The 230686-nt window shown below is 40.8% G+C and carries 221 protein-coding genes, 3 tRNA genes and 1 pseudogene (1 of these 225 only partly in view); 132 read left to right on the plus strand and 93 right to left on the minus strand.

Annotation, left to right across the window (positions count from 1 at the left end; translation table 11 throughout):
* Window positions 1-16: 16 nt before the first annotated feature.
* Window positions 17-92, minus strand: a tRNA-Asn gene (locus H589_RS0112750).
* 214 nt (window positions 93-306) lie between these two features.
* Between H589_RS0112750 and lysS the strand changes: the two genes are divergently transcribed.
* The 9 genes from lysS (at window position 307) to H589_RS0112795 (ending at window position 10252) form a co-directional block, all read left to right on the plus strand.
* Window positions 307-1893 (plus strand): lysine--tRNA ligase, encoded by a 1587-nt coding sequence (gene lysS / locus H589_RS0112755; protein ID WP_035076276.1) that lies wholly within the window; start codon window positions 307-309, stop codon window positions 1891-1893.
* Entirely contained in the window at window positions 1890-3119 is a 1230-nt protein-coding gene (locus tag H589_RS0112760; protein WP_027722375.1) for a lipoprotein-releasing ABC transporter permease subunit, read from the plus strand. Before lysS ends, H589_RS0112760 begins: the two co-directional genes overlap by 4 nt.
* Window positions 3112-3795, plus strand: coding sequence for an ABC transporter ATP-binding protein (locus tag H589_RS0112765; RefSeq protein ID WP_027722376.1), 684 nt, complete (start codon window positions 3112-3114; stop codon window positions 3793-3795). Before H589_RS0112760 ends, H589_RS0112765 begins: the two co-directional genes overlap by 8 nt.
* Complete coding sequence (gene bamA / locus H589_RS0112770; RefSeq protein ID WP_027722377.1) at window positions 3782-6496, plus strand: outer membrane protein assembly factor BamA; 2715 nt, start codon at window positions 3782-3784, stop codon at window positions 6494-6496. The genes H589_RS0112765 and bamA overlap by 14 nt, the downstream gene beginning before the upstream one ends.
* A gap of 90 nt (window positions 6497-6586) precedes the next feature.
* Window positions 6587-7117: an OmpH/Skp family outer membrane protein gene (locus tag H589_RS0112775; protein WP_027722378.1), complete on the plus strand. Its 531-nt coding sequence runs from the start codon at window positions 6587-6589 to the stop codon at window positions 7115-7117.
* 9 nt (window positions 7118-7126) lie between these two features.
* Window positions 7127-8164, plus strand: a complete 1038-nt coding sequence (gene lpxD, locus H589_RS0112780; RefSeq protein WP_027722379.1) for a UDP-3-O-(3-hydroxymyristoyl)glucosamine N-acyltransferase — start codon at window positions 7127-7129, stop codon at window positions 8162-8164.
* Window positions 8157-8621: a 3-hydroxyacyl-ACP dehydratase FabZ gene (gene fabZ, locus H589_RS0112785; RefSeq protein WP_027722380.1), complete on the plus strand. Its 465-nt coding sequence runs from the start codon at window positions 8157-8159 to the stop codon at window positions 8619-8621. The genes lpxD and fabZ overlap by 8 nt, the downstream gene beginning before the upstream one ends.
* The gene (gene lpxA / locus H589_RS0112790; RefSeq protein ID WP_027722381.1) at window positions 8621-9418 is read left to right on the plus strand and encodes an acyl-ACP--UDP-N-acetylglucosamine O-acyltransferase; all 798 of its coding nucleotides are present in this window, start codon (window positions 8621-8623) and stop codon (window positions 9416-9418) included. The genes fabZ and lpxA overlap by 1 nt, the downstream gene beginning before the upstream one ends.
* 3 nt (window positions 9419-9421) lie before the next feature.
* Entirely contained in the window at window positions 9422-10252 is an 831-nt protein-coding gene (locus tag H589_RS0112795) for an LpxI family protein (RefSeq protein WP_027722382.1), read from the plus strand.
* Window positions 10253-10342: 90 nt separating this feature from the next.
* Here the strand turns inward: H589_RS0112795 and H589_RS0112800 are convergent, their stop codons facing one another.
* The 5 genes from H589_RS0112800 to H589_RS0112820 all read right to left on the minus strand — a co-directional run bounded on the left by H589_RS0112800 (window position 10343) and on the right by H589_RS0112820 (window position 13070).
* Window positions 10343-10588 (minus strand): FmdB family zinc ribbon protein, encoded by a 246-nt coding sequence (locus H589_RS0112800; RefSeq protein ID WP_027722383.1) that lies wholly within the window; start codon window positions 10586-10588, stop codon window positions 10343-10345.
* A 5-nt stretch (window positions 10589-10593) separates the two neighbouring features.
* On the minus strand, window positions 10594-10965 hold the full coding sequence (locus H589_RS0112805; RefSeq protein WP_027722384.1) for a CGGC domain-containing protein: 372 nt from the start codon (window positions 10963-10965) through the stop codon (window positions 10594-10596).
* 11 nt (window positions 10966-10976) lie between these two features.
* On the minus strand, window positions 10977-11834 hold the full coding sequence (locus tag H589_RS0112810; RefSeq protein ID WP_027722385.1) for an ATP-binding protein: 858 nt from the start codon (window positions 11832-11834) through the stop codon (window positions 10977-10979).
* A 4-nt stretch (window positions 11835-11838) separates the two neighbouring features.
* A complete protein-coding gene (locus tag H589_RS0112815; protein WP_027722386.1) occupies window positions 11839-12696 on the minus strand; it encodes a nucleotide-binding protein in 858 nt (285 codons plus the stop codon).
* A 95-nt stretch (window positions 12697-12791) separates the two neighbouring features.
* Window positions 12792-13070 (minus strand): DUF5320 family protein, encoded by a 279-nt coding sequence (locus tag H589_RS0112820; RefSeq protein ID WP_027722387.1) that lies wholly within the window; start codon window positions 13068-13070, stop codon window positions 12792-12794.
* A 194-nt stretch (window positions 13071-13264) separates the two neighbouring features.
* Between H589_RS0112820 and H589_RS0112825 the strand changes: the two genes are divergently transcribed.
* The 6 genes from H589_RS0112825 to H589_RS0112850 all read left to right on the plus strand — a co-directional run bounded on the left by H589_RS0112825 (window position 13265) and on the right by H589_RS0112850 (window position 22493).
* Window positions 13265-14116 carry a damage-control phosphatase ARMT1 family protein gene (locus tag H589_RS0112825; protein WP_027722388.1) on the plus strand — a complete coding sequence of 284 codons (852 nt, stop codon included), beginning with the start codon at window positions 13265-13267 and terminating at the stop codon, window positions 14114-14116.
* A gap of 108 nt (window positions 14117-14224) precedes the next feature.
* Complete coding sequence (locus tag H589_RS0112830; RefSeq protein ID WP_035076038.1) at window positions 14225-17470, plus strand: AsmA family protein; 3246 nt, start codon at window positions 14225-14227, stop codon at window positions 17468-17470.
* 72 nt (window positions 17471-17542) lie between these two features.
* Window positions 17543-18940 (plus strand): YihY/virulence factor BrkB family protein, encoded by a 1398-nt coding sequence (locus tag H589_RS19780; RefSeq protein WP_051249742.1) that lies wholly within the window; start codon window positions 17543-17545, stop codon window positions 18938-18940.
* 68 nt (window positions 18941-19008) lie between these two features.
* A complete protein-coding gene (locus tag H589_RS0112840) occupies window positions 19009-19659 on the plus strand; it encodes a Crp/Fnr family transcriptional regulator (RefSeq protein ID WP_027722390.1) in 651 nt (216 codons plus the stop codon).
* A gap of 167 nt (window positions 19660-19826) precedes the next feature.
* Window positions 19827-21704 (plus strand): anaerobic carbon-monoxide dehydrogenase catalytic subunit, encoded by a 1878-nt coding sequence (gene cooS / locus H589_RS0112845; protein ID WP_027722391.1) that lies wholly within the window; start codon window positions 19827-19829, stop codon window positions 21702-21704.
* 12 nt (window positions 21705-21716) lie between these two features.
* Window positions 21717-22493 carry an ATP-binding protein gene (locus H589_RS0112850; protein WP_027722392.1) on the plus strand — a complete coding sequence of 259 codons (777 nt, stop codon included), beginning with the start codon at window positions 21717-21719 and terminating at the stop codon, window positions 22491-22493.
* Window positions 22494-22562: 69 nt separating this feature from the next.
* Here the strand turns inward: H589_RS0112850 and H589_RS0112855 are convergent, their stop codons facing one another.
* From H589_RS0112855 to nth, 3 genes are read right to left on the minus strand one after another with little or no spacing between them, the layout of a single operon-like run.
* Complete coding sequence (locus H589_RS0112855) at window positions 22563-23213, minus strand: YdcF family protein (RefSeq protein WP_027722393.1); 651 nt, start codon at window positions 23211-23213, stop codon at window positions 22563-22565.
* A complete protein-coding gene (tgt, locus tag H589_RS0112860; protein WP_027722394.1) occupies window positions 23213-24349 on the minus strand; it encodes a tRNA guanosine(34) transglycosylase Tgt in 1137 nt (378 codons plus the stop codon). Before tgt ends, H589_RS0112855 begins: the two co-directional genes overlap by 1 nt.
* Window positions 24349-25011 (minus strand): endonuclease III, encoded by a 663-nt coding sequence (nth, locus tag H589_RS0112865; protein WP_051249743.1) that lies wholly within the window; start codon window positions 25009-25011, stop codon window positions 24349-24351. Before nth ends, tgt begins: the two co-directional genes overlap by 1 nt.
* Before the next feature lie 133 nt (window positions 25012-25144).
* Here nth and H589_RS0112870 point away from each other — a divergent pair, with 133 nt between their 5' ends.
* The 6 genes from H589_RS0112870 to H589_RS0112895 all read left to right on the plus strand — a co-directional run bounded on the left by H589_RS0112870 (window position 25145) and on the right by H589_RS0112895 (window position 29318).
* Complete coding sequence (locus H589_RS0112870) at window positions 25145-25432, plus strand: hypothetical protein (protein ID WP_027722396.1); 288 nt, start codon at window positions 25145-25147, stop codon at window positions 25430-25432.
* Between the two features lie 9 nt (window positions 25433-25441).
* Complete coding sequence (gene cutA / locus H589_RS0112875) at window positions 25442-25756, plus strand: divalent-cation tolerance protein CutA (protein ID WP_027722397.1); 315 nt, start codon at window positions 25442-25444, stop codon at window positions 25754-25756.
* A gap of 116 nt (window positions 25757-25872) precedes the next feature.
* Window positions 25873-26802 carry a carbohydrate kinase family protein gene (locus H589_RS0112880; RefSeq protein WP_027722398.1) on the plus strand — a complete coding sequence of 310 codons (930 nt, stop codon included), beginning with the start codon at window positions 25873-25875 and terminating at the stop codon, window positions 26800-26802.
* 324 nt (window positions 26803-27126) lie between these two features.
* On the plus strand, window positions 27127-28209 hold the full coding sequence (locus tag H589_RS0112885) for a phosphotransferase family protein (RefSeq protein ID WP_027722399.1): 1083 nt from the start codon (window positions 27127-27129) through the stop codon (window positions 28207-28209).
* Window positions 28181-28789: an adenylyl-sulfate kinase gene (locus tag H589_RS0112890; protein WP_027722400.1), complete on the plus strand. Its 609-nt coding sequence runs from the start codon at window positions 28181-28183 to the stop codon at window positions 28787-28789. Before H589_RS0112885 ends, H589_RS0112890 begins: the two co-directional genes overlap by 29 nt.
* A 76-nt stretch (window positions 28790-28865) precedes the next feature.
* Entirely contained in the window at window positions 28866-29318 is a 453-nt protein-coding gene (locus H589_RS0112895) for a Cif family virulence factor (RefSeq protein WP_245577172.1), read from the plus strand.
* Between the two features lie 110 nt (window positions 29319-29428).
* Here H589_RS0112895 and dapA read toward each other — a convergent pair whose 3' ends face one another.
* From dapA to H589_RS0112980, 17 genes are all read right to left on the minus strand, one after another.
* Window positions 29429-30307 (minus strand): 4-hydroxy-tetrahydrodipicolinate synthase, encoded by an 879-nt coding sequence (dapA, locus tag H589_RS0112900; RefSeq protein WP_027722402.1) that lies wholly within the window; start codon window positions 30305-30307, stop codon window positions 29429-29431.
* A gap of 25 nt (window positions 30308-30332) precedes the next feature.
* On the minus strand, window positions 30333-31223 hold the full coding sequence (locus H589_RS0112905) for a UshA-like (seleno)protein family 2 (RefSeq protein WP_420705233.1): 891 nt from the start codon (window positions 31221-31223) through the stop codon (window positions 30333-30335).
* Window positions 31223-31516, minus strand: coding sequence for an HU family DNA-binding protein (locus tag H589_RS0112910; RefSeq protein ID WP_169433122.1), 294 nt, complete (start codon window positions 31514-31516; stop codon window positions 31223-31225). Before H589_RS0112910 ends, H589_RS0112905 begins: the two co-directional genes overlap by 1 nt.
* A 77-nt stretch (window positions 31517-31593) precedes the next feature.
* Complete coding sequence (locus H589_RS0112915; RefSeq protein ID WP_027722405.1) at window positions 31594-32418, minus strand: MinD/ParA family protein; 825 nt, start codon at window positions 32416-32418, stop codon at window positions 31594-31596.
* Window positions 32419-32434: 16 nt separating this feature from the next.
* Window positions 32435-33286 carry a GGDEF domain-containing protein gene (locus H589_RS0112920; protein WP_027722406.1) on the minus strand — a complete coding sequence of 284 codons (852 nt, stop codon included), beginning with the start codon at window positions 33284-33286 and terminating at the stop codon, window positions 32435-32437.
* A protein-coding gene (prfB, locus tag H589_RS19785; RefSeq protein ID WP_211225344.1) for a peptide chain release factor 2 occupies window positions 33276-34395 on the minus strand; the annotation gives its coding sequence in 2 pieces (ribosomal slippage) (window positions 33276-34319 and window positions 34321-34395; 1119 coding nt in all). The genes H589_RS0112920 and prfB overlap by 11 nt, the downstream gene beginning before the upstream one ends.
* 18 nt (window positions 34396-34413) lie before the next feature.
* Window positions 34414-35937, minus strand: coding sequence for an apolipoprotein N-acyltransferase (gene lnt / locus H589_RS0112930; protein WP_027722407.1), 1524 nt, complete (start codon window positions 35935-35937; stop codon window positions 34414-34416).
* Between the two features lies 1 nt (window position 35938).
* A complete protein-coding gene (locus tag H589_RS0112935) occupies window positions 35939-36757 on the minus strand; it encodes a hemolysin family protein (RefSeq protein WP_027722408.1) in 819 nt (272 codons plus the stop codon).
* A gap of 116 nt (window positions 36758-36873) precedes the next feature.
* The gene (locus H589_RS0112940) at window positions 36874-37887 is read right to left on the minus strand and encodes a PilZ domain-containing protein (RefSeq protein WP_245577145.1); all 1014 of its coding nucleotides are present in this window, start codon (window positions 37885-37887) and stop codon (window positions 36874-36876) included.
* 135 nt (window positions 37888-38022) lie between these two features.
* Window positions 38023-39906 (minus strand): tRNA uridine-5-carboxymethylaminomethyl(34) synthesis enzyme MnmG, encoded by a 1884-nt coding sequence (gene mnmG / locus H589_RS0112945; protein WP_027722410.1) that lies wholly within the window; start codon window positions 39904-39906, stop codon window positions 38023-38025.
* Window positions 39907-40195: 289 nt separating this feature from the next.
* Window positions 40196-41416, minus strand: a complete 1221-nt coding sequence (locus H589_RS0112950) for a M20 family metallo-hydrolase (protein WP_027722411.1) — start codon at window positions 41414-41416, stop codon at window positions 40196-40198.
* A gap of 190 nt (window positions 41417-41606) precedes the next feature.
* Complete coding sequence (locus H589_RS0112955; RefSeq protein WP_027722412.1) at window positions 41607-41897, minus strand: PxxKW family cysteine-rich protein; 291 nt, start codon at window positions 41895-41897, stop codon at window positions 41607-41609.
* A gap of 141 nt (window positions 41898-42038) precedes the next feature.
* Window positions 42039-43367 carry an amidohydrolase family protein gene (locus H589_RS0112960; protein ID WP_027722413.1) on the minus strand — a complete coding sequence of 443 codons (1329 nt, stop codon included), beginning with the start codon at window positions 43365-43367 and terminating at the stop codon, window positions 42039-42041.
* Window positions 43368-43453: 86 nt separating this feature from the next.
* Window positions 43454-44200, minus strand: coding sequence for an S-methyl-5'-thioadenosine phosphorylase (gene mtnP, locus H589_RS0112965; RefSeq protein ID WP_027722414.1), 747 nt, complete (start codon window positions 44198-44200; stop codon window positions 43454-43456).
* Window positions 44201-44282: 82 nt separating this feature from the next.
* Window positions 44283-44795: an adenine phosphoribosyltransferase gene (locus tag H589_RS0112970; RefSeq protein ID WP_027722415.1), complete on the minus strand. Its 513-nt coding sequence runs from the start codon at window positions 44793-44795 to the stop codon at window positions 44283-44285.
* Window positions 44796-44889: 94 nt separating this feature from the next.
* Window positions 44890-45354 carry a hypothetical protein gene (locus H589_RS19790; protein WP_051249746.1) on the minus strand — a complete coding sequence of 155 codons (465 nt, stop codon included), beginning with the start codon at window positions 45352-45354 and terminating at the stop codon, window positions 44890-44892.
* A 132-nt stretch (window positions 45355-45486) separates the two neighbouring features.
* Entirely contained in the window at window positions 45487-46797 is a 1311-nt protein-coding gene (locus H589_RS0112980; RefSeq protein WP_027722416.1) for an NCS2 family permease, read from the minus strand.
* Window positions 46798-46951: 154 nt separating this feature from the next.
* On the opposite strand from H589_RS0112980, the gene rsmA reads away from it, so the two are divergent.
* From rsmA to cbiB, 9 genes are all read left to right on the plus strand, one after another.
* Entirely contained in the window at window positions 46952-47740 is a 789-nt protein-coding gene (rsmA, locus tag H589_RS0112985) for a 16S rRNA (adenine(1518)-N(6)/adenine(1519)-N(6))-dimethyltransferase RsmA (protein ID WP_027722417.1), read from the plus strand.
* A gap of 203 nt (window positions 47741-47943) precedes the next feature.
* A complete protein-coding gene (locus tag H589_RS0112990) occupies window positions 47944-48261 on the plus strand; it encodes an HU family DNA-binding protein (RefSeq protein ID WP_281168144.1) in 318 nt (105 codons plus the stop codon).
* A gap of 20 nt (window positions 48262-48281) precedes the next feature.
* Window positions 48282-48458, plus strand: coding sequence for a hypothetical protein (locus tag H589_RS20950; protein ID WP_169433123.1), 177 nt, complete (start codon window positions 48282-48284; stop codon window positions 48456-48458).
* Window positions 48459-48614: 156 nt separating this feature from the next.
* Complete coding sequence (gene rpsU, locus H589_RS0113000; RefSeq protein ID WP_015336888.1) at window positions 48615-48815, plus strand: 30S ribosomal protein S21; 201 nt, start codon at window positions 48615-48617, stop codon at window positions 48813-48815.
* Between the two features lie 3 nt (window positions 48816-48818).
* Complete coding sequence (locus H589_RS0113005; protein ID WP_027722419.1) at window positions 48819-49265, plus strand: GatB/YqeY domain-containing protein; 447 nt, start codon at window positions 48819-48821, stop codon at window positions 49263-49265.
* Between the two features lie 130 nt (window positions 49266-49395).
* Window positions 49396-51699, plus strand: a complete 2304-nt coding sequence (locus H589_RS0113010; RefSeq protein WP_027722420.1) for an endonuclease MutS2 — start codon at window positions 49396-49398, stop codon at window positions 51697-51699.
* A gap of 99 nt (window positions 51700-51798) precedes the next feature.
* The gene (gene dnaG / locus H589_RS0113015; protein WP_051249747.1) at window positions 51799-53538 is read left to right on the plus strand and encodes a DNA primase; all 1740 of its coding nucleotides are present in this window, start codon (window positions 51799-51801) and stop codon (window positions 53536-53538) included.
* Window positions 53525-55282 (plus strand): RNA polymerase sigma factor RpoD, encoded by a 1758-nt coding sequence (rpoD, locus tag H589_RS0113020; RefSeq protein ID WP_027722422.1) that lies wholly within the window; start codon window positions 53525-53527, stop codon window positions 55280-55282. Before dnaG ends, rpoD begins: the two co-directional genes overlap by 14 nt.
* Before the next feature lie 206 nt (window positions 55283-55488).
* Entirely contained in the window at window positions 55489-56439 is a 951-nt protein-coding gene (gene cbiB / locus H589_RS0113025; protein ID WP_027722423.1) for an adenosylcobinamide-phosphate synthase CbiB, read from the plus strand.
* 285 nt (window positions 56440-56724) lie between these two features.
* Here the strand turns inward: cbiB and proC are convergent, their stop codons facing one another.
* The 13 genes from proC to dut form a co-directional block, all read right to left on the minus strand.
* Complete coding sequence (proC, locus tag H589_RS0113030; protein WP_027722424.1) at window positions 56725-57528, minus strand: pyrroline-5-carboxylate reductase; 804 nt, start codon at window positions 57526-57528, stop codon at window positions 56725-56727.
* Between the two features lie 2 nt (window positions 57529-57530).
* Window positions 57531-57950, minus strand: coding sequence for a nucleoside-diphosphate kinase (gene ndk / locus H589_RS0113035; protein WP_027722425.1), 420 nt, complete (start codon window positions 57948-57950; stop codon window positions 57531-57533).
* Window positions 57951-58034: 84 nt separating this feature from the next.
* On the minus strand, window positions 58035-58829 hold the full coding sequence (locus tag H589_RS0113040; RefSeq protein ID WP_027722426.1) for an ABC transporter ATP-binding protein: 795 nt from the start codon (window positions 58827-58829) through the stop codon (window positions 58035-58037).
* On the minus strand, window positions 58822-59730 hold the full coding sequence (locus H589_RS0113045; protein ID WP_211225345.1) for an ABC transporter permease: 909 nt from the start codon (window positions 59728-59730) through the stop codon (window positions 58822-58824). The genes H589_RS0113040 and H589_RS0113045 overlap by 8 nt, the downstream gene beginning before the upstream one ends.
* Before the next feature lie 101 nt (window positions 59731-59831).
* Complete coding sequence (locus H589_RS0113050; protein WP_027722428.1) at window positions 59832-60782, minus strand: ABC transporter substrate-binding protein; 951 nt, start codon at window positions 60780-60782, stop codon at window positions 59832-59834.
* A gap of 161 nt (window positions 60783-60943) precedes the next feature.
* The gene (locus tag H589_RS0113055) at window positions 60944-62224 is read right to left on the minus strand and encodes a divergent polysaccharide deacetylase family protein (protein ID WP_027722429.1); all 1281 of its coding nucleotides are present in this window, start codon (window positions 62222-62224) and stop codon (window positions 60944-60946) included.
* Between the two features lie 18 nt (window positions 62225-62242).
* A complete protein-coding gene (locus H589_RS0113060; RefSeq protein ID WP_027722430.1) occupies window positions 62243-63520 on the minus strand; it encodes a S41 family peptidase in 1278 nt (425 codons plus the stop codon).
* 48 nt (window positions 63521-63568) lie between these two features.
* Window positions 63569-64696 carry a murein hydrolase activator EnvC family protein gene (locus tag H589_RS0113065; RefSeq protein WP_027722431.1) on the minus strand — a complete coding sequence of 376 codons (1128 nt, stop codon included), beginning with the start codon at window positions 64694-64696 and terminating at the stop codon, window positions 63569-63571.
* A 9-nt stretch (window positions 64697-64705) separates the two neighbouring features.
* Window positions 64706-65359: an endonuclease III domain-containing protein gene (locus H589_RS0113070; protein WP_027722432.1), complete on the minus strand. Its 654-nt coding sequence runs from the start codon at window positions 65357-65359 to the stop codon at window positions 64706-64708.
* A 15-nt stretch (window positions 65360-65374) separates the two neighbouring features.
* Complete coding sequence (locus H589_RS0113075; protein WP_027722433.1) at window positions 65375-66241, minus strand: 50S ribosomal protein L11 methyltransferase; 867 nt, start codon at window positions 66239-66241, stop codon at window positions 65375-65377.
* A 178-nt stretch (window positions 66242-66419) separates the two neighbouring features.
* Window positions 66420-66629 carry a hypothetical protein gene (locus H589_RS0113080; protein WP_027722434.1) on the minus strand — a complete coding sequence of 70 codons (210 nt, stop codon included), beginning with the start codon at window positions 66627-66629 and terminating at the stop codon, window positions 66420-66422.
* A gap of 126 nt (window positions 66630-66755) precedes the next feature.
* Complete coding sequence (locus tag H589_RS0113085) at window positions 66756-67952, minus strand: aspartate aminotransferase family protein (protein ID WP_027722435.1); 1197 nt, start codon at window positions 67950-67952, stop codon at window positions 66756-66758.
* A 28-nt stretch (window positions 67953-67980) separates the two neighbouring features.
* Window positions 67981-68454, minus strand: a complete 474-nt coding sequence (gene dut, locus H589_RS0113090; RefSeq protein ID WP_027722436.1) for a dUTP diphosphatase — start codon at window positions 68452-68454, stop codon at window positions 67981-67983.
* A 305-nt stretch (window positions 68455-68759) separates the two neighbouring features.
* Here dut and glgP point away from each other — a divergent pair, with 305 nt between their 5' ends.
* The 18 genes from glgP (at window position 68760) to pal (ending at window position 88950) form a co-directional block, all read left to right on the plus strand.
* A complete protein-coding gene (gene glgP / locus H589_RS0113095) occupies window positions 68760-71327 on the plus strand; it encodes an alpha-glucan family phosphorylase (RefSeq protein ID WP_027722437.1) in 2568 nt (855 codons plus the stop codon).
* Between the two features lie 134 nt (window positions 71328-71461).
* Window positions 71462-72025 carry a thermonuclease family protein gene (locus H589_RS0113100; RefSeq protein ID WP_245577146.1) on the plus strand — a complete coding sequence of 188 codons (564 nt, stop codon included), beginning with the start codon at window positions 71462-71464 and terminating at the stop codon, window positions 72023-72025.
* Between the two features lie 59 nt (window positions 72026-72084).
* Entirely contained in the window at window positions 72085-73482 is a 1398-nt protein-coding gene (locus tag H589_RS0113105; protein WP_027722439.1) for a glutamate synthase-related protein, read from the plus strand.
* Between the two features lie 9 nt (window positions 73483-73491).
* Entirely contained in the window at window positions 73492-73935 is a 444-nt protein-coding gene (locus H589_RS0113110; protein WP_027722440.1) for a 4Fe-4S dicluster domain-containing protein, read from the plus strand.
* A 3-nt stretch (window positions 73936-73938) separates the two neighbouring features.
* Complete coding sequence (locus tag H589_RS0113115) at window positions 73939-75210, plus strand: NAD(P)/FAD-dependent oxidoreductase (protein WP_027722441.1); 1272 nt, start codon at window positions 73939-73941, stop codon at window positions 75208-75210.
* Window positions 75211-75941: 731 nt separating this feature from the next.
* Entirely contained in the window at window positions 75942-76292 is a 351-nt protein-coding gene (yajC, locus tag H589_RS0113120; protein ID WP_027722442.1) for a preprotein translocase subunit YajC, read from the plus strand.
* 118 nt (window positions 76293-76410) lie between these two features.
* Window positions 76411-78012, plus strand: a complete 1602-nt coding sequence (gene secD, locus H589_RS0113125) for a protein translocase subunit SecD (protein ID WP_027722443.1) — start codon at window positions 76411-76413, stop codon at window positions 78010-78012.
* Between the two features lie 12 nt (window positions 78013-78024).
* Window positions 78025-79104 carry a protein translocase subunit SecF gene (gene secF / locus H589_RS0113130; protein ID WP_027722444.1) on the plus strand — a complete coding sequence of 360 codons (1080 nt, stop codon included), beginning with the start codon at window positions 78025-78027 and terminating at the stop codon, window positions 79102-79104.
* Window positions 79105-79490: 386 nt separating this feature from the next.
* The gene (locus tag H589_RS0113135; RefSeq protein WP_027722445.1) at window positions 79491-81218 is read left to right on the plus strand and encodes an aldehyde ferredoxin oxidoreductase family protein; all 1728 of its coding nucleotides are present in this window, start codon (window positions 79491-79493) and stop codon (window positions 81216-81218) included.
* A gap of 122 nt (window positions 81219-81340) precedes the next feature.
* A complete protein-coding gene (gene miaB, locus H589_RS0113140; protein WP_027722446.1) occupies window positions 81341-82717 on the plus strand; it encodes a tRNA (N6-isopentenyl adenosine(37)-C2)-methylthiotransferase MiaB in 1377 nt (458 codons plus the stop codon).
* On the plus strand, window positions 82711-83190 hold the full coding sequence (locus H589_RS0113145; RefSeq protein ID WP_027722447.1) for a bifunctional nuclease family protein: 480 nt from the start codon (window positions 82711-82713) through the stop codon (window positions 83188-83190). Before miaB ends, H589_RS0113145 begins: the two co-directional genes overlap by 7 nt.
* Before the next feature lie 6 nt (window positions 83191-83196).
* On the plus strand, window positions 83197-83853 hold the full coding sequence (locus tag H589_RS0113150) for a histidinol phosphate phosphatase domain-containing protein (RefSeq protein ID WP_027722448.1): 657 nt from the start codon (window positions 83197-83199) through the stop codon (window positions 83851-83853).
* An 18-nt stretch (window positions 83854-83871) separates the two neighbouring features.
* Window positions 83872-84627, plus strand: coding sequence for an SIR2 family NAD-dependent protein deacylase (locus H589_RS0113155; protein ID WP_027722449.1), 756 nt, complete (start codon window positions 83872-83874; stop codon window positions 84625-84627).
* A gap of 52 nt (window positions 84628-84679) precedes the next feature.
* Window positions 84680-85426 carry a MotA/TolQ/ExbB proton channel family protein gene (locus H589_RS0113160; RefSeq protein WP_027722450.1) on the plus strand — a complete coding sequence of 249 codons (747 nt, stop codon included), beginning with the start codon at window positions 84680-84682 and terminating at the stop codon, window positions 85424-85426.
* A 3-nt stretch (window positions 85427-85429) separates the two neighbouring features.
* On the plus strand, window positions 85430-85846 hold the full coding sequence (tolR, locus tag H589_RS0113165) for a protein TolR (RefSeq protein ID WP_027722451.1): 417 nt from the start codon (window positions 85430-85432) through the stop codon (window positions 85844-85846).
* A 61-nt stretch (window positions 85847-85907) separates the two neighbouring features.
* The gene (tolA, locus tag H589_RS0113170; RefSeq protein WP_027722452.1) at window positions 85908-86813 is read left to right on the plus strand and encodes a cell envelope integrity protein TolA; all 906 of its coding nucleotides are present in this window, start codon (window positions 85908-85910) and stop codon (window positions 86811-86813) included.
* A 15-nt stretch (window positions 86814-86828) separates the two neighbouring features.
* A complete protein-coding gene (locus H589_RS0113175) occupies window positions 86829-88205 on the plus strand; it encodes a protein tolB (RefSeq protein WP_245577148.1) in 1377 nt (458 codons plus the stop codon).
* 154 nt (window positions 88206-88359) lie between these two features.
* Window positions 88360-88950 (plus strand): peptidoglycan-associated lipoprotein Pal, encoded by a 591-nt coding sequence (gene pal, locus H589_RS0113180; protein WP_027722454.1) that lies wholly within the window; start codon window positions 88360-88362, stop codon window positions 88948-88950.
* A 214-nt stretch (window positions 88951-89164) separates the two neighbouring features.
* Here pal and H589_RS0113185 read toward each other — a convergent pair whose 3' ends face one another.
* The 6 genes from H589_RS0113185 to H589_RS0113210 all read right to left on the minus strand — a co-directional run bounded on the left by H589_RS0113185 (window position 89165) and on the right by H589_RS0113210 (window position 94993).
* Window positions 89165-89629 carry a phosphatidylglycerophosphatase A family protein gene (locus H589_RS0113185; RefSeq protein ID WP_027722455.1) on the minus strand — a complete coding sequence of 155 codons (465 nt, stop codon included), beginning with the start codon at window positions 89627-89629 and terminating at the stop codon, window positions 89165-89167.
* A 100-nt stretch (window positions 89630-89729) separates the two neighbouring features.
* Window positions 89730-89978, minus strand: a complete 249-nt coding sequence (locus tag H589_RS0113190; RefSeq protein ID WP_027722456.1) for a phage regulatory CII family protein — start codon at window positions 89976-89978, stop codon at window positions 89730-89732.
* Window positions 89979-90166: 188 nt separating this feature from the next.
* A complete protein-coding gene (locus tag H589_RS19795) occupies window positions 90167-92347 on the minus strand; it encodes a sensor domain-containing protein (protein WP_051249748.1) in 2181 nt (726 codons plus the stop codon).
* 105 nt (window positions 92348-92452) lie between these two features.
* Window positions 92453-93100, minus strand: coding sequence for a cyclase family protein (locus H589_RS0113200; protein ID WP_027722457.1), 648 nt, complete (start codon window positions 93098-93100; stop codon window positions 92453-92455).
* A gap of 268 nt (window positions 93101-93368) precedes the next feature.
* Entirely contained in the window at window positions 93369-94403 is a 1035-nt protein-coding gene (locus tag H589_RS0113205; protein ID WP_027722458.1) for an alpha/beta hydrolase family protein, read from the minus strand.
* Between the two features lie 191 nt (window positions 94404-94594).
* Complete coding sequence (locus tag H589_RS0113210; RefSeq protein ID WP_027722459.1) at window positions 94595-94993, minus strand: putative signal transducing protein; 399 nt, start codon at window positions 94991-94993, stop codon at window positions 94595-94597.
* 286 nt (window positions 94994-95279) lie between these two features.
* Here H589_RS0113210 and H589_RS0113215 point away from each other — a divergent pair, with 286 nt between their 5' ends.
* Together H589_RS0113215 and H589_RS0113220 are read left to right on the plus strand one after the other, a co-directional pair.
* Window positions 95280-95597 carry a TetR/AcrR family transcriptional regulator gene (locus H589_RS0113215; RefSeq protein WP_027722460.1) on the plus strand — a complete coding sequence of 106 codons (318 nt, stop codon included), beginning with the start codon at window positions 95280-95282 and terminating at the stop codon, window positions 95595-95597.
* Window positions 95597-95920, plus strand: coding sequence for a hypothetical protein (locus H589_RS0113220; protein ID WP_027722461.1), 324 nt, complete (start codon window positions 95597-95599; stop codon window positions 95918-95920). Before H589_RS0113215 ends, H589_RS0113220 begins: the two co-directional genes overlap by 1 nt.
* Window positions 95921-96052: 132 nt before the next feature.
* Here H589_RS0113220 and H589_RS0113225 read toward each other — a convergent pair whose 3' ends face one another.
* The 3 genes from H589_RS0113225 to H589_RS19800 all read right to left on the minus strand — a co-directional run bounded on the left by H589_RS0113225 (window position 96053) and on the right by H589_RS19800 (window position 98067).
* Complete coding sequence (locus H589_RS0113225) at window positions 96053-96544, minus strand: GNAT family N-acetyltransferase (protein WP_027722462.1); 492 nt, start codon at window positions 96542-96544, stop codon at window positions 96053-96055.
* Between the two features lie 25 nt (window positions 96545-96569).
* Window positions 96570-97076, minus strand: coding sequence for a MarR family winged helix-turn-helix transcriptional regulator (locus tag H589_RS0113230; RefSeq protein ID WP_027722463.1), 507 nt, complete (start codon window positions 97074-97076; stop codon window positions 96570-96572).
* A 97-nt stretch (window positions 97077-97173) separates the two neighbouring features.
* Entirely contained in the window at window positions 97174-98067 is an 894-nt protein-coding gene (locus tag H589_RS19800; protein WP_051249749.1) for a type 2 periplasmic-binding domain-containing protein, read from the minus strand.
* A gap of 341 nt (window positions 98068-98408) precedes the next feature.
* Between H589_RS19800 and H589_RS0113240 the strand changes: the two genes are divergently transcribed.
* Window positions 98409-99038, plus strand: coding sequence for a CatB-related O-acetyltransferase (locus H589_RS0113240; protein ID WP_027722464.1), 630 nt, complete (start codon window positions 98409-98411; stop codon window positions 99036-99038).
* A gap of 36 nt (window positions 99039-99074) precedes the next feature.
* Here H589_RS0113240 and H589_RS0113245 read toward each other — a convergent pair whose 3' ends face one another.
* Window positions 99075-99830: a substrate-binding periplasmic protein gene (locus H589_RS0113245; RefSeq protein WP_027722465.1), complete on the minus strand. Its 756-nt coding sequence runs from the start codon at window positions 99828-99830 to the stop codon at window positions 99075-99077.
* Between the two features lie 415 nt (window positions 99831-100245).
* Between H589_RS0113245 and H589_RS0113250 the strand changes: the two genes are divergently transcribed.
* From H589_RS0113250 to H589_RS0113260, 3 genes are all read left to right on the plus strand, one after another.
* Window positions 100246-101043 (plus strand): ZIP family metal transporter, encoded by a 798-nt coding sequence (locus H589_RS0113250; RefSeq protein WP_245577150.1) that lies wholly within the window; start codon window positions 100246-100248, stop codon window positions 101041-101043.
* A gap of 564 nt (window positions 101044-101607) precedes the next feature.
* On the plus strand, window positions 101608-102312 hold the full coding sequence (locus H589_RS0113255) for an endonuclease/exonuclease/phosphatase family protein (protein WP_027722467.1): 705 nt from the start codon (window positions 101608-101610) through the stop codon (window positions 102310-102312).
* A 72-nt stretch (window positions 102313-102384) separates the two neighbouring features.
* Window positions 102385-103185, plus strand: coding sequence for an FRG domain-containing protein (locus H589_RS0113260; protein WP_027722468.1), 801 nt, complete (start codon window positions 102385-102387; stop codon window positions 103183-103185).
* Between the two features lie 120 nt (window positions 103186-103305).
* Here H589_RS0113260 and H589_RS20675 read toward each other — a convergent pair.
* The 3 genes and pseudogenes from H589_RS20675 to H589_RS0113270 all read right to left on the minus strand — a co-directional run.
* A pseudogene (locus H589_RS20675) lies at window positions 103306-103422 on the minus strand (septum formation inhibitor Maf); the annotation flags it as partial.
* 80 nt (window positions 103423-103502) lie between these two features.
* A complete protein-coding gene (locus tag H589_RS0113265) occupies window positions 103503-103880 on the minus strand; it encodes a YybH family protein (protein ID WP_027722469.1) in 378 nt (125 codons plus the stop codon).
* Between the two features lie 270 nt (window positions 103881-104150).
* On the minus strand, window positions 104151-104753 hold the full coding sequence (locus H589_RS0113270; RefSeq protein WP_027722470.1) for a Maf family protein: 603 nt from the start codon (window positions 104751-104753) through the stop codon (window positions 104151-104153).
* 238 nt (window positions 104754-104991) lie between these two features.
* Between H589_RS0113270 and H589_RS0113275 the strand changes: the two genes are divergently transcribed.
* From H589_RS0113275 to H589_RS0113305, 7 genes are all read left to right on the plus strand, one after another.
* A complete protein-coding gene (locus tag H589_RS0113275; protein WP_027722471.1) occupies window positions 104992-105948 on the plus strand; it encodes an MBL fold metallo-hydrolase in 957 nt (318 codons plus the stop codon).
* Between the two features lie 228 nt (window positions 105949-106176).
* Complete coding sequence (locus tag H589_RS0113280; RefSeq protein ID WP_027722472.1) at window positions 106177-106902, plus strand: OmpA/MotB family protein; 726 nt, start codon at window positions 106177-106179, stop codon at window positions 106900-106902.
* 11 nt (window positions 106903-106913) lie between these two features.
* Entirely contained in the window at window positions 106914-107783 is an 870-nt protein-coding gene (locus H589_RS0113285) for a motility protein A (RefSeq protein WP_027722473.1), read from the plus strand.
* Window positions 107784-108012: 229 nt separating this feature from the next.
* Complete coding sequence (locus tag H589_RS0113290) at window positions 108013-108963, plus strand: glucokinase (RefSeq protein ID WP_027722474.1); 951 nt, start codon at window positions 108013-108015, stop codon at window positions 108961-108963.
* A 13-nt stretch (window positions 108964-108976) separates the two neighbouring features.
* Entirely contained in the window at window positions 108977-110410 is a 1434-nt protein-coding gene (locus tag H589_RS0113295) for a dihydrolipoyl dehydrogenase family protein (protein ID WP_027722475.1), read from the plus strand.
* Between the two features lie 57 nt (window positions 110411-110467).
* Window positions 110468-111265 (plus strand): substrate-binding periplasmic protein, encoded by a 798-nt coding sequence (locus H589_RS0113300; RefSeq protein WP_027722476.1) that lies wholly within the window; start codon window positions 110468-110470, stop codon window positions 111263-111265.
* A gap of 136 nt (window positions 111266-111401) precedes the next feature.
* The gene (locus H589_RS0113305; protein WP_027722477.1) at window positions 111402-112721 is read left to right on the plus strand and encodes a deoxyguanosinetriphosphate triphosphohydrolase; all 1320 of its coding nucleotides are present in this window, start codon (window positions 111402-111404) and stop codon (window positions 112719-112721) included.
* Window positions 112722-112869: 148 nt separating this feature from the next.
* Here the strand turns inward: H589_RS0113305 and H589_RS0113310 are convergent, their stop codons facing one another.
* Entirely contained in the window at window positions 112870-114579 is a 1710-nt protein-coding gene (locus H589_RS0113310) for a S9 family peptidase (protein WP_245577152.1), read from the minus strand.
* A 235-nt stretch (window positions 114580-114814) separates the two neighbouring features.
* Window positions 114815-115909, minus strand: a complete 1095-nt coding sequence (locus tag H589_RS0113315) for a GGDEF domain-containing protein (protein ID WP_245577154.1) — start codon at window positions 115907-115909, stop codon at window positions 114815-114817.
* Window positions 115910-116262: 353 nt separating this feature from the next.
* Here H589_RS0113315 and gpt point away from each other — a divergent pair, with 353 nt between their 5' ends.
* The 8 genes from gpt (at window position 116263) to H589_RS0113360 (ending at window position 123985) form a co-directional block, all read left to right on the plus strand.
* A complete protein-coding gene (gene gpt, locus H589_RS0113320) occupies window positions 116263-116730 on the plus strand; it encodes a xanthine phosphoribosyltransferase (RefSeq protein WP_425411466.1) in 468 nt (155 codons plus the stop codon).
* Window positions 116731-116924: 194 nt separating this feature from the next.
* On the plus strand, window positions 116925-118001 hold the full coding sequence (locus H589_RS0113325) for a BMP family ABC transporter substrate-binding protein (protein WP_027722481.1): 1077 nt from the start codon (window positions 116925-116927) through the stop codon (window positions 117999-118001).
* Window positions 118002-118007: 6 nt separating this feature from the next.
* Window positions 118008-119066, plus strand: coding sequence for an ABC transporter permease (locus H589_RS0113330; protein WP_027722482.1), 1059 nt, complete (start codon window positions 118008-118010; stop codon window positions 119064-119066).
* 44 nt (window positions 119067-119110) lie between these two features.
* Window positions 119111-120031, plus strand: a complete 921-nt coding sequence (locus H589_RS0113335) for an ABC transporter permease (protein WP_027722483.1) — start codon at window positions 119111-119113, stop codon at window positions 120029-120031.
* A gap of 10 nt (window positions 120032-120041) precedes the next feature.
* A complete protein-coding gene (locus H589_RS0113340) occupies window positions 120042-121583 on the plus strand; it encodes an ABC transporter ATP-binding protein (RefSeq protein WP_027722484.1) in 1542 nt (513 codons plus the stop codon).
* A 480-nt stretch (window positions 121584-122063) separates the two neighbouring features.
* A complete protein-coding gene (locus tag H589_RS0113345) occupies window positions 122064-122558 on the plus strand; it encodes a cytochrome c3 family protein (RefSeq protein ID WP_027722485.1) in 495 nt (164 codons plus the stop codon).
* A 242-nt stretch (window positions 122559-122800) separates the two neighbouring features.
* Window positions 122801-123373, plus strand: coding sequence for a TetR/AcrR family transcriptional regulator (locus H589_RS0113350; RefSeq protein WP_027722486.1), 573 nt, complete (start codon window positions 122801-122803; stop codon window positions 123371-123373).
* A gap of 105 nt (window positions 123374-123478) precedes the next feature.
* Window positions 123479-123985 (plus strand): DUF2867 domain-containing protein, encoded by a 507-nt coding sequence (locus H589_RS0113360; RefSeq protein WP_027722487.1) that lies wholly within the window; start codon window positions 123479-123481, stop codon window positions 123983-123985.
* Between the two features lie 68 nt (window positions 123986-124053).
* Here H589_RS0113360 and H589_RS0113365 read toward each other — a convergent pair whose 3' ends face one another.
* From H589_RS0113365 to H589_RS0113385, 5 genes are all read right to left on the minus strand, one after another.
* Window positions 124054-124839 (minus strand): amidohydrolase family protein, encoded by a 786-nt coding sequence (locus tag H589_RS0113365; protein ID WP_027722488.1) that lies wholly within the window; start codon window positions 124837-124839, stop codon window positions 124054-124056.
* 266 nt (window positions 124840-125105) lie between these two features.
* A complete protein-coding gene (locus tag H589_RS0113370) occupies window positions 125106-125522 on the minus strand; it encodes an acyl-CoA thioesterase (protein ID WP_027722489.1) in 417 nt (138 codons plus the stop codon).
* A 2-nt stretch (window positions 125523-125524) separates the two neighbouring features.
* A complete protein-coding gene (locus H589_RS0113375) occupies window positions 125525-126706 on the minus strand; it encodes a cofactor-independent phosphoglycerate mutase (RefSeq protein ID WP_027722490.1) in 1182 nt (393 codons plus the stop codon).
* Between the two features lie 9 nt (window positions 126707-126715).
* The gene (locus H589_RS0113380; protein WP_027722491.1) at window positions 126716-128005 is read right to left on the minus strand and encodes a homoserine dehydrogenase; all 1290 of its coding nucleotides are present in this window, start codon (window positions 128003-128005) and stop codon (window positions 126716-126718) included.
* 110 nt (window positions 128006-128115) lie between these two features.
* Window positions 128116-129291 (minus strand): aminotransferase class I/II-fold pyridoxal phosphate-dependent enzyme, encoded by a 1176-nt coding sequence (locus tag H589_RS0113385; protein ID WP_027722492.1) that lies wholly within the window; start codon window positions 129289-129291, stop codon window positions 128116-128118.
* Window positions 129292-129633: 342 nt separating this feature from the next.
* Between H589_RS0113385 and H589_RS0113390 the strand changes: the two genes are divergently transcribed.
* The 6 genes from H589_RS0113390 to recD2 all read left to right on the plus strand — a co-directional run bounded on the left by H589_RS0113390 (window position 129634) and on the right by recD2 (window position 136635).
* Entirely contained in the window at window positions 129634-129942 is a 309-nt protein-coding gene (locus H589_RS0113390; protein WP_027722493.1) for an isoamylase early set domain-containing protein, read from the plus strand.
* Window positions 129943-130159: 217 nt separating this feature from the next.
* The gene (locus H589_RS0113395) at window positions 130160-131083 is read left to right on the plus strand and encodes a branched-chain amino acid transaminase (RefSeq protein WP_027722494.1); all 924 of its coding nucleotides are present in this window, start codon (window positions 130160-130162) and stop codon (window positions 131081-131083) included.
* An 85-nt stretch (window positions 131084-131168) separates the two neighbouring features.
* Window positions 131169-133109, plus strand: a complete 1941-nt coding sequence (gene dnaX, locus H589_RS0113400; RefSeq protein ID WP_027722495.1) for a DNA polymerase III subunit gamma/tau — start codon at window positions 131169-131171, stop codon at window positions 133107-133109.
* 75 nt (window positions 133110-133184) lie between these two features.
* Complete coding sequence (locus tag H589_RS0113405) at window positions 133185-133496, plus strand: YbaB/EbfC family nucleoid-associated protein (protein ID WP_027722496.1); 312 nt, start codon at window positions 133185-133187, stop codon at window positions 133494-133496.
* A gap of 152 nt (window positions 133497-133648) precedes the next feature.
* A complete protein-coding gene (recR, locus tag H589_RS0113410) occupies window positions 133649-134254 on the plus strand; it encodes a recombination mediator RecR (protein WP_027722497.1) in 606 nt (201 codons plus the stop codon).
* A gap of 188 nt (window positions 134255-134442) precedes the next feature.
* Complete coding sequence (gene recD2, locus H589_RS0113415; protein WP_035076054.1) at window positions 134443-136635, plus strand: SF1B family DNA helicase RecD2; 2193 nt, start codon at window positions 134443-134445, stop codon at window positions 136633-136635.
* Between the two features lie 126 nt (window positions 136636-136761).
* Here the strand turns inward: recD2 and H589_RS0113420 are convergent, their stop codons facing one another.
* The gene (locus H589_RS0113420; RefSeq protein ID WP_027722499.1) at window positions 136762-139032 is read right to left on the minus strand and encodes a GGDEF domain-containing protein; all 2271 of its coding nucleotides are present in this window, start codon (window positions 139030-139032) and stop codon (window positions 136762-136764) included.
* Between the two features lie 213 nt (window positions 139033-139245).
* On the opposite strand from H589_RS0113420, the gene H589_RS0113425 reads away from it, so the two are divergent.
* The 17 genes from H589_RS0113425 to H589_RS0113505 all read left to right on the plus strand — a co-directional run bounded on the left by H589_RS0113425 (window position 139246) and on the right by H589_RS0113505 (window position 161486).
* Window positions 139246-140343, plus strand: coding sequence for a glycosyltransferase family 4 protein (locus H589_RS0113425; protein WP_027722500.1), 1098 nt, complete (start codon window positions 139246-139248; stop codon window positions 140341-140343).
* A 42-nt stretch (window positions 140344-140385) separates the two neighbouring features.
* Complete coding sequence (locus H589_RS0113430; RefSeq protein WP_027722501.1) at window positions 140386-141648, plus strand: O-antigen ligase family protein; 1263 nt, start codon at window positions 140386-140388, stop codon at window positions 141646-141648.
* Window positions 141649-141789: 141 nt separating this feature from the next.
* Window positions 141790-143298, plus strand: coding sequence for a VPLPA-CTERM-specific exosortase XrtD (xrtD, locus tag H589_RS0113435; protein WP_027722502.1), 1509 nt, complete (start codon window positions 141790-141792; stop codon window positions 143296-143298).
* Window positions 143299-143332: 34 nt separating this feature from the next.
* Window positions 143333-145708: a tetratricopeptide repeat protein gene (locus H589_RS0113440; RefSeq protein ID WP_027722503.1), complete on the plus strand. Its 2376-nt coding sequence runs from the start codon at window positions 143333-143335 to the stop codon at window positions 145706-145708.
* Window positions 145709-145844: 136 nt separating this feature from the next.
* Window positions 145845-147236, plus strand: coding sequence for an undecaprenyl-phosphate glucose phosphotransferase (locus tag H589_RS0113445; RefSeq protein WP_027722504.1), 1392 nt, complete (start codon window positions 145845-145847; stop codon window positions 147234-147236).
* 138 nt (window positions 147237-147374) lie between these two features.
* On the plus strand, window positions 147375-147950 hold the full coding sequence (locus H589_RS0113450; RefSeq protein ID WP_027722505.1) for a polysaccharide biosynthesis/export family protein: 576 nt from the start codon (window positions 147375-147377) through the stop codon (window positions 147948-147950).
* 93 nt (window positions 147951-148043) lie between these two features.
* The gene (locus H589_RS0113455) at window positions 148044-149696 is read left to right on the plus strand and encodes a porin family protein (RefSeq protein WP_245577176.1); all 1653 of its coding nucleotides are present in this window, start codon (window positions 148044-148046) and stop codon (window positions 149694-149696) included.
* A 14-nt stretch (window positions 149697-149710) separates the two neighbouring features.
* The gene (locus H589_RS0113460; RefSeq protein WP_027722507.1) at window positions 149711-151462 is read left to right on the plus strand and encodes a GumC family protein; all 1752 of its coding nucleotides are present in this window, start codon (window positions 149711-149713) and stop codon (window positions 151460-151462) included.
* Window positions 151463-151479: 17 nt separating this feature from the next.
* Window positions 151480-152379 (plus strand): polysaccharide biosynthesis tyrosine autokinase, encoded by a 900-nt coding sequence (locus H589_RS0113465; protein ID WP_027722508.1) that lies wholly within the window; start codon window positions 151480-151482, stop codon window positions 152377-152379.
* An 11-nt stretch (window positions 152380-152390) separates the two neighbouring features.
* The gene (locus H589_RS0113470) at window positions 152391-153374 is read left to right on the plus strand and encodes an ExeA family protein (protein WP_027722509.1); all 984 of its coding nucleotides are present in this window, start codon (window positions 152391-152393) and stop codon (window positions 153372-153374) included.
* 13 nt (window positions 153375-153387) lie between these two features.
* Window positions 153388-155319: a DUF4962 domain-containing protein gene (locus H589_RS0113475; protein WP_027722510.1), complete on the plus strand. Its 1932-nt coding sequence runs from the start codon at window positions 153388-153390 to the stop codon at window positions 155317-155319.
* A gap of 27 nt (window positions 155320-155346) precedes the next feature.
* Window positions 155347-156318, plus strand: coding sequence for a sulfotransferase (locus H589_RS0113480; protein ID WP_027722511.1), 972 nt, complete (start codon window positions 155347-155349; stop codon window positions 156316-156318).
* On the plus strand, window positions 156311-157765 hold the full coding sequence (locus H589_RS0113485; RefSeq protein WP_027722512.1) for an MATE family efflux transporter: 1455 nt from the start codon (window positions 156311-156313) through the stop codon (window positions 157763-157765). The genes H589_RS0113480 and H589_RS0113485 overlap by 8 nt, the downstream gene beginning before the upstream one ends.
* A gap of 487 nt (window positions 157766-158252) precedes the next feature.
* Complete coding sequence (locus H589_RS0113490; RefSeq protein WP_027722513.1) at window positions 158253-158480, plus strand: hypothetical protein; 228 nt, start codon at window positions 158253-158255, stop codon at window positions 158478-158480.
* Between the two features lie 154 nt (window positions 158481-158634).
* Window positions 158635-159615: a tungstate ABC transporter substrate-binding protein WtpA gene (gene wtpA / locus H589_RS0113495; RefSeq protein ID WP_027722514.1), complete on the plus strand. Its 981-nt coding sequence runs from the start codon at window positions 158635-158637 to the stop codon at window positions 159613-159615.
* Window positions 159616-159672: 57 nt separating this feature from the next.
* The gene (locus tag H589_RS0113500) at window positions 159673-160458 is read left to right on the plus strand and encodes an ABC transporter permease (protein WP_027722515.1); all 786 of its coding nucleotides are present in this window, start codon (window positions 159673-159675) and stop codon (window positions 160456-160458) included.
* Window positions 160455-161486: an ABC transporter ATP-binding protein gene (locus H589_RS0113505; protein ID WP_027722516.1), complete on the plus strand. Its 1032-nt coding sequence runs from the start codon at window positions 160455-160457 to the stop codon at window positions 161484-161486. The genes H589_RS0113500 and H589_RS0113505 overlap by 4 nt, the downstream gene beginning before the upstream one ends.
* A 43-nt stretch (window positions 161487-161529) precedes the next feature.
* On the opposite strand, the gene H589_RS0113510 is transcribed toward H589_RS0113505, so the two are convergent.
* Complete coding sequence (locus tag H589_RS0113510; protein ID WP_027722517.1) at window positions 161530-162417, minus strand: DMT family transporter; 888 nt, start codon at window positions 162415-162417, stop codon at window positions 161530-161532.
* Window positions 162418-162628: 211 nt separating this feature from the next.
* Here H589_RS0113510 and H589_RS0113515 point away from each other — a divergent pair, with 211 nt between their 5' ends.
* Genes H589_RS0113515 through pgsA form a run of 7 tightly spaced genes read left to right on the plus strand, consistent with a single transcriptional unit; the run spans window position 162629 to window position 168864 of the window.
* Window positions 162629-164236: an MBL fold metallo-hydrolase RNA specificity domain-containing protein gene (locus tag H589_RS0113515; RefSeq protein WP_027722518.1), complete on the plus strand. Its 1608-nt coding sequence runs from the start codon at window positions 162629-162631 to the stop codon at window positions 164234-164236.
* A 3-nt stretch (window positions 164237-164239) separates the two neighbouring features.
* Window positions 164240-164800, plus strand: a complete 561-nt coding sequence (rsmD, locus tag H589_RS0113520; protein WP_027722519.1) for a 16S rRNA (guanine(966)-N(2))-methyltransferase RsmD — start codon at window positions 164240-164242, stop codon at window positions 164798-164800.
* Window positions 164788-165291, plus strand: a complete 504-nt coding sequence (coaD, locus tag H589_RS0113525; protein WP_027722520.1) for a pantetheine-phosphate adenylyltransferase — start codon at window positions 164788-164790, stop codon at window positions 165289-165291. Before rsmD ends, coaD begins: the two co-directional genes overlap by 13 nt.
* 1 nt (window position 165292) lies before the next feature.
* Window positions 165293-166225 (plus strand): tRNA (adenosine(37)-N6)-dimethylallyltransferase MiaA, encoded by a 933-nt coding sequence (gene miaA / locus H589_RS0113530; protein WP_027722521.1) that lies wholly within the window; start codon window positions 165293-165295, stop codon window positions 166223-166225.
* A gap of 48 nt (window positions 166226-166273) precedes the next feature.
* Complete coding sequence (locus H589_RS0113535; protein ID WP_027722522.1) at window positions 166274-167299, plus strand: hypothetical protein; 1026 nt, start codon at window positions 166274-166276, stop codon at window positions 167297-167299.
* Between the two features lie 24 nt (window positions 167300-167323).
* The gene (locus H589_RS0113540; RefSeq protein WP_027722523.1) at window positions 167324-168283 is read left to right on the plus strand and encodes a hypothetical protein; all 960 of its coding nucleotides are present in this window, start codon (window positions 167324-167326) and stop codon (window positions 168281-168283) included.
* A 14-nt stretch (window positions 168284-168297) separates the two neighbouring features.
* The gene (gene pgsA / locus H589_RS0113545; RefSeq protein WP_027722524.1) at window positions 168298-168864 is read left to right on the plus strand and encodes a CDP-diacylglycerol--glycerol-3-phosphate 3-phosphatidyltransferase; all 567 of its coding nucleotides are present in this window, start codon (window positions 168298-168300) and stop codon (window positions 168862-168864) included.
* 71 nt (window positions 168865-168935) lie between these two features.
* On the opposite strand, the gene H589_RS0113550 is transcribed toward pgsA, so the two are convergent.
* Entirely contained in the window at window positions 168936-169121 is a 186-nt protein-coding gene (locus H589_RS0113550) for a twin-arginine translocase TatA/TatE family subunit (protein ID WP_027722525.1), read from the minus strand.
* A 196-nt stretch (window positions 169122-169317) separates the two neighbouring features.
* Between H589_RS0113550 and H589_RS0113555 the strand changes: the two genes are divergently transcribed.
* The 12 genes from H589_RS0113555 to infA all read left to right on the plus strand — a co-directional run bounded on the left by H589_RS0113555 (window position 169318) and on the right by infA (window position 177135).
* Window positions 169318-169677, plus strand: a complete 360-nt coding sequence (locus tag H589_RS0113555) for a hypothetical protein (RefSeq protein WP_027722526.1) — start codon at window positions 169318-169320, stop codon at window positions 169675-169677.
* A gap of 87 nt (window positions 169678-169764) precedes the next feature.
* On the plus strand, window positions 169765-170574 hold the full coding sequence (locus tag H589_RS0113560; protein ID WP_027722527.1) for a hypothetical protein: 810 nt from the start codon (window positions 169765-169767) through the stop codon (window positions 170572-170574).
* 3 nt (window positions 170575-170577) lie between these two features.
* Window positions 170578-171273, plus strand: coding sequence for an HAD family hydrolase (locus H589_RS0113565; RefSeq protein WP_027722528.1), 696 nt, complete (start codon window positions 170578-170580; stop codon window positions 171271-171273).
* 217 nt (window positions 171274-171490) lie between these two features.
* Complete coding sequence (locus H589_RS0113570; protein ID WP_027722529.1) at window positions 171491-171781, plus strand: YggT family protein; 291 nt, start codon at window positions 171491-171493, stop codon at window positions 171779-171781.
* Window positions 171782-171796: 15 nt separating this feature from the next.
* On the plus strand, window positions 171797-172300 hold the full coding sequence (locus H589_RS0113575) for a DivIVA domain-containing protein (protein WP_027722530.1): 504 nt from the start codon (window positions 171797-171799) through the stop codon (window positions 172298-172300).
* A complete protein-coding gene (locus tag H589_RS0113580) occupies window positions 172297-172617 on the plus strand; it encodes a DUF167 domain-containing protein (protein ID WP_027722531.1) in 321 nt (106 codons plus the stop codon). The genes H589_RS0113575 and H589_RS0113580 overlap by 4 nt, the downstream gene beginning before the upstream one ends.
* A 27-nt stretch (window positions 172618-172644) precedes the next feature.
* The gene (locus H589_RS0113585) at window positions 172645-172863 is read left to right on the plus strand and encodes a DUF465 domain-containing protein (protein ID WP_027722532.1); all 219 of its coding nucleotides are present in this window, start codon (window positions 172645-172647) and stop codon (window positions 172861-172863) included.
* Between the two features lie 14 nt (window positions 172864-172877).
* Window positions 172878-174569 carry a biosynthetic-type acetolactate synthase large subunit gene (gene ilvB / locus H589_RS0113590; RefSeq protein ID WP_027722533.1) on the plus strand — a complete coding sequence of 564 codons (1692 nt, stop codon included), beginning with the start codon at window positions 172878-172880 and terminating at the stop codon, window positions 174567-174569.
* Window positions 174570-174582: 13 nt separating this feature from the next.
* Entirely contained in the window at window positions 174583-175065 is a 483-nt protein-coding gene (gene ilvN / locus H589_RS0113595) for an acetolactate synthase small subunit (RefSeq protein ID WP_027722534.1), read from the plus strand.
* Between the two features lie 120 nt (window positions 175066-175185).
* On the plus strand, window positions 175186-176175 hold the full coding sequence (ilvC, locus tag H589_RS0113600; protein WP_027722535.1) for a ketol-acid reductoisomerase: 990 nt from the start codon (window positions 175186-175188) through the stop codon (window positions 176173-176175).
* 286 nt (window positions 176176-176461) lie between these two features.
* Window positions 176462-176728, plus strand: a complete 267-nt coding sequence (locus H589_RS0113605) for an RNA recognition motif domain-containing protein (protein ID WP_027722536.1) — start codon at window positions 176462-176464, stop codon at window positions 176726-176728.
* A 188-nt stretch (window positions 176729-176916) separates the two neighbouring features.
* On the plus strand, window positions 176917-177135 hold the full coding sequence (gene infA / locus H589_RS0113610) for a translation initiation factor IF-1 (protein ID WP_027722537.1): 219 nt from the start codon (window positions 176917-176919) through the stop codon (window positions 177133-177135).
* Window positions 177136-177228: 93 nt separating this feature from the next.
* Here the strand turns inward: infA and tsaA are convergent, their stop codons facing one another.
* From tsaA to H589_RS0113640, 6 genes are all read right to left on the minus strand, one after another.
* Window positions 177229-177627, minus strand: coding sequence for a tRNA (N6-threonylcarbamoyladenosine(37)-N6)-methyltransferase TrmO (gene tsaA / locus H589_RS0113615; protein ID WP_027722538.1), 399 nt, complete (start codon window positions 177625-177627; stop codon window positions 177229-177231).
* 208 nt (window positions 177628-177835) lie between these two features.
* Window positions 177836-178807 (minus strand): thiamine-phosphate kinase, encoded by a 972-nt coding sequence (gene thiL / locus H589_RS0113620; protein ID WP_027722539.1) that lies wholly within the window; start codon window positions 178805-178807, stop codon window positions 177836-177838.
* 8 nt (window positions 178808-178815) lie between these two features.
* Window positions 178816-180939: an ATP-dependent helicase gene (locus H589_RS0113625; RefSeq protein WP_027722540.1), complete on the minus strand. Its 2124-nt coding sequence runs from the start codon at window positions 180937-180939 to the stop codon at window positions 178816-178818.
* 176 nt (window positions 180940-181115) lie between these two features.
* The gene (locus H589_RS0113630; RefSeq protein WP_027722541.1) at window positions 181116-182432 is read right to left on the minus strand and encodes an alkaline phosphatase family protein; all 1317 of its coding nucleotides are present in this window, start codon (window positions 182430-182432) and stop codon (window positions 181116-181118) included.
* 1 nt (window position 182433) lies between these two features.
* Window positions 182434-183318 carry a DUF2156 domain-containing protein gene (locus tag H589_RS0113635; RefSeq protein ID WP_027722542.1) on the minus strand — a complete coding sequence of 295 codons (885 nt, stop codon included), beginning with the start codon at window positions 183316-183318 and terminating at the stop codon, window positions 182434-182436.
* Window positions 183311-184705 (minus strand): MATE family efflux transporter, encoded by a 1395-nt coding sequence (locus H589_RS0113640; protein WP_027722543.1) that lies wholly within the window; start codon window positions 184703-184705, stop codon window positions 183311-183313. Before H589_RS0113640 ends, H589_RS0113635 begins: the two co-directional genes overlap by 8 nt.
* Window positions 184706-184911: 206 nt before the next feature.
* On the opposite strand from H589_RS0113640, the gene H589_RS0113645 reads away from it, so the two are divergent.
* The 3 genes from H589_RS0113645 (at window position 184912) to H589_RS0113655 (ending at window position 188052) form a co-directional block, all read left to right on the plus strand.
* Window positions 184912-185316, plus strand: coding sequence for a winged helix-turn-helix domain-containing protein (locus H589_RS0113645; protein WP_027722544.1), 405 nt, complete (start codon window positions 184912-184914; stop codon window positions 185314-185316).
* 254 nt (window positions 185317-185570) lie between these two features.
* Entirely contained in the window at window positions 185571-186788 is a 1218-nt protein-coding gene (locus tag H589_RS0113650) for an L-serine ammonia-lyase (protein ID WP_027722545.1), read from the plus strand.
* Window positions 186789-187020: 232 nt separating this feature from the next.
* Entirely contained in the window at window positions 187021-188052 is a 1032-nt protein-coding gene (locus H589_RS0113655; protein WP_245577156.1) for a metallophosphoesterase, read from the plus strand.
* Window positions 188053-188294: 242 nt separating this feature from the next.
* Here the strand turns inward: H589_RS0113655 and H589_RS0113660 are convergent, their stop codons facing one another.
* The 6 genes from H589_RS0113660 to H589_RS0113685 all read right to left on the minus strand — a co-directional run bounded on the left by H589_RS0113660 (window position 188295) and on the right by H589_RS0113685 (window position 194344).
* A complete protein-coding gene (locus tag H589_RS0113660; RefSeq protein WP_027722547.1) occupies window positions 188295-188990 on the minus strand; it encodes an orotate phosphoribosyltransferase in 696 nt (231 codons plus the stop codon).
* A 66-nt stretch (window positions 188991-189056) separates the two neighbouring features.
* Window positions 189057-190100: a dihydroorotase gene (pyrC, locus tag H589_RS0113665; RefSeq protein ID WP_027722548.1), complete on the minus strand. Its 1044-nt coding sequence runs from the start codon at window positions 190098-190100 to the stop codon at window positions 189057-189059.
* Window positions 190100-191428 carry a Zn-dependent hydrolase gene (locus H589_RS0113670; protein ID WP_084147004.1) on the minus strand — a complete coding sequence of 443 codons (1329 nt, stop codon included), beginning with the start codon at window positions 191426-191428 and terminating at the stop codon, window positions 190100-190102. The genes pyrC and H589_RS0113670 overlap by 1 nt, the downstream gene beginning before the upstream one ends.
* Before the next feature lie 21 nt (window positions 191429-191449).
* Window positions 191450-192727 carry a TRAP transporter large permease gene (locus H589_RS0113675; protein ID WP_027722550.1) on the minus strand — a complete coding sequence of 426 codons (1278 nt, stop codon included), beginning with the start codon at window positions 192725-192727 and terminating at the stop codon, window positions 191450-191452.
* A gap of 19 nt (window positions 192728-192746) precedes the next feature.
* Window positions 192747-193265, minus strand: a complete 519-nt coding sequence (locus tag H589_RS0113680; RefSeq protein ID WP_027722551.1) for a TRAP transporter small permease — start codon at window positions 193263-193265, stop codon at window positions 192747-192749.
* 59 nt (window positions 193266-193324) lie between these two features.
* Entirely contained in the window at window positions 193325-194344 is a 1020-nt protein-coding gene (locus H589_RS0113685; protein WP_027722552.1) for a TRAP transporter substrate-binding protein, read from the minus strand.
* Between the two features lie 347 nt (window positions 194345-194691).
* On the opposite strand from H589_RS0113685, the gene H589_RS0113690 reads away from it, so the two are divergent.
* On the plus strand, window positions 194692-195579 hold the full coding sequence (locus tag H589_RS0113690; RefSeq protein ID WP_027722553.1) for a helix-turn-helix domain-containing protein: 888 nt from the start codon (window positions 194692-194694) through the stop codon (window positions 195577-195579).
* A gap of 33 nt (window positions 195580-195612) precedes the next feature.
* Here H589_RS0113690 and H589_RS0113695 read toward each other — a convergent pair whose 3' ends face one another.
* Entirely contained in the window at window positions 195613-197589 is a 1977-nt protein-coding gene (locus H589_RS0113695; protein ID WP_027722554.1) for a peptidase U32 family protein, read from the minus strand.
* A 59-nt stretch (window positions 197590-197648) separates the two neighbouring features.
* Between H589_RS0113695 and H589_RS0113700 the strand changes: the two genes are divergently transcribed.
* The 8 genes from H589_RS0113700 to H589_RS0113735 all read left to right on the plus strand — a co-directional run bounded on the left by H589_RS0113700 (window position 197649) and on the right by H589_RS0113735 (window position 201868).
* Window positions 197649-198443, plus strand: a complete 795-nt coding sequence (locus tag H589_RS0113700) for an iron-sulfur cluster-binding protein (protein WP_027722555.1) — start codon at window positions 197649-197651, stop codon at window positions 198441-198443.
* Window positions 198444-198446: 3 nt separating this feature from the next.
* The gene (locus H589_RS0113705) at window positions 198447-199364 is read left to right on the plus strand and encodes a dihydroorotate dehydrogenase (protein ID WP_027722556.1); all 918 of its coding nucleotides are present in this window, start codon (window positions 198447-198449) and stop codon (window positions 199362-199364) included.
* A gap of 94 nt (window positions 199365-199458) precedes the next feature.
* Window positions 199459-199548 (plus strand) — tRNA-Ser (locus H589_RS0113710).
* Window positions 199549-199788: 240 nt separating this feature from the next.
* Entirely contained in the window at window positions 199789-200013 is a 225-nt protein-coding gene (locus tag H589_RS0113715; RefSeq protein WP_027722557.1) for a hypothetical protein, read from the plus strand.
* Window positions 199997-200530 carry a hypothetical protein gene (locus H589_RS0113720; protein ID WP_156891732.1) on the plus strand — a complete coding sequence of 178 codons (534 nt, stop codon included), beginning with the start codon at window positions 199997-199999 and terminating at the stop codon, window positions 200528-200530. Before H589_RS0113715 ends, H589_RS0113720 begins: the two co-directional genes overlap by 17 nt.
* Before the next feature lie 129 nt (window positions 200531-200659).
* Window positions 200660-200749 (plus strand) — tRNA-Ser (locus H589_RS0113725).
* A gap of 176 nt (window positions 200750-200925) precedes the next feature.
* The gene (locus H589_RS21005) at window positions 200926-201525 is read left to right on the plus strand and encodes a hypothetical protein (RefSeq protein ID WP_027722559.1); all 600 of its coding nucleotides are present in this window, start codon (window positions 200926-200928) and stop codon (window positions 201523-201525) included.
* Window positions 201526-201598: 73 nt separating this feature from the next.
* A complete protein-coding gene (locus H589_RS0113735) occupies window positions 201599-201868 on the plus strand; it encodes a hypothetical protein (RefSeq protein ID WP_027722560.1) in 270 nt (89 codons plus the stop codon).
* Window positions 201869-202102: 234 nt separating this feature from the next.
* On the opposite strand, the gene H589_RS0113740 is transcribed toward H589_RS0113735, so the two are convergent.
* Both H589_RS0113740 and H589_RS0113745 read right to left on the minus strand, forming a co-directional pair.
* Window positions 202103-202318, minus strand: coding sequence for an FmdB family zinc ribbon protein (locus H589_RS0113740; RefSeq protein WP_027722561.1), 216 nt, complete (start codon window positions 202316-202318; stop codon window positions 202103-202105).
* 117 nt (window positions 202319-202435) lie between these two features.
* Window positions 202436-203428, minus strand: coding sequence for a hypothetical protein (locus H589_RS0113745; RefSeq protein ID WP_027722562.1), 993 nt, complete (start codon window positions 203426-203428; stop codon window positions 202436-202438).
* Window positions 203429-203789: 361 nt separating this feature from the next.
* Here H589_RS0113745 and H589_RS0113750 point away from each other — a divergent pair, with 361 nt between their 5' ends.
* A complete protein-coding gene (locus tag H589_RS0113750) occupies window positions 203790-204251 on the plus strand; it encodes a hypothetical protein (RefSeq protein ID WP_027722563.1) in 462 nt (153 codons plus the stop codon).
* A gap of 166 nt (window positions 204252-204417) precedes the next feature.
* On the opposite strand, the gene H589_RS0113755 is transcribed toward H589_RS0113750, so the two are convergent.
* From H589_RS0113755 to H589_RS0113785, 7 genes are read right to left on the minus strand one after another with little or no spacing between them, the layout of a single operon-like run.
* Window positions 204418-206523 (minus strand): FAD-dependent oxidoreductase, encoded by a 2106-nt coding sequence (locus H589_RS0113755; protein WP_027722564.1) that lies wholly within the window; start codon window positions 206521-206523, stop codon window positions 204418-204420.
* A 20-nt stretch (window positions 206524-206543) separates the two neighbouring features.
* Window positions 206544-207119 (minus strand): electron transport complex protein RnfA, encoded by a 576-nt coding sequence (locus H589_RS0113760; RefSeq protein WP_027722565.1) that lies wholly within the window; start codon window positions 207117-207119, stop codon window positions 206544-206546.
* Between the two features lie 19 nt (window positions 207120-207138).
* Window positions 207139-207804 (minus strand): electron transport complex subunit RsxE, encoded by a 666-nt coding sequence (gene rsxE / locus H589_RS0113765; RefSeq protein WP_027722566.1) that lies wholly within the window; start codon window positions 207802-207804, stop codon window positions 207139-207141.
* 1 nt (window position 207805) lies between these two features.
* A complete protein-coding gene (rnfG, locus tag H589_RS0113770; RefSeq protein WP_027722567.1) occupies window positions 207806-208393 on the minus strand; it encodes an RnfABCDGE type electron transport complex subunit G in 588 nt (195 codons plus the stop codon).
* 3 nt (window positions 208394-208396) lie between these two features.
* On the minus strand, window positions 208397-209371 hold the full coding sequence (locus H589_RS0113775) for an RnfABCDGE type electron transport complex subunit D (RefSeq protein ID WP_027722568.1): 975 nt from the start codon (window positions 209369-209371) through the stop codon (window positions 208397-208399).
* Window positions 209372-209373: 2 nt separating this feature from the next.
* Window positions 209374-210528 carry a 4Fe-4S dicluster domain-containing protein gene (locus H589_RS0113780; RefSeq protein ID WP_027722569.1) on the minus strand — a complete coding sequence of 385 codons (1155 nt, stop codon included), beginning with the start codon at window positions 210526-210528 and terminating at the stop codon, window positions 209374-209376.
* A 15-nt stretch (window positions 210529-210543) separates the two neighbouring features.
* Window positions 210544-211293, minus strand: a complete 750-nt coding sequence (locus tag H589_RS0113785) for a cytochrome c3 family protein (protein WP_051249751.1) — start codon at window positions 211291-211293, stop codon at window positions 210544-210546.
* Window positions 211294-211821: 528 nt separating this feature from the next.
* Here H589_RS0113785 and H589_RS0113790 point away from each other — a divergent pair.
* The 3 genes from H589_RS0113790 (at window position 211822) to H589_RS0113800 (ending at window position 215325) form a co-directional block, all read left to right on the plus strand.
* A complete protein-coding gene (locus tag H589_RS0113790; RefSeq protein WP_027722571.1) occupies window positions 211822-213330 on the plus strand; it encodes an alkaline phosphatase in 1509 nt (502 codons plus the stop codon).
* Between the two features lie 105 nt (window positions 213331-213435).
* Window positions 213436-214572 carry a YibE/F family protein gene (locus tag H589_RS0113795; protein ID WP_027722572.1) on the plus strand — a complete coding sequence of 379 codons (1137 nt, stop codon included), beginning with the start codon at window positions 213436-213438 and terminating at the stop codon, window positions 214570-214572.
* A 78-nt stretch (window positions 214573-214650) separates the two neighbouring features.
* Complete coding sequence (locus tag H589_RS0113800; RefSeq protein WP_027722573.1) at window positions 214651-215325, plus strand: HAD family acid phosphatase; 675 nt, start codon at window positions 214651-214653, stop codon at window positions 215323-215325.
* A 75-nt stretch (window positions 215326-215400) separates the two neighbouring features.
* On the opposite strand, the gene H589_RS0113805 is transcribed toward H589_RS0113800, so the two are convergent.
* The 3 genes from H589_RS0113805 to H589_RS0113815 all read right to left on the minus strand — a co-directional run bounded on the left by H589_RS0113805 (window position 215401) and on the right by H589_RS0113815 (window position 217518).
* Window positions 215401-216312, minus strand: a complete 912-nt coding sequence (locus H589_RS0113805) for an NAD(P)/FAD-dependent oxidoreductase (RefSeq protein ID WP_027722574.1) — start codon at window positions 216310-216312, stop codon at window positions 215401-215403.
* A gap of 113 nt (window positions 216313-216425) precedes the next feature.
* Window positions 216426-217187 (minus strand): HD domain-containing protein, encoded by a 762-nt coding sequence (locus H589_RS0113810; protein WP_027722575.1) that lies wholly within the window; start codon window positions 217185-217187, stop codon window positions 216426-216428.
* A 4-nt stretch (window positions 217188-217191) separates the two neighbouring features.
* Window positions 217192-217518, minus strand: a complete 327-nt coding sequence (locus H589_RS0113815; RefSeq protein WP_027722576.1) for a hypothetical protein — start codon at window positions 217516-217518, stop codon at window positions 217192-217194.
* 162 nt (window positions 217519-217680) lie between these two features.
* Between H589_RS0113815 and H589_RS0113820 the strand changes: the two genes are divergently transcribed.
* From H589_RS0113820 to H589_RS0113830, 3 genes are all read left to right on the plus strand, one after another.
* The gene (locus H589_RS0113820) at window positions 217681-218091 is read left to right on the plus strand and encodes a response regulator (RefSeq protein WP_027722577.1); all 411 of its coding nucleotides are present in this window, start codon (window positions 217681-217683) and stop codon (window positions 218089-218091) included.
* Window positions 218092-218187: 96 nt separating this feature from the next.
* Window positions 218188-219114 (plus strand): Tim44 domain-containing protein, encoded by a 927-nt coding sequence (locus tag H589_RS0113825; RefSeq protein WP_027722578.1) that lies wholly within the window; start codon window positions 218188-218190, stop codon window positions 219112-219114.
* A gap of 167 nt (window positions 219115-219281) precedes the next feature.
* Window positions 219282-219587, plus strand: a complete 306-nt coding sequence (locus H589_RS0113830; RefSeq protein ID WP_027722579.1) for an Hpt domain-containing protein — start codon at window positions 219282-219284, stop codon at window positions 219585-219587.
* An 8-nt stretch (window positions 219588-219595) separates the two neighbouring features.
* Here H589_RS0113830 and H589_RS0113835 read toward each other — a convergent pair whose 3' ends face one another.
* Window positions 219596-220741, minus strand: coding sequence for a cyclic di-GMP phosphodiesterase (locus H589_RS0113835; RefSeq protein WP_027722580.1), 1146 nt, complete (start codon window positions 220739-220741; stop codon window positions 219596-219598).
* Between the two features lie 435 nt (window positions 220742-221176).
* Here H589_RS0113835 and H589_RS0113840 point away from each other — a divergent pair, with 435 nt between their 5' ends.
* The gene (locus H589_RS0113840) at window positions 221177-222118 is read left to right on the plus strand and encodes a MerR family transcriptional regulator (RefSeq protein WP_027722581.1); all 942 of its coding nucleotides are present in this window, start codon (window positions 221177-221179) and stop codon (window positions 222116-222118) included.
* A 99-nt stretch (window positions 222119-222217) separates the two neighbouring features.
* Window positions 222218-222646 carry a hypothetical protein gene (locus H589_RS0113845; protein WP_027722582.1) on the plus strand — a complete coding sequence of 143 codons (429 nt, stop codon included), beginning with the start codon at window positions 222218-222220 and terminating at the stop codon, window positions 222644-222646.
* 3 nt (window positions 222647-222649) lie between these two features.
* Here the strand turns inward: H589_RS0113845 and H589_RS0113850 are convergent, their stop codons facing one another.
* From H589_RS0113850 to H589_RS0113870, 5 genes are all read right to left on the minus strand, one after another.
* The gene (locus H589_RS0113850) at window positions 222650-223015 is read right to left on the minus strand and encodes a PqqD family protein (RefSeq protein ID WP_245577158.1); all 366 of its coding nucleotides are present in this window, start codon (window positions 223013-223015) and stop codon (window positions 222650-222652) included.
* A gap of 46 nt (window positions 223016-223061) precedes the next feature.
* Window positions 223062-223955, minus strand: a complete 894-nt coding sequence (locus H589_RS0113855) for a hypothetical protein (protein WP_027722584.1) — start codon at window positions 223953-223955, stop codon at window positions 223062-223064.
* A gap of 208 nt (window positions 223956-224163) precedes the next feature.
* Entirely contained in the window at window positions 224164-226125 is a 1962-nt protein-coding gene (locus H589_RS0113860) for an OPT family oligopeptide transporter (RefSeq protein WP_027722585.1), read from the minus strand.
* A 42-nt stretch (window positions 226126-226167) separates the two neighbouring features.
* Window positions 226168-228141 carry a DUF6785 family protein gene (locus tag H589_RS0113865; protein WP_027722586.1) on the minus strand — a complete coding sequence of 658 codons (1974 nt, stop codon included), beginning with the start codon at window positions 228139-228141 and terminating at the stop codon, window positions 226168-226170.
* Window positions 228142-228158: 17 nt separating this feature from the next.
* On the minus strand, window positions 228159-230686 hold the 3' portion of the coding sequence (locus H589_RS0113870) for an FtsX-like permease family protein (protein WP_027722587.1). The gene runs 2329 nt beyond the window's last position; the window shows 2528 of its 4857 coding nt (coding positions 2330-4857); its start codon lies off the right edge, out of view; its stop codon occupies window positions 228159-228161.

The following is a 230686-nucleotide window of genomic DNA, read 5'->3' on the forward strand; positions in this document are numbered from 1 at the left end:
CAGCCTTTGAGCTATCTGGCTCCCCGGGAGGGACTTGAACCCCCAACCTAGTGATTAACAGTCACCCGCTCTGCCGATTGAGCCACCGAGGAATGTGAAGCTGCTGCGGTTTCCCGCTGCAACGAAGAGGGTTCTACGGATTTGCTGTCCTGTTGTCAAATACTTTTTTAAAAAATATTTATGTGCGAAAGTGAACTATAAAATATGTACTTTCTTGACGACAAAGGGTAATTAGCTTAGGCAAGCAACGGATCTTGTATTTTTCTAGACTTTATTCGGTTACGGAGAATTAATAACTTGAGCGGCATGAAGAAAAAGCAAATTAAGCTGGCAAGCAAATCAGAGCATGTGGCAACTTTTATGCCCCTGCTTGAGGCTCTGCAAGCTCAGAACGAACTCAATCAGGTTCTGAAGAATCGTGTGGAAAAAGCATGTGATCTTCTTGATGAAGGTGTGCAACTTTATCCTAACAACTTCAGTAAAGATACAGATGTCTCAACTATTTGGGATAATTATGACAAAATTGAAGGAGAAGAGCTGGTAACTCTAGGCAAGAAGTTTAAAATTGCCGGCAGAGTCATCACTCATCGATCCTTTGGTAAAGTCGCATTCTTTCATCTTCAGGATCCTACAGGCAGAATTCAGGTGTACGTGGCAAGAGATGATCTTGGCGCAGACCTGTACAAAATTTTTAAAAAATTCGACATCGGTGATATTGTCGGCGTTGAGGGAGAGCTCTTCAGAACTAAAACTGATGAACTGACCCTTAAGGCGGACAAAGTTGATCTGATTACAAAATCTATGCGTCCGCTTCCTGAGAAGTACCATGGACTCAAGGATGTAGAGACCAGATATCGTCAACGCTATGTTGACCTGATCGTTACACCTCGTGCCCGTGAAATTTTTCAGAAACGTACACAAATTGTTAAGGCTATTCGTAACTACTTGGATTGCAAAGGCTTTATGGAAGTAGAAACTCCCATGATGCAGCCTATTCCTGGTGGAGCGGCGGCCAGACCTTTTGTTACTCATCATAATGCACTTGATATGCAGCTCTATTTGCGAATTGCTCCAGAGCTTTATCTCAAACGTCTTTTGGTTGGTGGTTTTGAAAAGGTGTACGAGATTAATCGTAACTTCCGTAATGAAGGTATTTCTGTAAGGCATAACCCTGAATTCACAATGCTTGAGTTCTACTGGGCGTATGCTAATTTTGAGAACCTCATGGATTTAACTGAGGAAATGATTTCTACAGTTTGTAAGGAAGTTAACGGGGATACCAAGATTGAGTATCAGGGCGAAATGATCGACCTTACTCCCGGAGCATGGCATCGTGTTGCATTTCACGAATCTCTGGAAACGATTGGTGGTGTTTCTCCTGATGTTTATACGGACTATGATAAGTGTAAGGAATTGGTAAAAAAGATCGGAGAAAAAGCTGTTGAGGGTGAAAAACTCGGTAAGCTTCAGGCTAAGCTTTTTGATCATTTGGTTGAACCTAAGCTGATGCAGCCGCACTTTATTTATCATTATCCTACAGATATCTCTCCTCTTTCTAGAAGAAATGAGGAAAACCCTGATATCACAGACCGTTTTGAGCTTTTTATTTACGGTCGCGAACTGGCTAACGCATTTTCTGAACTTAACGACCCTGTGGACCAGCGTTGCCGGTTCATGACACAGGTCGAGGAAAAAGAAGCCGGTGATGATGAGGCTCATTATATGGATGAGGATTATGTGCGTGCCCTTGAATACGGTATGCCTCCAGCTGCAGGACAGGGTATCGGTATTGATAGACTGGTAATGCTGCTTACAGATAGCGCTTCCATCAGAGAAGTTATTCTGTTTCCTCTCCTTAGAACTGAGACTTCTACCGGCTCTGGTGGCGCATGAAATTCGAGCTCTTCGTCGCACTGAGGTATCTTTTTACTCTGAGAAGAAATAACTTCATCTCGGTGATATCTCTTTTTGCAGTCAGCGGAGTCGCCCTGGGAGTTGCTGCTCTCATTGTAGTGTTAGGGGTTATGAACGGTTTTTCAACTGATCTCCGGGATAAAATTCTTGGAGTTAATGCCCATATCATTGTGACTGCTTTCGACGGCACGCTTGATAGCTACCACCATATGACCGATAAAATTGAAAAGATTTCGGGCGTTACAGGTGTAACGCCCTTTATCTATTCTGAGGTTATGCTTTCCAGCAGTGGTGGCGTAAAAGGTGTTGTGCTTCGTGGGGTCGATTCTAAGACAGCCAAGGGTGTTCTCAGCCTGCCGGGTAACATGATTTCAGGTAGTGTTGACTGTCTGGCAAAAGATAGTAAACTTCCCGAAATTATTATCGGAACACAGCTTGCGCAGCGTCTTGGCCTTATTGTCGGCGATAATGTTCACTTGTTATCACCTTCTGGAACACGCAGTGCCGCCGGATTTACGCCTAAAGTAAGTCTTTTTAAAGTAGGAGGGGTATTCAGGACTGGTATGTTCGAATATGACTCTTCCTTAGCCTACATAAGTAATAAGGCAGCGCAAAAACTGCTCGGTTTTAAGCGTGATTTTGTTTCAGGTCTTGAAATTCGTCTAGCAGACGTATATGCAGTTGATAAGATAGGTAAAGTTCTTAAAAAGACTCTTGCAGGTTATCCTGTGCAGATTCGGAACTGGCAGGAGATGAATGCGAACCTGTTTGCTGCCCTGAAGCTGGAGAAAACAGCCATGTTTATCATTCTGGCAATGATTGTTATGGTCGGCTCCTTCAGTATAATTACAACTCTGGTTATGCTGGTTATGCAAAAAACCAAGGACATTGCGGTACTTATGTCAATGGGCGCAACGTCTGGAAGTATAAGAAGAATTTTCATGCTTCAAGGCACTTTGATAGGACTGTTTGGCACAAGCTTAGGCTACCTTATAGGTGTGCCTGTAGCTTTGCTGCTTAAGCGTTATCAGTTCATCAAATTGCCAAGTAATGTTTATCCGGTTGATTATCTGCCTGTGCGGATGGATTTATTTGATTTGACAATGATCGGTGTTGCAGCTTTCGCGCTTTGTTTTCTGGCTACTTTGTATCCGGCAAGGCAGGCAGCAGCTCTTAAACCGGCGCAGGCTTTAAGATATGAGTAAATTGCTTTATGAACTTAAAGATGTAGTAAAAGAGTTTCAGGGTCCCACAGAGACTGTCAGAGTTCTTGATAATGTAAATCTGACAGTTGATGGCGGTGAATCTTTGGCTATTATGGGATCCTCAGGATCCGGTAAAACAACTCTTTTGCATATCCTTGGAACTCTTGATACTGCTTCCAGCGGTGACATTCATTTTGCTGGAATGAATATTAATGATATGAATTCTGAGAAACGAGCCGAAGTGAGGAATAGGGGAATCGGCTTTGTTTTTCAGTTTCATCACTTACTGCCAGAGTTTACTACTTTGGAAAATGTTGCTCTTCCTGCCATGATGGCAGGCATAAGTCAGAGCAAAGCCTCTGAAATGGCCCGTGAAGCCCTTGGGCTGGTAGGTCTTGAAAATAGGATGGATTACAGGGTTACGACCTTGTCGGGGGGAGAGAGACAAAGAGTAGCTATCGCACGTGCTATACTGCTTAAACCCAAAGTCCTACTTGCAGACGAACCTACTGGTAACTTGGATGAGAAGACAGGGAAGATGGTTGGAGATATGCTTTCTTCCCTTAATGAAGAGCTTGGAATGACACTCATTATTGTAACTCACAATATAGAACTGGCGGGATTGATGAATCGTCAGTTTGAGTTGCGTTCCGGAGAACTGTATGCCCAGAACTAGAATTCTGATTTTACTGATTACGGCAACCTTGGCATTTTTGCTCAATTGCGGAGTAGGAAAGGTCCAGGCGGATGATGCCTCGAGTATTGTTATTGCCGTACTTCCCTTTGAAGTTAATGCTGATGCAGATGCTCAATACCTCAAAGACAGTTTACCCACTCTTCTTTCTGACAGATTGCGTGAAGCTGGATTCAGAGTTGTGAATCAAAAAAAAGTAAGGGATCTTGTTGATGAACAAGGTTATGAATTTTTAAATATTCAATCTGCAAAAGATATGGCTCTGCTGGCAGGTGCTGGTTACTCAGTCTATGGAAGTTTCAGTCAAATCGGAGAAGATTTGAGTCTTGATGTACGTCTCGTCGAGGCCTTCGGGATTAAGCAGGCAATTCCTCTTTTTGTAAGTAAGAAGGGGTTAATTAATCTTTTACCTGCTGTTGATGAACTTGTTGCTAAAATGAAGCTTGAATTGCTTAGTCAGGATAAAATAGCAGAAGTTGATGTCCGTGGAGTTAAAGTTCTTGATAAAGACGTTATCTTGATGCGTACCAACATCAAGACTGGTGATATTTATACTCCTTCAAAAATTAATGCCGATCTTAAAAATATTTATGCTCTCGGATATTTTGACGATGTAAAAGTTAAAGTTTCCGATGTTCCCGGCGGTAAGAAAATTGTTTTTGATGTCAAAGAGAAACCACGTATTCAGACCATTTCTGTTAAAGGTGCTGATGCAATTGATTCAGAAGATATTCTCGCAGCAGTAAACACTAAGAAAGGTGCTGTTCTAAACCCGAAAGTCCTTTCTGACGATCTTAATACCCTTCGCGAAATGTATCGTAAGGAAGGGTATTATAATGCTAAAATTGACTACAATGTAGAGGGTGAAGGCCCTCAGGCTCGTTTGAATATTAATATCAATGAAGGCAAAAAGCTTTATATTGAAGGTATTATTATCGAAGGAGCTAAAAAGCTTGACCCTGAAGAAGTCAAGGCTCAGCTTGCATTGACTGAACGCGGCTGGCTTTCCTGGTTCACCAAAACAGGTGTTCTTAAAGAGGAATTGCTTGAGCGTGATGCTTCAGCTATTCTGGCGTACTATGGTAACCGCGGATTTATCGATGCCAAAGTTGGTGAGCCTGAAGTTGAGATTAAAGATGATGGTATTTACGTCACTTTTAAGGTTTCCGAAGGTGATCGTTACAAAGTCGGAAGTGTCTCCTTTCGCGGTGACTTGATTGTTAAGAAGTCCAGAATTAATGAGCTTATAAATGTTGATGATATGGCCGAAGGTGGCGAATACCTAGATAGGTCAGTTGTCCGAGAAGACATGAAAGCTATTTCCGATTTTTATTCGAACTACGGCTATGCGTATGCTGAAGCCAATATCCAGATGGATCAGGACAAGGAGAATAAAACAGTCGGTCTTACTTTTGTAATTACCAAAAGGCAGAAAGTTTTTATCCGCAGGGTTACTATTGAAGGTAATAGTAAAACTCGTAATAATGTAATTCTTCGTGAAATGCGCTTAGCCGATGGTGACCAGTTCAGTGGTGCGAAATTGCAACGTTCAATTGTTCGTCTTAACAAGCTTGACTATTTCAGTGAAGTGGACATTGAACCTGTCCCAACTGGTGATCCAGATGAAATGGACTTAAAGGTAAAAGTTAAAGATAAAAGCACTGGTATGGTCAGTGGTGGTATTGGTTACTCCACATCTGACAGTGTTTTTGTCTCAGCGAAGATTACCGAACGAAACTTGTTTGGACGTGGTTGGAATTTCAGTCTTAACGGTGGATGGAGCTCTAAAACAATCAGTTATGGTTTGGATTTCTACAATCCACGTGTAGGTGATTCTCTCTGGGGTGCTGGTGCTGGTACCTACTGGCGTAATGAAGATTTTACTGATTATGATAAACAGACCATCGGTGGAGTTGTCAGAGCAGGTTATCCTTTGGGAGAGTATACTAATTTCCTTACCGACTACAGGTTGGAAAATTATACGATCACTGATGTTGCTACTGATGCAGCTCAGGATATTAAAGATATTGAAGGTAATAACTGGTCCAGTGTTGTTTCAGCCAGCCTTAAGCGCGATACAACTAACAAGGCATTTAATCCTTCAACAGGTACTTTGAATAATTTGACAGTCGAAATGGGCGGCGGTATTCTTATGGGAGATGACTCCTTCGTGAAATACACCTTCGACTCCAACTACTTTACTCCGGTCTTTTGGGATTTAGTGTTCCACTGGAAAGGTAGTGCAGGATTTATCCACGATAACTTCGGTGATGGTGATATCCCTACATTTGAACGTTTCTACCTGGGTGGTATTAATAACGTTCGCGGTTATTCCAGCAGAGAAATATCTCCTCGGGATAGTAAGTCTGGAGACCGTATTGGTGGTAACAAGATGTTCTATATGAACTTTGAACTCTTGTTCCCTATCAACGAAGAATTCGGTCTTGTCGGAGTTACCTTCTTTGATATGGGTAATGCCTGGAATGATGGCCAAAGTTTCTTCTCTGATACAAAGCAGGAAGACGGTGAAGACCTTATGCTTGGTATGTACAAAAGTATTGGTGCAGGCATACGGTGGTTTTCTCCCATGGGTCCAATCAGAATCGAGTATGGATACGGGCTTGATAAGCTTCAGGATAGTGGAAGACATAAAATTGAGTTCTCTATGGGACAGTTCTTTTAGTAGATATTTATGATGAAGGACATATTGGATTGTCCAGCATATGTCCCAATACTGAGATTGTTTGATATGAAATAATAAGGAGAATATTAAATGCGTAGAATTATTTTTGTTGTTTTGATTTTGGTACTTGCCTTTCAGGGGCAGGCTTTTGCAGCAGGAACCCAGAAAATTGGTACAGCTTCAATGGCTAAACTGATCAAGGATTCTGAAGTTGGACAGGATGCTCAGAAGAAGATGGAAAAGAAATTTTCAACTGCCAAGACTCAGCTTGAAGCTAAGCAGAAAGAACTTGAAGCGTTAAAGAAATCCCTACAGAAGCAGAGTCTTGTCCTCTCTCTTGAAGCTAAACAAGATAAAGAACTCGAGTTTAAACGCAAAGTTAGAGATTATCAGGATCTGGCTCAGGCTACTCAGAGAAAAATGCAGCTTGAAGAAAAGAAACTCGGTGCTCCAGTTTTAAATCTTATCAAAAAAGTTGTTACCGACTATGGTAAGAAAAATGGTTTTTCAGGAATTTTTGATAAAGGATCTGCCGGTTTCCTGTATGTTGATGACTCTATCGACGTTACCAATCAGATTTTGCTTGAAATGAATCGTGCTTTCAGAGCAGAAAAGAAGTAGGCTTACGATATGCTTCTCTCCGAACTCGCAGGGCTTTTAAGCCTTAAACTTTCTGGAAAGGATAAAGAAATCTCCGGGGTTAATACCCTGGAGCTGGCCGGACCTAATGAATTGTCTTTTCTTGCAAATGCAAAATATGAAGCTTTATTAGGGACTACAAAAGCCGCAGCAGTGGTTTTGGAGGAGAAATATGCTGATTTGGTAGATTCTGCCTTAATCAGTGAGAATCCTTACATGGATCTGGCTAAAGCAATGCATATCTTCTCTAAACCGCAAGGTTGTATTGAAGGTATCCATGAGCTAGCCTTTATTCATCCGGAAGCTGATGTAGACGAGAGTGCTACTGTTTACCCTTTTGCCTTTATCGGGCAGGGGAGTAAGGTGGGGGCCAATAGTAAGATTTTCCCCGGCACTTATGTAGGAGAAAATTCTGAAATTGGCCCTGGATGTCTTCTTTATTCAAACTGTTCCATAATGGCTGGGACTGTTATTGGTGCCGGAGTCATTGTCCAACCGGGAGCTGTAATAGGCGGTGATGGTTTTGGATATGCTCAGGTTTCCGGTAAGCATATGAAAATTCCTCAGATTGGAACAGTCGAGCTGCAGGACCAAGTTGAAATAGGTGCTAATGCTTGTGTTGACAGGGCTGCTCTTGATGTTACAAGAATTGGTTCTGGTTCTAAAATAGATAATTTGGTGCAGATTGCGCACAATGTGACTACCGGAGAAGATTGTCTGATTATTTCTCAGTCAGGTGTCGCTGGTAGTACTAAGCTAGGTAAAAATGTAATTCTTGCTGCTCAGGCCGGTCTGGTTGATAATATCAAAATTGGTGATGGTGCCGTGATCGGTGCTCAAGCTGGTGTTACAAATGATATTCCTGCTGGCTATATGGGAGCTGGTTCTCCCATTCAGGAAAAAGGTAAGTTTTTGAGAACCTCAGTATATCTCAAGAAACTTCCAGATATGGGTAAGAAGATTTCTGCAATGGAAAAGCGTTTAAAAGCGCTTGAAGCTGAATTATGCAAAGGAAAAGAAAGTGAGTAAACAAGCTCCTGAATATATAGATGTTAAGAGGATAATGGAGATGCTTCCGCATCGTTATCCCTTTTTATTGGTTGACAGGGTTGTAAATCTGATTCCAGGTGAGTCAATCACAGCCTATAAAAATGTTACTATAAATGAGCCATTTTTTCAGGGACATTTTCCCGGACTTCCTGTCATGCCTGGAGTCTTGATCGTTGAGGCTTTAGCGCAGGCTGGAGGCATTATTGTTCTCAGCACTGATGATATAGATGTAAAAGATAAGGTATTTCTTTTTACTGGTATTAATAAAGTTAAATTCCGCAGACCCGTTGTTCCTGGGGATAAGCTTGTTCTTACTGTTAACGAAGTGCGTCGCAAGATGAATATTTGGAAAATGAAGTGCGTTGCAACTGTTGATGGTGAAATTGCTGCTCAGGGTGAAGTCTCTGCTGCAATTGTTGATAAGGAGCAATTATAATGGCTGTTGAAATTCATCCTAGTGCCATTGTTGATCCCTCTGCTAAATTAGGCGAAAACGTCAAAATCGGCCCTTTTTGTATTGTGGAAGCCAATACAATAATCGGTGACGACTGTATGCTCGATTCTCATGTACAGATTAAGTCTTACACAAGCATGGGTAAAGGCAATGTTGTTCATTCAAATGCTATTCTTGGCGGACCTCCGCAGCATCTTGCATTTAAAGATGAAGATACCACTGTTGAAATTGGTGATAATAATATTTTCCGTGAATTTATGACTATCCATCGCGGTACCGTGCAAGGACGTCGTCGTACAACTGTCGGTAACAATTGTATGCTTATGGCATATGTGCATGTTGCTCATGACTGTAGTGTAGGCAATAATGTTATTATGGCCAACGCAGCAAGTCTTGCCGGCCATGTAGATGTCGGAGATCATGTAACTATTGGCGGAATGTCTGGTATTCATCAGTTTGTGCGTATTGGAGAATATGCTTTTCTTGGTGCAATGTCGGGTTTTGCAAAAGATCTTCCTCCTTATATGCTTGCGACTGGTGTTCGCGGTGTTTTACATGGTCCAAACTCTATTGGACTCAGAAGACACGGTTTTGATTCTAAAACCTGTATGGCTATTAAGAAAGCTTATAGAATTCTTTTCCGCTCTGGACTTACTCGTGAAGAGTCTCTTGAAATGGCTGAATCTGAACTTTCAGAAATTCCGGAAGTTATGAAACTTATTGAGTTTGTACGCTCCAGCGAGCGAGGTATCTGCCCGGCTGACCGTTCTCCAGAATAGCTTATGAAAGAAAAATCAGAAACGATAGGTATTATTGCCGGAGGGGGACAATTCCCCCTTCTGGTTGCAAAGGGAGCCGCAGCACAGGGACATCGTGTTGTGGCTGTTTTTTTTAAAGGGCATTCTAGTGATGAAGTCGCAGCTTTAGTTGATGATTCAAAAGAATTGATGCTTGGTCAGCTTTCAAAACTGATATCTTTTTTTAAAAAGAATGGCGTCAGTAAAGTCGTTATGGCTGGGACAATAAATAAGCCCAAGGCTTTTGATATTCGTCCAGATTTTCGAGCTGCTAAACTTCTTTTTAAATTAGCGACTAAAGGTGATGATGTCCTGCTGCGTACTGTTGCCAATGAGTTTGAATCTGAGGGAATGGAGGTGGTTGGTCCACATATTTTTGCCCCTCAGCTTTTAACTCCAGCTGGTATTTTAACTAAGCGTAAACCTAGTGAAAGTGAATATTCTGATCTTGTTTTTGGATGGAAGATTGCACGGGAATTAGGCCGACTTGATATTGGGCAATGCGTTATTATCAAGGATGGAGTTATTGCAGCCGTTGAGGCTATTGAAGGTACCGATGCTGCAATTAAGCGTGGTTGTGATCTGGGCGGAAAAGGATGCTGTATAGTGAAGGTCTTTAAACCAGGTCAAGAAGAAAGGGTAGACATGCCATCAATAGGTTTAAAGACTGTAGAAGGTATGAAAGAATTGCGCGCAACCTGTTTAGGAGTTGAAGCAGGTAAAAGCCTTTTCTTTGATTTGGATAAGGCGATAAAATTTGCAGATAAGCATGGAATTTCAATAGTGGGTTTGACTTCTGAATGGTTTGATAAGTAAATCTGAGTGTTACAAGATGCTTGATTAAAATTTAAATTTCATAAAAAAGGCATAATTTAAAAATTATGCCTTTCTTATTTATTAGCTATTTTATGCCTTACCGCAGCATGATCCGGGTACACATCCTTTCGAATGGGGATTTGCTCCGCAGCATCCAGTCGCTTTTTTATCCGGTACGTTGGGAGTATCTTTGCCTGTCAGTGACGATGTAGATGAAATCAGTTTTTCTCTTGTCGTTAATCCGCAGGAAGGACATTCGCCTATTTTAGTTATTGAGCTGCTTATTTCTTCATAAACAGTCCCGCATTCCAAACATTTATATTCAAATATCGGCATTATCGTTATTCCGCAAAAATATTTTCGGGTAGAAATGGGTGTGTTCCTTCAATCACTTCACATCCGGCTTTTGCTTTAATTTTTTTAACTATAGTATCTTTATATTCGCAATGAGTGGCGAGGCAAGGAGCTATATGTACTTTCGTAGGATTTTCACCAAGTTTTGAATTCCATAGTTTCATGAAAGCCATACGTGGAACAACTGCAACCCCAGGGCAGCCGCCACATCCCATAATACCCATCAGTTCAGCTTCCTGATCATAACGTTCAAATTCACCAGCACGTCTGTTGAAGCCAACCATACATCTTGAACATCCAATGCAGGTATCATCCATAGTTGTTTTACAGCCGATGACTAGAATCTTCTCCTTGCCCATTATTTTCTCCTTTAAAAATGTTTTTCCATTTTATCCCATATCGTTTTCATTTTTTTGCCCATACCTTCAGGATCATATTCAACAACAGAAAGAGCTTCTATTTGTGCTTTTGTAAAAACTGTATCGTAAGGTAATTCTCCTGCCAGAATGATATCTTTCTCAGAGCAGAATGAGCGTATTACATTTTCCTGTTCAGCATTTATACCGCACTTATTAATGATTGCCATGGATGGAATTTTGAAGTGTTCTGTCAGTTTGTGTACTCGTTTTAAATCATGAACTGCAGTAATAGTCGGTTCAGCGACAAATAGTGCTAAATCAGCATTTGTCAGTGAAGCTATGACAGGGCATCCTACTCCGGGTGATCCGTCTACAAGTACTAACTCAGCTCCTTCTGCCTTGGCTGCTTCTGCTGATGCATTCCGGACAGTGGTTACCAGTTTGCCTGAGTTTTCTTCACCTATACCAAGTTTAGCGTGAATCATTGTTCCGAAACGTGTATCAGACTTAAACCACTGGCCGCATTTTCTGGGTGAAATTGATACCGCTTGAACTGGGCATACAAATGAACAGACTCCGCAGCCTTCACATTTTTCGGGGATGATGGAGCAATCTTTAGAGATCGCATCAAATTTGCAATGTTCAGAGCATAGCCCGCACTGGGTGCAAATTTCGGGATTGATTATAGGGCGTTCACCACTGAAAAAGTCGGTGGTCTCAACTATATCCGGATTAAGAATCAGATGCAGATCGGCTGCATCAACATCACAGTCTGCAAGTACTTTTTTGGGGCCAAGTGCCGCAAGGGCCGAAACTACACTTGTTTTTCCTGTTCCGCCTTTTCCGCTAATAACTACTAATTGTTTCATATCGTTATGCCTTGCTTACCTGATCTTGAATAGATTTCCATATGTCTGCAAAAATATCTTTAAATCCTGGAATGGTGTCATAAAGCATTCCGCCTTCAGAATATTTAGAAGCTGCTGTGCGGCTATGAGGTAGTGAGCCAAGTAGTGGAATATTATTATCAATCAAATATTTTTCGACTCTGTCATCGCCCATTCCAGAGCGGTTAAGAACTACACCGCAGGGCATATCGAGCGTTTTCATGAGCTGTGCTGCCAGATCAAGGTCATGCAGTCCAAATGGTGTAGGTTCTGTAACCAGAATAGCAAAATCAGCTCCTTCAATTGATTCTACAACGGGGCATGATGTACCGGGGGGGCAGTCAAATATATTTACTTCTGAATTTGGTGAAAGTTCTTTAACTTTTTTTATAAGTGGCGGTGACATTGCTTCGCCGATGCGTAGTAATCCGCTTGTAAAATTAATGTTTCCGGTTTTACCTGTGACAGATGTACCGATTAGCCTTTGCCCTTGTCCTATTGCATTTGCAGGACAGGCCAGTTCACAGAGTCCGCAGGCATGACATAGTTCTGAGAAGCTGAGCACAGCGTCAACCATCCAGATCAACGATTTGAATCGGCATAATTCTATACATTTTTTGCATGACTCACCGATGCATTTATCTTCATCAATTTTTGGTACAGGGAGAAATTGTTCTTTTTCAGCATTAAGATCAGGATTTAAAAAAAAGTGGGCGTTAGGCTCTTCGACGTCACAGTCAGTAAAGCTTATACCGATTCCTAGTGAATCTAGGTACGCTGCCAAATTGACCGCCACAGTCGTTTTGCCTGTTCCCCCTTTACCGCTGGCAATTGCTATTTTCATAAAAATTCCTTTTATAAAACCTCCGGCAGCTCATGAAGAGATACCGGAGGTAATTCAAGTGTTACAAAGCTGGTAAGAACATTTACAGTCTGACGCTATTTATTCAGTTCGTTGCGGAGACTTTGATTTTCTGCTTCGAGTTCAGCAATACGTTCTTCAAGAGTTTTTTCTGGTTTCAATGATGGAGATGTTTGACCTATACCAGCACGACACATTCCGTTTCTACGTCCTCCACCCATGCCTCGTCCTTGTCTCATTCCATTACCACTGAGACCTCTGTTTTGAGATTTTCCTCTAGCCTGTCCGGCTCCACATGGTCCAAGTCCTCTACCAGGCTCGTCGGAGCTTGTTTGATTTCTGTTAATTACGGGCATTGTTTTGCTCCTTTATTTTGGTTATTGATACTTTGGCTTGAGCAACTGTCGTGCCTAATATGAAATATCTGTAATATCAGTGTGTTGATGAAGTTATTTGTACTAATAAAATACTAAAACGACTTAAAATATGCCTTTTTTTAAATATAGGGCGCATAATTAGCCTTATTGTTTTGAGCGTTGAAGGGGAAAATATGAGAACTCGTCTGGATTGTTTGCCATGTTTCTTGAAGATGGCTTTATTTGGTATACGTGAAGCTTGTCCCGGGCAGGAAGAAGTGCATGAAGCCGTCATTAAACAGTGGGCTGCACGTTTTTCTGAAGCTGATTTATGTGAATCTCCGCCTTCCTTGGCTGGACGTCTTTTCAGGGAAATTTCTCACTATGTGGGAGATGTTGATATTTTTAAAAAACAGAAGGATGAATCAAATAAGCGGGTCCTTGAATTATTACCAGATATCCGTAACAGGGTGCTGAGTAGTGATAACCCATTACTTGCCGCGTTAGGTGTTTCGATCATCGGTAATTATATGGATTGTTCTGTTATGGGCGAGTATGATTGGGAATCTGAGCTTGGAAGTTTGGAAAAAGGGCTGGATAAGAATTTATTTGATTGTTTTCTGGAGCAACTTTGGAAAGAAAAAAGTTTATTAATTCTTGGAGATAATGCTGGAGAAATCGGACTTGATACCGTGCTGGTAGAGTTGCTTAAGCAAGAAGGGATCAAGATTACTTATGCTGTTCGTGGATGCAATATCTTGAATGATGCTACTCTGGTTGATGCTAAATTTGTCGGTATGACAGATCTTTGTGATGTTATTACTTCCGGTGTAGATACTCCTGGAACTGTTCTAGACAGATGCAGTGCTGATTTTCGTTTCGTACTCGATGCAGCTCCTGTTATATTAAGTAAAGGGCAGGGGAATTTTGAATCTCTCTGGGGCGTGATTCCAAATGTTTTTTATGCTTTTAAAGTGAAGTGTCCTGTTGTGGCTGACATAACCGGACATCCTGTTAAAAGCTCTCTATTTTGTCAGGAGAGTTAAATTATGCAGAATTGAGGGGTTTTTCTTCAGGCTTACTTTACCTTTTGCTTACTTCTGCTTTAACAACTTATATCAGATTGATAATGATAAAATCACTTACAGGTGGCTATGGCTTTGTTTAGATTTAAGAAATTATTCTGGGTACTATTTATCCTCTTTGACTTTTGCATTCTGGCGGCATTCTGCGGAGGAATTTATTATCTGGAATCAGATGCACCACGTACAGAGTTTGAAACTTTCTTAAGTGCGAAACTCGGGCGAAAGGTTGTGTTTAATAATAATTTCGATCTGATATTTTATCCATGGCTTGGCTTGAATACTGGGCCAATTGCCATAAGTTCGGCTACGGATGCAGAATATCCACAGCAGCTTATGGTTAAAAATGTAGATTTTAAAGTTCGACTGATACCTCTTCTCTTCGGTGATCTTGAGGTGGATACCATCATTGTTGATTCACCTGTTTTCCGCATGAATCGCGGGAATAACGGAAAGTTGGACCTGCCAAGTATGAATGGTGATGAGAAAGGTGAAATAGAGGCTCCTTCCTCCCGTATTTTTAAGTCTATTTCTGTCCGGGGAATGAATGTAGTTAATGCAACGTATATTTATAAAGATATAGCTTCCGGTAATTCATTCAACGTCTCAGGGGTTAACGTCAGGACAGGATTGCTGCGCAAAAATACTCCTTTGGCTTTTGATATAACAGCTATGCTGGATACTGATTTTTTAGATCTTTCAGCAATAACTAATATTAAAGGTCTAGTAGATTTTTCTCGAAGTAAACGAACTGTCTCTCTTTCAGATACCTCTGTTTCGGTCTCTGTTAAAAGTCCTGAGTTGCTTGGACCTGGCGAAAGTATTCAGGGGATCGCTAATCTCGAATGTAATCTTGTTGAGGGACTGATCGATGTTAAAGGTTTAGTCATCCAAGGGGCAGGCTTGAGACTTTCAGGGGCGGCGGTATGTCGTGATATATATAATTCTCCAGATTTTAAAGGAAGCCTTAAATCTACACGTTTTGACCCTAAGGCTGTCTTTTCGAAATTTACTCCCGTACCTATTCCTTCAGATATCAAAGATATTTTTAATAGTGCTTCATTTGCAGTTGATTTTCATTCTACTCTTGAGAAAACAGAACTCAGCAATATGGTTTTGAAAGTAGATAAAACATCAATTCAAGGTGTTTTTTCACTTAAGGATTATAAGCATCCATGGGCTGAATTTGATGTAAGTGTTGATTCTATAGGGCTTGATCCGTATTCAAGACTTTTTAAGTTGGGTAAAAATATAAGCTCAGAGGATAAAATTTCTTCAAGTGCAGGGGATCATAAGATTGAGTCTAAACCTAAAAGGTTCTATTTTAGAGATCTCATTATTGCTGATTTAGTGCATAAACTACCTTGTAAAGGTAAGCTTGAGATTGGAGAACTGACATACTCTGGAATGAAGCTTGATAATACACGTCTTGCTATTTCTCCCGGCCCCCAAATTGCCAACCTCAGTATTGGTAAGGGGTCGTATCTTGACGGAGATTTTTCTTTGATGGCAGATCTCGGCTTTAATGAGAAAAATGAAAGCGATATTTTATTTCTTTCCGCAAAAGGGGCGGTCTCACCTTTTTCTTTAATTAAAATTCCAGCAAAGATTGAAAAGGTGAGTTTTCGTTCCGGTAAGGCTGGCCTAAAACTGAAAAGCTTTACATCACATGGTAAAACTTTGGTTGAACTGGTCAGAAATATTAAATTAAATCTGGTTGCTGAGGCGAAAAGAGTTGCTGCCAGCTTAAGTCATAAAGATATTCCTGCTAAGTATCGTAATATTCATGCAGATTCATTTACTTTTGGACTGGCTGTTTCTCCGCTTTCGGGAAAAGCTTTAGAAGGTCATGCTGGAAGGAATGCACGGATTAAATTTGCTGCTGTTTTGTTGAAACCTGATCTAAAACTTGATGGAAACTTTAACGGTGAAATTTTTAGCAGACGCGCAAAACCGGATTCTTTTGTCTTTAAGAATAGTAATTTTGATTTATCCTTCAGCGGTAACGGTATTTCGACAATTAAAAAAGAGACGCGGCTTGTCCTTGGCGGCGAGGGGAGTTTTAAAGAACGGAGTTTAAAACTAGATAATTTTTCAATACAAAGTGGTAAAATTAACCTTAAAGGTGATGTTGATGCCAAAAATATTGGTGCAGAAACAGCCTCAGCGTCCGGTCATTTGAAATTGGGTAATACAAAGTGTGACGAATTCTTTAGTTTATTCGGAGTTTCGAAGCCTGAAACTCAAGACAAAAATGCTTTCGATTCTGTTGAATTTGATACAGTTTTTCAGCTCAATGGTGAAAATCTAAATTTGCATGTTAACCATTGCAGGCTTGATAATGCGACAGCGACAGGTACTTTTGAGTTGGTAGATTTCAAAAAGCCGGTACTTAATTTTGTTATTAATGGCGATAATATCGATATAGATACGTTTTTACCGCCAGAAGACAACTCTGATACTGATGAGCAGAAAAATGGAGTTGCTAAACCGGCTGTGAAACTCCCTGAATGGCAGTTTCCTGATGCTATGTTGAGCGCAATTAATGCAAAAGGAAAGGTTGTTTGTAACTATTTTCGAATATTTGATTTTGGCGCAAGTAAAATCAGTGCTGATGTCGATATGAAAAACTCTATCATAGGTATCCATAATATTAGCGCAAAGTTTCATGAAGGTAATCTTGCCGGTAAACTTGATTTAGGACTGTATAACGGGACAGTGAGTCTTGATACTGATTTTGAGGCCAGAGGTTTTGAGGCCGGCTTATTTTTTTCTGATTATACTGGGCATGATTATGTGAAAGGTTTGACAAGTGCATCGCTCCAATTAAAGGGATATTCGACGGCAAATGAGAATTTTACAAATACCATGACTGGTAAGCTGTTGTTTAAAATTACTGATGGTTCTTACTTGTTTGCCGGTTCGACTGGACAGGGTAAGAAAAGTAAAAAACAGTCCAGCCCGACAAAATTTTCTGTTATGAATGGTGCAATTCAGGGTGAAAAAGGTGATTTTAAAGTTAATGATTATCTTCTGAAAACCAATTATCTTACTGCAACCGCAAGAGGTGGATTTAGTTTTCCCAAAGATTCTATTGATCTTCGTGTAAATGCAGATATTATTCAATTGCCTAATATGTATCTAAAAATTGTGAATGCTTTATTTGATGCTATAACAGGGGTGAATGTAAACGTTACTGGAAAGCTGAATGATCCGAAAGTGGAAGTAAAAGGATTAGAGCGTTGGAGTGATGTTTTAGGTGATGTGCTCGGTTTGCCGGAAGAGTCTTTTATGTTTTTCAGAAGGCTTATATTCTGATATGGTTCATTTAATTAAAATTGCTATGAAATAAAATTATGTGCGTTTAATCAGTTCCATCAGGAGGGAATGATGACTGGAGGAAGACTGGCTAACAGAGTTTCAGATTTTTTTCTTCATGATATATGGGACTGGAGTTCACATCATGTAAATGGTCCGCTTAAAGTTTTATATACTTTTGCCCGGGTGGCATATCTCGTTGCTATCGGTTTTTTAAAAGATCAGTGCATTATCAGAGCATCAGCCCTTACATTTACTACCATGCTTTCCATTGTTCCTTTTATTGCTGTCGCTTTTTCACTTATGAAAGGGATGGGGTTTCAAGATTCGGCTTTTATTCACGATATGCTGCTGAAAGTCTCTGCAGGTAGAGAAGAGGTCGTTGCTAAGATACTTGAATATGTGGATAATACTAACGTTCAGACTCTTGGCTGGGTAGGTGTTGCTACTTTGCTTTTTACCGTCCTTTCAACTGTAGGTACAATCGAGAAAGCTTTCAATATTATTTGGGATGTCTCCAAAGGACGGACTTTCTGGAGAAAATTTACTGATTTTTTCTCTGTCATTTTTATTTGTCCAGTCGCGGTTATTGTTGCTACGAGTGTCAGTATTTCTATTAGGCGTCAGACTCTTTTGCATTCATTTGAAGGTGTTTACGGTATTTCTGAGCTGGAATCATTTATTATGAAGCTTGCACCTCTGGTTTTGATCTGGCTGTCATTTACATTTGTTTATGCTTTCATGCCGAATACGCGGGTACGTGTCAGAAGTGCACTGGCTGGAGGAATTGTTGCCGGTACTATCTGGCATATGGCCCAATGGGCATATATAAACTGGCAGGTAGGAGTCAGTAAATATAATGCAATTTATGGAAGTTTTGCTCAGTTACCGCTTTTTTTGCTTTGGCTTTATTTCAGTTGGATTATCGTTCTTCTCGGGTCCGAGATAAGTTATGCTGTCCAGAATGTGATGATGTATCGTCAGCAGAGATTCATGCCTGATGCCGGAGTTGAGGATATGCAGAAATTTTCCATTTTAGCCTTGAGTTATATGAGTACTCGTTTTGAAAGAGCCGAACCTCCTTATGATCTTGAAGAACTTGCCGCTGAAATGGGGGTTCCGGTTCGGTTTATATCTAATCTGCTGGATAAGTTTGCAGAAGGAGGCATATTGCTGAAGGCAAAAGATGAGGATCGGGAAATTTATACATTCGCTCTTTCTCCAGAAAAGATATCTTTGCTGCGGGTGATGAATATATTATCTGGAAGCGGTACTGGGGCCAGTTCTGCTGTTGACAGTCCCGGGATGGAATTTGTTTCAAAATTGATGAACGATATCAAACAGATTATTCGTGAATCTGGAAGAGATATAAGTCTATCCGAGTGCGCTGTGGAGATGGACAGAGCGCTGGCAGAAGACAAAGCCGACTCTGCAATGGTTGCTGCTTTGGAGGAACAGTTTTCAGGCTAAAAGCAATTGTGCTATAATTACTGACATTTTGTCTTTTTTAAGGCATTGCCCCATGAACAGGGGGGCATATGAAATTTTCCGGTATTAATCTTTTAGATGAATTGAAAAGGTCTGATTTTGGAGAGTTGCGTTCTATTTTCAGCGAGCGCAAAGCCAAGAAAGGGGCAATAGTTTTTACTCCCGAAAGTGATGAAGATCTTGTCTTCATCGTTTCAGAGGGGCGGGTGAGAATTTATCTTGCCTATGGAGCCAAAGAGTTCACTCTTGGTATTCTTGAACCGGGAGATTTGTATTCATCGCATGCAGGGTGCTTCGTACAGGCTTATGAGGATAGTGTTATTCTTGTTACAGGAGTTCAATCTGTTAAGCGCTGTATGGCTGAAGTTCCTGTTTTTAACCGTACTATGGTTCGTGTTCTGGGTAAAATTTTGCAGAATTCATTTTCTGTAATTAATGGATTGGTTTTTAAGGATATAAATTCACGTCTTTGTAGTTACCTCCTTAAAGAAGCTCAGGATTCAGGTATTTCTGGTGAAAAAGGAATCAAAATTAATCTGGACCTGACCACTGAACAGCTTTCTCTTCTTCTTGGTGCAACGCGCCAGACAGTATCTACTCTTCTTAATAATATGGTTCGAGATGAAATTCTGATTAAGCAGGGACGTTCCAGCTGGCTTATTCCTGATTTAGAAAAATTAGAATTGCTTTCTGAAAATTGATATATGTTTTATTATTGTATTTCCTGAGTTAAAAATTTTGTTCGTAAAATATACCTGATTTGTCGGATATCCGACAAACATAATCAGCCTGATAGCTTATGGTTTATCCAGTGGAATAAACGCTATAGCATTTCACGCTGTAGTGGGAAAACAGGGAGGATATATTTATGGCAAAAGCACCTCGTCCAGCAGAAGAACTTTCTATCTGGGAAGATGCTCAGGCAATGATTAATAAAGCCAGAGTTGAGGGTATTGAGACTGTTCATGAGAGGTTACAGCAGCAGACTCCGCACTGTAAGTTCTGTGAGCTCGGTACCAGCTGTCGTATTTGTACTATGGGACCATGTAAGATTACTCCTAAATCTCCGCGCGGTGTTTGCGGAGCTGATGCGGATGTTATTGTAGCAAGAAATTTCGGGCGTTTTGTGGCTGGAGGGTCAGCAGGACATTCTGATCATGGTCGTGACCTCATTGAAGTGCTTGAAGCTATTGTTGAGGGTGATACTGATGATTATAAGATTACCGATGAAGCCAAGCTTATAAGGATTTCCGCAGAGGTGGGCATAGAAACTGAAGGACGTGAGCTTAAGGATATTGCCCGCGATGCTATAGAAATGTTTTTCGCTGATTTCGGAAGTCGTAAAAAGCAGGTCTCCTTTCTTTCACGAGTGCCTCAGAAACGTAAAGATATCTGGGAAAAGCTGGGCATGACTCCACGCGGTGTTGACCGTGAAATAGCTGAAATGATGCACCGTACCCACATGGGGTGTGATAACGATGCTCCTAATACTCTTATACACGCAGCACGAACAGCTTTATCAGACGGTTGGGGCGGCTCAATGATCGGTACAGAGCTTTCGGATGTTATTTTCGGAACCCCAAGTCCTTCCATGTCTCAGGCTAATCTTGGAGTTATCAAGGAAGAGAAAGTCAATATTCTTGTTCACGGACATAATCCGGTAGTTTCAGAAATGATTTTAGCTGCCGCACGTGATCCTGAAATTGTGGCCGAAGCAAAGGCTGCCGGAGCTGAAGGAATTAACATTGCCGGATTATGCTGTACCGGTAATGAATTGCTTATGCGTAAGGGAATTCCCATGGCCGGTAACCATCTTATGACTGAGCTGGCAATTTTAACCGGAGCAGTCGAGGCGGTTGTTGTTGACTATCAGTGTATTATGCCCAGTCTTGTTCAGATATCAGGTTGTTATCATACTAGATTTATAGATACTGCTTCCAAGGCCCGTTTTACAGGAGCAACTCATTTTGACATTCACCCGCATAATGCTTTAGAGCAGGCTCGCGAAATTGTGCGTCTTGCAGTTAAAGCCTATGGTGAACGTGATTCTTCACGTGTAGACATCCCATGTGAACCTGTAGAAATAATGACCGGTTTCTCTAACGAAGCTGTGATCTCTGCTCTCGGTGGGACTCTTGATCCGCTGGTTCAGGCCATAGCGAATGGAGATATACGCGGGGCAGTTGGAATCGTGGGTTGCAATAATCCAAAATTTAAACAAGATTCCATGAATGTAGGGCTTGCCAAGGAATTGATTAAAAAAGACATTCTTGTGCTGGTCACCGGTTGTGTAACAACCGCTGCAGGTAAAGCCGGGCTGCTGGTTCCAGATGCGATTGAAATGGCAGGACCGGGGCTTAAAAAAATATGTGGATCTCTGGGGATTCCACCGGTTCTGCATTATGGTTCTTGCGTTGATAATGCCCGTATCTTACAGCTTTGCGCGGCTCTTGCCGATGCATTAAATGTCGACATCAGTGACTTACCAGTAGGAGCTTCTTCACCGGAGTGGTATTCTGAAAAAGCTGCTGCTATCGGATTATATGCTGTTGCCAGCGGTATTTACACCCATCTTGGTCATCCTCCGAATATATTAGGTTCTGAAACAGTTACCAATATTGCTGTTTCCGGATTGGAGGATTTAGTAGGAGCTTCATTTGTCATTGAACCTGACCCGGTTAAAGCCGCAGAATTATTTGATGAGAGAATTAAGGCTAAGCGCAAAGGACTCGGTTTAAGCGAATAGAATGGAGTTGATATGAAGCTGGCATTTGCAGGGAAGGGTGGTGTAGGCAAGACCACTATAACATCATGGATGGCTGACTGGCTGGCCAGAACAGGGAATAATGTCTGGATGATAGATGCTGATACTGCTCTTTCACTCGGGCAGGCATCTGGACTTGATTGCAGCTCTATGCCGCAACCAGTTTCATCAAGAAAAGACCTTATCAGTGAGAGAATTCACGCAGAAGGTTTTTTAAATCTGAATCCTGATGTGGGAGATTTACCAGCGGAACTATCCGTAGAGATTCCGCTTTTTGAGGAACCTTTCCCCGGTGTTAAACCCGGTAAAAAAAGGCTGCTGGTAATGGGAAGTCTCTCCAATGCCGGAGGGGGCTGTGCCTGCGATGCGAATGCTTTGCTTAAGGCTTTGCTGGCTCATGTTGTTATGGATAATAATGACTGTGTGCTTGTTGATCTTGAAGCCGGAGTTGAGCACTTAGGACGTGGTACAGCAGCCTACGTGGATGGTATGGTAGTTGTATCTGAACCATCTATGCGCAGTTTCAAAACTGCTTCTGAAGTGGGCCGTATGGCTGGAGAGTTAGGGCTTGATAAACAGGTGCTGGTTATTAATCGATACATGGGTGGGAGTCCGCCTGATCTTGAGTTTATACCAGAACGTCGGTTTCTGATTCCTCCTTTTCAGGGGTTGATTGAGCGACAGATGACGGATGGAAGTGTTCTGAATCTTCCTGAATCTGTTGAAATTGATGCTATGATGGAAAAGATCGTTCAAGCTTTCAAGGATTAATTCTGATTGCTGGTTTTGATAAAAAAATGCCTCCGAAATTGTTCGGAGGCATTTGATTATTACTGTTTATTAAGGCTTGTTAATTATCTGATCAGTGCTTCTGAAGGCACCTCCAAATTCAAAATATAGTGTCTTAGTAACTTCAAGAATAACAAAAGGTGCGGTTCTGAAGTTCTTCCACCATCTTGTTGAAACATGCTCGTAAGGTGTGGCTGCAACTATAATCTTGATTTTCGGTGGAAGTATTTTCCTGAAGATTATACCGGCCCGTCTGGTGTGCAAAGGAGATGTAACCAGAATAATGGACGTGACTTCAGGTCCAAGCACTTTTTTAAGTTCTTCTGCCTCTTCAAGCGTACTGACATTGGCATTTCCGAAAAATCTGATTCTACTTTCAGGCACACCTTTTTTCAGCAGTACTTCTTTAAATACTTCCCACTGGTAAGGGAATGTAATACCCAGTTTGCGCACTTGCTTTATTTCCGGTTCGGTGACTGGCTTGCTTGCAAAAATCAGTGGCGCATACCCTTTGTTAAAAAGTTCTGCACCGTATATTGGACGGTAGTACTGGCCTCCCAGTACTACTATCGCATCAGCTTTTTTAAGGGTATCTTTTTGCTGCAGCAATTCCGGAGCAAAGAAGAACAAGATAGCAGCTGCTAAAAAGCCCACAACAGTCAACGCTCCTATAAGCGTTAGAATGTGGCGAACAATTTTCATTATTTTATCACCGGTTCATACACGGCTTCATATCTTTTCCTGAGATCTGCGAAAGTTCCTTTTTCGATAGCTTCACGTGCCTGTTCAGTAAGCTTAAGGAAGAAGCGCAGATTGTGGATTGAATTGAGCTGATATGAAAGCAACTCTTTTGCTGTGTATAAATGTCTCAGGTATGCCTTACTGAATGTGCGGCATGTGTAGCAGTCGCAATTCGGGTCCAGCGGTGAATCGTCTTCCCTGTACTGAGCCCGTTTGATATTAACTTTGCCCTGACTGGTATAAAGAGTTCCATTGCGTGCATTTCTGGTAGGTAGAACGCAATCGAACATATCTACTCCGTTGGCAATACCTTCCAGAATATCGAGCGGAGTTCCTACGCCCATGAGATACCGTGGTTTATCAAATGGAAGTTTTGGTCCGATATGCTGAAGTATGTCATACATATCAGGAATTGGTTCACCTACACTGAGTCCGCCTATGGCATATCCTTCAAAGGGGATTTCGGAAAGCTGCTCAAGGCTTATTTCACGTAGATCTTTGTGGAATCCACCCTGAACAATGCCGAACATCAACTGATCACCGGAGCCGACGGGATATGCATCTCTGCATCGTTTAGCCCAGCGGGTAGTCATTTCAAGTGATTTTGCAGTATAGTCACGATCATTTCCGTAACCGACACATTCATCAAGAACCATCATAATATCAGAACCTATATTGTTCTGGATGGAAATAACTTTTTCAGGTGAGAAAAAGTGTTTGGACCCATCAATATAGGACCTGAACTCAACTCCTTGTTCGGTAATCTTACGAATGGATTCAAGGCTGAAGACCTGAAATCCTCCGCTGTCGGTCAAAATAGGGCGGTCCCATGTGGAAAATTTATGCAATCCTCCTCTACGTGCTATCAGCTCATCACCGGGACGCAGATAGAGATGGTAGGTGTTTCCAAGGATAATCTGTGATCCTATATCGCGCAGGTCACGCGGTGGTACTGCTTTGACTGATCCCTGAGTTCCAACAGGCATATATACAGGAGTCTGAATTTCACCGTGAGCGGTCATTAGTGTTCCGCGGCGGGCATGGCCATCTGTGGCATGGACTGTAAAAGTTCCGGGTTTCTTTTGTTCTTCACTCATTATTTTTTCTCAATTCCATTTTGAGGGCATATATCGTTAAGTTCACATATGTCGCATTTAGGGTTTCTGGCGGGACATACATCACGACCGAAAAGTACAAGCAGATGATTGGCATTTCCCCAGTTTTTCTGCTCAAAAAGCGGCATTAAATCTTTTTCAATTACATTGGGGTTGGTACTTACCGTAAAGCCCATTCTGAAGGACAGGCGCTTAACATGGGTATCAACTGCAACTCCTTCATGAACATTCATAGCATTGGATAATACTATATTGGCTGTCTTGCGGGCAACTCCGGGCAGCCTGATCATTTCTTTCATGGTTCGGGGCAATTCACCGTTGAATTCGCTCATGACCAGTTCTGATGCAGCCTTGAGATTTTTGGATTTGTTGCGGAAAAGTCCTGTTGAACGAATAATTTCTTCTATTTCAGAGACTTCAGCTTTGCTCATTTCAGAGGGTCCGGGCCATTTTTCAAATAATGCCGGAGTTACCTTGTTCACTCGTACGTCAGTACACTGGGCAGCGAGAACAGTTGAAACAAGAAGTTCCCATGCATTTTTCCAGTCCAGTTCAGGCTCTGGATCAGGGTAACGTTTGATCAGTCTGGCATAGACCTCTTTTGCTCTTTGCAATATCTTTTTGTCAGGAGTATTTTTTTTCATATTGATGAATTTGGGGCTATCATTTCTTTTTATAAGTTACAATGAACATCTGTATAGGCATAATGGTTATAGATGTTGATCTCCATGTCAATTAATGTATTCTTAAATCAAACTTTACCGGAGGAGAATAGTTATGAAAGTAGTTTTAAGTTTGTTTATTGCCGGATTGTTCGCAATTTCAGGAATATCTGTTGCAGCAATTAATGCTGAGGATGGTTCTGGTCTTATTTTATCTAAATGTTCAGCTTGTCACAGTCTTAAAAGAGTCTGTCGCGGTCTTGGTAAAAAAGATCTTGCTGCATGGACAAAGACTAATAAAAGAATGGCTGCTATGGGAATGAGCATTACAGATGGTGAACTTGAATTGGTTAATAATTATCTTGCAAATGCAAAACCAGGTGAAGGTCCCGTCTGTAAATAGGAGAATAATATGTCTGTGACGCTGGTATACATTACGACCGGGGATGTTGAGGAAGCACGAGATATAGGCGGAGAGCTGGTTATGCGTCACCTTGCCGCCTGTGTTAATATTTTTGATAATATGGAATCAGTGTACTGGTGGGAAGACAGACTGGAAACTTCCCGAGAAGCAGTACTTATTGCCAAAACGACACCTGAACTTGCCGGTAAATTAATAGAAACAGCTCGGAGTCTGCATAGTTATGATTGTCCATGTATTGTGGCTCTGGAAGCCAAGCAGGGAGATCAAGAGTTCTTTGACTGGGTGAAAAGTCATACCGAGTAATAACTGCATTGACTTTGGTGTGCAATGACGCATAAAGTCATGCGCAAAAGTTGTCAGTACGTTATTTTTGAATGACCTTTTTATTTAGTTATAATAATTTCAAGGAGCTCCATTAAATGCAGATATTAGTTTCCGGTTCACTTGCTTATGATAGAATTATGAGTTTTCCTGGTAGTTTTGCTGATCATATTCTTCCTGATAAAATTCACATGCTTAACGTTTGTTTTCTGGTAGATGGTCTTGATGAAAGATTTGGCGGGACAGCTGGAAACATTGCTTATGCTCTTTCAATGCTCAGTGAAAAGACCGTAATTCTCGGTACAGGCGGAAAGGATTTTGATGGATATGAGAAATGGCTGGATAAGAATAATATCACTCGTGAAGGTATTAAAAGAATTAATGATGAGTTCACCGCCGGTGCATATATCACTACAGATAAGTCTGATAATCAGATTACCGGATTCAATCCCGGTGCAATGAAATATTCTTGTGATTATGATTTTTCTGCAGTTGATGCTAAAGATTCTTTAGCTATTGTATCTCCAGGTAATCTGGACGATATGCAGAATTTCCCTAAAATATATCGTGAAAAAGGTCTTCCTTACATTTATGATCCAGGCCAGAATATTCCTGCTTTCAGCGGTGAACAGCTTCTTGAAATGATTGGTGGCTGTAAGATTCTTGTTTCTAATGACTACGAACTTGAAATGATTATGAAATCTACAGGTAAGACTCGCGATGAACTCATGGAAATTTGTGAGTCTATCATTGTTACCCTCGGTGAAAATGGTTGTCTTGTAGTTGAGAAGAGTGGCGAGACTGCTGTACCTGCTGCTAAGGCTGTTACTGTAGAAGATCCTACCGGAGCTGGAGATGCTTTTCGTGCAGGACTGATTAAGGGACTTGCAATGGGTAAAAACCTTGTTGAATCAGCTCATGTGGGGGCTGTCAGTGCAGTTTACTGTGTTGAGCAGCTTGGAACTCAGGAGCATTCCTATACTGAAGAAGAATTTTGGACTCGTTACGAAGATAATTTTGGTAACTAGCGTAAATATGGTACTTAAAAAGATTTAGATTTTTTTCTACGTTATTTTAAGTCTATTTGAATTGTTATTAAAAAAAGCATGAAAAAAAGGCGGTTGTGATCTCAAATCACAACCGCCTTTTTTTATTTGTTACATGAGAAGCTTTTTTTGATTAAACTCGTGGCTTTCGTCGTTGTTTAATATATATTTTATACAGGAATTGTTTTGGACAGTGACAGAGATACCAAGTCTACGTGTAATATATTTGGGGGATTAAAGGTAATATTTCACTTCATGGCACTGAATATCTGCCAAAAGCTTTGATAATGAGTTTGGAGGATAGCAATGGTTGAGATCACAACGCGAATGATTGAGCAATATTTGAAGGTGGCTTTCGGTTCAAAAACAGTTCTTATTGATTATGGTGATATAGGATCACTCGATAAGCAGGGTATGAAAGGTTTCGGGTACGGTAAACCGCTCCTTGTCAGGTTTTCTGTGGGTAAAGATGAGCTGGAGACGGTTATTTCTATCATGAAAGGTGATAATTATGGTCATCAGTTTTATTGGGACAGGGCAGCTATTCTAATGTTTCAGCATGAGACTTCTGCAAGACTTTCCCGTCATGTGAAACCTATGGGAATAGGGTATATAAATAATTCCGGGGAGATGATTCCGCTCAATGAGCCTAAAGAATTTTTCATTTTGAATGAAAAACTGGAGGGCTACGATTATTTTCATGATCTTGAACGTATTCGCAAAGGTAAATTTTTAAAGCAGGATCAGGAAAATGCTGCGAATATGGCGAAATGGTTGGCTGAAATTCATTCTGTACGCAAAGATGACAGTCATCTTTATATGCGTCGTGTCAGAGACCTGATCGGTTCGAGTGAATGTATTATGGGGCTGATTGATGAAGCTTTCAATCATCCATGTGAATTCTTTTATAGAGATCAATTTATAAATCTTGAGAAACGTCTTATTGACTGGCGGTGGAAACTTTCAAATTATACCCACAGGCTATGTGCAGTTCACGGAGATTTCCATCCATGGAATGTGCTGATAAGTGATTCTGGAGAATTTAGTGTTCTTGATCGAAGCCGTGGGGAATGGGGTGAGGCTGCCGGAGATCTAAGCTGTATGGCTACCAATTACATCTTATTCGGGCTATATGATGGAGACAACTTCTCAGAATCTTTCAAAACCCTCTACATGACTTTTTTTGACAAATATCTGGAGCTTACTGGAGACACAAATATTCTTAAAGTCTTAGCTCCTTTTTTTGTGTTCAGGGGATTGGTAGTTGCTTCACCGGTCTGGTATCCTGACCATCCGGTTGAAGTGCGCAACAAGCTTTTATGCTTTATTGAAAATGTACTTGAGGATGAGGTTTTTGATTATGCCAACTTTGAACGGTATATGTGTTAATAGAAACTGGGCGGTTTGGGTGACAGGATTACCTGGTTGCGGCAAAAGTACCTTAGCAGCAATGCTTTATGAGAAACTCCGCGATGATGGGCTCAAGATCGTTAAATTATGCATGGATGAGAGACGAAAGTTTTATATTCCTAATCCCGAATATACTTGTCATGAACGTCAGCAGGCATATACTCTTTTCGTTGAAGATGCCGTTTCTATTATGGAGTCTGGGCGATGTGTCATAATGGATGGAACTGCACATGAGAAATGTTGGCGTCAATATGCCCGAGATAAGATAGAGTTTTTTGCAGAAATATACTTGCAGTGTCCCGTTAATATGGCCATGAAACGTGAATCAGGTCGGCAGCAGGGACTGGTTATGGCAAAGCTCTATGAAAAGGCTTTGGAACGGCAGCTTTCGGGCCGTGAATATGAAGGGCTTGGTGAAGTTATCGGTGTTGATGTACCTTTTGAGGAAGATAAAAATGCTGAATGCATTGTTGATACATCAAATATCGCACCTGATGACGTTTTAGAAGTTGTTATAAATTGCTTGCAAAAGTGGCGTAAAATGCATGGCATATGCTGATTTTTATTTGAAAATGTTTTAAAGATATTCCAGTTACCAAATGATAACCAATAAGAAGGTGCTTGCTGTGAAAAAAATGATTCTTTTTCTTTCTGTTGTAATTGTCATGTCTACTGTCTGTTTAGCTTTTGCTTCTGATAAAAAAAAAGATGTACGGGAACAGATTACAGATCTTTTATATGAATATAAGGATGCGTATAATCTTCGTGATTTTAAGGCAATACGAGGATTATATGACAAGAATGCCATGATCAAGTCATTTCCTTGTAATTCAAAAGAAGAAATTCCGATCAGTAAATTTGATGAAGACCTTCCGCGCTGCTCCTCTATTTGGGTTGCAGGTTCCTTAAAGTTGAGACTTTTTCGAATTACTGAGTTCGAGCTTCTTGGAAATATGTGTAAGGCCAGAGTTTCATGGGATTACCGTGATAACAGCGGGCGTGGTAAATTCACTCCAAGTTTTGAATTTATAAAGGTTGATGGTAAGTGGAAAATATCAAGGGAAATATATGGCCGTAAGGTTAAATAATATTTGCCAGAGATTTCGCTTTAGTGTGATAGCAACTGGCTGTAAAAATATTTAATAAAAAAGCCCGCACAGATTAACTGAGCGGGCTTTTCAAGTTTATTCAGTATTAATTATACCAAGTTGCACTTGCTGAGTGTTGCTTTAAGTGTTGCTTCACTTTCAGGCATAAGCGGTACCAGCGGCAGTCTAAAAGATGTTTCGAGCTTACCCATCATTCCCAGTGCAGTTTTGACTGGAATAGGGTTTGTTTCCACAAACATAACTCTGTTTAAAGGCTGCATTTTAAAGTGCAGTTCCTGAGCTTTCTTTATTTCGCCTGCTTTGAAAGCTGCACACATGTCAGCCATCATTTTAGGAGCAATATTAGATACAACTGATATTACGCCACATCCACCCAATGAGAGAAGTGGAAGCACAGTGAAATCATCACCTGAAAAGACACTAAAGTCTTCAGGGCATTGTTCAATTACATCAGAAACTTGACTAAGATTACCTGTAGCTTCTTTAACACCAATGACATCAGAAACTTCATTGGCAATCATGGCAATGGTTTCAGGCATGGCGTTAAGGCCTGTTCGACCCGGAACATTATACAGAATAAAAGGCATAGAAGCTTCTTTAGACAATGCCTTAAAATGCGCGAGCAATCCTGCCGGTGTCGGTTTATTGTAATAGGGAGTAATCTGGAGGGCAGCATCAGCTCCTGCTTCTTTAGCAAGCAGTGTCAGGTTTACGGCTTCTTTAGTATTGTTTGAACCCGCACCGGCAATGACCGGGACACGTCCCTTGGCCTGCTCGACACAGATTCTTATAACCTCACCTTGTTCCTCATGGGTCATTGTTGCCGCTTCTCCGGTCGTTCCGCATGGAACAAGACCATCGATTCCCTGTTCAATCTGCCATTCGATCAGTTCACGGTATGCGTCCTGATCAATCTCTCCATTTTTGAATGGAGTGACAAGAGCAGTATATGCTCCTTGGAAAGTCATTTCTTTTCCTCCGAAAGTTAACCTATTACTTTTCGTCCTCAATACCATTCAACAGTTCTGCAACAGCAGGAGCTTCACGAGTATTCTGCTTTAGTGTCTGCAAGAACCATTTTATATTTCCTCCGGAAGTCCATTTGAAATTTTCATTTCTTTCCGGAAATTGGAACACGTCAATTCTATTAACTGCTTTTCCGGTTGGGTAGCTGCGGACCCACAAGGTCTTACCGTTTGCAGCAATATTGCCGGTCATTCCCGGGCCGTCTCCACTCCCAAGAAGTATATCAGGGGGAGTTTCAGACATTTCAGGTGAAGTAAGCAATTTTTTCTCTCTTATATATCCCCAAGAACTCATAGCAATAACAATATCTGCCTTGCTTCTGTTTTCTTTAAAAACAGTCCTGCAATTGTTTAGCAGATCTTCCGGTATCTTGTCAGATCCTCTTTCCAGATATGGAAGAATTACTATTCTTACGTGCTTACCATTTTTTAAGGATTTGCTTACTACTTTAATCTTTTCGCAGTTTATCCAATTTTGCGGAATTCCTGATGGACCTTGTTGCAAGAATTGAAATTCTGCAGGGCTTAATATCCCTAAATCATAATCGAGAAATTTAAAAGCTTCAGCTACAGCATCCCTTTTTTTATCAGGTATTGAGTCGCCTGAAGTTGGAAGGAATTCATAAGCACCACCAAGCAGAAGCACATCGTGCTTCGTCACTGTCTTTAAATCCTGAAGATATCCGGCCCGCCGGGCCAGTCCGCCAATGGTCTTGTGTCCTCAGGTTGGACAAGGGTTTACTGTCCCAAACGTATTCGCAGTGTTTGCGATAGACAATAGTACATCCTTGCCAGCAGAAGCACAAACCGGCGCTCCAATGCTGGCAAGGATAAGAAAAGCAAATATAAAAAGGCGCATTAAGCGTTCAAATATTCCTTGAGCTCTTTACCGGGGCGGAAAAATGGTAATTTTTTAGGGGTAACAGATACTACATCGCCGGTTTTAGGGTTACGGCCTGTGTATCCTTTGTATTCTTTCATTTTGAAGCTTCCGAATCCTCGAATTTCAACACGGTCACCGCGGACTAATGCTTCTTTGATTGCATCAACAAATGCATCAACTATTTCAGCCGATTCGTCCACATGGAGCCCTTTTTCTTCCGCAAGGCTTTTAATCAGTTCACTCTTGTTCATTCTTTTCTCCCACGTCATTTTTGGTGTGGCAAGCTAAAGTTTCTACCGTTACTAGTACAACCATGCCGAAAAGTTACCCTTTTCGTCAAGCATAATTAGTCGGCAAGTGTCGGAAATTTTTTGATGACAGGTCTTTCAGATAATTTACTCATGTTATCCATGCGAATTCTTTGAATTTTAACTGCGATATTTAAAATGTCACGGCTTGCATCAGATTTGGGAGCAAACTTAATAAAAGGTATCTGTCTCCGTACAGCTTCAGTCACTGATGGATCATAACGTACAAAACCCATATTATTCAACTTAATATTCAGAAATTTTTCGCATGCCATATTTAGTCTGTCAAAAGTGCTTTTTGCATCTTTTGCGTTCGTCGCCTGATTGACTATAATATTAAAGTCGCTGACGTTGTGTTGTGAGTGCAACACCTTGATAAGTGCATAGCTGTCAGTCAAAGAAGTCGGTTCAGGAGTTATCACTACAATTCGCATTTGAGTCATAGCTGCAAACGAAATTACTGTTCCGTTAATTCCTGCACCGAGGTCAAGAACCAGAAACTGATATTTTCCTACTAGGTCGGTAAGTTTGCTGAAGAGCATTTCCTGCATGTCTTCATCCATATCAACCAGTTCCGGTACGCCGGAGGCTGCCGGAAGAATGTCAAATTTTTTGCCTTTTTCAATAGGAATAACAATATCTGACGGTTTAGCTCCGCTAATAAATAAATCCTGCATATTACTTTCTGGAGAAATTCCGAGCAGTACGTCCAGATTTGCAAGACCCAGGTCACAGTCCATAAGAAGAAGGCTGTTTCCTCCGGTATTCAGGGCGTAGGACAGGTTTAAGGAAAGGTTTGTTTTTCCTACTCCACCTTTACCACTCATAATTGCAAGGCTCATTGTTTTGTTGGCATTGATCATGATTTAATCCGTCCCTTTAATTTCCCGTAAATAAAAATTTTTTTTCGTTGGCATGTACAAGGCCTTCTTTTTTTACAGCCGCATAATCTAGGATATCAGCCGTACAGACTTGATCTTTACCTGAATTTTTGGCTTCGTATAGAGCTTTGTCAGCCTTGTCGATTAGCTCATGAATACGGGGCTCAACAATTCCTTTGTAACATACAACTCCGGCCGAGCATGTTATAGAAAATTTGTCTTTGTTGTCCGGAGTGTTGAAACTGAGTTCTCTAGTTTTTTCCAACAATCGTTGCAGAAGTTGCTGTGCTTTAAAAATACCAACCCCTGAAAAAATAACAGCAAACTCTTCACCGCCGATACGGGCAACGAGGTCATAGCGGCGGGCGGCATGGGACAGCATTTCAGCAAAATCTATGAGCACCTCATCACCTTTGAGGTGCCCATAAGTGTCATTGATTACCTTAAAATTATCCAGATCCAGTATGGCTAGACTCATAGGTGTCTTATTTCTATGAGAACGTTCGACCTCCTGGTCAAGAATTCTTTCAAAAACTCTGCGATTAGAAAGACCTGTAAGCGGGTCATGTTCTGTTTTATATGAGAGTTCCTGCAAAACTCCTTGCACATGGCTAAGATGTGGCGCCATGTTTTTATTAAGGGCTACTGTCAGCCAATCGTTTAGACCATGCCTTTCTGCAAGAATTTCCCATGCCTTGAGTGTCATGCCCGGGCATAACCGTAGCACAGCTAACCCTTGCTCGCTATAATTGTCCGCGCAGGCATCCGTTTCAGCACAGAAAAGATCTCTTACTGAGAGCAACTCGTTTAGAAGTTTGGACTCATTTTCAGCAATGTATTCAGCATTCATTTTTTCCGCCGTATGCGTGTAGCAGATAATTTCTGATAAGATCATCAAGCTCGCCGTCGAGAACAGCCTCAACATTGCCATCTTCCGCTCCGCAGCGGTGATCTTTAACCAGCCTGTATGGTTGAAGAGTATATGTTTTGATCTGGCTTCCCCAAGCAATAGAGTCCTTGGTTGAGTAGTCAGCTTTTTTACTTTCTTCCTGCTTCTTAAGTTCCCTCTCGTACAATCTTGATTTCAGAACTTTCATTGCAGTTTCTTTATTCTTTAGCTGCGACTTTTCATTTTGGCACTGAACTACTATGTTAGTTGGCAGATGAGTGATGCGAACGGCTGAGTTTGTTTTATTGACATGCTGCCCACCCGGACCGCTTGCTCTGAACACATCCACTCTTATGTCTTCATCTTTAACTTCAATTTCAATATCTTGAGATATTTCTGGGTAAACATCAACTGATGCGAAAGATGTGTGGCGTCTTCCGGACGCATCATACGGTGAAATACGAATCAATCGATGAATTCCAGCTTCACCTTTGAGAAAACCGTAAGCATAAAGGCCCTGAATTCGAAGTGTAACACTTTTAATTCCGGCTTCATCATCGGGTTGGTAATCAAGATAGCTTGTTTTCCAGTTGCGCTTGTCGCACCAGCGTAGATACATGCGTAGAAGCATTTCAGCCCAGTCTTGGGATTCAATTCCCCCAGCGCCGGGGTGAATTTCCAAAATAGCAGTGCTTTTGTCTTCGGGGTTCGATAGCAGTGTTGACAGTTCAGTCTGTTCTACAAGGCTTACCAGTTTATTAACATTTTCAGACAGGGCTTCAAGAATATCCTGATCCTGATCTTCCGCCGCAAGAGTCAGCCATTCTTCTACATCATCTTTTGCGGTAGATAACGCTTCATAAGATGAAACTTTTTCTTCAAGAACAGATTTTTCGCGCAGGACAGGTGTAAGTTCATCTGGTTTATCCCATGCACCGGGTTTACTAAGATCGTGTTCTATTTCTTCTAAACGTTCTTTGCTTTGAGCGTGGTCAAAGACGCCCCCATAGGGTTTCATATTTTTGTATACAGTCCGTTGCCTTGGATCTTAGATCTGAAAATTGAAGCATATTAGAGTTGATAATCCTTTATATTTTTAATTTGCTGTTTTTTCTGGTCATTAAAAAGATCCAGCCACTAAGCATGATCGTAAGTATTACGGGACCGAATGTAACAGCTTTATAATTTGCGTGGAAAAAAGTTTCTCCGGATATTAGCTGTGGATTAGTCAGCACAGCTGCATCAACGAATAATCCTGTAGTATCATGAACCTGTCCAAGAGGGTCAATACATCCTGAAATACCGGTATTGGTCCCTCTTATAAGATAACGCCCCTGTTCTACGGCTCTAAGAGAAACAAGCGCAAGGTGCTGCAATGGTGCTGAAGTGTTGCCATACCATGCATCGTTACTGATATTAATCAGCAGGTTGGCCCCCTTTTCAACTCTTTCCTGTGCAAGTTCAGGGAAGACTCCTTCATAACAAATGAGCATTCCTATAGCAAGGTTTCCGCTTTCAAGAGGGCTGGGATCATCACCGGGAATAAAGTCACCAGCTCCCTGCACAAGTTTATCCAAGGGCAGATAGTCCTTAAGGGGAACATATTCACCAAAAGGAACGAGGTGAGACTTGTCGTACCAATCTAAAGTGATTGTTTCAGGCTTTATGAGAAAAGCACGGTTATACAGAGAAAAACTTTTAGGGCCGTGTAATATATAGCCAGGGGCTCCTGTAAGCACTGCTGTATTTGTTCTGGTAGCAAAATTGAACAGTCTGGCTCGCATTATACTGGGGTCTTGAATATAAAACGGCATTGCCGTTTCAGGCCAGATAATCAGATCAGCTTTATCTGTAAGCTGTTCACTTAGTTTTATATATTTATCAAGAGTAGCTTTTCTATATTTTGAGTCCCATTTTTTGGCTTGATCAATGTTTCCCTGAACAATTCCTATGGATGCAGTTCCTGTAGATTTTAGTGCAGTAAAATCTTCAGGAGCAGTTCTTGCTCCCCCGAAAACAAGTACTACTGCAATTACCACAATTGACCATACTTTTGCAGCGTTTGAAATTTTCCAGACTAGAATTGAGGTTGCTACAGAAACAAGTAAACCTGATAAGCCATATGCTCCTATGAATGCAGCTCCCTGAATCCATTCAGGGCGGGAAGCAAAGGCTGCGGAGAGTGTCATCCATGGAAATCCCGTGAAAAAGATTCCTTGAGCCGTTTCCATTGTTGCCCATAATAGTGCGCTGAAAAGGCACAGTATAAATGGGGGAAGAACTCGGGCTGCATAAGTAATTATGTATGTATACAGTCCGTAATAAACGCCGACTGCCATTGAAATCAGAACAGGGCATGGAATAGCAAGAGCCCAGGATAACCCTCCATATACACCGACTGGGTAAGCTACCCAGTACATGCATATCAGTGCTGCCAGTGTGCCTGCTATCCAACCTCTTTTCATAGCTTTTTTAGGCGAGTGGGTTGAAAATGCTATATAACCAAGTGCCATGGGAAAGCCCAGAACAGCTGCTGGCAGATGAAGGAATGGATTGGCATAGCCAAGTCCGGCAGAGAGCATAGCAATAAGAATAGGGATGGCTTTATACATTCTATTTTCCGCTGGGAGGATCAACAAGAATAGAGATAATCTGTTTGGCATCTCCTTCATGTACAGTAAATTTATATCCTGAAATATTAAGGAATTCTCCAATGCTGGGGATACGCCCGGTTAGCTCTGAAAGATATCCTCCAATAGAATCCACATGTTCTGAATCAAGATGTAATCCGAATTTTTCAGAAACTTCAGTTAACGGGATTCTTCCAGATATGAGAAAACTCCCGTTTTCAAGTTCTTCAAAATCTGAAGGGCGTTCGGCATCATGCTCATCTGCTATATCACCGACGATTTCTTCGAGGACATCTTCCATAGTCAGCATGCCGGATGTTCCGCCGTATTCATCTTGGAGTATTGCAATATGTATACGTCCAGACTGGAATTCTTTAAGAAGAGTCTTTACTTTGATATTTTCAGAGACAAAGAAAGCGTGTCGCATGATTTTTTCAAGACCAATATTTATATCACCATGTAATAGTGGGGATATAATATCCTTAGCGTGGATGATGCCAACGATTTTATCCTTAGTATCATGATATACTGGGATTCGTGAATGACCACGTTCAATAATCAGCCGTGCAACTTCAGCAATTCCATCATCAATTTCCACTCCGACCATGTCAGTACGGGGAATCATGATTTCACTTGCTTCTGTGTCTTTCAGCTCAAGGACATTAAGTAGCATGGAAACTACTTCATCTTTGATTTCGCCATCTTCACTTGCTTCAAGAATATGTTCTTCTAAAGGTGAGTCTGTTTTCTTGAAAATACTGACCATTTTGGCCCACAATCGGCCTTCAGAACCGTCGTCCAATTCAATGCTCCTTTTTGCGGTTATTATATATCACTTAGAAAATGTATTTATCAAATTTAGTGTATAACTACTTAGTATGTGTTGTTCGTGTCAACAGGCATATGTATTTGTTACAATTATTCATTACCACTGCGATAAAGCTCAAGATATAGATTATAACTCCAGTCATCCATTTCAGGGCATCCACCTTTTGTAAATCTTTCCCATTTAGGTTTATGGGTGTCTTCGTCATAACCTTTGAACTGTGCTTCAAAGGAAAGGCCTATTTGGGCTTGTCCCCGGCTTGGATCCATGAAAATTCTTCTGACTTTGGAAACAAATAAATAGCGGATAATACCGCGGCTTCCAGTATCAACGAGGCTTAATAAAACTAAAAAATTCTGACCGGGTTTGAGGTTTATTTTTGAAGCTCTTTTCGCGGTCATATGTGTCAATTCCAGAGCAAGTCCACCTCCTGATATATCTGCAAGGAAAATGCTGGAGTCTTTTCCACCCATATATCCGGGAGTGTACTCGCCATTTGTCGCTATAAATTTGAGTCCGGCTGCCATTCCCTGCTTGGAATCAGGAATAATGTTTACATAATCATAGTAACGGGATGGAGGGGAGACTCTAAGGAATTCACGTTTTTGGCTTTGTTCAATATATTCAGGAATATTAATATGAATATTCTTATATTGAGATCCTTTAGAGGTAATATCGGTTATGACCGAGTTGAAGTTATAAAAAACAACCATGCCACTTTGTTTTGTCGGGATATGAAAGAAACCGGTCACTTCTTTTCCAATCCAATTCTTTCCAATTCCGTTTTGTGTTCCGACTTCCAGAATAATTGATTTTTCTACGTCTATAATCGAGCAGGCTATTGTACGTCTTTTTTCCGATTTAGCATAAAAGCTTAAATCAACCTTTGATCGGTATACAAGAGCTGTTTCAAATATATTAAAGAGTTGTTTTTGGTCTGTTATCCAGCTGGGCGGGGATGAATTAAGACGTTTTTTTAATTGTCTGTTGTTATACCAGAGCACGGATGCAACAATAGACGCAAGAATAAACCCAAGAATAATCAACATGTTGATAGTTTCTTGAGGGAGTCCAGTTTCCCCGAAGCCACGGAGAACCTTGTACATATATTCTTGATCTGCGGCCATTGGATACCTGATTAATAATAACTAAATTTAAAAGCCATTTTTTAAATCGTACTTTTTTTTTACCATTTTGGGAAGCAAATGCCGAGATAATAAAGCTTTATTTTGTATTAATAATTAAATGGCTCCGATCTTTTTTAAATGAATTTCAATGGATGAAATTGCTGCTGGAGTAATTCCGGAAATTCTGCTGGCCTGACCAAGGGTCAGTGGGTGTACTTCTGTCAGTTTTTCAACTGCTTCACGCGTCAGTCCGGCGATTTCCGAATAAACAATGTTATCCGGCAGAGATACTGATTCCATTCTACGGAACTTATTAACCAGCTCATGTTGTCTTACAAGATACCCTTCATATTTGACCTGTGTTTCGGCTTCTAAAAGAATATTGTCAGGGTATTGTGAAATATCTTTCCAGAAATGTTTCATGTCTTCAATGGAAAGCTCTGGCTGACGTAGTATTGCTGCAAGAGGTACTGATTTATTCGGAGCTGTGCCGCCTATTTCTGCCAATAGTTCACGGGTTGGGAGGTTCGGCTTGATTTGGACTGAATTAAGTTTATTAAGGACCTTGTCCAGGCCTTCTTTTTTTGCGCTGTAAAGAGCCCAATGCTCATCTTTAACCAATCCAAGGTCACGACCAATTTCCGTAAGACGCAGGTCTGCATTACCTTCTCGCAGCAGCAGTCTGTATTCTGCTCTGGATGTAAACATTCGGTATGGTTCCTGCGTCCCTTTAGTTACCAGATCGTCTACCAGCACAGCAATATATGCCTGATCACGTGAAAGAACGAAAGGTTCACGTCCATCGAGCTTGCAGAATACGTTACAGGCTGCCCAGAGACCTTGAGCTGCAGCTTCTTCATAACCGGATGTGCCGTTAATCTGACCTGCCAGATAAAGTCCGGGTAGTACTTTGGTTTCAAGTGTAGGCAGCAGCTGCGTTGGTGGAACGAAGTCATATTCAATGGCATAACCAGGACGTACAATCTGGGCTTCCTCCAATCCCTCAATAGAATTGATCATACGTTTCTGGATATCGAGCGGCAGGCTTGTGGGGATGCCGCTAGGGTATATTTCGGGGCTCTCATATCCTTCCGGCTCCAGAAAGATCTGATGGCGGTTTTTTTCTGGAAATCTGGCAACCTTATCTTCAATAGATGGACAATAGCGTGCTCCTGTCCCTTTGATTACTCCGGTGAACATAGGTGAGCGTTCAAATCCACTGCGAATAGCTTCATGAGCTTTTTCATTTGTGTAAGTGATGTAGCAGGGGACCTGTGGAAGATTTATTTCAGTGGTTCGGAAACTAAAGGGTTGAGGCGGATTATCACCATGTTGTACTTCCAGTTTATCAAAATCTATTGAATCTTTGAGTAGGCGTGGTGTTGTGCCTGTTTTTAGTCTTCCCAGAGTCAGGCCTATCTTACGAAGACTTGCTGACATTCCTATAGAAGCAGGGTCACCCATACGGCCGCCGCTAAAATTCTCCAGACCGATATGAATCAGCCCTTGTAGAAATGTTCCAGTAGTCAGCATTACTGAGTGGGATAGAAATTCTTCGCCGATACCTGTTGTAACTCCAGCTGCTTTCCCGTCTTCGACAATCAAAGATTCAGCTGTATCCTGACGGACCCAAAGATTTTCCTGTGCAAAAATATCTTTTTGGACAACACGCATATATTCGTTGCGGTCCATCTGCGCACGGCTGGCTCTTACGGCAGGTCCTTTTCTGGTGTTAAGGATACGGAACTGAATTCCGGCTTTATCAGCCCAGAGCCCCATATAGCCACCTAGAGCGTCAATCTCTTTGACCATGTGTCCCTTTGCGAGACCGCCAATGGCCGGATTACAGGACAAATGTCCTATCCGGTCAACATTAATGGTCAACAGTAAAGTCTTAAGGCCAAGATTAGCAGCAGTCATGGCTGCTTCACATCCAGCATGCCCTGCTCCTGCTACAATGAGATCAAATTTTTTCGGTGGTGGCTGTTTTCTAATCATTTCGATAACTATTTTGCTATAGGTATTCTATAGCTTTTTTTAGTGCGCTATGCGCTTTTTATTGGGGTCTCTCCAAGAGAACAGTTCTTTGAAAATTCTCAGAGTCTTATGGAGGAAATTTTTATAGGTCTTCCGCGGTAAGGTTTATATGTTTTAATAAATTAGAACTGTCTTACTTCGGACCTTTTGGGCGGTTGTTTATGTCTTCTGGGTAAAATTAACAATAAAAAGGTTGGTTCCTTAATTCCCCGGAGAGGCTACCTGTAACCTCTCCGGGGTAAAGAAATTATTAAAAAGGTAAAAGAGCCATTACCTTAGCATCATTTAAGGTATTTTTGACAGATCCTGTTTCGTTAGGCTGATGAGCCTGATTCAACAGTGTTGACCATACAACGGTCTGATACCCTAGTTTGCGTAGATCAGAGGCCACTGTACCTCCACCAATTCCGCAGGGTTTCGCATCTGCTCCGTAGATTTCTTTGACCGCAAAAATTACTTTTTCTACGATTTCAGAATCAACAGATGTCGGAGGTGCTGCCTGATTTTCATTTTCTACTTCTACAGTTATTTTTACTCCGTATTCTTCTGCTACGTATAATGCCATTCCCTCAACCTGCTCCTTTACTTCAGCAAGATCGTAGGTGGGAAGTATACGGCAGTCGATATGGAATACATCTTTACCCGGCAGAGTATTAACGTTTTCGACATTTGCTTCTTTTTTTGTCGGAGCGAAAGTAGAGTAGGGTGGTGAGAAAAGTTTGTCTTCTTCGTCAAAATGATGCTGAAGTTCAGGTACTTCTATAATCATTGCTGCAGCAGCAATAAGCGAGTTTACACCTTGTTCTGGCGTTGAAGCATGACACTGCTTGCCTTCAACGGTTACTTTAAACCAAATAGTTGATTTTTCAGCAATTTCGACCATACTTGAATCTGAGTTACCATAATCGGGAACCAGGAAGAGGTCATTTTTTTTGAAAATATTTTGATGCTCTTTAAGTATATACTCAAGACCGTATTTACTTCCTGTCTCTTCGTCCGAAACGAAAATAAGACCAAGATTGATGCTCGGAGTTATGTCGGAATTCAGGAGTGCTTTTGCAGCTATAACGGAGCTGACGAGACCTTGATGATTATCTTCAACTCCACGACCATAGAGAGCATCTCCATCCTGTACCATCTGGAATGGATCTGTACTCCAGAGACTTAAATCTCCAACCGGTACAACATCCATGTGAGAGATAATCCATAGAGTTCTGGAGTTATCCTGACCGGGGATCATTGTAACCAGATTGGGGCGGTATCCGCATTCAACCCGATTGTCGGGAGCATTATATGACTTAACTTCACCGAATCCATTTTCTTTCAGGTAATCAGTGAGAAAGTCGGCTTTGGCTTTTTCGCCGTCGCCGTTATTTGCCGGGCCGATGGCTGGAATGGAAACCAGTTTTGAATGAAGCTCAATTGCTTCGTTCTTCAGTTCGTCAATTTTGGACAGAAGCTGAGTAGGCATTAGGTTGTCTCCGGTTATGGATCGAATTTAAAATTTCAAAAAATATCCGGTTAATTTTTTCCGGGGTCTACAAAAGAAGAAGAGCCGGAACAAGTCCGGCTCCCATGATACACAAAAAGAATCAGTAGAAAAACAGTCATGAAGCTGTTTTTCCGGTATTGTAAGGCTTGCGACTTGCCTGAAATACAGACTAGCGACCGCGTGCAGCACGCTTGGATGCTTTGAGCGGGTTAACCTTGACTTTACCTTCTTTATCAACACCAGCGCGGACGTGTGTAGCGAAGTTACATACGCTGTGAGCCCATTTTACAGCTGGCTGTGCGTAGCTGGGGCAGTATTTCTTATCTTCGAAATCAACTGCACGTTCACAACCATCGCATTTTTCAACGATAGCTTCCATGATTACACCTTTGTAAGAAAGACCTTCAGCAGTCATTTCTGCACCTTCCAGTGCGTGGATTCTTGCATTCTTTTTAGCCATGTAGCGCCTCCTGTTTGGCAAGTCGCTTGCGGACAAGCGTTTTTTTATCTTAAGTTGCTTGGGAAAAGCACAATTCCCTATGCAGTGTTTACCTGTATTGTCAAGAAAAAAAACAGAGTGAAGTTGATTCAAATTAGTAAATCAGCGGTGATTAAGCCGCTTAATTGCCCATTTTACAGCCTTTTCAGCCTCATGGGAAATAGTTTCAACATCAACCGTTAAATGTTTTCCGTTCCGGTAAAGAACCTTACCGTCACAGATTGTCAGGCATACATCCTGCCCTCCTGAGCAATAAATAACCTGCGAGAGCGGATTGTATACAGGTTTAAGGTGTATCTTGTCCATATCAATGGCCACAATATCCGCTTTCATACCAGCTTTTAATGCACCAATATCTTCAAAACCGAGGAACTCAGCACCTGAAATGGTCGCCATGTCCAGCACGCTTTGGGCGGGCATAGCTTCCGGGTCGCGTAGAAAACCTTTTTGCAGCAGGGCTGTAGTACGCATTTCATCAAACATATCCAGGTTGTTGTTGCTGGCTGCTCCATCAGTTCCTAACCCCGCATTAACTCCAGCATCAATAAATTTTGTGATGGGGCAGATACCCGATCCAAGCTTGAGATTGCTTTGAGGGTTATGCGAAATCTGCGCTCCTGAATATTTAATTTGCTCAATCTCAAGAGGTGTTACATCTACGCAGTGATGAATACGGGTCCGCTTAGTGAGCAGGTCGTAGTCATTTAAAATTTCAATTGGCCGTTTGTTAAATATTTCAAGGCAAAGCTTTGTTTCCTGCACAGATTCAGCTGCATGAATTTGCCATAGAGTGTCGAGCTTCTGGGCCAGCTCCATACTTTCAACCAGTTGCTTTGGATCAGTGGTGAAAAGCGCATGAGGTGAAACCGCAGTTGTTATGCGCCCGTGATCTGCATACGTAGAGTGCAGATCTGTGATTGTTTCCCATGCTTCATTTGCTGTTTTGAAGAAAGGTGAGGGGAATTTAAAAAATCCCTCTCCGAGAACAGCTCGTATGCCACATTGATCAACAGCTTTTCCGACTGCATTTTCGTACATGTAACCTTCGAAAAATGCAGTCGTTCCTGATGCAATCATCTCTGCACACCCGATATGAGCTCCAAGTTCAACCAGCTCTCTTGTCAGCCCAGATTCAATGGGAAACATGTAGTTGTGCAGCCATTCCAATAAAGGAATATCATCCGCCACTCCACGCATAAGTGTCATCGGTACGTGAGTATGTGAGTTTATGAGTCCTGGGATAATTACTGATTTTCCAGTATCAATGCTCTCATCTGCCAACCATGATTCATCAATAGCAGTCTTACAGCCTACAGCTGAAATTCTATTTCCGCATACCGCAACAGCCCCGTCATTGACAAGGCTACGCTTTTCGTCCTGAGTCAGAATATAGGAACCGTAAATAATCAGATCACATTTATGTTTCTGCACGTTTTAATCCAGATAAACTTCACTTTAATAGTCGTGATGTTTGTTAATATATTATGTCAGTCTTCGGTTGCGGAACAATTTCAGTATTATAATTTTTTGATGGTTTTAATCAGCATGGAAGTAACATTGTCAGCATTTGCTTGAAAAATTTTCAGAATATCGTCCCATGTTACAGGCTCTTCATCTGTTTTCCAGCAGTCATAGTCAGTTGACATTGCAACTGCTGCGTAGGGGATACCAGCTTCGTTAGCAAGGATTGCTTCAGGAGCGGTAGACATGTTTATAATATCAGCTCCCCATGCCCTGAACATGTAGGATTCAGCGCGGGTTGAAAAACGTGGACCTTCGATGGTTATAACGGTTCCTTTTTCATGGACTGTCACTCCTAGTTCCTTGCATGATTCGACCATTTTAGTGCGTAAAGAAGCATCAAAAGGTTCTGCCATAGGAGTATGTGCAGGATTATGGGGTTCAAACTTTTCATGAAAAGTGAGTTCTCTTTTGCGAGTGAAGTCAATGAACTGGTCTATAATAACCAGATGTCCGCGGTCTATCTCTTCACGTAACGAACCTACTGCTGTGGTTGCAAGAATACAGTCACAGCCGAGTTCCTTGAGGGCTTGAATGTTTGCTCTATTGTTAACATAAGTGGGAGGGATAGTATGTTCCCGTCCGTGTCTTCCTATGATGTGGACCTCTTTTCCAGCAATAGTTCCTGATTTTATTGGAGAGCTGGGTTCACCCCATATATTTTTTATATTAGAATCTTTTGCGTCTTTAAGAATATCCGGGTTATCCAGTCCGCTCCCGCCGATAATACCTATTACTGCCATAATTAGCCGTCCTTAATTTAGAAAAATACATAAAAAAACTCCTTCTCACTGAGATAGTGAGAAGGAGTTAATAGATTTTGAATTAGAGTTTGAGTAGATGCTCAGCAGTAATGTTGCCAAGTTTATTCTTACCGTCAAGAAAACCCAGCTCCACGAGAAAACCAATTCCGGAAACAATTCCGCCGGCTTTTTCTACAAGCTTAACCATGCCTTCAGCTGTTCCGCCCGTTGCGAGAACATCATCAATGAGCAGGACATTTTCACCTTTATCTACAGCATCAATGTGCATGCTCAGATTATCAGTCCCATATTCCAGGTCGTAGCTTACAGAAACAGTTTCATAGGGCAATTTACCTGGTTTACGGATGGGTACGAAGCCTATCCCCAGCTTATAAGCCAACGGTGCACCGAAAATAAAACCGCGTGCTTCTGCCGCAGCAATTTTATCAGCCTTACGGTCGCTGAAACGTTCAGCCATCATGTCAATGGTATACTGAAACGCAGCAGGGGCTGCCAGAAGTGGTGTAATATCAAAATATACGATGCCTTCTTTAGGGAAATTAGGAACATCGCGAATGTATTTCCTCAAATTCATGAACTTCCTCCATCCTTATATGGATTTTATTAATGCCATTCGGCTTATGTATTTTCCACTATTTTGTCAAAGGATTCGAAGGAATTTTAAATCATCAAGTTAATGAGTTAGTAAATCCTTGAGCAGAAGTACCTCCAGATACATTTGAACCTGACTTGTCACCATTTTCCTTAATCATCTGAAGTAACTGTCCCTGAAGTTGAACTAATTCATTTTCTTTTGCAGAAATCATTTTTTTATTTGTTTCAGGATTTTCTTTTAGTTTTTTTATTTCTTCCTGAAGTTTTTCGATTCGTTCTTGAATCGTCTTTATTGTTTCATCATCGTTGCTGCCACTTCCGCTACCAGCCACATCGTCAGGGGCCTTCTGCTTTTTATATTGAGTTTTGGACTGCTCCAGTTTCTCTTTGGCTTCAGCTGATATTTCAACTGTATCGCCGTCTATGTCGCTTGTGACAGAAGGTGTTTTGTTTTCGTCTACACTATTTTCTACATTCTTATTGCCAGCCAGTTTGAAGGCCTGCTCTGTATTTGTTTCAATACCAAAACTAATATTCATATGACTAACTTCCTTTTTTATGGGGGTATGTTGTCAGTTTATATTTTTTGTATCGGTAAATATTAAGCAGGCTTTAGCTTTCATCATATAATTTTTTAATAAAAAACTGTAGATTTAATGGGTCATAATTTTTTAATGCGGGCACGCAATAAAAAATAAGACAGACAATGCGCACAGAATCCATAATCCGATGGATATTTCAGATGTCTTTCCAGTTACAATTTTCATCAAAGGATATGCTATGAAGCCTGCTGTCATCCCTATGCCGAGATTGTAAGTAAAACTCATGAGAATAATTACCAAAAATGCTGGAACAAGTTCACTGATATCATGTAATTCCAGCTCCTTGCATGGTGCCATCATAAGCATTCCTACGACAATAAGACTGGGGCCGTATGCACAAGCAGGAATAACTGTAAGAACCGGTGCAAGAAACAGAGCTGCAAGAAAAAGCAAGGCTGTCGTTACTGCAGTCAGTCCTGTTCTACCCCCTGCCTCTATTCCCGTTGCTGACTCAACAAATACTCCGGTAGTAGTGGTGCCAAGCAGAGAAGCAAATACTGTTGTAGCGGCATCAACCAATAGCGGTTTTTCAATTTGCGGGAGGTCTCCATTTTCATCGAGTAATCCTGCACGGTGAGATACAGCATAGATAGTTCCCATTGTATCGAGAAAATCAAGAACAAAAACGGTCAGGATAACTGAGATAAATCCCCAGTTTAGTGCCCCCATAATGTCAAGCTTAAAAAGAATAGGTTTCAGAGATGGCGGCATACTTACGTATGTAGCTGGAACATTAATTATTCCCATTGAAATAGCTGCTGCGGACGTAGCAATAATTCCTATTATGAGTGCTCCGTTAACTTTACGGACCATCAAAATTGTTGTCAGAAAAAAACATCCGAGGGCAAGAAGTACAGTTGGTGAGGTGAGATCGCCTATATGAACAGGAGCTCCAGGGACACCTATTGTGACAATGCCGGTAGTATTCAGCCCAATGAAAGCTAGAAAAAGACCGATTCCGACTACAAAAGCATTTTTCAGATTTTTAGGGATGGCCCTTATTAGCCATGACCTGATTCCAGTTACTGTAAATATTATAAAAAGTGTTCCGCCAATAAAAATGGCTCCTAGAGCAGTTTGCCAAGTGTGTCCCATAACTTTTACAACAGTAAAGGCTATAAAGGCATTTTCTCCCATATATGGCGCGACAGCAAAAGGGCGTTTGGCATAAAGCCCCATGGCCATAGTACCAAATACAGCACTTATGATTGTTGCAACCATGCTTGGACCGAAAGGCAGTCCCGCTGCTTCAAGTATTTTAGGGTTTACGATAATAATATATGCCATCGTGGCAAATGTAGTCATCCCCGCAATAATTTCGCGGCTGATTGTAGATCCTTGAGCTTTAATATTAAAATAGTTGTTAAGAAAAGAACGCATTATTTGCTCCTTAAAAAAAAAATTGCACAAGTCGAACATATATCTAAATATAGTACAATTTTGTGTCTGGAGGGGCAACCTTGAACTTGCTTAATGGATGATCATAAAGTTAAGATGCTTTTTTAGAATTTTAAATTTTTAAAGCGGAGTCTCTGTGCAGATAAGACATAAGGCCAAGAAAAGTCTAGGCCAGAATTTTTTGCAGGATGCTAATATAGCACGAAAAATAGTTGATAGTTTGAAGATTGGAAAAAATGATTCAGTTATAGAAATAGGTCCAGGACAAGGGGCCTTAACAAAATATATTCTTGAGGCTGGGCCTGAAAGTTTAACACTTATTGAAAAAGATAGGAATCTAGCTCCGGCACTGGCTGAAGAATTTCCCGCTGCTTATGTGTGTCAGGAGGATGCTCTCAAGTTTAAGTGGGAAAATCTTGATCCTGAAAAAAAATGGAAAATAGTAGGCAACCTTCCGTATAACGTAGCTTCAAAAATTATGTGGGATGTTGCAGCAAAATCTAATGCAGTCTGTGTTTTTATGGTCCAGCATGAAGTTGCCACCAGAATAACAGCTGACCCAGGATCAAAAAAATATGGTGGAATTACCGTCTGGATAAAAAGTTTTTGTGATACACAGTATCTTTTTAAAGTTCCTCCGACGGTTTTTAAGCCTAAACCAAAAGTTGATTCTGCTGTCATAAAATTTTTTCCAAAACCTGATAATGAAAAACCCGTTGATATTAAGGGGCTTGCAGGGCTTATTAAATACTGTTTTCAGTATAGGCGTAAGCAGTTAGGTAAGATATTGAAATCATTCATATCTGATTCTGTAGTGCAGTGGGCTGAAGACGAAGGACTTTCGCTTAAAGATCGGCCTGAAGCCTTGTCTCCACTGCAATTTCAAAGCCTGTATAAATGTGTCAAAAACGATTTTCCCTCTTGACTTAATGGCTAAAATCTTGTTTTAGATTTTCATCAGGTTGTTTAATTCAGTGCGTACGCTATTATTGGATCTTTAAATCCGCGAGCAGGGGCTTGTTTTAAACTTCGTTGAATGGTAGCTGTTCGAACTGTTGTGCGGATGTCGCAGCACTTTATTTGAACTAACTCTCGCCAGCAGGTGAGGTTTGTGGCAGGCGCAGATGAGTGCGCCGCAATAATCATTTTCCCGTTTTTAAGGAGGAAGGACTGATGACCAAGGCTGAACTCGTTGTTAAGATTGCTGAGAAAGCAGGTATGACTAAAGCTGATGCAGAACGTTGTCTCAACTATTTTCTGGATACAGTTGAAGAAACTCTCGTTGACGAAGGTAAGTTGACACTTACAGGTTTCGGTACATTTCAGGTTGATGAAAGAAAAGAGCGCGTTGGTCGCAACCCCCGCACTGGTGAAGAAATCAAAATCCCCGCATGTAAGGTTGTAAAATTTCGCCCAGGTAAGCTTCTGAAAGACGCCGTTAAATAATTAATTGAGGAGATAATATTATGTTACATGGTGAAACCGTTCAGAGTCCTCTCCCTATGGATCTTCCTTGGTGGATGCCTGATCACTTTATCTTCTTTGGCGTCCTTTATGTTGTACTCGGTATTCTCGGTGCAGGAATGGCATACTGTGCAGTTAGAGCATGGATGGATTCCAAAAGCGATGTAGCAGGCCATTAGTACATCATTCTAAAGTTTTTTGATGTTCAGCATCTGTTCTACGCGGATGCTGAACTTTTTTTTGGGTATTTTTCTTGACTTCATTACGGTTGTGAGTCTATAAAAATTCTCTTCCGCACTTTTTGGGTGCGAGATCCTGACGGGGGGGTGATTTTATTGCCCGGTGTTTATCTTGAAGATTCTGACAACTTTGAAATAGCTCTTCGCCGCTTTAAGAAGCAGGTTGAGAAAGCTGGAGTTCTTTCCGAACTCAAAAAGCGTCAGCACTATGAAAAGCCAAGCGTACAGCGTAAGAAGAAAAAAGCTGCTGCTCGCAAAAGGCTCATCAAAAAAATGCGCAAAATGTCAATGGGTTAATATATGAGTCTTGTTGAGAAGATTGATAAAGACTATATCGCGGCTTATAAAGCCAAAGATGATGTAAAAAAGACAGTTTTGAGACATCTCAAAACTGCCATAAAAAATCGCATGGTCGAAGTTAGAGAGGATACTCTCTCTGATGAAGACGTGCTTGATCTTGTTGCAAAACAGATTAAGCAGCGTAAGGATTCCATTGAACAGTACGAAAGTGCTGGGCGTCCTGAGCTGGCCGAGAAAGAGGCTGTAGAAGTCGAGGCATTGTCTGGGTACATGCCGCCGGAACTTTCCATTGAGGAACTTCAGGCAGCGGTAGATAAAGCAATAGCCGATCTCGGTGCATCTTCAATGCAGGATATGGGTAAAGTGATGCAGGCCATCATGGCAGCTCATAAAGGACAGGTTGATGGTAAGGCTTTAAGTAGCCTTGTCCGTTCCCGTCTCTCCTGACGATCAGCTTTTAGCTCGTATTTAACGGCAGGCCCCGGAGTCAATCCGGGGCTGTTGCCGTTTTTTTCTGTATTGGCCCCCTGACTTACAAGGGCTATGTTGATCAACTTCTTTTCTATATTGGAATCCTATGGAGCCCAGATCTCTCCAGTTACTCGAATTTCCGAAAGTACTTAAAGTCCTGTCCGGTTATAGTGTCTCTTCGTCAGGGGCAGATGCTTGTCTTGCTCTGTCTCCTATGCCGGAGGCTGACCTTATTAATTCTACTGCTCAGTTTTTTAGGCAGGGACAGAATTTTGTAAAAGAAACCGGATTCAGGCTAAGTAATTTTCCTCCTCTAGAGGGACTTTTTCAATATCTCATCAAGCCTAATAATATCCTTGATGCTGATGCCCTGTTTGCTCTTGTGCAGACTTTGGGGCAGGCGCGCACCCTTAAAGAAGCTCTCGATATTGCTGAGAAAAGAGAGTGGAATCACATATTAGAATATTTGAATGAAATCAGCTGGCCTGAGAAAACTTTTTCAGGTTTGAAGCGTTGTCTCGATCAGGACGGTAATATTCGTGATGAAAGTTCTCCTGAACTTTATGATATACGTCAGTCAATACGCAGCCTTCATCAGCGTTGTTCCAAGAAAGTTCGTGATTTTATTCATGGTGAAGATATCAGCCGCTTTTTGCAGGATGATTTCATGACGATTACTAACGATCGTTACGTCCTGCCGCTTAAAACGAATTTTAAAGGGCGTTTGCAGGGTATCATTCACGATTATTCAAATACAGGTGAAACCTGTTATTTTGAGCCTTTGTTTCTTGTGGAGCTTAATAATTCCATGCAGGAGTTCCGTCAGCAGGAGCGGGCTGAAGAATTAAAGATTTTAACTTATCTGACTGGGCTGGTCCGTTCTGAAGTTACTGAGTGTGAAGCTGCGTATGGCTTTCTTGTCGATTATGATGTTTTGCAGTCTAAAATAGACTTTGCTTCGAGTATGAATGCGGTCGCTGTCGACGTGGAGTCCGGCGCTGGATTCGATTTTAAAGGAGCACGTCATCCTTTGCTGGCGACTGCTGAAGGCGGAGTAAATCCACTTGATATTGAGCTGCCTACAGATCAGAAAGTTTTAATTATCAGTGGCGGTAATGCAGGTGGTAAGACCGTCTGCCTCAAAACCGTTGGCCTACTTGCAGCGATGGCTTTCAGCGGAATACCCGTGCCTGTAGAGAAAGGTTCGGTTCTACCGCTTTTTAAAGATATTTTTGTAATTATGGGTGATGAACAGTCTCTTGAAGAGAATGTCAGCACTTTTTCGGCTCAGATTAAGTCAATCAGTCGTATATGGGAATCGATGGATTCTTCAACTCTTTTTATTCTCGATGAATTTGGTTCGGGAACAGATCCGGCACAGGGAGCTGCTCTTGCTCAATCTGTTGTTGACGGATTACTTGAAAATGAAGTTACCTGTTTTGCTGCTACGCACTTTCCGGCTCTTAAGACCTACGCTCTGGTTACCGAAGGAGTGCGTGCTGCAAGTGTTCTTTTTGATCCGTCTACCAAAAAGCCTCTTTTCTCAATTGCTTACGATCAGGTTGGGGCTTCAATTGCTCTGGATGTTGCCCGTGAGCACGGGTTGCCTGAATCTATACTCAGCAAGGCTGAGCAGTATTTATTGATGGATGGCTCTGATACAGGATCGGTTATGAACAGGCTTAACGAACTTGCAGTCAGCCGTGAGAAAGAGCTTGGGGAAATGGATCGCATCAAAGCCAAGCTTGAAAAGAAGCTTGCCAGGCTTGAAGAAAAATTTGAACGAGAGCGACTTGCCGTTCTTGCCGATGTCAAAAATCAGGCGCAGAATGTCTTAAAAGAGTGGCAGGATGGCAAATTAGGTCGCAAGCAGGCTTTGAAAAAACTAGCAGAGGCCCGTTCATCCATCGGTGGTGAAAGTAAGCCTGAATCGTCAGTTAAGACTTTTTCTTATAATGATATTGAAGTTGGTACACAGATTCTGAATATCAACTGGGGCCGCAAAGGAGTTGTTCTTGAAAAAGATGATCGTAAAAAGCGGGTCAAAGTAGATATGGATGGTGTTGCCATGTGGATTCCTGCGGATCATCTTGGTCCGGTTGAAAAGAAAACCGGCAGTGCACCAAAATTAAAAATGCCTGTTACAGCAGAAGCATCCAAAGGGGATATGACTCTTAAGATTGATCTGCGCGGTAAACGTGCTGATATTGCTATCAGTGAATTAGGTAAATTTCTTGATCAGGCACTTTTGCGGGGAGCCACCTCTCTTGAGATAGTTCATGGACGTGGAACCGGTGCATTACGCCGTGAAGTTCATATCTTTTTGGATGGTAATCCTGCTGTCAGCAGTTTCAGCTTTGCCCCTGAAGACCGGGGTGGAGATGGTATGACAGAGGTAGAGCTCTTATAGTGCATTTTGTTTAGTGTCGTGGTATGGAAAATCATGATGCAGTAATTGTACATTATTTCAGCGTCTTCGAACTGTTTTTTCAATGTTATGGAGAATTCTTTGGACAGAGCTGCTATTCAAGCTATCAAGGAACGCCTCGACATTGTCGATATAGTGCGTAGGTATGTAGAACTTAAACCTGTTTCTGGTAGATGGATGGGGCTTTGCCCTTTCCACAATGAAAAAACACCTTCCATGAGCGTAAACAGCGAAGAAGGTTTTTTTTATTGTTTCGGGTGTCAGGCTTCCGGCGATATCTTTGATTTTTACGCCAATATAAATGGACTTGAATTTAAAGATGCTCTTGAACAGCTGGCCGCAGAAGCCGGGGTGGAGCTTACTCCCGGTAAAGTTGATCCCGGGGCGGCAAAAAGAAGTTCTGAACGTAAAATTTTCATGGAAATGCATGAGCTGGCTGCAAAATATTTTGCAAGAATGCTCAAGCTTCCTGAAGGACGTACTGCACGTAAGTATCTTGAGCGCAGGGGGCTTGCATCCTCTGTAATTGATTCTTTCGGACTAGGGTGCAGTACAGATGATTGGCAGGGATTGGAGAAATTCCTTATTTCCAAAGGCTATACAGCTGATCAGGGAGTTAAGGCTGGGCTTCTTTCTCAAAATACCAAAGGGCGTACTTATGACCGTTTTCGTGGAAGATTAATCTTTCCCATTAAAAATTTATCGGGTCGGGTTATTGCTTTTGGCGGTAGAGTAATTACAGATGGAGAACCAAAGTATTTAAACAGCAGTGATACTCCAATATATAAAAAGGGGGATCACCTGTATGGGCTTTCAACTGCCCGGAACTCTATCGCACGGACTAAGCATGCTCTTCTCACTGAAGGGTATATGGATGTAATTTCATTGCATCAGTTTGGTTATACAAATTCCTGCGGGGTGCTGGGAACAGCACTCACTCCGGATCAGGTTAAGCGGCTTTCAGGTTTTTGTTCTAAAGTGGACCTTGTTTTTGATGGGGATTCTGCAGGAGTCAAAGCGGCTCTGCGCAGTTCAGAAATGATTCTTACGCAGGGAGTTTCCTGCGGTGTTATAGTCCTGCCCGACGGGGAGGATGTCGATAGTATTCTTCAGGCCAGAGGGGCAGAAGGATTTCAAGTTTTTATGGATCAGGCAAGGGATGGGCTGGATTTTGCTTTGGCAACCTTGCAACAGGGGTTTTCACCCCGTGAATTAATGGATTGGGCGCAGGGATTTCTTAAAAAGATGTCCAGTGCGTCTTTGCGTGCATTTTACCTGCCTAAGGTCGCGTCCGGTCTTGGGATGGCAGAAGCTGAACTAAGGTCAGTTTTTTCCAGTGCACTTAGTTCTCCAGTTCAGCCGCAGAAACAGCCTGTACGAAAGGCGGTTCCGCAGTCTGCTGGTCCAGTAGGTGCTCAGGTTAAAGATGATAAATATTTCTTGAGGTATGCAGTCAAGCATCCTGAATATGTCGCGGAACTATCTGAAAGAGGCATAGCACAAGTCCTGACCTCGCACTGGGGCAAAAAACTGTGGTCTTTAATAACGGCTCACAGCGGGCAGGATATTATGTCTTTTCTTGATGATTCTGAAAAACGTTTTTACGCCAGTTGCAGGATGGAGGAAGCTCTATCTGGTTCAGAACTGGAAGACGAATGGCGGCATGTATGCAGGGTGATTGCCCGGCGGCGTTACGACACGGGCCGTAAAAAGCTCACGGATGCTTTACGCCGCGCTCAGGCGGAAGGCGACATGGGCCGCGTTAGTGCATATCTTAAAGTCCTGAACGACTCTGTATGGAGGGATGATGAGCAACATTAAGGATATTCAGGCTATTAAGACTTTGATTACTGAAGGTAAAGAACAAGGCTTCTTAACCTTTGAGCAGTTGGGTAAAGCTCTGCCTGCAGAATTTAATCAGTCTAGTCAGCTTGATGAAGTTATCAAGATTTTTGATTCACTTAACATCGCAATCGTAAATACACCTGAAGATGGCAAAAAGCTCATGGACGCAGGTGTAGATTCTGATGATGATATTCAACTTAATGAAAATGCGGAAGATGCCGTCGACTATGTCTCTCGCAGTACTGACCCTGTTCGTATGTATTTACGTGAAATGGGTGCTGTTGGACTGCTTGATCGTGAAGGCGAAGTTGTCATCGCTAAAAAAATTGAAAACGGTGAAATGGAAGTTCTTTACGCACTGGTCGAGATTCCGGTTGCGATTGAAGAACTTATCGGCGTTGGCGAAGATCTCGACGAGTCACGTATCAAACTTAAAGATGTTGTTAAGACTATCGAGGAAGATGACCCAAGCGAAGATGAAATGAACCAGCGTCAGCGGGTTATTTTCCTTTTAGATGAAGTCAAAAAATTATTTAATAAAAAATATAAATTGTACAGTAAGCTTGATTACTGCGCTCGCTTAGATAAGAAAGTTGCCAAAGAGCAAAATGAAATTATCAGTTATAAGCAGGAGATAGTAGAAAGGCTTCGTGACATTAAGATAGAGAAAACTCTTATTGATCAGATTATTGAGACTGTTGGTGATTACGTAAGACAGATGCATAACTGTCAGCGTGACCTTTCAGCTTATATACTTTCTACCGGTAAAACTCAGCAGGAAATAAAAGATCTTTTTAAGCGGATTGATGATCGGGATATTAATCCTGTTGCTGCTGCTGATGAACTTGGTTTGACAATTGATGAACTCTTTTCATTTAAGGAAATGATTTCCGGTAAAATGGAAATTCTTGTTCGTTTACAAGATAAATGCTGCCACAATGTGTATGATCTTGAAGAAGTTCTCTGGCGGATTAAGCATGGCAACAGAAGTGCTATGCGGGCTAAACAGGAGCTTATTCGTGCTAACCTGCGTTTGGTTGTTTCTATCGCAAAAAAATATACCAACCGTGGTTTGCAGTTTCTTGATCTGATTCAGGAAGGTAACATAGGTCTGATGAAGGCAGTTGATAAATTTGAATATCAGCGTGGATACAAGTTCTCTACTTATGCTACATGGTGGATCAGACAGGCCATTACCCGCGCAATTGCAGATCAGGCCCGTACTATCCGTATTCCAGTTCATATGATTGAGACTATTAACAAGCTCATCAGAACTTCTCGTTATCTCGTTCAGGAATTAGGACGTGATCCTTCTCCTGAGGAGATTGCGGAGCGTATGGATTATCCATTAGAAAAAGTTAAAAAAGTTTTGAAAATAGCTAAAGAGCCTATCTCCCTTGAAACTCCTATCGGTGATGAAGAAGATTCCAGCCTTGGAGATTTTATTGAAGATAAGAAGGCCACCGCTCCTGCTGAAGAGGTTGTAAGTACTAAGCTCGGTGAACAGATTGCTACAGTTCTTTCCGATCTTACTCCTCGTGAAGAGCAGGTTCTGCGTAAAAGATTCGGTATAGGAGAAAAGTCCGACCATACTCTTGAAGAAGTTGGTAAGCTTTTTAACGTTACCAGAGAGCGTATTCGTCAGATTGAGGCAAAAGCCCTGAGGAAGTTAAGACATCCTGTTCGGAGTGCTTTGCTGCGTTCTTACTACGAAAACTAGTTTAAAAGGCGGTATGAACTTTGTTCATACCGCCTTTTTTTATATGGTGAGAGACGGTGGCACCCTTTTCTGTGGGAAGGATTGGGTGCAGTTTTTTATCCTGTACGGGAATAAAATATTGCGATTTATATATCCAGTGCCGTCCTTGTGTTCTGGAGTGATATTCTCTCCGGTAAAACGCTTTAAGATTTGAGGTTGTTTATCTGATGGATAATTCTACTGTATTATTTCTTATTCCGGTTATAGCTCTTGTTCTGGATTTCGCTTTGGGAGATCCAAAGTGGTTTCCTCATCCAGTCCGTCTTCTTGGAAAATTTCTTGATTGTTATAGAAGTTGGGTTCAGTCCATTGGAATGTCCAATAAAATCATGGGTGGTATAGGTGTATTCGGTATTTCTCTCGTCATTTGGGGAGTAGTTAAGGTCTTATTAGCAATACCATTTTTGGGTATTTTGATCGCTTTATATCTGGCATATGCTGGTCTTGCTCTTGGCTCTCTTCTTTCTGAATGTAAGAATGCTGCAAAGATGCTCGATGGTGGCAGGATTGAAGATGCTCGCAGAGCTATATCCGGACTTGTCAGCCGAGATGTTTCTGAACTTGATGAAGCTGGACTTCGTAAGGCTCTTGCTGAAACAACAAGTGAAAATCTTAATGATGGTTTTGTAGCTCCTTTTTTCTATCTTGTTGTAACTGGTCCAGCTGGAATGTGGGTATATAAAACAGTATCCACCATGGACTCCATGTGGGGATACAAGAATGAAGAGTTTAAAGACTTCGGCTACTTTGCTGCTAAGACTGATGATGTTCTTGCATTTATACCTGCACGTATTACCGGCTTTATGATGCTGGCAGTTGGGCGTATTCTCAAACTTGATTGGAAATCAGCATATGATAACCTGATTACTGATGCAGCTAAAACTGAAAGTCCTAATGCTGGATGGCCTATGGCTACAGCAGCATGGCTGTTAGGAGCCCGGATGGGTGGTAAGGCTGTATATTTCGGTGAAGAAAAAAATAAGCCTGTGATAGGTCCTGAAGGCACATGGACTTCGCTTAAGCTTAAAAGATTGGGAACATTAGTTACTTTCAGCGCAATTTTCAGTGCTGTCTTTCTTGATCTTTACTTTGTAATGGTCTGGGCTGCAGGGATGTAAGATTAATTTCTATGTGATTTAAAAAGGCCGCTTATGCGGCCTTTTTTTATGTATATTTACATATCATTTTTGAATGTTTCAGATCATAGTTTGTAATAGTGAGAATTAAAAAAAGGACGATGAAGTCTGATCCGTGTATGAAACTGATTCAAAACTGATTGAAAATTTGAGTAAAAAATAAAATATTCAGCTATGATATTTCATAGTGTATAACTGAAATTATTGAGGGGGGGTATTCGGAGAGGAGAAACTTGTTATAGTTCCCCTCTCCGGTAGCCAGTGGCTTTAATTTTTACCGAGTTCTATACTGCGTTCGTAGCTTTTGCGGACTGCATCAATTATATTGGAGCGGGTTGCTGTTCTATCGAGGTGAATCAGTGCCTGTACGGTAGTACCGCCAGGTGATGTTACCATTTCACGAAGTTCACTTACGTGGAAATTGCTTTCCTGTGCCAGCTTGGTAGAACCTTCAAAAAGTTTTTCCACCATGGCGGTTGCCTGAGTGCGCGGCAATCCAAGTTCAACAGCTGATTCGATCATAGCTTCAATAAAATAAAATACATAAGCTGGGCCGGAACCGATAACACCTGTGAAACTATCAAATTGACTTTCAGCAAGTACATATACATCGCCAAGAGGTGTGAATATTTCGCGGGTGAAGGATGATTGTTCCTCTGATAGGTGAGCATCATCAAGACAGACTGCAAATACACCTGCATTTACAAGCGCAGGAGTGTTAGGCATGACCCTGACAACAGGGCAGCCATTTTCGCATAAGTCTTTAATTTTGCGCACAGTGAGCCCGGCTGCAATTGATATCAAGCATTTGGACTCATTCAGTACAGGAGCAATCTCTTCAAGAACTGCGGGAGCGTGCTGAGGTTTGACCGCCAGCACAATATAGTCAGATTTCTTGGCAAGATCTCGGACTGTTTCACATGTAGTGAGCCCGGTTTCTTCGGCAAGAGCATTCAGTGCCGTTTTGTTAAGGTCAAAACCTAGCAGGTTGATGTTTTCATCGCCCACCATGCCTCTGATAATGGCGGTGCCCATGTTGCCTGTGCCTATAAATCCAACTTTTTTAATCATGATTAGTTCACCAGTTCAAGGTTGCTGAAGAAGTAGGGGACTTCGATAGCAGCAGTGTCAGGTCCGTCAGAACCATGGCAGGCATTAGCTTCAATACCTGCACCGAAAGCTTTACGGATAGTACCTTCTGCTGCTTCATTGGGATTGGTAGCGCCCATGAGGTCGCGGTAACGCTTAATTGCGTCATCGCCTTCAAGAACAGATACCACGCAAGGTCCGGAAATCATAAACTCAACCAGTTCACCGAAGAATGGACGCTCTTTGTGTACAGCGTAAAATCCTTCAGCCTGAACCTGAGTCATGTGGATCATTTTGGTTGCTTTGATTTTAAGACCGGAATCAGTGATCATTTTAAGGATGTCACCAATTTTACCGTCTTTAACTGCATCTGGTTTGATGATTGAAAAAGTAAGTTCGCCCATTGTTTAAGTCCTCCAAGTGTATTCAGTTTTATGGATTTTCACATATCTCAGAGTTATATCTGAGTGGAAAGGTAATCTGACAACTCAGGAAAAAAGCATTCTGTCAGTTGCCACACTCTCGCCACGAAGAGAGTAGAATCTTTCAAGCAGATCTTCTACTTTCAGCCCCTTCTTTTCCTTTCCGTAAATATCCAGAATTATCGTGCCTTGATGAAACATAATCAACCTGTCGCCCATATTGATGGCCTGATTCATATTATGGGTAACCATAATAGTCGTCAGTTTTTCACGGTGAACAACGGTGTCGGTTATATCAAGAATTTTTCTTCCTGTCTTTGGGTCAAGCGCTGCTGTATGCTCGTCCAGTAATAAAATTTCTGGTTTAGCCATAGTAGCCATAAGCATGGTTAAAGCTTGTCTTTGTCCACCGGACAGTAGACCAACTTTGTCAGATAGCCTGTTTTCAAGTTCAAGGCCGAGTGTCGCAAGCTGCTCCCTAAAGAGGTTTCTGTCTTTGTTTCGTACTCCAAAACCAAGGCCTCGCCGTTTACCTCGCTTAAGCGCCAAGGCCATATTCTCTTCAATACTAAGTGTTGAACAGGTCCCCAGTAGCGGATCTTGAAATACACGTCCAAGGTATGCTGCCCGTTTATACTCTGGCCAGCTTGTAACATCTGTCCCGTTGATTGTGATTTTACCGCTGGAAAGCAAAAAACTTCCAGCTATGGAATTTAGAAAAGTTGACTTGCCGGCTCCGTTTGACCCTATGACAGTTATAAATTCTCCCGGTTTAACGGAAAGATTGATATTTCGCAGCGCCTTGACTTTATTAACACTGTCTGGATTGAATATCTTGGTAGCGTTTACAACTTTAAGCATTATGATGCCTCCAGCCTATCAGTTTAGTTTTGATCTGCGGAGAAATGAGCGCAGTCACTACCAGTACTGCTGTAATTAAATTTAAATCGCTGGGGGTAAAAGCAAAATCACCAATTCTGACACCCAAAGCAAGGGCAATGGCAATACGGTAAACAATTGACCCCAGCAGAGCTGAAAACATTGCTCTTGTCACGTTGACTTTCCCGAAAAGAGTTTCACCTATAATGACAGAAGCAAGACCCGCAATAATTGTACCTATCCCCATGTTTACATCTGCTGCACCCTGATTTTGTGCAACCAGTGCTCCTGACATGGCAACCATTGCATTAGATAATCCTACACCAAAAATTATCATCATATCACGGTTAACACCGAGGCTGGTTATCATCTTAGGATTGTCACCAGTTGCCAACATGGCCAGCCCAAATGATGTTTTGAGGAACCAAATTAATATTATTAGTGCTGTCGCTGAAATAAGAGCGAAAAGTATAGGTGTAGATAAATATGGTGGCAGTCCACTAAAATTAACGAATTGATCTATTAAGGTGTCCTCACCTAGAAGTGTGATATTTGGCCTGCCCATGATTCTTATATTTATTGAATAAAGAGATATCATGGTTAAAATACTGGCTAACAGGTGGAGTATTTTAAATTTGGTATTTAAAATACCGGTCACGGCTCCAGCTAGAAAACCTGCTCCGGCTGCCATAATTATCCCTGCAATGGGATGGTAGCCACTGCTTATAGCAACAGCCGAGACAGCAGCCCCAAGCGGTAGACTTCCGTCAACAGTAAGGTCCGGGAAATCCAGTACCCTGAAAGTAAGGTAAACACCCAGAACCATGAGACCAAATGCGGTCCCTTGTTCCAGAGCACCCATAAAGGCGTATAAGCTGATCATTTTATTTAAGTCTGTTAAGTTTAGAGGATAAAAAGCACACTAAAAAAGGCGCAGAATGTACTGCGCCTTTAACTCTATTATGTTCATTTTGCAAATATGATTTATTTGATGACCCTGTCAGCCCGTTCCATAATTTGACGTGGAATGGCAACACCCATTGTGGCTGCAGCCTTTTCATTAACATACAGTCGTAGGTTCTGGAGTGATTCCACAGGCATATCAGCAGGTTTTGCTTTGCCTGACAGAATTCGTGCAGCCATATCAGCTGTTTGCATACCCATGCGATAGTAGTCTAGGGCGATAGCTGCAACTGTACCGCGCTCAACTGAATCTGTGTCTGCAGAGAAAATGGGCAGTTTATTCTGGCGGCATACTTTAATTGCAGATTCAAGACCGGAAACGACAGTATTATCAAGTGGGATGTATATCGCATCACATTTGCCGACAAGACTTTTGGCTGCCTGATAGACTCCGCTTGAGTTTGCAATAGATGCTTCTTCTACACTGATTCCAAAGTCTTTGCAGACTTCTTTAAGCAATGTGATGAGAACTACTGAATTGGCTTCACCTGCATTATAAATAGTTCCAATTGATTTTACACTCGGCAGAAATTCTTTAATGAGTTCTACTTGGCGAAGTATGGGACTCATATCAGTCATCCCCGTAATATTTTTACCGGGTTGCATTAGACTTTTAACAAGTCCAGCTGCGACAGGGTCAGTAACACCTGTAAATAATATGGGAATATCTTTAATCTTTTGAGCTACAGCTTGAGAAGAAGGTGTGGTTATGGCCAGAATCAGTTCAGGATTTTCGCCTTTGATCTGGTTGGCAATCTGTATGTTTGTTGCTTGATTGCCCTGAGCAATATGTTCATTGTAAATAACATCAATGCCGGATTCTTTGAGTCTGTTTTTAAAACCTTCCCGCATTGCATCAAGAGAAGGGTGTTCAACAATCTGGGTGATGGAAACAGTATAAGTTTGTGCAGAATGGATTACAGGTACTGCAACCATGAACAAAATAACAAGGAATAGAAGGATTTTTTTCATCCGATACAACCCTTTATGCTGAGATAATTTTATTTAAAAATATTTGGCCTTAAAATGACATTTAAGTCAAGCTAGCAGCCTGAATAATTTCTATACTGATAGATTTTGCTGTTAATAAAAAACAGCGCCTGTATTTTTGACTTGCGAAATGTGCAAGTATCCTATTGCCCCTTGGGAATCAATGATCCAACTGGAACAATATTAATTTCTCCCTGATTTTCTTTTGCCCATTGTTTAATGGCCTTTAATGTTTCCCAATTTGGATGCCCTATAGCAATTGCCTGTCCTTTTTTCTTGGCAATTTTGGCCGTCTTTGAAAGCTGATATTTAATTGCACTGATGTCTTTAACGTTATCCAGAAATATATTGCGCTCGTAGGTTGTTACCCCCGCTTTGCGGGCAGCTTTTGGTCCTGCGCTTTTAGGTGTGGTCCGGCTATCTAGAAAAAACAGTTTTTTCTGGTGTAGCGGAGACATAACCTCGCGCATTCCTGCATAATTTTCAGTAAATAAGGACCCCATATGATTATTAAGTCCTTTAGCTCCGGGAACTTTTTTGATTGCAGCCAGAACCGTTTTATGAATTTTATCTGCGCTCATACCAACCAGAAGAGCATCTGATCCAGGATTAATTTTTGGATATCCTTTGGGTTGCATAGGCAGATGAATCATAATTTCATTTCCGTTTTTTCGCGCAATAGCCAAAGTCTTTTTCACATGTGAACTGTTTGGCCATATAGAAAAGGTTACATGAGCATCCAGTGCAGCCAAACCTTTTGCAAGCGCAACATCTTCACCCATATCATCAATAACTATGGCCATTTTAGGTGTATGCGGACCTGCCTTCCGTGGAGTTTGTTTCGGCTTCACTATAGGAGCAAATATGAAGAATTTATGGGTTGGCACTCCATTTATACTAATCAGCCAGCAGTCTGAAGCAACTTCATGAATACTGGCATTCAGGGCTTTTGCGTCGAATTCATTTTTAATTTTGGAAATGAATTTATTTTTATCCCCTTTATATGGGAAACGAAGTTGTTGGAAATGGAAATCATGACCTTGATGTTTCTTCAGTGATACATCTTCAAGCCTAAGATCGCGCATGGCTATTTTAGAGTTTTTAAGCGTATTAATAAGAGTCAGATCTACCTGCTTGACGAGATCGTCAAGGTTATCTTCCATGGGTTCTTCATATAAAGGATGTTGATTCTGGGCAGCTCGTTGGTCAGCAGTAAGATTCTGCTGTTCTTGTGAATTGCCGGAGCTTTCTGTCGTCGGTCCAGAATAGCTTGAAACTACCAACGCAATTACCAAGCAAACACTCGCCGCTGCTGCAACTGTAATCGCAGCTATACCTGCCGGTTTGAATAAATAAGCCCGAAGGCCCGGCTTACCTGCCGGGATTTCGGGCTTATCGTTGTTTTCCGAAGTACTGTTTTTCACTTCAGTCAGCCTTTAAACTTATTTGATTTCTTTAAGGCGGGGCAGCTGCTTAACCAATTGCAGACCGAGTCTGAGCTGGTTGTCTCTGTCGAGCATTTTTTTAGCCTTTTCGCCAGTTTTTGATTTGCCTTTCTTGCTGTCGCCATTGTTTTCAAGATGTCTGCTCAGGTCCTTTTCACGAAGGATAAAACGGTCATCTTTATCTTTGTCGTCGACAGGCACAACAAATGGATAAACAATATCCGGATCGATTCCTTCAGCCTGAATCGAACGGCCGCTAGGTGTGTAGTATAAGGCGGTAGTAAGTTTTATTCCGGATCCATCAGACATGGGAATGATCGTCTGAACTGATCCCTTTCCGAAAGTCCGCTCACCAAGCAGTAATGCGCGGTCATGGTCTTTCAAAGCTCCGGATACGATTTCTGAAGCTGAAGCAGATCCTGCATTAATAAGTGTAACTACGGGGACATCAATATCAGTCGGCTGACTTTTAGCCATAAAGTCCTTACGGCTTATTTTATCACGTCCTTCGATATAAACGATGAGTCCCTCATCAAGAAAAGTATCGGCTACGGAAACAGCCTGAGTCAGCAACCCGCCGGGGTTGTTACGCAGGTCAAGAATAACACCTTTAAGTGTATGCGATTTTTTGTATTCAGTTAAAGCTTTGTGCATTTCACGGGTGGTATTCTCACTGAATCTGGTAAGTCTGATATATAGATACCCATCTTCAAGTTCTTGATGTTTAACGCTTTTAATTTGGATAGAATCACGAGTAATGGTTATTTTGTCAGGTTTGTTAGCGTTTTTGTGCAGTACTGTCAGAACTACATCTGTTCCCCGTTTACCTTTAATTTTACCTACTGCTTCCATCAGTGAGATTGACTGGGTTGATTCCCCATCAATTTCAAGGATGATATCGCCAGCCTTTAATCCTGCTTTGAACGCAGGAGTATCATCAATTGGTGTGACAACAATTAAACGACCTTTTTCCATACTGATTTCAATACCGATACCGCTGAATTCACCGCTGGTGGCTTCCTGCATATCTTTGAAATCTTCAGTAGAGAGGAAAGTAGAGTGAGGATCAAGCTGTTCAAGCATGCCCTTCACAGCATCATCCACAAGTTCTTTGCGGGAAAGGTCTTTTACGTAATTATGTTCAACCAGATCGAGTACTTGAGAGAACCTGCGTAAAGGCTCAAAGCGATTTTGATCGACGGCTTCTGTGGGTTGCGGTGCAACGGAAACTACGAAAAGAGCTACGATGGCTATCATCCACAAAGTTTTTCTCATTTGTTCCTCCAGTGGAGTGGGTACTGTATCTTGCTAAAGATATTAATATTATTTTTTGGCAAGCCATTTTTCCGGGTTAACGGGTTTCTGATGAAAACGCAATTCAAAATGAAGTCCGGTTTCTTTAAGTTTGGGGTAATATCCTGTTTTTCCTATGATTTCATCTTTCTCAACTTCTTGCCCTGTTTTAACAAAGCTTTCAGCAAGATATGCATATAAGGAATAATAGTTGTACCCGTGATAAATTATCACAACCCGACCGAATCCTCTTAGGGTGTCATTATGCACGACTTTACCCCAGAAAATTGACTTTACATCGACATTTCCGGCTGTCTGAATTCCTTCACCTCTGATTGGAGGTTTGGCTGATAGATTAAACCGGATTTGAGTCTTGCCCTCACAGGGGCGGGGCAATGACCCTTTAAAACTTAAAATTTTTCTGCTGGTCAAACTTTTCAGTTTGTAATTCAGTTTGTTGATAGTATCAAGGAGTCCGTTAACTTCCTGTTCTCTGGTTATTTTCAGTGCCCTGATTCCACGAATTCCTGAAAGTAGACTTAGTTTATCTTTAAGCAGGGCATCTTTGCTTTTATTAATCAGTGAAAGTTGATTCTCAGATTTTAATCGCAATTCTTTTTGAATATCAATATTTTGCGATATTTCTTTTGCTTTATTTTGCGCGCTGACCAGTTCTTTTTGAGCATCTGTATATAAAGAAGCCAGCCACACAAAATTGCGATCGGTAGTTTGCCAATCATTAAGAGAACCGAATCTGTTTTCAAGTTTACGGGAATGGATGGGCCAAAGCTTGGCCAGCATCATTTGTAGTTTATCAACAATCTGTTTTAGTTCATTGTTTAGTTTTATATACTCCGTTTTGGCATTGTTTTCATCGATAACTATTTTTTCAAGCTTGTCTTCCTGGCTGAAAAGTTTACGTGTAATTTCCGTTATGCGGTCTTCAATGGCTGCAAGCTCGCCAAACATATTTCGTTCTTCGCGAGTAAGTTTTAAAAGTTCATTTCTTTGCTTTTTTACTGTTTGCTTAGTTTCCTGAATTGCGTCTTTCAACCTGCTGACAGCAGATTCTTGTGCACATACAGGTGAACAAAATAAAACCACAACAAATAGTATTGCGATCGAAGATAGTGAACTTTTAATTAATTGGTCAGGCATAGGTTGAAATTAATTTTCCAAAAATTTATTTAATGGACAGTTTTTACAGTCAGGCTTCGATTTTTTACACCAATTTTTAGCAGTCATTACGATAAGGGCATGATATTCATTAAATAATTTAACATCATGTTCCAGAACATCCATGAAAAAATCCTGCAATTCATGGTAGTCGATATCTTCATGCACAAGCATATGGCGGTTGAATATCCTTTTTGTATAAGCATCCACCACAAAAATGGGTTTATTAAGCGCGTATAGTAGTATGGAATCTGCTGTTTCCGGGCCTATTCCGCTTACATTCAGCAGTTTTTCACGAAGTTCAAAAGTATCTATCTTCTCTAAAGCAGTGATGCATTCTGCTGAATTCTGATCAAGAAAATCAAGAAAATTAATAAGACGCACGGCTTTCATACGAAAAAAACCGGAAGGACGAATAAGTTCCTGCAACTCTTCAATGCTGAGTTTTCGTAGCCCTTGCAATGAGAGTGCGTCGTTATTTCTTAAGTTATTAATAGCTTTTTCTACATTTGCCCAGTTTGTATTTTGAACAAGAATAGCTCCTACCGCAATTTCAAACGGAGTTTCGCCCGGCCACCAGTGACAGGGGCCTATTCTTTTTGAAAGAGTCTTATAATAATTTAATAATGTCTGTTCTCGATTCAATGATATCTCCAGTTCTTATTCGTCAACAGCACCAACGTTTTTCCAAAGCAGTCCGGCCCATTCTCCCTGAGTGAATATTTCAGGCGCAGGGAGACCTGCTTCAATGTAAGCTTCTGCAACTTTTTTAGACTGTTCGATTAATATGCCTGACAGAATAAGAATTGAGTTTTCTTTTAATCTTGCTGTTACTTCCGGACAAAGTTCAATTAGTGGGCCTGAAAGAATATTGGCTACTACAAGATCGTATTTAAGGTCTGCATCAATACAATCTGCACTTCCGACAGCGAGAGTAATACCTTGCACATTATTATTTTCAATGTTTTCCAGTGCGCATACGATTGATTGTGGATCGATATCAACTCCGACTCCTTTCATACCAAGATTAGCAAGAGCAATGGCAAGTATTGCCGAGCCTGTGCCCAGATCAAAGAAATCCATTTGTGAGTTGATCTTGCCTTCGGAAGCAAGATTGCTGATTATTTCTAAGCAGAGAGCCGTAGTAGGGTGACCACCAGTTCCGAATGCCATTTTAGGCTCGATAATTATGTGTGTTTTGCCTTCTGTTTTTTTATCCAGCATCCATGGCGGAAGGATTTCAAAATTTCCACAGGTCACAGGTTCAAAATAATCCTTCCATGCAAGCCCCCAGTTTTCAGCTTCGATTTCAGCCGAGATACATCCTGCCTCAGGCCAGCGTTTCTTAATCTCTTCAACAATTTCCATGCCCAGAGGATGATCTTCAAGATGAACAGTGTAGAATATAGAATCGTCATCAAGTGGTTTTTCTTCCCACCCGTGAGCGACACGTGCCCCTAAATAAACTTGGCATTCGTCGCTTTCTATTTCAGAAAGTGTAAATTGGATTCTAAGAAGTTTGGACATTGAAACTTTCCTATAAAGTATATTTAAAAATTAGGATGATAATTAAAAGCAAGCATTTTCAAAACACTAGTAACGTAAAAAGCCCAAGTACTCTACCGAGTATTAGGGCTTTTAAGATCTTATTTTCTACTTTTTATATTTTAATAGGAAAATGAAATTCAAATTAGTCTTTAATCCATTAAATGATACGGTCAATGAGATTCCCTTTACCTGTCAGGCTATGAATTGCGTCATCAACAACATGTTGCTGACGTTCTTCATGTGCTCTCATTGCAGGATCGTCAAGAGCTGCAGCCACATGATCCGGCCGCTCTGTAGGCAGATTCTGCTTAATACTGGTGTCCATAACACCACCTTCAACGGGGATAGAAAGTGCTATGTCACTCATAATGTATTGCCTCCAGTTTATCTCAGCGGAGCAAGATAATGTTTTCTTGCAAGATCATATATAAAAACCAGTCTGAATCTACTAATAAAGTAAGTTCAGACTGGTTTTAGGTCAAGTTAATCTATTTTAGATAGAAAGGAGTTCTTCCAGTGTCTTCAGAAATGTTTCCAGATCTTTTTTATCAATAGTCAGCGCAGGAAGCAGTCTAAGTATTTTTCCTTTGGTCAGATTCAGTATAAAACCTTTATCACGGAGCTGTGTAAAAACTTCACTGCCGTCAAAGGAGAGCTCAACTCCGAGCATGAGTCCAAGTCCTCTGACTGAGTTGATTTTTTCAGGGAATTTTTTCTGTATTTTGAGGGCTTCGGTTATGAAGAAATCGCCCATTTCAGCTGCTCTATCAGCAATTTTTTCTTCAGTCATTATGTCAAGAACTTTAGAAGAAACTTTTGCAACCAGAGCCCCTCCGCCAAAGGTGGTAGCGTGGCTTCCGGGTGTGAAGCCTTTAGCTATTGCTTCAGTTGCCAGCATGGCTCCCATAGGCAGGCCGTTGGCTAGAGCTTTTGCAGAGGTGAAAATATGCGGAGTTACTCCGTAATGCTGATGTGCCCACCATTTACCTGTTCTACAAAGGCCTGACTGGACTTCATCCACAATAAGCAGGATATCATTTTCAGCAACAAGGTTCTCAATGGCTTTTACATATTCGGCTGGCAGGGGTTTGATCCCGCCTTCGCCTTGAACCATTTCAATCATGATGGCTGCTGTCTTATCAGTAATTGCAGCTTTAAGTGCTTCAATATCTCCCGTTGGAACATATTTAAAGCCTTCAGGTAGCGGAGCAAAACCATCTTTGATCGGGCCGGCCTGTCCTGTAGCTGTCAGCGTAGCAAGTGTTCTGCCATGAAATGAGCCTTCAAGAGTAATGATTTCATAAGCATCCCTCTCTTTTATAGTGCGCATATATCTTCTAGCCAGCTTGATAGCGGCTTCATTGGCTTCAGCTCCTGAGTTACAGAAAAAGACTCTGTCAGCACCGCATGTTGTAAGAAGTTTTTCAGCGCATTCGACTTGTTCTTCCTGATAGAATAGATTGCTGACTTGAACCAGTTTGCGGGCCTGTTCAGTCATAACTTCTACTAAGTCTTCACGGCAGTGGCCGATATTGACTACAGAAATACCGGAGAGGAGATCTATATACTCTTTTCCGTCAATATCCCAAAGTCTGGAGCCTTTGGCTCTGGCTACACTGACAGGATACCGACCGTAAGTATTACAGATAGATTTTTGTTCTTTTGCCACAAGTGTATCGTATTTAGTCATGGTATTATTCTTTATATTAAATGAGTAATTAGTTTTTTCCTGTATGCCCGAATCCTCCGGCCCCTCTCTGGGTCTCGGAAAGTTCTTCACTCGGAATCAAGTTGGCATGACAGTAGGGCATAAAAACCAGCTGTGCTATGCGCTGTCCACGCTCAATTCGTCGTTTTTCACCTGATGTATTTAAGAGTGAAACTTTAATCTCACCACGGTAATCAGGGTCTATTACACCGACTCCCTGACTGATTGTCAGGCCGTCTTTTGTGCCAAGTCCGCTACGGGAATAAATGAAACCGGCAATGCCGGGGGCAGTTATTTCAATGGCTATTCCTACCGGGAACGCATGTCTTTCACCCGGGCATATCTCTATGGAGTCATTTTCAATACATGCTCTCAGATCGATTCCGGCTGAGTTGGGAGTTGCGTAATCCGTGCCACTGTTTTTAGCTATATCGCTAAGAAATTTTACTTTAACTTCAACAGGATTGCTTTGTGTGGGAGTCATATTTTTAATCCTCAATTAATGTCATTTCGAGGGCGCAGAATGCTCTCGTATGCGATCTGTGTCAACTTTCAAGATGTATAATTACTAAACTGTCTTGTAATATTCATCCGAATAAGGCAAATAATAAGGATTAGTGTATATGTTTTAGGCTTTCAGTTAATCTTTATTTGTTTTTATGTATTTTGTATCTGGCTCTTTTTGGATAGTCTGGTATATTGATTCTGTGATTGTTAAATATGGTCGGGTCTGTGGATATAGGTAGGTTGAGTCTGACCAGTTAGAATCTATATTTAAAGGAGATAATTATGCAGCCTCTTCGCGTTTACAGCGTTGTACCTCGTTTGCCCAAACAGCTGGAAGAGCTTTGGGATTTAGCCTACAATTTTCTGTTTGTCTGGAATAGTGATATTTCGAGTATTTTTTCTTCTATTGATCATAATCTTTGGCGAGAATGCCAGCAGAACCCTGTCTCTTTTCTCAATCACCTTCCTCAGCAGCAGCTTGAGGAACTTGCAGGTGATGATTTTTTTATTCAGCGTCTTAGAGAAGCTGTAAGAGTACAGAAAAATTATCTTTCAAGAGAGAGTTGCTCATATAAATTTGAGGGAGCTAAAAAGGGAGATTCTGTCGTTGCTTATTTCAGTTTTGAATATGGTATAGGGCTTAGCCTCCCCATTTACTCTGGTGGTCTCGGCATTTTGGCCGGTGACCATCTTAAGTCCGCCAGTGATTTAAATATTCCTCTTGTAGGAATAGGTCTTTGTTATCAGCATGGTTATTTTCGTCAGTATATGACGCAGGATGGATGGCAACAGGAACGTTATCCCAGCCATGATTTTGAGGAAATGCCGATTAAGCCAGCAAAGAACGAAAAAGGCGACGATATAATTTTCTCACTCGATATTAAAGGTGAAGATCTTAAAGTTCAAATATGGGAAGTACAGGTCGGCCGTGTTACTCTATATTTGCTCGACACGAATATAAAAGATAATCCAGCTCATTTTAGAGCCATTACTGCCCGCTTGTATGGCGGTGATCTCGAAATGCGCCTCTGGCAGGAAATTCTGCTGGGTATCGGAGGGGTCAAGGCTCTTGCTGCTCTCGGTCTTGAACCGAGTGTAATTCATATGAACGAAGGGCATTCTGCTTTTGCCGGTCTTGAACGCATCCGTGTTTTTATGACAGAACAGAATTTATCTTTTGAAGCTGCTATGGAAATGGTTGCTTCGTCTTCTATTTTTACTACTCATACTCCAGTTCCTGCCGGTAATGACAGGTTCCCAGCTGATTTGATGCGTCCTTATTTTGAACCGTATGCCCAGACAATGGGGCTTGCATATAAGGTTTTTCTGGCTCTTGGCCGTGAAGATCCCCGTAATGATTCAGAACTTTTTTGTATGACTGTTCTGGCTTTGAAACTTTCCCGTTTTAATAATGGTGTGTCTATTCTTCATGGGCATGTTTCCAGAAATATGTGGCAGAAAGTATGGCCCCAATATCCTGTTGAAGACGTTCCAATCGGCGCTATAACTAACGGCGTGCATATGCCGACTTGGGTTGCAACTGATTTTTCTTTACTGTTTGATCGCTATCTTGGACCGAACTGGCGTGAAGATCCTGATGGTGCAAGAGTCTGGAAGCAGACTGAGAATATTCCTGATGCCGAGCTTTGGCGCACTCATGAAAGGTTAAGGGAACGCCTTGTGGATTTTGTGCGTAAAAGATTACGCAGACAGCTTCTTAGCATAGGGGCACGCCGTAAAGAGATTGAACTTGCTGATGAAGTTCTTGATCCGCGGGCATTAACCATAGGTTTTGCTCGTCGTTTTGCAACTTATAAGCGCGCAGGTCTTTTGCTTAGGGATAAAGAACGGTTAATCAAACTTATTGCTGACTCTAAACATCCGGTTCAGTTTATTTTTGCTGGTAAAGCTCATCCTCAGGATAATGAAGGTAAAAAACTTATTCAAGATCTGATTCAGCTTTGCCGTCGTGAAGAATGCCGTATGAGTATGGTTTTTCTCCAGGATTATGACATGAAGATCGCTAACTATATGGTACAGGGTTGCGATATATGGCTTAATACTCCAAGGAGACCTCTTGAGGCTTGCGGAACAAGCGGTATGAAAGCAATGGCTAATGGCGTATTGCAGTTCAGCACCCCTGACGGGTGGTGGGATGAAGCCTATCTGTCAGATAACAGTGTCGGCTGGGCTATAGGTCGTCGTGAAGATTATAATGATCATGAGTATCAGGATTTTGTTGAAAGTCAGACTCTTTACAAGGTTCTTGAAAATGACATAATCCCTGAATTTTATGATCGCGGTCATGGCAGTATTCCTAGGAATTGGATTTCCAAGGTTAAGAAAGCATTGCGTATTCTAGGGCCTGAGTTCAATGCTAACCGCATGGTTGAAGATTATACTGAAAAAGCATATCTACCGGCATTTAGTAACTATCAGACTATGTCGAAGAGTAGTTTTCAGGGAGCAAAGGATCTGGCTGCCTGGCGAATGGATCTAATGACTAAATGGTCCAGCCTCAAGGTTAGAAATATCATTTCTGAGACACATACTGATATATATGTTGAAGAACCGATCATAGTAAATGCTGAGGTTTACCTTAATGGTTTATCTACAAGTGATGTTCAGGTTGAAATTTATTCTGGTCCGGTTGGGCAGGATGGCACATTTGTAAGTAGAGATACTGTGATAATGACGCCTGAAGAAGATCTTGATGCCGGTTGGCATCAGTATCAGGGAGAGGTCATGCCGGGTGAAGCTGGAAGGTTTGGTTACACAGTTAGAATTTTACCTAAACATGAACTTTTGCTTGATTCACATTCATTGGGGCTCATTTATTGGGCTCATTAACAGGGAAGATGAATTTGCTGGTCTTATTTTTTAAAATAAATAATAAAAACGGAGTCCTCAAGGGCTCCGTTTTATTTTTGAGTGTTTGTATTGTTTTATTCTGCTCTACTTTTGGATATGCGTTTGAAGGTAGGGTGAAGCATGTAATCGACGGAGATACTTTTGTTCTTTGGAACAACAAGACCGTACGAATAGCATCTGTCGATACACCGGAAATCGGGTATGAAGGACATTCTGATCAGTATTATGCTCGTGAGGCAAAAGAGATACTCACCAAACTCATTCTCGGTAAATCGGTGCAGATTGAATATACCCCGGATCATAAGGATCATTATAATAGAATTGTCGGATGGGTGTATGTGAATGGGATCTTTGTTAATGAATATTTGGTTAAAAATGGTGCTGCATTTTTTTATTATCATAAGAATAACCAGGAAAAATATCAGAATATCCTGTTAGAGGCACAGCGGAAGGCTTATGAAGATAAAAGTGGATTTTGGCCTGTAATCCAAAGAGTGAAAGAATTTAATTCGAATTGGATAGGGAACAGTCGTAGTCAGAGATGTTTTCCTGAAGGCAATAAGTATGCTTTAAGAACAGCCAAGCGAAACAGAATTTATTTTTCCAATCTTGGTAAGGCTTTTCTAGAGGGGTATTCTCCTGCACGAAATATAAATTTCTGGCCTGAGGTTAAGTAGCTTTTGGGGTATGCAGGTGAATGACAGAGTGATATTCAGGGGAACAGCGGAGAGAATTTGTGTTATTTAAAAAATTTACCAGCACATTTTGTGAGTTTCAAATTTTACGAGATACGGACTTGTGTATAAATTGTAAGATTTGTATCGGACAGTGTCCGTATGCAGCTTATTTCTGGGATAAAGCACGTAAAAAAGTTGCTCATGATAATCGTAAGTGTATAGGATGCTATCGATGTGTAGCCATGTGTCCTACTGTTGCACTTACTGTTAAGAAAAGTGATTTGTGTTTTCGGGACAATGGTTCATGGAAACCTGATTTTATGAAAAATATTTATCATCAGGCTCAAACTGTTAGCGCATTTTCACATATGCACAACTCTGATAACCAGCTTGTTTATTGGGATCAATTACTGCTTGATGGTAACGCTGCGGTAGATTCTGCATGCAGATCGATAGACCTTAATACTCATTTAGGGGCAAAGCCGGGCCTTGGATCTGACTGCGAAACTAATTCGACCGCATCAATAGAAATAAATATTCCACTTGTGTTTGCTGATATACCTTTCGGAATTATAAATTCGAATGTGAAAACAGCTATATCTGTGTCTGCTGAAGAGCTAGGCACTATTTGCTTTGTAGACTCAGGTAATCATCTAAAGAATATTGGAAAATATAGTCAGCTGGATTTTGTACAGAATGGCCCTGATTTGTATAATGAATATTGCTATTCCTTCAGCAAAGGAGCTGGGGTTGTAATTGATTTGACTGGGTTTGCTGGATCGATTGGCTTGAATCATAACATAGATTTTGTAGAAGATTTATCTAAGTTTATTGGTAAGGTTAAGCAGTCATCTGAAAAAAAAGTTCTCATAGCTGTTAAGATTGCGGCCGGACATGGTGTTGCAGATGTTGCTTCAGGAATAGTGAGTGCCGGGGCGGATGTTTTAATCCTTGAAGGAGTGCATTACGGAGCCAGTAGCAGTCCTGCAATGCCTGGCAAAGAGATGGGGCTTCCTATGGAAATAGCATTGTCATGCGTGGATCAGCGACTTCGTGATGATGATATGCGTTCCAGAGTTTCTATTGTTGCAGGTGGTTATATTCGTTGTAGCCGTGATGTTGTCAAAGCCATTGCTCTTGGGGCTGATGCTGTGAGTATTGATGTTGCGGCCCTGATTGCTGTCGGATGTACTCTTTGTGGTAGTTGTCATACTGGAAAGTGTGCATGGGGTATTTCAACAAATGATAAGAAACTGGTCAAACGTCAGAATCCTGAAATTGCAGCGGAGCAGCTGGTAAATTTTATGCGGAACTGGTCTCTTGAGATTACAGATATGCTTTGTTGTATGGGGCTAGATTCTATTGAAAGTCTTTGTGGGAACAGAAGTGTATTACGGGCTATAAGATTATCTGAAATTGAAATGGACGTTCTGGGCATTAAACACGCAGGCAGATAGGTTATAGATATGAAACGTATATACCCTGATCGAGATTATTGTATGGGGTGCGGACTTTGCCAATTGGCGTGTATGACTGTTCGTTCTGAGAGTAAAGACTTAATTATTGCTTATAATGAAGAACGTGCGAAAGGGCTGTCATCCTGTATAATGGTTTTCGAAAATGATGATAATTGTGTGGCAGTCAGTTGCCGGCATTGCCAAGAACCTGATTGTGTTGCTGTGTGTATTTCAGGAGCATTAACGAAAGATGAAATTTCAGGTATTACTGTCTATGATTCTGATAAATGCCTTGGTTGCTGGTCTTGTTTGATGGCTTGTCCATACGGAGCAATTCAGCGAAATAAAATGGAAAATAAAATAATCAAATGTGATCGTTGTGAAGAACGTGTAGAAGGTCCGGCCTGTGTTGAAGCCTGTCCAAATAGAGCATTGAAATATGAGGAAAGGTAGGTCATGGCATACGTAATTATAGGAAATGGTATAGCATCGCTAGGGGCTGTTGATGGCATACGCAAGTATGATAAAAAAACATCACTGACTGTTATAGGGGCGGAAAATAACGCAGCCTATGGCAAGCCGTTGACTTCATATTATATTGCGGGAAAAATTAATCAAAAACAGCTTTCCATGCGCCCGGATGAGTATTACGCCGAAAAAAAAGTTAATTTAAAATTGGGCACTTCAATTGTCGATATTGATGTTGAAAGTAAACTGATCGTTACATCAACCGGTGATCAAATCCCATTTGATAAACTTCTGCTTGCTACAGGCGGAATTCCTTTTTCCCCTAAGATAACAGGAGTGTATGGATCTGATGTATATAATTTTACTGCAGTCAAAGATGCATATAAACTTATAAACGTTCTTAAGGATATAAAAAGAGCGGTTGTTATAGGTGGAGGTCTTATAGGCATAAAGGCTGCTGAAAGCATGTATAATCGCGGTGTACAGGTTGCTGTCATCGAAGGTGCGAAGCGTATTATGCCGCTTGCGTTTGACGAGCAGGCATCTGGATTAATCCGTCAAAGAATTGATGAGACTGGAATGATTGTGCGCTGCGGCGTCAATGTAAAGGAAATAGTGCGTGATAAGCAGGGTGGAGTAAGAGGTGTTTTGCTTGATGACAATTCTTTTCTGGAAGCTGACGCAGTAGTTATTGCCATAGGAGTAGTTTCTAACATCGGACTTGCACGCGAAGCGGGAATTCAAGTCGAAAATGGTATAATCGTTAACGACTATATGCAGACAAATATTAAGAGCATATATGCTGCGGGAGATGTTGCTCAGGCAAAAGATGTTTTGTTTGATAAAGATAAAGTTGTGCCTGTATGGTCCAATGCCTACACTCAGGGGTATCATGCAGGTAAAAATATGGCGGGTAAAGTCTCAGAGTATCCCGGATCACTTTCCATGAGTTCTATCAGCTTTTTTGGGATGCCGACAATTTCAGTAGGTGAAGTAAATCCCACTGATGTTGATACCAGGTACGAATCATACACATTTTACAATGAACATAAGCAGAGTTATCGCAAGCTGATTTTTAAAGAAGAGACTTTGGTCGGCTACATATTAGTCGGTGATATAGATTTTGCCGGAATGTATACATCATTTATTAAATTTAAATTTAAAGTTGATGCATGTGCTCGAAAAAAACTTAGCGAGGGTGAGCCTGATGTTTTAATGTGGCCTGATGATTTTTTTAATAAAGCCTGGAACCCTGAGTAGAAATTCACAAGGTGTATTGCTACGGAAGTTGTTGCATATTTAATTGATTTCTTGGTAAGTAAGCACGGCTTAAGTCAAAAGTCTGTAACAGCCAGTTAAATCGTTCTCGACAATTTTACTGGACAGGCGTACATAGTTTTTGCATTAACTGACTGAGATTAATCAGTTACTTTGACGCATTACAGTTGGAATATCTCGTTTTGTGACACAAAATTGCAGTTAACAGGCAATGAAAACTTTCACGCACAAACAGTGCTGGGCTATTTACGTTCACAGCAATGTCGGGTATCGGGTAGTTATTCATAATGAATACTCAATATGGATCAGCAGCTTATGATTGTCAGCAGTAGAAAAGTTGCTGATTTTTTTGGAAAATATATGGCCTAAGGAGTTATTTTACTTCTTGGTATGTTTTCTGGTAAAGCAGATGCTCCCATAGCGGGTATGTCTTCTGGAATCAGCACGAATAGGGATATTTCTTATTTAAGCTGTTCTTTTTGAGATTATGGTAGAGATGAAATAAACTCTAACCCCCGCAGATGAGGGTTGTCTTAAGGTTTCATAAGGTTGCCCGTGATTATTTAGAGGAAATCGGTATTGATGCGTTAGATATATTTGCTTCTGAATTTAAGAGGCTTTAATTCTACAAGCATCGTCCGTATGGGAATATGTATGTTCCTGTTTAATAGGCGGATTGTTTAATTCGTACACAGTCTTTTCAGGAGGACGTAATGTTTTTTGCAGATATCGCCCATGCGATGGGTGCATCCGGGCAGCAGGCTCAGGGCGGCCCTATGGGAGCACTCGGTTCTTTTCTTCCCCTTATCCTTATGTTTGCTATTTTCTATTTTTTGCTCATCAGACCTCAGCAGAAAAAAGCTAAAGAGCACAAAGCAATGCTTGAAGGTATCCAGAAGGGCGACCGTATACTTACCGCCGGTGGATTATACGGAAGAGTTGTGGCTGTTGACGGTGATGAACTTACCATTGAAATTGCTGAAGGTATGCAGGTAAAACTTGACAGAGGCTATATTGCCGGGCTGTCTAATCCCGTCAAAAAAGAAACTAAGAAAGGCAAATAAGCCTTTATTGATAGTAGTTAAGCCTACAAGGCAAGTCACTTTTCGGTTTATTCGGAAAGTGCTTGCCTTTTTAGTGTTTTGTAACGTTTCCTAGTTGAATTTATAATAGGGAGAGGAGATGAACGGGAGTCTTCGTTGGAAAATTGTCCTGACTCTGCTTGTTGTTGTGTTTGGAGTAGCTTACCTTCTTCCTTCACTGCCTGCAGTTCAGAATTCAGGTTTGACTCGTTTTTTACCTGATGACAAAATCAGTTTGGGACTTGACCTCAAGGGCGGAATCCATCTTACACTAGGTGTAGATATGGATAAAGCTATGGAAAACAACCTTGCTCGCATGGGTGAAGACTTAAAAGTCGTTGCCAGAGAGGAAGGTGTAATTGTTTTGAAGCCGAAAGTTCTCAAAGGTGACAGAATTGAAGCGGTTCTTATTAATCAGGACCAGAAAGACAAGCTTGATGAGCTTGTTAAAAAAAGTTTCAGCAACCTTACTATTATCAGCTCCGTTGTTAACGCTGACGGAAAAGTCAATTACGTTTTTGCTCCTACTTCGGAATACAAAAAGTACCTGACCAAGCTGACGATGGATCAGGCTATCAAAACCATCCGTAACCGTATTGACCAGTTTGGTGTTGCAGAGCCGGATATCCGCAAACAGGAAGGCAACCGTATTCAGGTCCAGCTTCCGGGTATGCAGGATCCAGAAAGAGCAATTAAGATTATCGGTAAAACAGCACACCTTGAATTCAAGCTTGTTGATTCTGCCGCTGACCTTGAGAAAGCTAAGAAAGGCATTGTTGCACCTGGACGTGAAGTTACTGTCATCAGACACAGACTTCCCGATGGTTCATACGTTGAAAAACCGATTGTTCTTAAGCACGAAGCCATGCTGACAGGTGAGTATATCACTGATGCTCAAACTCGCTTTGACCAGTTTAACCAGCCTTATGTAACCCTGAACTTTAACGCTAGGGGTGCAAGGATTTTTGAACGAGTCACAGGTGAGAACATTAAAAAGCAGATGGCTATCGTTCTTGACGGAAAAGTTTATTCTGCTCCTACAATTCAGGATAAAATTGCAGGTGGACGCGCTTCTATTACCGGTAGCTACAGCACCGATGAGGCCCATGACCTTGCAATTGTCCTACGCGCCGGATCATTACCTGCTCCTGTAAAAATCCTTGAGCAGAGAACTGTTGGTCCTTCTCTTGGACAGGAGTCAATCGATAAAGGCGTTATGGCTGCTATTGTCGGTAGTATTGCAGTTCTGGCTTTTATGTTAGTATACTACGGTTTTGCCGGCTTTGTTGCTGATGTAGTTCTGGTTCTTAATATTGTCCTTATTTTAGCTGGACTTGCACTCTTCGGTGCAACTCTTACTCTTCCGGGTATCGCAGGTATTATCCTGACTATCGGTATGGCGGTTGATGCTAACGTAATTATCTTTGAGAGAATACGTGAAGAAATAAGAAGAGGTCTAACAGCTAAAGCCGCAATTGTGGAAGGTTACAATAGAGCGACCTTGACTATTCTTGATGCAAACATCACTACCGTAATCGCTGCTGTTATTCTTTACCAGTTCGGTACCGGGCCGGTGCGCGGTTTCGCGGTAACACTTACTTTGGGTATTATTACCTCTATGTTTACCGCTATTTTTGTTACCCGCATCTTGTTTGATCTTTACACCTCCAAGCGTGCCGCAGATGCGCCGCTGAGTATTTAGGGAGAGTGAATAATGGGATTACAGATAATAAAACCCGATACCAAGATTGATTTTGTCGGATTGAAACGTACAGCTTTTATTATTTCAGCTGTGCTTATTCTTCTTGGGCTTGCTTCCTTGATTGTAAAAGGCGGTCCCAAGTACGGAATTGATTTTGCCGGCGGTATCGTGGTTCAGGTTAAATTTGATAAACAAGTTGAAGTTAAGGAAGTTAAAAATGCCCTTCAAGGCACGAAACTTCCAGGACTTGTTGTTCAGAGATTTGGTCATGCTGATGATAATGAAATTCTGATCAGGACATCTACTTCAGATATCAGCTCTGCTGACGTCCGTGATATGATTTCCAAGGATTTTACTGCTAACCTTTCCAAAACAGGATTTGATATTCAGCGTTTTGATATGGTTGGCCCGAAAGTTGGTTCGGACCTTAGAACTAAGGCTCTTGAAGCATTGTATTTTGCTGTGCTTTTGATTGCTATTTATATCTCGGGTCGTTTTGAACAGCGTTGGTTTGCAGCTGCGATTATGGCCGGAGCTCTTTTCGGTGGTATCAGTGTGTTGCAGTTTATGGGAATGTCAACAACAGTGCTTATTTTTGGAGCTCTGTTCATCACTCTCGGTCTATGCTGGTATTTGAAACTGAACTATGCTTTAGGAGCAATTGTTGCTCTTATTCATGACTTACTGATTACTGTTGGTATTTTCTCTTTGCTTAACAAAGAGTTTGACCTCACAATCATCGCAGCCCTGCTGACAATCATTGGTTACTCTCTGAACGATACTATTATTGTTTTTGACCGTATCCGTGAGAATTTGAACGGCAAGGCGGCTCCTACTCTGGCAGAGATTATTAATCTCAGTGTTAACCAGACTCTCAGTAGAACTATCCTTACTTCCGGAACAACTCTTCTGGTTGTTGCGGCTTTGTTCATACTCGGTGGAGGAGTCATTCATGACTTTGCTCTGGCAATGCTGGTTGGTGTAGGTGTCGGTACTTATTCTTCAATCTTTGTAGCAAGCCCGATCCTTCTTGGATTTGGCCCCAGTATGACGGATAAAGATGATGATGCCTCTGGAGTTGAAGCTGCTTAATTAAAGTAGCTTTACATTTTGATTCTTTGAGCGGGGACGACCTTTATGTCGTCCCCGCTTTTTTATTATTAGCTTATTTTAAATTTTATAAATTACAGTTGTTTTTATGTTATTTATTTTAAATATACTTATATTTTATTTACAATTTATCTTTAGTGTTTATTTTAACTGTAGTGTTATGATTTAATCCTGTATTTCCTTATGAATTATATTCATATTTTTATTATGTCTAAAATTATATAATTAAAACTTATGTGCTTGCTGTGATATAATTTAAAAACTTTGACAATATTTATTCAGAGTATATAGTTTGAGCACTTATTAACAATAATACTATGTTAAATGAAGGTTGGTTTTTGCTAAAACTTTAAATTCATGGGGGTAATATGCCCAGAATCCTTAGAATCAATACTCGCACCAAAGAGTTCAAGTTTGACGAACTCGGTGATTACGCAGGTCTTGGCGGTCGTGCCCTGACATCAAGACTCGTAAACACTGAAGTACCCGGCGACTGTCATGCTCTTTCTGCTGAAAATAAACTCGTATGGGCTGCGGGTATTCTCGGTGGAAGTGGTGCTGCTAACTCAGGAAGACTTTCTTGCGGTGCAAAGTCTCCCCTTACTGGCGGTATTAAAGAAAGTAACACTGGTGGTCAGTTTGCGCAGAGTCTTCCTGCATTAGATCTACTTGCCATTGTTTTTGAAGATAAACCTGATGCTGATGCAGATTTTTCTATTGTTGAAATCTATGCTGATCGCGTTGAGTTCAAAGACGCTTCTCCTGTAGTGGGGCTGGATAACTATCCTGCACATGAAGAGCTTAAAAAAATATATGGAGCCAAGGCCGTAACGGCTTTAACTGGTCCTGCCGGTGAGCAGTGTCTGGCGGCTTCTACTATTCAGTTTTCTGATCCTCATCTGCATCCTGCACGATCTGCTGGTCGTGGGGGGATGGGTGCTGTTATGGGATCCAAAAAAATTAAAGCAGTAGTTCTTGATCCTAATTCAAAGGGTCGTATGAAACCTATTAATGAAGAGAAGTTTAAAGTCGCACGTAAACGTTGGACTGAAATTCTCATGGGTCACCCTGTTACCAGCGAAGGGCTTCCTGCATTCGGTACAGCAATTCTCGTTAATATCATTAATGAAGCAGGAGCCTTGCCTACCAAAAACTTCCGTTATGGTCGTTTTGACGATGCTGCTGATATTTCAGGTGAAAAAATAGCTGAAGTCATTGAATCTCGTGGTGGTAAGACCAAAGAAGGTTGTCATACCGGTTGTGTTATTCAGTGCTCACAGCGTTACAATGATAAAGACGGCAATTACCTGACCTCAGGTTTCGAATATGAAACAGTATGGGGGTTCGGTGCCAACTGCATGATCAATGACATAGATGATATTGCAACCATGGACCGTATCTGTGACGAGAAAGGTATCGATACCATTGAAATGGGTTGTGCTATGGCGGTTGCGATGGATGGCGGTGTTTTAGAGTGGGGCGACAGCAAAGGCGGAATAGAGCTGCTTAAGAAAGTCGGTTCATCTGATCCTATCGGTCGCATTATCGGTAATGGAGCAGATTTTACCGGGCAGGCTTTTGGCGTAGATCGCATTCCTACGGTTAAGGGACAGGGCCTCCCTGCATATGACCCTCGTTCAGTTAAAGGTGTCGGAGTAACATATGCAACTACTCCAATGGGCGGTGACCACACAGCCGGATACGCAGTAGCTACCAATATTCTTAAGGTCGGTGGAGATGTTGACCCTCTTTCTAAAGAAGGGCAGGTCGAGCTCTCCAAAAACCTTCAGATTGCTACCGCATCCATCGATGCTTTAGGGCTTTGCCTCTTCGTTGCATTTGCTGTCCTTGATACTGAAGATGCAGTACAATGTATCTGCGATCTCGTAGGTGCAGCACATGGTATTGATTATACTGCCGATGATTTTATAGCTCTTGGTGTAAATACTCTTAAGGATGAACTGGATTTCAACCGTAAGGCTGGATTTACCAAGCTGGACGATCAATTGCCACGGTTCTTTAGTGAAGAAAAACTTGGACCTCATGATACCATCTGGGATTACTCAGTTGAAGAGCTTCAGGCTGCTAAAGTCTAAGTTTGTATTAATAAAATGATTATTAAGCCCGGTTGAGTTCGCTCAGCCGGGCTTAATTTTTGATTGGCTAAGCAGTGCTTTGCAGGGTTTACCAGCGAAGACTTATGGAGTATGTGCGGGGTATGAAATTTACAGTACTAACATTCGGTTGTCAGATGAATGTCCATGATTCGGACTGGCTTATTCGTGCTATGGAGAGTCGGGGCTGGACTGCTGTGGACGAATCAGAGGCTAATATATTTGTTATTAACACTTGTTCTGTGCGCGATAAGCCTGAACAGAAAGTATACAGTGTGCTGGGTCGATTGGCTCCCTTATGCAAAAATACAGGTGATTTTGTGGCTGTGGGCGGTTGTGTTGCGCAACAGATAGGGGACGGTTTTCTGGAAAAATTCCCTCATGTAAGACTTGTGTTCGGTAGTGACGGCATCGCACAGGCTCCTGCTGCTCTTGAAGATTTAGCACAAAATCATGAAAAGAGACTGGTTCTCAATGATTTTTTGTCAGAATATCCAGAACGGGAAGGTGGTGAGGTTTTACCTAATACTGATCTTCTTCCTCCTGGTATAGGCACAATTCCGGGACAAGCTTTCGTGAATATAATGCAGGGGTGTGACAACTTTTGTGCTTATTGCATTGTACCGTATACTAGAGGCAGACAGAAATCACGTTCATCAGAGGCCATCATTAATGAATGCAAATCGCTTGTTAAAGCTGGTATTCGCGAGATCACCCTTTTGGGGCAGAATGTTAATAGCTTCGGTATTGATAAAAAAGGGAAAGATTTAAGCTTTGCCGAGCTGCTATATAAAATTTCTGATATAAATGGTTTAGAGCGTATAAGATTTACGACTTCACATCCTAAGGATATTGCCCCGGAAGTTGTAAGAGCATTTGGTGAGCTGCATAATCTTTGCCCAAGTCTGCATCTTCCCGTGCAGTCTGGTTCAGATAATATTTTAAAGAAGATGGGGCGTAAATATGATCGTACCCGCTATCTTCAAATTGTAGATGACCTTCGTAAAGCGTGTCCGGATATTGCTTTGACAACAGATCTTATTGTGGGATTCCCCGGTGAGACTGATGAAGATTTTGAGCAGACGATGGATATAATGGAAAGAGTTCGTTATGAAAGTAGTTTTTCTTTCAAATATTCAGACCGACCTGGAGTGGCAGCCGTAAAAATGCAGCCTAAAGTTTCTGAAGACGTTGCACAGAGTCGTCTTGCCCGCTTGCAGGAAAGACAAAAGAGTATTACTAGAGAAAGTCTAGATGATTTAGTCGAACGTGAAATGGTTATTTTGCTGGAACGTCCAAGCAGACGTCAGCCAAGCGGTGGCATTTCGTGGAGAGGCAAAGATATGGGTGGACGTGTGGTCAATGTCTATTTTGCCGGTTATACTGATGAGAAGACACTTGGCGGTAAAATGGTTAAGGTTAAGATTATTGAAGCCAAGAATCATTCCCTGATAGGGGCCAAGGTGGGAGAGCCATGGTAGAAATGCAGGTTTACGGGCTGGCCGTTGAAAATGATACAGATTCTCCAGTTCTTGTTTTGAAGAATGAGGAGATTGGGACGGTCCTGCCTATTTGGATAGGAGCCATGGAAGCAATGGCTATTTCAATGATATTGAATGAAGTTGCAATGCCACGCCCTATGACACATGACCTGCTTCTTAACACCATTGTGACCTTCGGCGGTAAAGTTCAGACTGTTGATATTGTGGATATGGAGAAAGGAACTTTCTTCGCAGAGATTATCGTTGAACGCGAAGGTGAAATATTGATTATTGATGCACGGCCTTCAGATGCCGTTGCATTGGCTGTCCGGGCTGACTGTCCGGTACGTGTCTCACAGAAAGTTCTTGATATGGCCGGAACAAAAGATGTTGACCAGAATATAAGTTCAAAGTCCAAGTGGGATGACGAGCTCGAAGAGCTTTCTCCAGATGACTATAAATATAAGATGTAGGTTTATATGATTGATTTTCACACCCACACTGTTTTCAGTGATGGCGAGCTTATTCCAGCTGAATTGGCCCGACGGGCCAGAGTGGCAGGTTACCGAGCTCTGGCAATGACTGATCATGCTGATTCCAGCAATATTGATATAATACTTAAAAATATTAAGCGTTTTGCAAAGAAACATGGTCATTACTTTGATATTGATGTTTTTGCAGGTCTTGAACTGACTCACGTTCCTCCTGGATTAATAGGGGAAATGGTCGAGCAGGCCAGAGAATCCGATGCTCAGATTGTCCTTGTACATGGAGAAACCATAGTGGAACCTGTGGCGGAAGGAACAAACCTTGCTGCCATTGAGGCCAGAGTTGATGTCTTGGCTCATCCCGGTTTAATCAGCGATATTGAAGTCAAGCTTGCTGCCGAATATGGAGTATGTCTTGAGATTACAACCCGTAAAGGACACAGTCTGACTAATGGTCACGTTGTTGCTCTTGCGCGTAAGTACGGTGCAAAGTTGGTAATTAATAATGATGCACATGCTCCCGGTGATCTTGTAGACCTGGATATGCGTCGTAAGATCGCGTTAGGTGCGGGCATGAGCGTTGCTGAATATGGACAGGCAGAAGAAAATTCTCGTCAATTAGTGCAGAAATTGATGAAGCGTTCATAGGCTGTTTCAGGCAGAAGAATGGACAAGTATAGTTCCAAGATATCAGAGGCTGTAAAGCTTATTTCCAAAGCCAGATGTTCAGTTGTCCTGACCGGGGCAGGTATGTCCGTTGCGAGCGGAATTCCTGATTTTCGAAGTCCCGGCGGACTCTGGTCTAAATATGATTCTGAAAAAGTAGCATCCATCAGGGCTTTGCACTCAGATCCGCTTACTGTGTGGAAATTTTTGCAGGAAGCCGCAAAAATGATGAATAAGGCTCAACCTAATGATGCGCATAGAGCTTTAGCTGAACTAGAACGTAATAGATATGTACAGGGTATTATCACTCAGAACATTGATGGATTGCATCAGCGTGCCGGTTCATTAAATGTTATTGAGTTTCACGGTAATTGCAGCAGTTTCTATTGCATGGAATGTTTTGTCCCTTTTGACGCATCTAAAATTCCGGATTGTGAACTACCTGTTCGGTGTCCTGAATGTTCTGGTATAATTAGACCTGATCTTGTTTTTTATGGTGAGCAGATTCCTTCTGATGCATACAAGAATGCTTTTGAACTCGCAGATCAATCGGATGTTGTTATTGTTGCCGGTACTTCCGGTGGTGTTGTGCCTGCCAGTTTAATTCCTCCGCGTATTCAGGATGCAGGTGGTAAGATTATTGAGATAAACAGGACGCCTTCAGCTTATTCAGGTATGAGTGATATTTTTATTGAAGGTTCTGTGGAGTCGGTTCTGCCAAAAATTGCGCAGAGCCTTTGCTCGAAGACAGTTTAAATTTATAATACCTGCTTGTTTCTATGGCAGGGCAAAAAAGGGTGCGTGCAGTATGGATTTTATACCTCAAGGCGGAATTTTCGCCATGCTCGAATCCGCTACAATTGTGGTAAAGTGTGTACTTTGCCTCCTTGCAGCTATGTCAATGTGGAGTTGGACAATAATTTTTTGGAAAATGATATCTTTAGGAAAGGCGAGAACACGTATTCTTAAAGGCAATCAGATAATGGAAGAGGCTGATTCTCTTTCTTCAGGACTTACTGCAATCAGCAGAACCAGTTCCTCACCCCTGAATCGCATCGGAACCGCTGCGGTGAAAGAGTACCGTGTCCTTGAAAAATCAGCTGTAAGTCCCAGTCATAAGCGCAGACTTATTAAAGACACGCTTCGCCGGATTCTCAGGCAGAAAGTAAGTTCTGAAATGAAGAAACTTACTTCTTCTTTGTCATTTCTGGCCACATGCGCAAACGGGGCTCCTTTCATAGGATTATTTGGTACTGTATGGGGAATTATGAATTCTTTTCATGCAATAGGCTCTGCAAAATCGGCAGCTCTGTCAGCGGTTGCTCCTGGTATTTCAGAAGCTCTTATTGCAACAGCTATAGGTCTTGCCGTAGCTATTCCTGCAACCATTGCCTATAACTTTTTTCTTGGAGTTCTGAACGGTATTGAGACTGAAATGGTTAACTTTGCTGGAGCGTTTCTTAATCGTGTAGAGCGCGAAGTTTCATGGGTAGAACCAGTCTCCAAAGGTTCTGCGCAGACTTCAATGGATCATGAATCATCCATACAGGGGTAGCTGATGGGCATTTCTACAAATAACAAAGGGATGCTTGCTGAGATCAACGTTACACCATTTGTTGATGTTATGTTGGTGTTGCTCATCATTTTCATGGTGACCGCTCCGTTGATGACTCAAGGAGTTGAAGTGGACCTGCCGCAGACGAGGACTGTTCGTTCTCTGCCTCAAGATAATGAACATCTTGTACTTTCCATAAGTGGTAATGGAGATATTTATCTTGATGAGTATAAAGTCGGGTTTGATGAATTGCAGAGTCATCTTGAAAAATTGGTGAAGAAACAGAATAAAATGCTTTTTCTGAGAGCCGATAAAAATGTTGCCTATGGTGAGGTTGTGAAAGTCATGGGTGAAATTAAGGCGGCAGGAATTGACAGGCTTGGTATGGTTGCTGAGCCTATAGATAAAAAGAAAAAATAGAGTCTGATCATAAGGTCTGATTAATTTATAGATATTACTAATATACAGGGCTAATTTATTGATGAAAATCATTGGTCTTTTCATCTCATTACTGCTTCATGCAGGACTTGTCTTTTTGACTTTATCATGGTCGGTTTCTCCTCCTGTGAAAATTTCATTAGATATGCCTGTATACAATGTTGATCTGGTCAGCCTTGCTTCTATCCCGGCTGCTCCAGTTGTTAAAAAATCATCTCCGGCTAAACCAAAGCTTTCTAAACCTGAATCTGTTGCTCTTCCAGCAGCAAAACCGAAAGTGGCTCCTGCAGCCAAGCCTGAAGCTATAAAAGCTCCAGAGCCTAAAGCAGCTCCAAAACCTAAAGCAGTACCTAAAGTGAAAAAGATTTCACCTAAAAAGGTAAAAACAACTCATTCTCCGAAAAAAAAAGTTGATAAATCTGTAAAGAAAGAAAAGCCTGTCACTAAGAAAGCGGAGAAAAAAACTCCTGTTAAAAAAGTAAAACCCAAGAAGCCTGAAGTTAGTGCTGAAGATGCCTTTGCTGCTGATATGGCTGCATTGGCAAAAATTGTTGAAAAGCAGGAGAAGGCAGAGAGACAAGCTGTTGCCAGTGATTTAGCTGATCTTGCTAGAACTGCAGAATCTACGGCTGTTTCAGGTTCTGCTGACGGTGAATCTGGGGCTTCAGGGCTTGTTCAGGTTTACGCTTCAATTGTAAAAGAAGAAGTCCGCAAAAATTGGCGTTATCCTGTGTTCGGTCAGAAACAAAACCTTGAAGCACAGGTGCAGATTCAGCTCAAGTCAACTGGGGAGATTAGTAATATCAAGTTGCTGAAATCATCTGGTAACGTTGATTTTGATGATTCCGTGATGACCGCATTACGAGATACAGAGGTTTTGCCTAAACCTCCTGGAACCTCCATCAGAACTCTCGTTGTAAACTTTAATCTGCATGACTTTGATCAGTAAGTCTGGTTTGGAATTATGAAAAAAATATTTGATTTAAAAATAATGGGAGTGACACTGATTTTATTTTCAGTGGTCATGTTCAGTCTATTTAAAGCTGGAAATGCTCTGGCTGGTGATTCTCTCACAATAGATATTTACGGTCCGGGGCAACGTAAAGTTAATGTTATTTTACTTCCTCCTAAAACAGTTCCTGAAGGAAAGTATAAAGATTCAAAAGAAAGCAATTTACCACTTCCTGCTGAGTCTGCAATGTTTGCGGCTGAAATTTCCAAGGATCTTACTTTTCTGCCATTTCTGAATATTGTTCCCATAGCAGATATTCTTGGCGGAGATCCGTCGCGTGGAGTCCGTCCCGGTGATATTGACGTGAAGCCACTGAGGCTGTCCAAGGTGGATTTGGCAATAACAACTGGCTGGGAAATTCGCCCGAATGGTGAGAAAAATCTTCTGCTTCGTTGTATTGGAACTTTTAATGGACGCACTATTCTTGGCAAGAAATATTCCATGGTAACTGAAGAGATGCTTCCACGCATTGCTGATAGGTTCAGTTCCCACCTTATGCGTGTTTTAACCGGGCGCGATGGTTTCTTTGAGTCAAAAATAGCTTTTGTCCGTAAGGTTGGTAAGAATAAAGAGATATACACTGTCAGTCCACAAGGGCGTAATTTGCGGCAAATAAGTGCGTTAGGTGGCGTGAATTTAAGCCCTAACTGGTCGCCTGATGGGAATAAATTGATCTTTACCAGATTGGGATCCCGTCAGCATTTGCTGTGTGTGTGGGATAGTGCAACAGGTAGAATTGATCAAAAGAGTCTGCCGGGAAATACCGTCATCGGGCCTACTTTTCTACCTGACGGTGATATCGCTGCAACTCTTACCATGAACGGTAATTCAGACATTTTTCTGATAAGTAGTAAATACAAGCCTAAAAAAGCTCTTGCTAAGAGTTGGGCCATCGAAGTTTCACCTGATTTTGATCGTACCGGCGATAAGATGGTTTTTACTTCTGCACGGTTCGGTAATCCGCATATTTTTATGCTTGATTTGAAGAGTGGGGCAGTTACCCGTGTGACTACAGAAGGGAAATATAATACAAATCCTACTATCAGTCCTGATGGAAGGTATATAGCTTTTTCCCGTCAGACTCCGCTTGGGCATCGAATATTTGTTCATGACATGACTAGCGGAAGGGAGCGCCAGCTTACCTTCGGACCAGGGAATGATGAAGACCCTGCTTTTGGTCCTGACGGATATTTTTTAGCCTTTTCTTCGAGCAGAACAGGTAAATATCAGATCTATATGACAACAAGGCATGGAGATTCAGCAAAGCTTGTTCCAACTGGAAGTGGTATTGCCATGGCTCCTGCGTGGGGAAAGGCAGGAAAATCATAGTAAAATCTTGTTTTAACAGGTTTGTTGCAGTCATGACTTGATTTTTTTACAAAACACTTTAGTGTCGAAATATTGGAAGTTATAAATTAGAGTGCTATTCTCACAAGGCGTGGACAAACTCCTGTCCTTTAAAGTTCCTGTATCAGGAGGGCAAATGAAAGCTAGAGCTATAATTTTGTGTTTGGCGTTTGTACTGTTGGCCGGAATAGGTTCCGGATGTTCTAAAAAGCGTGTTGAGTCTTCCCCTGCCAGCCCAGCTGTCGAGCAGAGAATGACTGAGCAAAAGGATAATGAGCAGTTACGGCTTGAAGAACAGGCTAGACTGGAAAAAGAAAAAGCTCTTCAGGAGCAGGCGCTTAAAGAAGAGCAGATGGCTGCGGCAGCAAAGAAAGAGTTTAATGATGCTATTGTTGAACTTGGCAATATGGTTCATTTTGATTTTGATTCATTCGAAATTAAAGAAGAGTATCGTCCATTGTTGCAGGCTAAAGCCGAAGTGCTTAAAAAATATGATAATGTTACCATGGTTATCGAAGGTTATTGTGATGAACGCGGTACTGAAGAATATAACCTTGCACTTGGTGAACGTCGCGCTCGCGCTGCGTATGAATTTCTTATCCTGCTCGGTGTTGCTCCAGAGAGGCTCAGTATTGTAAGTTTTGGTGAAGAAGATCCTATTGACCAGGGTCATAACGAAACTGCATGGGCACAGAATAGAAGAGCACAATTCAGACTAACTTATTAGTCTTTCAAGTATTTATAAATATACCCCCCCATCTCTTCTTACTGAGAGATGGGGGGTATTTTTTTGCTATAATTTTTTTGAACCAAGGTGTAGAAGTCTTCTTTTCAGAAAATAAACCAGAGAATTCAGTCTGCTTCCAGAAAACTATTTTATGTCTACAATTAAATTTTATACAGAATTTGAAATGGTCTGCTGTCCGGGATGATGGATAAAATTAGGTCAGATATCTGAGTAATTCTACTCCAATCATAGCATAAATTCCAGCGAAGACATCATCTATCATGACTCCATAGCCTGATTTTAGCCATGTTTCAGATGCTCTTACAGGCCAGGGCTTAAAAATATCGAAAATTCTAAAAAGGATGAATCCGGCGATAACATGCCAGGAGACTATTCCGGGGAAGGGTAAAAAAACAATCCATTGGCCGAGAACTTCGTCAATGACGACTGAACTCGGGTCTTTTTCTCCCAGCTCAATTTCAGCAGCAGAACAGGCCATTGCACCATAATAGAACAAAAGGCCCAGTACAATGAATCTTAAAGGGATAGGGAGTGGAAAAAAAAGGAATGGAGCAGTTATAATTGCAGCTGCTGATCCCCATGTTCCCGGTGCCTTAGGCAGGAAACCGACAGGACCAAGAGTTGCAATCTTGGTAAGGTTTATCTTTAAATTTTTCATGCGGCTATTATCTACTTTACAGCCTCAAAAGTCCAGAGTGACTTGAGGAAGAATCGTTATAACGAATCATCCTCAAGTCAGATATTTAATATATTCATTATTAATTTGTTCTGGGCTTAAGAGTATAGCCAATGGATTGTGCAATATACTCAAGTGGTTTTACTTCATTAGTGGCTTTTAGAATATCAAGTAGTGTTCCTGCACCAAGTTTTGCATTATCATCAAATGGATTTATTTCTCTAAGTAAAGTTGAATATGGCTTTCCGATAGTCTGAGCCACTTCTTTTGCTGGTTTGTTTCCAGTAAGAACTATATCCTGTGTAACTTTAGTAATTGATTCAAGATCCATCTCTTTCTCCTTCTTAATGCTTATTAGAATATTTTCTCATTCTTCAATTACATTATTAGCAGATAGTAAGGATCTGTAAACGGGGGAATCTTTGTATTTACGGCTTATAAGTTAGTATATGAGGGTAGGGTTTTTCAGGTTAGGGAGGGTTTTTACAGTGGGGTTTCTGTTTATGCTGAATAAGTCTCCTATTCAGCATTTAAAAAATCAAGAAACTCATCTTTGGGAATAGGCTTGCTATAGTAGTAACCTTGAATAAGATCGCATCCTTCTTTAGTTAGGAGCTCGACCTGATCCAGATCTTCAACTCCCTCTGCAACAACCTTTAGTCCCATGTGCTTAGCCATACTTATTATGGCACACACAATAGCTAAATCATTGTGGTCATTCATGATGTCATTTACAAAAGATCCGTCTATTTTTAATGTTTTAATAGGCAGTTTTTTTAAATAGCTTAAAGAAGAGTAGCCAGTACCAAAGTCATCAATTGAACATGAAATTCCTGACGAGCATAATTTATCGAGAATATGTGTATTTTTTTCTACATCGTTCATCAGTAGAGATTCTGTTATTTCAATTTCAAGTTTTTCTTTAGCGATGTTACTTGTGTCTAATATCTCAAAAATTGTGCTTGCAAAGTTCGGGTCTTCCAGTTCTTTTGCTGAGACGTTGACTGAGACTATAAGATTATCATGACCTGCAGATTCCCAGATCGTCATATCTTTAACCGCTTGCCTGATTATACTGCTATCCAGTTCGTGAATCAGGTTTAGTTCTTCAGCAAGAGTAATAAATTCTGATGGCGGAACTATTTTTCCATCAGCCTTAACCCATCGGGCTAATGCTTCCATTCCTACGATTTTACCTGTTTCACAGCTTACTTTTGCCTGATAAAACGGAACAAATTCACCGTTGGCAAGTCCTTTGCGTATGGCCGATTCCATGTCAATTTTACGCTGGGCCATGACTTTCATCTGGGAAGTGTAAAATCTGAAATTATCAAGCCTGCTTCCTTTTACCTGATGCATGGCTGTGTCAGCATGTAGTATCAACTGGTCAGGGGATTCTGTATCTTCAGGAAAAATGGCAATACCAATGCTGGAGTTAATGAAGATTTCGCTACCATCAATTATAAAAGGATTTTGCATCGTTTCATTAATTTTTTGTGCGAAACTGATAATACTATTCATATTTTCGCAACTGATAAGAGCTATTGCGAATTCATCACTTCCTAAACGTGCAAGCAGGTCTGAATCTTTCAGTGTGGATTTGAGACGTTCACTGATTTGTTTAAGGAGATTATCTCCAACATTATATCCTTTAGAATCATTGACCTTTTTAAAGTCATCAAGATCCATGTAGAGAAGGGCAATCTGAGTGTTATTTTTCTTAGCTTTTTCAATTGCTCTTCTCAATCTGTCAGTAAACAGCTTCCGATTAGGTAGGTTTGTTAAAACATCATGATAGGCATAAAAGTGAATTTTATCTTCTTTGCGTTTGAGTTCACTCAGGTCGTTATTTACACCTACATAGTGAGTAATCTCACCGTCAGAATTATAGATTGCACTGATACATAATCTTTGTGGGTATATCTCACCACTTTTGCGTCTATTCCATAATTCTCCAGACCATAATCCGGTCTGTTCAATTGTCTCCCACATTTTCTTATAAAAATCCGGTTCATGGTAATTGGATTTAAGAACTCGCGGATTTTCACCTCTTATATCGTCTAAGGTGTACCCTGTTATTTCTGTAAAAGCCGGGTTTATCTGAAGCGCTTTTCCCTTTTTATCAGTAATAATGATTCCATCAAGGGTATTATCAAATACGTGCTGCATAAATTGCAGATTCACGTTTGATTCGTGGATAGTCTTATCTTGTGTCTTGATCCACTGAGCAAGTTTTTCACTGGATTCTTGGAGTTTCTGTTCATAGGATTTAAATTCAGTTATATCTGAACTCAGAATACCTATTCCAAGTAGATTTCCAGAATCGTCTCTAATAGGAAATTTTTTGGAGTAAAATATAATATTTTGATTATTCGGTAATAATAAACTTCCCTCAGCAACCACATACTGTCCGGTCGGAAGATTTGCTGCTTTTCGATCTGAAGCTTCGATTGCTTCAATCTGCTCTGCGGAGGCAAAAGGCTTAAGAACTTCAGAGTCTTTTTTGCCAATAATTTTAGACTGATCGTCTATTTTGAGAAGATTTAAAAAAAGTGTGTTTATATTTAAATACTTGAAATCAGAATCTTTGATTATTGCTATATGGCTGGCGCTATCAAAAAAGCGATAGAGAATTTCGGGGATGTTTTTATTGATCAGTGAGGATTTTTTTAATCCTGATTGTGATTTATTTTCAATCATATGAGAACCTTGTTCATAAAAATATATTACAAATCGACTGGTTATTGATTTTATAAATTAGCATTGGCCTTGATAAAGCTCAACAGATTTTATTTTCAATGACATCTATAAATTAGGTGTTTTTATAGCAATTGCACGTACCGGTGAACCATCAGAATTTTTAAATTTTATAGGAAGGCAAGAGAATATAAAGTCGTCAGTTTGGAGGAGATGCAGGTTAGTTAAATTTTCAATTATGATCATTCCAGTTTCGAGAAGTATTTTGTGTATTATGAAATCTTTTTCTTCCGGCAGATCAATAGAGATGGTGTCAACCCCGATCCCTTTAAGGTTGAAATCTGAAAGCCAGCTTGCAGCCTCCGGAGTCAGTCCTGGGTAGTCAGCAAAGTATTTGTCTTTTCCCCAATTTTGGGACCATCCTGTGTTCAGGATTACAAAATCATTTGTGCTTAATTCAGCTTCAAAAAGAATCATATCGTCAATGCAGATTCTTCTATCTTTTTTATGAGTACAGTCAAGGACAAAAGCACTTCCACAAAATTGATTAATATCCAGTTGTTCAAGAGTACGGGCCCCTTTAAGCATATGGGCCGGAGCATCAATATGTGTGCCTGTATGTGAAAATAAAGTGAGCTTATGTTCTAGGAAACCATCGTTATCAATGGTAAAAACATCTTCTGATTTTGGCTTTTCTGTGCCCGGATAAACAGGCATATCATTAGTGATGAGGTGCGTGAGATCAATAATTTCCATTGTTTTTCCTATGCATTTTAAATGCTGTCTGTAGGTCTATTTCGTGGAAGAAATATTCCCACCATATTGGGTCCCAATTTTTACATTTTCGGCTACTTCAAAATAAATACGGGTTTTCAATGAAAAGAGCAGCCAAGCCGGCAATGGCTTGAGGACAGAAGATGTGTATGGTCTTTGTGATAGACTCCCATACTGAATCTTTTTACAGATTATTGCAGTACATTCAACCTCCAACAGTCTGGCAGAATTTGTCCTTTTCTGAATTTATTTAATGCCCTAGAGAATCGGTTAGAAATTTTACAATTTCCTCATTCATCTCTTTATGAAATGCTATGCGATCAAATCCATAGGGGTCTTCTGCAGGAGCACCGACAATTGTTTTTCTGTCCTTAGGAAATGGCGCGAGAAAAGAGTAGTGTCCAGCCTTTTTGACCACGATACACTTCGATTGCAAAGGCAACTTTCGTTTAATTGCATCTGCATGACATGGATAGAGTAGAATGTCGTCTTTTTCAGCACGAAATATCAAAACTGGAACCGTAACATTTAACAATGATGTTTTGTCACGAAACAATACGCCTACAGGGGCCATCAAAACGGCTGCTTTAATCCTCGTATCCCTGAAATATCCCAAAGGATCTTTTTTGTTTCTTTGTGTACTAGAGAGCACTCTCTGTCGTTTAAGGTCGAAACTATCATATATGCCGCAAAATCTGGTCGCATCGTTTTGATCTTCGCAATAAGCAGTAATACCGCTCATATCCGGTAGTCCTCCGACCAGAGCTAATGCTGTATACCCTCCTGTTGAATGGCCAATTATGCTAATTCTTTTATCGTCGATTGAGTGTGCGTATGCAGTGTTTTTCAAGATCCAATCCAGCACCGTTGAAACATGTTGCGGGCGATTGATCCAATTGTCTCTAGTTCTGCCCGCAGAATCATCTAAGAAGTTGTTTTTTGGGTGTAGCAGAGAAACAACCATATACCCTCGGTTAGCCAAATATATGGCAGTGTCACGGTGTCCCATATGACTGCCTCTAGAGCCGTGTGAGATCACAACCAGTGGGTGTTTTCCTGCTTCAATCATTCCATCTTCTGCCACTTCCAATTTATAAGGCCCAAAGACCCTTTTGTGTGTTTCAGCCGAAGTGGGATACCAGATAATTCCTTTGATTTGACTATTGGTGGGGCTGTATGTGGCAGAGAAAATGTGGATACCCACATTTGAAAGTTTTTGTGCTGCTAATGACTGTGATGGAGATATGATCATTAACAACATTGATGCCAGAATAAAAAAACGCATCAATCTTCTCCTAAATATTTCAAATTAATGATTATTTATGATGAATATGTCAGTGTAAAAAACTGTGCCTGTAAAAGAACAAATAATGGTCTGGTCGTGTTGTTTACGGTATTTTTAGTGGACTATACCATATTTTTTTTGATCCAGTGGGGTTTGCAGTGAGAGAATAGGATTCTTGAGCATGAAAAAAATTATTCCCACCATATTTGGCCACAATCGTTACATTTTCGGCGACTACAAAATAGATATGGTATTCCAATGAAAAGGGCAGCTAAGATGGCAATCCCTTGAGGCCAGGGTATACGCATGATTTTAGTGCTGCCACATTCGGGGCATTTACCTATGCATATTGGGTCTTTCGTTTGTTTATGCTGTAAAGACTGCAGTATATCAACAGCTCGTTCAGCATCTCCTGTATATACACGAAGTCCAACTCCTCCATCAACTTGCGAAAGGTGCGGACGTATAGCAGTTATATTTTCACCATCTACAAAAGCCTCAATCCCTTCAGATTTTAGTTTCTGCTGTAACAGGCGTACTTCCCAGATAACAGTGCCTCTAAATATTGTTGTAAAGACAGGTTTAGGCATAATATTAAGTGTAAAAGAGTTAATGACGATCTAATGACGATTCAATTACTTCGTTGCTTAAAATAAACAAACTGAAGCAAGATTAGTTATTCACAGTTGTAGCAGTGTAAAAAACAGCTCTCAAGATATTTATTGCAAGATAATATGCATTTGCGATTAGTCTAGCTCATTTATTAGCATGCTATGTCTACCGCTTTTTTGAAATTGACAGAAACAAAAATGAATTATAAGTTCACTTTTAAAAATGAAGTTATAATTCATTTTTAGAATACAAAAAGGAGAGTTCATGGTTCAGATGGTAAAAGACACTGTTCGAAATCAAATTAGGTTGGCGGCTGAGGAGATGTTCACTAACGCTGGTTTTAAGAAGACAACTTTGGTTGATATTACTCAAGAGGCAGATTCAGCGACAGGTACAATTTATGAATATTATCCAAATATGAAATCTCCTTTTAAGAGTATAATTACCGAAGAATTTGTCGAAGAGTTTTCCTCTTTGACTGGTAAGCTCATCTCATTCTTTATGCGTCCGGAAGGTTTTGACTTAACTCTGTCTTACGTGGATAGCAGTATCATAAAACTGCATAGGAGGCAGGCAAAATAATGCACGCGTTTGATCTTATGGCTGAGGCCAAAATGAGGCAATGGGAAAAAGACAAAAAGGATGGCAAAATATCATCTACTGTAGAGAAAAAGCAAACTTTAGTGGGTCCTGGCGAGTCTTTGGAAAAGCAACTTTTTATCGATATAAAGAAATTGATAACACAGTCATTTCTGGTAGAGCATGATAAGCGTAAAGAGCTTTTGGTGGAAGCAGAAAAATTACAAATACACCTTTCTTCCAGACTTGAGAGAAGTGGTTGTTATAATCTTGCAAAATATTTTTCAGATGAAATCAGTAAATTAAGAAAGAGTGGCAAGTTGTAGTTTGTATTGATCTATGTGCTATTCATGTAAATATACTATCCTTGCATAAATTGTGTAGGGATAATATATTTAAACATATTTTTGAGGTAATTCTTATAAATAAATTGTAGTGGTGCTATGACTAAATTCACTTTAAAGTTTATAATTATAAAAAATGGTGTCTACCTTCACTATCGGGAAATTCGATGGAAGTTCAGTCTTCAATATTTCATCAAAACCGTTTTTTTTATAGAATTTTTGGGCTGCCATAAATTTGGTCGTAGTGCCAAGGTAAATATTTTTGAAATCTTTTTCCTTTGCCCATGATAATAATATTTCAAGTAACTGTTTTGCAACTTTGTGCGGCATACCACGGTATGACGGAGCAACAAACATTTTACGCATCGCCCCCTCTTTATTTCCAATGTCCAGAAGGGATAGAGTGCCGACAACTTGGCTGTCATGCTCTGCTACCCAGAAATTTCCTGAATTCGTCTGATAAAAATTTTCAATATCCATCAGATCCGGTTGGTCGGAGGCTGTTATTGGAAGGTTATATTCATCTTTCTGAATAGATACGATCAAATTCAGAACTTCTTGAGCATGTTTTTTTTTATATTCTGTAATCTGTACAGCTTTATTCATTTTAATTCTCCATGTGAACGTATTCTTAATCAGTTAAGTACGACAATCTGTTTGTAATTTTAGCAAGAAGATTGACCAATAGCATTTCTTCTGATTCTGAAAGGTCCTCCATCAAATCTCTGATACGTGACCAGTAATCAGGTAGGACTTTAGCCAGAAGATCTTTACCTGCTTTGGTTAACAATAAATCCTGTTTTCTTCTGTCTTGGGCATGGTGATATCGTTTGATCAAACCGCTTTTTTCAAGACCATCAATCAATCCTGTCATAGTGGCTTTTGTAACACCAACCTGTCTGGCAAGGATTGAAGGGGTAGTTTTTATGTCTGGTTTTCTATTCATTACGATGAGTATCAGAAAACGCCCCTGTGAAAGGCCGTACCGTTTAAGCAGTTGTTCAAACCCGGTCAGAAGGTCGCTGCCAGCTTTGAGGAGTGTGACAGTCGCTTTAACAGATGAAGGATTCATTTCTTCGTATCTATTGTCCATTTCTTGAAATTCTTCGTCCGTTGGTTGTTCAAGCAGGTAAAACAATTGTTACTCCTAAATTAATTTGCTGGCATATAGTATGGCAGCTAACTAAATTGGTAAAGATAAATTTTTATTTGTGAGTGGAATTAATGTCGGGCAGCTAATTTACAGGTTTTTCTAATGGGTTAAACCACAACTGTTTTTGGTCAAATGGTGTTTCTGGAGGAAGAAGAGGGTTTTCTAATTTGAAAATAGTTCTATTTTTAAGGTTTGCTTTGTCTATGTTTGATTTATTAAATTCCCAGAATAATTTATCGAGACTACCATCTTTTAGCATTATTTGAAGTCCGGATTCGATTCTTTTTGCCAGTTGAGGGTATTTGGGAGAAACGAAAATATAGGTAGGTTGTGGCAAATACAAAGCTATCCTTGGCTCAATTTTCAGGTCAGGCATAAGCTTTTTTCTGCAATCAAATTCGGCGAAAACTTCATTTACTCCTCGTGGAAAATAATCAAATCTATCACGCATAAGCATTTTAAATAAGCCATCATATGCACCACCTTTAATAATATTAAAGCCAAGTTTTGACATAACTTTGGTTGTGGTCCAATGCAGGTTGAGTCCTGCTTTTAATTGTTTCAGTTCTTCAACTGAATTAATTGACGAGAATTTATCTTGATTTTGACTCTTGATCAGCAAAAGGCGATAGCCGAGAAGACCTTTTAATATTGGAATTCGTATGGGAATGGAATTTTCTTCCCATTTTTTTTGCGTTGCTGCAATATGGACGTTAATTTTTTCGCCTTTGATAAGTTCAAGCAAAGCTCTTTCGCGTTGCGCATCTGAAATTGTCATTTTGATTTCAAAATTACCATACGAGTTTTTTGTCTTTTCCAAGGCTTTGTTTAAGACTGCATTTAGATAGAAATGGCGCATATCTAAACCGGATTGACTCTCAGCTATGCGGACTACATCTTTAGCCGTGCTATCTTTAGGAAATAAGGAATATATTAGTATTATGGTTAAAAAAATAACCACTATATTTTTGAACATTTTTTCTCCGGACATTCATAATTTGTAATTATGAGATTAAAATGAATGAACTGCACTATTAATACTTTCTTTAAGAGATAACGGTAACTGATTCTCTTAAATGTTACCATAGTGTGATGTGAAAAAGCAAAACTTATTGATATTAATGTAGACTAAAATTTGGTTAGTAATTATATCTTCATGTATACAAAATATAGCTCTGTTTATGTATGATATATAGTAAAATGTTAAGGCAGCATCTTTAGTTGCATATTTAAAAAATAAAAAGCTTTGTTCTACTATTCACATATGTGCGGTTGTTTATCTTGTTATTAGTAATATCCTGATCTATAGACTTTTTTATGAATGGACCACATCCTGATACAAAACATCCTGTCGAGGGATTCCCGCAAGTTAGTTTTATAAAAAACTATTGCACTGATCCTAATGTGATTATTGGTGATTATTCTTACTATGATGATCCTGATGGAGCAGAGCATTTTTTTGAAAGTATTCTATACCATTTTGATTTTATAGGCGATAAACTGATTATCGGGCGGTACTGTGCAATTGCCAGAAGGACAACTTTTATAATGAATGGTGGAAACCATGCTTTAGATTCATTTTCAACCTATCCATTTTTTATTTTTGGATCAGGGTGGGAATCTGGAGTTCCTGCAGAAAGTTTGTCTGCCGAGGTAAAGGATACTTGTATAGGAAATGATGTCTGGATCGGATACGATGCAACCATAATGCCGGGCGTGAGTATTGGGCATGGGAGTATTGTGGGGGCAAAATCCGTAGTGACTAAAGATTTTCCTCCGTACAGCGTTATTGCTGGAAATCCTGCCAGATTAATTCGGCGTCGGTTTGATGAAGATGTTATTGCTGAATTACTCAAGATTGCATGGTGGGATTGGGAACCGGAGAAAGTTACCTGTAATCTGAAGGCGATTGTAGGCTGTGACCTAGAAGTGCTTGCCAATTTGTGAGGGACTTTTTGATAAAAGGCGATACTTGAGTCATAGTTATTTAATATACTTATTTATAATCCGATCTCTGGCTCCTGTTGCTAAAACCTCTTCTAAAGATTTCTGTATCTTCGCAAGGAGCTTAGCAGAAGTGTTTTTGTTCGCTATCATGTAGTAACCGCCTTCCTCAGATAGTAGATATGCAATTTCAAGCTCTGAATACTTGTACCCCTGACTATTCATTTGATAGGCCAAGTCCAAGGGGTCTCCCGGGATGAGATCTACTCGTTGTTTAAATAACATTTTCAATAATTGTTCAGAATCACTAACTAAATAATAATTATGGTCATGAAAATCGTTGGTCTTAAAAAACTGTTCAACTGATCCTCCTGAGAGGACACCTGTATAATATTTTTTAATATCCTCTATCTCGTCGATTTGAACATCAGTTCTACTTTTTAATTTATAAAGATATACCCTTCTGGGATGTATGGGGCCAATCCACGCGAACATGTCTTCTCGTTGTGGAACACGAGCCACTGTAAAAAGCATAGTGTTTGGAGTTCGTTGCACAGTAATTAGGGCTCGTTTAAAGGGATATACTGCAAGTTTGTATGGAATTTTAGCCTTTTGCAATGCTGCTTCTATCAACTCCGTGCTGATTCCAACAATCTTATCATTCTTTTCAAAATTATATGGAGGCCAGTTATCTACAAAAATAGTAAGTTTACGAGCTTGGGCGTTTACAACTATACCAAGCAAAAGAATGATTATTAAAATTTTGAATGATTTAATCTTCCAGTGACAACTCATTTTTTATCCCTTCGATCAGACATCATTATAAGTACTGCATAACGGATAAACAGTCTTTTATGTTATTTTATTACAGTCCTGAGCAAACTAAGTTGATTAAAGCCAATTTTTCCGAGATTATAAAAAATGTATACGTAAGCGCAACATACTTGTCTTTTATAAGTTTTCAACCTTACTTTAGCATGCCGATTCTTTTGCAGCAATAAACTGCTTAAAAATTAAACACCCCAAGAGCCTGAGAGTGGTGTTTGAGGCAGGTGATGTGAAGTCCATGGAAATGTGGCCAAACAGAGTTTGACTGTGCTAACATCAAGGCTTCGCGGTATGTGTTTGAAGCGAAATTTAAACATGGTATTATTAACCTCGCTACTTTGTTTGTATTACTCCATTCAGGAGGTTGAACTTGAACTATTTCATGACCCTTTCACCAGTTGTGCAGGCTCTGATAGCTACCTTATTTACATGGGGATTGACTGCTCTTGGAGCAGCGGTGGTATTCATCGGCAAGGATATCAGTAAACGTACGTTAGATATCATGCTCGGTTTTGCCGCGGGGGTAATGATTGCCGCCAGTTACTGGTCGCTCCTTGCTCCGGCTATTGAAATGAGTGAGCATATGGGGCCGTTCAAGTTTGTGCCGGCTGCGGTTGGCTTTATTATGGGTGCAGTGTTTTTGCGACTGGTGGACAAATTTTTACCGCACCTGCACATCAATGCTCCGCGTTCGGAGGCGGAAGGGGTTGAGACCAACTGGAATAGTTCCATCCTGCTGGTGCTCGCTATCACTTTGCATAACATCCCGGAAGGGCTGGCTGTTGGTGTGGCCTTCGGAGCAGTTGGTGCGGGACATGATACAGCATCTATCGGCGGAGCCATTGCACTTGCCATGGGTATAGGTATCCAGAATTTCCCGGAAGGAACAGCGGTTTCAGTCCCTCTGCGTCGGATCGGTTTTTCGCGGATGAAGAGTTTTTTCTACGGGCAGGCTTCAGGATTTGTGGAGCCTATAGCCGGGGTTATCGGTGCGGCGGCAGTCATTATCGCCAGACCCATTCTGCCTTATGCGCTGGCCTTTGCCGCCGGAGCCATGATTTTTGTTGTGGTGGAGGAGGTTATTCCGGAGTCGCAGGCTTCTGGTTACGGAGACCAAGCTACCATGGGGTGCATTCTCGGGTTCGCAGTGATGATGACCCTTGATGTTGCGTTGGGATAGGGGCCTCAGCTGTCCTGTTTAACCACTATTCGGCATACATGGTTTCATACCATCCTCTGGTCCACACTGGCAGACCAATACAATCTCTGAAATAGCGGGTCATAATAAATGACCATCATGAATCTCCTTCAAATTTTGGTGGTAAAATTTGGAGGGTATCCTGTGGGGGGGGGGCACGAGGAGGATTTCATTTAGCTTTACTATTTTTTCTTTAATTGGATGTGCAAAGCAATATAAGTAATCGCACCCTATGGAGCAGTAGTAGTTAAAAACAAAACAACTGTTGAAAAATTAGGTTTCTACCCAGCTGGGAGCTGGAATGAAAATGAAATTTCAGCAGCTGGAACAGGCTTCACAAAAGCAAAAGAAACTGGCCTTTTCTCAGTAATAAAGGAGTATTAACATAATGACGGGATTGCTATCGGGTGGATATATGGATTCTTTGAAACAAATACTCAAGAAAAAGTTTACGTGCTGACAAGAAAAATAATTGAAAAAATTAACTATCTTCATCAAAAGACTTTTCACTCGACTAAACGAAATAATGACCACAGAGCCATACATATGAAAATCATATCATGGAACTGCCAAATGGCTCTAAGAAAGAAACTGGAGCCTATTCAGATACAACAACCGGACATATTTGTTGTTCCTGAAAGCGAGCACCCAGATAAAATTAACTTTGAGAAATATGACTTATCCTGCGCTGAGGCGGTCTGGGTCGGTGACAATCTCAATAAAGGATTAGGGATATATTCATTCTCGGACATGAAATTGTCCCTACATGAATCATATACAGATAAATTTCGCCATATAGCTCCAGTTACTGTCACCACAGATGAAGAAGATTTTATGCTCCTCGCAGTCTGGGCGATGCTATGCAAAGAAGATAGGAATCAACGCTATATAGGCCAAGTGTACAGAGCACTCCAGTACTACCAGAACTTGATTGATGAAAAGACAATCATCATTGGCGATTTTAACTGGAACATCAATTTCGATAAGGACAAAAAAACTGAAAATTTTAAAGATGTTGTAGAACTTTTAAAAGTCCATAATATCCATAGCGTATACCACCATCAGAACAATGAAGACATGGGACAAGAAACGTTTAACACTTTTTACATGCACAAAAATCTAGAGAAGGGATACCATATCGATTACTGTTTCGTAAGCAGCGGGCGGCTTTCTGAGACCAAGATTGAAGTTAAAAAATATTCAGTAATTAAATCAGTTAGTGACCACACATACCTCTCTATTGAATTTTAGCAATACTGTTTCAGAATGCGAGGAGTGCTCTCAATATCACTCTAGAATGTTTGGATAAGGAGAAGAGTAAATATGTTTGATTTCTCAAAAAATAAGATGACAATAGACATAATTTCAAGCTGGAGTGAATTTGAAGAGCTTATTAGAGAACATACATACCGAGATTGGATATATCGAGGCCAGTCTTGTGCAAAGTGGGGTTTAGAAAGCAGTCTAGAGCGTACTTTTAAAGATTACGAGATTACCGATCAAGACAAAGGGCAATATGAAATTCATTTGTTAGAAAAGTTTAAAGCTCATTCTAGTCTCTTTCTTTCTAACGCACCAGAAAAGAATGATAAATTAGAGTGGTTGTCGTTGATGCAGCACCATGGAGCTCCTACGCGCTTACTAGATTGGAGTTTTTCTCCATATGTAGCCTGTTTTTTTGCAGCTGATCATGCAAATTCGGACTTTGCAGTGTTCTGCTTAAATCCTAGAAGGCTAGCTGGTGCGGACGAAAACTATTATCCAACTACAGGACCTCTATACAGTGAAGATGAGGATATATTAAAATTGCGAAAATACCGGGATAGATTTTTCGTCACATACGAACCAAAATTTGTGCATCAAAGAGCACTAGCACAGCAAGGTTTATTCACGGCAGTTACAACTTACCAAAGAAGTTATGGTAAAATATTTGAAGAATACGTCCTGTCTAATAGACCAATTTTTAAAATCGTTTTTAAAGCCGAATTTAGAAAAGAATGCATAGACCGTTTAAAAAAAATGAATATAAGTTCAACGACATTGTTTCCTGATTTAGATGGGTTTTGTAGTTCTTTGAAACATGATTTTTTGTATTTGCTGTCAGATCTGGCTTCGGTTGAATAAGACAACGAATTCTCAGTCTTATGATGGCGTATTTTTAAACAAACTATTCAGTTCGCTTATTTTACCCAGTGGGAATCCCGTGGGAAACACCCAAGTAAAACACCCCGAATGTACGATTTTTTACCCATCACCCGGAATTATAACTCCGTAAGATACTAAGGTCTCAAGTACTCTTGCCAAAGGCAATCCGACTACATTGGTGTATGATCCGCTTATGCCTTTAACCAGAAAAGCACCTTTGCCCTGAAATGAACTGTGTTATCTTTATAAGTTATTGTAGTGTGCTGTCTCTGAAAGAAAACAATAACTGGGTTCTTTTATATGATGTCATGCCCATAGGAATTGTCTATGGAGCACAGCCATGTGCCGTTTTGAGTTTTGTTAAAAACGTATACAGCCTTGCGTTCAGTCTCAGGTAAATTAGGAGCAGAAACCATTGTGTTGGCAAGTACCAGAGCCGTGTCTCCGGATTCAAGAATAGTCATTCCATTCTGCTTAACCTGAAGTCCGTTTGTAAAGTATTTGGCAATTGCTTCAAAAGCTTTGCGGATAGCCTCTCTGCCTTGGACTGTTCTGCCGGGTTCAATCACAAGTACTGCGTTCTCGGTGTAGATATTAACCAAGGTGTCAAAATCTTCTGCAACTATTGCCTTATCAGCTTTTTCTATCTGGATTTCAACTGGATGTTTTTCCATTTTTTTATCCTATAGTTATAGTGTATTCTGTTTTAATTGTAGCCATAAATGGAGTGAGGTTCCCAAGCAACAGCACCCCACTGAACCAGTGTCTCAATCACCCGTGCCAAGGGCAACCCGACTACGTTGATAATCGTATATTTATCTTAACTAGTTATAATTATTAATCTAGTTTCAGCTGTGGGGGACTTATGTGGAACTGCATCCGCCTGATCAATTGCATCATTTCGATGCCTTTGATTCTGGTTAACATTCCATAATTCTAGTAGTTTATCCATCCCCCGGAACAACAACATCCCATTGAACCAGAGTCTCAATAACCCGCGCTAAGGGCAGGCCTACTACGTTGGTGTATGATCCGCTTATGCCTTTAACCAGAAAAGCACCTTTGCCCTGAATTGCGTATGCTCCGGCTTTATCATCTGGTTCACCGCAATTAGCGTATGCTTTTATGATCGTTTCATTAAAATCAATAAACTCAACATCTGTCGCTACTGTGTAGCTTAATTTCTCACCGTCTGGAGATATAAATGCGCAGCCGCTGATAACTTTATGTGTGCGGCCGCATAAGCTTTTAAGCATTTCATATGCTTCTATGCAGTCTTTCGGTTTACCTAATATATCCTGATCCCTAACTACAATTGTATCTGAGCCCAGAATATAATTACCCGGATTTGCTGCGGCAACGTTTTCAGCTTTCACCAAAGCCATTTGTGATGCGTATTCTTCGGGGTCTTGATTCGGCATGGGGGCAGGTTCTTCGCATGTGGCTGGTTTTGTCACAAATTTAAGGCCGACCGATTGTAGCAGGTCCTTTCTGCGAGGTGATCCTGAACCTAGAATGAGTGGTTTTATTGTTGAGTATATATTCATTAGTATTTCTCTTTAATTTATATTTACTGTGATTTTGTTGAATAAAATTGACCTTATTTAATTAAAAGGTCAATTCATGTTGCATAAAATAGAGATGGTATTTTTAAAATATACACACAAGTTAAAGGGGTCATGATTTAGAGTTCTGTTTATTACCTGTTATTTTTTTGAATAGAATTGTTGCCCTTTATTGGTTCTACAGGTAATAATTAATTAAATTTCATAATAGGAGAACTCAATGAAGGTTTGTATCTGGGGAGCAAGAGGTTCCCTCCCTGCCACATTCAATGCTGAGAGATCAAGGGCTAAAGTTAAAGCAGCTCTTGAAATCGCTATTGAAAAAGGTGTTGATTCAACAACGGATCTTGATTCTTTTATTGATAACGAACTTCCTTTTCCTGTCCGGGCTTCTTACGGTACGAACACTCCTTGCATTCAGATTGAAGGCGCTGATGACGAATATATAATTTGCGATTGCGGAACTGGCTTGCGTGATCTGGGCAATAAAATCATGGAAGAGCGGCAGGGCAGGTCCGGAGCTCATTATCATATTCTTATCTCCCACCTCCATTGGGATCACCTTCAGGGGTTTCCATTTTTTGTTCCAGCCTATGTACCCGGAAATCATATTTCGTTTTATGGTGGGCATCCCGGAATTGAAAAAGCGTTGCGCAATCAGCAAAGTGAACCGGGTTTTCCTGTCCATTTTGATCACCTTGGTTCCAAAATTGATTTTACGCGGCTTAAAAATGGACAGGAGTTTGAGCTTTGCGGAGTGAAAATTATAGTTAAAGCTCAATATCATCCCGGCGGTTCTTTTGGTTACCGGTTTGAAAAAAATGGCAAGTCTGCTGTATATTCAACCGATTGCGAACATAAGAGCGCTACAGCTCTAAATGATAAAGATTTTGTAGATTTTTTCAGAGATGCAGATCTGCTAATTATGGATGCTCAATATTCATTTGCTGAAGCAAACTCCATTAAAGAAGACTGGGGACATTCCAACAATATTATTGCTGTAGAATTATCCGGCCTTGCAGGAGTGAAAACACTTTGCCTTTTCCATCAGGAGCCGATTCTTGATGATTTTCAACTGCATAAATTTTTAGAAGATACTCGAGAATTTGCCGGGCTGGTTGAAAGTAAACCGGATAAGATTATAATGGCACAGGATGGATTGTGTATTGATCTATAGTGACAAGTAAAGTTGATGTTCATAAGGCTCACCTGAATTCAGGTGGGCCTTTTTTCTTGTGCATCACCGTTTATGTCTTATTTTTGACTTTTTCATTTTCTAGCATTCGCTATATCTTTATTAACCCTTATAATATCCGACGATTAAGCAATTGGCATTACCTTTGCTTGATGTTGATTGATAATTTTATCCACTTTATTTTTAATCAATCAGACTGTGGAGTCCGGTATGAAATTTGACGATTTAAAAAGTGAACTTGAACTTATGGACTTCGATTCCAATGATGCAGACACATCCGGTATGAACGGATGGTCAGTGCCTTGGGCTGATTTGATGATGGTCATGTTCGTTTTGTTTGTAGTGCTGTTCATATACAGCCAGTCCAAAGAAAATATCAAAGTTATTTTTGAAGGGAATGCCCAGACAGAGGTTTCAAATAATCCAGCTAAGGATCTGATTGAAATGATTTCGTTTCATCGCGATGCCATGAGCAGTACTACCAGTGTGATCATGACCCCTCAGGATGTTTTGTATCGCAGTGATGACGGTGCTGTCAGTATGAAGGAAGAGGGCGGAGAGCTTAAAATTGTCATGCGTGGGGATGCTTTTTTTTCTGCCGGTAAAAGCAGTTTTGAAAATAAAACCCGTCAATATCTTGCTGAAGTGGCTGAAGTGCTTAAAACCAGCAATCATGCCATCCATATCGTTGGCCATACCGATGACAGTGATATTAATATGATTGGCCGCCAGAAAGCTTTTGAATTGTCTGCTACACGCGCTGCACGAGTGGCTGAATATTTTATTAACGAAAAATCTATCAATCCTGTTCGTATCATAGTCAGCGGAAGAGGTAATTCTGCTCCAGAACTTCCCGGAGAGATGGGGAAAGTTTCAGGCAATAACCGCAGGGTTGAGATTGTTGTGATCAATACTGACATAAGTAATGCCAAATAAGGAGGTCTGTAATGAATAAGAAAAATTTAGCAGGTGTTGTAATTTCTGCCATAGTTTTCATGGCCAGTTTCTGGTTTAGCGGTGGAATTGCTCTTTACTGGAATGCAGCGGCGATGGTTATTGTTATCTCCGGTCTGGCTGTGGCTGTTATGTTGAGTTATCCGGTAGAACAGCTTCGGGAAGCATTTAAAGTTGTTCACGTAGCTTATTCCGGACGCCTTACAACACATGAAGAAATAGTTGATACATTACTTGACCTCAGCGTCAGGTCTCGCATGGATGGTATGCTTTCACTTGAAAAAGCCGGGGAAAAAACAACAATTTCATTTCTTAGAAATGCTCTGATGCTGTTAGTGGATAATTTCGAAGAGGAAGAAATTAAAGACTGCCTTAAAACGGAAATGTCATTTTTCCATATGAGACGTAGTGAATCGGAACGAATTTTCCAGTCAATGGCTCGTTACGCACCCGCTTTCGGAGTAGCAGGATCTGTAATAGGGTTGATCGGTCTGCTTATGGGTATCGATAATCCGGCTGTTATCCTCCAGCATATCCCTGTTGCCTTTATTTCAACTCTATACGGGGTTATTTTCAGCAATATGATTTTTGCGCCAATGGCGGAAACAGTTCGCTCAAGAACCCGTAATGAGCTGATTAATCAGAAAATGATTATGGACGGGGTTGTTGCCATCAAAAAAGAACAGAATCCATATAAACTGGAAAGAAAGCTTGTGGCCTTCCTTTGTCCTGAGGATCGTGAGGCCAAGACTGAGGCTCTACGCAATATCACCCGCAAGTATATTAAAATGCGTAAGGATGAAAAGCAGTCAAAAGAAAAGGTTCTGCGTGAAGTCCCTTTAGTGAAAGCTAAGGCATCATAATAGATATTAGAATATCCTCCGGCATTAAAGTTAATCAATACCGGAACACTGGCCTTATAGTTCGGGCTGGAGTTTCGGTATTTTTTTTGTCTATTTTTTGACAGACTTTGAGGTTTAATAAAAATAGGGAATTGCGCATTTACTTTGCTGCATCGATTGTATTAATGTATTTAAAGAGTATACGGGTACTTGCATAAATACTTAACATACGAATTTACAGGCAGGAGTTATGGGAAGAGTTTTAGCTGTTGATATTGGCGGAACCAATAGCCGATTTGCCGCTTTTGATACTGATTCAGACGGACATATCACTATGAATGAAACTGTCTGGCTATCAAGTAAGGAAGCGAAAAGTTTTGAGCACCTTCTTGATATGCTGGCGCATAGTGATTTTCCCTATTCTCCGCAGGAATTTGATATTGTTGTGCTTGCACTGGCTGGTCCAGTTATTCGAGGAGTATATTGCAATGTGACCAATGTTGACTGGGACGTTGATTTTTCAGAAGGATATGAGAAATACGGCTTTAAGAAGGCTATATTAATTAATGACTTTGCAGCACAGGCATATGCATGCAGAACTTCTGCAGTTGATGGTTGTAAAGTAATTCATGACGTAGACATTTCCCCAACAGGGGCTGTCGGTGTTATCGGGGCTGGTACTGGACTCGGTCATTGCGCTCTTGTTCCAGTTCCTCCAGCAGGATTTGTTTCAGTGCCATCAGAAGCAGGGCATATCTCTTTTCCTTTTCAGACTCACGCTGAACTTGATTTTTGCGGATTTGTTAAAGAGCTGCGTGGTATTTCATATTGTTATGGTGATGAAGTCTTGACAGGCAGAGGGCTTAATGTACTTCACTATTATCTTACTGGAGAAGATATCAGTCCTCAGGATATATCAAAAGAAATGGCTAAAGGTGGCAGAACATTAGAATGGTACGCAAAATTTACGGCCAGATGTTGTCGAAATTATGCGCTTAGTATCTGTGCAACGGGTGGGCTTTATATCTCCGGTGGTATTATAGCTAAAAATCCATTTGTAGTTGATCATCCTTTGTTTATGAAAGAATTTTTAGATTCAAGTTCAATGCATGATCTCTTGAAAAGAATTCCCGTTTTTTTGAATGATAATCAGGAAAGCGGATTATACGGAGCAGCTTTTTGCGGTTTGCTGAATATATAATTACGGTAAATAAATGGCTAAGTATGACTACGATCTCGGTGTTATTGGCGGCGGAGCAGCCGGTTTAACTGTAGCCGCAGGGGCTTCGCAGCTGGGCGTTAAAGTTTTACTGGTGGAAAAGGAAGATCGCCTTGGTGGTGATTGCCTGCATTATGGGTGTGTGCCCAGTAAGACTCTTATCAGGACAGCCCGTGTTCGTCATCTGATGGGGAGAGCTGCAGAGTTCGGTCTGCCTTCTGTTGATCTGTCTCCTGTTGATTATTCCAAAGTGGCCAAGCGCATTGCCGAAGTCATATCAGTTATTCAAATCCATGATTCTGTTGAAAGATTTACATCTCTCGGGGTAGATATTCAATTTGGAGATAGCTTTTTTAAAAGTAAACATAATATTATATTGAAGGGTAGGGATGTATCTGCTCGAAAATGGGTAATTGCAACCGGATCATCACCTTCAGCTCCATCTATCAATGGGCTTTCTGAAGTCTCGTATCTTACCAATCTGGATGTTTTTTCACTTAAGGAATTACCCTCATCATTAATCGTTCTCGGCGGTGGGCCTCTTGCGGTTGAAATGGCGCAGTCGTTTCAGCGTCTCGGCTGCGAAGTTACAGTTATTCAGCGCAGTGACCAGATTCTCAGTAAAGAGGATCAGGATATGGCCGATTTTGTTATGAAAGGAATGATAAGTGACGGAGTAAAATTTATTCTTGGTTCAAAAATTGGTGGAGTCAGGAATTTTGAGAAGGGGGTAGAGGTTTCTCTTGAAGTTTCAGGTGTTCAACATACTGTTTATGCGGATAAATTGCTTGTAGCTTTGGGGCGTAAATCCAATACGGAAGGACTTGGACTCGAAGATATTGGTGTGGAAATGAATCGTGGTTCAGTTGCAGTAAACTCCCGTATGCAGACATCAGTTAAAAATATCTATGCTGCAGGTGATGTTATCGGAAAATATAGGTTTACTCATGCTGCCGGTTATGAAGGTGGTATTGTTATATCAAATGCAGTATTTCATTTACCTAGAAAAGCAGATTATACATGGATGCCGTGGTGTACCTACACAGACCCAGAGCTTGCAAGTGTTGGGATGAATGAAAAGGCAGCGCAGGCAGCAGGTATAGAATACCGTACTGTGATTGAAGAATTTTCTGCAAATGACCGTGCTTTGGCTGAGGGAGAGGGAAAAGGGCGGATCAAGCTGTTAATAGATAAGAAGGGTAAACCGTTGGGGTGCCAGATAGCAGCAGTTCATGCCGGCGAATTCTTAAGTGAATGGATAGCAGCCGTTAATGGCGGTGTTGGATTGGCAACTATTGCCGGGGCTGTTCATCCATATCCCACTCTTTCCGAAATGAATAAGAAAGTTGCCGGTAAATTGATTGGCGAAAAAATATTTTCAGATAAAATGCGTAAAATTTTAAGGTTACTTTTTTCATATAACGGATAGTTGTTTTTGTTAATGTTTTGATATGTATTATGTGTGAAATTTAAACCAAGAGTTGTAATGAGATTTTTATTTTTTACAGGATTTCTTCTTTTTTCATTGTGTACTGTCAGCTGGGCTGAAAATTATACTTTGGCATCGTTGAATTCTCCTCCATATGGTTATCAGTGTGGTAGCTCTGCAAGTGGGCTTGATGTGGAAATTATTACTGAAGCTTTCAGAAGAATGGGTGATACTGTTACCTTTAAATTTCTGCCTTGGAAGCGAGCCCTTGTTATGGCAGAGCATGGTAGTGTTGACGGTTTGTTTCAGTTACTGAAAACCGCTGAACGGGAAAAATATATGTATTATAGTGATCCTGTCAGAATGGCATCAATGGCTATTTTTGTACGTAAGGATTCAGAAATTAAGTTTAATGGTGATTTTCACAGACTTATGGGGTGTACTTTTGGGGTAATAGACAATTATAGCTATGGTCCCGAGTTAGATGTATTTATAAAGAAAAATAAAACTAAAAATGTGGAAGTCGGCGAGTCTGTTTTAATGAATATTTCTAAATTGATCAAAAAACGTTTTGATTTTTTCATAGCAGATGATTTATCTACTCTTTACACATTACAAAGTGCAGATCTTGATAAGTATATCAAACGATTAGAACCGTTAATAGGTAAGAATAAAGTTTATGTGTCATTTCTCAAAAAACGCAATTTACGTAATGTCCGTGATCGTTTTAATACAGCCTTAAAGGAAATGACTGCTGATGGAACAATAAAAAGAATCATGGAAAAGTATCGCGGGCATAAGAACAAACACTTTCCAAGTATAACATCGGCCATTGATTGTAATTTGAAGAATTGACTTTAATCGTTTCCTTTCCTTTAAATGTAATCTTGACTAGTTACGTTTTTATTGATGGAAAATTAGGAAAGCCAATTTTTTTTAAAAAGTTGTTCCTATATGATTTTTATATATTTTTAATAAGGATATCTGTCAGATGCAGTGGCAAACTTTATTCAGTAAGCAGAGAGTTGGAAAATCTAAATCCGATAACATTGATCATGATCGCAGTGAGTTTCAACGTGACTATGATCGGATAATCTTTTCATCGGCATTTAGAAGATTGCAGGATAAGACACAGGTTTTTCCATTATCAAAAAGTGATTATGTGCGTACTAGATTAACTCATAGCCTTGAAACTTCATCTGTAGGACGTTCACTAGGCTATATGGTGGGAAGTAAGCTTATTGAAAAGCATGGTCTTGACCTAATGCCTGCGGAGCCGGGGACTGTAGTTGCTACAGCATGTCTCATGCATGACATTGGAAATCCTCCGTTTGGACATTCTGGCGAAGATGCTATCAGAGACTGGTTTGATAATTCTGAGATTGGGCAGAATTTGTGTACATGGATAGAGAAAAGTAAACGTACGGACTTTTCTTTATTTGAAGGCAATGCTCAGGGATTGCGCACTGTGCTTGCATTGCAACGTCCGGGCAGCAAAGGAGGAATGCAGCTTACCTGTGCAACGCTGGCAGCATTTACAAAATACCCGTACGTTTCTGAACATGTTACGCAAAAGAAAAAGTTCGGTATTTTTACAAGTGAAGCCGTGACCTATACTGAAATAGCAGCTCATCTGGGGCTTGTGGAAATTGCTGAAAACAAATGGGCACGCCATCCATTTGCTTATCTTGTCGAAGCCGCAGACGACATTTGTTATCATGTTGTTGATATGGAAGACGGTCATCGTCTAGGTCTTGTTTCATTTGATGAGCTCTATGATACATTTATGGCAATCTTAGGTAATGACCCGAAAATAGCCAAACGTGTATCCGGTATTGATAGTAAAAAAGAACAGGTAGAGTATTTGCGTGCGACGACGATAAATACTCTGGTTACAAATTCATGTGAAATTTTTATGAGTAATGAGCAGGCTATTCTGGATGGAGTTTTCACTTCCAGCCTGACAGAACAGATCAGTATGGCTGATGAATTCAGTATGCTTAAAAAAATAGCCATAGAAAAAGTATATAACTCAACAGAAGTTATTGATACAGAAGCAGCTGCATATGAAGTGTTGTGGAAAATTCTTGATTTTTTCGGTCAGATAGTCTGTGAATTGCACAAAGAAGGAACGCTTGGTTCCAAGTGTCAGAAATCCATAAAATTGTTGCCTGATTTGTACAGGCCTTCTGAAAATTTAGGTGTTTATGAAAATACGCAGAAGATTGTCGATTATGTATCAGGCATGACTGATGCTTTTGCTGTAGGTACTTTTAATAAGATATCGGGGATTTCACTGCTGAGGCGATAGGTGTGTCGTTTTTAGTAAGGTCTTTTTGCTGTTTGCTGTATAGTTCGTGATGTAAATATTATTCCGGTCATGATTTTTTTACAGGCAGAGGACTAAGCTCTCTGCCTGTTTATTCTCTGTTGGTTATTTATATTGTGACTGATTGTATTTAATTTTCTTTCAGCAAATGTTTTTTCAGGAAAAGTTCCATTTTTTCATAAAAATCAAATTTGTTTTCTTGATTCATGAAGCCATGCCCTTCATTCTCTTTCACCATGTATTCAACATTTACACCTCGGCTTCGGAGCGCTTTAACAATCTGATCCGATTCATCTTTTTTTACTCTGGGATCATTAGCGCCTTGAGCCACAAAAAGTGGGGCAGTTATATTGTCTACGTGGAATATTGGCGATATCTGGCGCAAAAGTTTATAGTCACGCACAGGATCACCCACCATAATGTAGAACCTTTCACGTTCTGATTCCCAGTAGGGAGGCAGTGTCTCCATGAGAGTAAAGAGGTTAGATGGTCCTACATAGTCAATTCCGCAGGCATATACATCAGGGGTGAAGGTTAGACCTGCAAGTGTTGCATAGCCTCCATATGATGCTCCGTAAATCGCTACACGTTTTGGATCGGCAATACCCTGCTTAACCAGCCAGTCAACGGCATCTGTAAGGTCATCCTGCATTTGACGACCCCATTGTTTAAAGCCCTTTTCCCAGAACTGTCGGCCGTATCCAGTAGAACCTCTGAAATTTACCTGCAATACGGCAATTCCACGGTTGGTAAGAAATTGTATTTCAGGATTAAATCCCCAGTGGTCGCGTGCCCATGGTCCTCCATGAGGGTTGAGGACCACAGGGAGATTTTTTGCTTTTTTTCCTACTGGAAGACTCAGGTAGCCATTAATTGTCAGGCCGTCACGGGATGTGAATGATATAGGAGTCATGGCAGCCATATTGTTTTCATCAAACCATGGACTTACCTCAGCAATTTTATTTAATTTCCTGCTCTCAATATCATAAATATATCCGGCTCCTAAGCTGCGGTCCGAGTATGTGCGGACTATCATTTTAGTTTCATCTTTATTTAAATCTGTTACAGCAACTTGATAGCCTGAAAGTTGTTGTTCAAGGTCAGACTGAATTTCTTCGCGTATGTCATCAAAAAAAACATAGTGGGCTTTATCTGAATAATATCCCGCACCGGTGATTATTTTACGTTTTTTAGAGCGTAGGAGTTGTGAAACATCTACGTCGGGATGTTCAAAAATAAGCTCTTCAAGTTTTTGATTGTCAGGATTGAAAAGATAAACAGCGGTCTTATCTCTTTCAATATTGGAGGCTACATATATTTTACGATTGTCGAAATCGAAGAAAAGAGGGGCGAAAGTAGTACGGAAGTCGGTTGTTTTAATAGGACGGAATATTTCCTGTTCATTTTTACGGTATAAAATAACGTTGTTCCCGTTACGGACAGCAATGGCAATGCGCAACTGTCCATCATTGTCAGTCATCCATCCTACGATATCTCCGGGATTTTGAGCTATCAGTTCGTTCTCACCATTTGTTATGTTCAATTTATAAACATCAAATGATCGCTGATCACGCTTGTTCATAGTGATGAGGATATGATCTTCATCATTCTCAAGGTCATCAAGAAGATTAGTGCGTGTATTTTCATATGGTGTGAGGTCAACGGCTCCGCTTCCGTCCAGTGGAGCAGAGAAAGTATGAAAATTCTCATCTCCTCCGCTATCCTGACCATATATTATTCGTGAATTACCTCCCCAGAAATATCCTGATACATCTCGGGAGGTGGCATTTGTCACTCTAGTTATTTTGTTATTTGAAAGATCTTTTACAAAAATATTCATTCGTTCATGCCAGGGGGCAGTCCAGGCTATCTGAGTCCCATCTGGGGAAATAGTAAAAGAATTGGCAACCGGATTTTTAAAAAAATCTTGTAACGGTATTTGACATTTATTGAGTGAGGAAACATGTGTTGCATTATGGACAGGTTGAATTTGTCCTTTTTGCAGTGTGGAGCACGCTGTTATTGTTAAAAAAGCAATTGTGGTCAGTATGGAGAATGAAATTTTTTTAATCATATTATTTTTCGGATATTTGAGTTGATTCAGCGATGAGGTACACAGAGCCAGGTCCTTTTTTTTTGGATTCTTTTAGAGCATTGTCCACCTTGTTGAGTAATGTTTCGGTTGTATCTTCCTGTCCGCAGGAGGCGATACCTGTGTTTATTTTAAAAGGGATATCTTTGAGCGGTCTGTAGTTGCTCACGATACTTTGTATTTTGTCAGTTAAGTTAATAGCGTTTTTTGATGTAGTATGCGGCGCGAGAATGATAAATTTATCACCTCCTACGCGAAAAAAGCTATCTGGTCGTCTAAGATGCTTACGTACTGCTCTGGCGAAACCTGCCAAAATTTTATCACCTGCTTTTTGTCCATATTTCTGATTGATGGTTTTGAAGTCATGTATATCCATCTTAATCAGGGATAGATCTGACCCGTAGCGAGTGGCTGATGAAATCTCCCGTTCTGATTCTTCATAGAACTTCATGCGTCCAGGAAGATTTGTAAGAGTATCGCGTTCAGCAAGTTTCCGGATAGTAGATTTACTGGTCTCTTTTTCACGGGCATTTCGATTAAGCTCGTGACGCATTGGATTGTCAACTAGGAAATAGTGGATGATCCCTAAAATGCAGATTAGAAATAATATTGCATATTCAATTTTAATTTTAGTATTAATTTCTGATTTATAGTTTTCAAAAGTATTATTTATGATTGTGCTAAGCGTATTATCCAGATTTTTGAGAGCTGTATTCATTGCTTGCTGAGTCTCTGTTGCAGTAGCATCAATAAACCTTTTCGCTACAATGAAAAGTTCATCATCATTTGCATGAATAAGCTTATAAAAAACATTCTCTTTTGGAATTTTTTTCAGTTCTTCCACAAGAGATTTAAAACGGTGAAGATTGTATTCAAGTCCCGATGATTTTGTATAAACATAATAGGCTGTTGTTTTTAGTTCAACTAATCGATTACGGGTGTCACTCACTCTTTTTTGCTCTATAATAATAGAATGAAAGGAATAAACTGCCATAAGTGATAAAATAATAATTACTGGAAGAGTAATCCGATATTTATATTTGTTTATCTCTTTGTGTCGCATGTTAGAATCATCCACTGTTTTTTTGTTATTCGTATAAGACTTCTTTTAGCCTTGCTGAAGTTTTATGTAAAATTAAAAATTCATGTTAAAGACAGGATCAGTTGAAGTTGCACGCAGTTGAATATCTGTGATCAGTAGTGTAAATGCATATTTGATCTTCTAGTTACATACTTTATTGGATATTTGGAAACTTATTTATTTTTTTATGAAAGTTTATTTGTGAATATCTCGCAGATAAAAATATTCATAAATTCGGTTAGGTGTTTATTTTTATGTTGCCCTCTTGCTTTCCTTGGGCTAGGGAAACCGCGTACATAGTTGGAAAACAAGGAGAGCTAAAATTGTCCAAGGCAGACAGATATTCAAAAATGTACCCTATTTCATGGGATCAGTTACACAGGGATTGTAGAACCTTATCATGGCAATTGCTGGATAAAGGGCCGTTTAAAGGCATTCTGGCAATAACCCGTGGAGGATTGGTTCCAGCAGCGATTTTGGCAAGGGAACTGGATATAAGATTTATCGACACCGTCTGCATTTCCACATATGATTGGAAAACTCAGGAAAAAAAAGCCACTGTTCTTAAAAATTTCGAAGGTGATGGTGAAGGTTGGCTGCTGGTAGATGATCTGGTCGATACCGGCGGAACAGCGAAACTGGTTAGGGAAATGGTACCCAAAGCCCTTTTTGTAACAGTTTATGCCAAGCCTGAAGGACGTCCTTTGGTTGATACTTATATAACCGAAGTAAGCCAGGATACATGGATTCTTTTTCCTTGGGACAGTGCAACTCAGTTTGCAGAGCCTATTGTAAAAGTTTCTAAAGAAGATGATTAAAGCTTTTAATTAGCTTTAAGATATATTTAAGGTCGAAACAGACAGTACATTTGCCAGCTGTCGGACAAGGTTGTCCGGGGGCTGGTTGTGTATTTGTTTTTTTGTTTAGGCCTTTTGCCTTATATTACGTACTGAGGGAAGACGCCGTTTGTGCGGGGCTTCAGAAGTTTTTTAATTGAATCAAGGAGTGGATGATGCGTAAAGTTATGATTATGGTCATCGTTGCAGCAATGTCTGTTATGATGGCTACAGCTGGTTTTGCTGGAGCTAAGAAAGAAAAGCTCAAAGTCGGTTTTGTTTACATTTCTCCCGTGGGTGATGAAGGTTACTCATTTGCACAGGATCAGGGCCGTAAGGCTATTGATAAATTGCCCTGGGTTGAAACTTCTGCTGTTGAGTCCGTACCTGAAGGACCAGACTCTGAGCGCGTTGTTCTAAATTTCGCACGTAAAGGTTATGATGTAATTTTCGGAACCAGTTTTGGTTACATGGATCCAATGGTCAAAGTTTCCAAAAAGTTCCCTAAAGTTGCTTTTATGCATTGCTCCGGTTTCAAGAGCACACCTAACATGAGTAACTATTTTGGTCGTATGTATCAGGCTCGCTACCTTACAGGTATTGTTGCCGGTATGATGACTAAATCAAATGTAATCGGATACGTTGCTGCATTTCCTATTCCGGAAGTTATTCGTGGTATCAATGCTTTTACTCTCGGTGTCCGTTCAGTTAATCCTGAAGCAACTGTCCGCGTTGTCTGGACAAAGTCATGGTATGATCCTGCTCTTGAAAAAGACGCAGCAATCAGTCTGCTGGACATGAAAGCTGACGTAATAACTCAGCATCAGGATTCTCCCGGACCTCAGGAAGCAGCTCAGGAGCGCGGAAAATATTCTATCGGTTATAATTCTGATATGTCCAAGATGGCTCCTAAATCTCACCTGACTGCAGCTATATGGAATTGGGCTCCTCTGTTTAAGAATACTGTTGAACAGGTTCGCGACGGAGTTTGGAAAGGTGATGAGTCCCTCTGGTGGGGAATGGATCAGGGAGTTGTTGATATTGCTCCTTTCGGCCCAATGGTTCCACAGAATGTTAAAGATGCAGTTGCTGCTGCAAAGCAGAATATAATCAAAGGAAACAACGCTATTTTCGTAGGTCCTCTTAAAGACCAGAACGGTAAAGAAGCTGTTCCTGCCGGAAAATCCATGACTGATCCCGAACTGCTCGGTATGTCTTGGTTTGTTGACGGCGTAATTGGAAATACTAAGTAATAATTTATGCTGGCTTATCGCTTACAAAAGCGTGACGAACCTTGGAACTGGGGTGCTCCGATTATTATCGTGGGCGCCCTGGTCTTTTCTTTCGGGGTAAGTGCGCTCCTGCTTGAATTGCAGGGTAAATCTGCTGTTGAAGGACTCCTTGTGCTCTGGCAGGGGTCTTTTGGTGCTTCATGGGCTTTGGAAGATGCCCTTTTAAAAGCTATCCCGATTTTTCTTTGTGCATTGGGTGTTGCTACAGCTTTCAGAATGCAGGTATGGAATATCGGAGCTGAAGGACAGTTTGCTTTGGGAGCCATCGGTGCGACCTGGGCCGCCCTCAACTTTCCAGATCTCCCCGGTTTTCTGCTTATGCCGCTCATGTTTTTCTGTGCCGCAGTTTGCGGTGCATTTTGGGCATATATTCCTGCTATTTTACGGCTTAAGCTGCAAGTTAATGAGATTATCTCAACCCTGATGCTCAATTATATCGCAATACTTCTACTTGAATACCTTGTATTCGGAGTTTGGAAAGATCCCGCAAGCTTTGGTTTTCCCGTAACACCTGAATTTTCACCATCAGCAATTATCGGTCAAATTGGAGAAACCCGTTTGCACTGGGGCTTTGCTGTTTGTATCGGTTCCGGTCTTGCCATGTGGGCTTTTATGCGCTTCACCCGGTTGGGCTATGAAATTAAGATTGCCGGGGAAGGAATCAAGGTAGCCATGTATTCCCGGCTTCCATACGGAATGCTGACTATTCTGGTTATGGCTATTTCAGGTGCTCTTGCAGGATGGGCCGGCTGTATTGAAACTTCCGCCACTGTTAATAGGCTTCAAACCAGTATTATGGTCGGCTACGGTTATACTGCAATTGTCGTAGCATGGCTGGCAAGACTGCACCCTCTTTACATTGGAATATCTGCTTACCTGCTGGCTGCGCTTCGAGTCGGTGTAGAAAATATGCAGCTTGAGCTTCAGGTTCCTGCTTCTTTTGGTTCTATTATGGAAGGATTGATTCTTTTGTCTGTTCTTGCCGGGCAGATGTTGGTCACATACAAGATTGTTAAGAAAAAATAGACAGTTGAACGGTAAGTTCGACTTCTAACCTTTTTGGGTGAAATATGTTGGAAAGTTTTATTGTGCCTTTGCTGGCAGCTACAGTCCAGTCAGGAACTCCAATTTTGTATGCTACTCTCGGTGAAATTCTCACTGAGAAGGGTGGAGTACTGAATCTAGGTGTTGAGGGGATGATGAGCATGGCGGCTTTTGTCGCTTTTGTCGTTAGTCTGACCACAGGTAATGCCTGGCTGGGATTCTTCTGTGGTGGTATTGCCGGAACATTTATGGCCATGCTGCACGGAATTGTCTGTATAACCTGTCTTGGTAATCAAGTTGTTTCCGGACTTGCACTGACCATCCTTGGTACTGGGCTGTGTAATTTTCTGGGCACTCCTTTTATAGGCATGGGTATTGACGGTTTTGATAAATTCAGCTTTCCACTTCTTTCTTCTATTCCCTATCTGGGTGATATCTTTTTTAAACAGGATGCTCTAGTTTACGTGTCCTTCATCATTCCTGTTCTTTTTATGCTATTTATAAATAGAACGAGTTTGGGGCTGGCGATAACAGCTGTTGGGGAAAAGCCGGCCGCCGCTGCCGCTGTTGGACTCAAAGCCGTTCGTTTGCGCTGGATAGCACTTTTAGGCGGCGGTTTTCTTATCGGTCTTGGCGGGGCGTATCTTTCACTTGCTTATACCCATCTTTGGGCCAACGGGCTTTCCGGTGGGCGTGGATGGATTGCTGTTGCGCTGGTTATTTTTGCTTTTTGGCGTCCTGGAAGGGCTGTTTTCGGTGCATATCTCTTTGGAGGGGTTATGGCATTTCAGCTTCGTCTTCAGGCAATCGGAACACATATTCCATCTTCTTTACTATTGATGCTGCCTTATGCTTTAACAATTCTTGTCCTTATTTTCTCTGCAGTGAGAGGCCGCAGTGGAAATGCTCCGGCACATCTTGGAATTAACATTGAGCCGGAAGGGTAGGTAGATTCATATGAGTTCATTTCAAGATTTAAGCCGCCCTGAGTGTCAGAAGGCCACTGGCTTTGATGGCTGTGATCCACTCATTTCCCTTAAAGGTATTACCAAGCGATTCGGCAAGGTCGTTGCCAATAATAATATTTCTCTGGATTTATACCCCGGTCGTATCAAAGCTCTTCTCGGTGAAAATGGAGCCGGTAAAAGTACTCTCATGAGCATGCTTGCCGGACGTTTCAGGCCTGACGAAGGATTTATTGAAGTGGACGGGCAGAGGGTTGATTTTTCAAATTCCAAGGATGCAATCAAGGCTGGGGTCGGGATGGTTTATCAGCATTTTATGTTGGTGGATACAATGACCGTTGCCGAAAATGTTTTGCTTGGTCAGGAAGGTTCTTTTTTTGTCAGTCCTAAGGAGATGAATGAAAGGGTTCGCCAGATTGCCGAGGATTATGAACTTGAGATTGATCCTTCTGCACGGGTTCAGGATCTTTCTATGGGCGAGAAGCAGCGGGTTGAGATTATCAAACTGCTTTACCGTGAAAGCCGGGTGCTTATTTTTGATGAGCCAACTGCAGTCCTTACTCCCCGCGAGGCATTTCGTCTTTTTGAAGCTCTTTGGGCTATGACCAGACAAGGTAAATCTGTCGTATTTATCAGTCATAAACTTGAAGAGGTTATGGCAATTGCTGATGAGGTTGCAATTTTGCGCCGTGGTGAAATTGATGCCGAAGTTCCTCGTAATAAAATTGTATCAAAAGCAGATCTTGCCTGCCGGATGGTAGGTAAGGAAGTTCTTTTAGAGATACATAAAGAGGATGTGGAAATAGGTGATAAGGTTCTGGAAGTAAAAAATATGACCGGAATCGGCTTGAGAGGCATTAATCTTGATGTTCGCAAAGGTGAAGTGGTTGCCATTGTCGGAGTGGCAGGAAATGGGCAGCAGGAACTTGTGGAGGGTGTATGCGGTTTACGTAAACCTCCTAAGGATACCATCTTTATAATGAACAAGCCGTGGCGCAAATTTTTTGCGGAAATGAAATGGAATAACTCCATGTCATATATACCCGAAGATCGTCTTGATCTTGCTACTGCACGTAACCTCGATCTCGTTGACAACTTGTTGCTTACAACCCGTCAGGGGTTTACTTCAGGTCCAATTTTACAACGTGATAAGGCTGCAAAAGTAGCCGAAGAGCTTGTTAAGGATTATGATGTTCGTCCTGGTCGTATTCAGGCTCTTGCATGGCAGCTTTCAGGCGGGAATTTGCAAAAGATGGTACTTGCTCGCGAACTATACCGCCAGCCTCATCTGATCGTTGCTGAGCAGCCGACACAGGGACTTGATATTTCTGCTACTGAGGAAGTCTGGAATAAACTTCTGGAAGCTCGCAAGATGGCTGGTATACTTCTTGTGACAGGAGATCTGGGTGAAGCCTTGCAGTTGGCTGATCGCGTAGCAGTGATGTATTGCGGACAGATTATGGATGAATTCTCAGTTGCTGATAAAGCAAAGATTGATAATATTGGCCTGCTGATGGCAGGTGTTCGCGAATAAGGTTTTTAAATTGTATTATACAAGCCTCCTTTTGTAATTCAAAGGGAGGCTTTTTTTATTTAAAGTGTTGGTTTTTTGTGCTTTACAAGCCACGTATTGCCGATGCAAATGGTTGATAATTGTTATTATAGAAAAAAAAGTAAATTTTTTAAATTTTCAGATCAGATAAACATGCATATTGGTTTGGTTGTGAATTATATATAGCCCTTGTTGGAATATGCGTTTCCAGCAGTATTTAATATAACATTTATGCATTAGATCATGTAAAAAATGTGATGTGCAGTGATTTCGGCTTGAAGTTACAGTATCTGAATTTAATTTTGCATGCAGTGTGATTGTGTGAAAAATTTCTCAATGACTCAGTTGTAGTCCTTCTTAAAGTTTGATTTGCTAGTTGCAGAGCATATACATCTACGCATTTTTATTGAAATAATTCCAGATTTTGAGTAGAAAGTTACGACTTTCATGAGGAGGAATAGAATGAAGACGAATTTTATGTATGTAGGGATGGCAGTTGTATTTGCCGTTCTCGTTATTATTTATGCAACGACTACTAGCCATTTGAGTGAGGAAATTGCTAGTATCTCCAGCGAGAATCCAGTTATTGTCACTGAAGATCTGGTTGTAAGGTTTCCTGTTAACTTGGAGTTCAAGCGTCCTGACGTGCTTAACAAGGTCCGTTTTGCTCAGGTCAAGTTTTCTCATTTTGAACATCAGGATGTTAACTGTGTGAAATGCCACCACACATGGGACGGCAAGTCACAGATTAAGTCATGTGCTTCTGTGGGATGTCATGATGAGCTTGTTCGTAAAGGCCAGCCAGAGTCTTACTTTAAAGCATTCCATACTCTACACAGTGATCGCAGCTGTCGTGGTTGTCACGTGAAATTGAATAAGGAAGGCAAGTCTGATATCGCTATTGCTCCTTGTGCAAACAACGCATGTCACCCCAAGCGTGTAAGAGTTCATAATTAGATTTTAATACTTGGATCAAAAGGTATTTGTAAGAGCCGTCTGTGGATGCCCCACAGACGGCTCTTTTTTCTTTTTGTCCCGTTCTGAAATAGGCTTACACCCAAAGGACCTATTTCAAATGTTTGAAAAGGTAAGGTAAATGATGCTTCACAAATTTTATTGACAGTTTTGTCTGAATTTGTATAATTTAAACATACCATACGGTATGGTATTGAGGTGAATAGCTAAGAAGGATAAATATAATGGACTTAAATATGAATGAACACGGGCAGCGATACTCTGCGGAGAATTTATTGGATACTGGATTACAGTTGCTTGAAACCGAAAGCATTCAGCAACTGACTATCAGCGCTTTGTGTAAAAAAATGGGAGTGACCAAGGGATCATTTTACCATCATTTTAAGAATAGAGTGGATTTTTTAGACCGGATGCTGGATTACTGGGTGCAGGTGTGGACAATTGATAGGGTGCAGGAATTAAGTTCAAGTGCAAGTGCGCTTGAACGGTACAAAAAAATGGTTGAAGTCTCTGTAGACTATCCGATGAACGTTGAAATAAGCATTCGTGCCTGGGCACAGCAGGATACTCTTGCGCAAAAGTATCTACAGAAAGTTGATAATATGCGCATTGAGTGTTTGAGGCTGATCTTTGAAGAGTTGTGTGGGAACCCCGAGCGGGCAGCTGTGCTTGCTAAAATTGATTATGCCATTTTTGTTGGGGTAAGAATGGTTTCTCCTCCTATTGTGGGCAATGAAGCAATGGAAATAGTAAACCTGTTGCTGAATGAATTATATAATATTCCTGTAAGTGGCTAATGGAGGTATTATGAAGTCTGATATCGCATGGGCAGAGGTCGAATCTATTTTTGCTAAAATTAATCATGCACCAATAGGGACTGTTGAACTCGGGAGGATGAATCCATGAATGACTCAATACAAGCTGTGCGCTCCATTGCTGTTCTAGATAAGTTGATAGGCAATGCTGATCATATTGACTCAAAGGTTGTCATCGGGGACTGTTCACTTGAACAATTTTTAGATCGATTAATCCGTTATGAACCGTTATGGCTATGCTGGCTTTATAAAGTCAGGTCAGTCATTGCTAAATTAATGGGGCTTGAGCATGGTGAAATAGGTCATACCAAAGCTATGCAAAAAAAGTTGGATTATACTCCAGGCGGGAAAGTTGATTTCTTTACATCCGTAGACTTTAAGCCCGATGAATACTGGGTAGGAAAAGCTGAGGATAAACATTTATGCGGATATATCGGTGCAGTTGCTGTTCCTCTTAGTAATGGAAAAACCAAATTTCACATATTTACGATAGTTCATTATCGCAATTGGACCGGTCCTTTATATTTTAATTTGATAAGACCGTTCCACCATATAATAGTATACTTCATGGGAAAACATGCTGTGGGAAAGTAGGTATGTTTTAGATATGATTAATCCCTGCAAAAGCACGTATAGCTTTTACAGGGATTAATTGTATGAATCTAATTTAATAAATGATCAGCAGCACTGAGATGAATTTCCATCTCTGTATCAGTCAGTTTTAAAGTATGCTGTAATTCTTTCATAGACTCTCCTGGATCAAAAAGAGGATAATCGCTTCCGAAAAGTATTTGTTCTCGCGGATGCTTGTTCATAATATCAAGCAACACATTATGATCCATAAAAGGCATGGCGCTTGATGTATCAAAATATACATTCATTCCCGCTAGTTCTTCAGCAACCCATTTCCAATGGTAGAGTCCTCCCATATGTGCTCCGATTGCTTTTAATCGTGGGAAGTTCTGAAGAATTTTTTTCAATTTTAACGGGCAGGATGGGTTTTTTTCTGGTGGAAGTTTATCGCCGATATGAAGCATAACTACAAATCGGCCCTGTATCATTTCTAGAATGCGGTAAAATTTACGGTCATCCATGAAAAATCCCTGAAAATCTGGATGAAATTTAAGCCCTTTAATGCCATTTCGTTCAAGGCGGGCAAATTCCTTTTCAGGATCATCATAGTCTGGGTGCATCGTTCCGAAGGTTATTATATGCGGGTCAGATTTCATGAGTTCAATGGACCAGTTGTTAGCTGGAATCACCTGATCAGGTGATGTTGCTGCTGTATGAATAATTACTTTATCCAGCCCGGCCTTTTGAGCTCGTGCAAGCAGATCTTCAGGATGTCCATTACCAATTGCTGTAATGCCGTAATGGTCATGAAGTTGAGTTATGACCTTATCGGCGATTTTGGGATGGAAAGCGTGAGTGTGAACGTCATAATACATTTTGTTGTCCAGTCGGAAAGGCTAAGTTATGTGTTTGAATTAAAATAGTCAGGATACGGGCGTAGTCACGCTCATATCCTGTATAAAATCCTCTCAGGGGAATCTGTGTCAGATTAATGTGACGAGAATCTCAAAGGGGAAAGTAAATAATAAGTTTCATATGGCCGTTGTGAAGTGCTGATTATAAATATAACTATAATTCATATGGCACTTTTATGTGTATAAGACCAATTATAGTTTAAAGCGCAACTTCTATCTAGTTTTTACTAAAATATTTCTTTGAGCCAGTCTGGTATACGCACAGGGCGTCCATTTTTATCTGTGCAGGCATGTTCAGTGAATCCACTGGCAATTAGCAAGGTACGGTCTTCCTTGTATATGTCATAACTGAATTTTACAGAAGCACGTTTCCATTCACTGATTCCTACTTGGATGTTGAGCTGGTCATCATAGTGAGCAGGAATGCGATACCTGCATGATGCTTCTCGCACAGGTAGATATACTCCGCGTTTTTCCACTTCATTGTAACTCATACCACGTTCACGGATAAACAGTGAACGAGAGCGTTCAAAGAAGTGCAGGTACTCTGCGTAATATACAACACCCATAGCATCGGTTTCACCGTAGGAAACACTGTGATTATACCATGTACAGGGGGTCGGAAATTCTTTGCTGTTGTTCATGATTATTTGATTTTATCCAAAACCCACTGCATGAAATCATGACCTTCGGGGATAATGATCCCTGCACGATCAGCGATCTGTTCACTGAATGATTCTATACCTGAAGCAATGCAGCGTGGAGAGGTCATAATGAACGGGACAGGTGTTTCATCGTGGGTTCTAGTCTCAATAGGAGTGAAATGGTCACAGGTGATAACGTAAGAAGCCTGATCCAGAGGATATTTTTTCAGCAGTGGACCTACTATGAGCTTGTCAAATCTTTCAATAGCCGTGATTTTATCTTCGACACTACCCATGTGTCCAGCTTCGTCCGGGCCTTCAAGGTGTACGTATACGAAATCTCCATGCTCTAGAAAGTTGAGAGTAGCTTCAACTTTACCTTCATAGTTGGTATCAACTAATCCGGTTGCACCTTCTATATCAATTACTTTCAGACCTGAGGCTCGGCCAAGTCCCTTGATGAGGTCTACTGCTGATATTACTGCGCCTTTCATACCGAACTTTTCTTGAAAAGGCGGTAGGATTAATGGCTTGCCTTGTCCCCATGGCCATATGGATACGGCCTTAGTTCCATTGCCTGCTAAAATTTTCTCTGCGTCACGAACCAGCTTGTCCATGAGCGGACTTTTAGCAAATTCTTTTACATCATCACCAATTGGTTTATCAGTAAGGTCATGTGGCGGGCGAATTTCGAGCTTGCTTTCAGGTTTTTTTGCACCTCCTTTATGTACCAGCAGGTGTCTGTATTGAATTCCTGGGTAAAATGTGAATTCGTCATTGCCTAGTTCAGCTTGTAGCTTTTCTACCAATGGCACTGATTGATCTGTTCCGATATGGCCTGAAGAATAGTCGTACATAGTTCCATCTTCTTCAAATCCGGAAATATTGACCAGATTCATACGCCATACCAAATCATCAGGATCAAGTTTAAGTCCTTGCGCAGCAGCTTCAATAGGCCCTCGTCCAGTATGATAAACTGAGGGATCAAAGCCAAGAAGAGACATATTAGCTACATCAGACCCTGGAGCCATGCCTTTAGGAACAGTTCTGCATGTTCCGACCAGACCTTTTCCTGCCAGCATGTCCATATTAGGAGTATAAGCAGCTTCAAGGGTAGTTTTGTCATCAAGATCTTCTATAGGCCATCCGCCCATGCCGTCAGCAACTAGAAAAAGAAGTTTCATATTATCAGGCTATCCTTTTAAAATGCGCAAACTAACCGTCTGGCGGGTAATAAATGGCATGTTGTCTATTTCTTTAAGTGCAGCATTTACATCTTTAGTACTGGCCTGATGGGTTGTGAAAACAACCGGGATGTCTTTTTCAGACGGATTACCTTTCTGTACTGCTTGAGCAATAGAAATATTATATTCTGCCAGACATTTTGATAAGGCCGCCATTACACCTGCTTTATCCTGAACAGTAAAGCGGAAGTAATATTCTGAGGTTGCAAGTTCCGGTGAAAGTATTTCAGCCTTTTTGATTGGAGCGTTGCAGAATCCGGTGTTATCTGGAGTGTCTGTTTTGGAGAGTGCCATAATGTCAGCAAGAACTGCGCTGCCGGTTGGTAATGATCCTGCTCCCTGACCATGAAAAAATGCCGGTCCGACTGCGTTTCCTTCAACGCGTATTGCATTGTAGTTTCCGCCTACACGGGCCAGCAGCAGGGTGTATTTGACAAGTGCCGGAAAGACTCCTGCTTCCAGTTTTCCGCCAACATCACGCACCTGACCGATAAGCTTGATGCGGTATCCGAATTCACGGGCAAAGCGGATATCCTGTCCTTCAACTTTAGTGATGCCTTCGATTGGTAATTCATCAAGAGGATAATCCTGACCATAAGCAATGCGAGCCAGAACTACAACTTTATGTGCAGCATCGATTCCTTCAATATCAAAGGTCGGGTCGGCTTCAGCATATCCAAGTTCTTTTGCCTGATTGAGAGCTGTGTCAAATTCAAGTCCATTCGTGGACATTTCTGAAAGAATATAGTTTGCGGTTCCGTTTAAAATTCCAACAATAGATTTGATACGGTTAGCCGCAAGCGATTCTTTTATTGACTGGATAATTGGAATGCCGCCAGCAACACTGGCTTCATAGTATAGTCCTACTTTGTTCTCAGCAGCAACTCTGAAAAGTTCAATGCCATGAACAGCTAAAAGATGTTTGTTTGCAGTAACTACATGCTTGCCGGCTTTAAGAGCTTTGATGACGATTTCTTTTGCAACGGTTATCCCGCCCATAAGTTCGACAACAATATCTACATCAGGATTTGATGTAAATTCATCAGGATCAGCTGTGAATTTAACTTCAGGACCAGGAAGGAAGTCTCTTTTTTTATTGATGTCGCGTACGAGCACGGAAGTCAGTTTAAAATTCTTACCACAACGTGCAAGAATGACATCTTTATTTTCTTCAATAATTCTGGCAAGTCCGGTTCCAACAGTGCCGAAACCCGCTATGGCTAGCTTAACAGTCTGCAATTTTAACCTCTTCTAGCTGTTTAATAATTTGTAATTAACCAGCTTTTATTTTTAAATTCAGTACAGACCGAAGCACCGTCCAGCCTGTACTGAATTTGAATACTTATATTTTAACCTTTGTCAAAAAGATCTTTCATTCCGCGAACAGCCTGATTGATCCTTTGTCTATTTTCTACGAGAGCCATACGCACGTGGCTGTCACCATAGCTTCCGAACCCAAGTCCGGGGGCGACTGCAACTTTACACTCTCTCAGTAATAGTTTTGAAAATTCAACGGAACCGAGATGCTTGAATTGTTCAGGTATCTCTGCCCAGATGAACTGGGTTGCTTTGGGAGGAGTTACTGGCCACCCGATACGCTGAAGGCCTTCACAAAGTGCATCCCGTCTGTCCTGATAGGTATTCATAATTTCACGAACACAATCCTGCGGACCAGAAAGGGCGGCGCAAGCGGCAATCTGGATAGGCTGAAAAAGGCCATAATCCAGATAACTTTTAATACGGGTCAACGCCTGAACCATTTCTCTGTTCCCGCAGCAGAAACCTACGCGCCAGCCGGGCATGGAATAGCTTTTAGATAGTGAAAAAAATTCTACGCCGACATCTTTTGCTCCCTTTGCCTGTAGAAAGCTGGGTGCTTCATATCCGTCAAAGGTAAAGTCTGCATATGCAAGATCGTGTATGACCAGCAAATTATTTTCTTTCGCAAAATCAACAATCTTTTCGAAAAAAGGAATATCTGCAGTAACTCCTGTGGGGTTATGCGGATAGTTGATAATTAAAAGTTTCGGCCGTGGCCATGTCTGGCGCATTGCCAGCTCCAGGTCTTCAAAGAAATCCCTGTCAGCTCCGATAGGCACGCGCCTTACGTCCGCTCCGGCAATAATACTCGCATACGGGTGAATAGGATATGATGGGTCAGGTGCAAAAACAACATCCCCTGGTGAAAGCATAACCAACGCCAGGTGCGCCAGCCCCTCTTTGGCGCCCATGGTAACGACCACTTCCTGATCATAATCCAGTTCAACGCCATATCTTCTTTCATACCAAAGCGCCATTTCTCTGCGAAGACCCTTGATGCCTCTGGACGCACTGTAGCGGTGGTTGGCGGGCTTGTTAGCCGCCTCTACCAATTTATCCACAATGTGTTGAGGTGTAGGAATATCCGGGTTCCCCATACCCAGATCTATGATATCTTCGCCGTCATGGCGCATCTGCATTTTAAGCTCGTTCACTTTGGCAAACACATAGGGGGGCAGCCGGTGAACTCTTGGAAACTTATCCATGGTCGTTACTCCTAAATATAAAATAAACTTGGAAAACATTTGTAACCACGGCGCACCTTGCTGTCAAAGTGAATATTCGTTGATATGACAGCGTAGTTGGCCGTATTATAATCTCTAAAACAAGCCTTTTTGCTATTAATTTTCTGTATACTTCATTTTTTGCTTAAAAGTAATATAAGGACGGCTTTTTTTGCAGAATGATCAATTGTTGAAAGTGGGTTACGTGATACTAATTTTTTTCGATCTTTGTTGACATTAAAAAAAAATACGGATTATTTAGTTATAGAAAAAAATTATATTATTGATGCTCGTAACCATAATCCAAGAACTCAGGAGGCTCAGGTGGCTATTTCCAAGAAGTTTCTTAAAACTAAACCTGTTTGCAAAGTTAAGTTTGAAGTTTCTAACGAACAGGTTGAGAACGGTGAAGCAATCTATATTGTAGGTGATTTCAATGAGTGGAGTGAGAAATCGACTCCTATGAAAAAATTAAAAAGTGGAAAGTATACCGTTACTCTGGATCTTGAAGTCGGCCGTGAATATCAGTTCAGGTATCTTGCCGGCAAAAATATCTGGTTTAATGAGAGCGAACCGGATAGAACCGCTTCAACTCCGTACGCTGGTGTTGAAAATTCAGTCGTGAGTGTTTAATTTAAGGAGACAGGTAGGGGCGAGCTATTGTCCCTGTCTGATCTTTCCTGGGTTAAACTCTTACATATTATCATAATCTTTACAATTCATCGTTCATTTTACGCGTTCCTTCTTGACCTTGGACCCTCTTTTTTTTAGCTTCTTTTATTCTGTTGTCATTAAGGCAGTTATTTTGTGGCTGCTGACTATATTTATAGAAGTAAATTAGGGGGAAATAATGGTTCAGAAAGCTGAAAAAATTTGGTTTGACGGTGAATTGGTTGATTGGGATGCTGCACAGGTTCATGTGCTGACTCATACTTTGCATTATGGTGCAGGTGTTTTTGAAGGAATCAGGGCTTACGCAACAGCGGATGGTAAATCTGCTGTGTTCAGGCTCCGCGAACATGTAGTAAGACTATTTGATTCTGCTAAAATTCTCGGCATAACCATTCCTTTCTCTGTTGAAGAAATTCATAATGCCATTCTTGAGACTCTGAAAGTTAATGGGCTCAAAGAAGGGTATATCCGTCCGCTTGTTTTCATCGGAGACGGCGCAATGGGTGTTCACCCTGGCTCAAATCCTATTCGTGTATGTATTGCCACATGGCCTTGGGGTGCTTATCTGGGTGAAGACGCACTTGAAAAAGGGATCAGAGTTAAAACTTCTTCTTTCAACCGTCACCATGTTAACGCAATGATGACTAAGTCAAAAGCATGCGGTAACTATGTAAACTCAATTCTTGCCAAGGTTGAGGCCGTTAAAGATGGCTATGATGAAGCTCTTATGCTTGACACTCAGGGCTATGTATCTGAGGCAACCGGCGAGAATATTTTTATTGTCAAAAACGGTATTATCAAAACTCCTCCTCTTACTTCTGTTCTGCCAGGTATTACCAGAGCCAGCCTTATGAAGGTCGCCAGAGATCTTGGTTACGAAGTTGAAGAGCAGCTTTTTACCCGTGATGAACTTTACATTGCCGATGAAGCTTTCTTTTGTGGTACAGCTGCTGAGGTTACTCCTATTTGTGAAGTTGATAACCGTACTATTGGTGCTGGTAAACGCGGAGAAGTAGGAACTCTGCTTCAGAAAGAATACTTCAACGCTGTTAAAGGCGGTAATCCGAAGTATGTTGATTGGCTCGAATACTACGAAGTTTAGTTCTTTTTGTTAATCCGGGGCCTTTATGGTTCCGGCTCCGGATTAACTGATTTTAAAATGGAACCCACATGGATCTGCCTGCACAATGAGTACATCGAATCTGACAGCAAAGTACCGTCCGCAAACTTTTGGTGAAGTTGCCGGACAGGAAGCAGTCAAAACAATCCTTTCCCGTGCGGCTGCACAGGATAAGGTCGCCCCCGCATACCTTTTCAGCGGAACTAGGGGGGTAGGCAAGACCACCATTGCCAGAATTTTTGCCAAGGCACTTAACTGTAAAAACGCTCCAGCAGCTGAACCCTGTAATGAGTGTGATAACTGTCGTCAGATAACTGCCGGTATCGGAGTCGACGTTGTAGAGATTGATGCCGCATCACATGGTAAAGTTGATGATGCAAGAAGGCTCAAAGAAGATATAGGTTATGCTCCTATTGAGTTTCGCTATAAAGTTTTCATCATAGATGAAGCACATATGCTGACGACTCAGGCTTTCAATGCTCTACTTAAGACACTTGAAGAACCTCCGCCTCACGCTACTTTTATTATGGCAACAACGGAGACTCACAAGTTCCCGGCAACCATCATAAGTCGTTGCCAGCATTATGCTTTCAAAATGCTCTCAACAACGGAACTGACAGCTCACCTTACTGATATCCTGAATAAGGAAAATGTAGAATTTGAGAGTGGGGCCATTGATCTTATTGCCAAACGCGGTGCTGGAAGTGTGCGAGATTCCATGTCGTTGCTCGGTCAGGTCTTAGCTCTTGGAAGTGAAAAACTTCTTGAAGAAGATGTTCGATCAATTTTAGGTCTTGCTGGGCGTGATGTCTTTTTTGCACTTATGCAGGCTATTCACGAACGTGATCTTGTTTCCGTTGGAGAAGTGGTCAGGCAGGTCCTTGACCGTGGTCTTGACCTTGGTTTCTTTATTCGTGAGCTCGGAAATTGTTGGCGTAACATGTTTTTACTTGGTCAGTCTGGCGAGAGGGCTATTCCTCTCCTTAATCTTTCCAGCGGGGAAGCTAAGGAATTTTTACATTGGGCGCAGACATTTGACCGTTCATTTGTTCATGCCTGCTGGCAGATGACTGTGGACGGACAGCGCAAAGTCATGACCAGTTTAGAGCCGGCTATGGCTCTTGAGCTATTACTGCTTAATATGGCCAGTCTTTCCGATTTAATTTCTGTTGAAAGAGCCGGGGCTCTTGTCGGTTCTGCGCAACAGTCTATGCCTACAGCTCCTTCTGTAGCTCCAACAGCAGCCCCAACTGCTTCTACTAATTCAGCTGCTAATTCAGCTGGAGCTCCGCCATGGGAAAATTCTCCGCAGCAATCTCCAGTTCAAAATCAGGGAATGCAACATGGTGGGCCTCCTCCTCGTCAGGGGAATATGCAGCAGCCTGTGCCGCATGGAAATACTCCCGCAGCGAACAGTCGTCCAATGGGGCGCAGTGAATCCGGACGTCCAGCTGGAAATCGTGCCGCAACTGATATGGGATCAGATGATTCCTCCTTGCCTGACGCGGCAGGTTCACTGACAGATAATAATTTTCAATCACCTGTCTATGAGTCTGAAAATCCTGCACCTGTAGAGTCTTCTGAACCTGACTCAGGAACAGCAGCAAATTCGGATGCTGCTTTGGCTCCACAAGCGACTCCTGTTACAAGCGGACCACGCAATTTTAGCGGGTTTATGCAGTATGTTGCTGATAGTGGGGTAAATGGTTCTCTTTCAGGATTGGGAAAGTGTAAAGGCGAACTTATTGATGGTAATCTTATCTTGACTTGCGCCAATCCTTTTCATGAAAGCCAGATTACCGGTAAAGAATGCAGGGGTGTTATATCCCGCATGGCTGCCGAGTATTTTGGTGCTGGAACTGAGGTTGAGGTTAAAATCAGCGCTAAAGGTAAACGTAAAAGCAGACAGCAACTTCGGGATGAAGTGGAAGCACATCCTGATGTAAGAAGGGTCATTGACTCTTTCGCTGCCAGTATTATTTCAGTGGACCCCCGTAAGGATGTTTAATACTGATTATTCAGTCTGGTCAGAATTAAGTATCTATGCGGTTAAAATAGTAAATCAATTCAGAGGAGAAATATAATGAAAGGTATGAATGATCTTGTACGTCAGGCTCAGGTGATGCAGCGTAAAATGACAGCTTTGCAGGATGAACTTAAAACTCGCGAAGTTGAAAGTTCTGCTGGTGGCGGAATGGTTAATGTAAAAGTAAACGGTTCATCTGAAGTTCTTGAAATCAAAATAGATCCTACTATCGTAGAGAGTGGAGATGTTGAAATGATTCAGGATCTTGTACTTGCAGCTGTAAATGATGCTAATAAGAAAGCAAAAGCTATGATGGAATCAGAAATGTCCCAGATAACTGGTGGTATGAATATCCCCGGTATGTTCTAAAAAATCAAATACTTCGGTGATTTCTCTAAAACGAAGAGGGGAATATTCACAATTTTTCCCTCTTCGTTTTTTAAATATGTGTATGAATCGAAACAAGGTATTGTATAGATATACAAAATTTTTAGCCCCTTGTGGCTGCCGGAGATCTTTTTTTGGATAATTTACCTGAACCATTACGTATAGTAGCTCAAGAACTGGCAAAACTTCCAGGTCTTGGTCCTAAATCTGCGCTCAGAATAGCATTGACTATGCTGAAAATGCCTAGAGAGAAGGTTACCGGCATCGGGCAGAGCATTATTGATTTGCGTGAGAAGCTCTGTATCTGCGAGCACTGTGCCAGCATTACTGATACATGCCCATGTCGTATTTGTTCTGATCCTGGTCGGGAAAGAGATAAGCTTTGCCTTGTTTCAGAATGGGATTCGCTTTTGGCAATTGAAGAAATGGGGTTGTACAAGGGGTATTATCTGGTCCTTGGGGGGCTTCTTTCCCCGCTTGATGGTGTTACTCCGCAGCATCTTGAATTTAATAAGCTTGAGAGTCGGCTTGAAAAGGGCGAAGTTCAGGAGCTTATTCTTGCTCTTGGGGCAACTGTAGATGCGGAAGCAACTGCTTCCTATATCAAGAATATGATTGAAAACAGATTTTCGGGTGTAGCTTTGAGTCGTTTGGCACAGGGTATCCCGATTGGTTCTGAAGTGAAGTATACAGATAAGGAAACTCTCAGGCAGTCCTTGGAGTATCGTCAGAAATTATAAATTTTACAACAACTCTGGTTTTTTATTTTTGATTCTACTGCCTATTATCCATATTTGGATTTCAAAATGCAGTACCCCATTGGGGGACCAGAGGCTTTCATCTGTCAATGCGCTATGGCGCATCACCTCCCCTATCATGCGAGGTTGCAGCAGCCTCGTATAGCACGATTAAACAAAGTCAGGAAATGATGTCGGATACATTGACAGGCGAAGTTCGCACGGTTGTCTATCATAATGAAGAGAACGGGTATATTGTAGCCCGTGTATCGTCTAAAGATGAACCTGCACAGATTACTGTGGTCGGAGTCCTTGGAACTCTAACTCCCGGTGAATCTGCTGAGTTTCATGGACGCTGGAAACAGCATACAAAATTCGGCCGTCAATTTGAGGCTGATTTTTATGAACGTATTCGTCCGGCTACCGAAGCAGGTGTAATCAGATTTTTGAAATCTTCTTCAATCAAAGGCATAGGCGAGGCCATTGCTGCTGATATGGTTAAAACTTTCGGTATAGATGTTCTGGATATTCTTGATGATGAGCCTGAGAAGCTGCTCAAGATAAAAGGTATCTCCAAAAAGAAACTTGAGAAAATTAAAGAGTCCTGGCAATCGCAGCGGGAGATCAAAAATCTTATCTTGTTCCTGCACAGCCATGATGTCTCTCCCACGTATGCAGCCAAAATTTTTAATTTGTATGGAGCTCAGTCTGTAAGCCGAATTAGCGAGAATCCTTATGAGCTTGCTTATGAAATTCGCGGTATCGGCTTTAAAACTGCTGATACCATGGCTCTCAAACTTGGATTTGCTCATGATTCAATGCAACGAATTGAAGCCGCAATTATATATTCTTTATTTTCAGTAAGTGATAGGGGCGGGCATATGTTCAGTCCTAAGGAAAAACTTATTGAAGATGTCTCTAAGATGCTTGGCGGGGTTGATCTATCATTGATCAGTGATGGTATTTTCTCCTTGGAGGAACGTAAGCGGGTCAGAGTTGAGAATCTGGTTGAGCAGGATATCGATGAGGCTGTTTTTCTAATGCATTTTTACAGATTTGAGAGCGAAATTTGTAAAAGATTGCATGGATTGGTCAGTCATCCATCACCTGTAAGTCGGGAGAAAGTTGAAAAGGCTTTACCAGAGGTTGAAACTGAACTTGGATTTGAACTTTCTGATGAGCAGCGGGAAGCTGTTTTTGAGGCCTGCGTAAATAAATTTTTTATTATCACAGGGGGACCTGGAACTGGTAAGACTACAATTACCCGTGCCGTAGTCATGACTCTGCGTGAACTTGGACTCAAGGTTAAGCTGGCTGCGCCAACAGGGCGTGCGGCAAAAAGGTTATCGGAGGCTACAGGACGTCAGGCCTCAACCATACATAGAATGCTGCAATATACGCCGGACAGTGGCGGTTTCTATTTTAATGAGGATCAGAAGCTTAAAGCTGATGTGCTGGTTGTGGACGAGGCTTCCATGCTTGATGCGCAGCTGTGTCTCGCAGTCTTGCGGGCCGTTCCGCTTACCTGTCGCGTTATTTTTGTAGGTGATGTAAATCAGCTTCCTTCTGTCGGTCCTGGAAATGTGCTTTCTGACCTGCTTCAAAGTGGACAGGTTCCAAGTGCTGTGTTGAGTCATATTTTCAGACAGGCACAAGAAAGCTATATTGTTGTGAATGCTCACCGGATTAATGACGGGGAATTTCCTCTAGGTCATCCAGCCGATGCTCCTGAGGCCGATTTTTTCTGGATTCCACAGGAGTCTCCACAGAAAGTGCAGGAGATGATTGCTCAGACAGTCTGTGAAAGAATACCGGAGCGATACGGTCTTGATCCCATGAAAGATGTACAGGTCTTGACTCCCATGCATAAGGGTGATGTTGGAACTCAGAAAATTAACGCCTTGCTGCAGGAGAGGCTGAATCCTTCAACGGGAAAAGCCATTAAGCGTGGTTTTGTTGAGTACAGGGTTGGGGATCGTGTATTACAGCTGCGTAATAATTATGAAAAAGAAGTTTTTAACGGTGATCTTGGACGGGTCATGTACATTGATACTGAAGAAAATGAACTCACTGCTGAGTTCGACGGTAATATGGTACATTATGAATTGGCTGATTTGGATGAATTAACTTTGGCATATGCCGTAAGCGTTCATAAATCACAGGGCAGCGAATATCCTGCTGTGGTTATGCCTATTGTTTCCCAGCATTACCTGCTTTTACAACGTAACCTGCTCTATACAGGATTGACCCGTGCGAGAAAATTGGCTGTTTTAATAGGCAGTAAACGTGCTTTTCATATTGGACTGAACAATATAACGGCTGGAAAACGTTTCACAAATTTGCGCCACCGTATCAAACAGATTTTTGAAGAGAATCTTTTATAGTATACTTTGAAGACTTATTAATTTTTATCATTTAAAAAAGTATAATAATCAAAAAGCGAGAATCTAAGATATCTAATGTATTCAGATTCTCGTTTTTTATTGTGTCTGTGCTTTTGAGAAAGATGGTTAGCGTTTTCGCCTTTCCCGCACCCAGCAATTGCCTTCTATGGATTTTGCCCATTTCTTTAGCGAAGCAGCATGTTCCCCTATTTCCATAAGAGTTTGTTCCGGTTCGCAGTCAAGGATAGCCAAAGAAACTGAAACTAATGGGAATTTGGATATAGAACCGTCACGTCCTTTGCCTTCCATCCATCCTTCGCATGAGTCTTTTTTATTATAATTATATTTTGCCAGTCTCTTAAAACAACGGGTTATCCCCTTGCAAATACGTTCTGCTTTGGTCGGTGTCGTGACCATTACAAAGTCATCTCCGCCTATATGTCCTATGAAATCACCGGTGGAACCGTGTTTCCGTGTAGCCCAGGATATAATTTTACTGATTTGTAAGATTATTTTATCACCGTTTTTAAAGCCGTAGGTGTCATTATACACTTTGAAATTATCAAGATCTGCATAAATAATGCTGTATTTTTCATGGGCTTTCATGCGGCGGTCAATTTCTTTTTCAATATCCAGATTCCCCGGTAGCCCGCTAAGCGGGTTGGTGCCTTTCGCCATTTCAACCTGTACGCTGGCGAGGGTATCAAGAAGCCTTTGCACTGAAACTGTTCCCATTAGTTGATTTTTCCATGTGACGATAACATCATCATAAGCCTTTTTGCGGGAACGGGCCATGGCAAGCTGCGATACGTTTTCAACAGTGGTTTCAAGGTCAACAATAAGCGGACCGTCGTCCATTATCGATTTGATTGGTTTGTTAGAGTATAGGGCTACTCCATATTTTCCGGAAAGGTGCTTATTCAGGTTGTATTCCATGATAAGCCCGCATGGAATCATGTTGTGGACAACTACAACACTGCTTATTGAATTGTTTTGTGCAAAAAGCTGCTGCACTAGCGGGACAGCTGTGTTTGATTCAACATATTCAACCTTATTTACCAGATTTTTTACAGGAATTCCGTAGGTAGAGCTATTTAAAGATATTTCAGCTGATTTACGTAAGTTCATTGCTGAGTCAGTTAGTTGCGGTTTTTCTTTTGCCGGTTTTGCCAGAAAAAAGCCTTGTCCGAGATGAACACCCATATCAATTACAGTTAATGCCTGCGATTGAGTCTCGATACCTTCTACTATAAGTTTTCCGCCTATTTTTTCAGAAAAAGTAGTGAAAGTATCAATTATTGCCCTATTAACCTGATTGGTTTCAATGTCATCTATAAAGGATTTATCCATCTTGATGTAGTCAGGTTTTATTTCAGCAATAGAGCTGAGGCCAGAATATCCTGTTCCTGCATCATCGATGGCAACTAGGTAGCCTTGGTTTCTATAGTGATCCAAAGTTTTGCGAAAGGTTTTAAAATCTTTCACACTGTGTCTTTCAGTTATTTCAAATACGATATTTCCTGGTTTGAGATCATACATCTCAAGCAGTCTTTTTGTCTCACCACTTGTAAAGTTAGGATCAACAATTGTTCTTGGGTGAATGTTCAGAAAAAGTTTATGTTGTGGTCGGTGCTCGCCAAAAGAGCTGATGGCAGCTTCTCTACATGATTTTTCAAGAGGAAAAAGTTTACCTAGCTTTTCGGCCATATCAAATAACGTTAGAGGAGAGCGAAAAGGAGAATTAAGAGGACCTCTGGCAAGAGCTTCCCAGCCATGAATGGTTTTATCTCCGAGATCAACTATTGGCTGGTAATGGCAGCGAATGTCACCCTGTATAAGGATATCACAAAATTCATTACTGAGTTCAAGTTTAGAGATATCTATATTCTTTTGTGCTTCCAGCCTTGCTTCTCCCATTGAGGACAAAAAACCAGACCAAAGCTGATCATTTGATTGGGCAGCATAGAAGAAAGAGTGCCCTGTATTAATTGTAATGCTGTTTCCTGTGCGTCCAATTTGGTCGCTCTTTACGTTGTTTTCAATGTTTACTTTAAATTGATACGCAATTTCCTGCAGGTGGGAGTCATTTAATATTTGGCTGGGATCTAAAAGTAGAAATTCTCCCGGATTGAAAGAAAAGATGTGGAAATCATCATGATGAAAATTGGTATGACCTTCAATTAGGATATATTTCTTAATTTCATTTTCCAGATGTTCAGCCCATTCAGGGCCATACATCGCTGATAATGTAGGGAAATCCTGTATGGCAAAATACAGAATATTGAGCCTGCCTGCATTTTGAATAAGACTTCCTATTCCCGGTCCTTCAAAACATTTTATATTGCCACAGGACATCTTTGAAAGAGGGGCTGCTTTGTTTTTAAGGAGTTGTAGCATAATTTGTCAGGCTCCAGTCTAAAAATTGGTTTATTGTTAAAGTGAAATGTAGTTGTACTTGCTAAGTGTTAAAAGACAATATCCCTTTTTTTAGACCGATTGTTACTGTCGGGTTACAGTTTGTTTAAGAAATGTGATTTAGTCTGGTTGCTTAATACTGGAACAAAATGCTTCTTTAAGTTAGGCAAAGATATATGAATTGATGGAGGAGTGGTGGGAAAGGATAAATTAAAATTACTTATAGTTTCACCTGATTTGAAACTTATGGGCGGAGTTGCTGAGACCGTTAAGCTGCTTTTACGTGAGCTGGAAGGTAAGGTATGTATCAAATCTGTTTTTTATGGGCGTCGGGCATTTCAGCGAGGTTTGCAGTGTTTTCTAATGCCTTTTATTGATTTGCTGCTTTTTACAAAGCTGCTCATCCAAAAAAGATTTGATGTTATTCATGTTAATCCTTCCCTTAATTTTAGATCTATCATTAAAGAAATATTACTTTTTATTCTTTTTTTGAGTTTTGGATATGGTGGTCGAATTTTAGTTTTTTTTCATGGTTGGGAAGATGTATTTTTTGAAAAAATTTCATCCAGCAGCTTCTTTTCTAAAATATGCAGCAGTCTTTTAAATAGATCCGGTGTAGTTCTTGTTCTCGCAGGAAGTTTCAAAGAAGCATTAGTCCAAATAGGAGTGGCGGAAGATAAAATAAAAATTGTTACTACAATGGTGGATATGAGCGATATCCCCGTCTGTAAAGATCGTGGTGACTTCTGCACAACTCTGCTGTATCTTTCCCGTATTATTGTTGAAAAGGGTGTTTATGAAATAGTTGAGGCTTTTCATTTGATTAGTATGGAGTATCCTGACCTGAAGCTGATCATGGCAGGAGATGGCCCTGAAAAAAATCGTCTGATGGAAATAGTGAATGAGAAAGGTTTAAATAATGTTTTTTTTCCCGGCTATATTCAGAATGATGAAAAATTTGAGGCGTTAAAAAAATCATGTATTTTTCTTTTACCAACTCGCTATGGGGAGGGATGTCCTGTTGCTCTGCTTGAGGCTATGGCTTCTGGAATGGTTTCAATTGTAGCAGACGCAGGAGGGATAACTGACGTAATTATCCCAGATGAAAATGCATTATTGCTGGATAAGATTAGCGTTCAGTCTATTGTAGATGCAGTAAGATCTGTTTTGAATGATAATGAGAAGAGAGATAAGATTTCAAATAATGCAAGCATTTTTGCTGCGGAACATTTTAGCTCTGCAAAGGTTTCAGCCAATATATATGATTGTTATCAGCAACTTTTGAAAAGATAAAATTTTATTAATAATTTAAATATATTATAACTCTGGAATGCTATGACTGCGTTATTATCACTGTTTTTCTTTTTTCGGCCGATTATGTTTATTGATATCGGCTGGCTTGTATTTGGATTGAATATTAATGAAGTCTTTGCGATTTTTGCAACCGGGATTCTTATTATAGCTTTTATTCTGCGTGTTATTTCGGCAAAAAGACTTAATATCTCATCTGTAGATTTCTTCCTGTTCGCTTTTGTTACATGGGTCTTTTTTATATATGTATTATATATTGATAGATCACTTTTTAAAGATGCTGCAAAATTTGTTTTACCGTTCATTACGTATTTTGTTTTAAAGAATGTTATAGTTGATACGCGTCAGTATTCCAGACTTATTAAAATCATGCTTATAGGTTTTGCCGTACCTATTATATCCAGTACATTTCTTATTGTTCAGGGAAAAAGTCTTTACACTATTCTTTATTGGAATAATTTAGCTAGATTTAAAGGTGTTTATAACAACTGTCACGATTTAGGTCACTGTATGGCCATGTTTCTGATGCTGATCGGTATATATGCTGTAATCTGTTCTTCAGACACAAAGTTGAAACCTTTACGCCGTCAACGGCTGTTTGTTGTGTTCTTAGCAATGCTTAGCGTATTTGCCTTTTACTGCTTGTATAAAAGTTATGTACGCACATGTTTTTTTGGTTTTATACTTTTTGCATATTACTATTTGTTTAGAGTAAATAAAAGAGTGCTTATTGTTTTGACAGCTGTAATGTGCGCAATAAGTATTTTGTCAGCGGCTGTCTTATATACTATATTTTACGATATGATTGATTCTGCAAGTGGTAAGGAATCTGCTGAAAATTTTGGTTCGGGGCGTCCTTATATCTGGAAACATAATATCATAGAGTTTTCATCGCAGGGTCTTGACGAAATCCTAGCCGGAGTTGGGGTCGGTAACACATGGTCCCATACAAAGCGCAAAAGTGATGTTGTCGGTGGAATGCTGAATAGTCATAATGATTTTCTTGATGTAATGATGCAGACAGGTTTAGTTGGAATTATTCTGTTTCTTGCATTTCAATTCTGTATTTACCGAAAGATACGATTATTGGAGGGCAGGGTGCGATATATCTTCCTTGCCCTGTTTTTTGCTGTTTGTTTTATGAATTTTGCAAGTAACAGCTATGTTACCAGGTTTGGGTTGGGACAGATTTTTTATGCAGTTCTTTCTTATATAGAACTTCCTGACCACAGAAAAGAAGACGAAAAGCTTGGTGGAATTGAAGTTAAGGTTTCTGAAATTAGATGATCGCGTGTTAAGTAATTTTGATAAGCTTCTCTATTGGTTTAGTGTTTCTGGTCATATCTTTTTATGCTATTAATAGGTAAAGTTGTTTTTAACTTTTTTATTAAAAAAATTGTCTTGTAATTTTTGGGGAGTAATCTGCAAGTGACAGCTATCTTTTCTTTTGTATCCATATTAGCTGCGTGGAGTGTTCTATACTGGGATTCGTTTCCACCTCTATTGAATAGATGGTACTCTGATGACTATTCTTATTGTTGGATTGTTGTTCCTCTTGCTGTTTATGTAGCATGGCAAAGAAGGGATATGCTGCCCAAGGTTAGTATTCCTGCAGTAAAATCTGGTTATTTTACGGTTTTTTTAGCTGGCTTTTTATTTTTTCTTGGTAAGGCCTCAGCTGTAGACGCTTTGGTTTTCGCATCCATGTGGCTTTCAGTACTTGCTGTTGTGCTGTTTGTTTTTGGATGGCGATCGATGAAAGCTTTTTTATTTCCACTAATTGTTCTTGCTTTTGCAATTCCACCACCGCCTTTTATTAACAGGATGCTTACTTTTAAGTTGCGTTTGATCTCTTCTGATTTATCAGTACGTATTATGCAATTTATAGATATTCCTGTTTTCAGAGAAGGTAATATTATTGATCTTGGAATGATTCAGCTTCATGTTGTCGATGCATGCAGCGGGCTGAGATATCTGTTTCCTACAGTCTTGCTTGGTGTTCTGATCGGCTATTGGTTTAATCGAAGATCATGGCAGCGAATAGTTGTAATTCTTGCGACTGTGCCAACAGCTATCGCCACAAATGCTTTACGGATTGCAATTGTAGGTTTTATTGCTCGAAGTATTTCGGTTGAGACAGCAGAGAATTTTTTTCATGATGCGTCAGGAATAATTATTTATCTGCTTTCGATTGTTTTGCTTGTCGCGTTGAGTTGTTTTCTGAATCTTTTCAGTAGTAAAAATGAAATTGAATCTGTGCAGTCTGTATCATCATATGGGCAGCCTTCAACAACAGCTCCGTTGCATTTAATTGTTATGTCATTGTTTTTGGGGTTGTTTTTTTTGGGGTATCAAGGCTCTCTCTCTGGAAGAGTCATTCCAGAGAGACAAAGTTTTGACAATTTTCCTATGAGTTTTTCCCAATATGAAGGGAAGCGCGAGTATTTTGATGATAATATTGTGAAGTCCCTGGGGGCTGATGACTATATTTCAGGTGTATTTAAGGATAAAAAATCGGGAAGAGATATTCTGCTTCTGACTTCATACTATAACTATCAAGAGCCGCAAAGAGCTGCACATAATCCGGTCAGTTGTCTTCTGGGGGGAGGAGGATGGGATTTATCCTCTACGGCTGATTTGAATCCTGATTCGAAGGCTGGACGTCCTTTTAAGGTTAGACGGCTTATTTTGCAAAAGCCTGGACATCGCCTTCTTGCTCTTTATTGGTTTCAGCAGAGAGGAAGAATCATCACTAACGAATATTTAAATAAAGCTTATCTTGCTTTAGACTCTATACAGAAGAAGCGGACCGACGGAGCTCTTGTACGTTTAGAGTTATTATTGGCTGACGGTGAAACAATTGAACATGGGCAAAAGATTCTTGATCGTTTTATAAGTAATTTTTCATCAATTCTAGCCCCATATATCCCTGAGTAATATCGCTTAGAACTGGAACAAAATAGAGGAAAAAATGCGTAAAAATATTCTACTGGTTTTTATAATCTTGCTTATCGCCTGTCTTTCAACAGGCTGTGAAAAAAGACGCGAAGAATTTTATTCCAAGGCTCAGGAGTATTACAAACAAAAGAAATATACTGAGGCTAGGCTTGAACTTAAAAATGCTCTTTCAATTGATCCTGAGTGCGCTGAGTGCCGTTTGCTTTTTGGGAAACTTGCGTTTGAAGAGGGCAATTTTCAAACAGCTTTTGTTAACTTCAGATATGCAAATGAGTTTGATCCGAAGCTGACTGAAGCAAAGGTTGAACTTGCTAAGCTTTATCTGCTTGCTAAAGAGTTTGATAGTGCCGGTGATATGGCTCGTAAGGCGTTAAATGAAGAGGAAACTAATATTGACGCCCGGTTGGTTTTAGCTTCGGTTCTGGCAGAAAAAAAACAGTATGCTGAGTCAGAAAGAATGCTTGGCATAGCAAAGAATGAGGATCCCGCTAATCCTGATGTGTACCTGTCTCTCAGCAGTGTTTTGGTACGACAGAAAAAAATGGATGATGCTGAGAAGGCTCTTATAGAAGGAGCTGCACGTATTCCAGATAATACTTCTTTATTAATGAAAATCGCCGCATTATATCGTCAGTCCGGTGAACCCGCAAAAGCTAAGTCGTATATTGAAAAGCTTCTTGAAGTGGGGGGGGGAGATCCGCGGTTTGAAATTTTTTCAGCGGAATATTACTCCAATATTGGCGACACTAAAAAAGCCGATGAATTGATGGCGGCAGTTGTAAAAAGATTTCCTGAGAAAGAAGAATATAGAGTTCTATACGCACGTTTTCTCAGTGCAGAGAAAAAATTTGAGGCTGCTGAAAATGTACTGCTTGAAGGGTTGAAGGTTAATACCGCTTCTCTTCAGATTCGTTCAGCTCTTTCTGGACTGTATATTAGTCAAGGACGTCTTGAAGATGCATCAAAAGTTTTGATTAATGGTATAGCCCTAGATGAAGAAAGTGCTGACAATGTTATGTACCGTAAGCAGCTGGCGACCTTATATCTTGATATGAATCAAGCTGGTGATGCTATGGAACAGCTTAACGAAGTTATTGAACGTAACCCAAAGGATTCAGAGGCTCATTACCTGCGTGGTCAAATTTATTTGCTGGAAGGTAAAGGGCAGAAAGCTGTTGCAGAGTTCAGACAGGTGGTCAGGGATAATCCCAATAGTGCTCCTGCGTATGTATTACTCGCGAAGGGGCATCTTTCAAATGACGAAACAGGTATTGCCATCGAGAATTTGAAGAAGGCTATATCTATTGATCCCGGATATGCACCTGCGCGTGAAGCTTTGATTAATACTTATCTTGACCGCAAGGATTGGCATCAGGCTATTCTGGAGTTGCAAAGACTTAAGGAAAAGCGTCCTGATGATATAAATATTCTTGCTGCGATCGGTGACGTTTACGCCATTAAGGGTGATGTAAATCTGGCTGTTCGTGCTTTTACTGACGTGGCTAAAGATTTTCCTGATTCTCCTATCGGCTTGATAAAACTTGCTGAGCTTGAACGTTCTGAAGGTAAAAATGCTTCTGCTGAGAAATATTATACTCAAGTGTTGAAAATAGCACCCGAATCCCTTGTTGCTATTCAAGGTAAAGTGTCTGTTTTACTTGAACAGAATAAATATACAGCAGCCGTGAACTTTTGTAAAAATCTGCTTGAACAATTTCCAGATAACGCCAGAATTTATGAACTTATGGGCCGTATTCAGGCAAGACGAGGTAATTTTGATGAAGCTGAAGAAAATTATAGCAGAGCGATCAGTCTAGCTCCTGAGTGGATGTTGCCGTATATGCGGATAGGTGATTTATATGTTTCTAATAAAAAAACAAAAAATGGAATAGTTAAGTTTTCAGCAGAAGTTAAAAAAGATCCCGAAAATCCAGGGCCTCAGTTCATTCTTGGCTTACTTTATGAACAGGCTGGTGATTTTAAAAAGGCAAGAAAAGTATATTCAAATATTCTTGAGCAAAAACCCGGGTTTCAACTTGCAGCAAACAACCTTGCATATCTTCTTGCTACCAAGTTTTCTGACAATGGTGGAGATATGAAAGAAGCATTGAAACTTGCAAGAGTTGCAGCCAGTAGTCAAAGTCCAGAGGCTCTTGATACATTAGGTTATATTCTTTTTCTGAATGGTGATTACGAACAGGCCCTTCACGTATTGAACTCTGCTTTGCAGATTGTTCCTGAATTCTCTGCAGCACAGTATCACAAAGCTCTTGTTTATTTTCGTGAGGATAAAAAGAAGGAAGCCAAGAGTATCTTAACTAAGCTGATTAATTCACAGGATGATTTCCCTGAGAAAAAGGATGCTGTGAATTTACTTGAAAGAATATAATTCCATTAACTTAAAGATTATGTTTTTGCTAAGGAGGTTGCTTTGCGACCTCCTTTTTTTTGAGAAGTTACTGGATAAATAGAGTATTTATTGCAATAATGCTTTATTGTTTTTAAGGAGTTATTTGGGAGGAATTATGGGGTATAAGTTTAGATTTCAAGCTAAGACTCTCAGCTCGCTTCATAGAGTAATAGATGCTTTGTTCGGCGCTGTCGGGCTATTGATCTTCTACTCTTTGTTTTCTCCGGGATCATTTGTTTCTAGAACTCCACAAATCTCTATGCTGGTTATCACCTCTGTTCTTCTTACTCTGGTCTGTTTTCATCTTGCCGGAGTATATAAAGAGTGGTCCGGATCTGATATAATTTCTGAATGTAACAGAGTTATAGTCTCTGTACTTTGTGTCTTTGGTGGTATGCTTATTTTGGGGTATATCTTCAAAGTTTCAAGTATATACTCACGACGCGTAATTTTACTGTGGGTATTTGTCTGGCCAGCTTTACTTTGTCTTGAACGGGTTTTTATCCGTAAATTTTTCTTTAACTGGATTTTTGAAACCAGCATGAACAAAAAGGCTGTAATTGCTGGGACAGGTTCACTGGGCGCAACTCTTTTTGATTGGATTAGGGAAAATCCTTGGGCTGGAGTTAATGTTGAAGGATTTTTTGATCGTGAAGACAATGCATGTAATGGATCGACTCCATGTATCGGGCAAATAGAGAGACTACCGCAGTACGTTAAGGAAAATGATATCCAGTTGGTTTATTTAGCGTTACCAATGCGTGAGGAATCATTGCTGAATCAGCTGCTTCATGAGTTGGAAGATTCAACTGCTCAGATCTATTTTTTTCCGGATATGACTCTTTTTAAAAAACTCATGGGTGGAAATGTTGCACAGGTTGCGGGCCAAGCTGCAATTGCACTTCGTTCTTCTCCTTTTGAGGGCATGAATGGGTTTATTAAGCGTCTTGAAGATATCTCTATTTCACTTCTTATCCTTTTTTTTATCTCTCCAGTAATGTTTATAATAGCACTTGGCATAAAAATGACTTCAAAAGGTCCTGTATTATTTAAGCAATGGAGATATGGATTAGGTGGACATCCTTTTCAGATTTATAAATTCAGAACAATGAAGGTTCTTGAAGATGGTTATGATTTTGTGCCTGCCACCACGGATGATCCGCGGATAACAAGATTCGGCCTCTTTTTGCGCCAAAACAGTCTTGATGAATTGCCACAGTTTTTGAATGTACTGTTAGGTTCAATGTCTATTGTGGGACCTCGGCCTCATGCTGTAAAAATGAATGAAGAATATAGAAAGCATATTTCGGGTTATATGCTCAGACACATATCAAAGCCTGGAATAACTGGGTTGGCTCAAATAAACGGTTATAAGGGCGAGATTCATTCAAATGAAGATATGGAGAAAAGAATATCATATGATATTGAGTATTTACAGAGATGGTCCGTTTTTTTAGATTTAGAAATCATTTTTAAAACAATTTTTAAGCTTGCGTGGCGACAATAGTTCGTATTATTGATTATTCCTATTTAAATGATTGGATTTTTATAATATTTAAAAGTCAATATTTTGAATTTTTCCAATAAATTTGTTTTTTTTTCTTGAATTAATATCTTTATATTTAAAAAAAGTCAGGAGATTGTTGTGAAGTGTACAAAATTATTACTTTTTACTGTTATTGTCATTTTTTTTGCAATATCACCTTCGGTTTCTGGTGCACAAGAAGTTAAAAAAAGTGAATATAAACTTGGACCTGAAGATATTGTTGAGATTTCTGTTTGGGGCGATGATGACCTTGCAAGAGAAGTAGTTGTTCGTCCCGATGGAGGTGTCTCCTTTCCACTTGTTGGAGATTTAGTTGCCGGGGGCCGTACAGTTGATGACCTTCGTAAGGAAATCAGGAAAAGAATTGTAGAGTACATACCTGATGCAGCTGTGACAGTTATTTTGCGCAAGGTTGAGAATCCTAAAGTGTACGTTATGGGTAAAGTTCAGAACCCTAAAATGATTGTAATGGGACAGGATATGACTGTTGTTCAGGCCTTGGCAATGGCGGGTGGACTTAGCAACTTTGCCGCAGCTGGCAACATAAGTGTTGTACGTAGGTTCCCAGACGGTAGTCAGAAAGTTTTTGCATTTGATTATGATGATTTTGCTGATGGTGATAATCTTGAGCAAAACATTTTGCTGAAACCCGGAGACACAGTCGTGGTTCCGTAATTGACCAATATATAGAACAAGCTGATTTGATAGAGGGGATAGATGTCTAGGGGATTAAATAGGTTATTTCGTATTTTGGTACTCAGTTTGCTGATGGTACCAGTTTGCGGCGTACGCGCAGGGATAGAAGAATCCTGGCGTGTGCGTAAACCTGTTGTCTTGCCATTCAATAATGTGACTCACGCTGTGAAGCTGGCCGAAGTTGAATATGTTCCTGATTTGAAAAGACCTGTCAGTGATCTTGTTGTGAGTTCTAAACCTATGATTGAGCTTGCTGAGCTGGGAACAAGTGAACATTCAGACCAAAAGAATACTTTACTAATAGAACCAACTGAAGTTGTAAGCACTGACGGCAAACATTCTGCAGTAAAGTCCTCTACTGAAATAGAGTCGGAGAATACGATTGTTTCTCAGGCTGAGTCGTCATCTTCCCAATTATATCCATCCGGTAAAAGGCCTGATCTTAAAAAAAATAAACCGGCTGATAAAGATGAAGTTGTAATTCTGCCATCTGATGGAGTTAGAAAGGAATTCGCATCAGTATCATTAGTTCCATCTGATAATGACGAAATGCGTCGTTGGAAATCTTCTGAAAATGGACTTTTTTTTACTACTCCAAAACGATTTTTAGGGTTGGCTAAGAAATTTGTAAGAGCTATTCCCACCATAAGTGTTCGGGAAACATATGACTCTAACATTGATTATACTGATATTGATGACATGGTGACTGAAATTACACCATCTCTAAAGGTTGATATCATTGGTGAAAAAGTTAATCTGAAGTTTGATGGTGATTTTATTTATCGTGATTATTTCGAAAATAGCAAATTTGATAGATATGATTACAATGTCAATATTGCTGGTAAATACAAGTTCTCACCGACTCTTGACGCAGGACTCAGTGTTGCTCACAAGCGCTACCATAATCTTGATCAGAACACATATGAATCAGGTGGCGTAGAAATTGATCCGACTATTGTTTTAAAAACAACTGCAACTCCCGAAGTCAACTGGCGTTTTAGCGAGAATGATAATTTGAGAGTTTCAAATTATGTTGATAAGACTGACTATGAAAGAAAAGCTGATTCTGATTATATTACGAATGTTCTTAGTCTGGTATGGGGACATCTCCTTAATGATGGCCTGAGTCAGATTTTTGTGGGTGAAATGAATACTTTTACTCATTTCAGCCGAGAAATTGATGACTTGAAGAGCGATCAGCTAACGTTTCAGGGGGTTATCGGATTTGATCATCAGTTTTCACCTGGTTGGAAAATGTCAATTAAAGGCGGCCCTGGTATAACTTTTTCCAATTATTCTAACGACGAAGTTACTGGTGATAATCAGGACTATATCTATCAGTTACGGGCTGAGATCGGATACAGACAGCTTGAATATGCCATTGTTCCAGCTATTGAAAGAAGTGTGCGTCCTGGGCGTTACGGCGAGAATGAAATAATGGATCAGGCTGAGATTTATGCTCGCTATGATTTTAGTGAATTTTTAAAGTATGATACTATAAATACTTACTGGATGAATGAGTCGGATGGGACAAGCGGTGGTGAGAAACATAAGGCCTCCGGCATATTTACACAGCAAGTTCTTCGTTGGGAATTTGAGAAGGACTGGAAGGTGTTTACCGGTTTTAGTTATAACTGGGGACGTAATGAGCTTTCAGGGACTGTAAACGAAAGAGTGAAAACCTGGATTGGAGCTTCATTCTCTTTTCCAACAGAGATAAAATAAGGGGTCGGGAGTAGATGCAAGAGAGTTCGGATATTGCATATTATATTGATGTACTGCGGCGCAGAAAATATCAGTTTATCCTTCCTGCAGGGATAATTTTTTCAATGGTTTTGGTTTTGGCCTTTGTTCTTTCTCCTGTTTATAAGTCGACTGCGACTATTCTTATTGAAGATCAGGGCATTCCACAGGATCTTGTTCAGACAACTGTTACAGGTTTTATTGAGGAAAGGTTGCAGTCTATTTCACAGATTGTGCTCAGTCATGGTAATTTGCTTAATATAATAAAAGAATTTGATCTTTATCCTGATCTTTTAGGTAAATATACAACCGAAGAAATCATCAACAAAATGCGTGATGATATTAAGCTTGAACCTATTACTGCGGAAGTTACAAATCAGTATTCCGGACGTCCTGCCAGTGCGACTGTTGCATTTACTCTTTCTTATGAAGGACGTAGACCGCAGAAAGTAGCTCAGGTAGCAAATGTTTTAACGTCACTTTATCTGAAAGAAAATCTTAAAGAGCGTGAAGATAAGGCGAGATCTACATTTGAATTTTTAGAGCTGCAGCTTTCTGAACTTCGGTCTGAAATTCTTGAATTGGAATCTCAGATTGCTACTTTTAAGGAAGAGCATGTGAATGAGTTGCCAGAACTTCTTGTTCACAATATGAATTCTATGGAGAAACTTCAGCGTGAGATGGATAAAGTTCAGGAGCAGGTTGGGACTCTTAAAAACCGTAAGGTCTACCTTGAAGGTCAGCTTGCCAGCATTGATCCTCACCTGAGAATTGTTACCAATGACGGGAGCCGCTTTTCAACGGCAAAAGAGGATCTTGAAAAGCTTAGGCGTCAATATATTGAACTTACCTCTAAGTATTCGGCAAAACATCCCGCCGTGCTTGCCCTGAAGCGGCAGGTTGATTCTTTAGAACTGGAAGTTGATGCTGTTCAGAGTTATGATCTTATAAAACGAGAACTTAAGAAAAAAGAGCAGGAGCTCGAAGTTCTGAATAAAAAATATTCAGATAAGCATCCTGAAGTTATCCGTTTGAAACGGGAGATAGACTCATTAAATGAACGCCTTGGAGAAGCTTCTCTCGAAGACGGTATGTTTGAATCAACAATGGATGTGCCTGATAATCCGGGATACATTCAAATTCAAACTCAGATTGCTTCCACAGAGCTTGAAATATCAGAAACTGAAAGGCTTTATACTGAACTGAAGAGACAATATGGAAAATTTCAGAGCAGGGTTGTAAATACCCCTCAGGTAGAACAGGAGTATAAAATACTTCTGCGTGATTATGAGAATGCTCAGGTTAAGTATCAGGACGTCAATACTAGACTGCTTGCTGCTCGTGAGGCGAAAGGGCTTGAGCAGAGTCAGCTTGCTGAGCGTTTCACTTTAATTGATCCTCCTATTGTCCCGGAAAAACCTATCAGGCCCAACCGTCTGGCGTTAATCCTTGTGGGCTTTGTTTTGTCAATGGGGATTGGTATCGGAGTTGGTGTTGTGCTTGAGTTCATGGATCGTTCAATTCGCAGGGCGGAAGAGTTGTCGGATATTGTTAAGTATCCTGTGCTGGCAATTGTTCCATACTGGGAGACTGAAGTTGAAGCCCGATCTATAGTAAGAAGGAAGTGGATTACCTTATTAACTGGTGTAGCCGTTGTTGTTGTTGGGGTTGCATGTGTTCATTTATTTTATATGCCTCTGGATATCATCGCTGTAAAAGTTATTAGAAAGCTGGCACTTAATTTTTAATTATATAGGGAGTCTCCATGAGCAAATTGCTCAAGGCTGTTGAAAAAGCTAAGCGTAACAGGCGCACACAAGAAGATAATTGGATTGAGAAGGGACAGTCACACGTTGAGCCAGCGTTAGCTGGAGAGCTTGGAGATAATGATGACTCTTCTGGTATTGACCAGGATAAAAGAATTACTACGGCTGATCCTCTTGGAGGAGCAGAGAAGTGCACCATTCCAAAGAGCTTTTTTGATGATGATCTTGTCCTTGATGAACTTCTTTTGGCAAAAAACAGGATTTTGACTAAACACAGTAGCTCCTCTTTTACAGATATATACAATTTATTGCGTACGCAGATTCTTCATCGTACCAAAAAGAAAGGTCATAATGTTTTAATGGTGACCAGTGCTATGCCGGGTGAAGGTAAAACAATCACTTCAATTAATCTGGCTATAAGTATTGCACGCGAAGTTGATCAGTTTGCATTGCTTGTAGATACTGACATGCGTAACCCTAGTATTCATAAATACTTGGGTATTGATGTTAGTAAAGGTTTGAGTGACCATTTACTGCATGATATTCCTGTACATGAACTTCTAGTAAAGCCTGGAATTGATAAACTTTCTTACCTGCCTTCAGGTGATCCAATCAGAGGGTCTACTGAAATTCTGGGTTCGCCTAAGTTGCAGGAATTGATTATGGAAATGAAGGAACGGTATCCTGACCGTTATGTTATTTTTGATTGTCCGGATCTTTTAAATGCTCCGGATGCGCTGGTCTTTTCCAGTTATGTAGATGGCATTATTTTTGTTATTGAGGCCGGTAAAACGTCCCGTGAGTATGTTAAAAAGGCTCTTGGTCTTTTAGAGGACCGTAATATTGTTGGGGTTGTTTTAAATAAGACTGATAAAGAAAGTCTGGATGTCGTTATTTAGGTGGTGTGGATATGTATCTGGAATTCTTTGGGTTAAAAGAGAAGCCTTTCAATATTTTGCCTGACCCTGACTTTTTTTATCTTAGTCAGTGGCACCAGCAGGCAATGACTCATATTGAATATGGGCTTATGAACGGTGACAGTCTTATAATGCTTACCGGGGATGCTGGAACCGGTAAAACTTCTATTATTTATAAACTCGTGATTGATAGATGCCAAGACACTATTGTGGGAGTAATCTTTAATAGTGCTGTTGGCGGTGATCATATAGTTGAAATGATTCTTACAGAACTTGAAGTCGAAATGCCTGAAAATCCGACGCCGGCTTCTTGTCTCAATGCTTTGCAGGAGTTTTTGCTTGATGTTTATACTAAGGGCGAGAAGAAAGTTTTACTTATCCTTGATGAAGCACAGAATTTAAGTGACGAAGCTCTTGAGCAAGTACGTATGATTTCAAACCTGCAAGCTGGCAAAGATAATCTGATATCTATTCTGATGGTTGGACAATCCGGTTTTAGGGCTAAACTCAGGAAAGCCCGATACAGCCAGATTGTTCAACGTATTGTTGTCAGTGCACATCTTTCAAGATTACGTGAACATGAAGTTGTTGAGTATGTATGCTATCGTCTAAAGCAGGGTGGAGCGGAAGATCCCCACAGCATTTTTACTGAGGAAGCTATTTCTAAGATTAATGAGTATTCCTATGGAATTCCGCGTAATATTAATGTCATCTGTGAAGGTTCTTTAATTTATGGTTTTGCTGACGATGTTAAACCTATTACCGGCAGTATTGTTGAAAGTTTTGCGCAGGAACGGATAAAAGAAGGCTTGCTTACTGTTCCGGAATCAACATTTAATTTTGAAAATGTTGATATGCAGGAATATATTATTGGGTTGGAAAAGAGAGTATCCAGTCTTGAAGATTCCATGGGCATTATCAAACGAACATTAATCAAACTTATTAAGGCTGTTAAAAGGTTTAGTCTGCAGAAATAAATCAGGAGTTAATATGCGGCTGAAGGCTGTATTGTTTGTACTAGGATTAATTTTTTTCCTTTGCAGCGTTCCTGCCATATGTGGAGCTGCTGACTATTCTGTTTTTAAAAGCAGACCAAGGTTATACTTTACCAAGCAGAGACTTGAAGAGCTTCGAGCTGTTAAAGATACGAAGCCCTATTCTGATTTTTTGAAAGTTATACGCAAGAGAGGGCGGGGACAAGTTGGAAGCAGAGTCCCTAATAATCTTGTTTTATATGATGCTGCAACCATTCGGCGTCCTGCTGATGGTCTTCTTAATCTTTCTTTTTACTATCTTATAACTGGTGATTCTTCTTACTTTTCAAATATTAAAGATCTGCTGCATACTTTCAGTGTAAATTCTGATTGGGCTGGTAATAGCGATATGGGGCCTGCTCATGTCCTTTATTCTATGTCTCTTGCTTATGATTGGTTCTATGATGAGCTGTCTCCAACATTAAAATTGCTGGTACGTGACGCAATAGCAGAGCATGCTGAAATATTTTATGATCTGACCCGTAAAAAGAAAATATGGTGGTCTCAGGATAAGGGGCTGCTCCAGAATCATAATTATGTGAATGTTGCATCTCTGGCCGTTGCTGGTATTGCCTTATATGGCGAGGATAGTAGAGCCATTAAATGGCTTAATGCAGCTGAGAACAATTTTGACGCGGTGCTTGCTTTGCTTTCTCCGGATGGAGCTTCACATGAAGGTATTGGTTACTGGAGTTATGGTACGCTTTGGATGTTAAATTACTATAGTGCGATGGCTCCTGCTCAAGGGTTCGATAAAGTTAGAAACAGTGGTTTTTTTAAAAATACTGCCAAGTTCAGACTTTATGCTTCACTTCCGGGTTTTCAATACAATGTTGATTATGCTGATTCTCCAATAATTGATTTCTATGGTCCAAGTTGTTTTTTACGCTGTCTCGCTTCTATCTTTAAGGATGGACATGCTCAATGGCTTGCTGCCAAGACTGAGAGCGTAAGGAGAAAGCGCTCTGTGCTTTGGCAGGACTATATATGGTATGATTCTTCAGTTAAGCCTGTTTCTCCTGAAAATATGCCTCTTTTCGGATGGTTTGATAATCTTGGTATTTTACTAAGTCGTTCTTCGTGGGATAAAGATGGATCTCTTGTAATGTTCAAAGCAGGACCTCCGCAAGGGTACCTGGCTTTAGCAAAGGGAGTTTATCCTGGTTCACATATTCATCCAGATGAAGGTACATTTAGTGTGTGGAGTGGACGGAAGTCAATAGTACAAGACGATGGATATGTGCTTAAGAAGTTATCTTCAAGCCACAATGTATTGACCTTTGATAAGCAGGGACAGCTCGGCGAAGGTGGCACATGGTTTCTGCAGTATGACTATAAAGATTCAAAAGGTGTAATTCCTAAACCTAAGTTTAATACTGGCGATTCTTTTCAGGCTGTAGAGATTGAACTTGCGGGCCTTTATCCTCCTAGTGTCAGACCGAAGTCATGGAAAAGAGCTATTGTCGTGATTGGCGGTGCAGATGTGTTTGTTCGTGATCATGTAGTACCGTCCAGAAATATTCAAATCGATTATCCTCTTCATCTCGAAAGGGATACCCGCAGGGTGGGAGATGACTTTTGTCTTGATTATGGAAAGGACTATGCTCTTAATTTTGTGGGAAAAAATTTTTCAGGCACTTTTAAAAGATATATGATTCCCACTAAATCAATGGGAAAAAATATACCACGTATTGGCATGCTCAACACCCGTACTCGTAAAACCTCTATGCCTGTTTCTATGCTGACAGCAATCGCCAGGGCTAAAGAAGGGTGCACTTCTCCTGCTCTTGTTATTAATTTTAATGAAGAACTGGATACTGCTGTTGTTGAGAGTGTAAGTGGTAAATATAAAATAAAATTTTCATCCCTTACTGCTGAAAAGATATAAATTCTATTCAAGTTTATCGGAGCTTTAATGAAATACGCCTTTTTGCTATATGATAGCCGTTCAGGTTCTACTCTATTATCATCACTTTTAAATCTTTTTTCCGGTATTATTGTAACGCAAGAAAGTGCTTTCATTCCTCTTATTCTTGAGAATTTCTGTGATGAAGGTCAGCTTAATACTGATCATATTATTGATCTTATTTATTCAGAACCGCAGTTTTGTGACTGGAATATTAATAAGGAAATGCTGCGTGAAAAGCTTAGCTCTTTACCAAGACTCAGCTATAAATCAACTTTTGATGTTATAATTGATGAGTATCTTAAAGTCAGAGGTGAAGAATATCCGGAATTGATCATTGTCAAAGGACCCAGATACGAATTTCATCTTAATACATTTAAATCCTTGTATGATGATCCTCTTTTTATAAATCTCATCCGTGATGGTCGGGCCGTTTATAACTCAAAGTTGAATATGGTGTCTGTTTCCGGTCTAAAAATGTCTAATAATGTTTTTCAGTCTGCTTTTGAGTGGAGAAAAAAGCTTAAGGGAGTGGCTGACCAGCCTGTAATTAATTTAAGATTTGAAGATCTTGTTGCTGATAATCAATCTGTTGTCAGTTGTTTGCTTGATAAACTTGCTATAAGCGCTTCTGGCAGGGAAATTTCATCAACACAGGAAGAGTTTCATAAGCTGATCGGGAACAGTCAGAAGCATTTGCATACTAATGTTAATAAAGCTCCGGACAAAAGTATTGCGGTTAAATGGCGGAAAAATCTTAGTGATGCTGAAGTCTGGATTTATGAAAAGATGTGCGGAAAACTGCTGGTTGAAAATGGGTACGATCTTTACGCAGATTCTGATACTTCAGCAAAAGAAATTCTTTCGGTTGCCGTTCGCCATGCCATTCATTGGTGTTGGCTGAAAGTAAGAAATTTATTTTATTACACATTCATTGATGGAAGTATTATTCAAAAGCTAAAAGGAAAACGCTTTGAGTAATAATTTATCCACCCTTTATAAAATTGCGCTTGTATTCAGTGCTAAGATTGGTAAAGGGGTTGGTGGACTCTTTTTAACATGGGCACTTGCAAAGAAGTATGGAGCGTATGGTTCTGGATTATTTTTTATTCCATATACTTTTGCTTTTCTTTGTGCATTGATCTCACAGCTGGGCCTTGGCAATGCGTGCATGAAGTTTGCGCCAGTTCTTAAAAGTGAAGATCCTGAAAATTTATCATTTTTGTGGACAATCACTTTGCTGGTAGTGGGATGTTTTTCTGCTATTTTACTTATTACTGTTTTTTTTGTTCCAGAGTTTTTTTCCACCCTTGTATTTAAGAATCCTGATAATACCCGCTATATTCTTTACGCCTCACCGATAATTTTCTTCTGGAGTTTGACTTATCTGATTATCTTTTTTCGACAGAGCCTCGGGGATGTTTCCGGTATAACTATTGTTGAAAATACTGTCATTCCATGGGGAATGTTGATTATTGCGTGCTCGACTTTTGTAGTTGATATGAGTGTCGTTTATTATGTGCTCAGCATTTCGTTACTTTTCGGGTTAACATTTATTTATGCGTTTATGTCCACCAGGCATAAGTATTCGCTGTCTTTTTCGTTTAAACTTAATAGCTCGCTGACTCTTAAAGATATAATTGCTTACTGCCTGCCACTGCTTGCGATTGCCTTCGCACAAAATTCGCTGGTCTGGATTAATACGCTTATTCTGGGAGGGGTAGGGTCTATTGCAGATTCTGCTGTTTTTGTGTCTGCAATGCGCGTGGCAATGAGTATTTCTATTTTGCTATACACTTTTAATAGTGTGTATGTTCCGCATATTTCTGCTGCTTATGCCAGAAATGATTTTGATTCTATTAATAAACTATATAGTGATATCACCTGTTCTTTATCGCTTTTTTCATTCGTTATTCTGGCTCTTTCGTTATTATATTCTAATTTTATTATGGATGCTTTCGGTGTTGATTATGATGGGGGAACAGGATGTCTGCTTTATTTGATTCTAGGCAATGTCTTTAGCTGTTATATCGGCCCTGTAGGATATGTACTTTTGATGGCTGGCAGATCAAAAATTGAAGCCTTCAATACTCTTACGGCTCTTGGGGTGAATGCTGTCCTTTGTGTGTTTCTTTATAAGTTTATGGGTGTAAGTGGTGCTGGTGCAGCTTTTTTTGCAGCTTTTGTGGTTGTTAATATGCTGCGCTATTTTCAGTGCAAACGTATTCTAGGTCTTCGTTGGCTAAACAGTCTGCAGGCTAAAATTATGATCATACAGTTGTTTTTTGTTGTAGCTTATTTATTGGTGAGACCTTTTGATTTTAATCGTGAAGCCATTGCTGCCTCGTTTCTCATTCTTTATTCGCTAGTGAATATTAAAAACATCAAAATACTCATTAACAAAATGAAAGTCAGCTATTCTATTTAGTTACAGTGTTTTATGCAAGATGCAGAAGCAAATCATTTAATTTTTAAGGTATTAAAATGTAGAAAGGACCGGGGTGGAGGTATCCCGGTCCTTTCTACATTTTAAGGAGTGATGATGAGGAATGAAGACTATATTTCTTCGGACTATTATTAAGAATGTGCAGGGGAACACTTTCTTTCGTCCTTGTTGAAATCTATAAAGCAGTATGTGTGCCATTTTTTTAAAATAAATAATATAAGTATGTTAGATTAATGTGATGGGTGGTGTGTAAAAATAATGCACATTTTTTTGCACATATGTGCAAAAAAAACTTATATGTTGCACATATATAAAATTTCGATACATCTATATGAAAAATAAGCAACAGAACAGTAAATTTATTACTTACTGCTATACATATAGTTATAAAAATATTATGCTTTAAGCAGTGATGAAAAAGTAAAGGTAATTTTTAGAATTGAATAAGAATATTTAATTGGAGGTATCAATGCATACACCACTATCAGATGTATATCTGAATCCAGAACTAAATGAGAAGATTGAGGGTGCTTGTAAAAACCTCGGCATTAGTAAGAGCATGTTTCTGAACGTTCTTCTGGGTGAATTGTTTACTAAAGCAGGACCTGAAGATTTGTTCTACAACAGAGTGAAACTCTGCGATAAGAATGAGAAGATTGATGCCGGAATTGGTGGGGATGAAAGAATCGCCCATTAACTTTACTAGAAACCGAGGCGGATTTATCCGCCTGTTTTTTTGTTTGCAGCTTTTTGAGCTGCTTTTTTTTGGTCTTCAGTTGATTGACAATAATTCCCCTACTAAATATACGGTTTTTAGCATAAGAAATTTAAGCTTGTAAAAATGGAGGGTAATAATGCGTATTTTATTAATGGGAATTGCACTTGCCGCTTTGTCAATTATGACTGTAAATTCTGCAGTTGCATTGGAAAAGATTAGTGGTGATGTTGTTATATTTCATGCAGGAAGTCTTTCTGTTCCTCTTGCAAAGATGGAAAAAGAATTTGAAGCCATGCATCCTGGGGTAGATATTAAAAGGGAAGCCGGTGGTTCCACAAAAATGGCCCGTATGATTTCAGAAGTAGGTAAACCTGCAGATATCATGGCTTCAGCTGATTATGTTGTTATCGATAAAAATCTTATACCAAAATTTGCAGATTTTAATATCCGTTTTGCAACTAATCAGCTTGTACTTTGCTATACAGATCAAAGCCAATACGCATCTGATATTAATGCTGATAACTGGTATGAGATTCTTCAGAAACCCGACGTGGTATGGGGATATTCTGATCCCAATATTGACCCGTGCGGTTATCGCAGTGTGATGGTACTGCAGCTTGCTGAAAAATTTTACGGTAAACCGGGGCTCTTTAATAAACTAATGTCACAGCGCAAAGATGAATGGGTTCGTCCTAAATCTGTAGAGCTTATCTCTCTGCTCAAAACAGGTAATATGGACTACGCATGGGAATATCTTTCTGTGGCAGTTCAGCATGGTTTAAAGTACGTCACTTTGGACAAGCATATTAATTTGTCAGATTATAAATATAACAATTTTTACAAGCAGGCTAAAGTCTCCGTATCAGGTAAAAAGCCCGGGACAACTATTGAGCGCATAGGTAAATCAATCACTTATGGTGTAACCATGTTGAAAGAGGCTCCTAATAAAGCTGCTGCAACTGCATTTCTGACTTACATGCTTTCTTCAGACGGAGGGCTTAAAATTCTTAAGGAAATGGGACAGCCTCCTTTTGATCCGGCAATTGTGCCTGATGAGGCTATGATCAAAAACATGCCCGAACCCCTTGGCAAAATTATTAAGGTTAAAAAATAATATTATGCTAAATATAAAGCCGAAGGACTAATCCTTCGGCTTTTCTCATTAAATTATATGAATAAAAATAATATTTCTATCAGCAGAGTTCTTTCCACTTTTCTTGTTTTAGGATTTATTCTTCTCCCGCTAAGTCAGCTTATTCTTGGTTCAAATCTCTCAGAATTGACCGAGACCATTATGGATACTGATGTTCGTGATTCCATCATCCGCAGTATGCTTTGTTCAGGTCTGGCCGCACTGATTTCATTTGTTATAGGTACACCTTTTGCGTATTTGCTTGCACGCAAGGATTTTCGGGGCAAGGGATTAATTGAGTCTATTGTTGATCTTCCGATTATGATACCTCACCCCGTAATCGGTATTGCTTTACTCAGTATTGCTGGACGTAATCATTGGATAGGTCAGCATCTGCTGCAGGCTGGAATTCGTATTATGGGGACCTCAACAGGTATTGTGGCCGTACTGCTTTTTGTAGGTCTGCCTTTCTATATTAATGCAGCCAGAGATGGCTTTTCAGCTGTGCCGGAGAGACTTGAAAAAGCTTCTAGAACACTTGGGGCAAGCAGGTCTCAAACGTTTGTACGTGTAACCTTTCCTCTTGCATGGCGTTCTCTTTTGACCGGAATGATTATGTGTATGGCTAGGGCATTAAGCGAATTCGGTGCAGTCGTTATAGTCGCATATCATCCCATGGTTGCACCTGTTCTAATGTATGAGAGATTTACCGCCTATGGGCTCGCATATTCCCGTCCTGTCGCAATCTGGCTTATTTTTCTATCACTTATTTTGTTTGCCGCATTGCGGATTCTATCCCGTGGGCTAAGGGGAGATAACGTATGATTTCAATAGAACATTTAAAAGTTCAACTGCCTGGATTCGCTCTTGAAGATATTAGTCTGCATATTGCCGAAGGAGATTTTTTTACTCTCTTGGGTCCAACGGGGTCCGGTAAATCTGTGCTGCTGGAGACAATGGCTGGATTAGTTCCTGTTACGTCAGGTAAAATTAAAGTAGCTGGTACTGATATCACTGGATTTGCTCCAGAAAAACGTGGTCTGTCGATTGTTTATCAGGACTATGCTTTGTTTCCTCATTTAACTGTTATGAGTAATATTGTTTTTGGTGCCAGATATAAGAGTATTAACGCGGCTGATGCAAAATCTAAAGCGTATGAATTATCTGAAATGCTCAATATTTCACATCTACTGGAGCGCACCCCTAGACATTTATCTGGAGGGGAGCGGCAAAGAACTGCAATTGCGCGAGCATTACTTGTTGATCCAGCTGTTCTCTTACTAGATGAGCCTCTTTCAGCTCTTGATCCTTCCTTTCGTCAAGAGGTACAGGATTTACTTAAATCTATTCATAAAGAAACAGGAATTACTTTTGTTATGGTAACCCATGATTTTGATGAGGCTCTTTACCTTGCAAATAACGGGGCTATAATCAAAAACGGTACTCTCATCCGTAAAGGGGCCATAAGAGATATTTTTAATTCACCGGGCTCAAAGTTTGTGGCTGATTTTGTTGGAATGACAAATATTTATGCCTGTAAGCCTGAAAGTGGGTGCGTTAAACTGAGTGATCTAACTTTAAATTGTGTAGAATCAGCGGATGGGGCATGTTCTTTAGCTTTCAGGCCTGAAGAAGTTCTTGTTGGGCGTGAAGTCAATAATGTTCAGGATAATGCTTTTAAAACGATAGTTAAAAGCATTACTATCGGTGGATTTCATGCACGTGTAACTCTTGAATATGCTGACTTTGAAATCAATGCTCTTGTCCCTCGTAAAATGATCAGAAATGGTGAACTGGATCCAGGCATGAAAGTTGCCACCGCAATTCCCTCTCAAAGTATTCATTTGTTTTAAGCTTGTTTCTGTCCTTCTATTTTTAATCTTATCGTTTTTATATTTATACCTTTTTTCTAATCTGTTGAATAATATTTCCGGCAATAATGAAGATCAGTCCTGCTAGCGTGGATGGAAGTATTTTTTCACCAAGGATGAAGTGGATCAGGATTAAAGAAAGAAACGGTGACAGGAATATCAGATTGCTGACACGTGAAGCTTTTTCTGTGAGTTTTAGTGCCTTAAGCCAAAGCGCAAAGGTTATGCCCATTTCAAATAATCCGACATAGGCCGCGGACAGGATGGCAGTTAACTCTATTGGAGGAGGTCCTGAGAATATTAGCATGGCAATTGTAACTAATGGTATTCCCAGACAGAAATTTAGGAAAAGTCCGATGAGTGGATCTGTGTCGCTTTTTGTATTTAAGATCCAGTATAACGCCCAGATTATGGTGCTCAATAAAGCTAAAAAAACACCGTATCCGCTGCTGAACTCTATATGAAGTAGATCGCCATGTGTGGATATTACAACAACTCCAAGATAGCTGGTTAAAATAGCCAGCAGTTCCCGGGCGGTCATTTTTTGTTTCAGCAAAGGGATTGACAGCAGAGATAACGTAATGGCCCACGTGTAGTTAATGGCCTGTGCTTCCTGTGCAGGGAGAAGAGCGTAGGCTTTAAATAATACTATATAGTAGAAAAATGGATTAAGTAATCCTAGCATGCTGTTTTTAAAAAGCTCTTTTGGGCTCATCTGAGTTATTAAGCTGATTTTTTTTTGTACGGCTAGAATGACGAATAAGGATAAAGTTGAGAAAAGAACAGCGTAAAACAGTAAATGCAGTGGTTCCATGTAGGAGAGGGCAATCTTGAATGCTGATGCAACTGTTGACCAGATCAGAACTGCAGATAGACCATAAATGTACGCTAGCTTTTGGTTATGCTGCTGCATTGTGAAAACCTCCAGAAGAGTTGGTTCGATTGAAAACGATAATATTTTATATAGATTTCGTAGTCTGACGGTGTTGCCTGAAATTCATTATTGATGCATGTAACAGTGCATTAGAACTATCAAAAAATTAATGATAATGATAGCCTGAAAAGGCGCATACGATAAATATGTACCCTTTTCAGGGGCTCCGTTGAAAAAAATTGGAGGGTAAATGAAAATTACTTTTATGGGTGCGGCTAAAACTGTTACAGGTTCATGCTATATTATTGAAACTGACAAAGTCAGGTTTGCAGTAGACTGTGGATTGCATCAGGGTAATGCTGAAATTGAAAAACGTAACCGCGCAATAAGTGATTACCGGCCCAAGGAATTAGATTTTATCTTGATCACTCATGCTCATATTGATCATACAGGGCTGCTGCCAGCAGCAGTTAGACATGGGTTCAGTGGCCCCATTTACATGACTCAACCAACCCGTGATTTGCTTGATATTATGCTTCTTGATAGTGCTTTTATTCAGGAAATGGAGACAGAGTGGGCTAACAGGAAGCGTCTTCGTAAGGGACTTGCGCCAATTAATCCTATTTATGAGCAGGAGGACGCTGCGGCAACGGTACCTATGATGCGCACTGTGCAGTATGGAGCAACATTCGAACCAGCTGAAGGAATTACAGTTAGTTTTCGTGATGCCGGGCATATTTTAGGGTCTGCATTTATTGAACTCTGGGTTAAAGAAGGCGGAGAAACCACTAAGGTTGTGTTTTCTGGAGATCTTGGACATAAAGATCAGCTTATTGTGCGCAATCCAAGTATTATTGAGAAGGCTGACTACCTGTTGATGGAGTCAACATACGGGGACCGTAATCATAAGGATGCCAGCAACAGTCTTGCTGAACTTGCAGAGGCTATTAAATGGAGCTATTCGCAGGGCGGAAAAGTAGTTATTCCAGCTTTTGCTGTCGAGCGTTCTCAGCAGCTAATCTATTCTTTGCGTTTGCTTTATGAAGATGGTCGGTTGCCTAAAGATATGCCGGTCTATCTGGACAGTCCTCTTGCCATTAGAGCTACTGAGGTTTTCAGAAATCATCCCGAATTCTTTGATTTGGAAGCCAAAGAGATGCTTCATAATGGAGATGATCCTCTTTCGTTACCCAGTTTAAAATTTACCCTTGATACAGAGTCTTCACAGGCAATCAATAATACTGATGGCCCGGCGGTTATTATTTCTGCAAGCGGTATGGCTAACGCCGGCCGAATTAAGCATCATCTGCGCCATAATATATGGAAAAAGAATGCCAGTATAGTTTTTGTGGGATATCAGGGGGTTGGCTCTCCTGGACGCAGAATTGTTAATGGTGCTGACAATATTACAATTTTTGGTGAAAAACTTAAAGTTGAAGCTAAAATTTTCACCATTAATGGCTTTTCAGGGCATGCCGGACAAGATGAAATGATTGAGTGGTTAAAAAACTTTGACAGTCCGGCCATGAAAGTCATATTGACCCACGGCGAGCCTAAAGGACAAAAAGTCCTTTCAGCACTAATTAAACAGAAACTTGGATATAAGGTTCATATTGCAGACTATCGTGAAGAGCTTATGCTTGTTCCCGGCGGTGAGATACAGCCGGTAACACAAAGGAAAATTGTTCAGCAGAAGGTTGACTGGGATTATCTCCTTAAGGATTCAGAACACTTGTTCGTGGAATTCAGAGATCGGCTTGATAAAGTTAAAGAACAGTCTTTCATTAACCAGACCGAACTGCGTGATAAGCTGCTTGATATCAATAGACAGGTTATAGAATTAATTTCGGAATTATAAATAATGAGACTAATAAGCGGGAAATTCGGCGGCAGAGTTATAAAAACCGCCAGTGGTCCCGGATACCGTCCGGCTACATCTAAAGTACGACAGGCTATCTTTTCAATGTTGGAATCACGCGGTGTTGATTGGGATGGACTGCGTGTGGCGGACATGTTTGCCGGAAGTGGGTCCTTAGCAATTGAGGCTATCAGTAGAGGGGCGGACTATGCTCTTTTCGTAGAGAAAAATGGACGTGCCGCTTCACTAATTGGTGATAATTTAAAAGAACTTGGAGTTTCATCTAAGGAATATAAGGTGTTTAAAGCAGATTTATTTAATGTTCTGTCTAAAACCCCTGATAAACCATTTGATCTGATTTTTATTGACCCTCCGTATGGATATGATTTGTTGCCCCGGGCTCTTGATGAGGTTCTTGAAAAGGGGTGGCTTTCTGAAGACGGATTTGTATTGGCAGAAGTCGAAGACAAGGTCGTACCACCTGTTTCAGAGCATGTGGACAGTCTCGATTTACTGGTGAACAAACTTTATGGTCAAACAAGGATATTATTATGGCAGAAGTAAAGCCGGTTACAGCAGTTTTTCCAGGAACTTTTGACCCGTTTACCCGTGGTCATTTTTCGTTAGTCATGCGTGGCATCAAGACTTTTAATAAAGTAATTGTTGCTGTTGCAGGAAGTACTTCCAAGAATTGTAAATTTTCTCTGGAAGAGCGTGTTGATATGGCTAAACGTATTTTTGAGCATCATCCACAGGTTGAAGTAGAGTCTTTTAGTGGGCTTTTGGTCCACTATGTTGAGAAGAGTCCTGCCAATGTTATCATGCGTGGTTTACGGGCGGTTTCTGATTTTGAATACGAATTCCAGATGGCTTTGATGAATAGGCGTCTTGATAACGAAATACAGACAGTCTTTTTGATGACAGATTACAAATGGATGTATTTAAGCTCAACCATTATTAAAGATGTTGCTGTTAATGGTGGAGATATTAAGGGGCTGGTTCCGCGTCAGATCTATGACGAAGTGATTGAAAGGCTTACTTCTTCTGGAAAATAGAATGAATCAGCGCAGACCTATTGTATGCATACTCGGTCCAACCGGTGCAGGTAAAACAGCTACTTCTCTTGGAATGGCTAAACGTTTTTCTATCCGGGTAATTAATTTTGATTCCCGGCAGGTTTATGCTGATTTTCCGGTAATAACTGCACAGCCCAGTGATGAAGAAAGAGCAGTCTGTCCACATGAATTGTATGGTTTTCTGTCGGCAACGGAAGTTTTGAATGCTGCCGGTTTTGTTGCTCTTGCGAAGAATAAGATTGAAGAAACAGCCTTGAGTGAACTTCCTGTTTTGGTGGGAGGGACTGGCATGTATCTGCAAAGCCTGACATCCGGTCTTGCTCCGATTCCTGATATTCCAGATGAAATCAGGGAGCGGATAAGGAAAAGAGCGGAAGAGGAAGGCGGTCCGGCTCTCTATGCTGAACTTGAAGAAGTTGACCCGGAGTATTGCAAGCGGACTCATCCAAACAATCGCCAGCGTAATGCCCGGGCATTAGAGGTTTATGAAGCTACAGGTAAGAATTTCACATGGTGGCATAGTCGGGAAGTTCCTCCTTCTCCTTATAATTTTTTAAAAATAGGGATTAAGGTTGAACTTGATGAATTGACTCCGCTTCTTAATTTGAGGATTAATACAATGCTTGAATCCGGTGCCGTTGAAGAAGCTCGCAAGGCTTGGGCAAACTGTCCTGACGAAAATGCTCCGGGTTGGACAGGGATCGGCTGTGTTGAATTGCTCAATTATATTAAAGGTGAAATTAGTTTGGAAGAAGCAAGGCTGCTGTGGGCTAAAAATACCAGAGCTTATGCTAAAAGGCAGCTTACCTGGTTCAAACGTGAGAAAGATATTAAGTGGTTTGCCCCTGAAGAGTATGAGCAGGCTGTAAACTTTACTGAGCAATGGCTTGCGGATTGTGGCTGGGAAGGATAAAGATTTTTCAGCAAGATTAACTGCAAATTATCATTCTGGAATTAAAAAATGAGATTATTCACAATTTGTGCGCTGTTTATCGTGTTGGTATTTTCCAGCGTAGCTTTTGCCGAATCCATGGATATAAATAGTGGCAATGGTTTTGGTGGACTTGTAACTACAGAAGGTGGCAGCAAGGTTAATTGGGGAAATGGTTTAGTTGCAGCAACTTCTGAAGTTCTTCCCATGCAGGATTCTCTTGATCCCGTACGCACACGAGCTCTGGCCGTAAGGCAGGGCGGTGTAGAGTCCCGTAAGATGTTGCTTGACAGCGTGCTTTCACTCCGACTCACTGACGACGTAAGTGTTGCTTCCAATTTTAAAGATGACCTTAAAACCATGAACTCTTTACGTGGATTTGTTCAGAATTCTTTGCTTGCAACTGCGTTAGTTGATTCTGGAGCAGTAGAAGTAACGGCCTCACTTAATCTTCATGATGGTCTTTCATCTATAATTATTCCGCCTACGATTCCTTTTCTTTCAGGCATTCCACCGACTATTTCCGGCAAGCACAGTGACAGTTCGGACGTTGCTGGAACTGAAAATATAGAAGTGTATGAGGATAAGGCTGCTATAAGTAGCGGAGTAATCATTGATGCTAGAGGCCTTGAAATTAGTCCCGTTTTGTTACCAATTATTTATGATGGTAAAGGCGTTGGTGTATACGGCCCATTTGCTGTTAGCAGAGATTCGACTTTAAAATACGGCATGGTTTCCTATGTGACCGATATTTCAACTGAAGCCGTTCGTTCACGGGTTGGTAATTTCCCCTTGATAGTTAAGCCTGTAAATACACAAGGAAGCAATAAGAGTAATCTTATTTTGTCTTTGGTTGACGGTTCAAAAATGCGGGGCGTTTTAAAGCGTAAATCCGTAAGTGAAAAGTGTGCTGTTGTTGTATTGGTCGACAGCCCATTGATAAATGCTGGAATGCAGGAACAGGTGGCTCCTGATGATGCTTTAAAGGCTGGAGCTGAAAATGAAATTTTGGAAGACTCTCTGGGTGAAAAAAAAGTCGTTTCGGATCAGCAATAAACTAACACGGACTGGAGTTACAAGTTGACTTTCTATATCGATATAAAGAAGTTTCTTTTGGTTATTCTTGCAGTTATGATTGCTGGTTCAGCAGTTCCAGCCTACGCAGTAAAGGTTCAAATTTTTAAGACAGCTGATCCTGAGCAGAAAGTTGCAGTACGGACTTTGCGTGATGAAGCTGTTTCAGAGGCTTTTGCTCAGGCTTTGCTTTCTGAATCTATACGCATGATTCCAGGATCACTTTCACCTGAAAGAACCGAAGCTCTTAAGGTTGCCTTTGGAAAGCATTATGAGGAATATATTTCCGGTTATAAAGATATGGATGTAAAGCAGGATAAAGAAGGTATTTCCGTAAGTATCGACGTTAATATCAATCGTAAGTCGCTTCGAGACGTACTGAGAAAGATGGGATTATTTGCAGCCGAAGACAGCACGGTTGAAACTATGATCAATATTTCAAATGGTAAATATCCTCTAAATAAAGATCAGCAGGTTAAGCAGGATGCAGAAATTTTAAGCCTCATGAATCTTTATGCTCTTCAGAATGCGACAGTAGGGTCGGAAAATGAGAATATAGTAACTTTTTCGGTGCAGCATGTTAGCAGAAAACGCTGGCGTGGTGAGTTGAAGTCCGTTTCCGGTTCATGGAGTGATTCAGGGCCTAGTATGGAAATTGTCTGGCGCAATCTGTGGGAAAAGTATTACGGGAAACAGACTGCCGGAGAAGTTATGAATCCCAAAGCTGTACTTGTAGTAAGCGGCTGGTTTAATCCTGAAGGTGTTCTTGAGTTTGGACGTAAGCTTAAGACTTGGGATTCTGCAGCCCAGGAAGTTAAGCTTCTTGATGTGGAAATGAAACCAACGGTGGTTTCTGCAAGTTGGTCTCTGGAAGTGTCAGACCAGTGGGTACTCAGAAGTTATCTTAATGACTACCTCCCTCCAAGAGGGCTGACTTTCAGCATTGAAGGTCTTACTGGCGAGTAGCAAAAGAAGGTGCTGTGCCTAGTAATAAAATCTGGACCTTACCTAATCTGATAACTCTTTTTAGGGTATTATTGACACCGGGATTTGTAATTGCATATCTCGATCAGAATTTTTTTGTAGCTTTGATCTTATTTATAATTGCGGGTTTTTCTGATGCTTTGGATGGTTTTCTGGCCCGGGTTCTTGATCAACGATCTGAATTCGGCTCAATGATAGATCCTCTTGCAGACAAAATTTTGCTGATTACTTCTTTTCTCTGTCTTTCCGCTCAAGGCTACATCTCCAATTGGCTTACCGTTTTGGTTATTTCCCGTGATATGATCATTGTTGGGGGGCTTAGCCTGCTTAAGTTTTATGGTGCGAACGTAGAGAAAAAAATATCTCCGCTCTGGAGCAGCAAGTTTACCACAGCTTTGCAACTTTTAGTTGTTTTTATGGTTCTTTGCCGTCTTGCTTTTGGGGTTAATCTTTATTTTATACAAGCAAAAGCTGAGTTTCTTACAGCCTTTTTTACACTTATTTCTGGAGCCATATATCTAAGAAAAGGTATGGCCATGTTCAACGAGATTGAGGCAAAATAAAAACCCCAGTCAATTTTTTTAGACTGAGGTTTTGTATAAAGTCTTCGTTAATTGAAAACTTTGAGAGCTGATTAAGCGTTTTTGTCTTTATCTTTTGACGGAGTTACGTCAATCTCTTCAGACTCACTGCTTGCTTTTTTGAAATTTTGAATTGCACGGCCCAGTCCGCTTCCTACTTCGGGTAATTTTTTAGCTCCGAAGATCAATATAATAATCCCTAAAATCAAAAGAATTTCTGTGATTCCTAAACCGAACATTTTATTCCTCCAATGCTAGACGGTAGTGAACTTTTACACACGCAGGGCTATTAGGTCAAGAATGTCTTCTAAACTCAGAACGGCACGAAAAATTTAAATTTTTAACCTTTACAAACTTCATTTGCGTACATAATTCATCCACTAACATCATGTGGGCTGAGTGATTATAGTATAGGAGTTGCCCAAGGGGATCTTTTTGGCAAAAATTACAAAAATGCCTGGTCGAACATGTCGGTTTTATCAGAACGGAAAGTGCTTTTATGAAGAGGAGCTTAACCCTGGTTATAATATTAATTGGCGGTGTAATGTCCTAAAAGGGCTTGAAGATGAGTATGATAAACTTTTGCATCAGGCTGAAAATTTTAAACTGGATGAACATGCATTTTCTGTTCTTTGGGAACAAAGAATGGAAGAACTCTTGAAATCTGAAGTTCTGTGCCGAAAGATAGTTTTGGATAATGAAGCTGAATTTCCCTTTTGCTCTGCCGTTTATAATGAAGTATGTCTTTATGAAATACCTGAATGTGAAGGTGTTTGCAGTCGATTTAAGCCCTAGAATAAATTTATTTTATGCATATTCTGATGTGTTGTCTTGCTGAAATGTATAGTCTTATTTAATAGATAGAATCAATGGAGCCTGATCATGTTGATATATTTTCCTCAATTACACGAAGAGCTTATTTCTCAAAAAGTCGACGGAGCCGCTATTTTTGATCCGGGTATTGACCGCGAAGAAAGTGGCGGTATCTCTTTTTTTCGTCCTGAAGATCTTCCGGTAGAACCCAAGATATGTCGCCGTATGGTCGATGATTTTATCAGCTATGGTGAAAGCCTAGGTGAAATGTTTAAAGTTATTGCAAAGCCTCCGTCCAATGACAAAGATTATTTTGGTGAAACAACATCAGCCATTCAGGCTGAACTTAATGCCCGTCTTTCTCCTGAAGTAGAGGAGGAAGATAATGAAGCGGCAAGAATTCAGAATCAAGTTGTTCTGGCTCTTGTTTATGCCTATGAGGAAAAACATCTTGAGCTGGTAGGTTTAGAAAAGACCTTGAGTGATAAATGGTCCGGTTTTGGTGAGAGTCTCGGACTCGATGAAGACGAAGATGGGCGTAGTGCGATGGCTCTCGGCGGTTTAATCTCTCACGCTCCTGGCATGGGCGTTGGAAATTTATTTTTGCCGTGGCAAAAGGTTCTTGAAGGGTTCTCAATTCTTTTGCCTGAAAGTTCAGTGCTTGTTACCGCTGATATTGAAGCTGTATCATTTTGGCGTGATCGTGAATTTGATTTTTATGAGAAAGAAGGGCTGCTTACTGAAAAGGCTATGGCTCTTAGTGAAAAAGTCTGGAAACTTCTGGGACTCTCCAGTCTGCCTGAAGAAAGGCCGTGGTTGGATCGTGAATTTACTATCGTTTTTGCTCCGACACAAACTGAAAATTTAAAGGGGATTTAAGAAATGGAAGCTGTATATCTCAGCGATATAACTCCTCCTAATGTATTGAAAAATATTAAAGGTATCATTTTTGATTGTGATGGAGTTCTTATTAATTCATTTGAAGCAAATAAGTGGTATTATAATTGGTTTAAATCTAATTATGACTTGGAACCTATGACTGCAGATGAAGAAAAATTTGTACATGCACATACTAATGAAGAAGCTTTAAAGCATATTTTGCCTGCTGATGTTCATGATGAGGCACTAAGTATCCGCGAGAATCCTGATCTTATTAAAGCAGCTGATTTAATTGAAGTTGAGAATGGTTTGACCAGAGTGCTGGAATGGCTCAGAACCAATAAAATCCGTGCAGCTATAAATACTAACCGAGGGGACTCACTTCCTGCTATTTTGCAGCGGTTTGGAATTGAAAACTTTTTTTCTCCTGCTGTAACCTATGGAATGTTGCCCAATTCTAAGCCACATCCTGAGGGTGTTCATTATATTTTGAGCAAGTGGTCTATGAAGCCAGAAGAAGTCGTTTATATCGGTGATACTTGGGTTGATGAGAGTTGCGCGGAACAGGCCGGTGTTGAATTCTGGGCTTATCGTAACCCAAATTTAAATGCCAGATTGCATATTAATGATTATTGGGTTCTTTCAAACTTGCTTGAGAAAGCTAAGAATGATGTCTGGGCTGATTGTAGCTGTTCGTAGTTCGCCGGACTGGGGTGCCTGTATTCTTTAGTAAATATGTCTCGCAAATTAAGTTAATTATGCGTATTTTAGTAATTCAAAATTGGTTTTCGTTATTAAATAAAACACAATTGTCGCAAAATGGCTAAAAAGAGTTGATTCTTGGGTCCTGCTGTGACAATTTATACTCAAGATCGGGAGCACGATCTTCCGGTCTAATCCGTTAGGAGTATTTAAGATGGATTATGTTATTCTTGCCGTTGCGAAGGTCCTTTCGCTTGTACTAAATCTCTATATGTGGGTTGTAATTATTTCTGCCCTGCTTACCTGGGTTAACCCAGATCCGTACAATCCCATTGTTCGTTTTCTACGCGGTGTAACAGAACCTGTCTTTGCCAAGGTTAGACAGTATCTTCCCTTTGTAAATATCAGCGGTTTTGATCTTTCTCCCATTGTTGTATTGTTGGTGATTCAGATGATTGACATTATTTTGGTGGGAAATCTGACTAGATTGGCTTATGGAATGTAACACTCGGAGGTGGGTATGAGTCTTTCAAAGATTGACTTACTCAATAAAAAATTCTCCAAATCATTATTCGGGTATTCAAAAAGCGAAGTTGACCAGCTGATGATTGAGCTTGCTGACGTTCTAGGCTCTACTGCCGATGAAAAAAAGCAGCTTTTGAAAAAGGTCGGTCGTCGCGAGAATACCATCACCGAGTTCCGTCAGCGTGAAGAAACTCTGCGGGACACCTTGATGACTACCCAAAAAATGGTTGACGATCTCAAAGCCGCAGCCAGAAGAGAAGCTGAGGTTATTATTAATGAGGCTCATTCTAGAGCTGAAGTTATTTTACAGCAGGCTCATAACCGTCTGGCGCAAATCCATGAAGATATAAATGAGTTGAAAAGGCAAAGGACGAGATTTGAAGTGGAGCTTAAGGCATTGCTTGAATCTCATCTCAAAACCCTTGAGATCGGGGATCCCGAGCTTGAGAAGGTTGAAGCCATCGAATCAAAACTTAAATTCTTCAAAAAAGCCAAGTGAACGAAGTTATAACTGAACTCCCATCTTACATAAGGCAATGCGGAAGCCAATCGTGGAAGGTTTCCGTATGGGTACAGCCCGGTGCTAAAAATGTGTGTATTATCGGTGAGTATCAGGACAGTGTACGGGTTAAAATAAACGCACCCGCTGTAGATAACAAAGCTAATAAGGCTCTTGCCAAATTTATTGCAGCCCGTCTGGGCCTTAAAAATCGCAATATTTCCATTGCATCAGGACAAACCAACCGTAAAAAGGTTTTACTGGTTGAATCCGATGTTGAACCGCATTGGGCTGGTATTATTCCGTCAAATGCATGAATTGCAACCCTTTCAAAGGAGTTTCAAATGGAACAGAGAGAAATTGATCTGATCGAGAATCTAGTTGGACAGGACAGTGACATCAGTGCTCTATGGACCCAGCACAACGAATACAAGAAACTCATTGATAAGTTGGAAGCTAAATCTTTCTTGAGCGAAACAGAAATTCAGGAAGTTAAGGCGCTGAAAAAAAAGAAACTCGCTGGTAAGACAAAGTTGCAATCTTTGCTCGACAAGCATAAATAGAAGGGAGATTTGCCATGGAGCTCACCGGAGCTCAGATATTTCTTGAATGTCTGAAAAAGGAGGGTGTAGACGTCGTTTTCGGGTTCCCTGGAGGAGCTGTAATCGATATTTACGACGAGCTGCCCAATTATCCGTTTAAGCACATTTTGGTAAGGCACGAACAAGGGGCAATCCATGCCGCAGACGGCTATGCTCGCGCTACTGGCGATGTAGGAGTCTGTCTCGTGACCTCAGGGCCGGGAGCAACAAATACTGTAACAGGTATTGCGACTGCATATATGGACTCGATTCCGGTGGTTATATTTACCGGACAGGTCCCAACTCCGTTAATTGGAAATGATGCTTTTCAGGAAGTTGATATAGTTGGGATCACAAGACCTTGTACAAAGCATAACTATCTGGTCAAAGATATAAAAGATCTGGCTTTTACCGTCCGGCAGGCATTTTATCTAGCCCGCACAGGCAGACCCGGTCCGGTTTTGGTCGATTTGCCTAAAGATATTATGCAGCAGAAATTCGAGTTCGTATGGCCCGAAGATGTGTCGCTACGAAGCTATAACCCGAATCTGAAACCGCATACGCGTCAGATAAAAAAAGTCGCTAAATTAATCGAAAAGGCTGAAAGGCCCTTGATTTATGCTGGCGGAGGGGTTATCAGCTCTGGAGCTGAGGATGAATTGACATGGCTCGCTAAGAGTCTGAACATTCCGGTGACTGCAACTCTCATGGGGCTGGGCGCCTTTCCTGGCAATGACCCGCTTTGGCTGGGAATGCTGGGAATGCATGGAACCTATGCCGCAAACATGGCTATCAATAATGCGGACCTCGTCTTGGCAATCGGGGCGAGGTTCGATGACCGTGTTACTGGAAAAGTCAGTACATTTGCCCCTAAAGCCACTCTTGTTCATATCGATATTGACCCCACTTCAATTCAAAAGAATGTAGCTGTACATGTTCCGCTTGTTGCAGATTGTAAGAGCGCACTGTCAGCTTTAAAGAGTGAAATGGAGCTTAAGTCAAAGTCAATTGACTGGGAAGTTTCTCATGCCGTGTGGGTTCGGCAGGTTCAGGAATGGTCTGAAATTCATCCCCTGCGTTATAAAAAAGGTAGCAAATTTATTAAGCCTCAATTTGTTGTTGAAAAGGTTTATGAAATCAGCAACGGGGACGCAATTATTGCTACCGAAGTCGGTCAGAATCAGATGTGGGCTGCTCAATTTTACAAGTTTAAACGTTCCAAATCATTTCTTTCATCTGGTGGATTAGGCACTATGGGCTATGGTTTTCCCGCGGCGATTGGTGCACAGATGGCTTTCCCTGACAAGCTCGTTGTTAATATTGCCGGAGACGGATCAATTCAGATGAATATTCAGGAAATGATGACTGCTGTCTGTAACAACCTTCCCGTAAAAATTGTTATTTTAAATAACGGATATCTCGGAATGGTCCGCCAGTGGCAGGAACTTTTTTACAACCGAAATTACTGCGAAACATGTATGGATGCTCAGCCTGACTTTGTTAAGCTTGCAGAAGCATACGGTGCTGCGGGTTTTCGTGTTACCGAAGAGAAGGATGTCGAACCGGTATTAAAAGAGGCTTTTGCTCTGAATAAACCTGTTATTGTCGATGTCCGTGTTGATCCGGAAGAGAATGTGTACCCCATGGTCCCTGCCGGTGCTTCGTTAACCGATATGCTACTCGTTTAGGAGGATGTCATAAATGAGACATACTTTATCCGTTACAGTGGAAAACGAGCCCGGAGTTCTTTCCAGAGTAGTAGGACTTTTCAGCGGGCGCGGATTCAATATTGAATCCCTTAATGTTGCTCCCACTTTGGAAGAGGGCGTATCCCACATGACCATCAGCACTATCGGCGAAGAGCAGATAATTGAGCAGATCGTAAAGCAGCTCAGAAAGCTCGTGACTGTGATTAAGGTTGTTGATCTTACGGAACATAAATCCGTTGAAAGAGAAATGGCCATTCTCAAAGTTAACGCTGAAGATGCAAAACGTGCGGAAATTCTTCGTATTGTTGATATCTTCCGCTGCAAAGTTGTTGATGTGAGCGTGGATGAACTCTCAATTGAGATTACTGGCGATAATGGCAAGATTGAAGCCATTATCAATCTGCTGTCCCGCTTTGGAATCAAGGAAATCGCCCGCACAGGAAGCGTTGCTATGAAGCGCGCCTTGCAAATTTAGTTAAATTTCAAACAAATTCGGCACAGTTTGTAGCTCCGGATAACCTTTTCAAGGATGGGTTATCTGGGAAACTATTGTTATGTTTCGTGCCCGAGACAAAGATAAAATCAGGAGAAAGCAATGAAAGTTTATTATGAAAAAGACGCTGATCTGAATCTGCTCAAAGATAAGACAGTTGCAATCATCGGTTACGGTAGTCAGGGGCATGCTCATGCACAGAATCTTCGCGATTCCGGGATTAAAGTTGTTGTAGGTCAGCGCCCCGGTGGAGCTAACTATGATCTGGCAAAAGAACATGGTTTTGAGCCTGTAAGTGCTGCAGAAGCAGCAGCGCAGGCTGATCTTATTATGATCCTTCTGCCCGATCAGGTTCAGGCTGAAGTTTACAAAAATGATATTGCTCCCAACCTTAAGCCCGGTAACATCCTCGCTTTCGGCCATGGTTTTAACATTCATTTTGAGCAGATTGTACCAACTCCAGATGTGGACGTAATCATGGCAGCTCCTAAAGGACCTGGTCATCTTGTTCGTCGTACTTACACTGAAGGCGGAGCTGTTCCTGCAATCATTGCTGTTCATCAGGACGCTTCTGGTAAAGCCTTTGACCTTGCTCTTGCTTACGCTAAAGGTATTGGCGCAACTCGTTCCGGCGTACTTGAAACCACTTTCCGTGAAGAAACTGAAACTGACCTTTTCGGTGAACAGGCTGTTCTTTGTGGTGGTCTTTCTGAGCTGATCAAAGCTGGTTTTGAAACTCTCGTAGAAGCTGGTTACAAACCTGAAATTGCATATTTTGAGTGTCTGCATGAATGCAAGCTTATTATCGATCTTATCTACGAAGGTGGTCTTGCAAAGATGCGCGATTCCATCTCTGATACTGCTGAGTACGGTGATCTGACTCGTGGCCCTCGTGTTATTAACGAAGAAAGCCGCAAAGAAATGAAAAAGATCCTTAAAGAAATCCAGCAGGGTGAGTTTGCAAAAGAATTCATCGTAGAAAATATGTCTGGAAAAGCTCATTTCAGCGCAATGCGTCGCATTAATGCTGAGCACCAGATCGAACAGGTTGGTGGTGAACTCCGTAAAATGATGAGCTGGCTTAAAAAATAAGTCGCTGCTTCTTTTTTAATATTTATAGGCTTGTGCAAAAAATAAGTATTTTACTTATATATTTTGCGCAGGCCTATTGCTCTTTTATCTGTTATGGGTTAAGGGGCATATTAGGATACCGGATATCAGCCGAATATCATAGATTGTCTGTATAGGTATTTTGTTGAATTATCCTAAGTCAGCGGGTTATACTGAATTTAGGATAGTTGGTCGTAGCGAATATGTAAATTCGAGGACGGCTGTCTGGTTTTGGTTTAAGTTTTAACGCTTTATGGAGTTTTGAGAAATGTCGAAAAACATTTACGTGGGTAATCTTCCTTGGAGTGCTTCTGAGGATGATGTAAAGGCCGCTTTTGAAGAGTTTGGTGAAGTTCTTACTGTCAAACTCATTACTGATCGTGAAACAGGCCGCCCCCGCGGATTCGGTTTTGTTGAAATGGAAGATGACGGCGCAATTCAGGCTATTGAAAGTCTTGATGGAAGTGATTTCGGTGGCCGTAATCTGAAAGTTAATGAAGCCCGTCCTCGTGAACCACGTCCTAGACGCTGGTAATTTGTTGCGATTTGGTATAAAGCCCTTTTGGGCTGGTGAGAAAATATTATTCTCATCAAAACCATTTTGTACCTAAGACAGTCTTGATGTTTCCCTCAGTAGGGAAGGGTCAACAATTGAGCCCGCTGTCGCATATGCGCAAGCGGGCTTTTTTACTTTGTAATTTATAAGATTTACGAGGAATGATTTTGGCTAAAGAAGAAGGAATTGCAGTTAATGGTACCGTGGAAGAAGCTCTTCCAAACGCAATGTTTCGTGTAGAGCTTGAAAACGGTCATGAAGTTCTTGCTCATATTTCAGGTAAAATGCGTAAATTCCGCATCAGAGTTATGCCCGGTGACAAAGTTACCGTTGAGCTTTCACCTTATGATCTTACTCGCGGCAGAATTACTTATCGTCCACGGTAATTAATAGCCCGAGATTTCACGATATACATTATCGATGGAATATCCCACACGGGGCTGGTATATAAAAGCCGGCCCCGTGGGTTAGTTGTTTAATTATTTGGACTGGTAGTCATTTTTAATGTCTACCAGCGGTGTGCCGTCTATTGCTTCTAGCGGGCTGACTTTTAGTATTAACCCATTTATTTCTGTTACAGTGACTTGGTGAATACCTATCGGGTTAGGGCGGTCAGGAGAACGTGTCGAAAAAACACCACGTTTTTGCCTTGATTCGTCTCCTCTAGGGTGTACTTTCAGGTAGTGTCTATCCGCAGCGTGAAGCCATGAAAGAAGAACAATCTTACTTCCCTCAATAAGACCATCCAGTGCGTCAGCAAATTCTTCGTTGATTTCAACGATGGCTTCAATACCACCTTCATTTCCCTGTTTAGGAGTTTCTGATCTTTTTTTAAATTCTGAGCGGATATAGCCGATAATTTTAAGTGTTGTATCCATAATTCCTCTGCATTATTCTGGGTTAACCAAAAAAATAAGACAACTAAAAGCGGAATGCATAATTTTTAAAATTTCGGAAATAATATAACTATAATACTACAGTAAAATTGGTTAATATTAAATGGTTTAAATTATATAGCTTCGTAATTGTCTCACATTAATTGTACTTATTTGATGTTTTTTTCGAAGATTTTTGATTCTGAATAATTTATGAAAAATGGTCAAATCCAGTCGCGGTATATTCATTTTCATTTAGAAAAAATTTGCCATTATTTGTGACTGTGCCTATTGCTTGTATCCCTTCAATCTCATTGCATAGTTCATCAAAATATTCAGCTGATGCTGCCCCGAATAAAGCATAGTCCTCTCCACCTTGATAGGCGTGTTCTGAAGGGGATATGAATTTTGATTTGGCATAGCTGATTATTTCTGAATGTAATGCTGATTCTGGCAGTGTTATGTCTGCACCGACGCAACCTTCACATTTAGCCAGAAAACGTGGCAGATCCCTCGCTAGGCCGTCTGACAGATCCATCAGACCTCGTATATGAGGAGATGCTGCCAGCTTAAGACCTGCTTCAACTCGCATTGCCGGTCTTAGGTGTGCTTTTACACATTCCGGATAGTTCTTTGCCGCAGCTGGGCCAAGCTCTTCAAGACTAAGTAATCCCGTTCGTGCCATGCCTGTCTGTCCATGTAGAAAGAGAATATCTCCTGGTCTGGCATTTCCACGTGTAAGAAATTTGCCGTGAGTTGCTGTTTCACCCCACACGGTAACTGAAATTCCAAGATATTGTCCTTTAGAAAGGTCCCCTCCAGCCAGAATTAGTCCGTTTTCCTTAGCTAGTGCCGACATGGTTTTGAAAAACGGCTCCCAGAAATTTGCTTCAAGATCTGGTGGAATAATCAGACCAAGTGCAAAACCGCGTGGCTGTCCGCCCATAGCGGCAATGTCACTAATATTTACAGCTAAAGATTTGTACCCGATATCAGCTGGCGAAAAGTAGGAGCGTCGAAAGTGTATATCCTCAAGGAAAAGATCTTTGCTGATACACAGTTCTTTGTCCGTACGCAGAATAGAGCTGTCATCGCCTCTTCCTAATGTTACATGTCCATTTTCAGCAGGGAAGTAAGTGTCTATTAATTTTAGAAAATCTTGCTCTGATCTTAAACTGGTCATACGGATTCCTAAAGAAGTTCAACAAAATCTTCTACAATAACCTTAGGTCCGAAACCGGGGAAATTGATGCGGAGTTTGTTGGGTTCGATTCGTTCTATAATTTTTCCCTTGCCGAATATTTTATGCTTGCAGTGGCCCATTTTCATATGTCCTGATTTTTTTGAACCTGCAGGGCTTGGGGATGATGAAGATGCTTTAGGAAATTCAATAGGAGTATTCTTCTTCAGATTCATGCCACCTGAGTATGACTCCTGTAGTTCATCAAAAAGAACCGTATCCAGCTCACGAACAAAAGGACTGGGAATAGCAGGTTCTGAAAAATCAGCATTCCTCATTTTGATTGATGCTGGTGCAGACATGATGAGTTCTTTGCGTGCCCGTGTGCAGGCAACATAAAGCAGTCGGCGCTCCTCTTCATATTCCAGAGGTTTTTGCATTGATTTTTTTGAAGGGAATCTATCTTCCACCAGATCAAGAATGATGACCGCATCCCACTCAAGTCCTTTTGCAGAGTGAATTGTGGAGAGGGTTACAGAATTTTCAACTTTTTCTTCTTCATTGTGTTGATCAGGATCAAGGCACATATCTGTAAGAAAATCCTGCAGATCATCGTAATTTGAGGCAATCTGACAGAGCTGTTCGATACCTGCTTCACGTCGAGGGTAATCATCTGGGTACTCTGCGATTAAAATCGGCTTGTAGAGAGGTATAATTATTTCAAGGCATGTTGCAGGCGATGAATTTTTTTTGCGTAGACCGTCAATATCTAAAAGAACTTCTTTCAGCAGGGGATATTTATTAACGAATTTTCCCATTGTCTTCTGGTCGCCGGAAATTACGCTATGGGCAATTTTTTGAGCTGTCTTTGGTCCGACGCCTTTAATGTGCCCAAGCGTACGCTGCCAGGCAATAATATCGGCCGGGTTTGTAATTAGACGCATGAATGCCAGTACATCTTTGATATGAGCGGCTTCGTTGAATTTGAGCCCTCCATACTTTTTGTAGCCAACACCAAGCCGCTTCAGCGCAACTTCCAGCCCGTAACTCTGATATCCAGCGCGAAAAAGTACAGCGACTTCTTCTGGGCCATGTTTTTTTTGTAACTCAATTATTTTGTCCAATATACGGTTTGACTGGCTGAAATCGCTGAGCGGGACCATTAATTGTGGTTTATTACCCCATGTTTTTTCAGTAAAAAGTTTTTTATCAAACTTAGTTGCTGCACCGTCCAGGATTGCGTTGGTCAGATCCAGTATCGGCTGGGTAGAGCGGTAGTTTTGTTCAAGACGCACAATTTTAACGTCTTCAAAAATTTCCGGAAATTTAAGAATATTAGTAACATCTGCACCGCGAAAAGAATATATTGACTGAGCATCATCACCGACGGCCATAACATTTCCATTTTCACCAGCCAGCAGTTTTACAATACGTGCCTGAACAAGATTGGTATCCTGATATTCGTCGACCATAATGTACTGATAGCGGCTGCGCAGTGAATTACGTAGAAATTTGTCTTTAGACAGCAGTTCTTCAAGATAGAACAACAGGTCATCATAATCCATGAGGCCGTGTTGCTTTTTGTAGATAGCGTATCCCTTGGCTATTTCTTCCATTTCTTGCGAATAGGTAGCAAGATGATATGCCTCAGTGTTAACCAGCGTTTCAATAGGTACTTCTTTGTTACGGGATTTAGTCACCATATCCAGCAGGGTAGCTTTTTTAGGGTATGAACGGTCTTTTTTTCCAAAACCGAGACTGTCTTTAACTTCTTTGACAACACCCTCGCAATCACTGCGGTCCATAAGATTAAAACCGTTTGGAAATCCTATTTCAGCTGCATTTTGTCGCAGGACTGAAAAGGCAAAAGCGTGGAAAGTTCCACCGTTTGTACCGTGAAGCGGCCTGCCAAGAATCTGCTCTGTTCGAGAAAGCATTTCCTGCGCTGCTTTGCGGGTAAACGTCATAAGCAGAATAGATTCAGGCGGTATGCCTTGTTCCACCAGCCATGCAAGTCTATAAACGATAGTTCGTGTTTTTCCACTGCCTGCTCCGGCTATAACCAGAACGGGTCCTTGCGGGTGGGTGGCAGCTTCAAACTGGGCAGCATTCAATTCATTTTTAAAATCTATCATATTTATATCTTAAGTAGTTATGACTTTTTCTTTAGAAATCAGTTTGTTATTTCTTTTGGCTCAAATAAGCTTTGTAAATGTTTTTTAAATTTCTAAAAAACTTTTGTACCGATCTTAGCTTTTATTAATCGAGATTGGCAGTTTAACACGTGTTAATCTTTGGAAAGGTGTGAATCTTAATCCTGACCTTTAGCGTCGTCTTGCAATGGACAGTTGAACCAGTCAAGAACCATTTGTCCTGTCTGATGCATAAAGTCTATCTGTTGTCCGTCCGAGCTATAGAAAAAAGCGTTCTTCTGCGTATGAGTCCCGGTTCTGCCGTGAAACCCGTATATTTCAGTGCGGTCAAATTTAGCTTTCAGGTCAAAGCCAGAATTTGCCGTACAGATTAAATCCGGCGGGTTTCCGATTGCATTGTTCCCATATGCTTCAGTTCCTGTCAAAACAGATTCCATCACTTTTTGGCCATTAAATTCAAGAGCCATGAGCGCTGACTTTATTTCATAAGACATTTGTGATGTAAGCGCAGAGTCAACATTTCCTCTTTTGAAACGGTCTGAAGTATGGATATATATTCTGCCTGGATCTAAGGCAAATGCTTTGCTGTCTGAGCTGATAACCGTGGAATCCCATTGATCCTCAGCCGGATGTGAGTATTGAAGATAGCCGTGCTGAACGAGAAAAGTGTTCAGGTCAACTTCTGTTTTAAGTGAAGTAAAGCCGTGATCGGCAAAAGCGATTAATTTTTTAGGCTCCGGCAATGTTTCGAATTTATCAAGTACTATACCTATTGCTTTATCCCACTTGATCATAAATTCTGTACAGAGATTGTGTAATGGATGACTCTCATCTTCAAAAGCAGGATAAAAAAAATGAAAAAGTCTATCCGTTTCTGTAAAAACCATTACAAATAAATCCCATGCAAGATCATTCCAGAGCATTTCCAGAGCGTTTATCCTGCAATCAAGAGTTTTGCTGACCTGATCAAATAGATACGCCGGGTCCATTATTCCTTTCGTTGTATCTGCTTCAAGCATAAAGCCTGCAGACTTAAGCATTCCAGACAAAAAAGGTGGGTATACCGCTTTATCAATCGACTGAGCTACAAATCCGGCAATAAGCATTCCTCGCAACGGCTTTGCAGGATATGTATTAGGCAGATTTATAACTTTACTGATCAGCCCATTCTCCCCAAGTCTATCAAAAATAGTAGGGCATAGTACCTGATCAAAATTATTAATGGATAAGGTATATTTTTGGTTATCTAGGCTGGTAAAACCGTATACTCCGTGTTTTTCCGGTTTTTGTGCTGTAAAGAATGAAGTCCAGTTTACGGGAGATAATTCTGGTATTTCAGCATTCAGTGGTTTGTTTTTGCCGGCTATTCTCTTTAAGTTCGGCAATCTGTCAGCCCAGCGCAAAGCAAGAGGGGCTGGAAGTCCATCCAGCCCCAATACTACAATTCTTCTTCTGTCAGCAGGAGTAAGCAGCATGCTACAAAACTGTTATTTCATATTTTTTCATGAAATCTACCGGATTGTATGAAAGCTTGGCTTTGCGTAATCCAGGTTCACCTAGGTCCTGTTCTCTATTGACAAATTTTCTGTCACTGGCTGAGTTTTCGAGAAACATCTGATTAATAGCCTGATAAACACCTTTGAAATACGTATTTCCTTTTTCAAAGTGAATCACGATTGTATCATCTCCGAGTGGTTCGGCGATGGTGTAGGCTATAATACGGTTGTCTATACGCAGTGTACCTCCGGTAAGATTCTTGATTGTGTCAATTTCTTTGAGTACTTTTGCGATAGCCTCATTCTCAGCATCAAGGGCTTCGGAGTAGTTATTTTCTTCTTGCCATCTATACCAGTCCAGTTGCATTTCAAGAACTTCTTCAACACAATCTGGAGTAATTTCACGATATTCGTAGTCATATTTTTTCATGAACTGACGATACAGATTTTTCTTTTTGTGAAATTTATTACCACGTAATTCAATAAGATCCTGCACTGAATAGACGTAGTCGAAATGATCACGGCATTCTTCAACGTGTAGTTTCTCTCCGAAAATTTCCTGCAAGTGGTTGGCAAGTTTTTCCGGAACTCTGGTGAACTTGGTTCCGGGTGTGTTCATAAGCTCGCATTTTGTCCAGTCTGCTGAATACCAGTCCCCAATAGGAGCCCAGTGTACTACTTCAGGTTTTGTGCAGCGTATATGGATAAGGTTGCTATCGCTGCATCGCAGTTCAAGTCCGTAATGGTTGGTCCAACCCCAGATATTGGCGAAGGTATAGTCTGATGTAAGTTGAGGGCAGGCTGCAAGTGCCTGATCAAATTTATCCTGACATTCAAGAGTAATTGGCTTGAATTCGCTACTCATTTGTAATCCTTTTGTTGTTTCTTTTCTTAATCATACTGAACTTCTGCCAATTGCGGCATGAGAACGTATAAAAAATGATACTTGCCTGCAGTCCTTGCGATATAAGCATTGCCATCCAGATGCCTGTTGCAGAGTGCATAACTTGATGCCCCAGAACATACGCAAGCGGGAGTCTGCATCCCCAGACAGTGATAGCAAAAATAAATAAATTATAAATTGTTGCGCCTGCCCCGTTAAGGGCACCGGCCATAATCATTGAAGTCAGGGTGAATGGGATTGCTAACATATTATAATAAAGATAGTTAACAGCTTCATCAAGTACGACTTTATCAGGTGCAATGATTGCGGTGACAGGATAAATAATCTGCCACAGTCCCATAGCTATAATTCCTAAAAATGCTATAGCCAGAAAAAGAATTCTATATCCGAATTTTTTAGCTTCTTCAGGTCTGCCTTCTCCAAGATAATGTCCAATAATAATTGAGGCTGTCATATTAAATGCGAAGGCCGGGAGAAACAGAATTGATTCAATGCGTATACCGGCGGTCATCCCTGCAAGGGCTATAATATTATTCTCCGGTAGACTGGCGGTGATTGAATATAAAACCAGATATCCTGAGTGCCAGACAATTTGCATAAGACCATTTGGCCAGGCTACTTTGAAAAGATAGGGAAAAGCTTTTTTTACCCACCGAATGGGGGCAAAGCACTTCCGGCGCAGATATCCTGTCTTGTAGAGAACACCAATGTTGAAGAGTGCTCCGGCAGAAATTGAACATAAGGTCGCCCATGCAAGTCCTTTGAAGCCCATATTGGGAAAACCCCACATACCCATTCCAAAACCAAGATCACCTATTGTATTAAGAGTCATCACTATTATCATACTATAGAGCGGCAGCATGACTTTCTTTTGTGCTCTGAAAACTGCGTTGGTGATAATCAGCATGTAATAAAGAGGAAGCATATATAGAAAAATTTCAATGAAATATTCCATAATATGTCTCATCTCATCCGGAACTTGCAATATGGTCAGGAGACCATTGCGAAATGGAAATCCCAGGATGAAAATAATAGACCCTAGAACAGCCCCAAGAATAATACACAGCCCTACATATCGTTTGGCCCGTAGAATGCGTCCAGCCCCAATGGATTGACTGATTGCTGCAACTGATCCGTTAGCTGTAGCTACAGCAACTACCAGAAAAAAGAATAGCGACTGGCTTATCATGCCCATTGATGCCTGAATTTCGCGCCCGAGTTTGGACGCAACCCATACGTCAATCAAACCGATCATCAGGTGAAAAATCATCATTAAAATTTGCGGCCACGACAAATTCCATATGGTTTTATATGGAGAGTTGGTCATGTCTGCAGTTGTAATATTCATAAAAAGCGAGGCTCCGTATTTATGTAAATTAAGATCAACATATTTAAAATTATTTATAGGTAAATCAGATAAAAGTCCGATTTAGCACAGGAGGCTAAAGTTAATTACAGTTTTAATAAATGCAAGAGTTGTTTTCAGTCTGGTCAATTTGTGTTAAGAAAAACATAGAAGTTGTAGAGTGGTGTTAATTTTTAGGAGGATATTAAATGTCGGGTGAAGAAGATTTCTGCCCCAGAGTAAGGTTGAATCTTTGGCTTGAAACAGAGGAAGGTATGCTGTTCGGGCTTGGGCGTGCTCAGCTTTTGGAGCAGATCGAGAAACAGGGATCGCTGAATAAGGCCGCAAAAGAACTTGGTATGTCCTATAGGGCTGCATGGGGAAGGATTAAGAACACTGAAGATGTTTTAGGAGATTCTCTTGTACTTAAAACCAGAGGACGTAAAGGATGTACGCTTACACCTCTGGGAGAAAGAGTTTTGGAAGATTATCGCCAGTGGATGCAGGAAGTAGAAAACTTTGCGGTTATGACAGCCAGAAAATCTTTTCCATGGAAAATTTCTTCATTTGATGAAGACATGGAAAGGATAGGAAATGAAAAACGAGAAGATTAATATCTTTTTATTTATATGGTCATAGTAAGGGGAGTTGTAGTAAATACAGCTCCTTTTTTATTAAAAAGATCCAACGCAGCGAAAATTTAGAGACTGTTATTTTATATTTACAGGTCGGGTATAGTTTTTATCTGTTATAATCTAATTTTTTTTCATGAATGACCATAAAAAAGATGTCTTTTTTAATATTTTCGTAATATGTACTCTTTAAGTTGCTAGTAAAAAAATATCCAATTAAAAATGCAGGTGCTTTTATGGAGTCATTGAGAGAGTTATATCGAGTTGGGGTCGGGCCGTCTTCAAGCCATACTATGGGGCCTAGATTTGCTGCTGAAAAATTTCTGGATAAATATCCAAATGCTAAGAAGTTTCGTGTAACTCTTTTTGAAAGCCTCGCCGCTACAGGCAAAGGACATTTAACTGATTGGGCTGTGCTGAGTGTTCTAAGCAGTGATCGGACTGAAATTGTCTGGAAAGCTGAAGAATGTATGCCGGAACATCCCAATGGAATGCTCTTTGAAGCGTTAGATGCTTCCGGTGACTGTTTTGGTTCATGGAAGGTATACAGTGTCGGTGGTGGAGCTATTCGTGAAGAGGGCGTTTCAGCGATAAGTGCTTCGCCTGTATACGATCTGACAACAATTGAATCCATAATGGCTTATTGTGAAGATAAAGGGATTACATATTGGGAATACGTTGAACAGCGTGAGGGACCGGAAATCTGGGATTTTTTACGTGAAATATGGAGAGTGATGGAAGAGTCGCTCGAGCGTGGTATTGAAGAAGAAGGTGTTCTGCCCGGCTCTATCGGTCTCAGGCGTCAGGCTAAAGCTTATTATCGTAAAACACGCCTTGCTGGACCGGACATGCAGTTTACCGGCATGACGACAGCTTACGCTTTGGCTGTGTCTGAAGAAAATGCTGCAGGGGGAGTTATTGTAACTGCTCCGACATGTGGTTCATGCGGAATTGTTCCTGCTGCTTTAAAGTATTTGCAGGATATCCATAATCATAAAGAAAATGATATTTTAAGAGCTCTTGCAACTGCTGGCCTGTTTGGAAATGTAATCAAGGTTAATGCTTCTATTTCCGGAGCGGAAGTTGGTTGTCAGGGTGAAGTAGGTTCTGCATGTGCCATGGCTTCTGCGGCCGCCACCCAGCTTATGGGTGGGACGTTGCGTCAGATCGAATATGCTGCTGAAATGGGGCTTGAACATCATCTAGGCCTCACTTGCGATCCAGTTGACGGTTTGGTTCAGATTCCATGTATCGAACGTAATGCCTGCGCTGCTACACGTGCTCTTGCCCGTGCTCAAATGTCTATTCTATCAGATGGTTCTCATCGGATTCCTTTTGACGAAGTTGTCTCGGTAATGCGGGAAACGGGGCATGACTTACCAAGTCTTTATCGGGAGACTTCCGGTGGAGGACTGGCAAAAGCCTATACTGCCCGTAATAAATGTTCCGCATAATATTTTCTTATTTAAAAATTATAAAATGGCTGTCTGTGGTTACGGGCAGCCATTTTTTATGTATCCTGCTGGAAATAAGAATAAGATATTTATCTGATCAGTTGAGGGTGATTAAAGTTAATAGTCTTTAAAATATTCTTACTAATGAGAGTTTTGTTAAATGTCATTTTACGTAAAAGCTACGATTATATATTTTCTTTGCTACCTGTATATCCGGCTTTGGATATGCCGGATGCTGGTTGAAAATCCTAAGATAAAGAGAGTAGTACTTCTTGCTACTGATTTTATGACAATTGCACTGCCGGTCTCTCTTTTTTTTCGAGCAGACTTACCGTATTTATTAAAAATTGTTTTACAAGGAACCGGGTATAGCTGGGCCGCAATTATCGCCTGTATGGTCCCGGTTGGCTTATGCTTTGAACCCATCCATTGGGGACTTAAAATACTTGGTAATGGTTTTAGAGTTCCCAGAATTAAAATATTTGCATTACTTTGTTTTGTCTCAGGTATGATGTTGATCGGTGGATATATCAATGCAACATCACCTGTTGTAAAAGAGATTGATTTTGATTTATCAGGGGGCAGAAATGCAACTAAAGAATATAGAATTGTCGTATTTTCAGATTTGCATGTTGGAAAACTTATGACTCGTGATCGGGTTGGGGCAATAGTTAACATGGTTAACAAGCTGCATCCTGATATGGTTTTTATGGTCGGTGATATTTTGGATGATTATGATGCTGTTTTTACCGGAGCAGCTGAAGAGCTGGCACGTATCAAAGCACCACTTGGAAAGTATGCAGTATTAGGGAACCATGAATATTATCTTGGATATGACTGGTCAAAGAATTTACTTGAAAAGCAGGGCATAAGACTTCTTGCTGATCAGTACTCCGTTATTGATAACCATTTTCTGCTAGTCGGCCGCAAAGATGTTGCTGCACTTATCCGTAGTGACGGCAGGGCTTCACTGCAAAAGATTATTCCTGCTGATAATACATTACCTGTAGTCTTATTGGATCATACTCCACGCGATTTAGATAAAGCAGAACAAAACGGTATTGCCTTGCAACTATCCGGCCACACCCATAATGGTCAGCTTTTTCCGTTTAATCTTATAGTAGAGCGACTTTATGAAAAAGAGTACGGGACATATAAAAAGGGGAACACTTATTACTACATAAGTTGCGGGGTAGGCTTTTGGGGACCCCCGCTTAGAACAAATAGTAGGCCTGAAGTTTTACTGATGAAGATTAAAATATAGTTTTTAGAAATTTCTGCTTGGCGGATTTCTTAAGAGTATCAATAATAATTTTTATGTGGTTCATGGATTTGATATAGCTGTGTATATCTAAATGAAAAAGGGGAGATCCGACTGTAAATGTCAGGTCTCCCCTTTTTATTGTTATTTAGCCTCAGGTCCAAAACGATTAGGGGTTTTGGTGGAGTCTCCAGAATCATCTATAAAAAAGATTCTTAAGCACTCTTAGAGGTTTCCGGTGTTTTTTATTCCGGGTATGAGGAAATCCCGCCATGAGCAGCAGACCACTCAATAGGGTTGTTCAGGAATTTTTCTACTTCGTCCAAGGATTTGGTATCAAAGTATTTTTCCTTTTTACATACATTGAGAATATCCCACCATGTGGCAAGAGAAAGCATTTCAAGGCCTGCTTCAGCAAGAGTTTCCTTGGTTTTTGGAAAAATACCATAATGGAACAGTACGAAGGTATGAGTTACCTCAGCTCCTGCACGGCGCAGTGCCTGTGCAAAGTTGATTTTGCTGCGGCCGTCAGTAGTGAGGTCTTCGACCAGCAGAACTTTAGAGCCTTCAGAAAAATCTCCTTCGATCTGAGCATCGCGGCCAAATCCTTTTGGTTTTTTACGTACATACTGCATAGGCAGCATAAGACGGTCAGACAACCATGCGGCAAATGGGATACCTGCTGTTTCCCCACCAGCTACGCAGTCAATGGATTCGAATCCGCATTCACGAAGAATAACGGAAGCACCGAAATCCATGAGAGTCTGGCGTACACGGGGGAAAGAAATTAGTTTACGACAATCAATATAAACCGGGCTGGCCCAGCCTGAGGTAAACTTGAAAGGCTCATCTGCACGGAAGTGAACTGCTTCAACTTCGATAAGCATTTTCGCTGTAATCTCAGCGATTGTCTCTTTGTCAGGAAAGCTGGTTGGAACCATTTTTTCTCCTTGTGTTATTTTTATCGCGGAAAAAAAGCTGAACCGAATATAACGGCTCAGCCTTTATCAATCAACCAATTCCCAGTAAAGGGGAATACCCGGCTTGAATATCTTAACGACATCTCCACCGGACTTAAGCTGCCAATCAATTTCAACGGGTTTATCTCTTTTAGCCAATGTGATGGTACTGCTATTTGGAGAGAAACCGTAAAATCTGGCACCGTATATGGAAGTAAATCCCTCTAGTTTATCAAGAGCATTCATCTCTTCAAAAAACTGAGTAACATATCCAATTGATGTGGGGGCATTGAATATCCCCGCTGCTGCTTTGGATTTTTCTTTAATTCGCGCAGGATGAGGGGCGGAATCAGTGCCCAGAAAAAATCTTTCGTCGCCTGAAACAGCTGCTTTGCGGACAGCTTTACGATCAGCAAAAGTTTTAGCAATTGGCAGACAGTACATGTATGGATTAAGGCCACCGGAAAACAAATCATTACGGGTTAAATATAAATGATGGGGAGTTATGGTGGCAACCATATTTTTGTCTTGCTCAAAAACGTAGTCAACACCTTCTTTACTGGTCAGATGTTCGAAAACGATTTTAAGCTCAGGAAAATCTTTACGCAGAGGTTCAAGAACCCGATTTATGAATACTGCCTCGCGGTCAAAAATGTCAACTTCAGGGTCAACGACCTCACCATGTACTGAAAGAGGAAGACCTATCTCCTGCATAGTTTCAAGTACAGGATATACATTTGCTATATCGGTAACTCCGCTTTCAGAGTTTGTTGTTGCTCCTGCCGGGAAAAGTTTAACCGCATGGAATGCCTTAACTGCATATGCTGCTTTAATTTCTTCAGGTGATGTTGTGTCCGTAAGATAGCAGGTCATAAGCGGTTTAAAATCAGAACCTTCCGGCCGTGCATCTATTATGCGTTTGCGGTACTCTTCTGCAAGTTTGACTGTTGTAACCGGGGGAATAAGGTTAGGCATGACAATGGCACGCCCGTAGATTTTCGCTGTTGAAGGAAGCACTGCCGCAAGCATATCTCCATCCCTTAGATGAAGATGCCAGTCATCAGGTCTTATGATGGTGATTTCAGTGTTCATTACTTGAACTCCGTAATTGTGCGGTAAAGTACTGAGATACCCCGAATGAAATCTTCAATGTCCATATCTTCTTCGGGGTTGTGGGAACCATTGCGGTTTCTCACAAAAATCATTCCGGTTGAGACACCGGCATTGGCAAAAAGCGATGCATCATGTCCTGCCCCGCTGGGTATAGCTTCTACAGGTAACCCTTCTTCTACGCAAGCATTGTTTATGCGTTCTATAAGATTTTCATCAAGAACAGCAGGAGGCGTTTTTACTGGTTTATCAAATTCAAATTTAACTTTGCGTTCATAAGTAATCGTTGCACATTCTGAATGAAGCAAAGCCTCAATTGCCGCAAGAGTGTGCTCATACTGACTGCGGGCTTCAAAGCTGAAAATTACTTCGCCGGGGATACGGGACATAGCCTGATTTTGAGGATTAGTATTTAAAATACCGCAGGTAGCGACTAAATCTCCACCGTGTTGCAGAATGGTTGTCCAGTGATCATCAATGCGGGTTATGAGCTCGGAAGTGGCAAAAACAGCATCGTGCCGAAGCCAGCGTGGAACTGCGCCCGAATGTCCTGCTTCACCTGTACACTTAATGCGGCGGTGACGGAGATTACCGCGAATTCCGGTAACAGCAGCAACTGGAAGATTACGGGCAATCATAACAGGTCCCTGCTCAATATGTAATTCGAAAAAAGCTTTGATTTTTGAAGTATCAATAAGGACTTCATTTGCCCCAATTCGCTCTACTTGAGCACCACAATCTTTCATGTGTTCTTTTAAAGTTCGGCCATCATCGCGCTGAACAAGCTGTTGCTCAGATTCATCCAGTTTACCAAGAAGAGCTTTTGAGCCTAGATAACAGGCCCCGAACCATGCACTTTCTTCGCCGCGAAGGGCGATCACTTTTACTGGAATACTGGTAACTGTTCCGGTTTTCTTAATTTCTACAAGGCAGAGCAGACCTGCAATTACTCCTGCTGCTCCATCGTAATTCCCACCTTGAGGTACCGAATCAAGGTGTGACCCGATGAGAATATATTCCTGATCATCGGGGATTGATTCGAGTTCAATTACAAGGTTTGCGGCAGCGTCGCGCGAAGTGATTAATCCGTGATCTAAAGCATATTTTTCCACCATATCAAAGGCTTTGCTTTCGGCATCGCCGTATGAAGGGCGTGATACTCCGTCTTTATCCTTAGAAAGAGCTTTCAGATCAGCAAAAAGTTTTACAGCGTCATCTGTCAAATGCTCAAGACTCGGAGGATTCAAGGGCACAGGATGCGGGGTCATGGATTTTGATACATTTGTATGATCGTTTGCTATTACATTCATATTCATTCCTTATTCTTTAATTTACGGAGCAATAAGGCTGGGCAGGAAGGTTGCAAGTCCGGGGACATAGGTAACCAGAATCAGCACCAGAATGTTAATGAACAGGAAAGGCCAAACTCCATTAATGATAGACATAACCGGTTTTTCAAGGGTTGAAGAAGCAACAAAAATATCAAGTCCGAAAGGTGGCGTGATCATGCCGATACAAATATTCAGGCAGACAATCTGACCGAAGTGTATAGGATCAACGCCCATTTTTAGTGCTACAGGATAAAGAGGCGGTACAAGAATAAGCAGAGCTGAGTTAGGGTCGATAAACATTCCGGCAATGAAGAACGCTACGTTAACGATCATTAGAAATGTAATCGGTCCGGCCTGAATATCCGTCAGGAAATTGGTGATAAGAACTGGAACCTGTGCCAAAGTTACAAAATAGGACAATACACTGCCCATTGCCAGTAAAATAAAAATAATAGTTGTAGAAATAGCAGCACGTTCAGTTATATTGATCAGTCTGGAGAGTGAAAGATTTTTATAAATAAAAGCTTCAATGAGAATGGCATAAACAACTGATACTGCGGCAGCTTCAGTCGGGGTAAACAGTCCGGAGTATATACCTCCTAAAATAATTCCAGGAAGTCCCAGTGCCCAGACTGCTGATTTGAAAACGCTAAAAAAAGGAATTGTGGTTTTCTCACCTCTACCTACGCCTTTGCGAAGTGATTCAAATATGACCAGTGCAGAAAATGCAATGCCAAGTGTTATTCCGACACCAAGCCCGCCAATAAATAAACCTGTGATAGAAGTTCCTGTCATCCAGCCATAAATAATGAGTGTAATGCTCGGTGGGATCAATAAAGCTGTTTCAGCACTTGAAACAATCAGGCCCAGACTGAATTTTTCACTGAATCCGGTTTTACGTAATTCCGGATACATAAGCTTGCCCATGGCAGCAACTGTTGCAGGAGCTGATCCTGAAACAGAACCGAAGGCCATTGACCCTACAATTGTTGTGTGTCCTATTCCGCCAAGTCTGTGGGCGGTAAAATATTTGATAAGCTCAGTAAGGCGTTTGGCTATTTGACCCGAAGCCATAAGTTCTGCGGCGAATATAAAAAATGGGATTGCCAGCAGGGTAGAGAAATTGATTCCGCCAACAAGTTTTTGGATAAGAACGGGATCGGGAATACGTGGAAAAATAAATGCCTTGGTAAGAAATGCAGGTACTCCCAGTACCAGCAGCATTTCAAAACCACATACAAGCATTAAAAGGGCAATGAGGATAATTACGAGAGTCATGATTTGCTACCTGTCTTTACTATTTGGTCTCAACTAAGGTGGGGTGATAATGGCGGTCATTAGTGCCAATAAGCTCAAGAGCGTAACGCAGGGCCAGTAATAGAAATCCTATTGTGGGGGCTACATATAGCCAATACATGGGCAGGCCTAAAGTCGGGCTGAGCTGGCCTGTACGCATAACAAATTTTACTAAAGCAACTCCGAGCCATGCAAGGTAGCAACTAAAAATCATTCCGGTCATATTAATGATAAAACTGACAATCCTGCGTGGGGCGTCAGGTAATTTCTCAAAAAGAGTGGTTACCGCAACCTGCCGGCCTCTTTCTAATGCGAGACCTAAAGCCATGAATACAGCCCAGACCATAAGCAGACGGGTGGCTTCATCTATCCATGCGAAAGTGCTTGAGTATTGGGGCATGGTTTCACGAACGATAACATTAAATGTATAAAGTCCGACCATGATCAGGTTGATAGATATGATCATTACTCTTTCAATTATTCGAATCCCTGCAAGCAGGGAACTCAGCAACTTACACATTTTTTTACTCCTAAAAAAGAGACGGGAAAACAGATGTTTCCCGTCTCAATATAATCTGCCTATTTTACAATCTTAGCGTATTCAGTTTCGTAAAGCTTAATAAGTCTCTGTCCAGTAGCACCAGCGCGTGCAAGGTACGCTGCTTTGGTTCTGGGGTACATAAGTTTACGCATTTCAGCACGATCAGCATCTGAAAGATTTGAAACTTTTACTCCTGCTTTTTTGATCACAGCAAGTGCATCTTTCTGAGCCTGTTCTTTGTTCTGTTCAACACTTGGCATTACTTCCATAAAAGTATCTACGATAATTTTTTGGTAGTTAGCAGGAAGAGATTCCCACCATGCGGGGTTGAAAAGAATGTAATCTTCCATTGCACCGTGTTCAGAAAGAACAAGGTATTTCTGTACTTCATAAAATTTCATACGCTGAATGGTATCGAGAGGATTTTCTTCACCGTCAACAACACCATTTTGAAGGGCTGTATAGAGTTCTCCGAAAGGCAGGGCAATGGCGGAAGCACCAATTGCTGCAAATTGTTCGATAAGGATTTTGGAATCCATTACACGAAAAGACTGGCCTTTGTAGTCAGCCAAGGTGTTGATAGGTTTGTTAGATGTAAGGTTCTTGCGTCCATTGGGCCATGTAGCAATGGCTTTAAATCCTTTTGAATCAAAGGTCTTAAGAACTGCTTTTCCAAAAGTTCCCTGACGAAGTTCCTGAGCTTTTGCACGGTCAGCAGGAAGAATGAAAGGAATATCCATAATAGATACTGCAGGGTTGAATCCACCAAGGAAAGCTGCGGGGGAAACTGTACCTTCAATAGTTCCGAACTGAACTCCTTCGTTCATCTGGCGCTGGTTGCCTAGCTGGGAAGAAGGGAAAATTTTGAACTCAACTTCTCCACCTGTACGCTCGTTAACGAGCTTTGCTACCTTTTCCAGACCCTGATTACGGGGCTGTAAAGGAGATTCAAGGTGACCTATACGGGCTTCATACTTGGCTGCATTGGCAGAGACAACTCCGCCTACAACCATGCACAAAGCAAGTGCAAAAGTTACAAAACGTGCGAAAAATTTCATGTGGAAAGCCTCCTGATTGGTTGTGAGTGATGCTGCGGAAACAGTAACACATATTTAGGTCTGAAATAAACGGAGTTTTTTCAGATTATCCCGACTGGCAAACGGGATTGTGTTCCAAATTTTATTGCGAGCTAACAAATCTTAATGAAATATATTCAGCTGCAATTGTGATTTGATGATTTCAAGTTGGATTAAAATTGAGATTATTGTCAAGAAAAATCTCAATTTTAAAACAAATAAAAAAACTATTCACAAAAATGAGATTTTGAGTCACAATTAATAACAACGATGTCAAATTGAGATTTTTATCATATTGTATATGACTTCTGCATGGAGATGTTCAAAATATGAGCAAATTAAGCCCTAAAGAGATAGGTCAAAGATTAAAAGCATTTAGGCTGGGTAGCAAATACAGTACAGAGGAGATTGCTGCTAAGATAGGTGTCTCGAGAGCAGCTCTTTACCGTTATGAAAAGGGTGATCCTCCAAAGCTTGAAACTTTAGAGAGCATTGCAGAATTATTTGGCGTATCGCTTACAAGTCTGATGGGAGTAGGTGTTGAGTATATTTCATCAGCAATAAGTTTCTTTGAAAGAATGCGTCAGAATGAAGCTGAGTCCGAGCATCTATCTATAATGTTCGGTTTGGTTTCTTATCTTCTTACTACAGATGCTTTTGATGACTATCTTGAAATTTCCATTAAAGAAGGACTTCCTGCTGAACTTAAAGAAAATGCAGATACGAATAAGCATGTTCAGGAGGTTCTGTCTGTTCTTAAGGAGCGTAAAAAAGGCTATTATAAACGTAAGCCCGGCATGGTTAATCTTGCATCCGCTACTAACCTTGAGCAGTTTTTGCGTAATGGTTTTGTTGGAACTTTTGATTTGCCGGATGATCGTCTTAAAGAGCGGAGAATTGTTGCCCGCCGTGAAGTAGAGAATGTGATTAATCTGCTTGAGGAACAGCCCATAGGTGTTCAGATAGGAATCTTAGTAGATTCAGTTCCAAGTACTCATTTTCAAATTTTTCGGCAGGCTGAACAGTCTACTTTGTGTTTCAGCCCATATAAACTTTGTGATTTTCCTAATGTACGTCTGGGAGTGGGAATGATGACTTCGGCTCCGGAAGCTTTGGAACTGCATGAAAAAATGGTTTCAGAGCTGTGGATAAAAGCTTTGAAAGGCGGCAGGGCCGTAGATTATTTACATAAAATGATCAAGGAAAGTGGAATATAGGGCCTCCAGCACTATGCTGAAGGCCCGAATATTCTATAGTAGAGTTAGATCCCAGTTGAAATTACTGGTCCTGGTTGGTTCTGGAACTGATTTAGGCAAGGGTTCCTGAATGTCGAGGAACATGGAGTATCCCGCATTTTCAAGAACTTTACGTTCAGCTGAGAAATCAAGCGGCCATCCTGGATATATCCAGTAACTCTGTCCATATTGACGAGCCCAGCAGACTTCTTTTTTCTGGCTGTACATGGGGCTCATTAATTCAGTTTCATCAGCTATGATTCGTGATATTCCAAGCGGCCACATGCCTGAGAGAACTACTCCCAACGGCAGTGGGCTGGCTGCAGGCAGTGCAAGAAAGTCTTCACGAGCAAGCTCAGGACTTACATATGCTGAAGCAAAGCCCATATCGGCCAGTTCAGCAACGGTGAGTGGATTGGATACGTTACAAAATGGTCCAGCGTGAAAACGTAAGCGGTCGTCTTCAGGAAACATCACTTTCTGCCATGGAGAGTTAAGAACGAAGTCGCGTCCTCCACCACTTAAACAGATGTCGATAATTTTCTGGATATCTTTCTCTTCGTTGGGCCAGATTACCGGAGGCAGGTGCCACCAAATTTTTGATACAGCTGGACGCGGGGTACGCTTGAGGGCGTTCATTGAAAGCCATACATCTGTACCGAACTTAGTTTTTCCTTTTGGCGGGTTACGCTGCAATGTGTGATATGCAACACGCTCAGGTTTCCTGATTGGATGAGGCAGTTCAACCTGAAGGTTGCTGGCTGTCTTTTCCGCAACTTTGATCTTTGAAAGTTTTGAATCAAGCTGTTTGAGAGCTTTAACAAGCCCTTCTTCACGGCGGTCTATCAGGAATACTTTGGTACCTGATTTGAGGCTGGTTCTACCTCTAACAGGGATAGAAACCTTTCCGCGCTTGGGAATGAATTTCCTGATCTTAAGAGTCTGGTGACCGGGTTGATCCTGATAGCCGATACGCAGGAAATCGCCATCAAGAAGTTCCTGACGGCAGTTGAAGTATGGCTTGCCATTTTTCTCCTGCTTAGTGATGCCTATAAGGAAACCTGATCCTGTTTCGTTAGACGGGTCAAGAGGAGTGTAAGGGCGTTGCGGCAGAAAAACCGAATGTGATGTTGGTCTACCAAGAGCCAGATCAAGAAGCTCTGTAGCATCTTTTTTAGTTTTGGCATCGTTGGGATTATCACGCAACATGCGGTAGGCTGTAACAGTATAGTATACGTAATGGGGACCTTTCTTTCTACCTTCGATTTTCCATGATTTGACCTGTGGAATCGATAGAGTAGGCTTGGTCAGTACATCAAGACTGAGGTCAAGGCAGGAGAAAAGACGTTTAGGCATTTCTTTTCGTTTTGCGCCACCGTAGATTCTGCGGCATGGCTGGACACAGCGTCCACGCAGACTGCTTTTGCCACCGAAAAAGGAGCTCCAGTAGCAGCGGCCTGAAACAGAATAGCAGAGTGCTCCGTGAACAAACATTTCAAGAGACATGTTTTCCGGACAGGCTTCAGCCATCTGTTTGATTTCATCAAGGTTGAGCTCACGGGGAACAACAACTCTGTTAATGCCGAGTTTTGCTGCAGCTTTTAGTGCAGCCGGGTGGCTTGCGTTGGCGAGAGTGGAAAGGTGTAACTCTCCTTCGTAACCGGCTTGATGGGCCAGTTCTACCATGGAGAGGTCCTGAATGATCAGTCCGTCAGGTTTTACACTGCGGGTGACTCTGTCAATCAGACGGGCGGCAGAATCCATATCATCCGGTTTAACAAGTGTATTCATCGGGATATAGGTTTTTACACCGTTTTCCCTGCCCAGTTCGGCAAGAGCTGCAAGTTCGCCGGTAGCGAAATTATAAGCTTCCATACGGGCTGAAAAATGTTTAAGTCCGGCATAGACGGCATCGGCGCCTGCGGCTATAGCTGCGAGAAAAGATGTTTTATCGCCTGCCGGAGCAAGAATTTCTGGTTTATGTTCATTCATAGTGTATCACGCTGATGCCGCCCTTGTGCGGACAGCAAAAAATCTACAGGATTAAAATCATGGGTGCAAACAATTGCAGGGCTGTTAAAGTCATTGATATTAAGGCCCTTGGACTATCCTCACCCGGTGAGGAAATTGTCGAACTTAAGCTCGAGTACCCTGAGTGGGAATCGGGCTGGCGGGCCGGACAATTTGTCATGATCAGACCTTTGTCTTGGCCGTTGGACCTCATCTGGGGCCGCCCTTTCTCTATCTGTAACGCAGACGATAGTAGTCTGACTATTCTTTTTCAGGTAGTCGGGCGCGGAACTGAGCGACTTATGGAGCTTAAAAAGGGCGATAGTGTTAATATCTGGGGGCCGCTGGGTACATTTTTCAGCAAACCTACTGACCGCCCTGTGCTCATGCTCGCCGGAGGGATGGGGTTAGCTCCTTTTTGCGGATATGTCGATACCCATCCACAACATGAAAATCTGAAACTTTTCTTCGCACACCGTCCTCCGCTGGAAGATTATCCCTATAAGTCTCTTTCCGATAAAGTGGAAGTGGAAGATATTAGGGAAACTAAGCCGGAAGATATTCAGTCTATTATTGCGCGGGTAGATGATCTGGTTAAAGAGTATGCACAAAAAGATGGTCTGATTACCGCTTGTGGTCCGATGCCGTTTCTAACAACTGTTTGGAAAGCTGCAAGGAAATATGGAGCAGATGCGGAACTGTCTCTTGAAAATCGTATGGCCTGTGGCGTCGGAGCTTGCCTTGGCTGCGTGGCTAAAGATGATGATGGGCATCATACACAGGTCTGTACCACTGGTCCTGTTTTCAAAGCAAAAGATCTCAGTCTGGAGGGATAATTAATGGACGTATCAGTAGATTTTGCCGGACTGAAGCTCAAGAATCCAATTCTGACTGCATCAGGAACATTCGGTTTCGGTCTGGAATTTAAGCGTTTTGGCAATCTTGAAAGTCTCGGAGGTATAGTCGTTAAAGGGCTTTCTCTTAAACCAAGAGAAGGGAATCCAATGCCGCGTATTGCTGAAACTCCTTGCGGTATGCTCAATGCTATCGGCATTCAAAATCCTGGAGTTGAAGCATTTATCAAGCATAAGCTTCCAAAGCTTCCATGGAAAACACTTCCAGTGCTGGCAAATCTTTATGCAACCGATGCTGCCGAATTCGGTGAACTTGCAGCTGTTCTGGCTGCTGAAGAGGGGGTTGCTGCGCTTGAAGTAAATGTTTCCTGTCCGAATGTTAAAGAAGGTGGGATTGCTTTTGGTCAGGACCCTAATCAGATAACTAAGGTAGCAGAAGCCGTTAAGAAGAATGCCGGAAATAAACCGGTTATTATTAAGCTTTCACCTAATGTAACTGATATCACCGTCTGCGCTAAAGCTGCAGAAAACGGCGGGGCAGATGCTCTCTCATTAATTAATACGCTGTCCGGAATGGCGGTTGATATTGAAAGACGTAAACCGCGCTTAGCAAATGTGATAGGTGGATTATCTGGCCCAGCTGTAAAACCTGTTGCACTTAGATGCGTTTATCAGGCTGTAAATGCAGTTAAAATTCCGGTTATGGGACTGGGTGGAATTACAACAGCAGAAGACGTTGCAGAATTTCTGCTGGTGGGGGCCACAGCTGTCCAAATTGGAACGGGTAATTTTATTAGTCCGGATACAGCATTTAAGGTAGCAGAAGAATTGCCTAAAGTACTGGAGAGAATAAAAGCCGAATCTATAGATGAGTTTATAGGCAGTTTAAAATTGCCGTTGTAGGTATATTTTTCATTTAATTTAAAATAATTGGGAAAAATTTAAAAAAGTACTTGCCAAGCAGGTCTGATTTAGATAAATCCTTTTTCACCCAAGCGGAGAGGTGTCCGAGTCCGGCTTAAGGAGCACGCCTGGAAAGCGTGTTTAGGTAACACTAACGGAGGTTCGAATCCTCTCCTCTCCGCCAGAATGATTATACAACCCCTTACAACGAAAGTTGTGAGGGTTTTTTTTGTTGGTAAAACGTTATGTTTCTTAGAGTTCTTGTTGTAGAAAATGGTCTAAAAACAGTATTAAATGTATATCTTTGCACTTGCGATTTTCAGAGAAGTCATTATTCTGTAATGACTAAAAGTTATTTCAACATAAAAAGTATAGTGATATTTTTATTATTTTAGAAAAATGTTAAATATAGAAGGTTACTTGAATGTCACGTTTAATGACGGTTATATATGGTGCAGCCAGAATTCTTGATATTTATGGTGTTGGTACCCAGGTTACGTATAATAGAATTATTGCAAAAAGAGATAATCGGTCTGATTCAGAAAAGATAGCTGGAGATATGGAAAAAGTTGCCGATGATTTGAATAGTGCTATAAGTCGCTATAAATTGGAAATAACAGATGGTAGAAGTCATGGAAAACGAGCTTAAGAAAAATTATGACATTGATGATACTGAGGATAGTGGTACGCCAGATACTATTTACGAACCTGATGTGGATAAGAACTTAGAGAGGAATGCCGCAAAAAAGCATATGATGGTTTCACAACAGTATTGCGGTCCACTACCTACCCCTAAAATGCTGAAAGAATATGGTGATGTTGTTAAGGGGTTGCCAGAAGCTTTAACTACAAGTTTTATTAAGGAAAGTGAACATCGTCGGGAAATGGAGCTTAAAGAACACGAGCTTGAGAAGATTTATGTTCATGCTTCTATTAACGATAGTCATCGGGGCTCATGGTTTGGCTTTCTTCTATGTGCTGGTGCAATTGCTGGTGGTGTTTATGCGGCTGTGAGTGGAGCTCAAATAGCAGGTGGATTGATAGGCTGTTCAGGAATGGCTGGTCTTGTTATTGCTTTCAAAAGCGGGATAAATATTTCTCCAAATTCGAATAGTCCGGAAACCGAAAAAACTTCTGACCAATCACAACAGGAAGTTGATTCCTAACTTTATATTTAATACGTATTTTATATGTTATAATTAAACACTACATTATCTTTTTTTGTTAAAATTTCAATAATTCCAAAAAGTACTTGCCAAGCCATCAGGATTTAGCTAAACACATTCTTCCCAAGCGGAGAGGTGTCCGAGTCCGGCTTAAGGAGCACGCCTGGAAAGCGTGTTTAGGTAACACTAACGGAGGTTCGAATCCTCTCCTCTCCGCCAGAATGGTTATACAGCCCTTTACAACAAAAGTTGTGAGGGGCTTTATTTTTGGTAAGAATGAATTTTGTTATTGCATTAATATAAGTTCTAATTGACTGACATGTCGCTAAATATTATTTTTCATCTCATGTATTTTATTCGTATTAACCATGTTAATTTTTACTATTAGAATTATTATGAAAAAACATTTTGTTCCGCTGCTTGCTACTTGCGTCTGTCTGTTAATGCTAATGCCAGCTATCTCCAGTGCTTCCAGCATAAATCTTGTTCAAGATTCTACAGTATCTTTGAATGGTAAGTTTCATGGTAAAACGTCTTATATCAGTGATGGGCTTGTTGAAACAGGCACCAAATGGTCTAAGAAGTCTGTCTGGTGGAGTGGTAACAGTCAGTCAATTGAAATAACTCTTAATGGTCAGCAAAAAATAAGTTCTATAGCTGTTCAGGCTGACAGTAATGACGCATATGCTGTTGATTACTGGGATGCTGTGGAAAATATATGGAAGCATGCCTATACAGCTGAAGTGACCAAGACTGAAGATAATAACTGGCTCGCTGGCCTAGATTTGCGTGAATCTAAATCCGGTTTGAATATTCTTTCCGATAAAATTCGTATTTCAGCTGTATCAGGTGATGATAACTATTCTGTTTCTGAAGTTATAGTTAATTCAGCTCCGACACCAATTCCTTCAGCAATCTTTTTGCTTGGCGGAGGGCTTGGCGGGTTAGCATTTCTCAGACGGAGATTCAGTCTTGGCAAAGGGGCAGTCTTATAGGATCAGTTGACATTGTTCCCCACACCATTATGATAGCGCGGTTCAATTATCCGTAAAAGTGTGAGGAAATATAATGATTTTACCCGGAATGGCTAAAGATAGTGTTACTCTGGTCAAAGAGAATGGTGAACGCATTGAAGGACTGAAAGCAGTTGTTTCGCTTCGCCGTATTGTTACTTTCCATACTGATATTGTTATGGAATCTAAAGATATGATGATCAGAGAGTTACCCGATGGCGGGAAGGAAGCATATTTATTTCTTGATGTTATGCTTAACGATGCAAAGGATGGAATCCCAGCCAATTATCAGATAACTGTTCGCAAGGTTGTAGTTCCTGAATAAAAAATTGTTTTCTTTGACCCATCCTGAAATAGATTTATACCCAAAGGACCTATTATATGAAAAAGCCCTCGTAGTTTGTACGGGGGCTTTTCAATTTGGCTTAGTTCACAAATTTATTGAAGAATATAAATTATAATAAGATGTAATCAGGATAATATACTAAAACTGGCAGAATGCTCGCAATTCTGGCAATGGCACCAAAGTCATTAAAATTTTATTAAATGGGAAAGACCCTTAAGAACAACTTCCGCCACTGCATCCTTTACAAGGTTCTCTGTAGCCGCCCATGCCGCTTGGAATACCGTTGGGTCTGACATTTCCGCAGGAAAGTAGCTTTTCACAGTCCTTTGCTCCGCAATCGGGACAATCTGCCGTTGCTTCCTTACCGGGCATAATCAGTTCATCAAATTCTTTTCCACATTCAGTGCATTTAAATTCATGAATTGGCATATTTTACTCCTGTATTCTTAAAAATTATATGAATAGAAGTTTTAACTCCTAATTTTAGCTACAGGAATATGGGTAAGAAAAAAAAGGGTGCATATCAAGTAAAAATACCGTGATCAGTTAAATTGATTTGGAGAGAAGAGTTCCTCCGCCCAATCCACCCAACTGTGAGAAAAAACCGCCAATCTGATTATGTACCTGCTGAGCTTGTGAATCCTGCTGAGCCTGAATTTTTGAAGCCTTATCAAGCAATGTATTTATGTGTTTTGTCAGTTGGGATAGAGTATCCTGCTCTTTGTCTGTCAGTGTTCTTTCTTTTGCTATATTGGTAAGGGCATCAGCTTGTTTATCAAGTGTATTGAATAGATTTTTTTCAGCATTGCTCAGTCCATGAGTGGCAAGACTTCCTACAATCTGTTCCATTTCTGAAATGATCTCATCAGCACGTTTATCTTCTTCAGGTGTAAGTTCTTTTTTTGTTGTCCCTTTGATTTTATCCATTTCTGCATTCAGTTTGTCCGCTTCAGCCTGCTCTTCTTTGGTCAGTTTTTTGGGACCTTCAATCCCGAAAATTTCTTTAAGTTCATTTTGAATGGAGGATTCTTTTTTCTTTTCAGCAGCAGTAAGAACTTTTCCTTCAGGATAATATAATTTTTTAAGCTCCCATTTAAGGCTTTCAGCTCTTTTTTTATCAGCACCTTCAGGGTCTTTGGTTGGCAAAATGTTGTACAGCTTGTCTAGCTGTTCCTGAATATCATCAACTTTTTTCTGTTCCTCAGATGTCAATTTTTTGGGTTCACCGTCTAGCCCATACAGCTTATCCAATTCTTGCTTAAGTTCATTGAACCTCTTTTCTTCTTCCTCACGGACTGATTTATCATTAACACCGTATATGTTGTTAAGCTGAGAATAATATGAGTTGACTTGTTGTTGTTCATCTGCATCAAGGCTTAAGCTCATAGATGCGAATTGCATTTGAAACTGCCTGCGAATCTGGCTGCGGCTCATATCTTTAGTTATGGTCGGTGTTTTATCAGCCTGAGTATTATTGGAGATATTGCTAAAATAGTTACTGGCTGTATTGGTGCCGCTTAGTAGAGGACTGGTAATCATTTGACGCTCCTGAAGATAGAAAAATAATTAATATTAAGAAAAATTTTCCTGATTTAAATATTTCTTAATATTAAGCAAAATCCATGCCGCACTGGTAAAGTGAATAGGTATCGTATTTGAAAAATACTATGAGTACTTGATTTGAAAAAATATGTAATTATAGGGTAATGAAGAGTAAATTTAAAATAATAACAAAAGTTAAGTAACAGGATGGTTGCAGAATCTAGGGTTTTATGAGACTTACTTGATGGATTCAGGGTCTAGGGACAAAATTTTAAAAAAAGTATATTTTCTTGATTTGAAATAGTCCTTAACGTAAACTAATTTTTCGTTTTTAACACGATCATTTAGGAGGAATAAAATGAGCGCAGCAACTGAAAAAGTGCATCAGATGGAAGATTACCAGAACAAAGATGGCGTTGAAGCGATTGAACAGGAAATCGCTGCCAGCGTTAGTGAAACAGCTCAGAAAGATATGGGCAAAGTAGCTATTATCATTTCTTTTATGGCAGTAGTTCTTCTTGTTGTATTTTTCTATGGACTCAATCAAAATCTCAGCAACCTTACTTCTGAAGTGAAAGATCTTCAGAGTGTTCGCGGCGAAGTTGCCGACTTGAATACTCATATGGAAGCTGTTGACGGTCGTTTGGTGGAACTTGAAAAACTTCCCCTTAAGACTAGACATATTATTATGGACGGCATTATCGATGAAATGAACCAGAAAGCTGCTTACGTTGGAGCTCAGCTCGACGAAGCAGAGCAGGCAAAACTTGCACAGGTTCAGGAAATCCTCAAGGACGTTCAGTCCGGCCTCCAGAAATAATAGCTTTGATCTGATCAAAGTTAAGGCGCACGGGTTAAGTACCTGTGCGCCTTTTTTAAGGTCAAAAATTTATCTGAGAAGCGCAATCACTACTCCTAGGATGGGTAGTATGTTTTTTCTCATTATGAAACATAGATTTTATGAGAAATTTTTCAATCGAGATTATCTATTTTACTTTTTCTCCGACGCGTGAAGTCCTAATATCTTCGAGTGGAATATCGCGGTCATAGCAGATCAATCCACAGCGCAGGCAACGTGAAGTCTCAAGCTTCAAATCCTCTTCACATAAGCAGCCTTCAACTTCACTGAAAGTAGATATCCTTTCATCTCCTTCGCAAAGATGCGGCATTTTAGAGCGTTCTTTTTGTTTGCATCCGTCTACATCTGCGAAAAGAGTATAGGGGATGAGGTCTCGCATGATATTCTCAGTCACAGGAATAGTTTCTGTTGTAAGCAGGTCATGTATTGAACGTGCTGCACGCCTGCCTGCTCCTACTGCGGAAATGACAAGATCGGGACCTGAAAAAGCATCGCCTCCGGCAAAGACATAGGGAATTGATGTTTGCAATGTATCAGGGTCAGCGTTGATAGTACGCCAGTTGGTAAAATCAATCTGACATTGCTCTTCACCATCAGTATAAAAACAGGAAAGTTGTGGCTTTTGGCCAATGGCAGAAATAATAGTATCCACGGGATAGCGAACTTCAGAACCTTTTACAGGAACCGGGCGTCGCCGTCCTGATTTATCCGGTTCTCCAAGCTCCATTTTGACGCATTCAAGGTGAGTTGCAACACCGTTATTCGTGATGACTTTGGTTGGAGCTGATAGAAAAATAAATTTTACTCCTTCGTCGGCTGCCGCATCAATTTCTTCCGTGTTGGCCGGCATCTCATTTCTGGTTCTTCTATAAAGCATAGTAACGTCACAGCCAAGACGAATGCTTGTTCGTGCGGCATCAATGGCTGTATTTCCACCACCTACAACTATTACTTTCTGTCCTATTCCCGGCCTTTGTCCCAGACCTATTGATGTAAGAAATTCCGTTCCTGATAATACTCCTTCAGCATCTTCCCCATCAATTCGTAACGATCCGCTGGCCCATGCTCCAATTCCAAGAAAAAATGATTCAAATCCATCTTGTTGAAGTGTTTCTATAGAAATATCAACGCCAAAATTTTTGTTTAGCTGTACGTCAATTCCTAGATCGATAATGCCTTGAATTTCCCATTTTAAATCTTTTTTTGGAAGTCTGTATTCTGGAATTCCATAGCGTAACTGGCCACCAAGCTCAGGCATTGATTCAAAAATAGTGGGACTGTGCCCCAGACGGCGTAGAAAATATGCGCAGGAAAGTCCGGCAGGACCGCCGCCGATAACAGCCACTTTGCGTCCTGTATTTTTTGCGCACGGAATTTTGAGACGCAGATTATTCTTCATTTCCCAGTCAGCAACAAACCGTTTGATCATGTTAATTCCGACAGGTTTATCTACATGCTTGCGACGGCAGACATCTTCGCATGGTCGTGGACAAACTCTGCCGCAGACCAGCAGCAGGGGATTACGTTCACGTATAATGTTGACTGCTTCGGCGTAATCTCCTTTATTGGCTGCCTCAATGTAGCGTGGAATATTTATTTGACCGGGACATTTTTGCTGACAGGGAGCAAGGCAGTCAGTGATCTCTTCCTGATGAATCAGTTTTGCACTCATGGATACAATGGACAGAACACCTCGGGGACAGGCATCAACACATTTTCGGCAGGCTCTGCAAGCCAGCGGATCGATGACAGGCAGGCCTTCAGGATTCATATCAATTGCATCAAATGGACATACTGCCTCACAGGTTCCGAGGCCGAGACAACCTTCGGGACATGTAATACTGCCATCGTAAAGCAGAGCCTGGGCACGACAGTCTCCGGCTCCTTCGTAATTGAAAAGTTCTTCGGCCCGTTTTCCGCCGGTACAGTCCCTAAATGCCAGTTCCGGTTCCATTTCGAGAACTTCCAGTCCCATTACACTACCAACAGCTTTGGCTGTTTCTATTCCTCCGATAACGCAGACATTAGCCCCGGATTTTCCAGCAATAACGGCATTAGCTGCGCCGGAGCATCCTGCATAACCGCAACCACCGCAGTTAACGCCGGGTAAAACATTTTCAACCTGCGCAATTCGCGGATCTTCTTTGACATGCAGAATTTTTGAGGCAGCAGCAAGTATGGTTGCTGCTGTAAAACCAAGGCCGATGAGTACTAGTAGAGATGATAAAATCATAATTTAACCTGCTGATTTTTTTAAATCATTCCCTTGAAAACAAAAAAAGTAAGTGACATCAAGCCTGCCATGATGAGAGCTATCGGGGTTCCTTTCATCGCATTAGGTGTTCTTGAAACTTCTATGCGCTCGCGTATAGCGGAAAGTACAACAAGAGCGAGCATGAAACCGAGTCCGGAGGCAAAAGAAAAGGCAACCGTTTTAACAAAAGTAAATTCTTCACGCTGGCAGATAATAGCAATCCCCATAACTGCACAGTTGGTAGTGATGAGCGGCAGGAAAATCCCCAGAGCTTTATAAAGAGGAGGGACTACTTTCTTAAGAAACATTTCCACGAATTGTACCAATGCAGCAATAACCAGAATAAAAGTGAGTGTTTGAAGGTATTCAAGTCCCAGAGGTGCAAGCAGATATTCTTGAACAGCCCAAGTTATTGAAGCGGCCATTGTAGCTACAAATACGACAGCTCCTCCCATTCCAAGAGCCACTGATATTTTTTTGGAAGTTCCGATGAAAGGACAGTTTCCAAGATATTGAGCAAGAACGATGTTGTTTACGAATATTGCAGAGATGAAAAGGAGAAAATATTCTTTCATTTGAATTATTCCTTATAATCTAGCGGCTGCATATTCCGCATGCTTTGCATTCATGGGTGGGATTTTCAAGTACTTCAAGTCCTTTTTTCTTGCGTTGCCAGCTGGTATAGGCATTCATGCCTGAAAGCAGAATTCCAAGACATACAAATGCCCCCGGTGCTTCAACCATAAAGCTGAACGGTTTGAAGCTCACAGGCATAATTTGTGAACCGAAAAGGGTTCCATATCCAAATAGTTCCCTGAGTCCTCCCAGAAGTGTCAGGGAGAAAGTAAAACCTATGCCCATCCCAAGGCCGTCAGCAGCAGAGAGAAGAATTGTATTTTTAGATGCAAATGCTTCAGCGCGTCCTAAAATAATGCAGTTAACAACAATGAGGGGAACAAATATTCCAAGTTGTTGGTATAGTGGGTATGCATAAGCCTGCATGAGAAGCTCAACAGCAACAACAAGTGAAGCTGCAATTACAATGAAGCAGGCAATGCGTACTTTGGCAGGAATTATTTTTCTGAAAAGTGAGACCAGTATGTTTGACATAGTAAGTACGAAGATTACGGCTAATCCCATACCGAAGCCGTTATCAGCTGTTTTGGTAACCGCCAGTACCGGACAAAGCCCCAGAACAACTTTAAAAGGGGGAAGGTCAGTCCATAGACCTTTTGAAAATTCTTTCCATAATCTATTCATATTATGACCCCTGTGACCATGTGTTTTCGAGCTGAGGCTTTATCTCATTAAAAATATTTATGGCTTTTTTTACAGCTTCAACTGTTGCGGTTGAAGATATTGTTGCACCGGAGATCCCGTCGATATTCCCTCCTTTGGAGCTGAGCTCTACAGAGGTCATATGGTTACGGAATTGGTTTGTGAAGCCGTGTTTTGCAACTCTTGCCCCTATGCCCGGAGTTTCTTTCATGGTGGTTATTCCAATTCCTGAAAGATTATTGCTTGAAAGGTTGAATCCAACCATAACGCCGACATCACCTCCATATCCTTTGGCGAATGTTTCAAAGGCTACACCAAGTAGTTTGCCATCCTTTATTGCAGGAAAAACAGTAATTTTATTTGCATTTTCCGGTAGTTTAAAATTCTTGCGATCTCGTACAGGAGAATTGTCATATTCTTTTAAAACCTGACTGATCGCCGGACCTTGAACATAGGTCAGGACCTGTTCTTCTATTTTGCTTCCGGTGGCATCTTTAAGGCTTGCCAGACTTATACTGGACAGTCCGCAAAACAGTGTAAGAACTACAATCATTTTCAGAGCTTCATTCATTTTTTACCTCTGTAAATGGATATTTGTAACACCGCCGAATGGTGCAGGTCTGATTTTATCAAAAAGCGGAGTCATTAGATTTGCCAGTAATATGGCAAATGGAACTCCGTCCGGATACATGCCGTAGACCCTTATTAATATGACCATTATGCCGGCAGTTAAGCCGTATGCAATCATAGGGATATGCCCGACAGGTGATGAAGAGGTGTCGGTTAGCAGAAAGAAAGCTCCGAATAGAGTTGATCCGCAAAGCAAATGGTACTGTATCGGAGCATATTTCAAGGGATCAATGACATGAAATAGGGAGGCCGTTATGGCAACTCCAGCTATAAAAGCAAATGGAATGTCCGGTCTGATTATTTTACGTCCCAGCATATAAATTCCGCCGATAATTATTGCGCCTGCCTGAGCTGCTCCCGTTCCACCAAGCTGGTTTCCTAGAATCAAATTTTTGATAGAATATTCATTAAGTATTTCAGGACCGAAATTTTTAAGTTGGCTTAATGGATAAGTCAGTTCAGAGGCCAGCATTGTCATATCGAAATTCATAAGGTCCGGCCAGGATACGGTTATAACAGCCCATCCTACCAGAGGAGCACATAGCGGGCTGGCTCCGAGTCCTCCAAAAACCATTCTTCCTATTATTATGGAGAAAGCGCTACCTACCGTCACAAGCCACCAAGGAGCAGCAGGTGGGATGAGAAAGCCGAACATCAGACCGCAGAGAAGTGTTGTAAAGTTATTTGCTTCGACCTTTCTTTTCATGATGTACAGGCATACTGTCTCGGTAATCACCGCAATAAATCCTGAGAGAGCCAATACACGCACAGCCTGCATATGGTAATGCCAGATGGCAAACAATATAGCAGGAGTCAGGGCAAAAATAGTTTCAAGTGCACTGTTCTTGATTGTCCGTCCGCAATGAATATGTGACGGGGATGAGACGGTGAGTACTGGTGATCCGGTAATTGGTTTCATGGTTATTTCCGTAGGTCTTCAAGTATCGGTTGCTTTGAAAGTTCTTTTTTTGCCAGACGAATATATTGCAGTACTGGGCGTTGGGCCGGGCACCAATAGGTGCACAGACCGCATTCAAAACAGGAAGCGATATTATAAGCCAGTGTGTTTTCGAATAATCCGAACTCTGAATGACGTGAAATCATATTAGGCATGATTCTGGCCGGACATTTAATGACACATTCACCGCATCCCACACACGGAGAATCTTTGATTGTAGGTTCAGATCCGCTGCTCAGAACAGTTATAGCCTGGGTTGAAGGACTAATTCCATGTCTCAGAGTATAGACAGCCTCGCCTGATAAAGGGCCTCCCAGAATGACTCTATCGTGTTGTGAAACAGTAAAACCTGCCAGACGTGCTAGAAGGCCAACCTGAGTTCCGACAGGAGCCTGGAAAAGAGTTGCTCCTACTTTAACCATTATATCAGAGACAGGCTGCTTTCCATGAATAGTGCGACCTATGCGGTAAAGGGTTGCGGCATCAATAACTGATACTTCCGGCGGCATTTCCTTTCCTGTTACGGCTTTTACCACCATTGCATTTAAACCTTCAGGGTACACTGGATTAATCTCATGAACTGTACATCCGGCAAGAGTCCAGTTCATTCCTTTCGGTATGGCGATGGTGCAGGCTATGGGAGTTAGGGCATCCTTTAGATAAGTCAGTCCTTCAATCATTATGCTGTTAAATTCTTCAATTAGAAAGCGATGACCGTCAATTCCAGATTCAGGGGGAACGGCGTTTATAATAAGCGTGCATCCTTGCTTAAGGTGCTGAACGTTTATTCCTGCGTTACGAAGGTTATCAAGCATTGTCCTGGAATCTGCTGTACTGAATTCCAAAAGGTCGGCAATTCTGTCTCCTTCTGTTTTTATAAGAATAAAATTTGTTTTTACATCAAGTACAGTGCCGGACACAGATGAGTGGAGCGCTGCCTGTGTACCGTAATTATCTGCGGCTATCCGTTGTCCCCTAGCAACCTGCTGTCCTATTTCCACTAAAGAACTGAGTCCTGTTGTTTCTATAGATATGGTCAGAGGAATGTTCGATTCCTGTTCACGGACATTTACAATAGGGCCCCGCTCCGTTGGGGTGAGTGAAAATAACGGATTCATATTGATTTCATTACCTTATTTTAAATGACATTTGTTACAGTCATTGTCTTTATATGGGCCACGTTTCAGTTCTTTATGGCAGTCCATACATTTATCATGAAATGCATCTAAGCGCTTAAGAACTAGATCTTTTCCTTTTTCGCTTTTATGGCATTGTTCACACGGTGTATGATCTCCAGTGTAGTCTTTCATATTTCGCATTTTATGGCAGGGAGTACAGCCTTTCAGCCCTTCTTTGAACATGTCGTCATGGCAGCTTATACATCTGTCATGTGCTGCGTTGCGGACACTGGGGATTTCTTTCGTGCCTGCATTGGTATGGCAGTTCCCGCATTTTTGCGGTTCTTTTTCAATATCAGGGGTATGGTGGCAGGCTTGGCAGTTTTCTTCAGCGTATTCTTCATGTGCTTCGTGATCAAAGCTAAGCTTTCCAAGCTCAGCGTGGTGGCACTTAATACAATAGCTGTTATCTGGAAAAGAATTGATATGATTACGAACGTAGTCGCGATCAAATGTTTGAGGATGGCATGATCCGCAAGGCAATGGCTCATTTGAATTTCCCTGACGTTCATGGTGGCATTTGTCGCAGGGAATTTCATAGTCTCTGTGGTGTTTTATGTGGGCGAAAATGACTTTTCCACCGCTGTTTTTGAAAAGAATTCGAACAGGTATTTTTTGCTTTTCAGTTGGAGTTACATATCCGGCAACGGCTAATCCGATAAGAACTGTAAGAACAATTGTGATGGGAATATTATTTTTATTCACCCAAACATCCTCATTTTATAAAGAATCTTAGTTATATATTCTATATGGAAGAGGTCGGAATTTGTCCAGCATAAATTTTTGTATGTGCAAAAAAGATCATGCATATGGTTACTGTAATATTATAGTTAAATAGCTCTAAAAATAAATTGTTAGCAGATTATGGTATACAAATATATAACAGATAAAATTAATATAAATTAAAATGTAATGGTGTCTTTTTTTGCAAATTCTACAATCATCGGTCTGAATTATTACTCGATCGTATCTATAAAAATAGGTCTTCTGGAGCATTCATATATCCTGTTAGTATTATTTTTATCCCTTTAATGCTTATTTATATAATTTTTTGCATTTTAAAAATGTTTTATGATCTAAATTTTGTCATATTTTTCAAAAAAAATTGCTGTTTTCATAAAAGTATTTCTGTTGTGACATAATAGAAACATTCTGCTGCTAATTACCTCACTCAAGGATTAGACTAATTGTTTCTGATTCGGAGAAAATTAAATTAATACTCAGGAGAAAATGATGAGAATGTCCACTAAGAAAATGGCGTTGTTTTTAATCTGTGTCATGCTTATGGCGGCAGTCCCTGCTCAGGCTAAGGATAAGACCGTTCGCGTTTACAAGGGAAAGCCGGCAAAGTATGTTTTTCTGTTTATCGGGGATGGCATGGGGATTCCTCAAAAAGGAGCTACAGAAGCTTTTACTGGTGAGAAGCTGGTTATGAATACATTTCCTGCACAGGGAATGACAACAACCTATGCCGCTGATAGATTTATTACCGGTTCTGCTGCTGCAGCAACTGCTATTGCAAGTGGACAGAAAACCAATATCGGTATGCTTGGTATGTCTCCAAGTCAGAGAGATATTAAATCTGTAGCGGAACTGGCTAGAGACAGTGGTAAAAAAGTAGGTATTGTTTCAAGTGTTTCTATTGACCATGCAACGCCCGCTGCTTTTTATGCCCATGTTCCTACACGCGGACAGTATTATGATATTGATGTAGCTCTGTCAGAAAGTAACTTTGATTTTTTTGCAGGTGGAGGTCTTAAAGACATCACCAATAAGAAAAAGAACTCTAAAAATTTTAAGGGTAATGCTCTCGATCTGATCAAGAAAGCCGGATATAAAGTTGTTATTGATAAAGATGAATTTTTGGCACTCAAGCCTTCTGCGGGTAAAGTAATTGCATGGAACTCATGGCTTCAGGATGCTAAAGCTCTTCCTTATGCAATGGACATGCGGCCTCAAGATATAACTCTTCCTGAATTTACTGAAAAAGCAATTGAAATGCTCGACAATTCAAAAGGTTTTTTCCTTATGGTTGAAGGTGGTAAAATTGACTGGGCTTGTCATGCCAACGATGCTGCTGCGTTTATTCGCAATACCATTTCTTTCGATAATTCCATCGCTAAAGCTGTTGAGTTTGCTAAAAAGCATCCTAAAGAAACCCTTATTGTTGTAACTGGCGACCATGAATGTGGTGGTCTTACTCTCGGCTTTGCAGGAACTAAGTATGGCTCATATTATAGTGCATTACATCCTCAGGATATTTCCTTTCAGAAGTTTTCTGATGAAGTTGTAAAGCTCTGGAAAGAAGAACATGGTGATAAGGTTTCATTTGAAGATTTTGAACCTACAATTACTCATTTCTTCGGTCTAGAATTTTCCGGAGATTATAAAAAGAACCCTATGGTTGTTAAAGAGTATCAGCTTGCAATGCTCAAAGATGCTTATAACCGTACTATGAAAGGCGAGAAGAAATTTAAAGATCCTGAACTTTATAACCTCTATGGTGATTACGATCCTTTGACTGTTACTATTACTCATGTTCTTGATAATAATGCAGGACTTGGCTGGACATCTTTCAAACACACAGGTGTGCCGATTGCTACTTCTGCAATGGGAGTAGGAGCATCCTCTTTTAATGGCTACTACGATAATACTGATATCGCATACAAGATTATGTCTGTAATGGGTATGACACCTAAAATTCATGCTCAAAATGACAGTGTGAAAGTAGCTGCTAAATAAATTGGCAGGACAGATACAAATTATAAAGCGGGGCACTCTTGTAGTGTCCCGCTTTTGGTTCTCTGCATAAATATTTTATGACTTTCTTACCCCCCCCATATGAGTATGTTTAGAATAATAAATAATAGAGAATTTCTACTGGTTGCAATTTTTGCTGTACTTACAGCAATATTATATTTCATCCCCACTGATTTTGATAAGCGGATTTCGGAGAATGCTGTACATGGTAAGGCTGAGGTCCTTAATGTTGATAATTCAGATATTCATCAGTTCGGAATAGTTAAAACCGGACCACAGGGTGTTACTTTGAAAATGATGGAGGGCAAATTCAAGGGACAGGTGTTCAAAGGTACTAATGAACTTTTGGGCCAGATGGATAAGGATAAAATTTTTAAAACCGGTGATGAGGCTTTGACCGTGCTTTCACTCGATTCCGATGGGAATGTTCTTTTTGTTAATCCGCAAGATCATTATCGTATTGGTTTGGAAGTTACCTTGCTGTTACTTTTTGCTTTCCTTCTGATTCTTTTTGGTGGATGGACAGGAGCCAAGGCACTATTTTCATTTATGTTCACGGCATTAGTTTTGTGGAAGTTGCTTATCCCTGCATTTTTGGACGGCATTGATCCTGTGTGGTTGACTCTTGCTGTTGTCGCCGGACTTTGCGCAGTGATAATTTTTATGGTTGCAGGTTTTACCAGAAAAGGTCTTGTAGCCTTTTTAGGCTCTTTTCTGGGAGTCTTCACCAGTTGCATGCTGGCAATTTATTTTACTGGTCAGCTACATCTACACGGGGCCGTAATGCCTTTTGCCGAAACTTTATTATATTCAGGTTTCGGCCATCTTGATTTAACTAAAATTTATGTCGCAGCTGTTTTTCTAGCTTGTTCTGGAGCAGTTATGGATCTCGCCATGGATGTTGCTGCCAGTATGGATGAAGTTATTATGGCTAATCCTGATATCTCCCGTATGGAAGCTTTAGCCTCAGGTATCCGCGTTGGTCGTGCTGTTGTTGGAACCATGACAACAACATTGTTGCTGGCATATTCCGGGGGATTCATAACTTTGCTTATGGCGTTTATGGCACAGGGAGTTCCTCTTATGAATACATTTAACTTTGTGTACGTTTCTGCTGAGATTCTCAAAACTTTAGTTGGTAGTTTTGGTCTGGTCACTGTTGCTCCTTTTACTGCTCTCGCTGGAGCTTTCCTTTTTATGAAAAAAACACCGAGCTCTGTTTAAGGGGCTTGTCGTGCTTAAGTTTATTATGATAATTCCGATTTGAATCGGTGAAATCAGATCCGGTTAAGGAGTATCATTTTGAAAATACGTTTTTTATTTGTTTTAACTTTTATTTGTCTTGCCGGATGTATTTCTAATAAAGGGCAGTATGCGAAAGCTCTTGAACGCATGGTCTCTTTACCGGAAGCCAGGGCAAGGATTGTAGCGTATTATGAAAGCCGTCAGTATGATAAAGATGTAGCTGCTAAGGCTGAAACGGTAGTTAAGGCTGTTAAAAATGCTTTAAGCAGTAATGTTAAATATCCTGCGGTGGTAATGGTCGTGGAAGACGTGCTGCTGTCTACATACAAGGCACGTAAAATACAGGGGTTTTCAGATAATGATTCAGCGCGCAAGAGTCTTGAATCTAATGTTATTTTAAGTGTTTTACCTGCGGTTAAGCCGTCTGTTGATTTGTTTGAGTTTCTTTTATTACACAATATTCCAGTATTTCTTATTTCACACAGATCTGAAAGTTTTCGTGTCTCAGTTATGGAAAATCTCTCTAAGGCAGGTTTTTCAGGATGGAAGAGTCTATACATGTATCCTCCACATTATCCAGCCGATTTGAATTATTACGAGGAGGTTCGAAAAGGACTCCATAAGACTGGATTCAATGTTATTGCCACTGTGGGGATACTGCCTGTTGATGTAGACGGAGAATTTAGCGGGAAATTTGTTATTTATCCAAACTACTTGTATTCAAATCATTAATACTAAATAAATTAAAAGTAAAAAAACGGCTTAACTTGAAAGTTAAGCCGTTTTTTTACTTTTTGTATGAATTACTTATATCTTACGGACATATTTTGCTGCGCTGAGTCCTGCAACACATCCTTCTCCCACGGCTTTAGCCATCTGTAGTGGGGGACCGCAGATGTCTCCGGCAGCAAATATACCGGGGATGTTGGTGCGTTGCTGTTTATCCGTTGTGATAAACTTCATGGTGTCATCCAGCTGTATGCCAAGTTCGGCTGCAAGAGACATAACTCCTCTTGCTCCTAGCTCAACAAAAACACCCGTAACGTTAAGTGTCTCACCATTGTCGAGGACCAGTCCTGTGACACTGTTTTCGCCAGTTATTTCTTTTACCTCTATTCCTTCATGGATAATGATATTTTCTTTTTTTAATCTTTCCACGAGCTCTGAGGCAAAATTGATTTTTTTTGTGACAAGATGAATTTTCGATGCAAGGTGACTCAGGTGTAAAGCGCCACCTGCCGCCGCACTTTCACCTCCCACGATGGCGACCTCTTCATCTCTGAAAAAGTTGCCATCACATTCAATGCAGTAACTTACACCTTTTCCAAACAGGTCTTTTTCTCCGGGAACACCAAGTTTATTACGGGTTGTTCCTGTGCAGATTATGATTGCTTTTGTTTTGAATGTTCTGGTTTCAGTCTCGACGGTATACCTGTTTCCATCAGGGGACATAAGATCAGGTGGTGAAATTTTGAGAACATCTTCATTAAAGAATATTGCTCCAAAGTTCTCCGCTTGCAGCTGTCCTGTTTTAAGGATTTGTTCACCGGATATTTCAAGTGTGCAGCAGAAGTTCTCAATATGAGCCCACCAGAGGCTGCTTTTGTCATTTTTCCCGAGAATTAGAACTTTAAGACCTTTTCGAGCAGAATGAATTGCTGCTTGCAGTCCAGCAGGTCCTACCCCTAGTATAATAATATCATAGTTAGTTTCGGTCATTTCCTGATATCCGTTAATGTGTTGGCTTGGGCTAAAGATCAGCTTCATATAGAAGTTAAGCTCTAATCATGAATCGACAAGACTCATTAGGAGGTATTATTCCATAAAAAGTTCTAAGAGTTAAGCTGTTCTATGATTGGATTGTAAAGAGCTAGAATCCTGTCGTTTTTAGGAAGTTGTTCGAATATTTTATCAAGGTAGCTGCGGTTTATCATTTCCTGTCTGGACCATTTAAAGTTGAGATCATATGCCCAGCTAAGTATGAGTAGCCTGAAATCATTGACACATTTCATATCTACATAAGCAGCCTGATGTTTTTCTTCTACTGCTTTAATAACCGGTTCAGTTATCTGATCTGGAATTTCAGGTAGCCCCATTAGAGCAACCATGCTGTGTGGTTTTATATTTTCCATATGTGATAGAAGTATTTTTAAAATATCTATCTTGTCCGAATCTCTGACAACTTGGGCGGCTATTTTAATTTTATAGGGGGTAAAAACAGGGATTTCATTGCGGTTATGTAGAACTATGGCTCCAAGAATTATTTTCAATCTTTCTTTTTTCAGTGCACTCAGCAGATCGTTTTTCAATATACATCTGACACCTAATATTGCATGATTGCAGGAATCGGAATCTTTGAATGTACCATACTGTTGAAGTTGTGGAAATCTTCCAGTGTCATGAAAAAGAGCAGCAATTTGGATTGTTTTTGAAAAAATATGGTCAAGGTCTAATGAATCACAAATTTTTTGACTATTCTTAAAAACATTAAAAGAATGATCAAGTTTTAGCTTAAAATCTTTTTCCATGCTGTCTGGTGCATTTTCAAGATATGGTGCAGTGAATTGACTGAATATTTTTTTAAAATCTTCCATCTGATTAATGTAATATTCTTTTTTTCTTAAATGTGTAATCTACTTCGGATATCTTTCCGGTTTTAAACTCTTCTTCAAGATCGTGCAAAGCTTTATCACGCATTTCTACAGCTTCACGGTCTAGATCTAAATCGCGAAATTTACCATTAGGCCCGAATAAGAAGCGAAGGAATATTATAATAACACCGAGGATTGCAGCAACAAAAAGCATTTTCAGTGCTGAGGCCCAGAAGTCACCATAACCCGGCCCAAAAGGCCAGTGGTCCCAGTGTGGGTTGCTTTCATATTTGCCTACTATGAATGAAGATATGGAATTAATTGTTTCAATCATTTTTATTTCCTGTTTATAGTTTGGGAATTAATACCTCTCATTTCAACTCTTCGCAAGTAATTACGGGTGGATGTAAAGACACGATATTCTTGCCAGAATGTAATGTCTGTGATGTAATTTAATAATATTTGAAATTTACGAGTTAAATTTATGGGGCTGAGTATGAAAATTCTTATTGTTGAAGACGAGCTTGCCAGTAGAAAGTATATGTCTCATGTCATGGAAAGTTATGGGGAATGTGTTCTGGCTGAAAATGGCTTGGAAGCCGTGGCCGCTTTTAAAGAAGCTCTTGAGTCAAATTCATTTTTTGACCTTGTTTGTATGGATGTTATGATGCCTGAAATGGATGGGCTTGAAGCCTTGAAAAAAATTCGTGCGCTTGAAAGGTTGTATGGGATAGAGCCTAGATTTGAGGTACGGGTTATGATGACATCAGCTCTCGGCGATCCAACAAATGTGATCGAAGCCTACTATAAAGGCGGTGCAACTGTTTATCTGACCAAACCGATGGATATTTCAAAGATCCATGAAACAATGGTTGAGCTTGGTTTTTCGAAACAAAGCACAGAATAATATCCGGTTTTACTGGACAGGTATCGATTACGTTATTATTTAAAGAACTGTGGCTTCCGGCTGCAGTTTTTAAATTTTAAGCATATGAGGTATTAGATGAGATTACTCGGGTATTTGGTTCTTCCGCTGACTATTTTTTGTCTGCTTGCTGTAACGGCAGGTGATGCTGATGCAAGACTTGGTGGCGGCAAATCCTTTGGCAGCAAATCATCTTTTTCGCGCAGTTTTAAAAAACCGACATCATTTTCATCCAATCAGAAGCAGGCGACTGGAACAAATACGCAGAGGGGCGGGGTTGCCCGTCCAGGTATGGGGATTCTCGGGGGACTGCTTGCTGGGACATTTTTAGGTTCTATGTTTGGCGGATTCGGTGGAATGGGCGGAGGATTTTTTAATATATTGATTATAGGATTGCTGGTCTATCTTGGGTTTAAATTTTTCAGGTCCCGCAGTGGTGGTTCTGATCAAATGTATCAGCAAGGAAATTATCAACGGGGACCGACTACGTCCGGTTCAAATATGAACAGTGATCCATATGCTAGGCGTGAGCAGAACGCTCAAAATGCATGGAGTCACCTTTCATCATCTCCTTCAGAAAATACATCCGCAGATGCATCATCTCAGCAGAGTGGGCCGGTAATTAGTACTCCTGCAGGGTTCGATGAAGCTGATTTTCTGGAAGGATCTAAGGCTGTATATACAAGGCTGCAGAAGTCTTGGGATAAACGAGATATGGATGATATTTCCCTGTTTGCAACTTCAGCTGTTTTAAATGAGATTAAACAGCAGGCCATGGAAGATCCTGGTCCTTCACAAACAGATGTTATGTTGGTTAATGCAAGACTGCTTGAGGCTAAGGAGGAGGGGACTAAGATCGTTGCCACCGTTTATTATGATGTCCTTTTGCGTGAAGATCCGGCACAGTCGCAACCTTCTCAGGTTCGTGAGGTGTGGCATTTTGTAAAAGAATCAGGCAGTGATTCAATGTGGAAACTTGATGGAATTCAGCAACTTGAAGATTAATAGATAATCAATCCAAGTGTTTTTTTACAGGCATTGTTTTCAAAACAATGCCTGTTTTATTTTGTGATAGATGAAAATATTAGTTGTACACAGAAGTGTTATGGTATTTATTAGATAGGGGTTTAAAAATAGTTATGATCAGGTAGATTTTATGTTTGGGGGAAACAATGTCAGAAAGGATAATTGAGGAGGTTAGTATAGGACTTGAACCTCTTATAACTAAGTTTATGGAGCACACAGCGAATGAAGTAGCTGCTCTAGAAAAAATGGTTGTCAGTGGTAATATGGCCGAAGCTCTTCGTATGGGGCATAATATTAAAGGTTCTGCTTTAAATTATGGGTTTTCTCTTTTAGCAGAAATAGGGCGCAATATTGAAATCTCGGCAGGTAATGAGGATATGGCACAACTCGAATTATTGCTTGTTGATTTAAAAAAGTATCTTAAAAATGTTGAAATTGTTTTTGGGGCGTAATTGCTTATCTATCTTAGGAATCTACTCAGTTCCAGCTTAAATGTTTTAGGATGGATGCATTCAATTATTTCTAAACTTTTTCCGCTATTCTTGCTGGAATGACTGGCCAAATCCACAAATTCAGGATGAATTGCCCTGAATCTGCTATTAAAAACAACTTTGACTTGTGGCAGGAGAGGTGCTTTTGGGGTGTTACTGACAACGACTCCATAGCGTTTATCTGAAAGCTTAACAAAGCATCCTACCGGATATATTCCAATGCATTTAATAAAATTTTCCAGATAACGCGGATGAAAAGATGTATCTGTCATTGTGTAGAGGTGTTTGATAGCCATATTGGGTGTCAGTGCTTCTCTATAAGGGCGGTCAGATGTCATGGCATCATATGAATCGCAAATAGAAAGAATCCGGGCATATTTAGAAATATTATTTCCAGAGAGTCCATGAGGATATCCTGAACCGTCATATTTCTCATGATGCTGTATTACTGCTTTTAGGATATTTTCCGGAATTTCTTTTTGGTCTGTCAGATATTCGAATCCACTTTGAGGATGTTTTTTTATCTTGGCAAATTCATTAATAGAAAGCTTGCCGTTTTTTTTGAATAAATCTTCATTCATCCATACTTGTCCAGCATTCATAAGAATGGCAGATATCGAAAGTTCTTTTATTTCTTCACGGCATAAGCCCATATGGCGACCAAGAATTGCGCTTAAAATAGCTGTGTTTAGACTGTGGGTGAATAGATAGCGGTCTGTCCGTGCCAAAACTGTAAGACTGGCTGTTACGCTATTATTTCTTTCGATTGAGTCGAGCAGGGGATCTATTTTCTCTCCATACTTTTCTATTTGAATCTGTCCTTTGTTCTTAATTATGTCGTAAATATCGTGAATACAAATCAAAGCATCATTATATGCTTTGCGGGCAAATAGAATTTCTTCAGAATAAGAAGTTTTTGGGAATTGAGGCTGGCAAGAACTTTTTGATGAGTCTATGAGAACTTCTTTTATGCTCAGTTTTAGAATAGCCGAGATATTTTCTTTGGATGATATATAGTTGTTGGAAATATTTGTAGGCAGATTTGGAAAACCTGTTGCAGAACAAACAACATACATGCCTACACTAAGATTTTCTGTTTTAATTTTTTCTAACATCTTCCAACTCTTACTCATGCAGTTAGTCTGTTAAATCTTAAATAATATTAATACAAATCTTACTATAGTAAATACACTTACCCTGCATAAGTAAGCAAGAAAAAAGTGCGTATTCCACGATATGTGGATGTGGGAATTACTTCCGTCACTTTACGCATTCAATTTTTTATTTAGGCGACTCAGTTCGCAGATTTTAGTAAATTTAGATTCTATTTTTAATTACCCTCCGTCAGTGTTTTGTCTTCCTATTTATATAATAGTCACCATTTTAGATTTGTCCATAAATGAAAAATTAATCCACTAAATAATTGTATAAAACTACTTGTTCAATTGATCAAATGTTTGCTTTGTTATTGTTCAAAATGTATTGACTCTATATTAATTAGGAGTTATAGTTTGTTCAAAATATAAATAAGCAACAACTGTGTAGGTGTTATGTCTAGTCAATATCTAAGTTTAAGAGAAATTGGTCGTAGGTTGGGGATACCTCCTTCGACTGTTGTATATTATAAAGATAAGTATTCTAAGTTTTTACCAGCTGTCGGTGATGGCGGTCGTAGGCAGAAGTATTCTGCAGAGGTTCTTGAAATTTTTAGGAGGATACGTGAAATGTACGGTTTAAACTGGTCAACTGAACAAATTGAAAATGAATTAACACTAAAATTCAGTATGTTAATTGATAATATTAAAAATGATCAACAATTGATTAATGATGCTGGTCTTGAGACTAATTCGGATATGCAGACCGTCATATGCGGATTATCTTCTGTGCTTGGGAAGGTTTCTGATCTGTTATCTAATCAATCTCTTTTTCAAGCGGAGATTCGCGATTTGCGTGAAGAGGTTTCAAGTCTGCGCAGTGAGAAGCGTAAACTTGCTGCAGATACTAATGAGCGTATTCTTGATATGGCAATGGAAATAGGTAAGCTTAAACGTGATCGGACTGAATTATATAATATGTTGCGAAACAGTGGCAATTCTTCAGGACCAGATGAATCTTCATTTCCTTCTGCAGCATATCTTGAACGGCCGTTGGTGATTATGAATTCTGAAGGAGAGTTTTTGGGGGTTGCTGGGAAAAGTCGTAATCATTTTTCATTGGAGGATTTTGTAAAGCTGCTTGAAAACAGTGTGCACTACCATCGTAGTGTAGATCTTTTGTGGCAGAAACAGGACGGACAGTGGATTCTTGTTATCACAGCCAGCGAAGAGGGTGATGATACACAGAAGAAAATTGTTCTTGTTACAGAGGAAAATATTACACCAAGTAAAAATACAGTTGTTCGTATTGTTAGTATGGATATTAACGCTAAAGCTGTTCCAGATACTCTTTTATTCAGTCTTTTCAAACAGATAAGAGAAAGCTTTGATCGCTAGTTTAGTTTTTGAAAAAATCTAGAAAAAGTCTTGATATATTGTGTAAATATAGTTATTTGTTTTCTTAATAGAAAAGTGGAGTAACCTAGGGAGGAAATTATGCCGCAGGTTGCAGCCAGAATTACTCATGATCACGAACAGTGGTTGAAGAATTATTTCAAGACAAAAAGCGCCGGTGCTGAATTTATTTTGCCGTGGGCTGTGGATATGTTTTTTAAGTCCATGCGTTCTGTCGCACAGGAACTAAGCGTAAGTGAGCTCAAAACTGTTCTTGAGGCATATCGTGGGATCAAGATTTTACCCAATCAATGCAAGAGTGCTTATCTTTTTCTGCGTATTGAAGAGGCTTGTGATGCCGAGGATGTGCATGTAGTGCACGGGGTAAGCCGAGCTAATCTTGAGGCTAAGCTTAGGCGGTTATCTGATGTTCAATCTACTGCCCTCATGATCTGGTCTTCAGCTTATTGGGTGAGCAAGGTTTGGAATGGTGTAAGTTTTGAAGAATATATAAAGCTTACATGCAGTTGATTTTTATTTAACTATTTTTTGTGATCTATTGCTTTTAAAACTAAAAGCAATAAGACCGCGTTTACCTAGATCTTTAAGAAATGAAGCCGTAGCAACTTCGGCTTCACGCGGAAGCACTTTATAGGTTTCAGCAAATTTGTTAGCTATTTTTTTTACACTTGTATTCCCATCTATCATTTCCCATACTAACGTCCCCATTTCATCCAGTTCCAGTTTTTTGGTCGGTGGGGAACCTTCTCTCCACATGCCGAAACGTTTAGCAACGTCTGCAAATAGAGGTTTCAAACGTAATGGATAGGATAATTGGATCAGTCCTTTTTCAGTGACTGATTCATCGATGTCCCTGTTTTTAATAGGTTTACAGGCCATAGCCTCACCTCTTGTCATTTCAGGGATTATTTTTTTCTTTTTTTTATTAAATAATCTCATAGTGCTCAAATATAGATTTAGCCCGATCTTCTTCCAGATGTTGCCTGGAACAGACCATTACTGCTAAAATACGATTGCTATCCTCTGTGTATCTGACTTCAATCTGTCCATATGGTTTTCTTTTGGAACTGATTTTAGATAGTGCAAGAATAGGTGTAGATGGTCTTTTTACCTGCCCGAACATGCAGGTTGCACCGGTTTCGTATTCAAGAGCAGCTATTGAAAGTCCAAGTTTAGTTATATCTTCTTTAAACAGTTCTTTGGAGAATGTATCTAATGATTGTTTTTTAAGGATAATATTAGCTGGGCTGAATCTGTATAGTGAAATACTTTCATTTTTGTCGGCTACACTGAGAATGAATTTTCCGGGTTTAAATTCAAATGATTCCAATTCATATGTGGATGGAAGAGTTGCTGCCATATCATACACATGCCAGGGGATCTCTGATTCCATATTATGAAATTTCAAAGTTTCAAAAAGTATGGTTGCTGCGTTATCAATATCTTCATCACATTTATTGATGAACTGTACGAGCATTATTCTTGAAGCTGAAGCTGAGTAAAACATGACTCCACGACCACTTGTTGTCTCAGACTGCCAGTAAAATGCTGTTGAGTTGTAGCCTGTTAGAGGTTTTTTCCATGAACTGGGAAGTACAGTTGATTCTACTTTGATACCTGATGAACTCTCTATTTTTTTAGCGAGTTGACGAAAATAGTTTTTTTCTTTGTATGTTTTACCTGCTTCATACCAGCGCATTTCAATACAAGGATGTTCCCCATTATCGAGCTGCAGAAATTTTTTATCTATTCCACTGATTTCAAAGTTAGACGGAATTTCAAAGCTGATACCGTCCCATCCTATATTTTTGCGATCCATTGTATATTCCTTGAGAGAGCAAAGCTTGAAAATTCTATCAAGCTTATTACTTATTTTAGTACAATCGTTGCCAGAAGTCGAAGTTCAGTTTGAGGTAGTTCGTTTATCCGTATAAAAATGCAGTTTCGTTTAAGTCGCACAGTATAATTACTTTCCAGCAATATCTTGCAATGGAAGGTCGTCAAAACACCATAACTCTAAAATAACGTCAATAGGCCATTTTGCCTAATGATTTTAAAATAAGGGTACATCCCATAGCAAACATTCCGGTAAGACCCATACCGCAAGAGAACCCGGCAAGCAATACCGGAGCGTACTGCCGCCACATTGTGCCATATTTTTTTTGGAAAAAATAACGCCCGATCAGTGCTCCTGAAACTTCAAGAATGAAACCGTGTGGAGTACTTTGGCCTAATCCTCTTACGACTCCATAAACAAGCAGTACAGGTAGGCCTAAGGTATTTAAAACTGCGTAGAGTACCAATCCAAGACTGATACCTCCCATGATAATAGGACCGCTTAGAGCTTGAAAAAACAGTGAGTTACCTTCAAGAGTTGACGTTTGCATAAGCAGAGTGTTCAATGCTTGTAAGTGCCATAATTCCTGTGCATAAGGATAATTTGAGGACGGAATTGGAGCTAGCTGCCAGATAAATTGTGAAAAAAGCAGACTGGTGATCATTACTACCGGAAAAACAACAAGCTCTGCCTTAATGATACCTCGAATTGATGTTCCGGTAAGTTCAATTTCACGAAAATGAACTGTTGCTTCTCCATAGTTATGGATTGGAATTGGTGCGTACCAGATTTCAATGCCCTGATATCCGAAGAATTTAGCTCCGGCAATGAAACTGGCTTCACGAACCAGAGGGAGACTTACAAACTGTCCGGCAATACCTTCCATACGTGCTGTAATATATGAAATTACAGGAGTATAAATAAATCCGTAGAGCAGAAAAAATATCCATGGAAAGTTAGGAACCAGCAATAAACTCATGCCTACATAGGCAAGAGTCGAGAAAACATAGATTCCAATTGAAACCCAGAAGTTAATGTCCCCACGCCCTTCGGGAGGTTCAAAAAGTTTGCTCCATGATTCTCTGTTTTTTGCATGTTCTCCATAAAAAGATTTTCCAACATACCAGATGCCGATGATACCGATGGCCAGTCCAAGACCTATTGAAAAGCTCATATAAAAGTCGAAGTTGTTGGCAAAGACGGTCTCAACCGTTTCCATGCCAGGATGCCAGCGGTGCAGAATTCCATGTTCATACAGTACAGGATTAGCTGTAAATGTGATTAAAACACCGATAAGTCCGCCGATCACTGCCCAGAAAGGTAAAACCATACCAACAAAGAACAGGCCAAGGTCAAACTGAATACCTGTTGCAACAGCTGGGAGAATTTTTTCCGTGTATGGAGTAAGTTCGACCCATGGTATAGGTATTAATCGTATAGGCTCGGTAAAAAGCAATCCTGAAACCGCCGGTAGCAGGATGTATATGGTCCCGAAAGCAAGACCTATTACTCCTCCAACAGAGAACACCCGCCATTTCCAGCTGGTTTCTTTTTCTTCTGTTGACTCTGCAAGAGCCATAGTACCGAGTGCTCCTACCGGAGCCATCGGAAATGGAAGTTTTTCTACATCAGACGTAATACGATAAAGCGCATATCCAAGACCAAAGTGGTCTATTCGCTGGATAATTTGTGCGCCGACCAGCAGTAGAATAGGAATGAGCCAGTCCCGATGAAAGAATGTTCTTTCAAGTAATGATTCAGAACCAGGTTGTGGTGCTACCCATGTAGGTATGAATTCTGTAAGCCCCAGCATTCTGGCAGCATCTGACTGTACCAGATATTGTTGCCACAAAAGTCCCGAGAAAGGAGAGGCTAATGCCGCACCTGCCATATAGTAAAGCAGGAAAATTTCCTGCTGTTTAAGCTCTGTGTAGGATCTCTTGGCTATTTCTGCAAAGAGAATAATAGTTACCCAGCGCGCAGCAGGACCAATACCCTGACCTATTACGAGTTGCAGGTACATACTGCCCGGCATCATCAGGAAGCCGATGAAAACAGCTCCGACTACTGTTTTCCAGTCAAAGCCTTCTTCAAATTTCGTCGGGGTTTTGATCAGATCCCGATATTCTTGTAATTCTTTATCGTCGTACATATTTGTGTTCCGGTGCAGTTGTTAACAATCGCTTTTGTATAATTAGCCGGGAAGAACCTGATAACTTTGTCCGGCATAAAGTCCGTATAAAGCCCATGCTCCGCCCATGAGAAAGTCACCCATGATCAGACCAAAAAACAAATAACGGACTCTTTTAAATAATCCGACTCCGCCGTACCGCAAGGTTAACTGGTTACACATCCATCCAAGAAAGAAACTGAACCATAGAATCTTCATAGCAGAACTGTATGCTGTCAGATATCCGATTGGGTGCAGTGGCCACCATGGAAGACGGTTATAAGCCGCAACCAGAGTCAACATGACAATCGCTCCGACAGTGGCAAATGTTGTCACCCAGTGGCTGGCTGCAGCCGGTTCCTGAATTACACGTACTACATTGTCGTAGACCGTCATGGAAGTTCTGGTGGCCCAGTCCAGCTGCAGTTCGCGAATGCCGTATTTGTAGCATACAATCAACATTGCTCCGAAAGAGACAGCTACGCCGAGCAGGATTATTGAGATAATTCCAAAAAGAAAAAGGCGTTTGTTTTTGATCCATTCATTAACTTTAGAACCGTGCACCAAGGAGGGCATGAGAGATTCACGCAGGTCAACAAAAAGTATTTTTTGACAAATGGCTGTGATGGCAATACCGGCTGAACCGAAAAATTTAGTCCCGAACATTGCTGTTACGCAGTCGAGCGGGGCGGCAGTTAATGTAAAATATGCGATACCGCCCTGACAGATTGCTTTTGAAGCAACCAGTGTGAAAATAAAGAAGGCTATAAGCACAACTAATGCCACCAGCATGGGGATACCGAAGTATACGCACCAGCAGAGAAGCAATGCACTTGATATTACAAGCCCCCAGAAAGAAAAGCGCAGTGACATCCATTCTGAGGCACTTTTAGTTGATTGGGATCCGAATGCTTCGCGTATGACTTGCATCAGATGCTGGCGGGCCAGCCAGACAATGAAACAGAAAAAGACAAGATATGCTCCGATCATTTGTGTTTCCTCTGGTCTGGTCAGTGTAGGTCCGAAGGTAACCCCAAGGGCGGAAGCTGGGATGTTAAGTCCTGCAACGTTAAGCAGTCCATAAAAGAGTCCTCCCAGCAGGAAAAAGAACCAGAAGCTGAACGAAATCTGCCTGGATGCGAGGAAAGCAAAGCCGACGAAAGCCGGATAGAAGTATATTTTAAGTTTATAGAACCCAGAAAATAGTCCTGTTTTGGAGAAATAAGTTCCTGCTAAAATTAAAGTAGGGATTTCAGGTACTGACGGAATGTAAAAATGGAGACCGTTCATAAGATGCAGGCAGACGCAGAAAATAAGGCCGATCAGGAAAAATTTATTTCCCAGAAAAGAGCCGTATAATCCTTGGTCAAGAGCCTCTTCCATAAATCGTGGTAACTGCAGAAGAGGGAAATTAAGTCGTTCGTTTTCAACCCATTGCCGACTGAAAATATTGGTCAGGCAAAGCATTATGAAATAGCATAGCAGGATAAAAGCACCCCACCATAAAAGTGGTGTTATCCATGCTCCCCACGGTATAGATTTGAGGACATCAATATTATCCATGAAAGGACCGCCTTTGATGCCATTGTATAGTTGTTCTACAGCAGTAGGATCTGTTGGGTGCAATGCGTCGGGCAATAACGGCTGTAAAATTTCTTTCCATTTATTACCGATAGTTGCGAAATGGAAAGGAGCCGTTAGATTAATGAAGAATGTTCTTGCAAGCCCTGTGTATGAAATACCTGACACAATAACAGTTAATATCCATATTGTCATAAGATCCAGTCCTGTCATGAGCGGACTGCTACGTAGGATCTTATGATGAATCGCTGATATTGCAGTCAGCCAGGCCAGTATAAAAAACGGGGCCAGAGGAAAGTGTCCGCCAGCCAGCGGGGTTGCATTTAGATAGGCATTGTTAAAAGGCGTAAAAGCACAAATGATTAATCCAAAGATAATGCCCAGTGCTATGGCCCGTTTTCTTATTTTACCATGCATATTTTGATATCTCGTATTTAAAGATCTGCAAGTTTTTTCTTAGTATTCAATCCTGTGAATCCGAAAGCCATCATTTCAGGTATTTTTTCACGGAAAGATTTCTGTTTTTCAGGGTCAAGGGAACGCCAGACAAGGAATTGCTTCCTGATAGCGTTGATAAAGTTTTTATTTAATCTTTTCCATGCTCCGATTTCTCCGGATTCACGGTTGATTATTAAAGCTGCTTCCAGAAACTGAGGATGTTCTGTGGATGGCCTAAATTTAATTTGAATCATCTGTTTAACACCGAAGTCAAATGGAGCCAGCCAAACCCTTACATCAAAGTGAAAACAGGTTATATGATCAGGGCAGCCTTCCAGTAGGTCGCATACTGATTTTGGAAGTGCTTCCTGCTCAAAGTTAACTTCTATTTCCGAGGTTGAGAAAATTCCGTGTGAAACCTCAGTATGAGCTTCAAGATATTCAAGCAGGAATCCTCCTGCATCTTTCTGTTCATCATGCTTAAGCAGGAAGGGCAGTGTTGTTTCGATGGAGTTTGTTTCCGAGTCAGGCATTTTCCATGAACGGTTTACGTCTGGAATAGCGATATTCGCGGCGACTCGTGATGGATAAATAACCGAAATAAGGGTAACAGCAATGACCAGAATCATAGCGGCAACACCAGCCATAGATGAATAGTTGGCTGTCATGCCGGCCCATAGCGGCGTTCCAGCCAGCAGACCTGAGGCCGTTTGAGCAATCAGATAACCTACAACAACACTTATTACCGCAAAAGCAACAGCTTCAGCAATAAACAGGTAAGATACGTGTGTCGGAGCCATTCCTATAGAAGTGTAAACGGATATTTCTTTTTTTCGTTCATAAACACTTGTAATCATAGTATTTAAGACAATGAGTGCAGAAATTATCAGCGGGATGATTATATTCGGCACACCTGAATAGTTCATGCTGTCTGAAGCCTGACATATATAAGTTCCGCTATTGTCGCAGCTGAAAATGGGCAAGCCATAGCGGTCAACAAGTCCATTGATTGTTTTCTGTGTAAAGAGTCCTTTAGCAGGGGCAATTGCTATAGCTTTAAGATTTCCTCCCATAGCCATGAGGGTCGCGTATGGAATAATAGCGGTTACTTCTCCTGAAATATGATTATAGCGGCCTTGAAAGGTGTCAATCTCTTCACCTGACTCAATGGCGTCAGCTTCAACTTCACTGAGTTCCTGCGCTGCAGCTGACGGGAAAATCACAGGGGTCATGGGCTCTCCGTCGAGATCAGTGTGTTCAGTGAATTTTTTGCCGTCAAATATTCCGGTTAGAGTAAATTTACTGCCCCACACATTAACTGAATCTCCGGCTTTGGTTTCCAGACGGTCAGCCATAGCTTTGGAAAGCAGTATTTGTTTGCTTTGTCCCGGTAAGAGCCACGAACCGTCAACAATAATTTTGTTTATGCCGCTTATCGTAGGTTCTTTATAAGAGAGTCCTATGAGTCCTTTAACCTCTTCCTGTTTTCCTTTGTAGCTTATTGGTGTGACGGCAGGTGTTGTTTTATCATTAAGTTCAATCCATCCGCGCGGAGCAACTAGTCCACTTTCATCAAAATCATTGCTGACTATACCAAGAGTTTCGCGGGGTAGATCTCTCCATCCGATGTTTTTCATGAACAGTCCGAAGTAGGGCTGATTTTCACTAAACAGCACATACGTATGCTCCCGTAGTGACTTAACAGCGGTAAAGCTCATGATGGTGAAGGTTAAAATAGTAAGGGTCAGACAAGTAAGGAAAGTTCTGAGTTTCCTGCGACGGAGGTTGCTTACACCTATAACAAAAGCAGAGGTGAAAGCTTTCCATTTACTTATTTCAGATGTTTGGGTCCTATGAGCGCGTTGTTGCAGCAGAATCATTTCTTTTTCAAATCTGAAAAAGATAATTAAGGAAACCATTACTGATAGGCCAAGAATGAAGAATGCCAGAATAACAACCATAGGGCTGTATGTTAACTGGAAAGCCGGATGTACTGAGTAAATAACAGCAATAACAGCCGAAAGAATTGCCAGAAAACCAATAATTCTTTTATGAATATCTGCAAATGAAAATATTACCCGTTCCATGCAGTAAGCAAACGGGATGAACAGGGCTATGTAAAATAAGACCCCTACAAGTACATCTTTTTGAGTCTGATCAACATCAATATAGACTCTTGATGCCAATGCCCACGAAGTTCGGGCATTTTGCATAAAATCGTCATAGCGTCGTTCACGCCATGCTTCCTGTGCCTTGGATAAAGCCGAAGTTCCTTTCTGTTCAAGGGTCCTGATACGTTGGTTTACAATGCCGTGCGATTCAAGGTTATTAATCCTTGGTCTGAGCAGATTCCACATATCTTCAGCAGCTCGATGATCTGTTGCAGGTATAATCGGCCAATCTTTTATATTATATCCGTTTCCCGCAGGATCATTTGGCTTGGAATGAATAAGAATCATCTTCCTATTGAGCAAGGTGTCAGACAGAGTCATTTTAAGAGGTACATCAGGTTCAAGGAAAACAC

It is taken from the genome of Maridesulfovibrio zosterae DSM 11974 (assembly GCF_000425265.1).
Lineage (GTDB): Bacteria > Desulfobacterota > Desulfovibrionia > Desulfovibrionales > Desulfovibrionaceae > Maridesulfovibrio > Maridesulfovibrio zosterae.

What these genes read in the sequence shown, in the direction of transcription:
- thiL (WP_027722539.1), bottom strand. Translation starts at nt 178,807, where the DNA reads ATGACCAGTTTAAGATCAGAGCAAGATTTTCTAAAATTAATAGACACT.
- H589_RS0113250 (WP_245577150.1), top strand. Translation starts at nt 100,246, where the DNA reads ATGACCCTTTCACCAGTTGTGCAGGCTCTGATAGCTACCTTATTTACA.
- lpxA (WP_027722381.1), top strand. Translation starts at nt 8,621, where the DNA reads ATGGCTGTTGAAATTCATCCTAGTGCCATTGTTGATCCCTCTGCTAAA.
- H589_RS0113810 (WP_027722575.1), bottom strand. Translation starts at nt 217,187, where the DNA reads ATGGAAGATTTTAAAAAAATATTCAGTCAATTCACTGCACCATATCTT.
- H589_RS0113795 (WP_027722572.1), top strand. Translation starts at nt 213,436, where the DNA reads ATGTTTAGAATAATAAATAATAGAGAATTTCTACTGGTTGCAATTTTT.
- H589_RS0112920 (WP_027722406.1), bottom strand. Translation starts at nt 33,286, where the DNA reads ATGAATGCTGAATACATTGCTGAAAATGAGTCCAAACTTCTAAACGAG.
- H589_RS0113500 (WP_027722515.1), top strand. Translation starts at nt 159,673, where the DNA reads ATGAATAAAAATAATATTTCTATCAGCAGAGTTCTTTCCACTTTTCTT.
- H589_RS0113480 (WP_027722511.1), top strand. Translation starts at nt 155,347, where the DNA reads ATGAAATACGCCTTTTTGCTATATGATAGCCGTTCAGGTTCTACTCTA.
- pal (WP_027722454.1), top strand. Translation starts at nt 88,360, where the DNA reads ATGAAAGCTAGAGCTATAATTTTGTGTTTGGCGTTTGTACTGTTGGCC.
- H589_RS19800 (WP_051249749.1), bottom strand. Translation starts at nt 98,067, where the DNA reads ATGTTCAAAAATATAGTGGTTATTTTTTTAACCATAATACTAATATAT.
- H589_RS0113110 (WP_027722440.1), top strand. Translation starts at nt 73,492, where the DNA reads ATGAAACGTATATACCCTGATCGAGATTATTGTATGGGGTGCGGACTT.
- H589_RS0112890 (WP_027722400.1), top strand. Translation starts at nt 28,181, where the DNA reads ATGCCAACTTTGAACGGTATATGTGTTAATAGAAACTGGGCGGTTTGG.
- cooS (WP_027722391.1), top strand. Translation starts at nt 19,827, where the DNA reads ATGGCAAAAGCACCTCGTCCAGCAGAAGAACTTTCTATCTGGGAAGAT.
- ndk (WP_027722425.1), bottom strand. Translation starts at nt 57,950, where the DNA reads ATGGGCGAACTTACTTTTTCAATCATCAAACCAGATGCAGTTAAAGAC.
- secF (WP_027722444.1), top strand. Translation starts at nt 78,025, where the DNA reads ATGGGATTACAGATAATAAAACCCGATACCAAGATTGATTTTGTCGGA.
- miaB (WP_027722446.1), top strand. Translation starts at nt 81,341, where the DNA reads ATGAAATTTACAGTACTAACATTCGGTTGTCAGATGAATGTCCATGAT.
- H589_RS0113085 (WP_027722435.1), bottom strand. Translation starts at nt 67,952, where the DNA reads ATGACTAAATACGATACACTTGTGGCAAAAGAACAAAAATCTATCTGT.
- H589_RS0113205 (WP_027722458.1), bottom strand. Translation starts at nt 94,403, where the DNA reads ATGCGTTTTTTTATTCTGGCATCAATGTTGTTAATGATCATATCTCCA.
- tgt (WP_027722394.1), bottom strand. Translation starts at nt 24,349, where the DNA reads ATGAGTGAAGAACAAAAGAAACCCGGAACTTTTACAGTCCATGCCACA.
- H589_RS0113295 (WP_027722475.1), top strand. Translation starts at nt 108,977, where the DNA reads ATGGCTAAGTATGACTACGATCTCGGTGTTATTGGCGGCGGAGCAGCC.
- H589_RS0113690 (WP_027722553.1), top strand. Translation starts at nt 194,692, where the DNA reads ATGAGCAAATTAAGCCCTAAAGAGATAGGTCAAAGATTAAAAGCATTT.
- H589_RS0112805 (WP_027722384.1), bottom strand. Translation starts at nt 10,965, where the DNA reads ATGGGCAAGGAGAAGATTCTAGTCATCGGCTGTAAAACAACTATGGAT.
- H589_RS0113330 (WP_027722482.1), top strand. Translation starts at nt 118,008, where the DNA reads ATGCTGGCTTATCGCTTACAAAAGCGTGACGAACCTTGGAACTGGGGT.
- H589_RS0113510 (WP_027722517.1), bottom strand. Translation starts at nt 162,417, where the DNA reads ATGCAGCAGCATAACCAAAAGCTAGCGTACATTTATGGTCTATCTGCA.
- H589_RS0113305 (WP_027722477.1), top strand. Translation starts at nt 111,402, where the DNA reads ATGCAGTGGCAAACTTTATTCAGTAAGCAGAGAGTTGGAAAATCTAAA.
- H589_RS0113040 (WP_027722426.1), bottom strand. Translation starts at nt 58,829, where the DNA reads ATGCTTAAAGTTGTAAACGCTACCAAGATATTCAATCCAGACAGTGTT.
- H589_RS0112950 (WP_027722411.1), bottom strand. Translation starts at nt 41,416, where the DNA reads ATGCCTACTCAGCTTCTGTCCAAAATTGACGAACTGAAGAACGAAGCA.
- H589_RS0113215 (WP_027722460.1), top strand. Translation starts at nt 95,280, where the DNA reads ATGGTTCAGATGGTAAAAGACACTGTTCGAAATCAAATTAGGTTGGCG.
- H589_RS0113290 (WP_027722474.1), top strand. Translation starts at nt 108,013, where the DNA reads ATGGGAAGAGTTTTAGCTGTTGATATTGGCGGAACCAATAGCCGATTT.
- lysS (WP_035076276.1), top strand. Translation starts at nt 307, where the DNA reads ATGAAGAAAAAGCAAATTAAGCTGGCAAGCAAATCAGAGCATGTGGCA.
- H589_RS0113670 (WP_084147004.1), bottom strand. Translation starts at nt 191,428, where the DNA reads ATGAATGTAATAGCAAACGATCATACAAATGTATCAAAATCCATGACC.
- H589_RS0112880 (WP_027722398.1), top strand. Translation starts at nt 25,873, where the DNA reads ATGCAGATATTAGTTTCCGGTTCACTTGCTTATGATAGAATTATGAGT.
- H589_RS0113240 (WP_027722464.1), top strand. Translation starts at nt 98,409, where the DNA reads ATGAATGGACCACATCCTGATACAAAACATCCTGTCGAGGGATTCCCG.
- nth (WP_051249743.1), bottom strand. Translation starts at nt 25,011, where the DNA reads ATGAAAAAAAATACTCCTGACAAAAAGATATTGCAAAGAGCAAAAGAG.
- H589_RS0112810 (WP_027722385.1), bottom strand. Translation starts at nt 11,834, where the DNA reads ATGAAACAATTAGTAGTTATTAGCGGAAAAGGCGGAACAGGAAAAACA.
- bamA (WP_027722377.1), top strand. Translation starts at nt 3,782, where the DNA reads ATGCCCAGAACTAGAATTCTGATTTTACTGATTACGGCAACCTTGGCA.
- H589_RS0113685 (WP_027722552.1), bottom strand. Translation starts at nt 194,344, where the DNA reads ATGAAATTTTTCGCACGTTTTGTAACTTTTGCACTTGCTTTGTGCATG.
- H589_RS0113340 (WP_027722484.1), top strand. Translation starts at nt 120,042, where the DNA reads ATGAGTTCATTTCAAGATTTAAGCCGCCCTGAGTGTCAGAAGGCCACT.
- H589_RS0113370 (WP_027722489.1), bottom strand. Translation starts at nt 125,522, where the DNA reads ATGAACAACAGCAAAGAATTTCCGACCCCCTGTACATGGTATAATCAC.
- H589_RS0112795 (WP_027722382.1), top strand. Translation starts at nt 9,422, where the DNA reads ATGAAAGAAAAATCAGAAACGATAGGTATTATTGCCGGAGGGGGACAA.
- H589_RS0113715 (WP_027722557.1), top strand. Translation starts at nt 199,789, where the DNA reads ATGTCACGTTTAATGACGGTTATATATGGTGCAGCCAGAATTCTTGAT.
- H589_RS0113175 (WP_245577148.1), top strand. Translation starts at nt 86,829, where the DNA reads ATGAAAAAAATATTTGATTTAAAAATAATGGGAGTGACACTGATTTTA.
- H589_RS0113780 (WP_027722569.1), bottom strand. Translation starts at nt 210,528, where the DNA reads ATGAATCCGTTATTTTCACTCACCCCAACGGAGCGGGGCCCTATTGTA.
- mtnP (WP_027722414.1), bottom strand. Translation starts at nt 44,200, where the DNA reads ATGGCAGTAATAGGTATTATCGGCGGGAGCGGACTGGATAACCCGGAT.
- H589_RS0113560 (WP_027722527.1), top strand. Translation starts at nt 169,765, where the DNA reads ATGTTGATATATTTTCCTCAATTACACGAAGAGCTTATTTCTCAAAAA.
- H589_RS0112970 (WP_027722415.1), bottom strand. Translation starts at nt 44,795, where the DNA reads ATGAATTTGAGGAAATACATTCGCGATGTTCCTAATTTCCCTAAAGAA.
- H589_RS0113115 (WP_027722441.1), top strand. Translation starts at nt 73,939, where the DNA reads ATGGCATACGTAATTATAGGAAATGGTATAGCATCGCTAGGGGCTGTT.
- H589_RS0113475 (WP_027722510.1), top strand. Translation starts at nt 153,388, where the DNA reads ATGCGGCTGAAGGCTGTATTGTTTGTACTAGGATTAATTTTTTTCCTT.
- H589_RS0113440 (WP_027722503.1), top strand. Translation starts at nt 143,333, where the DNA reads ATGCGTAAAAATATTCTACTGGTTTTTATAATCTTGCTTATCGCCTGT.
- H589_RS0113060 (WP_027722430.1), bottom strand. Translation starts at nt 63,520, where the DNA reads ATGAGAAAAACTTTGTGGATGATAGCCATCGTAGCTCTTTTCGTAGTT.
- dapA (WP_027722402.1), bottom strand. Translation starts at nt 30,307, where the DNA reads ATGACTTTCCAAGGAGCATATACTGCTCTTGTCACTCCATTCAAAAAT.
- cutA (WP_027722397.1), top strand. Translation starts at nt 25,442, where the DNA reads ATGTCTGTGACGCTGGTATACATTACGACCGGGGATGTTGAGGAAGCA.
- ilvC (WP_027722535.1), top strand. Translation starts at nt 175,186, where the DNA reads ATGAAAGTTTATTATGAAAAAGACGCTGATCTGAATCTGCTCAAAGAT.
- H589_RS0113535 (WP_027722522.1), top strand. Translation starts at nt 166,274, where the DNA reads ATGAGATTATTCACAATTTGTGCGCTGTTTATCGTGTTGGTATTTTCC.
- H589_RS0113285 (WP_027722473.1), top strand. Translation starts at nt 106,914, where the DNA reads ATGAATAAGAAAAATTTAGCAGGTGTTGTAATTTCTGCCATAGTTTTC.
- H589_RS0113865 (WP_027722586.1), bottom strand. Translation starts at nt 228,141, where the DNA reads ATGCATGGTAAAATAAGAAAACGGGCCATAGCACTGGGCATTATCTTT.
- H589_RS0113745 (WP_027722562.1), bottom strand. Translation starts at nt 203,428, where the DNA reads ATGATTACCAGTCCTCTACTAAGCGGCACCAATACAGCCAGTAACTAT.
- H589_RS0113210 (WP_027722459.1), bottom strand. Translation starts at nt 94,993, where the DNA reads ATGCCTAAACCTGTCTTTACAACAATATTTAGAGGCACTGTTATCTGG.
- H589_RS0113445 (WP_027722504.1), top strand. Translation starts at nt 145,845, where the DNA reads ATGGGGTATAAGTTTAGATTTCAAGCTAAGACTCTCAGCTCGCTTCAT.
- H589_RS0113645 (WP_027722544.1), top strand. Translation starts at nt 184,912, where the DNA reads ATGTCGGGTGAAGAAGATTTCTGCCCCAGAGTAAGGTTGAATCTTTGG.
- H589_RS0113335 (WP_027722483.1), top strand. Translation starts at nt 119,111, where the DNA reads ATGTTGGAAAGTTTTATTGTGCCTTTGCTGGCAGCTACAGTCCAGTCA.
- H589_RS0112840 (WP_027722390.1), top strand. Translation starts at nt 19,009, where the DNA reads ATGAAATTTTCCGGTATTAATCTTTTAGATGAATTGAAAAGGTCTGAT.
- H589_RS0113375 (WP_027722490.1), bottom strand. Translation starts at nt 126,706, where the DNA reads ATGAAACTTCTTTTTCTAGTTGCTGACGGCATGGGCGGATGGCCTATA.
- H589_RS0113650 (WP_027722545.1), top strand. Translation starts at nt 185,571, where the DNA reads ATGGAGTCATTGAGAGAGTTATATCGAGTTGGGGTCGGGCCGTCTTCA.
- rpoD (WP_027722422.1), top strand. Translation starts at nt 53,525, where the DNA reads ATGAGCAACATTAAGGATATTCAGGCTATTAAGACTTTGATTACTGAA.
- H589_RS0113365 (WP_027722488.1), bottom strand. Translation starts at nt 124,839, where the DNA reads ATGTATTATGACGTTCACACTCACGCTTTCCATCCCAAAATCGCCGAT.
- H589_RS0113080 (WP_027722434.1), bottom strand. Translation starts at nt 66,629, where the DNA reads ATGAGTGACATAGCACTTTCTATCCCCGTTGAAGGTGGTGTTATGGAC.
- dnaX (WP_027722495.1), top strand. Translation starts at nt 131,169, where the DNA reads ATGAGTACATCGAATCTGACAGCAAAGTACCGTCCGCAAACTTTTGGT.
- H589_RS0113310 (WP_245577152.1), bottom strand. Translation starts at nt 114,579, where the DNA reads ATGAATATTTTTGTAAAAGATCTTTCAAATAACAAAATAACTAGAGTG.
- H589_RS0113470 (WP_027722509.1), top strand. Translation starts at nt 152,391, where the DNA reads ATGTATCTGGAATTCTTTGGGTTAAAAGAGAAGCCTTTCAATATTTTG.
- H589_RS0113145 (WP_027722447.1), top strand. Translation starts at nt 82,711, where the DNA reads ATGGTAGAAATGCAGGTTTACGGGCTGGCCGTTGAAAATGATACAGAT.
- H589_RS0113345 (WP_027722485.1), top strand. Translation starts at nt 122,064, where the DNA reads ATGAAGACGAATTTTATGTATGTAGGGATGGCAGTTGTATTTGCCGTT.
- H589_RS0113300 (WP_027722476.1), top strand. Translation starts at nt 110,468, where the DNA reads ATGAGATTTTTATTTTTTACAGGATTTCTTCTTTTTTCATTGTGTACT.
- tolR (WP_027722451.1), top strand. Translation starts at nt 85,430, where the DNA reads ATGGGCATTTCTACAAATAACAAAGGGATGCTTGCTGAGATCAACGTT.
- H589_RS0113565 (WP_027722528.1), top strand. Translation starts at nt 170,578, where the DNA reads ATGGAAGCTGTATATCTCAGCGATATAACTCCTCCTAATGTATTGAAA.
- H589_RS0112765 (WP_027722376.1), top strand. Translation starts at nt 3,112, where the DNA reads ATGAGTAAATTGCTTTATGAACTTAAAGATGTAGTAAAAGAGTTTCAG.
- H589_RS0113270 (WP_027722470.1), bottom strand. Translation starts at nt 104,753, where the DNA reads ATGAATATATACTCAACAATAAAACCACTCATTCTAGGTTCAGGATCA.
- H589_RS0112800 (WP_027722383.1), bottom strand. Translation starts at nt 10,588, where the DNA reads ATGCCGATATTTGAATATAAATGTTTGGAATGCGGGACTGTTTATGAA.
- H589_RS19795 (WP_051249748.1), bottom strand. Translation starts at nt 92,347, where the DNA reads ATGATTGAAAATAAATCACAATCAGGATTAAAAAAATCCTCACTGATC.
- H589_RS0113845 (WP_027722582.1), top strand. Translation starts at nt 222,218, where the DNA reads ATGCCGCAGGTTGCAGCCAGAATTACTCATGATCACGAACAGTGGTTG.
- H589_RS19780 (WP_051249742.1), top strand. Translation starts at nt 17,543, where the DNA reads ATGACTGGAGGAAGACTGGCTAACAGAGTTTCAGATTTTTTTCTTCAT.
- H589_RS0113360 (WP_027722487.1), top strand. Translation starts at nt 123,479, where the DNA reads ATGAATGACTCAATACAAGCTGTGCGCTCCATTGCTGTTCTAGATAAG.
- tsaA (WP_027722538.1), bottom strand. Translation starts at nt 177,627, where the DNA reads ATGGATACAACACTTAAAATTATCGGCTATATCCGCTCAGAATTTAAA.
- H589_RS0113005 (WP_027722419.1), top strand. Translation starts at nt 48,819, where the DNA reads ATGAGTCTTGTTGAGAAGATTGATAAAGACTATATCGCGGCTTATAAA.
- H589_RS0113280 (WP_027722472.1), top strand. Translation starts at nt 106,177, where the DNA reads ATGAAATTTGACGATTTAAAAAGTGAACTTGAACTTATGGACTTCGAT.
- recD2 (WP_035076054.1), top strand. Translation starts at nt 134,443, where the DNA reads ATGTCGGATACATTGACAGGCGAAGTTCGCACGGTTGTCTATCATAAT.
- coaD (WP_027722520.1), top strand. Translation starts at nt 164,788, where the DNA reads ATGGCAGAAGTAAAGCCGGTTACAGCAGTTTTTCCAGGAACTTTTGAC.
- H589_RS0113505 (WP_027722516.1), top strand. Translation starts at nt 160,455, where the DNA reads ATGATTTCAATAGAACATTTAAAAGTTCAACTGCCTGGATTCGCTCTT.
- rsxE (WP_027722566.1), bottom strand. Translation starts at nt 207,804, where the DNA reads ATGAATAGATTATGGAAAGAATTTTCAAAAGGTCTATGGACTGACCTT.
- lpxD (WP_027722379.1), top strand. Translation starts at nt 7,127, where the DNA reads ATGCTTCTCTCCGAACTCGCAGGGCTTTTAAGCCTTAAACTTTCTGGA.
- H589_RS0113265 (WP_027722469.1), bottom strand. Translation starts at nt 103,880, where the DNA reads ATGGAAAAACATCCAGTTGAAATCCAGATAGAAAAAGCTGATAAGGCA.
- H589_RS0113185 (WP_027722455.1), bottom strand. Translation starts at nt 89,629, where the DNA reads ATGAAAAATTTAAAGATAAACCTTACCAAGATTGCAACTCTTGGTCCT.
- H589_RS0113835 (WP_027722580.1), bottom strand. Translation starts at nt 220,741, where the DNA reads ATGTTAGAAAAAATTAAAACAGAAAATCTTAGTGTAGGCATGTATGTT.
- H589_RS0113160 (WP_027722450.1), top strand. Translation starts at nt 84,680, where the DNA reads ATGGATTTTATACCTCAAGGCGGAATTTTCGCCATGCTCGAATCCGCT.
- H589_RS0113575 (WP_027722530.1), top strand. Translation starts at nt 171,797, where the DNA reads ATGAGTCTTTCAAAGATTGACTTACTCAATAAAAAATTCTCCAAATCA.
- H589_RS0113010 (WP_027722420.1), top strand. Translation starts at nt 49,396, where the DNA reads ATGGAGCCCAGATCTCTCCAGTTACTCGAATTTCCGAAAGTACTTAAA.
- H589_RS21005 (WP_027722559.1), top strand. Translation starts at nt 200,926, where the DNA reads ATGAAAAAACATTTTGTTCCGCTGCTTGCTACTTGCGTCTGTCTGTTA.
- lnt (WP_027722407.1), bottom strand. Translation starts at nt 35,937, where the DNA reads ATGTATAAAGCCATCCCTATTCTTATTGCTATGCTCTCTGCCGGACTT.
- H589_RS0113515 (WP_027722518.1), top strand. Translation starts at nt 162,629, where the DNA reads ATGAAAATTACTTTTATGGGTGCGGCTAAAACTGTTACAGGTTCATGC.
- H589_RS0113260 (WP_027722468.1), top strand. Translation starts at nt 102,385, where the DNA reads ATGTTTGATTTCTCAAAAAATAAGATGACAATAGACATAATTTCAAGC.
- H589_RS0112850 (WP_027722392.1), top strand. Translation starts at nt 21,717, where the DNA reads ATGAAGCTGGCATTTGCAGGGAAGGGTGGTGTAGGCAAGACCACTATA.
- ilvB (WP_027722533.1), top strand. Translation starts at nt 172,878, where the DNA reads ATGGAGCTCACCGGAGCTCAGATATTTCTTGAATGTCTGAAAAAGGAG.
- H589_RS0113255 (WP_027722467.1), top strand. Translation starts at nt 101,608, where the DNA reads ATGAAAATCATATCATGGAACTGCCAAATGGCTCTAAGAAAGAAACTG.
- H589_RS0112870 (WP_027722396.1), top strand. Translation starts at nt 25,145, where the DNA reads ATGAAAGTAGTTTTAAGTTTGTTTATTGCCGGATTGTTCGCAATTTCA.
- dut (WP_027722436.1), bottom strand. Translation starts at nt 68,454, where the DNA reads ATGACTCCCACACAAAGCAATCCTGTTGAAGTTAAAGTAAAATTTCTT.
- cbiB (WP_027722423.1), top strand. Translation starts at nt 55,489, where the DNA reads ATGGATAATTCTACTGTATTATTTCTTATTCCGGTTATAGCTCTTGTT.
- H589_RS0113680 (WP_027722551.1), bottom strand. Translation starts at nt 193,265, where the DNA reads ATGTGTAAGTTGCTGAGTTCCCTGCTTGCAGGGATTCGAATAATTGAA.
- H589_RS0113350 (WP_027722486.1), top strand. Translation starts at nt 122,801, where the DNA reads ATGGACTTAAATATGAATGAACACGGGCAGCGATACTCTGCGGAGAAT.
- H589_RS0112940 (WP_245577145.1), bottom strand. Translation starts at nt 37,887, where the DNA reads ATGTACAAGGTTCTCCGTGGCTTCGGGGAAACTGGACTCCCTCAAGAA.
- H589_RS0112760 (WP_027722375.1), top strand. Translation starts at nt 1,890, where the DNA reads ATGAAATTCGAGCTCTTCGTCGCACTGAGGTATCTTTTTACTCTGAGA.
- H589_RS0113700 (WP_027722555.1), top strand. Translation starts at nt 197,649, where the DNA reads ATGGGTGCAAACAATTGCAGGGCTGTTAAAGTCATTGATATTAAGGCC.
- H589_RS0113155 (WP_027722449.1), top strand. Translation starts at nt 83,872, where the DNA reads ATGGACAAGTATAGTTCCAAGATATCAGAGGCTGTAAAGCTTATTTCC.
- H589_RS0112915 (WP_027722405.1), bottom strand. Translation starts at nt 32,418, where the DNA reads ATGATCAATGCCAACAAAACAATGAGCCTTGCAATTATGAGTGGTAAA.
- H589_RS0112855 (WP_027722393.1), bottom strand. Translation starts at nt 23,213, where the DNA reads ATGAAAATTGTTCGCCACATTCTAACGCTTATAGGAGCGTTGACTGTT.
- H589_RS0113570 (WP_027722529.1), top strand. Translation starts at nt 171,491, where the DNA reads ATGGATTATGTTATTCTTGCCGTTGCGAAGGTCCTTTCGCTTGTACTA.
- H589_RS0113465 (WP_027722508.1), top strand. Translation starts at nt 151,480, where the DNA reads ATGAGCAAATTGCTCAAGGCTGTTGAAAAAGCTAAGCGTAACAGGCGC.
- H589_RS0113050 (WP_027722428.1), bottom strand. Translation starts at nt 60,782, where the DNA reads ATGAAAAAAATCCTTCTATTCCTTGTTATTTTGTTCATGGTTGCAGTA.
- H589_RS0113420 (WP_027722499.1), bottom strand. Translation starts at nt 139,032, where the DNA reads ATGCTACAACTCCTTAAAAACAAAGCAGCCCCTCTTTCAAAGATGTCC.
- gpt (WP_425411466.1), top strand. Translation starts at nt 116,263, where the DNA reads ATGTACCCTATTTCATGGGATCAGTTACACAGGGATTGTAGAACCTTA.
- H589_RS0113225 (WP_027722462.1), bottom strand. Translation starts at nt 96,544, where the DNA reads ATGAATAAAGCTGTACAGATTACAGAATATAAAAAAAAACATGCTCAA.
- H589_RS0113490 (WP_027722513.1), top strand. Translation starts at nt 158,253, where the DNA reads ATGCATACACCACTATCAGATGTATATCTGAATCCAGAACTAAATGAG.
- H589_RS0112825 (WP_027722388.1), top strand. Translation starts at nt 13,265, where the DNA reads ATGAGAACTCGTCTGGATTGTTTGCCATGTTTCTTGAAGATGGCTTTA.
- H589_RS0113640 (WP_027722543.1), bottom strand. Translation starts at nt 184,705, where the DNA reads ATGAATATTACAACTGCAGACATGACCAACTCTCCATATAAAACCATA.
- H589_RS0113740 (WP_027722561.1), bottom strand. Translation starts at nt 202,318, where the DNA reads ATGCCAATTCATGAATTTAAATGCACTGAATGTGGAAAAGAATTTGAT.
- H589_RS0113275 (WP_027722471.1), top strand. Translation starts at nt 104,992, where the DNA reads ATGAAGGTTTGTATCTGGGGAGCAAGAGGTTCCCTCCCTGCCACATTC.
- H589_RS0113820 (WP_027722577.1), top strand. Translation starts at nt 217,681, where the DNA reads ATGAAAATTCTTATTGTTGAAGACGAGCTTGCCAGTAGAAAGTATATG.
- glgP (WP_027722437.1), top strand. Translation starts at nt 68,760, where the DNA reads ATGCAGCCTCTTCGCGTTTACAGCGTTGTACCTCGTTTGCCCAAACAG.
- H589_RS0113045 (WP_211225345.1), bottom strand. Translation starts at nt 59,730, where the DNA reads ATGATCAGCTTATACGCCTTTATGGGTGCTCTGGAACAAGGGACCGCA.
- H589_RS0112820 (WP_027722387.1), bottom strand. Translation starts at nt 13,070, where the DNA reads ATGCCCGTAATTAACAGAAATCAAACAAGCTCCGACGAGCCTGGTAGA.
- H589_RS0113455 (WP_245577176.1), top strand. Translation starts at nt 148,044, where the DNA reads ATGGTACCAGTTTGCGGCGTACGCGCAGGGATAGAAGAATCCTGGCGT.
- H589_RS0113695 (WP_027722554.1), bottom strand. Translation starts at nt 197,589, where the DNA reads ATGAATGAACATAAACCAGAAATTCTTGCTCCGGCAGGCGATAAAACA.
- H589_RS0113775 (WP_027722568.1), bottom strand. Translation starts at nt 209,371, where the DNA reads ATGAAACCAATTACCGGATCACCAGTACTCACCGTCTCATCCCCGTCA.
- H589_RS0112910 (WP_169433122.1), bottom strand. Translation starts at nt 31,516, where the DNA reads ATGACGTGGGAGAAAAGAATGAACAAGAGTGAACTGATTAAAAGCCTT.
- H589_RS0113075 (WP_027722433.1), bottom strand. Translation starts at nt 66,241, where the DNA reads ATGTCCAAACTTCTTAGAATCCAATTTACACTTTCTGAAATAGAAAGC.
- H589_RS0113760 (WP_027722565.1), bottom strand. Translation starts at nt 207,119, where the DNA reads ATGAAAGAATATTTTCTCCTTTTCATCTCTGCAATATTCGTAAACAAC.
- mnmG (WP_027722410.1), bottom strand. Translation starts at nt 39,906, where the DNA reads ATGATTAGAAAACAGCCACCACCGAAAAAATTTGATCTCATTGTAGCA.
- H589_RS0113735 (WP_027722560.1), top strand. Translation starts at nt 201,599, where the DNA reads ATGATTTTACCCGGAATGGCTAAAGATAGTGTTACTCTGGTCAAAGAG.
- rnfG (WP_027722567.1), bottom strand. Translation starts at nt 208,393, where the DNA reads ATGAATGAAGCTCTGAAAATGATTGTAGTTCTTACACTGTTTTGCGGA.
- H589_RS0113630 (WP_027722541.1), bottom strand. Translation starts at nt 182,432, where the DNA reads ATGCTGCTTACTCCTGCTGACAGAAGAAGAATTGTAGTATTGGGGCTG.
- H589_RS0113675 (WP_027722550.1), bottom strand. Translation starts at nt 192,727, where the DNA reads ATGACTCTCGTAATTATCCTCATTGCCCTTTTAATGCTTGTATGTGGT.
- H589_RS0113430 (WP_027722501.1), top strand. Translation starts at nt 140,386, where the DNA reads ATGACTGCGTTATTATCACTGTTTTTCTTTTTTCGGCCGATTATGTTT.
- H589_RS0113605 (WP_027722536.1), top strand. Translation starts at nt 176,462, where the DNA reads ATGTCGAAAAACATTTACGTGGGTAATCTTCCTTGGAGTGCTTCTGAG.
- H589_RS0113065 (WP_027722431.1), bottom strand. Translation starts at nt 64,696, where the DNA reads ATGCCTGACCAATTAATTAAAAGTTCACTATCTTCGATCGCAATACTA.
- H589_RS0113625 (WP_027722540.1), bottom strand. Translation starts at nt 180,939, where the DNA reads ATGATAGATTTTAAAAATGAATTGAATGCTGCCCAGTTTGAAGCTGCC.
- H589_RS0113585 (WP_027722532.1), top strand. Translation starts at nt 172,645, where the DNA reads ATGGAACAGAGAGAAATTGATCTGATCGAGAATCTAGTTGGACAGGAC.
- H589_RS0113815 (WP_027722576.1), bottom strand. Translation starts at nt 217,518, where the DNA reads ATGATTGAAACAATTAATTCCATATCTTCATTCATAGTAGGCAAATAT.
- H589_RS0112775 (WP_027722378.1), top strand. Translation starts at nt 6,587, where the DNA reads ATGCGTAGAATTATTTTTGTTGTTTTGATTTTGGTACTTGCCTTTCAG.
- H589_RS0113655 (WP_245577156.1), top strand. Translation starts at nt 187,021, where the DNA reads ATGCTGGTTGAAAATCCTAAGATAAAGAGAGTAGTACTTCTTGCTACT.
- miaA (WP_027722521.1), top strand. Translation starts at nt 165,293, where the DNA reads ATGAATCAGCGCAGACCTATTGTATGCATACTCGGTCCAACCGGTGCA.
- H589_RS0113550 (WP_027722525.1), bottom strand. Translation starts at nt 169,121, where the DNA reads ATGTTCGGTTTAGGAATCACAGAAATTCTTTTGATTTTAGGGATTATT.
- pyrC (WP_027722548.1), bottom strand. Translation starts at nt 190,100, where the DNA reads ATGAACACTGAAATCACCATCATAAGACCTGATGACTGGCATCTTCAT.
- H589_RS0113220 (WP_027722461.1), top strand. Translation starts at nt 95,597, where the DNA reads ATGCACGCGTTTGATCTTATGGCTGAGGCCAAAATGAGGCAATGGGAA.
- H589_RS0113635 (WP_027722542.1), bottom strand. Translation starts at nt 183,318, where the DNA reads ATGAGTAGCGAATTCAAGCCAATTACTCTTGAATGTCAGGATAAATTT.
- H589_RS0112885 (WP_027722399.1), top strand. Translation starts at nt 27,127, where the DNA reads ATGGTTGAGATCACAACGCGAATGATTGAGCAATATTTGAAGGTGGCT.
- H589_RS0113850 (WP_245577158.1), bottom strand. Translation starts at nt 223,015, where the DNA reads ATGGCCTGTAAACCTATTAAAAACAGGGACATCGATGAATCAGTCACT.
- H589_RS0113385 (WP_027722492.1), bottom strand. Translation starts at nt 129,291, where the DNA reads ATGGATAAGTTTCCAAGAGTTCACCGGCTGCCCCCCTATGTGTTTGCC.
- H589_RS0113245 (WP_027722465.1), bottom strand. Translation starts at nt 99,830, where the DNA reads ATGAGTTGTCACTGGAAGATTAAATCATTCAAAATTTTAATAATCATT.
- H589_RS0113790 (WP_027722571.1), top strand. Translation starts at nt 211,822, where the DNA reads ATGAGAATGTCCACTAAGAAAATGGCGTTGTTTTTAATCTGTGTCATG.
- H589_RS0113755 (WP_027722564.1), bottom strand. Translation starts at nt 206,523, where the DNA reads ATGATTTTATCATCTCTACTAGTACTCATCGGCCTTGGTTTTACAGCA.
- H589_RS0113830 (WP_027722579.1), top strand. Translation starts at nt 219,282, where the DNA reads ATGTCAGAAAGGATAATTGAGGAGGTTAGTATAGGACTTGAACCTCTT.
- H589_RS0113405 (WP_027722496.1), top strand. Translation starts at nt 133,185, where the DNA reads ATGAAAGGTATGAATGATCTTGTACGTCAGGCTCAGGTGATGCAGCGT.
- H589_RS0113660 (WP_027722547.1), bottom strand. Translation starts at nt 188,990, where the DNA reads ATGGTTCCAACCAGCTTTCCTGACAAAGAGACAATCGCTGAGATTACA.
- H589_RS0113705 (WP_027722556.1), top strand. Translation starts at nt 198,447, where the DNA reads ATGGACGTATCAGTAGATTTTGCCGGACTGAAGCTCAAGAATCCAATT.
- ilvN (WP_027722534.1), top strand. Translation starts at nt 174,583, where the DNA reads ATGAGACATACTTTATCCGTTACAGTGGAAAACGAGCCCGGAGTTCTT.
- proC (WP_027722424.1), bottom strand. Translation starts at nt 57,528, where the DNA reads ATGATTAAAAAAGTTGGATTTATAGGCACAGGCAACATGGGCACCGCC.
- yajC (WP_027722442.1), top strand. Translation starts at nt 75,942, where the DNA reads ATGTTTTTTGCAGATATCGCCCATGCGATGGGTGCATCCGGGCAGCAG.
- rsmD (WP_027722519.1), top strand. Translation starts at nt 164,240, where the DNA reads ATGAGACTAATAAGCGGGAAATTCGGCGGCAGAGTTATAAAAACCGCC.
- H589_RS0113750 (WP_027722563.1), top strand. Translation starts at nt 203,790, where the DNA reads ATGAGCGCAGCAACTGAAAAAGTGCATCAGATGGAAGATTACCAGAAC.
- H589_RS0113460 (WP_027722507.1), top strand. Translation starts at nt 149,711, where the DNA reads ATGCAAGAGAGTTCGGATATTGCATATTATATTGATGTACTGCGGCGC.
- H589_RS0113395 (WP_027722494.1), top strand. Translation starts at nt 130,160, where the DNA reads ATGGTTCAGAAAGCTGAAAAAATTTGGTTTGACGGTGAATTGGTTGAT.
- H589_RS0113720 (WP_156891732.1), top strand. Translation starts at nt 199,997, where the DNA reads ATGGAAAACGAGCTTAAGAAAAATTATGACATTGATGATACTGAGGAT.
- secD (WP_027722443.1), top strand. Translation starts at nt 76,411, where the DNA reads ATGAACGGGAGTCTTCGTTGGAAAATTGTCCTGACTCTGCTTGTTGTT.
- H589_RS0112955 (WP_027722412.1), bottom strand. Translation starts at nt 41,897, where the DNA reads ATGGCTAAAAAGAATGCAAGAATCCACGCACTGGAAGGTGCAGAAATG.
- H589_RS0113825 (WP_027722578.1), top strand. Translation starts at nt 218,188, where the DNA reads ATGAGATTACTCGGGTATTTGGTTCTTCCGCTGACTATTTTTTGTCTG.
- H589_RS0112895 (WP_245577172.1), top strand. Translation starts at nt 28,866, where the DNA reads ATGATTCTTTTTCTTTCTGTTGTAATTGTCATGTCTACTGTCTGTTTA.
- H589_RS0113200 (WP_027722457.1), bottom strand. Translation starts at nt 93,100, where the DNA reads ATGGAAATTATTGATCTCACGCACCTCATCACTAATGATATGCCTGTT.
- H589_RS0112830 (WP_035076038.1), top strand. Translation starts at nt 14,225, where the DNA reads ATGGCTTTGTTTAGATTTAAGAAATTATTCTGGGTACTATTTATCCTC.
- H589_RS20950 (WP_169433123.1), top strand. Translation starts at nt 48,282, where the DNA reads ATGTTACATGGTGAAACCGTTCAGAGTCCTCTCCCTATGGATCTTCCT.
- H589_RS0113190 (WP_027722456.1), bottom strand. Translation starts at nt 89,978, where the DNA reads ATGGATCTTGAATCAATTACTAAAGTTACACAGGATATAGTTCTTACT.
- H589_RS19790 (WP_051249746.1), bottom strand. Translation starts at nt 45,354, where the DNA reads ATGAATATTAGTTTTGGTATTGAAACAAATACAGAGCAGGCCTTCAAA.
- H589_RS0113135 (WP_027722445.1), top strand. Translation starts at nt 79,491, where the DNA reads ATGCCCAGAATCCTTAGAATCAATACTCGCACCAAAGAGTTCAAGTTT.
- H589_RS0113840 (WP_027722581.1), top strand. Translation starts at nt 221,177, where the DNA reads ATGTCTAGTCAATATCTAAGTTTAAGAGAAATTGGTCGTAGGTTGGGG.
- H589_RS0112980 (WP_027722416.1), bottom strand. Translation starts at nt 46,797, where the DNA reads ATGCGTTCTTTTCTTAACAACTATTTTAATATTAAAGCTCAAGGATCT.
- H589_RS0112815 (WP_027722386.1), bottom strand. Translation starts at nt 12,696, where the DNA reads ATGAAAATAGCAATTGCCAGCGGTAAAGGGGGAACAGGCAAAACGACT.
- tolA (WP_027722452.1), top strand. Translation starts at nt 85,908, where the DNA reads ATGAAAATCATTGGTCTTTTCATCTCATTACTGCTTCATGCAGGACTT.
- H589_RS0113805 (WP_027722574.1), bottom strand. Translation starts at nt 216,312, where the DNA reads ATGACCGAAACTAACTATGATATTATTATACTAGGGGTAGGACCTGCT.
- H589_RS0113855 (WP_027722584.1), bottom strand. Translation starts at nt 223,955, where the DNA reads ATGGATCGCAAAAATATAGGATGGGACGGTATCAGCTTTGAAATTCCG.
- H589_RS0113325 (WP_027722481.1), top strand. Translation starts at nt 116,925, where the DNA reads ATGCGTAAAGTTATGATTATGGTCATCGTTGCAGCAATGTCTGTTATG.
- H589_RS0113860 (WP_027722585.1), bottom strand. Translation starts at nt 226,125, where the DNA reads ATGTACGACGATAAAGAATTACAAGAATATCGGGATCTGATCAAAACC.
- H589_RS0113150 (WP_027722448.1), top strand. Translation starts at nt 83,197, where the DNA reads ATGATTGATTTTCACACCCACACTGTTTTCAGTGATGGCGAGCTTATT.